We start from the raw sequence: 226,026 nt of genomic DNA on the forward strand, positions 1-226,026 counted from the left end.
GGCGGGTTGGCGAACCACCAGACCTCGTCCCGGCCCACCACGATCCAGCAGAAGAAGCAGCGCCGGCCGAACATCATCTGCATGGTGCCGCGTTCGTCGGGCAGGCGCAGCCCACGGGCGAACCCGCCGGCGTTGAGCAGCGGCACGTAGCGCGGCGCGGGCGCGGCCGGGTCGATGAGCGTGCGCACCCGGGAGCGCAGCCCGTCGGCGCCGACCAGCAGGTCGCCGGGGGCGCTGCGACCGTCGGCGAACCGGGCGGTCACCCCGTTCTCGTGGGCCTCGGCGTCGACCAGCCGGGCGCCGTGTACGAACTCGACACCGCGGCGCAGCGCCTCGTCGCGCAGCGCCCGGTAGAGGTCGGAGCGGCCGACGGTGCGGGCGCCCGGGGCGGGGAACTCGGCCAGCCGGCGGCCCCGGTGGTTCCGCATGACCATTCGGGACGTCGGGTGCCCGAGCCCGGCCACCAGGCCGTCCAGCCCGATGGCGCGCAGCGCGTCCAGCCCGTTGACCGAGAGCGTGAGGAACGCGCCCACCCCGACGGCGTCCTGCTCGTACGCCTCGTGGACGGCCGCGTCGACGCCGGCGCGGATCAGGGCCATGGCGGCGACCGGACCGGCCAGGCCCGCGCCGATGACGACAGCTTTAGTCATGCGATGACTATACATAGAATGACTATGCGAGGAAAAGGGGTCGCCTAGGGTGGGCACATGACGGCTCGTCGCTCGCCGCTGGCGATGATGGTGCTGGCCCTCCTGGTCGAGGCGCCGATGCACGCGTACCGGATGCAGCAGCTCATCCGGGAGCGGGGAAAGCACGACGTGGTCAACGTCGCGCAGCGAAACAGCATCTACCAGGCCATCGAGCGGCTGCGCCGCGAGGAGCTGATCCGCGTCGCGGAGACCATCCGAGCGGAGGGACGGCCGGAGCGCACGGTGTACGCCCTCACCCCGGCCGGCCGGCGCACCCTCGACGGATGGCTCGCCGACGCGCTCGCCACCCCGGCCCGGGAGTTCCCGGAATTCCCCGCCGCCCTGTCGTTCCTGCCGATCCTGCCGCCGGAGGAGGCCGCCCGGCGGCTCGATGAGCGGGCGGACACGATCGAGGCGCGACTGCGCGAGCGCGAGGCGGCGTTGAGCACGATCGACCTGCCCCGCCTCTTCCTGGTCGAGGACGAGTACCAGGCGGCCCTGCTGCGTACCGAACTGGAGTGGGTCCGCGGCCTGGTGGCTGACCTGCGCTCCGGCGCGCTCACGTGGTCGGACGAGTGGCTCGCCGGGTGGACCAGCGCGACAATGAGCTGACCTGCACAAACACCTCGATGTGGCGAAGCCCACGCAATCCGTCTGACCGATCGGTCAGGTGCTGACCGATCGGTCAGGCATGCTTGGGGGCATGGCACGCGCCACCCCGGCCACCCACGACGAGCTGCTCAGCGCGGCGGCCCGTCGGTTCGCCGTCACCGGATACAAGGGCACCTCACTCCAGGACATCGCCCGCGAGGTGGGCTGTTCCAAGGCCACCGTGCTCTACCACTTCGCCAGCAAGGACGCCCTGCTCTGCGAACTGATGGCCCCGGCCATCGCGGTGCTGGAGGAGCTCGACGCCCGGCTCGCCGATCTCACCGGCGCCGAGGCCCAACGGGCCGCCGCCGAAGGTTTCGTCGACCTGGCGGTCCGGTTCCGCCGGGAGATCGCGCTGCTCCGGGGCGAGTTCCCGGACCTGCTCCAACAGCCGGCGTTCGCGCACATCCAACAGATCTCCGAACGGCTGGTCGCCGCCTTCGCCGGCTTCTCCGACCGGCCGGCGGCCCGCGTCGCCGCGCTCGTCGTGCTCGCCGGCATCGCCGAGACCTGCGGCGAGTTCCTGGACATCAGCGACGAGGAGCTGCGACCCGCGCTGCTCGCCGTCGCACGCCGCGCGCTCGAACCCACCACCTGATCCCACTGTCGCAATCCCGAGGACGAAGGAAGGTCCATGGCGACCCTGCTGTACCGGCTCGGCCGGGCATCCCTGCGCCGACGGCGACTCGTCGCCGTCGTCTGGCTCGTCGTACTCGTCGGTCTCGGCCTGGCCGCGGCCACCCTGCGAGGCCCGACGGCGAGCAACTTCACCATGCCGGGCACCGAGTCGCAGCAGGCGATCGACCTGCTCGCCGACCGGTTCCCGGCGGCCAGCGGCGCCACCGGCACCATCGCCGTGAAGGCCCCGCAGGACGGCGCCCTCACCACGCCGGCCGGCCAGGCGGTGGTCAAGCAGGTGACCCAGGAGGCGGCCACGCTGCCCGGCGTGGTCGGCGCGGTCGACCCGTACCAGGCGCAGGCGATCACGCCGGACGGCCGGTACGCGCTGATCCAGGTGCAGTTCGCCGGCCGGGCGGACGACGTCACGACCGAGCAGCGCGACGCGTACGAGAAGGTCGGTCAGCAGGCCGCGGCGCAGGGCTGGCAGATCGCCCCCGGCGGTGAGGTCCTCAACGGCGAGCCGGAGGTCGGCTCGACCGAGGCGCTCGGTGTGCTGGTCGCGGCGATCGTCCTGGTCATCACGTTCGGCTCGCTGGTGGCGGCCGGCATGACCATGCTGAACGCGCTGATCGGCGTCGGCGTCGGCATGGCCGGCCTGTTCGCGCTCAGTGGCGCGGTCGAGCTGACCAGCACCGCCCCGATCCTGGCGCTGATGCTCGGCCTCGCCGTCGGCATCGACTACTCCCTGTTCATCACCTCCCGGCACCGACAGAACCTGCTCGACGGGCTCTCCCCCGAGGAGGCGGTCGGCCGGGCCGTCGGCACCGCCGGCTCCGCCGTGGTCTTCGCCGGCGCCACCGTGGTCGTGGCGCTCGCCGGCCTGGCCGTGGTCGGCATCCCGTTCCTCACCGTGATGGGCCTGGCCGCCGCCGGCACCGTCACCGTGGCCGTGCTGGTGGCGATCACGCTGGCCCCGGCGCTGCTCGGCTTCGCCGGCCGGAAGGTGCTGCCGCGCAAGCTGCGCAACCGCGAAGCGGTCGAGAATCCGGCCGTCGGCTCGGAGGACCGCTCCGGCTTCGGGTTCCGCTGGGCGCGCCTGGTGACCCGCTTCCGCATCCCGGTCATCCTGGTCGGTCTGCTCGGCCTCGGGCTGCTCGCCATCCCGTCCCAGGACATGCGCCTGGCGCTGCCGGACGCCTCCTCCGCCGCCGAGGGCAGCCCGGCCCGGGTCAGCAACGACCTGATCCAGGAAGGCTTCGGTCCCGGCTTCACCGGCCGGCTCGCGGTCGTGGTCACCGCCGACTCGCCGCAGGCCACCCAGGCCGCCGTGCCGCAGGTCGTCGCGCTGATCCAGAAGACCGACGGGGTGTTGGCGGTCGCCCCGCCGCAGCTTGACCCGTCCGGCCGGACCGCCCTGCTCGGGGTCATCCCGAAGACCGGGCCGACCGACGAGAAGACCGAGGAGCTGGTGCACGACATCCGCCGGCAGGTCGGCGACGTCCAGAACGCCGAGGTGATGCTCACCGGCGTCACCGCGATCGGCATCGACGTGTCGGAGAAGCTCTCCGACGCCCTGCCGGTCTATCTGCTGCTCGTGGTGGGCCTGTCCGTGCTGCTGCTGATGCTGGTGTTCCGGTCGATCCTGGTGCCGGTCAAGGCGGCCCTCGGCTTCCTACTCACCGTCGCGGCCACGTTCGGCATCACGGTGGCGGTGTTCCAGCAGGGGCACCTGGCCGGGCTGCTCGGCGTGGACACGCCGGCCCCGCTCGTCAGCTTCCTGCCGATCCTGCTCATCGGCATCCTGTTCGGCCTGGCCATGGACTACGAAGTCTTCCTGGTCTCCCGTATGCGGGAGGACTTCGTGCACGGCGAGACCGCCCGTGACGCCACCATCAGCGGCATGGGACACGGTGCCCGGGTGGTCACCGCCGCGGCGCTCATCATGATCTCGGTGTTCGGCGGCTTCGTCTTCCTGGAGGACCCGATCATCAAGTCGATGGGCTTCGCGCTCGCGATCGGCGTCGCCATCGACGCCTTCGTGGTCCGGATGACGATCGTCCCGGCGGTGATGTCGCTGCTGAACAACGCCGCATGGTGGCTGCCCCGCTGGCTGAACCGGGCGCTGCCCAACGTGGACGTCGAGGGCGAGGGCCTCCGCGCCCACCTCGCCGAACGCGAGCCCGCCCCGGTGAAGTGAAAGGAGGGGCCCCCGCTTAACGCCTTTTGTATAGGCGGGGGCCCCGCTTAACACCCGCGCTCACACCCCGGCCGGGTACGTCTCCATCTCGCCGGGAGTCACCAACGCCGGCAACGGGTGCAGCGCGGTCGTCTCGTCGCACCAGACGAACGCGTCGTACCGCTCCCCCAGCCGCGTCGGCACGTAGTTGCCCCAGGACTCGAAGCTCGGGTCGTACACCACGCCGATGGCCCGGTGGTCCGCCTCGCCGGTCACCCACTCCGGCTCGTCCGGGCCGCCGAAGACCAGCACCGCCCGGTCCGGCATCAGCTCGTGCAGCCGGCGCTCGACCGACCCCTCGCGCGCCGGCGGCACCACCATCGTCTCGGCCGGCGAGCCCCAGCGCGGGGCGGCGACCACGGTGCCCCGGTAACTGCCGAAGCCGATCAACGCCACCGCGTCGCGGCCGTGCCGCTCCCGGCCCAACTGGCCGATGTTGACCATGCCGTCCGCCGCCATCTCGGTGGCCCGCGCGTCCCCGACGTGCGTGTTGTGCGCCCACACGACGCCCCGCGCGCCCGGCCCGTAGCGGTCCAGCAACCGGTCCAGCGTGTCGGCCATGTGGATGTCGCGGACGTTCCACGACTCCGGGCCACCGCCGACCATGGCCCGGTAGTAACGCTCCGCGCCGGCCACCACCTCCGCGTTCTGCCAGGCCGAGAAACGGTCCGGGCCGTCCGCGGCGGCCTGTTCCCGGGTACGCGCCAACAGCCGCACCACCTCCTCCTCGCACCGGGCGGAGACGAACCGGCTGGCCATGCCGTACTCCTCGACCTGCTTGCCGTACGGCTCGAAGCAGCGGTACGCCTCCTGGGCCGCCTCCAGCGACGCCGGGTCCTCCTCGCCCAGGTAGTCGAAGATGGCCTGCATCGACTCCCAGAGGGAGTAGACGTCGAGGCCGTGGAAGCCGGCGCGTTCGCCCTCGGGGCGTTCCAGGTTCCAGGCCCGCAGCCAGCGGCAGAAGCGGGCCACCTCGGCGTTCGCCCACATCCAGGTGGGCCACCGTTCGAAGCGTTCCAGCGCGACGAGCGGATCGGCCAGGCCGCCGGGTGCGCCCACCACCGATCGGTGCACCCGGTCGCAGTCCGGCCAGTCCCCCTCCACCGCGACGAAGTCGAAACCCTGTTCGGCGATGAGTCGCCGGGTCAACTGCTCCCGCAGCCGGTAGTAGTCGTAGCTGCCGTGCGTCGCCTCGCCGATCATCACGATGCGGGCGTTCCGGACGCGCTCCAGCAGCGGGTCGAAGTCGCTCGGCGCGCCGAGCCGCTGAACCAGCATGTGCGCGGCTACCCGGGTGCCGCCCGGGCAAACCGTCGCGCGGCCGGACCAGGCAACCGGACCAGGCTGCCGGACCAGGCAACCGGGCATGCCGGCCGGGCATACGGGTAACCGGCCGGTATGACCGTCACCGGCGCGCAGTTGCAGGAGTTCCTGGCCGGGCTCGACTATCCGGTCTCGCGGGAGGATCTGGTCCGTTGGGGGCAGGAGAACGGCGCCAGCACCGAGGCGCTCCAGACGCTCCGCACGTTGCCGGCCGAGGAGTTCGACACCCCGGCCGAACTCGGCGAGGCCCTGCTGATCCTGAACGGCTAGCGCAGCCCCGCTCGATGCCACGTGTTAAGCGGGGCCCCCTCCTCTACCGAATGCGTTAAGCGGGGGCCCCGCCTTTCACCTCAGGTGAGGGTGAACGACACGAGCGGCGTCATGGTCGGCTGCGCCGAGCCGCCCGCCGGCTCCTCCGTGACGCCGAACAGGCCCTTGCCACGGACGCCCGAGAGCAGCCTCGTGCCGCCGCCCTGCCCGGCCGGCAGCACCCCGGCCGAGGTGGCCGTGGCGCCCTCGATCAGCCAGAGCTGGTAGGCCCGGTCCGGCCCCGGCGCGGCCAGCCCGGCCACCAGGGCCACCCCCTCGTCCCGGCTCGCCGACGCCACCACGGTCACCCGGCCGCCGGCCGGCGCGACGCCGGTGCGCACCACCGCGTCCGGGGCGGCCAGCACCGCCCGGATCCGGCCCGCTTCGTCCCGAGCCGCGTCGGCCTCGGTGCGCGCGTCGCGTACCCGCTGCTCCTGGGTCACCCAGGTGGCCGCGCCCGCGCCGCCGGCCAGCAGCACGGCGGCGGCCGCGACCGCCAGCCGGCGTCGCCAGGCCCCGGCCGCGGCGGGCCCGACGCGGCCCGCGGGACCCGGCCGTTCCTGCCGGGTACGCCGGATCTCCGCCAACACCGCCATGCGCAGCGCGGGCGGGGGTACGGACCAGGTCGAGTCGGCCAGCCGCGCGGCCGTCTCGCGCAGCTCGGCCAACTCCAGCGCGCAACTTTCGCAGTCGGCCAGGTGCCGGTCGAACGCGGCCCGCTCGACGTCGTCCACCGCGTCGAGCACGTACGCCCCGGCGAGCGCGTGGATGTCGGTCATCGGGTCAGCCCCACTCCCAGGCAGTCGCGCAGACGGATCAACCCGTCCCGCATGCGGCTCTTGACGGTCGGCAGCGCGGTGTCGAGCAGGCCGGCCACCTCGCGGTAGCTGTGCCCGCCGTAGTAGGCAAGCGTGATCGCCTCGCGCTGCACCTCGGTGAGCGCGTCCAGGCAGTGGCGTACCTGCTGCCGTTCCAAGCGGGCCGCCGCCTCCTCGGCCACCTCGTCGTACGGCGTCTCGGCGGATCCGGCGGCGGCCCGGCGGGTGCGTTCGGCGCCGGCCTGTTCGGACCGGACCCGGTCCACCGCGCGACGGTGGGCGATGGTGAATACCCAGGCGGTGGCGGAGCCCCGGGACGGGTCGAACCGGGCGGCGGTGCGCCACACCTCGACCAGCGCCTCCTGGGCGACCTCCTCGGCCTGGGCCGGGTCGCGCAACACTCGCCGCACCAGGCCGTAGACGCGCGGCGAGACGAGGCCGTAGAGCCGCTCGAACGCCGCCTCGTCACCGCGCGCCACCGCCCGCAGCAGGTCGTCGGTCTCCACCCGCTGGTCCGGGGCGGCCGGGGGCACGGCGTGCAACCTCGACCGCCCCGGCACGTCACCGACGCTGTCGCCGTGGGTCATCCGGTTCCACCTTCCGTCGGCTCCCTCTGCCCGCACGGTAGGCATTCGGAGCCGGCGCCGGACCGGATGGCCGCGATTTCCGACCGGTCTGCTAAAGCTCGACCGTGCGGCCCTGTGCCCGGGCGGTCTCCGCGGCGTCGAGCACGGCCACCACCTCCCGGCCGAACCGGACGTCGCAGCGGTGGTCCCGGGTGCCCGCGTCGACCTCCGCCAGCAACTGGTCCAGCGCCGCGCCGAACGCCTGGAGCGCACTGCCGTCGCCGGGCGGGACGCTCTCGGTGCCGTTCTCGCCGAAGAAGACGAAGTCGCGGGTCACGGCCTCGGCCGGCGCGTCGAGGGTGAGCGAGAGCGAGCTGGTCGCGCCGCCGTCATGGGTGAGCAGCAGGTGCACCAGGCCGCTCGGCCCGTCCATCGCGGCGACCCGGGTGACCCGGCCGAGCACCGGCAGGATCAGCGACAGCGCGTGCGGGCCGATGTCCCACAGCGCGCCCCGGTCCCGCCGCCACCGCGAGCCGCCGTACGGGTTACCGGGCTGAAAGATCGAGGCGAACATGGTGCACCGGGCGTGCTGCCAGCCGCCGGCCGCCGCGGCCGAGGCGAGGGAGCCGGTGACGTTCGGGTGGAAGCGCTGGGTGAAGAAGACCACCGAGGCCACCCCGGCGGACTGGGCGGCGTCGACCACCCGGTCGGCGTCGGCGAGGCCGAGCGCCAGCGGCTTGTCCAGCAGCAGATGCCGCCCGGCGGTGGCGGCCCGGACGGCGATGTCGGCCTGCACGTCCGGCGGGAGCGCCACGGCGATCGCGTCGCACGCCTCGATCAGCGCGTCCACGTCGGTGAAGGCCGGTACGCCGTGCCGGGTGGCGAGCTCCTCCGCCTTCGCCGGGTTCCGCCCCCACACGCCGGCCAGTTGCGCCCGCGGGTGGGCGTCGATGGCCGCGGCGTGCGTCTTCGCCGCCCAGTGACCGGTGCCGAACAACCCGAACCGCACCCCGGACCTCCTGCCGTCGTCGCCGGCCACCGGCGTACGCCGGGACCGTGATCCACGCTAGTCGCCCGGCCCGGCCGGCGCGCCCCGACCCGGCCGACGCGCCCCTACTACGCCGCTTAGTAGGCTGGCCCGGTGAACGACACTGCGTCGATGACCAGCGCGGCGGCGGCCGGCTCGCCGGTGGACGGGTTCCTCGCCACGATCGCGATCGTGCTGTCGCTCGCGGTCGCGGTCTGGGCCCTGGTCGCGGCCGTGCGGCAGCGCCCGCCGGACCGGGTCCAGTTCGCCGGCCTGGCCGCGGTGGAGTTGGCGCTGCTGACGTTGACCGTGGCGGCGCTCGTCGCGCTCGGCGGCGGCGACCGACCGGGCGAGCCGGGTGCGTTCTTCGGCTACCTGGTGACGCTCGTCTGCCTACCGCCGCTGGCCTGGGTGCTGGCCCGGATGGAGCCGACCCGCTGGGGCTCGGCCATCGTCTGCGCGGTCTGCCTGGTCACCCCGGTCGTGGTGGTGCGACTCCAGCAGACCTGGGAGGTCGTCGGTGGCTGAGACCGCCACGCCGGAGCGCGCCACGAACCGCGGGCCGGGCCGGCTGCTGATCGCGGTCTACATCCTGTTCGCCATCGCCGCGACGTCGCGAGCCGGACTGCAGATCGCCACGAAGTTCGACGAGGCGCCGGTGGCGTACCTGCTCTCCGCGCTGGCCGCGCTGATCTACATCGTGGCGGCGGTGGGGTTGGCCCGGGCCGGGCACACCGGCCGCCGGGTCGCGCTCGCGTGCTGCTCGGTCGAGCTGGTCGGGGTGCTCGCGGTGGGGGTGCTGAGCATCGCCGACCGCGAGCTGTTCCCGGACGAGACGGTCTGGTCCGACTTCGGCAGCGGCTACGGCTACATCCCCCTGGTGCTACCCCTCCTGGGCCTTCTCTGGCTCCACCGCACCCGCCGCCCCCGCACCTGACCGCGCGGGCGGGTCAGGACTTGGGGCCGCCGGCCACGTAGATGACCTGGCCGGAGACGAAGGACGCGCCCTCGCTGGTCAGGAACGAGATGGTGTGCGCGACGTCCTCCGGGCGGCCGGTGCGGCGTACCGCGATCTCGGCGGCGGCGTGTTCCTGGAGCGCGGCGAAGTCGACCTTCATCCGGGCCGCGGTGGCGGCGGTCATGTCGGTGACGATGAAGCCGGGCGCCACCGCGTTGACGGTCACCCCGTACGGGCCCAGCTCGATGGCGAGCGTCTTGGTGAAGCCCTGGAGTCCGGCCTTGGCGGCGGAGTAGTTCGCCTGCCCCCGGTTACCGAGCGCCGAGGTGCTGGAGAGGTTGACGATCCGCCCCCACTTCCGCTCGACCATGTGCTTCTGTGCGGCCTGACTGAACAGGAACGCGCCGCGTAGGTGCACGCCCAGGACCGTGTCCCAGTCGGCGTCGGTCATCTTGAACAGCAGGTTGTCGCGGAGGACGCCGGCGTTGTTGACGAGTACGGTCGGCGCGCCCAGGTCGGCGGCGACCCGCTCGACGGCGGCCTCGACCTGGACCCGGTCGGCCACATCCGCGCCGACGCCGAGCGCCCGGCCGCCGGCGGCGGTGATGGCGTCGACGGTCTCGCCGGTGGCGGACTCGTCGATGTCGACCACGGCGACGGCCATGCCGTCGGCGGCCAGCCGGCGGGCGGTGGCCGCCCCGATGCCGCGCGCGGCTCCGGTCACGATGGCGACGCGGGGCTCCTCCGACATGATTACCTCCCGGTAACGTGGCTAGATCGGAGGAGCCTATCCCGCCGTCATGTCACCTCAGAGGGCCCCACCCCGGCAGAGCCGGATCCACCGGTAGCCGTGACCGTTCAGCTTGAGCTGGTCGAGCTTGCCCACGTCCTCGTAGTTGCGGTCGGTCAGCACGTCGATCGGCAGGTCGGCCTCCGGGGCGAGGGTGCTCAGGTCGACCTCCACGTCCTCGGTGCCGAGGTTGTGCAGGAAGACCATGGTCCCGGTCGGCCCGTCGGCGCGGTGCGCGAGCACGCCGGGGGGCATCGGCACGTCGATGTGGGCGGTGCTGCCCGAACCGATCTCCGGGGCCTCCCGCAGGGTACGGATCATCCGCTCGAACCAACCGAGCAGCGAGCGCGGGTCCTTGCGCTGCGCGGTGACGTTCACGTGCTGGTAGCCGTACTCACCCTTGTCGATCACCGGGCGGATCAGCTTCTCCGGCTCGGCGGTGGAGAAGCCGGCATTGTCCTTGTAGGACCACTGCATCGGGGTGCGGATCGCGTCCCGCCCGTTCAGCGACAGGTCCTCCCCCATCCCGATCTCCTCGCCGTAGCGCAGCACCGGCGTGCCGCGCAGCGAGAACTGCAGCGCGTACGCCAGCTCGATGTGCCGGCGGTCGTTGCCGAGCATCGGGGCGAGCCGGCGGCGGATGCCCCGGCCGTAGAGCTGCATGCTCTCCTCCGGCCCGAACTTCGCCAGCACGTCGTTGCGCTGGTCGGCGGTGAGCCGGGACAGGTCGATCTCGTCGTGGTTGCGCAGGAACGTGGCCCACTGGCCGCCGGTGGGCAGCTTCGGGGTGTCGCGCAGCGCGTCGATGATCGCCTCCGGGTCCTCCCGGGCGAGCGCGAGCATCAGGCGGCCGTTGAGCATGAAGTCGAAGAGCATGTGGATGCGGTTGCCGGAGCCGCTGTCGTCGCCGAAGTAGACGGGCAACTGGTCCGGCTCGACGTTCGCCTCGGCGAGCAGGGCCGCGTCGCCGCGCCGCCACTGCACGTGCTGGCGCAGGTCGGTGAGAAAGTCGAAGTCCTTGGTCGCGTTCGGGTTGCCCGGCTCGGTCTTCTCGATGATGAACGGCACGGCGTCCATCCGGAATCCGGAGACGCCGAGCTGGAGCCAGAACGAGGTGATCTTCTTGATCTCCGCCCGGACCTTCGGGTTCTCGATGTTGAGGTCCGGCTGGAACTTGTAGAAGCGGTGGTAGAACCAGGCTTTGGCGGTCCGGTCGTAGGTCCAGGTCTCGTGCTGCTCGCCCGGGAAGACCATGCCCTGGTGCCGGTCCGCCGGCTCGTGGTCCGCCCAGACATACCAGTCGCGGTACGGCGAGTCGGGCGAGGAACGGGCGGACTGGAACCACGGGTGCTGGTCCGAGGTGTGGTTGACCACCAGGTCGATGATCACCCGGATGCCGCGGTTCTGCGCCTGGTGCAGCAGCTCCGCGAAGTCACCGAGGGTCCCCAGGCGCGGGTCGACGTTGTAGAAGTCGGTGGCGTCGTACCCGTCGTCCTTGTTCGGTGAGGGATGGATCGGGTTGAGCCAGAGGCAGGTCACCCCGAGGCGGGCCAGATAGTCCAGCCGGCCGATCAGCCCCTGGAAGTCACCCACCCCGTCGCCGTCGGAGTCCGCGTACGAGTCCACGTCGAGGCAGTAGACGACCGCCTCCTGATACCACCTGTCACCCATGCGACGACTACTTCTCCGAACCCGCGATTCGCCAAACCCGGTTACCGTGCCGGCATGAGCGAACGCACCGAGCGGGGCGAGGGCCGTGCGGGCAAGCCCGGTCAGCACGGCATGAGCGTGGACGTATCCGCCACCGACTGGTCCGCCGGCACGTGGCTGAACCCGCCCGAGCGGGCCGAGGCCGTCGACGACGCCCTGCTCGTCGAGCCGCGGGGCGGCAGCGACTTCTGGCGGCGCACCAGCTACGGCTTCGTGCACGACGACGGCTCCGCGCTGCTCGCGCCGTTCGCCGTGGACAGCGCCGTCGAGGTGTCCTTCCGGCTCGACTACACCGCCCAGTTCGACCAGGCCGGCGTGCTGGTGCGGGTGGACGAGCGGCGGTGGACGAAGGCCGGGGTCGAGGTGAGCGACGGCTCGCCGCAGGTCGGAGCCGTGGTGACCGACGAGTTCTCCGACTGGTCGGTGGCGCCGGTGCCGGAGTGGTCGGGGCGGGACGTGACGGTCCGGGTGAGCCGGGCCGGGGACGCGTTGACCGTCCGGGCCCGGGTCGACGACGAGCCGTGGCGGCTGGTGCGGGTCGCGCCGCTCGACCCGGCGGCGGAGGCGACGGCCGGGCCGTACTGCTGCTCACCCAGCCACGGCGGCCTGCTGGTCCGCTTCACCGGCTGGCGGCGCGGGCCGGCGGACGCGGCGCTGCACCCGGACGGTTAGCCGGGTCACCGGCGGGTGTGGGCCGGACCGCCCCGGGTACTACCCGCTGATCTCCGGCACCCGTGTGGAAGGACCGCCATGGCCCTGGCCCAAGACGTCGATCCGAACCAGTTCACCGGGCTGACCGGCTGGGTGGCGAGCGTGATCGACTCGATGGGCCCGGTCGGTGTCGCGCTGCTGGTGGCGCTGGAGAGCATCATCCCGCCGATCCCGAGCGAGATCGTGCTGGCGATGGCCGGTTACCTCTCCGCCGAGGGCCGGTTCAACGTGGTGGTGATCGTCCTGGCCGCGACCGCCGGTTCGCTACTCGGCGCGCTCGTGCTCTACTGGCTCGGCGCGGCGCTCGGCGAGGACCGGCTGAAACGCTGGCTGGATCACATCCCGCTGGTCGACCTGACGGACCTGGAGAAGGCGGACCGCTGGTTCGAGCGGCACGGCCGCTGGGCGGTGCTGATCGGCCGGCTGGTGCCTGTGGTACGCAGCCTGGTCTCCGTGCCGGCCGGCGCGAACCGCATGCCGATGGGCGAGTTCGTCCTGTTCACCACGCTCGGTAGCGGGGTGTGGAACGGGTTGATCGTCGGCGCCGGTTTCGCCCTGGGCGCGCGCTGGGAGGACGTCGACCGCTACAGCCACTGGTTCAACTACGCGATCTTCGCGATCTTCGGCGTGATGATCGTGAGCTGGGCGGTGAAGAAGGTACGCCGGCGGCGCGCCCGGCAGTCGGTGACCACTGGGCGCTGACGCCTGCGCCGGCGAGGTGTTAAGCGGGGCCCCCGCCACATCCGAATGCGTTGAGCGGGGCCCCCGCCTTACACCTCAGCGGCGGAAGGTGAACCAGTTGAGGTTGACGAAGTCCGACGGCTGGCCGCTGCTGAACGTGAGGTAGACGGTGTGCCGGCCGGTCACCGAGCCGACGTTGCCGGGCACCGAGCGCCACGTCTGCCAGCCGCCGGTGTTGCCGACCGCGAAACTGCCGATCGGCGTCGCGGTCGGGCTGTCCACCCGCACCTCCACCAGGCCGCTCACCCCGGCCGCCGCGCCGGACGCGACCCGGGCCACGAAGTCGCGCGGCGGGGTCGAGCCGAAGTCCACGTTGTCGTAGCGGGCCCAGTCACCGTTGGCCAGGTAGCCGATGTTCTGACCGCCCTCGGTGCACGTCTCCACCTGCACGCCGTTCTGCGCGTTGAACGACTCCGCCTGGATGGTGGCGTACGCGTTGCGCACCCCGCCCGGCGGCGGCGTGGTCGGGGTCGGCGACGGGTTGCCGCCTCCGCCCCGGGAGTAGGCCGCCACGTAGTCCACGAGCATCGGCCGGCCGGACACGGTCGCCGAGGTCGGCGTGGCCGAGCCGGCCACCCCGTCCGGGAAGCCGCCGCCCATGGCCACGTTGAGCAGCATGAAGTAGCCGCTGTGGTTGGTCATCTGGCTCCAGTACGGCTCCCCGACCTGGCTCTGGGTGACGGTGTGGAAGAGCTGGCCGTCGACGTACCAGCGCAGTTGCTGCGGGCTCACCGAGGCGTCCCACTCGAACCGGTAGGTGTGGAACGCCGACTGGCAGGAGCTGCCCGGGCAGGCCCGGGACGCCCCGCGGCCGTTGAACTCGTCGCACGGGCCGCCCGGCGCGACGCCGCAGTGCAGCACTCCCCAGACCGAGTTGATGCCGTTGACGTTCTCCATCACGTCGAACTCACCGATGCCCGGCCAGTTCTGGTAGTTGCCCCGGTAGGGCGAGCCGAGCGCCCAGAACGCCGGCCAGTACCCGGCCGCCGACGCGCCGGTGACGTTCGGCATCTGGATCCGGCCCTCCAGGGCCAGCACGCCGCCCGCCGGCGGCTTGAAGTTCGACCGGACCGTCTCGATCCGGGCGGACGTCCAGCGGCCGGCGGAGTCGCGCAGCGGGGTGATGCGCAGGTTGCCCGATCCGTCCTGGGACAGGTTCGCGGTGTTCGAGGTGTAGGTCTGGATCTCGCCGGTGCCCCAGTTGGCGGGGCCGCCCGGATAGCTGGTGCCGGTGTCGATGATCCAGTTTGCCGACGACGGCAGCGTGCCGGCCGCGCCGGTGAAGTCGTCGCTCCACACCAGGTTCCAGCCCGACGGCGGGGACGGGACGGCGGCCTGCGCGGTCATCGAGACGGCCGCGAGCGCGGTGGTGCTGACGACCACGGCGGCGGCCAGCGCGAGCCGGCGGCGGATCCGGGGCACGGTGGAGGAGGCGGCGGGGGCCGCCGAAATCGGTTTCATCCGGGTTGCCTCTCTGCGGGGACGGGGGCGGAGAGCGCTCTCTGAGAGCGAGTTCTACGCGCCCGTCCCCGCCTTTGTCAACGCTTGTCGATGGCGGCCACCTGCGGTCGCCGCAGCACCCCCTGCTCCAGCGCGGTCCACGCGGTGGTGGTGACCAGGTAGAGCACCGCCGCGAGCGGCACCACGAGCGCCACCAGCACGGTGCCGAACGGCAGCAGCGGCATCAGCCGCCCGAGCACCGCCGCACCCGGGCCACCGGCCGGCACGCCGCCACCGGCGCCGGTGCCGGCAGTCGCCGTTCCGCCGGCGGTGGAGCCGCCGCCGGCGGTCGCGGTGGCAGCGGCCAGCCGGCGTGCCCGCCGGGACGACCACCAGGCCAGCGCCAGCAACGCGGCCAGCAGCACCCCGAACACGGCCGGCACCGGGCCAGCCAGACCGTCGGCGAGATGCCACCCCAGCGGTACGCCGGCCAGGCGCTCCCCCAGCAACTCCGGCGCGCCGTCCCCGGTGGCGAAGAGGCGGTACATGACCATGAAGAACGGCGCCTGCAACAACGCCGGCAGGCAGCCCGCGACCGGGCTCGCCCCGGCCTGCCGGTAGAGCGCGAACAGCTCGCTCTGCAGGCGGGCCGGATCATCGGCGTACCGGCGCTGGAGATCGCGGACCTCCGGGGCGAGCGCCACGCGACGCCGCTCCCCGCGGACCTGCGCCAGGGTGAGCGGCGAGATCAGCAGCCGGACCCCGACGGTGAACAGGACGATGGCGACGGCCGTCGCGGCGCCGCCGGAGAGCGGGACGAGCGCGTCGGCGAGCCAGGTGACGACGGCGGCGGCGGCCGAGGCCGCGGTGTGCAACGGTGCGAAGGCGAGCATGGGTAGACCCCTCGGTCCGATTCCGGACGCCCCGGGGCGCGCGACCGCGCGCCGGAGGGCGGATGACAGCGGAATCGGCCACGTAGCCATGCGGAAGGACCGGCGGGCGTCGTCCGGCGGGTCCGGCCCGACGTGCCCGCGGGGGACGGCCAGGCGCTGGAGCACGCCTCCGGGCGGCGTCCGACCCGAACCGGCAGATCCGCCCCTACCAGCGGCGGTCCGGCGTGGCTAGGCGGCCGACGGGCGCAGTCCGGGGGCGCGGGGGCGCGGACGACCCGGCGCGTCCGGATCGACCTGCCGGGGCACCTGACGGCTGCGGGCACGGGCGCGCAGGGCGGCGGTGTGCCGGGCACCGGGTGCCGTGGGCAGCGCCCGCACCCGCAGCGCGAGCACCGTGGCCAGCAGCAGCGCGGCGACCACGGCAGCGCCGGCCAGCAAGCCGGTCGGCCGGTCCGCGACCAGGGCGAGGGCGTACGCCCACGGCCCGCTCACCAGCGCCAGCATTCCTGCCACCCGCTCACCCTAGAACGTCGTGTCACCCCCGGCCCGACACGCCGCCCGGCGCGTTTCCGGACGCCGACACGGTGGGTAACAAGGCGTCGACCACACGGCACGGTGCCGTGCCGGTCGGAAGGAGACGGTGGTGGCGATGAGCGGCTCAGTGGCGGAGCGGGAACGGGACGCCGCGCCGGACGGCCGGACCGACCTGTTGACGGTCGGCGTCGAGGAGGAGTTCCTGCTCGCCGACCCGCACACCGGCACCGCCGTGCCCGCCGTCGAACTGGTGATGGAGCAGGTGCCGGCCGAGCTGCGGGGCCAGGTGGAACGCGAGTTCCAGACCAGCCAGATCGAGATCGGCAGCCCGCCGGGGCTGGACCTGTCCTCGATCCGGCACTCGCTGTCGATGCTGCGCGCCGAGCTGGCCGACGCGGCCGAGCGGGCCGGCGTACGGCTGCTGGCGATCGGCACCGGGCCGGTCGACGGGCCGGTCCCGGCGGTGGTGGACAAGCCCCGCTTCGACCGGATGATCGAGCGGTTCCGGCTGCTGGTGCCCGGCCCCGGCAACAACGGCATGCACGTGCACGTCGGCGTACCGGACCCGGACACCGGCGTCCAGGTACTCAACCACGTCCGGCCCTGGCTGCCGATCCTCCAGGCGGCCACCGTCAACTCCCCGTTCGCGCGCAGCGCGGACACCGGCTATGCGAGCTGGCGCTCGATCGAGTGGGAACGCTGGCCGTCCGTCGCGCCCACGCCCTACCTGGAGTCGCACGAGCACTACCAGCGACTGATCCGGCAGCTCATCGCCAGCGGCGTGATGCTGGACGAGGGAATGCTCTACTGGTATGCCCGGCTCTCCGCCAAGTACCCGACCGTGGAGATCAGGATCGGTGACGTCTGCCCGTCCGTGGACGACGCGATCCTGGTGGCCGCGCTCGTGCGCGGGCTCGTCGCGACCGCGCTCACCGACATCGCCGCCGGCCGACCGGCCGTCAACACCGACCACCACCTGCTGGTGGCGGCGCACTGGCGGGCCGCCCACGACGGGCTGGAAGGCGAGGGCGTCGACCTGCACGACGGCGAGCTGCGGCCGGCTTGGGAGCTGCTGGACCGGATGGTCGACCGGATCCGCCCGGAGTTGGCGCGGCACGGCGACCTCGACCGGGTGACCGAACTGCTCGGCGGGCTGCGCCGGCACGGCACCGGCGCGGCGCGGCAGCGGGAGGTGTTCGCGCGTACCGGCGACCTGGCCGACGTGGTCGCGGACGTGGCCCGGCAGACCCGTGGTTGAGCTCGCCCGTGGCGCGGGCCGGGCGTGACAGGATGAGCGGCGTGGCGGAACGGATGATCGTCATCGGCGGCGACGCCGCCGGCATGTCGGCGGCGTCGCAGGCGCGGCGCCGCCGCGGCCGGGCCGACCTGGAGATCACCGCCTTCGAGCGGGGGCACTTCACCTCCTACTCGGCCTGCGGCATCCCCTACTGGATCGGCGGCGTGGTCCCGGAGCGCGACCAACTCGTCGCCCGCACCCCGGCGGCCTTCCACGACGACTACGACATCGACGTCCGGATGCGCCACGAGGTGACCGCCATCGACCTGGGCCGCCGCGAGGTGGTCGCCCGGGACCTGGACGGCGGCGGCGAGGTCCGCGCCGGCTTCGACACCCTGGTGTACGCCACCGGCGCCACCCCGGTGCAGCCGGAGTGGGCGCGCGACGACGTGGCCGGGGTGTTCGGCGTGCAGACGCTCGACGACGGCGAGGCGGTGCGCGACTGGCTGGAACGCGAGCCCCGGCCGCGGCACGCGGTGGTGGTCGGCGGCGGCTACGTCGGCGTCGAGATGGCCGAGGCGCTCGTCTACCGCGGGCTCTCCGTCCAACTGGTCGAGCAGGCCGCGCAGCCGATGTCCACCGTCGACCCGGACATGGGCGAGCTGGTGGCCGAGGCGATGCGCGGCACCGGCATCGGCATCCGCACCGGGCTGACCGTCACCGGCCTGGCAGAACGGGACGGCCGGATCGCCGCGGTGGTCACCGACGAGGGGCCGATCCCGGCCGACATCGTGGTGCTGGGTCTCGGCGTACGCCCCAACACCGCGCTCGCCGAGGCCGCCGGCCTGCCGCTCGGTCCGTCCGGCGGGATCCGGGTGGACCGCCGGATGCGGGTGACCGGGGTGCCCGGCGTGTGGGCGGCCGGCGACTGCGTGGAGAGCCTGCACCGGGTCAGCGGCATGCCGGTGCACATTCCGCTCGGCACGCACGCGAACAAGCAGGGCCGCGTCGCGGGGATCAACATCGGCGGCGGGTACGCCACCTTCCCCGGCGTGATCGGCACCGCCGTCACCAAGGTCTGCGACCTGGAGGTGGGGCGCACCGGGCTGCGGGAACGGGACGCCGCCGAGGCCGGCTTCGAGTTCGTCACCGTGCTGGCCGAGTCGACGAACCGGGCCGGCTACTACCCGGGCGCGCGGCAGATGACCGTGAAGCTGATCGCCGAGCGGCCCAGCGGGCGGCTGCTCGGGGCACAGATCGTCGGCTGGTCCGAGGCGGCCAAGCGGATCGACGCGCTGGCCGTGGCGCTGTGGAACGGCATGACGGTGGACGAGATGACCGCGCTCGACCTCGGTTACGCGCCCCCGTACGCGCCGGTCTGGGACCCGGTGCTGATCGCCGCCCGCAAGGCCGTCGACGCCCTCGCCGCCCTCGCGTAAGGCGGGGGCCCCGGTTAACGCCTCCGGTATAGGCGGGGCCCCCGCTTAACACCCGCCCGGCCACGCGCCATGTGCCGGTTCGGGGCGGACGAGCGCGCACAGCGCGCTGTGGAATCGACCGGTGCGGATACCGGGAGACGACGCGTCGCGGCTGGAATGGTTGCTGTTCGGGCAGTCCGAGGTGCTCACCTGGGCCCAGGCGACGGAAGTTCTGCCGCCGGGTCGGGTCCGGCACCTGCTGGCGAGCGGTCGCTGGCACCGGGTGTGTCGCGGGATCCTGCGCGCCGCACCGGGCGGCCCGTACACCCGGGAGCAGCAGTGGTGGGTCGCGGTGCTGGCGGCGGGCGACGGCGCGGTGCTCGCCGGGCTCGCCGCCGCGCGGGCCGGCGGGCTGCGCGACGCATGGCGGCACGACGCGGTGGACGTCCTGGTGCCGCACCAGCGCCGGGCGGTCGGCCCGATCCGCCGGCTACCGCCGGGCCTGCCGGCGGTACGGGTCCGTCGGGCGCGTCACCTGCCCGCCGCCGACCGCCAGGTGGGCCGGCCGGCCCGTACCACCATGGCGCGCTCGTTGGTGGACGCGGCCGGCTGGGCGCGTACGGACGACGAGGCGCAGGCGATCGTCGCGGCCGGCTGCCAGCAGCGGCGGGCGACCCCGGGCGGAGCTCGGCGCGGTGCTGGACCGGCTGCCCGGGCCCGGCGGCGACCCCTGATCCGGCAGACGCTGCACGACGTGGCCGGCGGCGCGGAGGCGCTTTCGGAGATCGACCTGGTGCGGCTCTGCCGCCGCCACGGGCTGCCGGTTCCGGACGGGCAGGAGCGTCGCCGGGACGCCGACGGCCGGCAGCGTTACCTGGACGCGTACTGGCGGCGCTGGCGGCTGCACGTGGAGGTGGACGGCGCCCATCACATGGACGTCCGGCACTGGGCGGCGGACCTGCGCCGGCAGAACCGGGTCTGGATCGAGGGCGATCGCATCCTGCGCTTCACCGCGTTCGACGTGAGGCACCGACCGTCCGACGTGGTCGCCCAGCTCCACGCCGCCCTGACCGCCGCCGGTTGGCGCCCCTGACCGCCTTTGGGTGCAACTGTTGCTGCCCTGGCGACAACAACTGCACCCAAAGCCGATCGGGCAGGATGGGCGGGTGCGGTGGGAGATTCCGGCGGGGCTGCGGTGGGTCGAACGGACAGCGGTGGGGCGGGGGTGGCTGGCGGAGCTGCCCGACCGGCTGGGGGAGTGCGTGGCGCGGTGGGAGCTGACCGCCGTCGGGCCGCCGTTCGACTACGCGTACGCCTCGCTCGCCCTGCCGGCCGAGCTGCCGGACGGCACCCGGGCGGTGTTGAAGGTGCAGTACCCGGACGACGACAGCGTCCACGAGGCCACCGCGCTGGCGCACTGGGCCGGGCGGGGCGCGATCCGGCTGCTCGCCCACGACGCCGACCGGCGGGCGCTGCTGGTCGAGCGCTGCGACCCGGGCACCCCGCTGCACACGCTGCCGGCCGACGCCGCGCTCGACGCCGCGGTCGGCCTGCTGCCCCGGCTGGCGGTGCCGGCCGGCCCACCGTTCACGTCACTCGCCGAGGAGGCCGCCGGCTGGGCCGAGCGGATGCCGGTCAAGTGGCGCCGGGCCAACCGCCCGTACGAGCGGAGGCTGCTCGACGCGGCGCTCGGGATGCTCGCCGACCTCGCGCCGAGCCAGGGCGGACAGGTGCTCGTCAACCAGGACCTGCACGCCGGCAACGTGCTGGCCGCCGGGCGCGAGCCGTGGCTGGTCATCGACCCGAAGCCGCTTGTCGGCGAGCGGGAGTTCGCGGTCGTGCCGCTGGTGCGCGGCGCCGAGCTGGGTCACTCCCCGGCGGCGGTACGGCACCGGCTCGACCGGCTCACCGCCGAGCTGGGCCTGGACCGGGAGCGGGTACGCGGCTGGGCGATCGGGCAGACGCTGGCCTGGAGCATCGACGGCGAGCAGGTCTTCCCCGGCAACGTCGAGGCGGCCCGCTGGCTGCTCGACGAGACGTGACGCAGCCAACGTCGGCGGCGACGCGACGGGCCAGCCCCGCGCAGCGCGACGAGCCGGCCGGACCGCTGGCGGGTTCAGCCGGCCTGGCAGGTGGGGCACCAGTAGAGGTTGCGCCCGGCGAGTGAGCCCCGGCTCACCTCGGTCCCGCAGACGTGGCAGGGCGCGCCCGCCCGCCGGTAGACGTACACCTCGCCGCCGTGCCGGTCGACCCGCGGCGCCCGACCGGTCGCCTCCGGCAGGTCCGCGTCGCGCACGGTGTCGATCCGGCCGCGCTCGACTCCCCGGGTCATCAGCGTCACCAGGTCCGCCCAGAGTCCCGCCCAGCCGGCCGAGGTCAGCTCCCGCCCGGGCAGCAGCGGGGGCACCCCGGCGCGGAACAGCGCCTCGGTCACGAAGATCAGGCCGGTGCCGGCCACCACGGACTGGTCCAGCAGCAGCGCGGCCAGCGGGGTGGGGCTGCGCCGGATCCGCGCGTACGCCCGATCCGGGTCGGCGTCGCCGCGCAGCGGGTCGGGGCCGAGCCGGCCGCGCAGCGCCGCCACCTCGGGCGGGGTGAGCAGCTCGCAGGCGGCGGGTCCGCGCAGCTCCAGCCAGTTGCGGTCGCTGTGCAGCCGCAGCCGCACCTGCCCGACCGGGACCGGCGGCTCCCCCGGCCCGTCCGCGAACTTCCCGTACAACCCCAGGTGTACGTGCAACGCCAGCTCGCCGGCGTAGTGGTGCAGCAGGTGCTTGCCGTACGCCTCGGTGTGCTCCAGGACGGTGCCGGTGAGCCGGGCGGCGCCCGCGGCGAAGCGGCCCTGCGGGCTGTCGGCGTGCACCTTGTCGCCGGCGAACAACTCGGCGTGCCGGGCGGCGAGCCGGTGGATGGTGTGTCCCTCTGGCACGGATCAAGCGTAGTCAGCAGTTGTCACGCCCGTCGGCTGGCCGCCGCCAGGTCGAGCAGGCGGGCCAGGCGGTACCGCAGCACCCGCGCCTGCCCGATCGACAACAGCAGGCCGGCCTCCGCGCCGCGCAGGCTCACCATCGGCTCGCCGGTGGGATGCAGCGCCCGTACCAGCCCCACCCCGAGCGCCGCCGGCTGGTCGGGGTCCGTCCGGCGGGTACGGGAGCGGTGCTGACCCCGGAGCCGGCAGCCGTCCCGGTCGCACCAGCGTGGGTGGTCCGGGTCGTCGGCGAGAGTGCCGGTCGGATAGACGTACACGTGCCCGCAGGGCCGCGACACCCCGGGCTCCAGACACGTCGGGTACGCGGCCAGCCCGGCTCCGCCGAACGCGGCGACGGCGGGCGCGGCATGCGCCTCGCAGGTGTACACGCAGCCGTCCAGGGAGTCCGTCGTGTACAGCTCGATCCGGACGGTCGCCGGTTCTCCGCAGTCGGGCAGGGTGGGTAGGGTGCTCACGGGTCGCCTCCTCGTAGGCGATCAAGGCCCTCGGCCAGCGGCGCAATCGCTGCCCGAGGGCCGCCTGCATAATGCCAAACTACCATCACCCATTTGGCCAATCAATGGCCATGGAAGTCGTGTCTGACTTGGCCAGTGAGATCATCTACGGTATGGCCAACCGACTGGCGGATGCGGTACGCGCGTTTCACCTGGCGCAGGCCACCGCCGCTGCCTCCGCCCAGCGCGCGGCCGAGGATCGGGAGAAGGTCACCGTGGCCCGCGAGCAGCTCGCGACGGCCATCGCGGAGGCATCCAGGAGCGGCATGCGGCAGGTCGACATCGTGCGGGTGACCGGCTACACGCGCGAACGCGTGCGCCAGATCCTCCGTTCCCACGGCGTCGCGCCCGACTAGCCGCCCAGCGTCACCTCTCGCCTCACATCCGGGCGCCGGCCGCGCCGTGGGACTCCATTGAATCGACACCTGTCGACTGACAGACTGACTCCAGTCGCGCTCGGGAGCCGGTGCGAGCCGCTCGATCCAGCAGGAGAGTGACGCGCGGGGTGGTGCGCCCACCCGGCGCCGGGCAGTCCCTCTCCGGCAGTCCGCCGTGCCGCCACTCCCGCCGATCACGCCGCGGGGCGGGGCTCTCAGTGCAGGAGAAACAGATGCTTCGTACGCTCGGCGCGGCTCTGGCCGCCGCGCTCACCCTGACCGGCCTGGCCACCTCGACCGGGGCCGTCCAGCCGCCGGCCGTCCAGCCGCCCACCGTCGCGGCGGCGACGCCGACGCCCGGCCCGACGCTGACGTGCCCGCCGGCACTGCCGGTCAGCGGCCGGGTGAGCGGTGCCACCACCACCAGCCTCACCATCACCTACTCGCTGATTCTCTTCCCGCCCTGCGGCTACGACCCGCCGATGGTCGTCACCCTCTTCGCCAGCCGGGAGGACGCCACTGAGCGGCGCAACCCGGTGGCCGAGGCCGTCTCCGGGCCGGAGCGCTTCGGCGACGTGACCATCGACGGGCTGACGCCCGACACCGACTACTGGTTCCGGTTCAGCGACACGCACGGCACGCAGGATCCGTACCTCATCGGCGGACCGGGCCGGACGCTGTCGACGTCGACGTGCGCCGCGTCGGCCACGATCGACAATCAGTGGTACGGCGGTTTCATCGCCACGGTCACCGTGCGCAACACCGGCACCGAGCCGATGCACGACTGGCTCGTGAAGTGGCGGTGGTCCGGTGACGAGCGCATCCAGACGATCTGGGGCGGGGTGGCGGAGGTCACCGGTCAGAACGTCGTGGTCCACAACGCCTCCTGGAACGGGACGCTGGCGCCGGGCGCCTCGACCACGTTCGGGCTGATGGTGGCCGTCAGCGGCTGGTCCGGCGGCTTCACGCCGGTCTGCGGCCGGTGACCGGCATGCGGTCGACGGCCCGGACGGGCCCCGACGGCGGGAACGGTCGGCTGAGCGGACGCGGACGCCTCCTGGCGGCCGGCGTGGCGCTGGTCGTGGCCCTGGCGACGATGGTCGGGCCGCCCACGGCCGCGCTGGCGGCCCCGGTGACCGTCACCAACGGCACGCAGTTCACCGACACGAGCGGCGCCGTGGTGCACGCCCACGGCGGCGGCGTCCTCAAGGTCGACAACTACTACTACTGGTTCGGCGAGAACCGCAATCCGGACAACACCTTCCGGGCGGTCTCCGTCTACCGCTCCACCGACCTGCGCACCTGGGAGTTCCGCAACAACGTCCTCACCCAGACGTCGGCCGCCGAGCTGCAACGATCCAACATCGAGCGGCCGAAGGTCATCTACAACGCCGCCACCGGCCGGTTCGTGATGTGGATGCACAAGGAGAACGGGTCGGACTACGGCGAGGCGCGGGCGGCCGTCGCCTCGTCGGCCACCGTGGACGGCAACTACACCTACCACGGCAGCTTCCGGCCGCTCGGGCAGCACATGTCGCGGGACATCACGCTCTACAACGACAACGGCACCGCGTACATGATCTCGGCCGCCAACGAGAACCGCGATCTGCACATCTACCGGCTCACCTCGGACTATCTCAACGTCGCCGGCCTAGTGGGCAACTTCTGGGCCGGCGCGACCCGCGAGGCGCCGGCGATGTTCAAGCGGGGTAGCACCTACTTCCTGCTGACGTCGGCGGCGACCGGCTGGAGCCCGAACCAGGCCAGGTACGCCACCGCGACGAGCATCTCGGGACCGTGGAGCGGCTGGACCGACGTGGGCAACAACACCACGTTCAGCTCCCAACCGGCCTTCGTGCTGCCGATCCAGGGCACCTCCACCACCAGCTACCTGTACATGGGTGACAGGTGGGCGGGAGCCTGGGGCGGGCCGGCCAACGACTCGCAGTACGTGTGGCTGCCGATCAGCTTCCCGACCGCCACCAGCATGAGCCTGACCTGGTATCCGTCGGTCACCATCGACACGGCTGCCGGGACGGTCACCGGCAGCGCGCCCACCACCTACCGGGTCACCGCCCGGCACAGCGGCCGGGTGCTGGACGTGATGGACAACTCCACCGCGAACAACGCCGAGGTCAAGCAGTGGAGTTGGAACGGCGGTGGCAACCAGCGGTGGGAGTTCCAGGACGCCGGCGGCGGCTGGTTCCGCCTCGTCAACGCCAACAGCGGCAAGTGTCTCGACGTCGCCGGCGCGTCCACCGCCGACGGCGCCAACATCATCCAGTACACCTGCGGCAGCGGCGCCAACCAGCAGTGGCAGTGGGCCGCGCTCGGCAGCTGGTTCCAGCTCCGGGCCCGGCACAGCGGCAAGTGCCTGGACGTGGTCAACTCCGGCACCGGCGACGGCGCGGACGTCCAGCAGTACACCTGCGGGAGCGGCACCAACCAGCAGTGGTCACGCACCCAGTCCTGACGACGGCGCCGCCCGGCGCGGGAACCGGGGCCGCAAGCCGGCCCCGCCGGGCGGCCCCGGTTCCGTCACCGGGTGTCGATTTCCGCACGCCTGGGTACCTCCTGACAGTCATGCGCGGCCTCCGCGCCTGCATCAGGAGGTGCCAAGGTGAACATCTTGTCCCGCCGGAAGTCCCCGGCGAACAGTACCGATACGAACAGCGACGGTGTCGTCGACGCCCGCGACGAGCACCCGACCGCAGACGGAACGGCCGGCCAACCGGTGGTCACCGACCGCGACGCGGCGCGGGCCACGTACCGCAGCGACTCGACCGCCACCGAAGCGAAGCGTGCCGGCGAGGCCGGGCCGATCAGCGGGGCCGGGCGCGGCGGCGAAGCTGAGCGAGTCACCGACGCCGGGCGGGTTCCGGCGGACGGGCGCGGCGGCGAGGCCGGACCGGTCGGCGACGGGCATGTCGAGACCATGGCACGGACCGGCGAGGCGGAGCGGCGGGCAGCGCAGCGGGCCGCCTCGGCCCGGGCGGCGACCAGCAGGCCGTTGGGCCGGAACGCGCGGACCGTCGACCCGGAGCCGACCGTCGACCCGAACCGTGACGGCCACCCCGACCGGCCCGTCGACCTGGACCGCGACGGTCACCCCGACCGACCCGTCAACCTCGACCGCGACAGCCACATCGACCGGCCCGTGGACCCGAACCGCGACGTCCACACCGACCGGTCCGTCGACCCGAACCGCGAAACCCACACCGACCGGCCCGTCGACCTGGACCGCGACGGTCGCCCCGAGCGGGAACTCGATCCGGAGCTGACGAAGAAGCCGCGGGCCAGCCTTCTCGCCACGCTCGGTCTGGTCGTGTCCGTGGCCGGCGCGCTCTTCGTGCTCTCCGGCACGCTGGCCGGCTACGGCATCGGGCTCGGCGCGGCCGGCGCGGTGCTGGCGGTGCTGGGCCTGATCGCCACCCGACGCCGGCACGTGGCCGGGAAGACCGACGCGCTGATCGGCATCATGGTCGGCCTGGCCGCCGTGGTGCTCGGCATCGTGGCGATGACCGGGCAGTTCGACTGGCCGACCACTGACGGCGAGTGGGTGGGCCGGTTCCGCGAGTGGCTTGACTCACAGTTTGTCGATCGGTTCTGAGGGCACTGTTCCGATCGCCGGCAGCGACCGGCAGCCCGAAAAGCTCCGGTGGTTCACCGGGCAGCACCGGTGGTTCACCGGCCGGGCAACACCTCTTTCGGGGGCGGCGACTCGCCGCCCCCGAAGTGTGTTCCGCGCTCTTCGACTCACGCCGTCCGAGATGGTGGAAGCGAGTGGCCCGGAGGGGCACAGTTCTCCACGCAACCTTGTCCGGTCAGATCCCCAGAGGTGCATTGGGTGGGAACGTGCTCCCGATGGGCGAGAACCCGCGCTTGATCGACTCCATTCCGCCGAAGTGGCGGGGTCGAGCGGGCCGGGATACCGCCACCTCGCCGAAGTGGAGTGGATCGAGACGCCGGCCACCCTCTCAGACATCCGGGGAGCGCCTCCCCGCCGGTCGCCACCTGAATCCGGCCCGCAGGTACCCCGGCACGGGCGGCTGCGTGCCAGAGCGACGCAAGGAATCGTCGGACCTGAGCGCGTACACGCAATGATTCGCTGGTCTACGCAAGTTCTTGCGGTGGATGTCGTCGCACCGGGACGCATACGGTTGAGCCACGGCGCCAGCCCGTGGGCCGACCGTGGCCGGGCGCGCCCGACCCTGGGAGCACCACATGACGATGGACGCCACCCGCCAGCGCTTCCTGATGTGCCGGCCGACGTACTTCGCCGTCGACTACGCGATCAACCCCTGGATGGATCCCACCGCCCCGGTCGACGCCGCCCTGGCGATCCGGCAGTGGGAGCAGCTCCGGCAGACGTACGTCGATCTGGGCCACGAGGTCGAGCTGATCGAACCGGTCGCCGGCCTGCCGGACATGGTCTTCGCGGCCAACGGCGGCACGGTGATCGACGACAAGGCGATGGCGGTGCAGTTCCGCGACCCGCAGCGCGCCGACGAGGCCCCCGCCTACCGCGCCTGGTTCGAGGCCGCCGGTTTCGAGATGTACGACCCGAAGCACGTCAACGAGGGTGAGGGCGACGTCCTACTGGCCGGCGACCACCTGCTCGCCGGCACCGGGTTCCGCACCGCGCACGCCTCGCACGCGCAACTCCAGGAGGTCTTCGGCTATCCGGTGGTGACCATGCAGTTGGTGGACCCCCGCTTCTACCACCTGGACACCGCGCTCACCGTGCTCGACGAGCGGACCGTGGCGTACCTGCCGGAGGCGTTCTCCCCGGGCAGCCGGGCGGCGCTGCGCCGGCTCTTCCCGGACGCGATCCACGCCACCCTGGCCGACGCCGAGGTGCTCGGCCTGAACGCGGTCAGCGACGGCCGGCACGTGGTGCTGCCGGCGCAGGCCACCGACCTGGCCGCGAAGCTGCGCGACCGGGGTTACGAGATCATCGGGATCGACCTGTCCGAGCTGCGTAAGGCCGGCGGCGGACCGAAGTGCTGCACGTTGCGACTCCGTCAGGGAAAGGCGATCAAGTGATCATCGACGACATGCTGCGGACGCCCTCGGCGGTCCGGGACGCGGAGCGTCACACGGCGCACAACTACCACCCGCTGCCCGTGGTGATCTCGTCGGCCGAGGGCGCCTGGTTGACCGACGTGGACGGCCGCCGCTACCTGGACTGCCTGGCCGGCTACTCGGCGTTGAACTTCGGCCACCGGCACCCGAAGCTGATCGAGGCCGCGCACGCGCAGCTCGACCGGCTCACGCTGACCAGCCGCGCGTTCATCCACGACCAGTTCGCCGACTTCTGCCGGGAGCTGGCCGCGCTCTGCGGCAAGGAGTTGGTGCTGCCGATGAACACCGGCGCGGAGGCGGTGGAGACCGGCATCAAGGTCGCCCGCAAGTGGGGCTACCAGGTCAAGGGCGTGGCCCCGGGCCGGGCCAACATCGTGGTGGCGGAGGGGAACTTCCACGGCCGCACCACCACCATCGTCAGCTTCTCCACGGATGAGGACGCGCGCGCCGACTTCGGGCCGTACACACCTGGTTTCACCGTGGTCCCCTACGGCGACCTGGACGCGCTCGCCGCCGCGATCGACGAGAACACGGTGGCCGTGCTGCTGGAGCCGATCCAGGGCGAGCAGGGCGTCGTGGTGCCGCCGGCCGGCTACCTGCCGGGGGTCCGCGAGCTGTGCACCGAGCGCAACGTGCTCTTCGTCGCCGACGAGATCCAGTCCGGCCTGGGGCGCACCGGCACCACGTTCGCCTGCGACCTGGAGGGCGTCGTCCCGGACATGTACCTGCTGGGCAAGGCGCTCGGCGGCGGCATCGTGCCGGTCTCCGCGGTCGCCGCGAACGCCGACGTGCTGGGTGTGCTCCAGCCGGGCCAGCACGGCTCGACGTTCGGCGGCAACCCGCTCGCGTGCGCGGTCGCCACCGAGGTGGTCCGGCTGCTCGCCACCGGCGAGTTCCAGCGGCGCTCGGCCGAGCTGGGCGAGCGGCTGCGGACCGGCCTGGAAGGGCTGCTCGGTAAGGGCCTCGTCGCCGTCCGGGTGCGCGGCCTCTGGGCCGGCGTCGACATCGACCCGGCGCTGATGACCGGCCGGCAGGCGTGTGAGCGGCTGATGGAGCGCGGTGTGCTCGCGAAGGACACCCACGGTTCGACCATCCGGCTCGCGCCGCCGCTGGTGATCACCGAAGAGGAGATCGACCACGCGGTGGCGCAGCTCGCCGCCGTGCTGGCCGCCTGATCCGCGTACCCGAAAAGGGTGCCGGGACCACGACGGTCCCGGCGCCCTTTCGCGTGGGGGTCAGGGACGCGGCAGCCGCATCGCCATGGTCGGCGCCTCGGCCATCACCGAGTTCGGGGCGTACGTCGCTTCGCTCGTCGTCTCGGCGGCGCGGCCCACCTGCACGCCCGGGTAGAGCTCGATCAGGTCGCCCTCGCCGAGCGTCCGGGACTGCTGCGGCGGCAGTGGGATGCGGTCCGTCTCGACCATGGACCCGCCCGGCCGGATGCCGGAGCCGTTGGTGCTGGTGTCGGTGACCACCACCTCGCCCCCGCGCCCCAGGTCGAAGCGGACGTGGCTGCGGCTGATCCAGCGCCGGGCCTCGTCGTTGAGCCACTGGCCGAGCTGCACCCCGCCGGGGCCGTCCGGCGCCCGCCCGACCGCCACCGGGTCGGCCTCGGTGAGCACGAACCGCTTGCGTACCAGCCCGCCGATCCGCACCGCCAGCACCTCGCTGCGCGGGCGCTGCCCGGCGTCGGAGAGGCGGCTGCCGTGCCGGGGGCAGGTCGGCGCGCCGGTGCGCAGCGTGGGCGGCGGCTGCTCGGACGGGACCCGGTCGATCGCGGCCAGGTCGGCGAAGGCGCCGCCGCCCCCACCGAACAACGCGCACCCCGGCTCGGGGCAGCGCCACTTGCGGGAGAGCAGCTTGACGCCGGCCGGCGAGCGACTGCCGGTGCTCGGGTCCTGGCCGCCGCCGACGTGCGCGATGAACACCGGCCCGCCGGCGCCGGGCACCGGGGCGAGCGCCCGGCCGGCCTGGCCGAGCCACGGGTACCGGCCGACGAGCCCGTCGAGCCGGGCCCGGGTCAGCACCGGCAGGCCGAGCAGGTCGGCCACCTCGAGCATCCGGTCGCCGGGCTGGTCGAGCACCTCGACCAGCCCGTCGTCGGCCCAGCGGCGGACCACCATCCGCTCGTTGGAGGTCAGGTCGGCGTCGGACAGCAACGCCCGGTGCACGATCGCGTAGACCTGGACGCTGTCCTCCCCGATCTGCCGGGACAGCGCGTCGATCACCATGCCGAGCCGCAGCAGGCTGGCTGGCCGACCGCCGTCCAGGTTCTGCCACCGGATCACCTCGGCCAGGTCGACCACGGCCCGAGCCAGCGCGGGGTCGGTGCAGACCCGCCCCTCGATGGCGTCCAGCACCTTGCTGATCTCGAATCTCATGCCGCGCTCCGCACCATGTCGCGCCCGTCCACCATGCGACGACCCTACCGGCCTGCGCCCGTACCGGGCCGGGGTCGTCCCCCGACGCCCCGCCCGGCCCGCCGGGCTCAGCCCGCGCGCAGCGGTCGCCCCACCTCGTGCAGGTGCGCCAACCCCTGCCGGTACGACTCGACGAGCCCGCTCTCCGCGTAGGGGATGCCCTGCTCGGCGCAGTACGCCCGGACCAGCGGTCGGGCCCGGCGCAGGTTGGCCCGGGGCATGTTGGGGAACAGGTGGTGCTCGATCTGGTAGTTCAGGCCGCCGAGCGCCAGGTCGACGAACCGGCCGCCGCGCACGTTGCGCGCCGTGAGCACCTGCTTGCGCAGGTAGTCGAGGTCGTCGTCGGCGGTCGGCATCGGCATGCCCTTGTGGTTGGGGGCGAACGCGCACCCCATGTAGAGGCCCCAGAGTCCCTGGTGGACGGCGGCGAAGAGCAGCGCCTTGCCCGGGGACATGACCGCCAGCAGCAGGCCGACGTAGCCGACGCCGTGCGCCGCGAGCAGCAGCGCCTCCACGGCCCGGTGCCGCATCGGGACCCGCCACCGGCCGTCCGGCTCGCGGCCGGTGAGCGCCCGGACGCTCGCCACGTGCAGCGCCAGCCCCTCCAGCAGGAGCAGCGGGAAGAACAGCCACGCCTGCCGCCGGGCCATCCACCGGCTCAGGCCCCGGGTCGCCGTCGCCTGCTCGTACGTCCAGACCAGCGCGCCGGCGCCGACGTCGGGGTCCTCGTCGGCGTGGTTGGGGTTGGCGTGGTGCCGGTTGTGCTTGTCCACCCACCAGCCGTAGCTGAGCCCCACGGCGAGGTTGCCGGCGACCAGGCCGGCCGCTTCGCTGGGCCCGCGCCGGCGGAACATCTGCCGGTGCCCGGCGTCGTGCCCGAGGAACGCCACCTGGGTGGTGGCCACCGCCATCACGGCCGCCAGCGGCAGCTGCCACCAGGTGTTGCCGACCACCGCCACCAGCGCCCAGCCGGCCAGGAAGGCGCCCAGGGTGCCGACGATGCGGACCGCGTACCGGCCGGGACGCCTGTCGAACAACCCCGCCTCGGCGACCCGGCGGGACAGGCGCGCGTAGTCGCTGCCCCGCCGGGTGGCCGGTGCCGCCAACGTCGAAGAACTCATCCGATGTCGCCCCCCGGTGCCGCGGGTCGCACCCGGTGCGCGACCCTCCGTCACCAATCCTGGCGTCTTTGGTAGCGCTGGGTAATCCCGTCAGCCCCCGGGTCCGGGGTGGTGCTACCCCTACCGGAGCGATCGGTCAGGACGCCTGTCGGACGCGCATGTCGGCCAGCCACACGTCGGCCAGGTCGCCGAGGGGTACGTCGAGGGCCTGGCTGAGGCAGACCACGGTGCCGAACGCCGGTGCGGGCAGGCGGCCCGCCTCGATCTTGCGGAGCGTCTCGGGGGAGATGCCGGCCGCCAGAGCCACCTCGACCAGGCTGCGGCCGGCCCGCGCGGACCGGAGGGCGACGCCGAGGCGCCGGCCCGCGGCGATCTGTTCGGCGGTGAGTGGCTGGCGAACCATGGCAGCAGGATAGCCCTCTCCGGGCGGCGCGAACGGACGTGGTATAAAAATACCGTGATCGAGCTCAAGTCCACCGATGAGATCGCCCGCATGGCGGTGACCGGCCAGTTCGTCGGCGAACTGCTCGCCGAGCTGAGCGGCGTCGCCGCGGTCGGCGTCAACCTGATGGACATCGAGCGCCACGCCCGCCGCCGGATCGCCGAGCGCGGCGCCGAGTCCTGCTACTGGGACTACTCCCCCTCGTTCGGGCGCGGCCCGTTCCGCAACGTGCTGTGCCTGTCGGTGAACGACGCGGTCCTGCACGGCCTGCCGCACGACTACGTGCTGCGCGACGGCGACCTGCTCAGCATCGACATGGCCGTCACCATCGACGGCTGGGCCGCCGACTCCGCGCTCTCCTTCGTCGTCGGCACCCCCGACCCGGCCGACCTGCGGCTGATCGAGGCCACCGAGGTCGCCCTGGAGGCCGGCATCGCCGCCGCCCGACCCGGCGGCCGGCTCGGTGACGTCTCGGCCGCGATCGGCGAGGTCGCACACTCCTACGGCTACCGGGTCAACGGCGAGTTCGGCGGCCACGGCATCGGGCGGACGATGCACGAGGCCCCGCACGTCGCCAACAGTGGCCGCCCCCGCCGGGGCATGAAGCTCACCCCCGGCCTCACCATCGCCATCGAACCCTGGCTGTGCCGCTCGACCGACGAGATCCGGGTCGACGACGACGGCTGGACCATCCGCTCCGCCGACGGCTCCCGCACCGCCCATTCGGAGCACACGATCGCGGTCACCGACGCCGGCCCCCGGGTGCTGACCCGCCGTCCGGCCCCCGCCGGCCGCACCGACCGCCCGGTGGCGACCGCCTCCTGAACGACCCCCGGCCTGGTGGCGACCGCCTCCTGAACGGTCCCCCGGGCCCGGCGCGGGAACCCGCCGTCAGCCCAGCCGGGCCACGGCCGCACGCAGCCGGGTCAGGTCGCGGCGGCGCCGCTCGTAGGTGGCCGCCAGGCCGATCAGCAGCAGCCCGCCGAGCCCAAGGAAGATCCACCGGGGCAGCAGGTCCCACCCGCGGGCCAGCTCGTGCAAGGCCAGTGGCACGAGCGTCGCCGCGCCCAGCACCACAGGCGCCTGCCAGCGCCGGACCGCCCCGCCGAGCACCGCGCTGAGCGCCGCGACGCCGAGCGCCAGCCGGCGCAGCGGTTGCGGGTCCGGCGCGGCCAGCACCGAGACGAGGCTCGGCAGCAGCGCCGCGCCGAGCCCCGGCCCGAGCGCCAGCCAACTGGTCAGCCCGGGCCGGTGCCGCAGCGCCACCAGACCGGCGCCGAGGGCCAGCACGGCCAGCGGCACCGTGTACGCCTCCAGCACCGCCACCCCACCGGCGGCCAGCAGCAGCCAACCGCCGAGCAGCTCGCTGCCGGCCGCGACCGCCGCGAGCCGGCGACGCCCGGCCCGCGTCTCCCCCCGTCGCAGCACCCGCACCGCCACCACCGCGCCCCACAGCACGCAGACCGCCGCCGCGTACCGCAGCGCCCCACCGGCGAGCAGCAGCGCCAACAGCGCGACCCCGTGCGCCGCCGCCTCCACCCCCGCCGCCCCGAGCACCCACCCCGCCGACCGCTCCCCCGACCGCTCCGTCGATCTTGGAGTTGTGGCGCCTGCGGTGTCGGGATAGCGAGTTCTGCGAACGACCACAAGTCCAAGATCGACGAGCCGGGGGGTGGTCCGCAACGCCGGCGCCCCGTGCAGGGTCACGGCCGCGACGGCCAGGACCGCGAACCCGGCGGTACGCAGCGGCAGCCCGGCGGCCAGCGGCGCGGTGACCGCGAAGCCGGTGGCCGCGACCACGGCGCCCAGCCAGCCGGTGAGCCGGACGGCGGCCGGACGGCCGGTCACCCCCACCACGATGCCGGACACCACGAGCGCCCCCAACGCGGCAAGTGTTCCGGCGCGGGTGGCGAGCAGCCCGGCGAACCCGAACCCGCCGAGCACCGCCCCCAGCGGCAGCAGCACCGCCGGGACCACCGGGCGGGCCCCGGTCACCGCGGCCGTCAGCACCGCGGCCAACCCGGCCGCGAACACCACCGCCGGCACCGCCGGCCAGGGCGCGCCGGCCGCCGCGAGCAGCACCGGCAGGGCCACCGCGCCGAACGGCAGCCCGGCCAGCGCCGGCAGCCACCGGCGGCCGGACCCCGCAGCGCCGGTCACCCGCGTGCGATCCACCCCGACCCGGGCATCGTCCGCACCGACCCCGCCCCCGACCCGGGCACCGTCCGCCCCGACCCCCATACCCGCACCGGCACCGACCTGGGCGCGGCCCGCCGGGACCCCGGCCGCCAACCGGGTGTACGCCGCCGCGGCGGCCCCCAGGAGCAGCAGCACCAGACCGGCCCAGGCCGTCTCCGCAGCAACCGCCGTGCCGGCGGGCGGCCCGGTCCAGGGTCGGACCGGCAGGCTCCCCAGCACCGCAAGCGCGGCCGGGGCGGCGGCCAGCAGCGCCACCCCGGCCAGCGCGCCACCCACCGCACGAACAGCCACCGCCGGCCGGGCCCCGCCACCGGCGGCCAGCGCCAACCACACCCCCGCCACGGCGTAGAGCCCCACCGGCTCCCGGCCCGCCACGACCAGCGGCCCGAGTCCGACCGCGGCGAGCGCCACCGCGAGCCCCGTCGAGGCGTACCCGCTCAGGTCGGGCCACCGGCGGCGGACCGCGACGACGGCGGCCACCGGCAGCACGACGGCGGCGGTCCCGCCCCGGAGCTGCCACCACGCCGGCGCGCCCAGGCCGAGCAGCGCGACGACGAACACCGCCGGTACGGCGAGCAGCGCCACGGCCAGCGCGACCCCGGCGACGACCGGCTGCGCCCCCGACCCGCGCCGGCCCAGCGCGGCCACCGTTCCGCCGAGCGCGACCGTCACCGCGAGCACCGCGCCGGTCCCGGTCGGGTCGGCGCAACCGACCAGCAGCGCGTGCCCGACCAGCAGCGCGGCGGTCGACGCGGCCACCGGCACGGTGACCCGCCCCCGGCGCGGCCGGACCGCGACGCCCAGCAGCAGCGCGGCAGCCACCGCGAGGTCGGCGACCAGCACCGCCGGCCAGGGCACGGTCGCCACCGCCGGCGCGGCGAGGACGGCCAGCCCGGCGGCCACCACCCCGGCCACCGGCCGGGCGGCCCGGGGCGCCAGCACCGCCACCGCACCGGCGACGAGCAGCAGCGTCGGCGACAGTTGCCAGCCCCAGGACGGGACCGCCCAGTCCCGGCCGCCCTGCCAGGCCGGGAACGAGGCGGCCACGGTGGCCGCGCCGACCACGCCGGTCAGCACCACGGCGACCGGGCCGAGGCCGGCGGCCACCGCCAGGGCGCCCGCCCGGGGGCCGGTCCGGACCGGCGTCGGCAGCACGCGCACCGCCCCGGCCAGCGCCACCACCACCAACCCGGCCGCGAGCAGCAGCAGACCCGGGCGGACGGCGGCGACCGGTCGCAGCAGCGCGACGGCGAGCACCGGCACCAGCAGCCCGGTGGCCACCGCGCGCAGCACCGGGCCGCCCGCCGTGAACGCGCCCGCGACCAGGGCGAGCGCCACCACAAGCAACGGACCGCCGGCCAGCATCGCGGCGCCGGCCGCCCGGCCGACGGCCAGCGGCACCAGCGCGCAGCCGGCCGCCAGGACCAGCGCCCCGCCGTGCCCGAGCCAACCGAGCACCACCCCGGCCCGTACCGCCGGACCGGCCGTCGCCGGCGAGCCAGTCGCCGCCGGGACGACCGCGGCCACGTCGCCGGAGCGCGGCGCGCCACCGGCGATCCGCCGGCGCAGGGCCACCACCACCGCGAGGTCGCCCAACGCCAGGGTGGTCAGGACCAGCGCCCAGCCGGCCGCCGACGGCCTCGACGCCGCCACCGCCAGCGGCAGCACCGGCTGCGCGACAAGCCACGCCGCGAACCACGGCGCGGTGAGTCGGCCCAGCCGCCCGTACCCGGCCGCCACGGCGGCGCTCGTCGCCCCGACCAGCGCGGCGTACCTGCTGCCCGGCCAGCCGGCCACCCCGAACAGATTCACCGACCAGGCCGCGTACCCGTCGAGGAGCACCAGGAGCAGCCCGACCGCGGCGATCGTCTCGGCGGTGCCGCGCAGGCCGCGCGCCCGGGCCAGCAGCGGCGCGGCGAGGGCCAGCGCGGTGACGGCAAGCAGGATCAGCGCCCGGCCGGCCACGCCGAACGCGGCCCAGGCGACCGCGGTGAAGACCACCGCGGCGGTGCCGAGCAGCAGTCCACCGAGGACGAAGAGCAGGCCCTGCACCGCCCGGGTGGAGGTCTCCGCGCCGCCGGGCCGGACCGGGACGGCGGCCGGCACCTGCGGCGGCACCCGCGGCACCTGCGGCACCTGCGGCACCTGCGGCGGCGGTACGGCGGTGGCCGCCGGGCGCGGCGCGGGGATCTCCAGGCGGATCCGGGCGGCAAGCGCCGCCCGCCGCTGCCGGGCCGTGGACAGGTGACCCGACAGCTCCTGGTACGCGAGGCGGGCCGCGTCCACCCGCGGCGTCAGCGCGGCGATCTCCCGGTCCAGTCGGACCACCTCGGCCGCGGGCGGATAGGGCGGGCGGCCGCAGGTGCGGCAGCCGGCGACGAGGTCGGCCGGGGCGCCACAACCGGGACAGGGGTAGCCGGTGTTCTCCACCCCGCCAGCTTCACCGACGGCCGGGCGGGCGGACAGAGTAGGCGTACCTAGGGTCGGGTGTGCTCGCGCATCCACGCCGTGTAGTCGGGGTTGCCGCTGTCCTCCCGGCTCACCAGGATCTCCGGCACCTCGTACGGATGACTGGCGCGGAGCTGGTCGACGAGCGCGTCGACCCGGTCCGGCGTGGTCTTGAACCGCACCCACCACTCGGCGGTGGTCTGGATCGCCGACTGCCACCAGTAGGTGCTGTCCACCGGCCCGCCGACCTGGGCACACGCCGCCAGGCGGCCGGCGACGGCCGTGGCCGCCAATACGTCCGCCACCCGGCGGGCGTCCACCACCGTCGTCACCACGCAGATCTGCTCCACCAGCGCACCCTACGCGGCGGCCGGGCCGCTCCGCCGGAAGCGGTGGGTAAAGCCGCTCAGGCGCCGGTCGCGCCGTCCCGGTTGGCGTCGATCCACCCGTCGATGCGGGCCCACCAGTCGAACAGCCAGTCGATGCGTTCCTGCTCGCCGGCGGGGATCTCCTCGGGCGGGACGGACCAGAACCGCATCACGATCCGCTTGTCCATCGGCAGTTCCCGCCACACGTCGGCGACGGTGAGCATCTGGTCCAGGCCGGTGTGCGCCACGAAGATCACCCCGGCGTCCGGCGCGGCGTCGAGCGCGGCGAGCAGCCCGCCGGGTTGGGGTGCGAGCACGTGCTGCATCCGTTCGGCGCGCAGCGCCATCCGCTCCAGGCCGAGCCGGCGCAGCCGGGCGATCGCGCGCAGCCGGCGGGACGGGGTGAAGTTGCCGCCCTCCGGGAAGATCACGAAGGCGTCGTCGTCGTCGAGGCCGGTGGCCAGGTGCCCGATCTGCCGCACCGCCGAGTCCCGACCGTCCGGGCCGGGCGCGATGAACCGGTTGGGCAGCCGGTTGAGCAGCACGTCGATGGCCGGGTCCCACTGGAGGCTCTCCTTGAGCACGATCCGGGGCTCCCGGTGGAACCAGTTCACCAGCGCGTGGATCAGGATGAACGAGTCACCTGGGCCGGCGTGCCGGCAGAGCACCAGCTCGGGGCGGCCGGGCAGCGCGGTGTCCGGGTCGGTGCCGACCACGTCGATGCTCAGCCGCAGTGTCCACCGGGCCTGCCAGAACAACACCCGCAGGAAGCGGCCGGCGACCACGTAGTGCGCCCGTTGGAAGGCCGGGGACCGTTTGTGCCGGCCGAAGCCGGAGGCCAGCCAGAGCAGGAAGAGGGCGAGCAGGGCCGCGGCGTCCCAGACCAGGTAGACGGCGCCGATCCAGAGCAGCCGCAGCGGACGCAGCCGCCCCGGCACCAGCGGCGACAGGGCCAGCGCCAGCAGCGCCCAGCCGGGCAGCGTGGTCACCACGGCGACGGCGAGGAGCACGACGCCGGGCGCGAGCAGCAGCCGACGGATCCAGCGGGGTGGCAGTGACATCAACGCTCCAGCGCGGTGTCCAGGTAGCGGCGGGAGGCGGTGTACGCCCGGCTGATCCGTCGACCCACCGCCGCCATGTCCCGGTACGCCCACGGGCTGTCGTCGCGCGGCTCCAACCCGCCGGTCGGCAGCACGTGCACCTCGATGCCCTCGGGCAGGGCCGCCATCTCCCGGGCGAACCGGTGCCGGCGGGCGACCTCGAACGCGACCTGGGCGACCTCCCAGGGGCGGCGGGGCGGGCTCAGCTCGCGTTCGATCCGGCCCACCTGGAGGACGAAGATCTGCCTCGCCCCGGCCGCCACCGCCTCGCCGACCGGAATCGAGTTGACCACCCCGCCGTCGATGTAGTGCTGCCCGCCGATCTGGGCCGGCGGGAGCAGTCCCGGCACCGAGGCGGACGCGAGCACCGCCGGCACCACCGGCCCGGTGGAGAACCAGTGTTCGGCCGCGCGCTCGATGTTGGCGGCGCAGCAGCGGAACGGCACCACCAGGTCCGCGAACGTGGTCGCCTCGCCCAACTCGCTCTCCAGCAGCCGGCGCAGCGGACGCGGCGAGTGCAGGTGGGTACGCGCGGCGAAGCGGCGCAGCTGCCGGGCGACCGAGTCGCCGTACACCTCACCGGCCTCCGGGGAGGCCCAGAGCCGGACCAGCCGGTCGGTGACCGCCTCGGTCGGGTCGGCGGCCACCAGGACGCCGTTGACCGCGCCGATCGACGTGCCGAGCACCAGGTCGGGCCGGATCCGGGCGCGGAACAGGGCACGCAGCATCCCCACCTCGACCGCGCCCAGCACGCCCCCGCCGCCGAGCACGAACGCCACCGGACCGCCTGCCATGCCGCTCATCCTGGCATGTGGCCGGACGGCCCGCCCGCGCTGGCGACGTCGGTCCCGTCGATCACGCCTCGCCATTGCGGGCACGCGGGGTGTGACGGCAGTCGGACGCCCGTTGACAGCCCGGACACATTCCCGCAACCTGATAGCGCTCCCGAGCCCAGGCAGGTGCGAGGTGATGGCGACACTCCAGGCCGGCCGCCTGCTGGCCCGGCGTTACCGGCTCATCGACCGGATCGGTGCCGGCGGCATGTCGGTGATCTGGCGGGCCCGCGACGAGGTGCTCGACCGGGTGGTGGCGGTGAAGGTCCTGGCCCCCTCGCTCGCCGCCGACGCCCGGTTCCGCGACATGGTGCGCGAGGAGGCCCGCTCGGCCGCCCAGCTCGACCATCCGCACGTCACGGCCGTGCACGACTACGGCGAGACGGTGGCGCCCGACGGTTCCATCACCTCGTTCGTGGTGATGGAGCTGCTCAGCGGCGAGGAGCTGGAGCACCGGCTGACCGAGGGCCCGCTGCCCTGGCCGGCGGCGGTGGAGACGGGCGCCCAGGTGGCCGAGGCGCTGGCCGCGGCGCACCGGCTCGGCATCGTGCACCGGGACGTCACCCCGGCCAACGTGATGATGACCGGGGTCGGGGCGAAGGTGCTCGACTTCGGCATCGCCACCCGGGTCGGGGCGCCGGACGAGGACGAGGACGGCGGCACGTTCGGCACTCCGGCGTACGTGGCGCCGGAACGCCTCGACGGGGCGCCGGCCCAGCCGGCCACCGACGTCTACTCGTTGGGCGTGCTGCTCTTCGAGACGCTCACCGGCCAGCCGCCGTACCCGGCGGACACCTGGGAGCAGCTCAGCGCCGCGCTGGCGGAGAGCGCGCCGCCCACGCTGGACGGCGTACCGGGGCTGCCCCGGCCGGTCGCGGAGATCTGCCTGCGCTGCCTGGCCCGCGACCCGCGGCACCGGCCCACCGCGCACCGGGTGGCGGCCGTGCTCCGCGACCAGTTGCTGCCCGCCGATCCGCAGGCCGCCACCATGCTGTCGCCGACCGTGACGCTGCCCGCGCTGCCGCCCCGGGCGGCTTCGACCTCGCCGTCGCCGCCGGCCGGCCCGCCGCCGACCGGATCATCGCCGCTGCCGTCCGGCCCGCCGCTGCCGGTGGCCGGATCATCGCCGCCGTCCGGCCCGCCGCCGCCGTCCGGATCACCGCCGCCGGAGGGGGGCGCGCCGGGCCGCCGGCGGGTTCTCGCGCTGGCCGGCGCCGGCGTGGTGCTTGTCGCCGCCGCCGTGTTGCTGGCACCGGTGCTGACCCCGGACCGGCAGGTGGTCCCGCGGGTACTGCCGACCGCCGGGCCGGCGGAGACCCCCACCACCGCGTCGCCCGAGCCCGAGACGCCCACCCCCGCGCCGCCGGCCGCGCCGACCGACCGGCCCACCACCGGCGGCCCGACCGCGCCGGCCGGCGACCCGGTCGACCCGGCCGAGCGGGTGGACGGGCTGATCGAGGCCGGGCTGACCGACGGTGAGATCCGCAGCGACGTCGGGGTGGACCTGCGCAACCTGCTGCGTAACGCGGTGGCCGCGAGCGACGAGGGCGAGGTGACGGCCGCGGTGGAACGGCTCCGCGGCAAGATCGCCGAGCGTCGGCGCGAGGGCAGCATCAGCCCCGGGTACGCGCGGCAACTCGACGCCGCCGCGGCGTCGCTCGTGGCCGAACGCACCTGACCGGTCACCCGGCGACGAGCCGGGCGACCGCCCGGGGTCCCTCCGCCGTCGCCCGCCCGGCCAGGAAGCCCCGGTAAACCGCCTCGTGGCCGGCGGCCATCCGCTCCACCGAGAAGCTCTCCGCGACGTGCGCGACAGAGTCGGCCGGATCCAGGTCGGCCGCCGCGCGCAACGCCGCCGGCAACTCCTCGGCGCGGTCGCAGACCAGCCCGGTGACCCCGGGGCGGACCAGCTCCGGCACCGCGCCCCGGCGCAGCGCCACCACCGGGGTGCCGGTCGCCATGGCCTCCACCATCACCATGCCGAACGGCTCCGCCCACTGGACCGGCATGATCAGGCACCTGGCGTCGAGCAGCAGTCGCAGCACCGTCTCGCGGCCCGCGTTCACCACCAGGTCGACGTCGTCGCCCAGCAGCGGCTCCACCACCTGCTCCAGATAGCGGCGCTCGGCCGGCTCGTGGCACTTGCCGGCCAGGGTGAGCGGCAGCCCGGCCGCCCGGCAGGCCCGGATCGCCACGTCGGGGCCCTTGTCCGGGCTGAACCGGGCGAGCCAGAGCACCGGCCCGGCCCCCGGCGTCCGCTTGTGCGGGAAGTCCCGCACCGGCATCGCGTGGTGCACCGTGCCGACCCAGGGCAGTCCGGGGTTCGCTCGGCGCTGGGCGTGCGAGATCGCGATCAGGCCCACCCCGCGGTCGGTGTTGCCGAGCACCGTGCCGTACTCGCCGACGGGGTTGCCGTGCACGGTGGCCACCGTGGGGACGCGGCGGCGACCCGCCACCATCGGACCGATCGTGGTGTGGTCGTGCACGAGGTCGAAGTCGGCCGGGTCCACCAGGCGGTCGACCTGCGCCAGGTGGGCCAACTCGGGCAACGACTCACCCATCCGGTCGTACTGCAACTCGGGGTGGGTGGAGACGAACTCGGCGGCGGTTCCGTGCTCCGTGCCGGCGCCGAACAGCGTCACCGCGTGGCCGCGCTCGACCAGGGCGTCGACCAGGCCGGCCACCACGTGCTCCAGCCCGCCGTAGCCGGGCGGCGGCACCGACAGCCACGGCGGCACCACCATCGCGATCCGGAGGGGCCCGGCTCGCGTGCGCTCCGACAGCGGCTGGTTCACGGTTACGCGCCCCTCCCCGTTGGTCCCCGGCGGGCGACGGGTTCCCGAGCCGGCACCGGGTAAACGGCGGGTGAGGCGGGGTCACCCGCACCGGGTGAGGGACGAAGAGGGGCGGCGGGCGACGGAGCCAACCCCCTTGGCTCTGTCGCCCGCCGCCCGCGAGGGAGGCAGGTCTTCGGGAACTATGACGTCTCGGCGAGCGTCACGGTTGCCGTCTCGTCGGATCCGTTTCGCTTGAACTGGATCTCGACCCGGTCGCCGACCTTGCCGGCCTGCACGGCGCCGACCAGATCGTTGGAGTCGTTGATCACCTTGTCACCGAACTTGGTGATCACGTCGCCCCGCTGGAGCCCGGCCTTCTCGGCGGCGCTGCCCGGGGTGACCGCGGCGACGAGCGCGCCGCCGTCCTCGGCGGCGTTCACGCTGACCCCGAGCGACGGGTGGCTGATCTTCTCGCCGCGCTGGAGCTTCTCCGCCACGTCCTTGGCCTTGTTGCTCGGGATGGCGAAGCCGACCCCGATGTTGCCGTTGCTGCCCTGCCCGGCGGTGGCGATCGCGGTGTTGATGCCGATCACCTCGCCCCGGGTGTTGACGAGCGCGCCGCCGGAGTTGCCCGGGTTGATCGGGGCGTCGGTCTGCAACAGGCCCGAGATCGAGCTGACGCCCTGCTGCGGGGCCTGCTGCTGGCCGCCCTCACCGGCGGAGATGGTGCGGTCGCGGGCGCTGAGGATGCCGGCGGTCACCGAACCCTGGAGTCCGAGCGGGCTACCGAGCGCGAGCACCTGGTCGCCGACCTGCATGCCGTCGCTGTCGCCGAACTTCGCCGCCTTCAGGCCGCTCACGCCGCTGGCCTGGACCACGGCGAGGTCGGTCTTCGGGTCGGTGCCGACGATCTTCGCGGGGGCGTTCTTGCCGTCGGCGAAGACCACCTTCACCGTGTCGCCGCTGGCGGAGGCGACCACGTGGTTGTTGGTGAGCACGTACCCGTCGGCGCTGAGGATCACCCCGGAGCCCTCACCGCTGTCCGTCATGATCGTCACGATGCTGTCCTGGACGGACGCCGCGATCTTGGGCAGGTCGGCGCTGTTGATCACCGGGGCGGCCGAGTAGGTGCGGGTGACGCCGCCGCCGTCGTCGAGGGCGAGCGCGAGCGCTCCCCCGGCCACGCCGGAACCGAGCATCAGCGCCAGCGCCAGCACGCCCGCGCCGACGAACTTGCCGGCCCGGCTCGGCCGCGCCGGCTGCTGCGGGTGGCCCCACGGCGGGACCGGCTGCCCGGCCTGGTGCTGATGCTGCTGATACGGGTGATACTGCTGGTGCCCGGGCTGCGCCTGGTAGGTCGGCACGGGCCCGCCGGAGTGCGGCTGCGACGGATAGCCGGTGCCTCCGGCCTGCTGCGGCGACTGATAGCCGGCGGTGCCCTGCTGCGCCCAGCCGCCGTGCTGCTGCCCCCCGTACCAGGGGTGCTGGCCGGACGTCGGGTGCTGCGGTGCGTACGGGCTGGCCGGTGTCCCGGTGGGCTGGGCGTACGGGCTGGCCGTGGACCCGGACGACGGCGCGTACGGGCTGGCCGGCGAGTCGGCGTGGGCGTTGGTTCCGGCGGCCGGGGAGTCGGCCGGAACCGACGCGGCGGCCGGGGTGGAGTCCGATGTCCCGCTCTCGGCGCGGGGCAGCTCGGCGGTGTGGTGCGACGGCTCGGCGTCGGCAGGTGCCGGCGACCGCTGCGGCTCGGTCTCGTGGTCGGTCATGCCTACAGCTTTCCCCGTCGCACTGTCACCAGCCTGGAATCCGCCTGAATGTTTTCTGTAAGTCACTCGCCCGGCTCGGGCGCCTCGGGCAGCAGCGGCAGCTTCACCCGGAACGTCGCCCCGCCACCCGGCGTCTCGGCCACCTCCACGGTGCCGTGGTGCGCCGCGACGAGCGCGGCGACGATGGCCAGGCCGAGCCCGGTGCTGATCGGTCCGCCGGCCCGGCGGGTCCGCGCCGCGTCCACCCGGTAGAACCGCTCGAAGACCCGCTCGGCCTGCTCCGGGGTGAGGCCGGGACCGTTGTCCGCCACCTCCACCACGGCGAGGTTCCCCGGCTCCGCCCGCAACCGCAGCGTCACCGCGGCGTCCGGCGGGGTGTGGGTGAGCGCGTTCGTCATCAGGTTGCCGATCACCTGCCGCAGTCGGGCGTCGTCACCGAGCACCACGAGCGGACCCGCGCCCGGCTCCCGTTCCAGCTCGATCCGCCGGTCCGGGTCGACCACCCGGGCCGCCTCCACCGCGTCCGAGGCCAGCACCGGCAACTCCACCGGGGCCAACGCGATCGGCCGTTCCCGGTCCATCCGCGCCAGCAGCAGCAGGTCCTCGACCAGCAGCCCCATCCGGGACGCCTCGTCCTCGATGCGGCGCAGCAGGTCGGCGGTCTGCTCCGGAGCCCGCGCCGCGCCCTGCCGGAACAGCTCGGCGAAGCCCCGGATGGTGGTCAGCGGCGTCCGCAGCTCGTGCGAGGCGTCCGCGATGAACTGCCGCATCCGCTCCTCGGACCGGCGGGCCCGCGCCTCGGACGCCTGCGCGTACGCGGCGGCGTCCCGGGCGCCCACCTCGGCGCTGCGCGCCGCCGCCTCCGAGGCGGCCCGGGCGGTGAACGCGGCCTCGATCTGCGCCAGCATCGCGTTCAGCGCCCGGGAGAGCCGGCCCAGCTCCGAGGTGGGGCACGGCCGCCCCTCCTCCGGGTCGGGCACCCGCCGGGTCAGGTCACCGCCGGCAATGGCCGCCGCGGTCCGCTCGATCTCCACCAGCGGCTTCAGACTGGTACGCACGATGCCCGCGCCGACCGACGCCAGGATGATCAGCACCGCCCCGCCCACCAGGAGGTCGATCCAGAGCAACTGCCGCACAGAGAGATCGACATCGGTAAGGTTCTGCCCGATCACCCGGTACGAGTCCGCGCTGTCCTGCCGGACCATCAGCCGCCAGCGGACCCGCTTGTCGGCGCCCTCCTCGGTGAACGCCCCGCCGTTGGCGTGCCTGTCGTACCAGGACTGGTCCTCGATGCCGGCCGGCAGGTCCTGGTCCTGGAGCGTCTCGTCGCGGAGCGCGGCGCCACGCTGGGCGGAGCTGCTCCACAGCGCCACCATGTAGTCGGTCGGCAGCGTGGTCGAGTTTTTCTGGCTGACCGTCACACCGCGGTCGAGCTGGTCGTTCAACTCGCCGTCGATCCGGCCGACCAGGTAGTTGTGCAGGAAGTACGCGGTGGAGACGCTGATCACGAGCAGGGCGCCGGCCACCAGGGCCAGGACTGCGGTGACCAGCTTCAACCGGAGCGGAACGCTGCGCACCCAGCCCTTCGCGTCGTGGACGGCGTTCACGCCGCCGGCTTGCGCAGCACGTACCCGACCCCGCGCAGGGTGTGGATCAGCCGGGGCTGGGTGTTGTCGACCTTGCGGCGCAGGTAGGAGATGTAGGACTCGACGATGTTGTCGTCGCCGCGGAAGTCGTAGTTCCACACGTGGTCGAGGATCTGCGCCTTGCTGAGCACCCGGTTGGCGTTGAGCATCAGGTAGCGCAGCAGCTTGAACTCGGTCGGCGAGAGCTGCACCCGCTGGCCGGCCCGGTGCACCTCGTGCGTCTCCTCGTCCAGCTCCAGGTCGGCGAAGGTGAGCCGGGACGGGGCCTGCTCACCGGTCGCGGTGCGCCGCAGCACGGCCCGGATCCGGGCGGTCAACTCCTCCAGGCTGAACGGCTTGGTGACGTAGTCGTCGCCGCCCAGGGTCAGCCCCCGGATCTTGTCGTCGGTGGCGTCCCGGGCGGTCAGGAACACCACCGGGGTACGCGTGCCGCCCTCGCGGAGCATCCGGATGACCTCGAAGCCGTCGAGGTCGGGCAGCATCACGTCGAGCACCACCAGGTCGGGCCGGTGGTCCTTGGCGGCGTGCAGCGCGGCGCTGCCGCTTGTCGCGGTGGCCACGTCGAAGCCCGCGAAGCGCAGGCTCGCGGAGAGCAGTTCGAGGATGTTGGGATCGTCCTCGACGACGAGCAGTCGGGCCTCGGTCTGGGTAGCCGCCATGGCACCCATCATCCGTGCTCCGGCTGCGGCCACGCTGGGCGGAAGCTGGAAACAACCTGTGAGGTCAGCGGAGCAGCCGCTGTAGCCCGTCGAGCGCGCCGTCGAGCAGCCGGATCGCGGTGCGGAGCTGGTTGTCGCTGAGCCGCCCGGCCCGGACCAGCGCACCGACCTCGACGGTGAACGCGGCCAGCCGCTTGTCGAACTCGGCGAGCAGCGGCGACTCGGCCGGACGGGCCGCGTCCGGACCGCTTCCACCGCCCGCCCGGCCCCGGTTGCCACCGGGCCGGGTGGTCGGCGGCGTCCAGCGGCCCTGCCGGGTCTGCAGGGTCGCCTCGCGCAGCTCCCGCTTCAGGTCGCGCACCGAGCCGCGTACCTCGGTGCGGATCTCACCGGCCAGCGCGGAGAGATCCTCGACGGAGGCGCTGATGTCGGCCTCCAGGGTGACCAGTTCCTCGGCGCGCTGCCGCAGCTCGGCGCGGCCCGCCTCGGTGATCTCGTAGACCTTCCGCCCGCCCGCCGCCGTGTGGGTGACCAGCTCCTCGACCTCAAGCCGTTGCAGGCGCGGGTAGATGGTGCCGGCGCTCGGCGCGTAGAGCCCGAGGAAGCGCTCCTCCAGCAGGCGGATCAGCTCGTAGCCGTGCTTCGGCCCGTCGTCGAGGAGCTTGAGCAGGTAGAGCCGGAGCCGCCCGTGACTGAACACGGCGGTCACGGCAGATCCTCCACGTCGTCGGCGTCCACGACCGGGCGGGCCAGCAGCGCGATGCTGCCGGACGTCGCGGACGCCCAGAGCTTACCCGCGCCCCCGCCGAGCACCCCGTGGCTGTCCTTCACCGCGCCGAAGCCGTGCTGCCCGCCGCAGACCTGCGGGAAGCCGCTGGTGATCCGGCCGGAGGTGGTGTGCAGGTGCACGCTGAGGTCGCTGTCCTCGCGGACCCGGACGGTGATGCTGCCGGAGATGGCGCTGAGCCGGATCTCGCTGCCCTGCGGATTGTCCAGGTCGCAGGTGATCGATCCGGAGACCGCGTGGGCGCGGACCCGGTCGGGCGCGCTGTCGGCCAGGATCAGCTCACCGGAGACCGTCTCCAGGTCGAGGTCGCCGCCGATGCCCAGCGCCTCCACCGGGCCGGAGACGACCTTGGCGGTGGTGCGACCGCGCAGCCCCATCAGGGTCACCTGGCCGGAGGCGACGTCGACCCGGGTGTCCCGGCGCAACCCGGAGGCGACAAGCGTGCCGTCCACCAGGTGCAGGTCGGCCACCGCCTGGGCCGGGACGGCGACCGACACCTCGGCGCGGAACCGGCGGCGGAGCTGGCCGAGCCACCAGAGCACCCCCGGCCAGCGGGCGATCCGGTCGTGCCGGATGGTCAACCGGCCGTCGTGCATCTCGACCACGAGCGGCCGGCGGCTGACCCGGGTGACGTCGACCCGGGCCGGGCCGTCGGTGCCGACCACGTTGAGCCGACCGCTGACGAGCCGGACCTCCAGCCGGGTGACCGGCTCGTCCAACGTGATCCGTTGCGGGCTGTCGACAGTCCAACCGGCCATGGCGTCCTCCCCTCGATGACGTGCCCGCCCGGGACACGCCAGGTATCGCGAGGAGCATAACGCGATACATCGCGACTGAACAAGACAGTGTCGCGTCTCCACCCTCCTGACCCAACCCCGCGCCCCACCCACCCCACCCCACCCCAAGGCGGTGATCATGAAGTTAGCCGGCCAGAGAGCGCTTCCCCGGACCGCCAACTTCATGATCACCGATGCGGACGCGGGGTTGGCAGGAGTGGGAGCGGGCCGGTCAGGCGGCCAGATCGAGTGTCGGGCCGATCGGGGACACCGGCGGGACCGGGGAGGGCGCGAGGACCGGGGGTGCCGGCGGGACCGGGGAGGGCGCGAGGACCGGGGGTGCCGGCGGGACCGGGGAGGGCGCGAGGACCGGGGGTGCCGGCGGGATTGGGAAGCGGTGGGGCGGGGCGCGGTGGATCGCGGCCTCGGCGGCGCGTGCCAGCAGCCGACGGTCCGCCCCGGCGGCCGGGTGCAGGGCGGCGGCCACGGTCACCGCCGCGGTCAGGTCCCGGGCGGCCAGCACCCGGCGGACCGAGGCCCAGAGCGTCTCCTCGCCGAGGAAGGCGGGCAGCGTGCTCGGATCGCCCGCGTACCGGTAGCCGACGCTCAACGGCACCACCGGCGCGCCGACGGTCACCGCGGCCTCGAAGATCGCCGGGCGGAAGCCGCGGGCGGGGCGGCAGTCGGTCGCGGCGCCGCACCAGGTCGTGCCCTCCGGGAACACCGCCACCGGGTGCCCGGCGCGCAGCGTGTCGGCCACCCGGGCGACCGTGGCCGGCAGGTCGCGCGGCCGGGAGCGGTCCACGAAGACGGTGCCGGCCGCGGCGGCCAGCACGCCCACCACCGGCCAGGCCCGGACCTCCCGCTTGGCCAGCATCCGGGCCGGCGACACCGCGAGCACGGCGAGGACGTCCAGCCAGGAGACGTGGTTGGCGACCAGCAGCGCGCGGCGGCGTGGCGGCCGGCCCCGCACCACGAGCCGTACCCCGAGCGCACGGAGCGTCCCGCGGGCCCAGCCCCGCAGCGCGACCCGCCGGTCGGCCGCCGGCAGCACCGGCAGCAGCGCGGCCATCCCGGCCCCGATCAGGAGCATTCCGAGTACGCCGAGCAGCCGGCCGGCCCGGTGCGGCAGCGACACGTCCGGGGCGACCCGGGGTGGCAGGCACGTCGGCCCGCAGCCGGAGGCGGGCCGCCACAGGCCCTCACCGTGCGGCCGGCGGGCACCGTCGACCGTCGTCACGGTCCCACCTCACCGAGGAAGTGCCGCAGGTGGCGGGGGTTCATCCGGTCCAGCGAGAAGAGCACGTAGAAGTCCGCGCAGCCGAAGTCCGGGTCGTATGCCGGTTCGCCGGCGACCCAGGCGCCGAGCCGCAGGTAACCGCGGAGCAGCGGCGGCACCAGCGCCCGGCGTTGGGCCGGGGTGAGCGCGGCGGGTACGGCGGATGCGACGGATGCGACGGATGCGGCGGTGACCGGCGCCTCGGCGAACCAGGGTCGGCGGGGGGTCACCCGCAGCGGCGGCGGGGCGAGGTGCCGGGCGGTGACCTGCGTCCACACCTCGGCCGCGGCGGTCCCGCCGTCGGTGACCGGCACCGAGGCGCAGCCGCCGAGCCAGCGGGAGCCGCGCAGGTGCAGGTAGCGGCAGATGCCGGCCCACATCAGATTGATCACGGCGCCGGTGCGGTGGTCGGGGTGCACGCAGGAGCGGCCGGCCTCGACCAGGTCGCCGCGGAGCGGGTCCAGCGGCCCGAGGTCGAACTCGCTGTCGGCGTACCGGCGGTCGGTGCGGCCGGGCGGCAGCAGCCGGTAGGTGCCGACCACCTCGTCGGTGCCTTCGCGCAACACCACCAGGTGGTCGCAGTGTGCGTCGAACTCGTCGGTGTCGAGCCCGGCGGCGCCCGGCGTCAGGGTGGCGCCGAGTTCACCGGCGAACACGTCGTGGCGCAGGCGTTGCGCGGCTGCGACCAGGGTCGGGTCGTCGGCGATCAGCAGGGTGTAGCCGCTGGTCGTGAGGGGTGCGCCAGCGGCGTGCAGAACGGCCATGACTCCTGTGTAGGTGCCCCGGGTTGCCGTACCCGGTGGTGAGCGGTGTCGATCGGGTGAACGCCTGCCGGCGGTGGCGTGCGGGCCGGGCGGCGCGTGTGCGAGGCTGCCGGACGACCACCGGCGGCGTCGGCAGCGTCCGCGCCGGCAACGTCCGCGGCGGCGTCGGCGGAACCAGGAGGTGCACATGCTTGTCGAGGGCCGCTTCCACGGGCCGGACGGTTCGGGCAACGGCGGCTGGAGCGCCGGGATCTTCGCCGCGCTGATCGACGACCGCGGTCCGGTGGAGGTCACGCTGCGCCGGCCGCCACCGCTCGACACCCCGCTGGTTGCCGCCGACGGCGAGGTGCGTGATCCGGAGGGCCGGCTGATCGCCCAGGTACGCGAGGTCGAGCCGGTGGACGCCGTGGTGCCGCCGGTGGACCGGGCGACGGCCGAGGTGGCCGCGCGGGCGTACCCCGGTCTGGTGGACCACCCGTTCCCCCGCTGCTACGTCTGTGGCCCGGAGCACCCGGACGGCCTGCGGATCTTTCCCGGCCGGCTGCCGGACGGGCGGACCGCCGCGCCGTTCCGCGCCCCGGCCGAGGTGGTGCCCGCGACGGTCTGGGCGGCGCTCGACTGTCCCGGCGGGTGGGCGGTGCTCTCCGCCGGCCGCCCGTACGTGCTGGGCCGGATCGCCGCGCAGGTCCCGGCGCTGCCACGCCCCGGCGACGTGTGCGTGGTCACCGGCGTCGCGGTGGGTTTCGCGGGGCGTAAGGCCGAGGTGCACACCAGCCTGTACGGTTCGGACGGCGCGCTCATGGGCCGGGCGCGGGCCACCTGGGTCGCGCTGCCGACCGCCTGATCTCCTCCCTGAGGAGGACGGCGGGTACGCATCCCGCCTGATTGACCCCCTTGCGCCGGGTTGGAAGGCTGTGCGGGGCGCCCCCGCAACGGCGTCCCACCGGCGTGCGTTCAGCGCGCCGGGGCAGGAGAGGAGAATGATGTCCGACGGGCAGCCACGCCCCAGTGCCGGGACCGGCCAGATCATCGTGTCCGGCTTGACCAAGCAATACAAGAACGTCCGCGCGGTCGACGATCTGTCGTTCACCGTCGAGCCGGGCCGGGTCACCGGCTTCCTCGGCCCGAACGGCGCCGGTAAGACGACCACGCTGCGCATGCTGCTCAACCTGGTCACGCCGACCGCCGGCACGGCCACCATCGGCGGCCACCGGTACGCCGACCTGCCCGATCCGCTGCGCACGGTGGGCGCGGTGCTGGAGGCGTCGAGCGCGCACAAGGGCCGCACCGGGATCAACCACCTGCGGGTGATCTGCGCGGCGGCCGGGCTGCCGAAGGAGCGGGCGGACGAGGCGCTCGCCCTGGTCGGGCTCTCCCCGGCGGCGAAGCGCAAGTTCAAGGGCTACTCGCTGGGCATGAAGCAGCGCCTCGGGATCGCCGCCGCGATGCTCGGCAACCCGCAGGTGCTGATCCTGGACGAGCCGGCCAACGGCCTGGACCCGGAGGGCATCCGGTGGATGCGGGGCTTCCTCAAGGGCCTGGCCGCCGAGGGTCGTACCGTGCTGGTCTCCAGCCACCTGCTCTCCGAGATGCAGCTTCTCGCCGACGACGTGGTGATCATCGCGGCCGGCAAGCTGGTCCGGCAGGGGCCGGTCGACCAGGTGATGGGCTCGATGACGCACGGCGCCCGGGTGCGGGTGCAGACCCCGCAGGCGGACGAGTTGGCCGCGGCGCTGCGCGAGCAGTCCGCCACGGTCGACGCCCAGCCGAACGGCGTGCTGTTGGTCAGCGGCGTGGACGCGCCGACCGTGGGCCGGCTCGCGCTGGCCGCGAAGGTCGAGCTGCACGAGCTGACCACCGAACGTCCCGACCTCGAAGGGGTCTTCCTGGAGCTGACGGCCGGAAAGGCGGAGATCCGATGACGCTGGTCCGATCCGAACTGCTCAAGATCCGTACCACGAGCACCTGGTGGATCTTCGGGCTGATCAGCCTGCCGCTGTGGGCGCTCGCGATGGGCTTCAACTGGTTGCAGACCGACGCGCTGGCCAGCGGGAACGTGGGCGACGTGCCGGCCGACCAGGCCGACCAGATCCAGGCGGTGTCGAGCGCCGCCAGCATCGCCGCCAACCTCTACACGAATGGCCAGTTCTTCGGCCTGCTCATCGTGATGCTGCTCGGCATCGTGGTGGTGACGAGCGAGTTCTTCCACCAGACGGTGACCACCACGTTCCTCACCGCGCCGCACCGCACCGCGGTGATGCTGGCCAAGCTGGTCGCGGCCGGCGTGCTGGCGCTGCTGTTCTGGATCGTCACCACGGCGCTCAACCTGATCATCGCGCCGCTGATCCTGAACGCCACGGACGTCGATACACAGCTCGGCAGCGGGGCGGTGTGGCGCGCCGTGGCTCTGAACGGGCTGGCGTACCTGCTCTGGTCGGTGCTCGGCGTCGGGCTCGGCGTGCTGATCCGCAGCCAGATCGGCGCGACCGTGACCGGCATCCTGCTCTACCTGGGCGGAACCATCGGCGCGGCCATCGCCATCGGGCTGCTGGCGCAGCGGTTCGGCGACTGGATCAACGAGCTGCAACTGCTGGTGCCGTCACTTGCCTCCTCGCTGATGGTGAGCGGCGCTGACATCCCGGGCAACCCGCCGCGCTGGGCGGGCGCGGCGGTGCTGATCGGGTACGCGGTGGTGACCGGCGTGATCGGCGTGGCCACCATCCGGCGGCGCGACATCTCCTGACCCACCCGCGCGACGGGCTCCGGCCGGTGACTCCATGTCACCGGCCGGAGCCTTTCTCGACCGGGCCGCGCCCCGGGATTACCGTCAGGTTGGGAGGCCCGGCCTCCGTCGTCGCTGAGGACCGAGGTGACGCATGGCGAACGCCGAGCAGGCGCTGCGCTGGAACGGGGACACCGGTCGCCGGTGGGTCGCCGAGCGCGAGCGGCACCACGCGGTGCGGCGGTCGCTGACGCCGCACCTGCTGCGCGCCGCGGCGCTCGCCCCGGGAGACCGGGTGCTCGACGTGGGGTGCGGGTGCGGGGAGACCACGATCGCCGCGGCCCGGTCCGTCCGGCCGGGCGGTGCGGTGGACGGCCTCGACCTGTCCGCGCCGGCGCTGGCCGTCGCCCGGGAGTCGGCCGCTGCCGCCGGGGTGCCGGGCATCCGGTTCGTGCAGGGTGACGCCCAGACGCATCCGCTGGCTCCGGCCGGTTTCGACGTCGTGCTGAGCAGCTTCGGCGTGATGTTCTTCGAGAATCCGGACGCCGCGTTCGCCAACCTCCGGTCCGGACTGCGACCGGCCGGCCGGCTGGCGTTCCTGTGCTGGCAGGACGAGGCGAGCAACGAGGTCTTCGCGCTCGCGCCGCGGGCCGTCGCCGCGCACGCGACACTGCCGCCCGGCGGGGGCGACGGGGACGCCTTCACCGACCCGTGGCGGATCGGTGATCTCCTCGTGCGGGCCGGCTTCGTGGACGTGCGGGTGGAGGGCCGCCGGGAACCGGCCCGGCTCGGGTCCGACGTCGACGACGTGCTGGGGTATCTGCGGGGGACCTCCCGGGTCCGCGAGCTGCTGGGCCGGCTGGACGATCAACGGACGGTCGAGCGGGTGCTCGACGCCCTGACGGAGGATCTGACCGCCCGCCGGCGGGCTGACGGAGTCTGGGTGGAGGCGGCCGTGTGGCTGGTGACGGCGGTCGCCCCACCGGCCGGTTCTCGCTAGCAGGAGTCGGCGGAACACGCAGCGTTTGCCCAACTTGTGGCATCTTCTGTGAAACGGGCCACCAGGCGGAGGCGAGAATGCCTGCGGCAATCCCACGGCGTAGCCTGGGATCCGATCCCTGTGCTCCCGGCGAACCGGGCGCGGGGGCCCACCGCGTGACATTCACAACCGCGTGAAAGAGGCGATTAGCGGCCGTGTCGACCCAGCAGACATCGCAGGAGAACCCACTGGCGGGTTTCGGCCCGAACGAGTGGATCGTCGAGGAGATGTACCAGCGTTACCTCGCCGACCCATCGAGCGTCGACTCGGCCTGGCACGACTTCTTCGCCGACTACCGACCGGCGCCGGGCGCCGCCACACCGCGCCCGGACGCGCCGGCCAAGCCGGCCGCCGAGCCGGAGCCGGCCGAGCAGCAGGAGGCCGTCGCCACGGTCACCGAGCAGACCGCCCCGGCCAAGGCCGCACCCGCGAAGGCCAAGCCGGCGCAGAAGCCCGCCGCCAAGCCGGCGACGAAGGCGTCCGAGCCGGCCCCGGCGAAGAAGGCCGCCCCGGCCAAGCCGGCCGCCAAGGCGCCGGCGGCGAGCGCGGCCGGCACCACTCCGCTGCGTGGCGTGGCCGCCAAGATCGTCCAGAACATGGACGCCTCGCTCGCCGTCCCGACCGCCACCAGCGTGCGCGCGGTCCCGGCGAAGCTGCTCGTCGACAACCGCATCGTGATCAACAACCACCTGGCCCGCGGTCGCGGCGGCAAGGTCAGCTTCACCCACCTGATCGGGTACGCGATGGTCCGGGCGCTGATCGAGCACCCGGAGATGAACAACTCCTTCGCCGAGGTCGACGGCAAGCCGGCGATGCTCCGCCCGGAGCACGTCAACCTGGGCATCGCCATCGACCTGGCCAAGCCGGACGGCTCCCGCAACCTGGTGGTGCCCTCCATCAAGGGCTGCGAGCAGATGGACTTCCGGCAGTTCTGGCAGGCGTACGAGGACGTGGTCCGGCGCGCCCGCCGCAACGAGCTGACCATGGAGGACTACTCCGGCACCACCATCTCGCTGACCAACCCGGGCGGCATCGGCACGGTGCACTCGATCCCGCGCCTGATGCAGGGGCAGAGCGCCATCATCGGCGTCGGCGCGATGGAATACCCGGCGCCCTACCAGGGCATGAGCGAGGCCACGCTGGCCGAGAACGCGGTCAGCAAGGTGATCACGCTGACCAGCACGTACGACCACCGGATCATCCAGGGCGCCCAGTCCGGCGAGTTCCTGAAGGTCATGCACGAGCTGATGCTCGGCGAGCGCGGCTTCTACGACGAGATCTTCACCTCGCTGCGCATCCCGTACGAGCCGGTGCGCTGGATGCGGGACGTGGCCGTCGACAGCGAAGGCCAGATCAACAAGACCGCCCGGGTGCACGAGCTGATCCACGCCTACCGGGTCCGCGGCCACCTGATGGCCGACACCGACCCGCTCGAGTTCGAGATCCGCAAGCACCCCGACCTGGACGTGCTCCAGCACGGCCTGACGCTGTGGGACCTTGACCGGGTCTTCCCGGTCAACGGCTTCGCCGGCCAGCAGCGGATGAAGCTGCGCTCGATCCTCGGCGTGCTGCGCGACTCCTACTGCCGCCGGGTCGGCATCGAGTACATGCACATCCAGGACCCGGAGGAGCGGCGCTGGATCCAGGAACGGGTCGAGCGCAAGTACGAGAAGCCGGACACCGACGAGCAGAAGCACGTGCTCAACCGGCTCAACGCGGCGGAGGCGTTCGAGACGTTCCTCCAGACGAAGTACGTGGGCCAGAAGCGCTTCTCGCTCGAGGGCGGCGAGTCGCTGATCCCGCTGCTCGGCGAGGTGCTGGAGTCGTCCGCCGAGGCCGGGCTGGACGAGGTCGTCATCGGCATGGCCCACCGCGGCCGGCTCAACGTGCTGGCGAACATCGTCGGCAAGCCGTACGAGAAGATCTTCTCCGAGTTCGAGGGGCACCTCGACCCGCGGTCCACGCAGGGCTCGGGCGACGTGAAATACCACCTCGGCCAGAACGGCAAGTTCACCACCCCGGACGGCGAGCACGCGGTCAAGGTGTCGGTGGTGGCGAACCCGTCGCACCTGGAGGCCGTGGACCCGGTGCTGGAGGGCATCGTCCGGGCCAAGCAGGACCGGATCGACCTCAAGCTGGAGGGCTACACCGTGCTGCCGCTCGCGGTGCACGGTGACGCCGCCTTCGCCGGCCAGGGTGTGGTCGCCGAGACGCTCAACCTGTCCCAGCTGCGCGGCTACCGCACCGGTGGCACCGTGCACGTCGTGGTCAACAACCAGGTCGGTTTCACCACCGCCCCGGAATACAGCCGGTCCAGCCTCTACAGCACCGACGTGGCCCGGATGATCCAGGCGCCGATCTTCCACGTGAACGGCGACGACCCGGAGGCGGTCGTACGGGTGGCCCGGCTCGCCTTCGAGTACCGGCAGGCGTTCAACAAGGACGTCGTGATCGACCTGGTCTGCTACCGCCGGCGCGGGCACAACGAGGGCGACGACCCGTCGATGTCCAACCCGCAGATGTACAAGATCATTGACTCGAAGCGGTCGGTCCGCAAGCTCTACACCGAGGAGCTGATCGGGCGCGGCGACATCACCCTGGAGGACGCCGAGGAGCTGCTGCGCGACTACCAGGCGCAGCTCGAACGGGTGTTCAAGGCCACCCGGGACGCGGCCACCACGCCGCGCCAGCTCGACCGCCCGAAGCGGGCGGAGGAGCCGGAGCCGCAGGTCGACACCGCCACCGACGCCGCCGTGGTCAAGGCGATCGGCGAGGCGCACGTCAACCTGCCGGAGGGCTTCACCCCGCACAAGCGGATCCAGCAGCTGTTGGAGCGGCGCCGGAAGATGTCCGTCGAGGGCAACATCGACTGGGGCTTCGGCGAGATCATCGCGTTCGGCGCGCTGCTGCACGACGGCGTGACCGTCCGGCTCGCCGGGCAGGACTCGCGCCGCGGCACGTTCGTCCAGCGGCACGCCTCGGTGGTCGACGCGCGCACCGGCGACGACTACCTGCCGCTGAAGACGTTCACCGCCGACGGCGAGCGGTCCCGCTTCTTCGTGCACGACTCGCTGCTCTCGGAGTACGCCGCAATGGGCTTCGAGTACGGCTACTCGGTGGAGAACGTCAACGCGCTGGTGGCCTGGGAGGCCCAGTTCGGTGACTTCGTCAACGGCGCCCAGTCGGTGATCGACGAGTTCATCTCCTCCGGCGAGGTGAAGTGGGGCCAGCGCTCCGCGGTCACCCTGCTGCTGCCGCACGGCCACGAGGGTCAGGGGCCGGACCACACCTCCGGCCGCCCGGAGCGCTTCCTCCAGCTCTGCGCCGAGGACAACATGCGGGTGGCCATCCCGACCACCCCGGCGAACTACTTCCACCTGCTGCGCCGCCAGGCGCTGTCGCCCAAACGCAAGCCGCTCGTGGTGTTCACGCCGAAGTCGCTGCTGCGGCACAAGCTCTGCGTGTCGCCGGTGGAGGACTTCACCACGGGCACCTTCGCCCCGGTGCTCGCCGACACCGCCGCGCCGGCGCCGGAGCAGGTCAAGCGGGTGCTCCTCTGCTCGGGCAAGGTCTACTACGACCTGTTCCAGGCCCGGCAGGAGCGGGGCGTCACCGACACCGTGATCCTGCGGATGGAGCAGCTCTACCCGCTTCCCGTCGAGGAGGTCCGGTCCGCGCTGGCGCAGTACCCGAACGCCGAGGACTTCGCCTGGGTCCAGGAGGAGCCGGCCAACCAGGGCGCCTGGTCGTTCGTTGCGCTCAACCTGCTGGAGCACCTGCCCGAGGTGCGGCTGCGTCGCATCTCCCGCCCGTCCGCCGCCGCCCCGGCGGTCGGCTCGGCGAAGATGCACGAGGTCGAGCAGAATGCGCTGATCGAGGCGGCGCTGCCCCGCCCGTGACACCACCGGCAGCGGCCCGTCCCGGCACCGGGGCGGGCCGCTGCCGTACGACGAGAGGATGAGGCGTGTACTTCACCGACCGTGGCATCGAGGAGTTGGTCGAGCGCCGGGGCGACGAACAGGTCAGCCTGGAGTGGCTGGGTGAGCGCCTGCGCGACTTCGTCGACCTGAACCCGGAGTTCGAGACCCCGGTCGAGCGGTTCGCCACCTGGCTGGCCCGCCTCGACGACGAGGACGATGAGTGACTCTTCGCGTTTGACCAATGGCTTTGAGTGACGTCCACTGTTGAGGTATGAACCTCGACACCCGAAAGCCACCGCAGGACGCGGTGACCGTGCGCCACCTGCGCCTCGGTATCGGATCGGTCGGCCTCGCGCTGCCGGTCGTGCTGGTGGTCGGCCACATCGCCACCACCCGGCGGCTCACCCTCCTCGACTCCCTCAGCGCCTACTACCACAGCGAGATGCGGGACGTCTTCGTCGGCGCGATGTGCGCCGTCGGGGTCTTCCTGATCAGCTACCGCTACCGCCGGCCGGACGACCTGCTGGGCACCGTCGCCGGGGTGCTGGCGGTCGCGGTGGCGCTCTTCCCCACCGCGACCGGCGTACGGTCGGCCCCGCTCGGCGAGAGCGACCGGATCGCCGGTGTGGTGCACCAGGTCGCCGCGGCCGGGCTCTTCGCCCTGCTCGCCGTCTTCTGCCTGTTCCTGTTCGTCCGTCCGGACACCGCAGGTGTCCCGCCCCGCCGCTCCGCGGTGGTCTTCTACCGGACCTGCGGCGGGCTCATCCTGCTCGCGGTCGCGCTCGCGCTGGCCAGCACGCGGCTACCGGACCCGACCCGGCACACCGTCAAGCCGGTGCTGTGGTGCGAGATTCTCGCCGTGTTCGCCTTCGGCGCGGCCTGGGTGGCGAAGAGCGACGCCCTGCTCCGCGCCGCGGAGCCGGTCGACGGGCTCGCCGTCACCGGGCCGGACGCCCGGCCGAGGACGCCGGCGTGACCGGCCGTCAGGCGGTGCCGCGCTGCGCGGCCACGTCGAGATTTCCGGTACGCCGCAGCTTCTGCCAGCCGAGACGGCCCCCGGTCAACGCGGTGACCACCGACTGGAGCAGAACCAGGTACATCAACTGCCGGTAGACGAACTGCTGGAGCGGCAGCACCCACAGCACCCCGAGCTTCTCCCGGTCCAGCCGGAAGGCCACCACCGCGGTGACGAACTGCACCGCGAGCATCGCCAGCCAGGCCACCACCGTCTCCGTCCGGTCGAGGAAGAACAACCCGTACAGGGCGAGCAGGTCGATCACCGGGGCGGCCAGTGGCAGCAGCACGCCGAACAGGGTCAGGAAGGTGAGGCAGCGGCGGGTGAACCGGCCGGACGAGCCGCGGTCGAGGACCGCCCGCCGGTGCTTCCACATCGCCTGCATGGTGCCGTAGCTCCACCGGTACCGCTGCTTCCACAGCTGGCCCAGCGTGGCGGGGGCCTCGGTCCAGGCGCGGGCGTTCTCCTCGTACACGATGTGCCAGCCGGCCCGGCCCAGCGCCATGGTGATGTCGGTGTCCTCGGCGAGGGTCTCGTCGGTCATCCCGCCGACCTGGGCCAGCGCCTTACGGCGGAACCCGCCGATCGCCCCGGGCACGGTGGGCATGCAGTGCAACGTCTCGTAGAGGCGGCGGTCCAGGTTGAAGCCGATGACGTACTCGATGTGCTGCCACTTGGCGATCAGGCTCCGGCGGTTGCCGACCTTGACGTTGCCGGCGACCACGCCCACCCGCGGGTCCGCGAAGGGCTGGACCAGGCGGCGGACCGCGTCGGGCTCGAAGACGGTGTCACCGTCGACCATGACGATGAGTTCGTGCCGGGCCAGCGCGACGCCGGTGTTCAACGCGCTCGGCTTGCCGCCGTTGGGCTTGCGCACCACCCGGACGTTCGGCAGGCCGAGCGCCGCCACGATGTCGGCGGTGCCGTCGGTGGAGCCGTCGTCGACGACCACCACCTCGATGCCGCCGGGATGGTCGCCGCCGGCCAGGGAGCGGACGGCCGCGGCGATGCCCTCCTTCTCGTTGTACGCGGGCACGATCACCGAGACGGGTTCGGTGACCGGTGGCCCCCAGGACCAGTCGGGGCGGCGTCGGCGGGCCGCGTGCCGCAGCGCCAGCACGAAGAGCAGCAGGGTCCGGCCGACGGTGAGCGCCCCGACGAGGAGGAAGAAGACGCCGAACACGTCGAACATGTGGTCTGCCACACTCACCGCGCCGACGAGCATGGCGCCCCGCCACCGGTCGGCGCGCGGAGCGGCCACCTGCCCACCCGACGGGCCGGTCACGCCGGCCTCGGCCAGGGTACGGTTCAGTCCCTCGCTCACCGTGGTGAAGGTGTACCCGCGCTGCTGCATCATCGGGATGTACCGGTCCAGCGCGGCCACGGTGCCGGACCGGTCGCCACCCGCGTCGTGCCACAGCGCGATGGTGCCGGCCTCGCCGGACGGGGTCGCGTTGGCGAGCATCGTCTCGATCGTGGGCTTTTCCCAGTCCCGGCTGTCGACGTCGTTCACCACGGTCAGGTAGCCCAGCTCGCCGGCCTGCCGGAGCACCGGCCAGTCCCGGTCGGTGTAGGCGTCGGCGCTCGACGAGTACGGGAAGCGCAGCAGCGACGTCCGGATCCCGGTGGCGCTGGCGATGGCGAACTGGGTCTGCGCGTACTCCAGTTCCCGCCGCCATCCGGGCAGGACCGCGAGGTCGGGGTGGGTGAACGTGTGCACGCCCAGCTCGTGGCCGCCGGCCACCATACGGCCGGCCAGCTCACGGTTGCGCAGCACCTGCGTGCCGATGACGAAGAAGGTCGCCTTGACCTGGTATTTGTCGAGCACCCGCAGCACCTCGGGTGTCCACTGCGGGTCCGGGCCGTCGTCGAAGGTGAGGGCGATGGTACGCGGCGGCAGCTCGTGCGACTGGGTCCGGCCCTCCGCGCCGACGTTGACGATCGGACCGCCCTCGATCACCGAGGTGGGCACCTCCCGCTGGGTGCCCGGCGCGGTGCGTTCGCCGGGCACGAACGCGGAGTTGGCGTACGCCTCGACGAAGAGCAGGCCGCCCAGGACGACGAAGACCATCGTGAGGACCAGCCAGCTCGGCCGTGGCACGATGCGCCGGCTGCGGGACCGGCGGGCGGCGGCGATCTGCCCGGCGTCCAGCGCGACGGTGGGTGCGGTCCGGGCGGCGGCCGACCGCCGCCCGTCGCGCTGCCGGCGGGCGGCGGTGACGCGCCGCGGGTCCAGTCGGGTGGTGGGGTCCTCACTCACCGGCGGTCCGGCCCGGCTCCGGGAGCAGGTCGGGCAGGTCGATCAAGGGGGGTGGGCCGGTGGTGGTCGGCGCGGTGGTGGTCGGCGTCGACGTGGGCGGCTCGGTGGTGGCCGGTGGCCTGGTCGTTCGCGGCGGGGGTGAAGGACTCGCGGTCGGCCGGGGCGACGCGGTGGCGCTCCGGCTGGCGCTGCTGGACGCGCCGCCCGGGGTGGCCGAGGTGGTCGCCGGCCGGGGCGGAGCGGTACGGGCGGGCGGTGGCGCGACCGTCACCGCGGACGCGGACGGCGTGACGGCGGTCGTCGTCGGTGAGGCCGACGGGGTGGGTGACGGCTTCTCCTCCTCCGCGCTCGCCTCGACGAACGGGATGACGGCATCCGGGGTGACCGGCCCGCCGGCGAAGCTGATCCCCACCAGCACGGTGTAGAACACCCCGGCCGCACCCGCGCAGTAGGCGAGCCGCCGCAGCCGCCGACGCCTCCGGCCGGTCGAGTCGACGAAGACGGGAGGCGGTTCGGGGGCGACGGGAATGAGTTCGGTCGGGCCTTCCACCTGGATTACTGTATACAAGAAAAAAAACCACCTTCACCTCCGGGGGTGGCTCTGACCAGCCACAATAGAATCCAGCGCTTTAATGATCTTGTAGAATTGGGCCCGGGTCAAAGGACCCGGGCGGGGGTTCGGGCGATCTTGTAGCGTGAGGTCGTGGCGCGCAGCGTGTACCTCACCGGAGTGGGATCGGGCGGAGGCAAGTCGACCGTGGCGCTCGGGCTGGCCGAGTTGCTCTCCCGGCAGGTCGAGCGGATCGGCGTGTTCCGGCCGCTCGTCGCCGGCGACCGCCCGGACCCGATCCTGGCCCTGCTCACCGAGCGCTACCGGGTGGAGTCGCCGGTCGACGAGTTGCACGGCGCGACGTACGCCGAGGCGAGCGCGCTTGTCGCGAACGGCCGGCGGGAAGAGCTGATCTCCACGATCGTGGCCCGCTACCGGGAGGTCGAGCGGCGCTGCCCCGCCGTCGTGGTGGTGGGCAGCGACTTCGCCGACGGCGACGGCGCCGGCCCACGCGAGCTGGCGTTCAACGCCCGCCTGGCGACCGAGTTCGGCAGCGTCGTGGTGCCCGTGGTGGACGGCTTCGGGCAGCCGCCCGAGGCGATCAGCGCGGTGATGCGTGGCGCGTACCACGATCTGGCCGACCTGGGCGCGACCGTGGTGGCGGTGGTCGCCAACCGCGTGCCCGGGCCGATGACGCTGCCCGAGCTGCCGGTCCCCGCGTACGCCATCCCGGAGGTGCCGACCGTGTCGGCGCCGACGGTGGCCGAGGTGGCGGCGGCCCTGGGCGCCACCCGGCTCACCGGCGACCCGGCCGCGCTGGACCGCGACGTGCTCGACTACGTGGTCGGCGCGGCACACGTGCCGACCCTGCTCGACCACCTCACCGACGGCGCCCTGGTGATCACCCCCGGCGACCGGGCCGACCTGCTGGTGGCGGCCGGCGCCGCGCACGTCGCCGGGCAGGTGTCGCTCGCCGGGCTGGTGCTCACGCTCGGCGAACAGCCCGACCCGCGGGCCATGCGGCTTGTCGAACGGATGAACACCGGGCTGGCCGTGCTCTCGGTCACCAGCGACAGCTACGACACGGTCGAGGCGTCCAGCCGGATCGAGGGCCGACCCAGCACCGCCAACCCCCGCAAGGTCGAGGCGGCGCTCGGCGCGTTCGAACGTTGCGTGGACACCGACGACCTGGCCCGCCGGCTCCGGGTCACCCGCTCCGCCCGGGTCACCCCGCTGATGTTCTCCAACGACCTGATCGACCGCGCCCGGGCCCGACGCCGCCGGCTGGTGCTGCCCGAAGGCACCGAGGAACGGATCCTGCGCGCGGCCGAGGTGCTGCTGCGTCGGGGCGTCGCCGAGCTGACCCTGCTCGGACGCCCCGACGACGTCGTCCGGCGCAGCCGTGAGCTGGGCCTCGACGTCGGCGACGCCCAGGTGGTCGACCCGGCGACGAGCGAGTGGCGGGACGAGTTCGCCGCCGAGTACGCGAAGCTGCGCGCGCACCGGGGCATGACACCCGAGCTGGCGCACGACACCATGGCCCAACCCAACTACTTCGGCACGATGATGGTGCGGACCGGCCGAGCCGACGGGATGGTTTCCGGGGCCACCCACACCACGGCCGCCACCATCCGCCCCGCCTTCGAGATCATCCGCACCGTGCCCGGCGTCTCGGTCGCGTCAAGCGTCTTCTTCATGCTGCTCGCCGACCGGGTGCTGGTCTACGGCGACTGCGCGGTCAACCCGGACCCGGACGCCGCCCAACTCGCCGACATCGCCATCTCGTCGGCCGACACCGCGGCCCGGTTCGGCATCGAACCCCGGGTGGCGATGCTGTCGTACTCGACCGGCAGCTCCGGCGCCGGCACCGACGTGGAGAAGGTCGCGGCGGCCACCGCGCTGGTCCGCGAACGCCGGCCGGACCTGCTCGTCGAAGGGCCGATCCAGTACGACGCGGCGATCGACCCGCAGGTCGCGGCCACCAAGCTGCCGGACAGCCCGGTCGCGGGACGGGCCACCGTGTTCATCTTCCCGGACCTGAACACCGGCAACAACACGTACAAGGCGGTGCAGCGCTCGGCCGGCGCGGTGGCGGTCGGCCCGGTCATGCAGGGCCTGCGCCGGCCGGTGAACGACCTGTCCCGGGGCGCCACCGTGCCGGACATCGTCAACACGGTGGCGATCACCGCCATCCAGGCCGCCGCGGAGGCGTCTTAAATGAGCCGCATCCTGGTCCTCAACAGCGGATCCTCGTCCGTCAAATACCGGCTGTACGACGGTGACCAGGTCCTCGACAAGGGCACCGTCGAACGGATCGGTGAACCGGGCGGCGGACCGGCCGACCACGAGGCCGCCGTCCGGGACATCCTCGACCGGCTCGACCTCGACGGGCTGGCCGGCGTCGGGCACCGGGTGGTGCACGGCGGGCGACGATTCAGCAGCCCGGTACGCATCGACGACGCGGTCGTCACCGCGATCGAGGAACTCGTCCCGCTCGCCCCGCTGCACAACCCGGTGAACCTCGCCGGCATCCGGGTGGCCCGGGAGGCACTGCCGGACACCCCGCAGGTGGCGGTCTTCGACACCGCGTTCCACCACACCCTGCCCGAGGCCGCCGCCACCTACGCCATCGACCGGGCCACCGCCGACCGATACGACATCCGCCGGTACGGCTTCCACGGCACCTCGCACGCGTACGTGTCCCGGCGGGCCGCCGAACTGCTCGACCGGCCGTACGCCGAACTGAACACCATCACGCTGCACCTGGGCAACGGGGCGAGCGCGTGCGCGGTACGGGGCGGCCGGAGCGTGGCCACCTCGATGGGCATGTCCCCGCTGGAAGGGCTGGTGATGGGCACCCGCAGCGGCGACCTCGACCCGACGGTCATCTTCCACCTGCGCCGCGAGGGCAGGATGGACGTGGACGAGATCGACGACCTGCTCAACCACCGCAGCGGCCTGCTCGGCCTGACCGGCGTCAACGACATGCGTGAGGTGCTGGCCCGCCGGGACGCCGGCGACCCGGACGCGACACTGGCGTTCGACGTCTACTGCCGCCGGATCACCGGCTACGTGGGCGCGTACTACGCGCTGCTCGGCCGGGTCGACGCGATCGCCTTCACCGCCGGGGTCGGCGAACACGCCGCCGCCGTCCGGGCCGCGTCGTTGGCCGGGCTGGACCGACTCGGCATCGCCGTCGACCCCACCCGCAACGACGGTACGGGGGACCGGGTGGTCTCCCCCGCCGGCGCGGAGGTCGCGGTGCTTGTGGTCGGCACCGACGAGGAACGGGAGATCGCCCGCGAGACCCGCGACGTGCTCGCCGCCTAACCCGTTGATCGACACGCTCCCGCCGACGTGGCGGACGCCGGATGGCTTGATCGACACGCTCCCGCCGACGTGGCGCACGTCGCACGGCTTGATCGACACGCTCCCGCCCACGCGGCGGACGCCGCCCCGCTTGATCGACACGCTCCCGCCCACACGGCGCACGCCGCCCCGCTTGATCGACATCACTTCGCCGAGGTGGCGGTATCGCTGCCAGGCCGATGCCGCCACCTCGGCGTACCGGTGCGGATCAAGGAGGTCCGGGGCTCAGCGGAGCGCGAGCCAGGCGACCAGGGCGACGACGACCACGACGACCACGCCGACGCCGGCGATCAGCGGCAGCCGTGAAGGCGCCGGCGCCGGCGCGGCCGACTCGGGCGCGTCCACGAAGGCGCGGAACTGCGCGGTGTTGCCGCTCGGATCGGTGTAGTTCTCAGTCATGCGCGTGACCCTAGCGAAGCGGGACGGGCGGCACGGTCCCGCCGGGCCGGCCCCGGCGCGTCCGGACACCCGTTCGCGGCGAAACCGATCCGGCCGGTGGAGACGCGGCCCGGCCGGACGGCGGGCGCGGGTCGACCGCTCGGTCGCCTACGGTGCACGGGTGAGGGCGCTGCGGCTGGTGGCCGCGCTGACGGCGACGCTGCGGCCAGTGGCCGCGCTGACGGCGACGCTGCGGCTGGTAGCCGCGCTGACGGCGGCGCTGCTGGCCGGCTGCGGGCCGGCCGTCGCCACCTCCGACCCGATCCCGGCCGCCGTCCGGCCCGCGCCCGAACGCCCGTACCCGGTGGGCATGCGGCAGTTCACCGTCGACCCGGACGGCCCGCGGCCCCTACCGGTCACCGTCTGGTACCCGGTGGACCCGGCGGCCTCCCCCCGCCGGCCCGGGCCGGACCGACCGGCCGCCGCGCCGAGCGCCGGCACGGAGATCGGGCCGAACGTGTGGGCTCGGGCACCGGTGGCCGCCGGACGGTTCCCGGTGGTGGTCTACAGCCACGGGCTACGCAGCCTGCCCGCGCTGCACGCGCCGCTGACCAGCCGCTGGGCGGCCGCCGGTCTGGTCGTGGTAGCGCCCACCTATCCGCGCACCAACAAACGGGCCCGGAATTTCAGCCGCGACGATGTCCGCCACCAACCGACCGACGCCTGGCGGCTGGTCCGCCACCTCATCCGCCTGAGCACCCGCGCCGACGATCCGCTCGGCGCGCACCTGGCCATGGACCGGCTCGCCGCCGCCGGGCACTCGGCGGGCGGTCACACCGCCCTCGGCATGTTCGCGTCCGCACCCCCGGTGCCGTTGCGGGCGGGCATCGTGATCGCCGGCGGTCGGATGGTCATCGGCCCGGCCCGCCCCCTCGCGCCGGTGCTGTTCGTGCACGGCACGGCCGACCGGATCGTCCCGCAGTCGATCGGTCGTGCCGCGTACGCTCGCTGTCTCGGGCCGGTCGCCTTCCTCAGCCTGCTCCGGCAGGGCCACGGCGAATACCTCACCCCGGGCCGCTCCGGTTTCGCCCAGGTGCTCGCCACCACCACCGACTTCCTCCGCTGGACGCTCTACGGCGACCGGGCCGCCCTGCGCCGCCTCCCCGCCGACGCCGCCGCGCCCAACACCACCAGGTTCACCACCCGATCCTTCCCCACCTGACCCCACCCGCCGCCGCCCGCCGCCCGCCGCCGCCCGCCGCCCGCCGCCCGCCGCCCGCCGCCCGCCGCCCGCCGCCCGCCGCCCGCCGGCTGCCGCCCGCCGCCCGCCGGCTGCCGGCTGCCGGCTGCCGGCTGCCGGCTGCCGGCTGCCGGCTGCCGGCTGCCGCAGGGTGTTAATAGGGGGCCCCGCCTCTACCGCAGGCGTTAAAAAGGGGCCCCTCCTTACCCCCATCGGGCGGTAGCGTTGGCTTGATGGACGGGCTGGAGCAGCGGCAACTGGACGCCATCCGGGACGTCGTCGACCTGGCCGGTGCGGCCGGGATCGAGGTGTGGCTGCGCGGTGGCTGGGCGATGGACTTCCACCTCGGCACGGTGAGCCGTCCGCACGTCGACGTCGACTGGTACTGCTGGCGGCACGACGCCGACCGGTTGGCCGCCCGGCTCGGCGGTCAGGGCTGGCGGCCCGACCCGCGGATGCCGGCCACCAAGCAGCTTGACCTGCTTCGCGGCGACGTCGAGCTGAGCTTCGCCTACCTGGACCGGGATCCGGCCGGCCGGGTGGTCGTCGGCGCCGGCCCGTGGGCGGGCACGCCCCTGCCGGACGGGATGCTCGACGCGCCGCAGGGCCGGATCGGGGCGCTCGCCGCACCGGTGATCAGTGTCACCGCGCAGATCGAGTTCAAGGAGATGTTCCCGGTCTGGATGCCCGAGCGTCCCCGCCGCGCCAAGGATGCCGCCGACCTGGTCCGCCTCCAGGCGTCGGTGGACGGCCGCCCGCCGAGCTGACCCGCCCCACCCGCCGCACCGCCACCCGCGCCGAGTGTTAATAGGGGGCCCCGCCTCTACCGCAGGCGTTAAGAGGGGGCCCCTCCTTAAAACCGCGAGGCACAATCGGGTTCATGCGCCGTCGTTCCGTTGCCCTGGTTGCCGCCGCTCTGCTCGGCGCGGGCCTGGCCGGCTGTTCGAAGCCGACCGTCCCGACCGGGCGGCCTGCCCCCGATTCCCCACCGCAGGCCACCACGCCCGCGCCGCGGGTCGCCGAAGGCAAGGCGCCCACCAAGAGCTTCGCGGTCGGCGTACGCCAACTGAAGCTGAACCGCGACGGCGACCGGCCGTTGCCGGTGACGCTCTGGTATCCGGCGACGGGCGCGGCCGGCGGCACCGCCGAGCGGTCTGCCCGCGCGGCCGACGGGCGGTTCCCGGTGGTGCTGTTCAGCCACGGTCTCGATGCCCGGCCGGAGGACTACCAGGTGTTGTTGACGCGCTGGGCGGCGGCCGGGTTCGTGGTGGCCGCGCCGCGGTTCCCGCACACCGCGCGGGGTGGTGACGGCAACCCGCTGGACGTGCTCAACCAGCCGGCCGACGTGTCGTACGTGTTGACCCGGGTGCTCGCGCTCGGCGAGGCGGCGGGCGATCCGCTGCGCGGCCGGCTGGATCCGGAGCGGGTGGCCGCGACCGGGCACAGCGCCGGCGGTGTGACCACCATCGGGCTGTTCACCACCGGCCGGGACGAGCGGCTGGACGCCGGGATCGTGTTCGCCGGTACGGCGCTCGGCGTGGGCACCGGGTTCGCCGGCGCCGCCGCGCCGCAGTTGTTCGTGCACGGCGAGGCGGACGAGGTGGTGTCGTACGCGGCGGGCAAGGCCGTGTTCGACGCGGTGCCGTGGCCGAAGGCGATGCTCAGCCTGCCGAAGGGCGATCATGGCCGGGCGCTGCTGGGTGACGGGAAGGCGCTGCGGGTGGTCGCCGACACCACGGTCGAGTTCCTCCGCTGGACCCTTTACGGCGACCCGGCGGCGAAGAAGCGCCTCCCCGCCGAAGCGACGAGTGGCAACCTGGCCACCCTCGACGACCGGCTGTAAGGCGGGGGCCCCGGTTAACGCCTGCGGTAGAGGAGGGGCCCCCGCTTAACGCGCGCGCCGCCTCAGGCCGTGTGGTCGACGGCCACCTTGCCGAACACCTCGCCGGAGTGCAGCCGGGCGAACGCCTCCTCGATCCGGCTGAACGGCACCACCCGGTCCACCACCGGCCGGACCCCGTGCTCGGCGCAGAACGCGAGCAGTTCGGCCAGCTCGCCCGGGGTGCCCATGGAGGTGCCGAGGATCTCCAGTTGCATGGCGAAGACCCGGCGCAGGTTGATTGTGGGCTCGTGCCCGGCGGTCGCGCCGGAGACCACGATCCGGGCCATCGGCGCGGCCGATTTCAGCGAGTGGTCGAAGGTGGCCGCACCGACCGTCTCGATCACCACGTCGACCCGCTCCGGCAGGCGCGCGCCGGGCTCCAGCGCGGTGGCGCCCAGCTCGGCGATCCGCTCCCGCTTGGCGGCGTCGCGGCTGGTCGCGTACACCCGTTTGCCGAGCGCGACGCCGAGCGCGACCGCCGCGGTGGCCACGCCGCCGCCGGCGCCCTGGACCAGCACCGACTCGCCGTCGGCGACCCGGCCCCGGGTGGTGAGCATCCGCCACGCGGTGAGCCAGGCCGTGGGCAGGCACGCCGCGTCGGTGGCCGACAGGCCGTCGGGCAGCGACAGCAGGTTCATCCGGGGTACGGAGACCATCTCGGCGAAGGTGCCCGGGAAGCGCTCGGAGAGGATGGAGACCCCGCGCGGGTCGCCCGGGGTGGGCACGACCGGGTAGATGACCACCTCCTTGCCGTCCGGGTCGGTGCCGACCGCGTCGCAGCCGAGGATCATTGGGAGTTGGTCGGCGGTCAGGCCGACGCCGCGCAGCGACCAGAGGTCGTGGTGGTTGAGCGAGCTGGCCCGCACCCGCACGGTGACCCAGTCGTCCTGCGGGTGGGTCGGCTCGGGGCGGTCGCCGACGGCGAGCGCGGCGAGCGGGTTGTCGGCGTCGAAGGCCGAGGCATAGGCAGCACGCATGATCCGCACCGTAACAAGCTGAGCGGCCGTTAAGAAGGGGCCCTTCCTATGCAAAAGGCGATAAGAAGGGCCCCTTCCTTACACCCTCAGCGGCGGGCGACGCCGTCGCGGCGGGCGGCTTCGGCGACGGCTTCCGCCACCGCGGGGGCGACCCGCGGGTCGAGCGGGGACGGCACGATCGCGTCGGCGGTCAGCGACTCGGCCACCACGCCGGCGATGGCGTCGGCGGCGGCCACCTTCATCCCGTCGGTGATCCGGGTGGCCCCGGCGTCGAGCGCGCCGCGGAACACGCCCGGGAAGGCGAGCACGTTGTTGATCTGGTTCGGGTAGTCGCTGCGCCCGGTGGCGACCACCGCGACGTGCCGGGCGGCCACCTCGGGGTGCACCTCCGGTGTGGGGTTCGCGAGCGCGAAGACGATGCCGCCGGGGGCCATGCCGGCCACCGCCGTCTCGGGGATCTGGCCGCCGGAGACGCCGACGAGCACGTCCGCGTCGCGCAGCGCCTCGGTGACGTCGCCCTGGCGGCCCTCGGCGTTGGTGAGTTCGGCCAGTTCGGCCTTTGTGCCGGTGAGGTCGCGGTGCCGGCCGATGATGCCGCGCGAGTCGCAGACCACCACCCGGGCCGGGTCGACGCCGCCGGCGATCAGCATCTTGGTGACCGCCACTCCGGCCGCGCCGGCCCCACTGACCGCCACCCGCAGGTCGCCGAGCTTGCGGTTGAGCAGCGTCGCGGCGTTGCGCAGCGCGGCCAGCACCACGATCGCGGTGCCGTGCTGGTCGTCGTGGAAGACCGGGATGGGCAGCGCCTCGTCCAGCCGACGCTCGACCTCGAAGCAGCGCGGGGCGCTGATGTCTTCCAGGTTGATGCCGCCGAACGAGGGCGCGATCGCCCGTACCGCCGCGACGATCTCCTCCACGTCCTGGGTGTCCAGGCAGACCGGCACCGCGTCCACGCCCGCGAACTGCTTGAACAGCACCGCCTTGCCCTCCATCACGGGCAGCGCGGCGCGTGGGCCGATGTTGCCCAGACCGAGGACGGCGGAGCCGTCGGTAACCACGGCGACGGTGTGCGACACCCACGTGTAGGTGTCGGCGAGGTCGGGATCGGCGGCGATCGCCTCGCAGACCCGGGCAACCCCCGGGGTGTACGCGAGGGAGAGGTCTTCCCGGCTGGTCAGCGGCACGGTCGAGGCGACGGCCATCTTGCCGCCGACGTGCAGCCGGAAGACGGGATCAGCGGGGTCCGGGGTGGACGCAGACATGGTGACTCCAGGATCTGTCGAGCAGACGGACCGGCCGGCGCGGTCGGCGAGGTCAGCGACCGGCGGGGCGGTGGTGCGGGGGGTCACCCGGGCACTTCCGAGCATAGTCACGCCTCGACTCCCACGATGTGAGCGGGGTCATATCCGTCCTCACCCCTGCCGACCTCTGATCCGGCCGGGTCGGGGCCACCAGCGGGCCACCACCCGGCCGCGCACGTCGGCCACCCCGTACGCCCGGGAGTCGTCGGTGACCAGGTCGTTGTCGCCGCGCAGCCACCAGCCGCCGTCGCGCGGCTCGACCGCGCGCTTCACCACGAGCAGGTCGGGGCGGCTGCGGAAGACCGCGACCACCACGTCGCCGGGACGGACCGGGCGGCCACCGGTGCGGACCAGCACCGCGTCGCCGTGGCGCAGTGTCGGGGACATGGACGGGCCGGTTATCAGGACGGGCACCACGGGTTTCACCTCCCGCCCGCTGGAAAGCATCTCCAGGAGTAATGTCGTCTTCGATCATCGCAAACATCCCATGGAGGACCCTGATGCGCCTTCCTCGCATCCTCACGCCCCGGGTGACCGCCAGCGCCCACTGTGACCTGCCCTGCGGCGTCTACGACCCGGCCCAGGCTCGGATCGAGGCCGAGTCGGTCAAAATGATCTGCGAGAAATACCAGGCGAACACCGATCCGGAGTTCCGCACCCGCGCCATCCTGATCAAGGAGCAGCGGGCCGAGCTGGTCAAGCACCACCTGTGGGTGCTCTGGACCGACTACTTCAAGCCGCAGCACTTCGAGAAGTACCCGCATCTGCACCAGCTCTTCAACGAGGCCACCAAGCTGGCCGGCGCGGCCGGCGCCAAGGGCGGGACCGACCCGGCCAAGGCCGACGAGCTGCTCTCGAAGATCGACGAGATCTCCAAGATCTTCTGGGAGACCAAGCAGGCGTGACCTCGCCCGTCACGGTGCCGACGATCCGGCCGGTACGTCCCGAGGACGTGCCGGCCGTCGTCGCGATGGTGCACGAACTCGCCGCGTACGAGCGCGCTCCGGAGCAGTGTCACCTCACCGCCGAGCAGCTCGACGCGGCGCTTTTCGCGACTGCTCCAGGTCGCGGCGCGGCGTCAGACGCGCCGAGCTGGAGCGGTCGACAGTCCGCGCCGGCGCTGTTCGGGCACGTCGCGGTGGACGCGGCGGACGAGCCGGTGGGCTTCGCCCTCTGGTTCCTCAACTTTTCCACCTGGGCCGGGGTGCACGGCATCTACCTGGAGGATCTCTACGTCCGGCCGGATGCCCGGGGCACCGGCGCCGGCCGGCTGCTGCTGGCCGCCCTGGCCGCGATCTGCGTCGAGCGCGGATACCAGCGGCTCGAGTGGTGGATGATCAACTGGAATCCGGCGGCCCGCTTCTATGCCGCGATCGGCGCCACGCCGATGGACGAGTGGACGCCGTACCGGCTGGCCGGAGCCGCGTTGGGCGATCTTGCCGCGCGGGCGACGCCCGCACCCACCCGTTCGGCCGACTGACCGGGTAGAGTCCCGCACCGGGGGGATGAGGCGTGACTCAACTGACCGGGCAGCCGACGACGGACGACGACGTCGTGCACCTCACCGTGCCCGCCGACGGCGGTTACCTCGGCGTGCTCCGCACCGCCACAGCCGGCCTCGCGGCCCGGCTCCAGTTCGCGCTCGACGAGATCGAGGATCTGCGCATCGCGGTCGACGAGGCGTGCGCCATGTTGCTCGCCATCGCCACCCGCGACGCCGAGCTGGAGTGTCGCTTCGCGGTCACCGAGGACGCGCTCACCGTCGAGGTGACCGTGCCGACCGTGCGGGGCGCCACGCTCCCGTCCGAGTCGTCCTTCGCCTGGAAGGTGCTCACCGCGTTGACCACCGGGGCCGGCGCGCGGGCCGCTGACGGCCGGGCCACCATCTCGTTGTTGACCCGCCGTTCGGGCGGCTACTGACCGGTCCGACCGCGTGTCGGCCGCGACAGCGACGAACGGGCCGGTAGCCACCCGACCCGGCCCGGTCGGCGGCTACTGGCCGCCGGGTCGGCGGCTATCCGACCGGCCGGGTCGGCGGCTACTGGCCGGCCGGGTCGCCGAAGCCGAGCGCCCGGTTGGTCGGGCCACTGACGAGCAGCCCGGCGACAACGAGCCCGAGCGCCATCAGCGGCAGCCCGAGCCAGCCCATTCCGCCGGAGATCATGTACCACCCGATGGGCAGCAGCATGAGTTGGAGCACGATGGCCGGCGCGCGGGCGCCCGCCCGCCGCCGGGACAGCGCGCCACCGAGCGCCCAGAGCGCGACCGCCCCGGCCACCGCGAAGGCGGTCACCAGCAGCGCCGAGGCCAGGTCGGTGTGCTCGGCGGTGAGGTCGGACCAGATCAGCCAGAGCGCGACCAGGCCGAGCGCCACCGCCTCGGCGCGCAGCACGAGCACCGCCGCGCGGAGCGGGCTGGGGACCGGGTCCGAGTCGATCGTCACGGGCGCCACGATACCGGTGGATAGGCGCGGTATTGTGCCGCCCATGCGGGCCGTCCTGGTGGTCAATCCGAAGGCCACCACCACAAGCGAGCGCAGCCGGGACGTGCTGGTCCGGGCACTGCGCAGTGAAGTCGACCTGTCGGTGCGCTACACCCGCCGACGGGGCCACGCCATGGACCTGGCCCGGGAGGCCGCCCAGGAGGGTGTCGACCTGGTCGTCACGCTCGGCGGCGACGGCACGGTCAACGAGGTGGTCAACGGATTGATGGCGGCCGAGCCGCCGACGTTCCGCACCGGGCCGACCTCGGCCGAGCGGCTGCCGGCGCTGGCGACCGTGCCGGGTGGCTCGACGAACGTCTTCGCCCGGGCGCTCGGGCTGCCGCGGGAGTGGCCGGACGGCACCAGCATGATCCTGGAAGGGCTGCGCCTGGGCCGGTCGCGCACCATCGGGCTGGGCCGGGCGGACGACCGCTACTTCACGTTCTGCGCCGGCTTCGGGCTCGACGCGGCGGTGATCCGCCGGGTGGAGCAGGCCCGCAAGCGGGGTCGGGTGTCCACCCCGGCCCTCTACTTCCGGTCCACGGCCAGCCAGTACTTCGTCGGATCGGACCGCCGCCACCCGCCGATCACGTTGGAACGCCCGGGTGAGGCGCCGGCGACCGAGCTGGCCACCGCGATCATCCAGAACACCGCGCCGTGGACCTACCTCGGCGACCGTGAGATCAACCCGAATCCGGATGCGTCGTTCGACCTCGGGCTCGATGTGCTCGCCATCCGACAGCTCAAGGTAGCCAGCACCGCACGGACAGTGACTCAGTTCTTCTCCCAGAAGCCCGATCCGCATGGCAAGCAGGTGCTCCGGCTGCACGACGTGGAGGAGTTCACCCTGCTCGCGGCCCGTCCGCTGCCGTTCCAGCTCGATGGCGACTATCTCGGCGAGCGGGAAAAAGTCAGATTCACATCCGTACCCGCCGCACTGAGAGTAATCTGCTAGGTCTCGGGTATCCCCGTCGGTTGACGCGGACCCCCGCCCACGGAGGGGTGAGGTGGCCGCCACGCCGAGGAAGGGTGCCGGAAATGTCAGCATCGTCACGCAGACCGTACTATATTGATCCTCGACTGTGGCACGCCGGGTAACGAGAGCCCTCGCAAACCGGGACAAATGGGTGGTGAGCCCGCTCACTGTTCGGAGTTTTTCCGAGCGTCGCCCTTGACATCGCTGTAGTTCGTGAAAGTATTCACAAGCGAACTCGTGTTACCGGGACATCGCCTGGATATGCTCATCCGGTTGAGCTGTTCCAGCAGGTCCAGGGGCCCGCAGCCTGCTCACGCAGCGCCGAATTGATGGATGCTGACCGTCACCTTTCGGCAATGCGGATGCATATAGGAATAGCAACAAAGCGTTATCTGGCCATCCACTTAGAATGAGGAGTGTTGCCGCCATGGACTGGCGCCACGATTCGGTCTGCCGCGACGAGGACCCGGAGCTGTTCTTCCCGATCGGGACGTCCGGTCCGGCCCTCCTGCAGGTGGAGCAGGCGAAGGCCGTCTGCCGGCGCTGCCCCGTGACCGACCAGTGCCTGCAGTGGGCGCTGGAGTCCGGTCAGGACGCCGGCGTCTGGGGCGGGATGAGCGAGGAGGAACGCCGCGCGGTCAAGCGTCGCGGCGGTCTCCGGGTGCTGCGCGCTCACTCCGCCTGACCCACACACACGCGAAACGCCCCGGCCGGGATCCCGGCCGGGGCGTTTCGCGGTCCGGACCGTGTTCAGCCCACCGCCGCGTCCACCCGCCGGCGCACCAGATCGGCGAGTTCCGGCAGGTCGGTGAGCGGGTCGGCGACCGCCACCGCGCCGGCCGAGCGGGCCGCCGCGCGTACCCCGTCGTGGAACCGGCCCGGCGCCAGGAAGTAGGCGGCCACCGCGACCCGGCGGGCACCCGTCGCGCGCAGCCGCGCCACCGCGCCACCGACCTCCGGCGGCGCGGCCGAGGCGTACGAGACCCGGCAGCGCACGCCCAGCCCGGCGCCGAGCGCCGCGGCGACCCGACCCACCGAGGCACGCGCGGCGGGATCACGGGTGCCCGCCGCGGCCAGCACCACGGCGTCCGCGCCCTCCCCGGCGGCCTCGGCCAGCCGGCGCCGCAGGGCGGCCAGCAACCGCCCGTCGACCACGCCGCCGGTCGGCCCCAGCACCTCCGTCACCCGCACGTCGAGGCCCGCGCCGGCCGCCGCGACCGCCGCCGGGATGTCCACCTTCCGGTGGTACGCGGCGGTCAGCAGCAGCGGCACCAGCACCACCCGGGAATGACCCGCGTCCGCGAGTTGCCGCAGCACGTCGGCCGGTCCGGGCTCGGTGTGATCGAGCCAGCTCGGCAGCACCGGACGGCCGGGGCAGGTGGCCGCCACCGCCCGGGCCAACGCCCGCGTCGCCTCGGCCGCGCGCGGATCACGACTGCCGTGCGCCACCAGCACCACCGGCGCGCCGCCCGTCAGAGGTGCAGGCCGCACTCGGTCTTCTCGAACATCGCCCAGCGACCGGCCCGCGGGTCCTCCCCCGCCTTCGTCCGGCGGGTGCACGGCCAGCAGCCGATCGAGCCGTAGCCCCGGGCGAACAGCTCGTTGACCGGGATGTCGTGGCGGGCCACGTACGCGTCCACCTCGCGCTGCGTCCAGGCGGCGATCGGGTTCACCTTGACCTTGCCGCGCCGCGCGTCGAAGCCCACCACGGGCGTGTTGGCCCGGGTCGGCGACTCGTCGCGGCGCAGCCCGGCGGCCCACGCGTCGTAGCCGGCCAGCGCCCGCTCCAACGGCTCCACCTTGCGCAGCTGGCAGCACTCGTCCGGGGACCTGTTGAACAGGCGCGGCCCGTACTGGCCGTCCTGCTGGCCGACCGTCATCCGGGGACGGATCGAACGGACCCGCACCGGCATCCGCCGGGCCACCTCGTCGCGGACCCGCAGCGTCTCCGGGAAGTGCAGCCCGGTGTCGAGGAACACCACGTCGACGCCGGGCGCGACCCGGGAGACCAGGTGCGCCACCACACCGTCGGCCATCGAACTGGTCACGCAGAACCGCTCGCCGAACGTCTCCGCCGCCCACCTGGCGATCTCCAGCGCGGGCGCGTCCGCCAGCTCCCGCCCGGCCTCCTCGGCCAGCGCGCGCAGCTCCTCCGGGTCCCGCCGGGCCGGGTCCGCCGGGTTGGCCTCTCCGCCGCCGACCAGACCCAGGCCGGCGGCGGAGAGCAGGCCGGTCATCGGTTCACCGCCCGGCTCAGCAGGCCGGTGAACTTGACCGAGAACACCCGTGCGCAGGCGTGGCACTCCCAGGCGCCGTGCCCGGCCTCGTGCGGTCGCAGGTCCTCCTCGCCGCAGTACGGGCAGTAGAGAGGCGCAGATCGAGCGTCACTCATCGAAGCTCCTCCTCATCGACTCTGATCACCCAGTTGGCGAAGCTCTCGCCGTCGGTCCGGCTGGCCAGGTAGCGGCGGGCCAGCCGTTCCACGTACTCCGGAAGCTCGTCGGCGGTGGTCTTCAGGCCGCGCAGCTTGCGGCCGAAACCGGCGGTCTGCCCGGCGGCCATGCCGAGGCCGCCGCCGAGGTGCACCTGGAACCCCTCGACCTGCCGGCCGTCCGGGCCGACCACGAGCTGACCCTTGAGCCCGATGTCCGCGACCTGGGTGCGGGCGCAGGCGTTCGGGCAGCCGTTGAGGTGGATGGAGATGTCCGCGTCGAAGTCGCGCAGCCGCTCCTCCAACCGCGCGACCAGTTCCTCGCCGCGCCGCTTGGTCTCCACGATGGCAAGCTTGCAGAACTCGATGCCGGTGCAGGCCATCGTGCCGCGCCGCCAGGCCGAGGGCCTGGCCTCCAGGCCGATCCCCCGCAACGCGGTCACCAGCTCCTCGGTCCGCTCCGGCGCCACGTCCAGGACCAGGAGCTTCTGGTACGGCGTGAGCCGCACCCGGTCGCTGCCGTGCGCCTCGACCACGTCGGCCAGCTCGGCGAGCTGGGTGCCGGAGACCCGTCCCACCACCGGGGCCGCGCCCACGTAGTTGGCGCCGTCACGCTGCGGGTGCACGCCGATGTGGTCGACCGGCTTCGCCGGCAGCTCCGCGGCCGGACCGTCGAGCAGCGTCCGACCCAGGTATTCCTTCTCCAGCACCTCCCGGAAGCGCTCCACGCCCCAGTCGGCGACCAGGAACTTCAGCCGGGCCCGGTTACGCAGCCGGCGGTAGCCGTAGTCGCGGAAGATGCCGACCACCCCGGCCCACACGTCCGGCACCTCGTCCAACGGCACCCAGACACCGAGCCGCTTGGCCAGCATCGGGTTGGTGGAGAGCCCACCGCCCACCCAGAGGTCGAAACCGGGGCCGTGCTCCGGGTGCTCGACGCCGAGGAACGAGATGTCGTTCGCCTCGTACGGGGTGTCGACGAGCCAGGAGATCGAGGTCTTGAACTTGCGGGGCAGGTTGGAGAACTGCTTGTCGCCGACGTACCGGCTAACGATCTCGTCGATCGCCGGGGTGGCGTCGACCACCTCGTCCCGGGCCACCCCGGCGACCGGGCTGCCGAGCACGATCCGCGGGCAGTCGCCGCACGCCTCGGTGGTCTGCAGGCCGACCGACTCCAGCCGACGCCAGATCTCCGGCATGTCCTCGACCCGGATCCAGTGGTATTGAATGTTCTGCCGGTCGGTGATGTCGGCGGTGTCCCGGGCGAACTCCCGGGAGATCTCCGCGACGACCCGGAGCTGGGCCAGGCTGAGCTGACCGCCGTCGACCCGGACCCGGAGCATGAAGAACTCGTCCTCCAGCTCGTGCGGCTCCAGCACGGCGGTGCGCCCGCCGTCGATGCCGGCCTTGCGCTGGGTGTAGAGGCCCCACCACCGGAACCGGCCCCGCAGGTCCTGTGGGTCGATCGAGGCGAAGCCCCCGTGGGCGTAGATGTTCTCGATCCGGTCCCGCACGTTCAGCGGATCGTCGTCCTTCTTGAGCCGCTCGTTGGCGTTGAGCGGCTCACGGTGCCCGAGCGCCCACTGGCCCTCGCCACGCGGCCGACGGGGCGCCCGGGCGGCGGGAGCCGGCTGGTCCGAGCGGGTGGGGGTGCTACTGACCGCCATCGCGGCGTCCTCCGTTTGTCTGCTGCGGTGCCTGGGAGCGCGGGCGCGGCGGCCGGTCCTGAAGAGGACCGAGGACGGCGGTGTCGATGACGGCCGGCGCGGAACGCGCCCGAGACGGATGGGTCGGGCGTCGTCAGTGGGCCGGACAGATCGCGCTGCGCACGCGGCCGTAGTCGACGTGGCGGCGAGCCACGAAGCGGCGGACGACAGCGGCGGTCATGGCCTCATGCTGCCACACCACGGGTTCCCCGGCCACCGACCGGCGCAGTGATCCCACATCACGGGCCCCCCACCCAGATCGACGCCCATCCACGTGCCTACCTTTGTGACCTGCCCCACTCCGCCATGGTGTCCGTTTGGAACGCCGCCGCCGGCACGGAGACCAGCCCACGGCCCGGACCGACGGTGCCACGTGCCCTGCCGCATCCGGAGCGCCACCGCCGGAGGCGAAGCCCCTCGCGCGGCTTTCGGCCGCCCAGCCCACACCGCCCGGCCCCGGCCCCGGCACCCGCTTGTCCGGCGTCCAGGTGTCCGGCGTCCAAGTGTCCGGCGTCCAGGTGTCCGGCGTCCAAGTGTCCGGCGTCCAGGTGTCCGGCGTCCAAGTGTCCAGGTGTCCGGCGTCCAAGTGTCCGGCGTCCAAGTGTCCGGCGTCCAAGTGTCCGGCGTCCAAGTGTCCAGCCCCCAGGCGCCCCACCCCGGATGTTCCACCCCCCGGATGTTCCACCCCCCGGATGTTCCACCCCCGGGATGTTCCACCCCTGGATGTTCCACCCCCGGATGTCCCGCCTCCGGGTGCCGCCCAGCCCGGGCGGGGCATCAAGCCCATCCACCCAGCGCGAGCCGGGCGGCCCTGGCCTTGATCAAGGGGTTTGCGTCATCGAAAGCGCCACCGCCGACACAAACTCCTTGATCAACCCCGCCATCGGAAAGATCTTGGAGCCAAATGGCCCCTCCAGGGGCCGAATCCTTCCAAGATCCGCCGGGTCGCTCGTCGATCATGAGGTTAGCGGCGACAAAACGGACCCCAGGTGCTGCCAACTCCATGATCGACGGGCGAGAGGGAGCGAGGGCGGGAGCGAGGGCGGGAGCGAGGGCGGGAGCGAGGGCGGGAGCGAGGGCGGGAGGGGCAGGAGCGGGAACAGGCGGCACGGGAGGGGCGGGAGCAGGAACGGGAGCGGGCAGAAGCCGGGGCGCGGGGGTGGGGGTGGGAATGGGAGAGCGGAAATTGGTGGAGGGGGGTGGGAGGGTGGGGGTGGCGTGTGAGGCTGCGGGGTGTGAGCGCGCCTACCGAGCCTGCGCCGCCCCGCGTTCCCGGTTGGGTGGCGTGGGCGCTTCCCGGCCTACTGGCGCTGGTGGTCACGCTGACCGGGATCGGGCACGCCCAGCCGTGGCGAGACGAGTTGGCGACCTGGAGCGCCGCGACCCGCTCGCTGCCGGACCTGGTCCGGCTGACCCACACCATCGACGCCGCCACCGGACCGTACTACCTGCTCATGCACGGGTGGACCGCGCTGGCCGGCACCTCTGCGACGGCCCTGCGGCTGCCTTCGGCGCTCGCCACGGCGGTCGCCACCACGCTGACCGCCCGCCTCGGCGCGCAGCTCGTGTCCGACCGGGCCGGCCTGCTGGCCGGGCTGCTGTTCGCCGTGCTGCCGGCCACCTCGCGCTACGGCCAGGAGGCCCGCCCGTACGCGCTCGCGACGCTGCTCGCCGTGCTCGCCACGCTCCTGCTGGTCGGCGCGTTGCGTCGGCCGACGTGGGGGCGTTGGGTCGGGTACGCCGTAGTCGTCGCCGCGCTCGTGCTGCTCCACCTGGTCGCACTCACCCTGCTCGCCGCGCACGCCGTGGTGGTGCTGCTGACCGCCGCGCGCGGCCCGGCCGCCGCCGGCGTCGACCCAGCCGCCGCCGGCGTCGACCGGGCCGCCCGCTCCCGACCAGACCCACCCGGCGGAACCCCGCCCGGTCGCAGACAACCGCAGCGTTCCACCCACCAGCGACATCGAGCGCGAGTGGAGCGCCATGGGTGTCACGGCACCCCGGAGACACCCACAGCGTTCCGCCCACCGGCGACATCGACCGCGAGTGGAGCGCCACGGGTGTCACGGCACGGGACGGGCGGCGGAGCTCCGGACGACCCGAGGGCGCCGGTGCCCGCCCGGCGGGTGGTCGCGCGGTGGCTGGTGGCGCTGGTGCCGGCAATCGTGCTCGTTACCCCGCTGGGCCTCGTCGCCCAGGGGCAGCGCGGTCGGCAGCTCGACTGGGTCGATCCGGCCCGCCTGTCCGACCTGGCGTCGCTGCCGGGCGGGCTGGCGCAGAGCGGCGTGGTGGGCGGGTTCCTGCTAGGCCTCGCCGCATTCGGGGCGGCCCGGCTCGGCCGGCGTGCGCTGTTGCCCGGGGCCGCAGTGCTGCTGCCGGTGTTGCTGCTCTTCGTCGCCGGGACGGTGGTGCCGCTCTGGGTGACCAGGTATCTGATCTTCACGGTGCCGTTCGCCTGCCTGCTGGCCGGCGCGGCTCTGGCCCGGGTACGCCTCGGGCCGGCGCTGGTCGTGGTGGCCCTGGCCGGGTTGCTCGGGCTGCCCGACCAGGCAGCGCTGCGCCGGACCCACGAGTGGCCCCGCAGCGCGCCGGTCGACTACACGGGGGCGGCGGACATCATCGGTGCCGGGCAGCGGCCGGGCGACGCGATCGTCTACTCACCCCGGGACGGCTGGCTCTTTCCCGACCTCGGTCTGGCGTACCACCTGGGGCCGAGGCTGCCGCGCGACGTGCTTGCGGTCCGGGACCAGCGGGCGGACGCGAGCCTCTGGGCCGTCGAGTGCGGCGATCCGGCCCGCTGCCTGGCCGGGGTGGACCGGATCTGGCTCGTGGTCACCGGGCGCCGGGCGGATCCGCTCGCGGCGGTACCCGGAGCCAAGGGCGCGGCGCTGCGCGACGGCTTCACGGTCCGTCAGGTGTGGCCCCGCCAGGGCCTCACGGTGGCCCTGCTCGACCGGTGACCAGCCCGGCTCGACCGGCGACCCGCCCGGCGACCGGCGACCAGCCCGGCGACCGGCGACCGGCGACCAGCCCGGCGACCGGCGACCAGCCCGGCGACCGGTGAGCGGCCCGGCTCGGCCGGACCGCCGCCGGCCGAGGGCTCAGCCCGACAGGCGGTCGGCGGTGCCCCGGGCCAGTGGCACGACGAGGACCGCCTCGGTGCCGCCGGCCGCGCCGTTGCGCAGCTCGATGGTGCCGCGCAGCTCGCCGGTGACGAGTGCCCGGACGATCTGGAGGCCGAGGTTGCCGCCGCGCTCGGCGTCGAACTGCCCGGGCAGGCCGCGGCCGTTGTCGGCGACCGAGACGTGCAACTGTTTGCGGAGCCGGTGCACCTCGACGACCACCTCGGGTCGCGGCGCGTCCGCCGGGGCGGGGGCGGCCTCCTCGTCGACCGGCGAGAAGCCGTGTTCCACGGCGTTGAGCAGCAGCTCGTTGAGGACCATGACCAGCGAGGTGGCGATCTCGGCCGGAAGGATGCCGAAGCTGCCCCGACGCCGCATGCCGACGGTCACCTCGGTGGCGGCCACCTCGGTCGCGGCGCTGGCCACCCGGTCCACGATGCCGTCGAACTCGACCACCTCGTCACTGGAGAGCGAGAGCGTCTCGTGTACGAGCGCGATCGAGGCGACCCGGCGTACCGATTCCTCGAGCGCGACCCGGGCCTCGGGCATGGCGACCCGGCGGGCCTGGAGGCGCAGCAGCGCGGCGACGGTCTGGAGGTTGTTCTTCACCCGGTGGTGAATCTCCCGGATGGTGGCGTCCTTGGTGATCAGGGCGCGGTCGCGGCGGCGTACCTCGGTGATGTCGCGGACCAGCACCAGCGCGCCGATCGGCACGCCGGCGGGCATCAGCGGCAGCGCCCGGGTCAGCATGGTGGCGCCCCGGGCGTCGATCTCGCGCCGGGGTGGGGCCTCGCCGCGCAGCGCGGCGAGCACCGCGTTGCCCGCGTCGGCGCCTTCGAGGGGGTCGCCGGCGAGCCGGCGGTGCAGCTTGGCCAGGTCCTCGCCGACCAGGTGGGAGGCGTAACCGAGCCGGCGGTAGGCGGACTGCGCGTTGGGGCTGGCGTAGGTGACCTTGCCGTTGGCGTCGAGCCGCACCAGGCCATCGCCGACGCGGGGTGCCGAGGTGGTCTCGCCCGGGTGCCGGGGCGGCGGGAAGGTGCCGTCGGCGATCATCTGGGCCAGGTCGTCGGCGGTGGTCAGGTAGTTCAGTTCGAGCTGACTCGGGGTGCGCGCGGTGGAGAGGTTGGTGTCCCGGCCGACGACGGCGATGACCTCACCGTGCTCGCCGTCGCCGGTGCGCAGTCGCACCGGGATGGCCTCGTGCCGGGCCGGCACGTCGCCGTACCAGACCGGGTCGCCCTCCCGCCAGATCCGGCCCTGCCGGTGCGCCACCTCCAGGTGCGCCACCTCGGGCCCGCCGACGATCCGGCCGACCTGGTCGTCGAGGTAGGCGGTCGGGGCGGTGGTCGGGCGCACCTGGGCGACGCAGAGGAAGGTGCCCTCACCGTCCACCGGCACCCACAGCAGCAGGTCGGCGAAGGACAGGTCGGAGAGCAGCTGCCAGTCACCGGCGACCCGGTGCAGGTGGTCGATGTCGGCCGGCCGGAGCGTGGTGTGCTCCTCGGCGAGGTCACGGAGGGTGGACACGCCCCACAGCGTGCCACGCCCGGCTCACATCGTCGCCGTGACCTTCTTCAAACCACGGGGCGCGTCCGGGTCCTCGCCGCGGGCCAGCGCCAGGGCCAGGGCCAGTCGTTGCAGCGGCAGGATGTCGAGCAGCGGCGCGTACCGCTCGTCGACCTCCGGCACCGCCATCCGGGTGGCGCCGACGTCGGCGGAGCCGACCACCACCACGTCGGCCCGGCGTTCGCCGAGCCGGGGCAGCACCTCGCGCATCGACGTGCCGCCGGGGCCGGAGCCGACCACGGCGAGCACCGGCACGTCCGGGTCGGTCATGGCGAGCGGGCCGTGCAGCAGGTCGGCGCCGGAGAAGGCGAGCGCCGGCAGGTAGGACGTCTCCATCAGTTTCAGCGCCGCTTCCCGGGCCGTCGGGTACGCGTAGCCCCGGCCGGTGGTGACGAGCTGGGCGGCGAACCGGTAGCGCGGGGCGAGCCGGGCCGGGGTGTCGTCGGCGAGGGTGTGCGCGGCCAGCTCGGGCAGGCGGGCCAGCGCGTCCCGCTCCGGCGCGGGCAGCACGCCGTCACCGGCGCGTACCCCCTCGACCAGCATGAGCAGCGCGAGCAGCTCGGCGGTGTAGGTCTTGGTGGCGGCGACCGCCCGCTCGTGGCCGGCGGCCACGTCGATGCTCAGCTCGGCGGTCTCGGCGAGCGGTGAGTCGGGGTTGTTGGTGACCGCCAGGGTGAGCGCGCCGGAGGCCCGGGCCACTCGGAGCACCTCGGTCAGGTCGGGCGAGCCGCCGCTCTGGCTGACGCCGACGACGAGCGCGTCGGAGAGGTCGGGGCGGGCGCCGAAGACGGTGATCGCGCTGGGCGAGGCCAACCCGGCGGGCAGGCCGAGGCGGATCTCGGTGAGGTAGGCCGCGTAGAGCGCGGCGTGGTCGGACGTGCCGCGGGCGGTGAAGACCACGTGGCGGGGTCGCCGCTGCGCGACCACGGCCGCCACCTCGGCGATCGCGGCGGCGTGCGCGGTGGAGAGCAGGCGCTCGTAGCCGGCCGGCTGCTCGTCGATGTCGGCGGCCATCCCGGCCCCTGGTCGCGTCACCGCGCACCCCCTTCTGCGCGATTACCGCGCGTTGGATGCTCAGTCTTGCACGTTTGAGCCAGAATCAACAATGCAACGAGCAGCAGTGCGCACCAGATCACCACTCGGGGGCAAGATCCCCTAGGCTTGCCCGGCTGACCGACCGACCAGCCCGGCGAGGGAAGGACGACGTGCCCGAGGACGACGCCGCGCTCTCCGCCGAGGAGGAACTCGCGCTGGCCCGGCTGGCGCTGGGCGAGGGCGATCTCCGGCACGCCGCCGACCACGTCGCCGCCGCCCTGGTGCGCTCACCCACCCTCCCGGAGGCGCACGAGACCCTCGCCCGGCTCGCCGCCGCCAGCGGTGGCGACGTCGAACTCTTCCCGCTCGGCCAGCACGCCTTCGTCGGCGCCGTGGTGGCCCGGGCGCACCTGCTCGCCGCCGCCGGCCGTCCCGCCGAAGGTCTCGACCTGCTGGCCGCCGCCACCGGCTACGCGCCGGGCGCGCCCTGGGCCGCCGTACCGTGGGTGACCGCCGCCGACCTCCCGGAACGGCTCGATCCGGAGCGCACCGCCCGGATCCTCATGCAGGTCTGCGCCGCCGCGCCCGACCCGGTTCCGCGCCGGCTGCGCGAGCCGCTGCTGCCCTACCTCACGCTGGCCCGCAATGCGATCACCGTGCATCCGGGTCAACCGCTGCTGCTGGGGGCGGCGTCCGCGCTGGCCCGGCGCCTCGGCGAGGTCGCCCTCGCGGTCGAGTGGGCCACCCGGGGGGTACGCGCGGAGCCCAGCAAACTCGGCGAGGTGTGGCTCGGGTACGCGTACCGCAGCGCCGGCCGGACCGCCGACGCGCTCGCCGCGCTGGAACGTGCGGTCGCGCTCGACCCCGACGACCTGGCGGTCTACGCGGACATCGCCGGCACGCTCGCCGACCACGGCCGGCTCGACGCGGCGCTGGGCTGGATCGACCGGGCGCTGGCGAAGGACCCCACGTTCGACTGCGCCGTGCACACCGCGCACCGGCTGCGCTTCCAGCGCGACGGGAACGTGGACCACCTGGTGGCGCTCGCCGATTTCGTCCGCGACCATCCGGACGACTCGCACGAACACGGCGACCTCGCCGAGTGTTGCCGCGGCCGTCCGTGGCTCGGCCAGGTCACCCCGGCCGGCGCGGACCACCTGCCCGCGCCGACGGCGGGCACCGCCCGCCCGACGGCGAACGCGGTGCGCCGGCTCCAGCAGCTGGCCCACCCGGCGTGGGCGCACCCGCCGGCCGCGTACGACGCCGCGGTCGGACTGGCCACGCTGGACCTGGCCGACCTGCTCGGCCTGCTGGCATACCCGCCGGAGGCGCCGCCCACGGCGCTGGGCCGGGTGCTCGGCGATCAGGACCCCGCGCTCTGGTCGCGCTGTGCGCAGGTCTGGGCCTGTCTCGGCCTGCTGCACCACCGCACCGACGAGCCGTGGGCGGAGTCGAACCGCCGCCGGGTGCTGCGGGAACTGGCCGGGACCGAGCCGGGACCGACGGCCGAGGCGGCACTGTTCGCCCTGGTCACCGCCGCCTGGGTGGACCCGGCCGTACGCGCCGACGTGGCCGGTGTGGTGGCCGGGCGGCTCGCCGCGGTGGCGACCGGCCCCGCCCGCCGTACCCCGGAGGCGGTGTCGCTCGCGCACCTGGCCCGGGCCACCCCGGCCCTCGACCCGGCCGCCCGCGCGACGGCCGCCGGGCTCGTCGCCGACGCCGGGGCCGGCCCGCTGCGCCGGCTGTGGCGACGCCTCACCGCGCTGTTCCGCCGCGCCTGAGCGCCCGCGCGCCCCGGGAGTGGTGTCGCGCGCCCCCGGAGTGGTGTCGCGCGCGCGGGAAGGGTGTTAAGGAGGGGCCCCGCCACAACGCCAGGCGTTAAGCGGGGCCCCCTCCTTACCTCAGACGGGGGTTTTGCCGAGGGCGACCTCGGCCTCCTCCTCCGGCGTGGCGGTGGCCGGCGGAACGTCGTTCGTCGCGCGCAGCGGCACCTCCTTGACGAACCAGGCGAGCACCGGGACCGCCACGGTGATGAAGAGGGCCCAGAGGAAGACGTGCGAGATGGCGTCGGAGAGCCCGCCGAGCACCAGTTCCCGCGCCGGGCCGGTGAGCTGCTTGAGGTTCTCCAGGTCCATCGCGCCGCCCTCGCCGCCGCCCTTGCCGGCGAGCGCCGGACCGGCGGGCGAGTCGGCCAGCCGGTTGGCGAAGACGGCGCCGAACAGCGAGACGCCGAACGAGCCGCCGATGGACCGGAAAAAGGTGGTCGCGCCGCTCGCCGCGCCCAGGTCCTTCTGCTCGACGCTGTTCTGCGCGATGAGCATCGAGGTCTGCATGAGGAAGCCCATGCCGACGCCGAGCACGACCATGTAGAGCGAGGACTGGGTCTTGCCGGTGCCGAGGTCGAGTTGGCTGAGCAGCCACATGCCGACGGCCATCACCACGCCGCCGATGATCGGGAAGGCGCGGTAGCGCCCGGTCTTCGTGATCGTCCGGCCGACCACGAGCGACACCACGAGCATGCCGAACATCAGCGGGAGCAGGAGCAGGCCGCTGTTGGTGGCCGAGGCGCCCTGCACGGTCTGCTGGTAGAGCGGCAGGAAGTTCATCGCGCCGAACATGGCGAAGCCGAGCAGGAAGCCGATCACCGAGATGAGGGCGAAGTTGCGGTTGGCGAACAGGCCCAGCGGCAGGATCGGCTCCGGCACCCGCCGCTCCACGAGCGCGAACACGCCGAGCGCGGCCACCGCCAGCACGGTCAGGCCGAGGATCTGCGGCGAGCCCCAGTCGTACTGCTTGCCGCCCCACGTGGTGACGAGCACGAGCGCGGTGATGCCGACGGAGAGCAGCGCCGCGCCCAGCCAGTCGATCTTGTGCTCGGTGCGGTACTTCGGCAGGTGCATGGTGACGGCCAGGAGGAGCAGCGCCACGCCGCCGAGGGGCAGGTTCACGTAGAACGCCCAGCGCCAGGAGAGGTGGTCGGTGATGAAGCCGCCGACGAGCGGGCCGGCCACCATGGCGATGGCCATGATCGCGGCGATCATGCCCTGGTAGCGGCCCCGCTCGCGGGGCGGGACCAGGTCCCCGATGATCGCCATGACGCCGACCATCAGGCCGCCCGCGCCGAGGCCCTGGACCGCCCGGAACGCGATCAGCTCGACCATCCCGGTGTCGGCGCCACCGAAGACGCCGGAACCGGACATGCCGCAGAGCGCGGAGCCGATCAGGAAGACGACCACCGAGGTGAGGAAGACCGCCTTGCGGCCGTAGAGGTCGCCGAGCTTGCCCCAGATCGGGGTGGAGACGGTGGTGCCCAGCACGTACGCGGTGACCACCCAGGTGAAGTGGTCGGCGCCGCCGAACTCGAAGACGATGCGCGGCAGCGCGGTGCTGACGATCATGTTGTCGAGCATCGCGAGCGTCATCGCGGTCATCAGGCCGAACAGGATGACGCGGACGTTTGGCTTCGCGATGACCGGGGCTTGTTGACTCATGGGTAGGCTCCCCCGCAGATCGGTGATCGACTTACTTGCCGCCCGGCTAGTTAACTTACTAGCCGCACGGTAAGCTGGGCACCGGGACAACGTCAAGCGGATTGGAAGGTGTCGGTCGGGTGAGCGAGAGCACAGGCGGCACGCGCCAGCGCATCCAGGCCGTCGCGCTGGAGCTCTTCACCGAGCAGGGATACGAGAAGACCTCGCTCCGGGAGATCGCCGAGCGCCTCAACGTGACCAAGGCAGCGCTCTACTACCACTTCAAGAGCAAGGACGAGATCGTCAGCAGCTTCGTCGACGACCGGCTGCGCCGGATGGACGAGCTGATCGCCTGGGCCGCCGAGGAGCCGGCCACGCTGGAGACCCGGCGCACCCTCATCGCCATGTACGCGGACACCATGTTCTCCGGCGAGCTGCCCCGGGTGATGCGGTTCTTCGAACAGAATCAGACCGTGCTGAAAAGCCTCGTCGCCGGCCAGCAGATGCGCGACCGGATGATGCGCCTGGCGGGCGAGCTGAGCCGCGGCGACGAATCCCCGGCCGCCCAGCTACGCGCCTCGCTCACCCTGTTCGCGGTGCACAGCAGCTGGTTCGCGGTGCGTACCCCCGGCATCACCGACGACGAGCGGCGGAAGATCGCCCTTGAGGTGGCCGACGAGCTGCTCGCGAAGATCAACGACGGCGACTGACGCGGTGAGGGGCAGGCGCAGGCCGAGCAGGTCGATCCCGGGCGTCGGGGCCCAGTCCTTCTCCGGCGCCCGGACGAACCCGAGCCGGTCGTAGAGCCGGCGCGCACTCGCCGCCATGCCGGCGCGCACGCAGATCACCACCGCCGCGCAACCCAACTCGACGGCGCGCGCCACGCACGCCTCGGCCAGCGCCGCGCCCGCGCCCCGGCCCTGCGCGGCCGGGTCGACCGCGAGCATCCGGAACTCGGCCTCACCGGGGCCGGCGAGTTCGGCGTACGGGGTGCCCGCCAGCACGAACGTCACCGCGCCGAGCACCGCGCCGGTGGCGCCGTCCACGGCGACCAGCACCTCCCCGGTGCCCGCCCGGGTGGCCACGTCGGCGAGCACCGGCGCGTACCCGCTCTCGTCCTTGAGCTGGCCGTCCGCCTCGTAGGCGGCCACCGTCAGGCGGGCCACCGCCGGGAAGTCCGCCGGCTCGGCGCGGCGGACGAGCAGGCCGGTCAACCGATCACCGCGATCAGGTCGCCGTCCTGCACCACGTCGCCCTCGTTGACCGCCAGCTGCTGCACCACGCCGTCGGACTCGGCGACCACCGGGATCTCCATCTTCATCGACTCCAGGATCACGAGCGTGTCCCCCTCGGACACCGTGTCCCCGGCCGACGCGACGACCTTCCAGACGTTCGCCACCATCTCGGCGCGGATCTCCTCGGCCATCTCCCGGCCCTCCCTCTCCCCGACAGTCCTGCGAACGGTATCCAATCATGACGCCGGTCACGTCCGTTCTCTGACCACCGGCCCGGGACGCGGCCCCACCGCGCCCGGCGCGGCACCGGCGGCACTAGCATCGTGCGGGTCGGCGCCCGGCAACCCGGGGGCCGTACGCGACCTCCGCCGCGCTCACCCGCGGCCGGACCGTGACCAGCACAGGAGGCAGAGCATGGCGAAGAAGGCCCGGAAGAAGAAGGCCCGGAAGAAGAGCAGCGCCAACCACGGCAAGCGCCCCAACTCCTGATCACCGATCAGCGGCGCCCGGCCCTGGGGGGCCGGACACACCTGTGGCCCGGGTCCGCACGCGGACCCGGGCCACAGGTGTCTGATCAGTCGGCCAGCTCGCGGGACTCGGTGGTCTCGAAGACCACCAGCTCGCTCAGCCGCAGCCGCAGCCGCTCACGCAGCTTCTCCGGCGCCGCCTCGTTGCCGCAGCACCGGGCCACAAGCGCCTTGACCTCCTGCTCGATGCCGTACTCGCGCAGGCACGGCCCGCACTCCTCCAAGTGGTGCCGGATCAGCACCCGGCGCTCCTCGGCGCACTCCAGGTCGAGGTAGAGGTAGACCTCGGCGAGCACCTCGTGGCAGTCCGTCTCGTGCGGTCGTCCACAGCTCACGGTCACACCTCCCGGCTGGCGGCGGCGGTCGAACCCTTCGACGGGGCGGCGCTGAAACCCCGCTCCGCCGCGTACCGCTCCAGCAGCTTCCGCAGGTTGCGTCGGCCCCGGTGCAGGCGGGACATCACGGTGCCGATCGGCGTGCCCATGATGTCGGCGACCTCCTTGTAGGAGAAACCCTCGACGTCGGTCAGGTAGACCGCCAGGCGGAACTCCTCCGGCAACTGCTGGAGGGCCTCCTTGACGTCGCTGTCCGGCAGCCGGTCGAGCGCCTCGGTCTCGGCCGAGCGCAGACCGCTCGACGTGTGCGACTCCGCCTCGGCGAGCTGCCAGTCGGTGATCTCGTCCGTCGGCGCCTGGACGGGCTGGCGCTGCCGCTTCCGGTAGGAGTTGATGTAGGTGTTGGTCAGGATCCGGTAGAGCCAGGCCTTCAGGTTGGTGCCCTGCTCGAACTGGTGGAAGGCGGCGTACGCCTTGAGGTACGTCTCCTGGACCAGGTCCTCGGCATCCGCCGGGTTGCGGGTCATCCGCAGCCCGGCAGCGTAGAGCTGATCGACGAAGGGCATCGCGTCCCGCTCGAAGCGGGCCCTGCGCTCGTCCGTCTTCTCGGTGGTCAACCGCACATCCCCTCGCGTCGGATGCTTTCCCGCCGAGGATACGCGTACCCGCCCGGCGGCAGATTCACTTCCCGAGTGTGTGCCGGTGCTCACGGTCGACGCCGACGCCTGCCACTCCGGCGCGTCGAGCAGCCGCCGGAGCTGCCGTTCGTCCCGTTCGTCCCGTTCCCGGCTCCGAGTCTCGACCGGCACCGGTCACCCCCCTCGCGCTGGCAATGTCGTTTCCCAAAGGGGGTCAACGCGATCCCCAGCCCTCCGCATTCCGGCCACCACAGCCCCTCCCGCACGCGCACCCCTGCACGCCACCCCCGCGTCGATCATGAGGTTACCGGCATGTTTCGCCGTATTTGCGTGCGCCAACTTCATGATCAACAGCGCCATCGCCCGATGGTCGGGATTCGTGTTTCGGATCGCGGGAAGCGGGGGGCCTGACCGGCGGACCGGGGCGATTTGCGCTTCTTGCCCCACTTTCCCACCTCGCGGCGGCCCGGAGGGTCCGGGTGCTTAAGGTGGCCGGGACGGGCCGGACGCCAGCTCGGCGAAGTGGCGCTATCCGGTTGGCCGGGATGCCACCGTTTCATCGGACTGGTGTCGATCATTGACCGAAACTCGCCACCCGCCCTGTCTCGTGCGAGATCCGACCGGAGAACAGAGCCACCGTGCGCCGAATGCCCCTTTCCCCTGCCTGCCCGGTAGCCCGAGAGCCCGGGTGACTTGGACGATTCCGCCTCCCTGGGGCCATTCGCGTCCAAGATCTCGCTCGCTTCCGCAGGGGTCGGGTGATGGAGGACGGGGCCGCCACCCGTTCCCGGTCCCAGCCTCGGCCGCGACCGATGCTGGGACCAGGAAGGGCCTGGGAGGTGACTCCGGTCACGTCCGAGCCCGGCCGGCCGGTGCCAACCGGTGCAACGAACGCTCGCCGGGGACGGTCACGCTCGCACGCCCGAGCCACGCTGCCGTCAGGCAGTCGGCCAGAGGCACGGCAGCCGAACTCGGCACACCGACGTGTGGGTGGTGGACACCGACGGCGACGGCAAGGCCGACCTGTGGGCGATGAGCATGGACGCGACCCGCACAGCCGGAACCGAGGCGTGGCCACCGCCGAGGCGCGGCGTGATCAGGACAGCCATCCCCGGGCCGCGAGCCAGGCGCGCACCACCTCGGCCGTGCCAGGCGGGTCCCGGCGCAGGTCGTGCCGCTCCCCCGGCCGGACCACCACCTCGACGCCGGACGCGGGATCGGGTACGCCGAAGGGGTCCCGGTCGCCGTTGACCACAAGCGTCGGCAGGCCGGTGCCCAGCTCGTCGGCCCGGGATCGGTCCGGCCGCCCGGGCGGGTGCAGCGGGAACGCCAGCGCCACCACGCCGGCCGCGCCGACGGCGCACGCGGTGCGGCAGGCCACCCGGGCGCCACTGGACCGGCCGCCCACCACCCAGCGGCGGGTGTGCGGCAGGCGCCGGCGCAGCTCGGCCAGCACCGACGTCCACGCCTCGTCGAGGTGCCCGGCCGGTGCGGGCGCGCGGCGGCCGGCGACCCGGTACGGCTGGGTCACCAGCACCACCCCACCCCCGGCGTCACGGACCGCGTCGCGGACCGCCACGAGATCCGGCGCGTCGACGTCGCCGCCCGCGCCGTGACCCAGCACGAGCAGGGTGCCGCCGGTCGCCGTCGGCGGGTCGAGCCGGATGCGCGCCGGCCCCCGGGGGGTCTCGATCTCGTCGTCGTGCCGCACCGGCCCATTCTGCGCACGGCGGACCGGCCGGCGACGGCAGGGCGCGGAACACCACCGACATCTGCGCACGGCGGACCGGCCGGCGACGGCAGGGCGCGGAACAACCACCGACAGCGGACGTGCCGCGCGGCCAACGCCGCACACGCACGGACCCGGCCTGACATCGTCGGTCAGGAGCTCAGCGGCACCAGCGTGAGCAGGCGGTCTCGGACCGGCGGCCCGGGCTCGTCGACCGCGTCCGGATCCGGCTGAACCTCGCTGCGCCAGGCGACGAGCATGGCTCGCCGCTCACGCGGCGTGGTGCCGCCCCAGACGCCGTGGCAGTCGCCCACCTCCAAGGCCCAGGCCAGGCAGGAGCCTTGGACGTCGCAGGTGCGGCAGAGCGCCACCGCCGCGTCCGCAGGCTCGTTGGGCGCCGGAAAGAACGTCTCCGGATCGACGCTCTGGCATGTGCCCCTGGTGCGCCACGCCTCGTCCTGTCGCCGTTCGCGCAACGCCCGCAGCAGCCGCGGATCGCGCCGCGCCGCCGCCACCTCGTGCGGTCGGGGCATGCGTGCCCGTGTCAATACACCCACCTCCCCCGTGGGACCGGCGAAGATCTCCCTAAAGATCGATGGATGTCATTCGCCCCGTGCGAACTGACGCCATCACCGGCGCTGTGTTCTATCGCACTCGCGCACGCCGAGACAAGAGTCTTCGGTAAACATGACTAAACCGGCGGGTGACTTTTCCGGCGCAACCCTGGCAAATCAGCACTCGACAATGTGCTCAGCGTGATCAGAACAACGTCGATTCCCGGTCTGCCTCCGCAGCCGCCGGGACGACCCGGGCGATCAGCTCCGGACCGTCGTTGCGGACGTCGCCGACCGCCGGTGCGACCGGCCGGATCTCCAGCGCGGCGAGCTGTCCGGCGTCCGGCGGGACGAGCAGCGCGGCGGGCTCGTCGGTCGGGCCCAGCCAGGCGGCCCACCGATCCGGGGCCAGCAGCAGCGGCATCCGGTCGTGCACCTCGGCCAGCTCACCGAGCGCCGCGGTGGTCAGCACACTGAACGTGAGCCGGGGCGTCCCGGCCGCCTCCCAGAGCGACCAGATGCCCGCAAAGGCCAGCACCGAGCCGTCCCGCGGGGTCATGAAGTAGGGTTGCCGCCCGCCGTCCGGCCGGCGCACCCACTCGTACCAACCGTCGGCCGGGACCAGGCAGCGCCGGCGGGCGAAGGACGGGGCGTACGCCCGGCTGGTGGCGACCGTCTCGGCCCGCGCGTTGATCATCCGGGCGGCGCCGGCCGCGCTGCGGGACCAGGGCGGCAACAGCCCCCAACGGCCGAGGGAGAGCAGCCGGTGCCCCTCCGGCGCGAGCCGGACCAGCGGCGCGGAATCGGTCGGGGCGACGTTGAAGTCGGGCTCGACCGCGCCGGTGGAGTCGGTCGACTCGAACAGCGCGCTCAGGTCGCCCGCGCTCCTGGTCGTCGCGTACCTCCCGCACATGGGGCCCACGCTAGCCCCACCGGGCCGTTCCGGCTGTCCCGCCCACCGGGAGCAGGCCCGACGGGCACCCCGACGGGCCCGTCGGGGCGGCAGAATGTGAGCGTGGGGAATCTGACCGCTACCCGTCCGCCGCAGCCGTGGACCGCGCCGACCGCGAACGACCCGGTCACCGCGACGCTGCGCCTGCCCGGCTCCAAGTCGATGACCGCCCGGGCCCTGGTGCTCGCCGCGCTGGCCGGTGGGCCGTCGACACTCGACCGGCCGCTGCGCGCCCGGGACACCGAGCTGATGGCCGGCGGCCTGCGCGAGCTGGGGTCGCACATGTCGGTCTCCGACGACGACCGGTGGCTGGTCCGCCCGCACCCGCTTGTCGGCCCGGCGCACGTCGACGTCGGCCTGGCCGGCACCGTGATGCGCTTCCTGCCCCCGGTGGCCGGGCTGGCCGCGGGGCGGGTCACGTTCGACGGCGATCCGCACGCCCGCACCCGCCCGCTCGGCCCGCTGATCGGCGCGTTGCGCGCCCTCGGCGTCCGGGTCGACGCCCCGCCGGCCGGCAGCCTGCCGCTCGTCGTCCTCGGCGCCGGCCGGGTGACCGGCGGCGAGGTCGTGATCGACGCCTCCGCGTCCAGTCAACTGGTGTCCGGGCTGCTGCTGGCCGCACCCCGCTTCGACCGGGGCGTGGTGGTCCGGCACGAGGGGCCGCCGGTGCCGTCCGCGCCGCACGTGCGGATGACGGTGCAGATGCTGCGCGCCGCCGGGGCCGCGGTGGACGACACCACGCCGGACGTCTGGGTGGTCGAGCCGGGCCCGCTCACCGGGCGCGGCTGGGACATCGAGCCCGACCTCTCCGGTGCCGCACCGTTCTTCGCCGCCGCGCTCGTCACCGGCGGTGAGGTCACCCTCCAGAGCTGGCCGCACAGCAGCCTCCAGCCGGTCGAACGGCTGCGCGAGCTGCTGCACCGGATGGGCGGCGAGGTGACGCTCGGCACCGACGGCCTGCGGGTACGGGGCACCGGCGCGGTACGCGGGGTGGACGCCGACCTCTCCGACGTCGGCGAGCTGACCCCGGTGCTGACCGCGCTCACCCTGCTGGCCGACAGCCCGTCCCGGCTGACCGGCATCGGTCACATCCGGGGCCACGAGACCGACCGGGTCACCGCGCTGGCCAAGGAGTTTACCGCCCTGGGCGCCGACATCACCGAGACCCGCGACGGCTTGGAGATCCGGCCCCGCCCGCTGCGCGGCGGCACCTTCCGGACGTACGCCGACCATCGGATGGCGCACGCCGCGGCGGTGGCCGGGCTGGCCGTCCCCGGCATCGAGGTCGACGACGTGACGTGCACCTCGAAGACCATGCCCGAGTTCCCGGCACTATGGTCGGGCATGGTGACCGACAAGAGCTGACAGCGGGGGGCGTCCTGGCGACCAGGCGGCGGGAGTACGACGAGGACGACGTCCGGGTCCGTCCCGGCAGATCGTCGCGCCCCCGCACCCGCACCCGGCCCCGGCACGCCGACGCGGTCGACGGGTTCGTGATCGCGGTCGACCGGGGCCGTTACACCTGCGTCCGCCCCGAGGCCGGCCCGGACGACCCGGTCGTCACCGCCATGCGCGCCCGCGAGCTGGGCCGCAAGTCGGTGGTGGTGGGCGACCGGGTGGGGTTGGTCGGTGACGTCTCCGGCGCGTCCGGCGCGCTGGCCCGCATCGTGCGCATCGCCGAGCGCACCTCCGTGCTGCGGCGCACCGCGGACGACGACGACACCACCGCCGAAGGTCGGCTGGAACGGGTGGTGGTGGCCAACGCCGACCAACTGGTGATCGTCAGCGCGCTCGCCGACCCGCCGCCGCGCACCGGGTTCATCGACCGCTGTCTGGTGGCCGCGTACGACGCCGACATCGAGCCGCTGCTCTGCCTCACCAAGGCCGATCTGGGTGGCCCGGAGGCGGTGCTCGGCTACTACACCGAGCTGGAGCTGCCGTACGTGCTGATCCGCCCGGGCTCCGACCTGGCCGACCTGCGCACGTTGCTCGCCGGCCGGGTCTCGGTGCTTGTGGGCCACTCCGGCGTGGGCAAGTCGACGCTCGTCAACCGGCTCGTGCCGGAGGCGGAGCGGGCGGTCGGCACGGTCAGCGCGATCGGCCGGGGCCGGCACACCTCGACGAGCGCGGTGGCGCTGCGCCTGCCGCCCGACCCGGGCGCCGGCGGCGATCCGGGCTGGATCATCGACACCCCGGGCATCCGCAGCTTCGGGTTGGCGCACGTCTCCGCCGAGAGCCTGCTGCACGGCTTTTCCGACCTGGTCGAGGCGACCGTGGACTGCCCGCCCAACTGCCCGCACACCGCCGACGAGGCGGACTGCGCGCTCGACGCCTGGGTGGCCGCCGGCCGGGCCGACCCGCGCCGGCTCGCCTCGTACCGGCGGTTGCTCGCCTCCCGCAGCGGCGAGGGCGACGCGCGCGAGCCCGAGCGCAACCCGGGCGACCCGCTCGCCGGTTCCTGACCGGCGGACCGGCGGCCACCCGCCGGGACCTGCCGCGCGGGCGGCGCTAGCGTGTGGACCATGACCGGGTACGCCGACGACCTCGCCCTCGCCCATGTGCTCGCCGACGCCGCCGACGCCGTTTCCACGGCCCGGTTCCGCGCCCTCGACCTGCGGGTCGAGTCGAAGCCGGACCTGACCCCGGTCTCCGATGCGGACACCGCCGTGGAGCGGGAGATCCGCGCCCTGCTGGCCACTCACCGCCCGACCGACGGACTGCTCGGCGAGGAGTACGGGGAGCAGCCCGCCACCGGCCCGGACGGGCGGCGCTGGGTGGTCGACCCGATCGACGGGACGAAGAACTTCGTCCGGGGCGTACCCGTGTGGGCCACGCTGATCGCGCTGCTGGAACAGGACCGGCCGGTCCTCGGCCTGGTGTCCGCGCCGGCGCTGGGCCGGCGCTGGTGGGGCGCGCTCGGCGCGGGCGCGTTCGCCGGGACCGGGCCGGCGGACGGCGCGCCGATCCGGGTCTCCGGCGTCACGGCGCTCGCCGACGCGAGTGTCTGCTACTCCTCGCTGACCGGTTGGGAACAGGCCGGCCGGTTGGACGCGATGCTCCAGCTCATGCGGGACAGTTGGCGTACCCGGGCGTACGGCGACTTCTACGGCTACATGCTGTTGGCCGAGGGGGCACTTGACGTGATGGTGGAGCCGGAGCTGTCGCTGTGGGACATCGCCGCGCTGGTGCCGATCGTCGCCGAGGCCGGTGGCCGGTTCACCGACCTGGCGGGGCGACCCGCCCCGGCCGGCGTCGACTCCGCCGACATCAGCGCGGTGGCCAGCAACGGCCGACTGCACGACGACATCCTGGGCCGGCTGGGCCGGCCGGCCGAGCGCTGACCCGGTCCGAGCCTTATCCTCGCGGGGTGGTCTCCTCCGGTTGGTGCTTCCTCGCGGCGATGATCGTCGCGTACGGCTTCGCCAACCTCCTCCAGTCGGTCGCCGCCGCGCGGACCACCGTGCACCACACGTTCGACCCGGGGCTGCTGCTGCGGTTGGCCGGTCACCGGACGTACCTGATCGGCCTGTGCTGCCAGGTCGTCGGGTTCGTGTTCGCCTTCCTGGCCCGCCGGGACCTGCCGCTGTTCCTGGTCCAGGCCAGTGTGGCGGCCGGGCTGGGGGTGACCGCCGTGCTCGGCGTGATGGTGCTCAAGTGGCGTCTGCCGGCCGCCGAGCTGGTGCTGCTGGTGCTGCTGTTCGGCGGGATCACCGCGCTTGTGCTGTCGGCCGAGCCGGCGCCGTCCCGGCAGCTCGGCACCGCCGGGCTGGTCGGTCTGGTGGCGGCGCTCGGCGTGATCGCCGGGTCGGGTTTCTTCGCGGCCCGGCTGCACGGCGCGCTCGGGTCGGTGGTGCTGGGCTCCCTTGCCGGGATGGCGTTCTCCGCCGCCGCGGTGGCCGCCCGCCCACTCGCCTCCGCCGAATCGGCGGAGGCGTTCCTCCGGGATCCGCTGCTCTACCTGCTGATCGTCCACTCGGTGGTCGGGCAGTTGCTGCTCGGCCTGGCGATGCAACGCGGGTCGACCACGGCGGCGGTGGCGGCGATGGACGCGGCCGGCGCGGTGCCCGCGGCGATCGTCGGGTTGCTGCTGCTCAACGACAAGATCTGGCCCGGTCGGGAGTGGCTGGCCGGGCTCGGCTTCCTGGTCACCCTCGCGGCCGTAGTCGGCCTGACCCGGTACGCCGAGCCGCAGCACCACCACGCGACCGTCCGGAGCCGGGAGCCGGCGTTGGTCGGTGCCGGGGTGCTCCCGGCTCAGGCCGCTTCGAGCGGCCCGCGTTCCGGGACGGCCGCCTCGACCTCGACCCCGACCGGGGCGGTCGTCGGCTCCACCGTGGACGGCCGGCGACGCCCGATCACCCGCTCGTAGAGTCGCTCCAGCGCCGCGGCGGTCCGCTCCCAGCTGTAGCTGCACCGCACCCGGTCCACGGCCGCGTGGCCGTACGCGAACCGGCCGGCGTTGTCGGTGAGCATCCGGCGCAGGGTGACGCCGAGCGTGCGCACGTCGCCGGGCGGCACCAGCTTGCCGGTCACCTCGTCGACGACGGCGTCGGCGATGCCGCCCATGGCGTAGCCGACCACGGGCACGCCGCAGGCCATCGCCTCCAGCGACACCCGCCCGGCGGACGAGTAGTGCGGGGTGCAGGCCACCACGTCCGCGGAGCGGTACCAGGTGGCCATCTGGTCGTGCGGGACCGCGCCGACGAGTTGGATCCGCTCCGCCACTCCGGTCCGCTCGGCCAGCTCGCGCAGCCGGCGCGCCTCCGCGTGCCGGGCCAGCCGCTCGGCGGGCGGACCACCGGCGATCACCAGTTCCGCGTCCCCGACCAGCCGCATCGCCCGGATCAGGTCGTCCTGGCCGTGTCCGGGCGCGAGCCTGCCCACGGAGAGGATCCGGGGTCGCTGGTCCCGCGGGGCCGCTTCGCCGTCGGGGTGGAACTGCCCGGTGTCCACGCCGGTCGGCACCATCGCCACCGAGGTGCGTTGCAGGCCCATCCGGGTCAGCTCGTCGACCTCGTCGTTGCACTGGGCGACCGCGACGTCGACCGCCCGGGTCAGCGCCCGTTCGAGCGGGATCCGCTGGCCCGGCCCGGTGTAGCCGCGGCCGAGGTGGCGGAGCTGCTCGACGCCGAGCGAGTGGAAGGTCTGCACCACCGGGATGTTCGTGGCGCGGACCGCCTGGGCCGCGGCCAGCCCGCCGACCCAGTAGTGGCCGTGCACCACGTCGGGTGTCCAGTCGCCGGACCAGGCGTCGGTCAGCCACCTGCCGAACTCGGCCACGTGCGGCACCAGTTCGGCGGTGGGCAGCGGGTCGGGCGGCCCGACCGGAACACGTTCCAGGCGGTAGCCGTCCAGCTCCGCCAGGGCGGGCTGGACGGCCGCGTCGCGGCGTTCGTACACACGGACCTCATGGCCCCGGGCGGCGAGTTCAGCCGCCACGCGCGCAATGTGCTCCTGAGTCCCGACCATGGGACCATCGGTGGACGAGCCGGCGTGCGCGCATACAAGGCCGACGCGCATGGTGCACCTCCATGCGTTGCTCGGTAGCTGGGTCTCCCGGTAGAGCGTCCCATTAACCCGGGGTCGCCGGCCCCAAACCTGGCAGATCAGCATGGTGGCGAGCGTCCCATGGGCGGGACACCGGTTCCGACCGAACCCGATCAGCGTCCGGGTCGCCGGCATGACCGGCCGGCCCTGGGGTACCGCCGAGGAATGGCGCTCACCCGAGATCTCGCCGATGCCACAGTCGTCATCACCGGCGCCTCCAGCGGCATCGGCGCGGCCACCGCGTACGCCCTGGCCGGTCAGGGGGCGGCCGTGGTGCTGGCCGCCCGGACCGAGGCGGCCCTCGACCGCGTCGCCGCGCACTGCCGGGAACTCGGCGGGCATGCCCTCGTGGTGCCCACCGACATGACCGATCCGGACGCGGTGGAACTCCTGGCGGCGCGAGCGGCTGCCGAGTACGGGCATCTCGACGCCTGGATCAACAACGCGGCGGTGGGCACCGTCGGCTTGTTCGACGAGATCCCGGTGGCCGAGTTCCGCCGGGTGGTCGAGGTGAACCTGCTCGGCACCGTGCACGGGACCCGGGCCGCACTGCCCTGGCTCGTGGCGGCCGGCGGCGGGGTGCTGATCAACAACGCGTCCGTGCTGGCCGAGGTGGCCATGCCGTACCAGTCGGCGTACAACGCCACCAAGCACGCCATCCGCGGGCTGTCCGACACGGTCCGGCAGGAGCTGCGGGTGACCGGCCGCGGGAACGTCTCGCTCTGCACCGTGCTGCCGGCCACCATCGACACGCCGTTCTTCCGGCACGCCGCGAACCACACCGGGCGGGAGCTGACCCCGCCACCGCCGGTCTACCCGCCGGAGATGGTCGCCGCGACGATGCTCCGGCTGTTGCGCCGGCCGCGCCGGGAGGCGTACGCGGGCGGCGCGGCCCGGCTGATGGGCCTCCAGTGGCGGCTGGCCCCGGTGCTTGCCGAGCGGGTGCTCGGCTGGTACACCGCGCGCACCCAGTTCGGCCCCGGCGTACGCCTGGACGCCACCGGCAACGTCTTCACCCCGGACGGGGAGGGGATGCGTACCGACGGCTGGTCCGGCCGGCGCGGCCAGTTGCTGCGGTTGACGGCGGCCTTCGGGCTGGCCGCGGCCGGCACCGCGGTCGGCACGGTCGCGGCGTTCAGCCGACGTTCCAGGTCCGGTCGCCCATGAGTCCCGTCGAGCGGACCGATGCGCGCCTGGGGGCCGACGTGCACAATGGGACGATCATGCCGACGGACGCGCATTGCCTGGTGGAGACCGACGATTCCGCGACGGTCCGGCTGACCGGGGTGCTCGACCGGCCCGGGGCCGAGGCGGTACGCGGCGCGCTGCTCGCCCGGCTCTGGGAGCGGCCGGGCCCGGTGCGGGTCGACCTGTCCGGGCTGCGGATCCCCGACCCGTCCGTCCGTGACGTGCTCGACGCGGTCCGCCGCGCGGTCGCCGACTGGCCGGCCGCCGAGCTGCTGCTCGACCCGCCCGACCTGCTCAGCCCGCCCAACCAGGTCGACCCGGTCGACCCACCGGCGCCTGCGCCGACCGACCTGCGCGACGCCGATCTGCCCCCGGTGCCGGAGGCCGCCCGCGAGGCCCGGTCGCTCGTCGCCGCCGGGTGCCTCCGGTGGGGCCTGCCGGAGCTGGCGGAGCCGGCCTGCATCGCGGTCACCGAGATGGTCAACAACGTGGTCGCGCACGCGGCGACCCCGATGACGCTCCGGCTGGCGCCGCGCGGCGACGCCCTGCACATGGCCGTCCGCGACCATGCCGGCGGGCGTCCCGCGTACGCCGGTCCGGCGCCTGTCGACTCCGTCGGCGGTCGGGGGCTGCTGCTCATCGACACGGTGGCCCGGCGTTGGGGCAGCACGCCGCTGCCCGACGGCAAGGTGGTGTGGTGCGTGCTGTACGCCGAGGACGAGGCCGCCTTCCGCAACTGAGGAGCGGTTTCGCCCCGTTTCTCCCGATCCTCCCGGCCGGTGGCGGTTAATGCGGCGAGCGCAGTGGGTAGTTCTCCGGCATGCGCGACGACGAGTTCCCCACCCCCGTGTCCGACCCTGAGGCGGAGGGCCTGCCCGACACCGCCGACGACGACTCCACCGCCAACGACGACGTGCTCACCGGGCGCGAGGCGGACGGCCCGGAGCCGGCCCAGATCCCCGGCGACCGCACCCCGGTCGCCGTGGACCAGTTCGGTACCACGGCCGAGGAACAGCTCGACGGCGAGTCGCTCGACGACAAGCTCGACCGCGAGCGGTACGAACGTCCGGCCGACGATCCGCTCGCCGGCCCGGTCGACCCGGCGATCGCCGCCGAGGCGGACAGCGAGGAGGCCGCCGCGCAGGCCCAACTCGACGCGGACGTGCTCGACCCGGGCCCGGTCTCCGACCCGAACTCTCCGGTCTCGATCTACGACCACGGTCAGCTCGGCACGGTCGCCGACCACGAGGTGGGCCGGCTGGTCGAGCCGGACGAGGGGGCGCACACCGACCTGGAGACCGACAACGTCGCCTACGACGCCGGCGCCGCCGGGGGCGGGGCGACCGCCGAGGAGCTGGCGGTGCACGAGACCCAGCCCCCGCCGACGCAGTGACTCACCCGTCCAGGCCCCGCTCGATGGCGTACCGGGTCAACTCGACCCGGTTGTGCAACTGGAGCTTGCCCAGGGTGTTCTGCACATGGTTCTGCACGGTCCGGTGCGACAGCCGGAGCCGCTCGGCGATCTGCTTGTAGGACAGCCCCTTGGCGACCAGGCGCAGCACCTCGGTCTCCCGTTCGGTGAGCCGGGGTGCGTCGTCGTGCGGGGCCGGCGGCGCGGCGGCCAGCCGGCGGTACTCGCCGAGCACCAGACCGGCCAGACCGGGGGTGAACACCGGCTCGCCGGCCGCGGTGCGGCGTACCGCGTCGAGGAACTCGGCCGGGGCGGCCGACTTGACCAGGTAGCCGGTCGCGCCGGCCTTGACCGCGTCCAGGACGCTCTGCGGCTCACCGCTTGCCGAGAGCATGAGCACCCGCACGTCGGGCAGCGCCGCGCGCAGCCCCCGGACCACCTCCACCCCGGAGACGTCCGGCAGTTGCAGGTCGAGCACGACCAGGTCGGGTCGGGCCGCCGCGGCCACCCGGACCGCCTGCCGCCCCTCGCCGCTCGTCGCCACCACCTGGAGGCCGGCCTCGGTCAGGTCGCGGGCCACCCCCTCCCGCCACATCGGGTGGTCGTCGACCACCATCACCCGGATGCTCACCGCCGCCGGCTCCTCGGCACGGTCAGCTCGATCTCGGTCCCGGCGCCGGGTGCGGACACGATCCGGACGTCGCCGCCCAGATCCGCCACCCGACCACGGATCGACTGGGCCACCCCGAGCCGGCCCTGCGCCGCGGCCTCCGCCAGCCGCCCGTCCGGAATACCCGGCCCCTCGTCGCGTACCGAGACGGTCACCGTCTCCTCCTCGTCCTCGATCAGCACCCAGGCCCGCCCACCGGCGTGCCGGGTCACGTTGTCAAGCGCCGCGCCGACCGCCGCGGCCAGCTCTCCGGCCGCCCGCGCGGGCAGCGGCACCGGGGTGGCCGGCGCGGCCACCTGAACCTGGCCCGAGGCGTACCGGTCGAGCAGGTCGCGGAGGTCCCGGTCGTCGCCGGCCCGCTCCGGCGCCGCGCCCGCCCGGCCGATCAGCGACCGCAGCGCGGCCTCCTGCTCGCCGGCCAGCCGGGCCAGTTCGGCCGCCTCGCCGTCCAGGTCGGCGCCGCGCCGCCGGACCAACGACAGCACCTGGAGCACCGAGTCGTGGATGTCCCGGGCCAGCCGTTCCCGCTCGCGGGTGGCCGCCTCCAGCTCCACCGCCCGCTGCAACCGGGCCTCCGCCTCCACGGCGAGCCGGGCCACGTGCCCGACCACCACGCCGGCCAGCAGCAGGAGGATCGCCCCGGTGAACGCGGACGGGTTGATCGGATCCCGGGTGGCCAGGTCGGCGGCGCCGAGCACGAGCGCGGCCACCGTGCCCCACCGCCGCCCGCCGGCGACCGCCCACGCCAGCACCGGCCCGGCGAGCCAGGCCGAGGTCAGGACCGGCACGCCGGCGGCGAGCGCCGGCCGGCCGACCACCCACGGCGTGGCCAGAATGATCGCCAGCACCACCACCAGGTCGGCCAGGAGCAGCGGCCAACGCCGCCCGGCCGGGCGGCGGTAGCCGGCCGTCGTCACGCCGCTCCAGGCCAGCATGCCGAGCAGGACACCACCGGCCGCCACCGGGTGCGCGTACTGGCCGCCGTCGCGGAGCACGAGCACCCCGACGTACGCCAGGGAGGCGAACCGGAACACGGCGAGGGACCGCCAGAGCGGGCCTTCCAGGCCGGAGGACGACGGCATGGCCGCCACCCTGCCACAGCCGGTCACCGGGGGGCCTCCGGGAGCGGTCCGGGAAACCCTGACGTACGGTGGAAAAGCCGCGAAGTCGTCGGGAAGCATCGTCGGGACGGGTCATGACAAACGGAGAACTCCCCGCACCGCGTACGGTTGTGCCCATCGAAACCTCCCTCCTGATCGCCGAGACCTTCGACCAGGCCCAGGTGACCGAGCTTCGGCACTCGGTCACCTCCTGCGCGCACGCCGTGGGTCTCGCCGGCCAGCGGCTCGACGACTTCGTGCTGGCGGTCAACGAGCTGATCACCAACGCGGTCCGGCACGGCGGCGGTCAGGGCCGGCTCCGGCTCTGGCGCCGGACCGGCGAGCTGGTCTGCGAGGTCGCCGACCACGGCTCCGGGATCAGCGAACGGCGGCTGCGCGACCGCGACCGACCCGCGCCGGAGACCGCCGGCGGTTGGGGCCTCTGGTTGGCCCGGGAGCTGAGCGACACCATGGAGGTCGAGACCGGCGACGCCGGCACGGTGGTCCGGATCACCGCGACGTTGACCACCCGCCAGCCCACCGCCGGCCCGCTCGACGGCTGACCGTCCCGCCACCCGGCCGTCGGGCTGACCGTCCGGCCGCGACCCGGCCCTCGGGGCGGCGGCCCGGCCGCCCCCCGCCCTCACCCGAAGAGCGCGCTCACCGACTCGCCGTTGTGGATCCGGCGCATCGCCTCGGCCAGGGCCGGCGCCACCGACAACACCTCAAGCTTCGGCACCCGCTTCTCCGCCGGGATCGGCACGGTGTTGGTGCAGACGATCTCCAACACGCCGTCCTGCGCGCTCAGCCGCTCCAACGCGCCGCTGGAGAAGAGCCCGTGCGTGCAGGCCAGCCGGATCGAGCGGACCCGCCGCTCCCGCAAGTGCGAGATCAACTCGACCACCGTGCTGCCCTTCGCGATCTCGTCGTCCAGCACGATCACGTCCCGGTCCGCCACGTCCCCGATGATCGTGCTGATCTGCACCCGGTCGTCGCTGAACCGCTGCTTCGCGCCGGCCGCCACCGGGGTGCCGAGCATCCGGGCGAACGCCGCCGCCTCCTTCGCGTTGCCCAGATCCGGCGAGACCACCACCGCGTTGCCCAGGTCGTACCCGCGGAAGTGGGCGGCCAGCTCGCGCAACGCGTGCAGGTGGTCCACCGGGACGCTGAAGAAACCGTGCACCTGCGGCGAGTGCAGCGTCATGGCCAGCACCCGGTGCGCCCCGGCCGAGGTGAGCAGGTCGGCGACGAGCCGCCCGCCGATGGAGATGCGCGGCGCGTCCTTCTTGTCCGACCGGGCGTACGCGTAGTGCGGCAGCACCACCGTGATCCGGCCGGCCGACGCGCCCCGGGCCGCGTCGATCATGAGCAGCAGCTCGACCAGGTGCTCCTGCACCGGCGGCACCAGCGGCTGGATGAGGAAGACGTCCCGCTCCCGGCAGTTCGCCTGCAACTGCACCTCAAGGCAGTCGTTGGCGAACCGGGACACCCGCACCGGATGCAGCGGTACGGCGAGGTGGGCGCAGATCTCGGCGGCGAGGTCGGGGTGGGCGGTCCCGCTGAACACGGCAATGTCACGCACGTCTGCTGATCGTACGGGCCGGTCGGTGGGAGGCGTGGGACGCTCCCGGCGGGTACGGTGCCTGCGTGACCGGAGAGTTCGTCGCCGCCATCGACCAGGGCACCACCTCCTCACGGTGCATCGTCTTCGACCGGGCCGGCGAGATCGTCGCCGTGGCCCAGCGCGAACACCGGCAGATCCACCCGCGACCCGGCTGGGTCGAGCACGACGCGGAGGAGATCTGGACGAACGTCGAGCACGTGGTGCGGGAGGCGTTGACGAACGCCGACATCGGTCCCGAGCACCTCGCCGCGGTGGGCATCACCAACCAGCGGGAGACCACAGTGGTCTGGGACCGGGCGACCGGCCGGCCGGTCGCCAACGCGATCGTCTGGCAGGACACCCGCACCGCACCGCTGCTGCGCGAGCTGGCCGAGACGTACGACGCCGAGCGGCTGCGGGCCCGCACCGGCCTGACCCTGGCCACCTACTTCGCCGGGCCGAAGCTGCGCTGGCTCCTCGACCACGTCGACGGGCTGCGCGAGCGGGCCGAGCGGGGCGAGGTGCTGTTCGGGACCATGGACAGTTGGCTCATCTGGAAACTGACCGGGCGGCACGTCACCGACGTGACGAACGCCAGCCGCACCCTGCTGATGGACCTGGAAACCCTCGACTGGGCGCCCGAGCTGCTGGACGCGCTGCGGATCCCGGCCGCGATGCTGCCCGAGATCCGCTGCTCGGCCGAGGTCTACGGCACCGCCGAGGGAGTGCTCGCCGGGGTGCCGGTGGCAAGCGCGCTCGGCGACCAGCAGGCCGCGCTGTTCGGGCAGACCTGCTTCCAGCCCGGCGAGGCCAAGTGCACCTACGGCACCGGCAGCTTCCTGCTGCTCAACACCGGCGCGAGCCCGGTGCCGTCACGGCACGGCCTGCTCACCACCGTGGCCTACCGGATCGAGGGCCAGCCGGCCGCGTACGCGCTTGAGGGCGCGATCGCGGTCACCGGCTCACTCGTGCAGTGGCTCCGCGACAACCTCGGTCTGATCTCCACCGCCGCGCAGGTCGAGGAGCTCGCCCGCACGGTCGACGACAACGGCGGCTGCTATGTGGTGCCGGCCTTCTCCGGCCTGTTCGCCCCGCACTGGCGCAGCGACGCCCGGGGCGTCATCGCCGGTCTGACCGGCTACGTCACCAAGGGCCACCTGGCCCGGGCGGCGCTGGAGGCGTCCGCCTTCCAGACCCGCGAGGTGGTCGACGCGATGAACGCCGACTCCGACGTCGCGCTGCGCCGGCTGCGGGTGGACGGCGGGATGACCGGCAACGCGCTGCTGATGCAGTTTCTCGCCGACGTGCTCGACGTGCCGGTGGTGCGCTCGCGGATCACCGAGACCACCTGCCTCGGCGCCGCCTACGCGGCCGGCCTGGCGGTCGGCTTCTGGCCGGACCTGGCCACGCTGCGGGAGAAGTGGCGCTCCGACGCCCAGTGGGAGTCGGCCATGGACCCGGCGCACCGGCAGCATCAACTGCGCCAGTGGCACAAGGCCGTGCAGCGCACCCTGAACTGGGAGGACTAGCCGGCCGGCGATCGCCTAGCATCGCGGCATGGCGACGCGGTTTGTGCAGATCAACATGAAGGCTCGGAACGACGCCGCGCTCGGCGGTTTCTGGGCGGAGGCGCTCGGCTGGGAGCTCTCCAGCGAGGGCCCGGGCGTGACGAACCTCGAGCCCCCGGGCATCGTCTATCCCGACCCGACGGCCGTCTGCATCGACCTCGTCGTCTCCCCGGAACCCAAGACGGTGAAGAACCGCGTGCACGTCGACCTCGCCGCCACCTCGGCCGCCCATCAGGCGGAAATCGTCGCGCGGTTGACGCAGCTCGGCGCGACCACCGTCGACATCGGCCAGGGCGACGTCCCGTGGACGGTGATGGCCGACCCGGACGGCAACGAGTTCTGCGTGCTCGACTCCCACTACGACGAGACCGGGCCGATCGCCGCGGTGGTGGTCGACTGCGCGGACCCGCGACTCATGGCCCGCTTCTGGAGCGAGGCCACGGACTGGACCCTGCACGAGGTGACCGACGACAAGGCGGTGCTGCGTTCCGCCAAGGACGTCGGCCCTTATCTGCTGTTCCTCCGCTCGCCCGACCCGAAGACCGGCTGGAACCGCGTCCATCTCGACGTCCGCCCCTACCCGGATGACGACATGGAGGCCGAGGCGAGTCGGCTGCGGGCGCTCGGCGCCACCGCCGTCGACCTGGGTCGCAGCGACATCCACTGGAAGGTCTTCACCGACCCGGAGGGCAACGAGTTCTGCCTCCTGGCCCCGGGCTGACCGAAGCCCTCAGCGCCCACTCCGGGCCGGGCACAGCGGCTGGGACGTCAGTCGACCTTCACCCGCGTGACGAAGGCCCGCCAGGCGGCCGGGGCGAACCCGAGGGTGCCGCCGGCGCGATCCTTGGAGTCGCGCACCAGCACCCGGCCGGGCAGGTTGTCGGCGACCTCGACGCAGGTGTTGCCGCCGTTGCCAGACCGGCTCGACACGCGCCACCGGGGGGTGGGGGCAGTGTTCACAGCTCGCTCACCAGCTTTCCGATCAGCTCGACGGACACGCCGGCGGGCAGTGCCTCGCTGAGCAGCGTGTCCCACATCATCCTCATCGTAGCCACGGCGTCCGGCCGGTCGACGACGTGACCGAAAGGCGCCGTCCACATAGGCCACCTCGTCGCCGTCCGGCAGCATGGCCAGCACGAAACCGCCGGTCAGACCCGGATGCGCGCCCACCCCGTCGGGCACCACGTAGAGCCGGATGTGCGGCAACGCGGCCAGCTCGACCAGCCGCTCCCACTGGGCCCGTTGCACGTCCCGGTCGCCGACCACCCGCCGCAGCGCGGTCTCGCTCGACGGTTACCCCGGGCGGGTCCAGCAGGTACGGGCAGATGGCGGTGACGCGGTCAGTCCCAGCGGTTGCCGGTGAGCTTCTCGTACACCTCGACGTAACGGGCGCGGGTCGCCTCGACCACGTCTGCGGGCACCTCCGGCGCGGGCGGGCGCTTGTCCCAGCCGCTCTCGACGGCCCAGTCCCGCACGTACTGCTTGTCGAAGGAGAACTGGGTCCGGCCGGGCTGGTAGGACTCGGCCGGCCAGAACCGGGACGAGTCGGAGGTGAGCAGCTCGTCGGCGAGGACAAGCGTGCCGTCCGTTGCCCAGCCCAGCTCCAGCTTGGTGTCGGCGATCAGGAGCCCCCGGTCGGCGGCGATCTCCGCACCACGCCGGTAGACGTCGATGGTGATCTGCCGCAGCCGCTCCGCGGTCTCCGGCCCGACCTTGTCGACCACCTGGTCGTAGGTGATCGACTCGTCGTGCTCACCCATCGGCGCCTTCGTCGTCGGCGTGAAGATCGGCTCGGGCAGGATGGACGCCTCCACCAGCCCACGGGGCAGCGGCACGCCGCAGACCGAGCCGCTGCGTTCGTATTCGGCGAGGCCGCTGCCGGTCAGGTAGCCCCGGGCCACGCATTCGACCGGCACCATCTCCAGCCGCCGGCACCGGACCGCCCGCCCGGCGAACTCCGCCGGCACGTCGGTGGCCGAGAGGACGTGGTTCGGCACCAGGTCCGACAACTGCTCGAACCACCACAGCGAGAGCGCGGTGAGCAGGCGGCCCTTGTCCGGGATCGGGGTCGGCAGCACCACGTCATAGATGGAGACGCGGTCGGAGGCGACCAGAATCAGGTCCGCGCCGTCGGTGTAGACGTCCCGGACCTTGCCCGAGTGCAGAAGTTCCACGGCGCCAATTACACCATGTCGGGCTCGGCCCCCCGCCGCCCTGGCCGGCGGTTAAGGAGGGGCCCCCGCTTAACGCTTTTGGTAGAGGCGGGGGCCCCGCTTAACACCGCTCAAGCGCGGCGCGGCGCGGCAGCGCGGCTCGGCTCGGCACGTCAGCGCGGCGGGCGGTTGCGCCGGCCTCGGGTGAGAAGCAGCACCAGCAGCACGATCCCGCCGACCACCACCAGGCAGCAGAGCAGCCCGAGGAACCCGAAGCCGCCACGGGAGCGCCGGCGCGCGGCCTCCACCACGACCTCGCCGGTCCCCGTCGACGCCCAGGCCGCAACCGGCACGAAGACCGAGAGCACGACCGTCCCGATGACCGCGCCCAGGCGGCCCCACCATCTGTTCCATCCAGCCATGCCCCCATCCTCGCCGAGGCACGCAACCACGGCACGCCGGATCGGGCGGAAGGATCGAGACATGACGAAAGGCCCCGGAGTTTCCTCCGGGGCCTTCGCGATCACGTAGCGGGGACAGGATTTGAACCTGCGACCTCTGGGTTATGAGCCCAGCGAGCTACCGAGCTGCTCCACCCCGCGTCGGTAGGTACAGCCTACTCCATCCCGATGGTGGAGATCAGCCGGGTCCCCGATCCCGCCGGCCCCGACAACGCCACCTCGCCGACCTAGCACGCCCTGCCGCCACTCCGCCGAAACGGCGAGGTCAGCACACCCCGGATACCGCCGTTTCCCCGAACTGGCGCCGGGCAGCAGTTTCCCCGGGTCCCGCGAGCGCACGCGCGCCGGAACCGCACCTACCCACGGCGCGACGGCACACTCCCTCGCTCATCACCATTTCGCCGAAGTGGTGCGGTCCGCATGCCTCGGACCACACCACTTCCCCGAGCTGGCGAGGGGCCAAGGCCGAGAAAGGGCCGAGGCCGGGAGCCCGGAGCCCGGAGCCGAGGGCGGGAGCCCGGAGCCCGGAGACGGGAGCCCGGAGCCGGGAGCCGGGAGACCGGAGCCGGGAGCCGGGAGACCGGAGCCGGGAGCCGGGAGACCGGAGCCGGGAGCCGGGCCAAGGCCAGGGAAAGAGGAAACGGCGAAGGGCCCCGGAGTTCACTCCGGGGCCCTTCGTCACGAGTAGCGGGGACAGGATTTGAACCTGCGACCTCTGGGTTATGAGCCCAGCGAGCTACCGAGCTGCTCCACCCCGCGTCGGCTCGTTAACCGTAGCGCACCGGCCCGGCGAGGCGCAAAACGGGGTGTCGGCCGGTGTCAGCCGCTCGGTGACACCGACGGCGCGGGTGACGCCGGCGCTGACGGCGAGGCGCTGCCCGCGGGCGCGGCGGATCCCTTCGCCGCCGCCTGGGCCTGCTGGAACGCCGTCATCGCCTCGTCCAGCGCCTTCAACGCCCGCCCGTACCGCTCGAAGTCGCCGGACGCCTGCGCGGCCTTGACCTCGGCGATGGCGCTCTGCACCTTGCCGGCCGCGTCGGCCAGCTCGCCGGTGAGCGGCGGCGGGGTGTTGTTGTCGCCGCCGGACGGTGGCGGGTTGTTGTCGTCGTCGTTGCTCGGCGGCGGGTTGCCCGATCCGGCCTGCTTGCCCTGCTCGACCAACTGTTTGATGCCGTCGCCGAGGTTGTTGGCGAGCACCACGTACGAGCCGCCGTCACCGTAGGAGAGCAGCACCTTCTGCAACAGCGGGTACGCGTCCTGGCTGCTGCTCTTCACATAGACCGGCTCGACGTAGAGCATGCCGTCGGCGAACGGCAGCGACAGCAGGTTGCCGTACTGCACCTGGGCCTGGTTGGAGGAGAGCAGGTTGAGCTGCTGCCGGATGTCGCCGTTGTTCGTCATCTGCTGGTGCACCTGGGTCGGCCCGGAGATCCGGGTCTGGTCCGGCAACTCCAGCACCTCCAGGCGCGGCTGCCCGTCCACGTACGAGCCGGAGACCAGCGCGGCGAGGTTCTGCCGGCCGTTCGGGGTGACCGCGGAGGTCAGCTGGAAACGCGGCCCCTCCTGCCCGGGGAACTGGGTGAACAGGTAGTAGGGCGGCTGCCGCTGCCCACTGTCCGGCGCGTCCGGCACGTTCGGCACCTGCCAGAAGTCCTGGCCGGAGTAGAAGTCGCCGGGATCGGTGACGTGGAACTTGGTGAGCAGGTTGCGCTGCACTTTGAACAGGTCGGCCGGGTAGCGGAAGTGCGCGGCCAGCTCCGCCGGGATGTCGCCCTTGGGCAGCACGAGGTCCCCGCCGAACGCCTTGTTCCACGCCTTCAGCACCGGGTCGGTGTCGTCGTACGAGTAGAGCTTGACCGTGCCGTCGTACGCGTCGACGGTGGCCTTCACCGAGTTGCGGATGTAGTTGACGTTCTCCCGGGCGAGCTGGAACGTGCCCCGTCCGGTCAGCTCGTCGGCGGTCTCCGCCTGGAGGTTGACCCGGTCGGCGTACGGGTAGGTGGCCGCCGTGGTGTAGCCGTCGATGATCCACAGGACGCGACCGTTCACCACGGCCGGGTACGGGTCGCCGTCGAGGGTGAGGAACGGCGCGACCTTTTCCACCCGGTCGCGCGGGTTACGCACGTAGAGCAGCTTCGAGTTCTCGTTGACCGCCTCGGAGAGCAGGAAGTTGGGCTCCTGCTCCTTGATCGAGTAGAGCAGTCGCCGGGGGAACGAGCCGATCTTGACGCCGCCCTCGCCGGAGTAGGTGTAGTACTGCTCTCCGCCGGTCTGGGTGGGGCGGTCGAACTCGACGTTGCGGTCGCCGTTCTGCCCGACGATCGCGTAGTCGTCGGGTTCCATCCGCTCGCCGTAGTAGATGCGCGGCTGCTGGGCCGGGATCTCCTCGGTCGGCGCGGAGCACGCCTCCTGCGCCTTCTCGCCGAGGAAGCCGGAGACGAAGTACGGCTGGCCGCCGCAGACGACCTGGTTCGCCGGCGCGGCGACCAGGCCGTACCCGTGGGTGTAGACGGTGTGCCGGTTGATCCAGTTGCTCTGCTGGTCGGTCAGCTCGCCGTAGTTGATCTCACGGACGCCGACCACGTAGTCGGAGGTCTTCTCCTTGACCGAGTACCTGTCGATGTCCAGCTTCGAGCCGAAGTCGTAGAAGCCACGGACCTGCTGCAACTGGGTGTACGTCTCGGAGACGAGTTGCGGGTCCAGCAGCCGGACGTTCGGCACCACCGAGGTGTCGGTGGCGAGGCTGGCCGGTGGTACGAGGTTGCTCGCCGCGTACCCGGTGGTCTTCGTGCCTTCGAGACTGAACGCGGACCTGGTCGCGGCGATGCTGCGTTCGATGTACCGCGCCTCCTTGTCCCGGGCGCTCGGCTTCACCTCGAACGTCTGCACGGCCCACGGGTAGATGCCACCGATCGCCACCGCGGAGACGCCGAGCAGGGCCAGCGAGATGCCGGGCCAGACCAGGTTCCGCATCACCGCGTTGGAGAAGACGATGATCGCGAGCGCCACCAGGATGGAGATCCAGGCCAGGATCTCCTTCGCCGGGAGCAGCGCGTTCACGTCGGCGTAGCCGGCGCCGTAGAGCTTGGTGCCCTCGTTGTACTCCAGCAGCATGGCGCGCCGGTCCAGCACGTAGGCGACGGCCTTGAGCAGCACGAAGACGGCGACAAGCGAACTCAGGTGGGCGCGGGCGGCGTTCGTCATCCGGTCGCCGACACCCTGGAGGCGCACCCCGCCGAAGACGTAGTGCACGGCGAGCGCCCCGAGCAGGGCCAGCACCACCGCGGTGAAGCCGACGCCGAGCACGTAACGCCAGAACGGGAGCTGGAAGACGTAGAAGCCGACGTCGACGCCGAACTCGGGGTCCTTGACGCCGAAGTCGCCGCCGTTGCGGAACAGCAGCCACTGGCTCCACCGGGTCTGCGCGGACAGGCCGGCGAAGAGCCCGACGACGGCGGAGACCAGCGCGATCCAGGTGCCGAGCCGAGGGCTCAGCAGCATCCGGTAGCGCTCCAGGGTGGCCTGCTCGGCCGAGTGCGGGCGCATCCGGGGACGCACCCGGTAGGCCAGCCAGAGGTTGCCGGCGATGACGAGCGCCATGCCGACGCCGACCACCAGGAACAGCAGCAGCCGGGTGGCGAGCACCCCGGTGAAGACCTGGGTGTAGCGGACCTCGTCGAACCACAGCCAGTCGGTCCAGGCGTTGACTCCCCACCCGAGCAGGGTGAACAACACGAACACCCCGATCAGGACCCCGATGGTGACGCGCCCGCGCCGGCTCATCCTCGGCAGGGGACTGCTACGCATGACCACTATTGGCTCCGCACGTTTGATGTGATCGGCTCCGACCAGGCACCCAGAGTACGGGGTGTTCCTGAACACGTCGGGTCAAGGTCACGTCACGATCGCCGGCGGGAGTTGACCGCTCCGGCTCAGCAGCGCGTCGGTTGTCCTCCGGCGCGGAGCATCTCCAGCGCCGTGAGCGCGTCGTCGAGCGTCGCCACCCGCAGCAGCGGCAGGTCCGGTTGCGGGTTCCGCACCGCCTCGGCGCAGTTGTCCGCGGGCACCAGGAAGACCTTCGCTCCGGCCTCCTTGGCGCCGACCAGCTTCTGCGCGATGCCGCCGATCGGACCGACCTGCCCCTCGTCGTCGATGGTGCCGGTGCCGGCGATGACCTTCCCGCCGGTCAGGTCCGCGGGTTCGAGCTTGTCGATGATGCCGAGGGTGAACATCAGCCCGGCGCTCGGCCCGCCGATGTCACCGAGGTCGATCTTCAGCGTGAACGGATGCGGCTGCTGCTGGTCGATCTCGACGCCGATGCGCGGCCGTCCGTCCTGCTCCCGGCTGGTCACCGTGGCCGTGCCCGGGGTGCCGCCCCGGGTGTAACCGATCGTCAGGGCGGTGCCGGCCGGCTTGGCCCGGATCAGCTCGGTGAGCTTGGCCGCGCTGGTGACAGGCGTGCCGTCGACCGAGGTGAGCACGTCGTCGGGCCGGAACACGTCCACCGACGGCCCACCCGGGGTGACGGTCTTGACCCGCACCCGGATCGGATAGCCCAACTCGCGCAGGGCCGCCGTCTCGGCGCTGGTCTGCGAGTTCTGGAAGTCCTCCGCGTTGCGCTGCTCGACCTGCTCCTGCGACTCCCCCGGCGGGTAGACCAGCTCCCGCGGCACCACCGCCTCGTCCGAGGAGAACCAACCGGCCAGCGCCGACCGGAGCCGGACGGTGGGCTGCACCCCGACCGTGGTGAGCCGGAGCTGCCCGGCGGAGGTGGACGTCGCGCGACCGGTGACCTGGATGATCTCCTTGCCGTCCGCGCTGCCGAGCGTGTTGACCGTCGGGCCGGGGCCGAGCACCACGTACGGCAGGGGCACGCTCAACACGCCGACGCTGAGCAGAGCGGTGAGCAGCGCACCGAGCAGGACGGTCAGGCCACGACGTCTCATGCGCCAGAGCGTACCGATCCGTCCCGCGCCGTCCGGCACGGTGACCGCGGACTTCGCCCTCAGCGCAACGCCGACGGGCACGACCTGCGGCGCAGCCCGCGTACCGTAGAGGTCGTGCCTGATATTCCGTTCGGCTTCGCGCTCCCGGGTGGTCAACCACCAGACCCCAACGACCCCGCGCAGATGCAGCAGTTCATGTCGCAGTTGCAGCACCTGCTGTCCGCGCCGGGCAGCGGGCCGGTCAACTGGGACCTCGCCCGGCAGGTCGCCGCGAGTCAGCTCGCCGCCGCCGGTGACCCGGCGGTCTCGCCGTTCGAACGCAACGCGGTCGAGGACGCGTTGCGGATCGCCGATCTCTGGCTGGAGCCGGCGACCTCGTGGCCCACCGGCATCCGCTCGTCGGTCGCCTGGAACCGCAACGAGTGGATCTTCAAGACGCTCGACGTGTGGCGCAAGCTCTGCGACCCGGTGGCCAGCCGGATGGTCGGCGCGATGGGCGACCTGGTGCCGCCGGAGGCGCGGGCCCAACTCGGCCCGATGCAGTCGATGGTCGCCACGCTCGGCGGCGCGCTCTTCGGCGGGCAGCTCGGCCAGGCCCTCGGCTCACTCGCCGCCGAGGTGCTCTCCGCCGGCGACATCGGCCTGCCGCTGGGCCCCGCCGGCACCGCCGCGCTCATCCCGGCCAACATCAAGGTGTACGGCGAGGGCCTGGAGCTGCCGGAGGACGAGGTACGCCTCTACGTGGCCCTGCGTGAGGCCGCCCACCAGCGGCTCTTCCAGCACGTGCCGTGGCTGCGCGGGCACGTGCTGACGGCGGTGGAGAACTACGCCGCCGGCATCCGGGTCAACCGGGAGGCGATCGAGGAGGCGATGGGCCGGGTCGACCCGACCGACCCGGAGTCGATGCAGGCGATCGCCCTGGAGGGCATCTTCACCCCCGAGGACACCCCGGCGCAGAAAGCGTCGCTGGCCCGGCTGGAGACCGTCCTCGCCCTGGTCGAGGGCTGGGTGTGCCACGTGGTGGACAGCGCCGCCGGTGACCGCCTGCCCAACGTCGTACGCCTCGGCGAGGCGTTCCGCCGCCGCCGGGCCGCGGGTGGCCCGGCGGAACAGACGTTCGCCGCCCTGGTCGGCCTCGAACTGCGGCCACGCCGGCTGCGGGAGGCGACGGTGCTCTGGGCGGCGCTGACCGAGCAGCGTGGCATCGCCGGCCGGGACGCGATCTGGGGCCACCCCGACCTGCTCCCCTCCGACGACGACTTCGCCGACCCGCAGGGTTTCGCGACGACCGGCAGCGACCTGGACGAGGAGCTGGCGAGCTTCGACTTCTCGGCGCCGGGCGCGCCGGAGGAGCCGACCCCGGGCGAGGACGACGACAAGTCCTGACGTCGCACACCGGTCGGGCCCGCACGGATCGTCGTGCGGGCCCAACCGTCTCTCTGTCCGCTGTCCCATCGACCGTTTGGGCCGGGGCGGCGCACGGTCAGCCTTCTTGGGCGGCGAGCGCGGGCGAACGCTGGTCGGGCGACGAGAACCCAGCCCCAGCCCGCGTGGGACAGGCGGTCAGGCTGGGCGGCCGGAGAGCAGCGCCCGGGTCGCCTCCCAGCCCTCGAAGGCCGGGTCGAGGGCACCGAGGTCGGCCGGGCCGCGTAGTCGGCGCCAGCCGGCGGTCACGGCCACGTCCCCGGGCCGGGGTGCCGCCGCGCGCACCTCGGCTGGCGCAGACGCGTCAAGGTCCAGCGTTGGCAACCACTCCGGTATCGGCAGCCGCACGGCCACCCCGAGCAGGCCCGAAGCGTCCCCCTCCACCGGGGCGACCGCCACCGGTCGGCTGGACAACGGCCGGAGCAGCTTGCCGAGCGTCAGTCCGGGCACGTCTGGTGCGTCGGCGGCGACCACGGCCGCCTGGTCGTAACCGGTGAGCGTCGCGAAGACGGCGTTCGGGGTGGGCTCGGGTACCTCGTACACGGCGGTGCCCGGCCACACCACCGCGTCGGCCAGCCAGCGGTCCGCCGGGGTGACCGCCACCGCGGTCTCCACCTCGTTCAGCGTGGCCAGCAGGTCCACCACATCCTCGGCGAGGGCGGTCCGCCACCGCGCCGGCTCGATCCCCGGCGGCGCCCAGCCCACCGGTCCGAGCAACGCCACCACCACACGTCGAACCATCCGCCGACCCTAGCCCCTTCTCCCCACCCACCTACCCACCCGCACACCCGCACACCCGCACACCCGCGCAGGTCGATCATGAAGTTAGCCGCGACATATCGGACGGAGCGTGCCGTCAACTTCATGATCGACGCACTGGGTGGGGCGCACGGAGGGGTAAGGGCGCACGCACCAGGTGGGGGCGTTTGTCGGGTGGGCGGCGCGTTGGGGCGGGGGTCAGGGGACGCCGGCGGTGGCGGCCACGCCCTCCAGGTAGCCGCGGGCCCGCTCGGCCCGGGGATAGCGGGCGACCAGGGCCCAGAACTTTGCGTTGTGGCTGGGAACGATCAGGTGCGCCAGCTCGTGGAGGAGGACGTAGTCGATCACCCAGTCGGGCATGTCCTGGATGCGGTGGGAGATCCGGATGGTGCGGTCGGCCGGGGTGCAGGAGCCCCAGCGGCCGTTCTGGTTGGTCACCCAGCGGACGCTCGCCGGCTCGGCGGCCGAGCCGTGTTCCGGCAGGTAGAGCCCGATCAGTCGGGCGGCCCGGGCCAGCAGCTCGGCGTCCGAGCGGGCGAACCGGCCCTCGCGGGCCGCCAGCCGGGCCAACATCCGGTCGACCCACTCGCTCTCCTCGGCCCGGGAGAACTGGTCGGGGATGAGGACGACGACACGTTCCCCGTCCCGGTACGCGGACACTGTGCGTCGCCGGCGCTGGCTGCGCCGCACCTCGACGACGGGCTTCCGCGTCCCGGCCATTACCGGCTCGCGCAGCCTCGGTTGACTGTCACGAGGGAACGGTAATGCGTACTGACCAGGGCTCCGCAAGAGTCAACACGACGACACGCGCCCGGAAAACGATGATTGGTTCCCAAGAGTCCCGAAAAATTTCTTTGCGACGGTAGTTGACCATCACCTGTCCGCCGCCCCTCACGTTAAGTGATCTACGACGGGCCGGTCGCGGGAGGGTCGCGCGAAGGGGATCTGAGCGCATTTACCCGGCGTGTCCCCGCGAAACTGACTTATCCGACGTTACTCGGCATGCACACTCTCGTCGTCGACTTGCTCACAGAGTCGGCGTGCAGCTGACATGGAACCCCCCAGACCTGGGTAGGGTCCGCCAACCAGCGATCAGGAGACTGATCGCGGAGAACCCCCCGGCGCCGGTGCCACTCGTGGCCCGCCGCAGGGAGACCCGCCGGGGACACCTTCGGCGGACGAGATGAGGAGGCTACCGTGGCCGACCAGGCCCAGACCTACAACGGTTACTGCGTCAAGTGCAAGGAGAAGCGGGACTTCGAGGGGCACGTGGAGGTTTCGAAGACCGGCATGAACATGGCCAAGGGCAAGTGCCCGGTGTGCGGCACAACAGTGAACCGCATCCTGGGCAAGGCCAAGGTCTGACCCGTCCGGGTTCGACCGGGGGAGGAGTGGCCTCGGCCGCCCCTCCCCCGTCGGGCATCCGACTCAGTTACCGACGGGTTGTGGAAAACCCGCGAAATCCTGTGGACAACGCTGGCCATGGCGCACCGCGCCTGTGGACAACGAATGACGGAGCGCTTGGAAACGGTCACCATTCGTGGCGTGACCTCTCCCACTCCGCTTCCCCGTCCCACCCTGCTGCCCGGCCTGACCCGCCTCTGGCGTGACCGGCACACCCTTCAGCTCGGCCTGGAACCCGGCCCGGCGGTGCTGCTGGAGGTCGCCACCCCGGGCACCACCCATCTGCTCGACCTGCTCGACGGCACCCGCAGCGAGCGCGCCGTGCTGGCCGCGGCCACCACCGCCCGGGTGCCACCGGACGAGGCCCGCGCCCTGCTCGACGCGCTCCGGGCCGCCGGTCTGGTCGTACCGGGACACACCCTGCTCCCCCGCGACCTCGCCGGGGCGCCCCGGGCCCGGCTGGTCGCGGAGGCGGACGCCCTGGGCCTGGCCGCACCCGACCTGCCCGGCACGCCGGCCCGGCTGTTGCGCCGCCGCCGGGCCGCCCGGGTGCTGCTCACCGGCTCGGGCCGGCTCGGTGCCGCGGTCGCCGTCGCGCTGGCCCAGGCCGGGGTCGGGCACGTCGTACCCGACCTGTCCGGCCCGGTCCGCGCCGGCGACCTGGTCGGGACCGGCCTGCCCGGCGCGGAGCTGGGTCGGCCACTGGCCCCGGCGGTACGCGAGACGCTGAGCCGGTGCGCGCCGGGCACGGCCACCGGCCCGCTGCGGGCGGCCCGGCCCCACCTGGTGGTGCAGCTCGGTGTGGGCCGACCGGCCGAGGCGCTCGCCCTCGGGCACGCCCTCCGCCGGCAGCCCCACCTCCTGCTCGACGTGCGCGGCGGCGTACCCGTGATCGGGCCACTGGTCCGTCCGCCCGCCGGCCCCTGCCTGCGTTGCCTCGACCTGCACCGGGGCGACCGGGACCCGGACTGGCCGGCGCTCGCCGCCCAACTCGCGGCCGACCACGGCGAGCCGGCCTGCGTGACCGCCACCCGGCTCGCCGCGGCGGCGTTCGCGACGGCCGAGGCGCTGAACCAGCTCGACGGCGGCACACCGGAGACGCTCGGCGTCGCGGTGGAGGTCCGGGGCGCCGGGCGCTTCCGGCATCGCCGCTGGTCCCCGCATCCGTCCTGCGGCTGCTGCGGGCGTCGCCCGATCCGGTCGGCCCCGGCCGCTCCCGGCCGCACGGCAGCAGCCGGCCCCTCGCGTCGGTAACAATGGTCGGGTGACCGACATCCCGCGGCGGGCCGTGTCCCGCACCGCCAAACTCGCCGCCCTGCCGCTCGGATTCGCCGGTCGAACCGTCCTCGGCATGGGCAAGCGGGTCACCGGGCTCGCGTCCGACGTCATCTCCGCCGAGATCCAGCAACGCACGGCCGAACAGTTGTTCAGCGTCCTCGGTCAGCTCAAGGGCGGGGCGATGAAGTTCGGCCAGGCCCTGTCCGTGTTCGAGGCGGCGCTGCCCGAGGAGGTCGCCGCGCCCTACCGGCAGGCGCTCACCAAGCTTCAGGAGGCCGCCCCGCCGCTGCCCGCCGCGACCGTGCACAAGGTGCTCGCCGAGCAGCTCGGGCCGGACTGGCGGGACCGGTTCGTCTCCTTCGACGACACCCCGGCCGCCGCGGCCAGCATCGGGCAGGTGCACCGGGCGGTCTGGCGTGACCCGGGGTACGGTCCGGGCGGCGGCCCGCGGCACCGGGACGTGGCCGTGAAGATCCAGTACCCGGGCGCCGGTGACGCCCTGCTCGCCGACCTCAAGCAGCTCTCCCGGCTGGGCGGCATGTTCCGGGCCATCCAGCCGGGCCTGGACGTCAAGCCGCTCCTGGCCGAGCTGCGCGAGCGGATCACCGAGGAGCTGGACTACGAGTTGGAGGCCGAGTCGCAGCGGGCCTTCGCCGCCGCGTACGTCGACGACCCGGACATCTTCATCCCGGAGGTCCTCGACGCCGCGCCCCGGGTGTTGATCACCGAGTGGGTCGAGGGCATCCCGCTCTCCCAGATCATCCGGGAGGGCACCGAGGAGCAGCGCGACCGGTCCGGGCAGCTGATGGCCGAGCTGCACCTGTCCGCGCCGGAGCGGGCCGGGCTGCTGCACGCCGATCCGCATCCGGGCAACTTCCGGCTGCTGCCGGACGGCCGGCTCGGTGTGATCGACTTCGGCGCGGTGGCCCGGCTGCCGGAGGGCACGCCCGAGCCGATCGGTCGGATCGCCGCGCTCGCGCTGCGCGGGGACGCCGACGGGGTGGTGGACGGCCTGCGTGGCGAGGGTTTCGTCAGCCAGTCCGAGCCGATCGACGCCCCGGCGGTGCTCGACTTCCTCCGCCCGATGCTGGAGCCGATCGCGGCGGACGAGTTCCGCTTCACCCGGGCGTGGCTGCGCGCCGAGGCGGCCCGACTGGCCAGCCCACGCTCCGCCGCCTACCAGCTCAGCCGCCAGCTCAACCTGCCACCGTCCTACCTGATGATCCACCGGGTGACGCTTGGTTCGATCGGGGTGCTCTGCCAGTTGGAGGCGAAGGCGTCCTACCGGGAGATCCTGGAACGCTGGCTGCCCGGCTTCGCCCCGGTGGCCTGAGGGCAGAGGCACGCCGAAGGGGCGGCGACCATCCGGTCGCCGCCCCTTCCTCAGGTGTCGATCTAGAGAACGCCCAGGTCGCGGGCCGACTGGCCGCGACTCCGCATGGCGACGGTACGGGCGGAACGGGTTGCCTCAGTGCTCGTGGTGGTGCGACCGGCCTGAGGCCGGGGCATTCGAGCCCGGGACAACGCTTCGTGGAGTAGTTGCATCTCGGTTCCATTCGGCAGGTGCAGCATCGTTTTTCTCTCTCATCTCGGCCGGTGGAGGGACACCGGCATCGGTCGGCTTCGGAACGTAGGTGTGTCAGGCTGCCAGCCGGACGGCGCTACGCGACTCGGACAGCCCACTGGCCGCCAGTCGCGCCTCCGCCTCGACCCGGAGCTGGGCGTCGCGGGCGACGTCCTCCTTACGCGGGCGGCCACGGGGCCGCTTGCGCGGGACGACCGCGCCACGCTCGAAGATCTCGCCGCCCCAGACGCCCCAGGGCTCGGCCCGCTCCACCGCGCCGGCCAGGCACTCGACGCGCAGCGGGCAGTCCCCGCAGAGCGACTTGGCCAGCTCAAGCTCGGCGGGCTGGTCGGAGAACCACAGGTCGGGGTCGAACTTCCGGCAGGGCAGGTTCGCCTCCACCTCGACGCTCACGTCGAGTGGGGCCAACGCCAGACTCATCCTCCGGTCACCTCTCTCTCACTTCGATCTCGTGGATCGCATTTCCGACTTCGGCACTACGGCGGTGCACAAAAAACTGAGGCCGCGGATCCCGGTGTGCGGGTTCCGCGGCCTCGAGGTGAGCCGGTGGTCTGATGGATCAGACCGGTCTACCTCGAGGTGGAACGCCGCGGACATCGGTGCGCTTCTTGACGCCGATGCCCATGCCCGTGAAGCCACTGGTCCCCTCGACTCCACGCGGCGGTGCAACGGTCAGATTCAGCTCGGCCTGAACCTGGGCCTGGTGCACCTGCGGAGCCGACGGTCGAGCGGCGAGGGCCACCCGGACAGCCGACAGCGGAGCGCAGGCAGCTGGCATCGCCGCCGGACGCTCGTAGAGGTAAATCTCCATTGGTGCCACCTCCCTGACCTTCCTCGTGCCGACCGTGGACTCATCCCCCGTGAGCAGCCAGAACAGCGCCGCTTCGAGGTGTGCCCTGAGGCTATTCCTCGCCCGCAGGGGAGGGCAAACGATTTACCGCTAGTTTTCAGAAGTTTTCTGTGGGCAGACGTCGTCCACCGTCGCGCCGGCCACCAGCGCCAGCACCGTATCGCCGTAAAGCCCCACTTTCCGGGGCCCGATCCCGGCGATCGCGACCAGTTCCTCGGTGCGCACCGGCTTCCGCTCCGCGAGCGCGGTGAGCGTGGCATCGGTGAAGACCACGTACGCCGGCACCCGCTGCGCGCCGGCTACCCGCTGCCGCCACTCCCGCAGCCGCTCGTACAGCTCCTCGTCCAGGTCCGACGGGCAGGTCGGGCAGCGGCCCAGTTTGCGGTCCGCGCCGGCGAGCAGCGTGGCGCCGCAGATCCGGCAGGACACCACCTGCGGTCGGCGCCGCTCGGCCCGCCGGGCCGGGCCCGCGCCGCCGGCCCGCTCACCGCCGCCGGAACGGTCCAGTTGCGGCAGGAAACGAGACGGCCGCCGGGCCCGACCGCCGGGCGAGCGGGCCGCCGCGTACGACAGCCACAGCCACTCCCGCGCCCGGGTGATCCCGACGTAGAGCAGCCGCCGTTCCTCCTCGACCTGCTCGGGCGTCTTCGCGTACGTGGTGGGCAGCGTGCCCTCGGCCAGCCCGACCAGGAACACCGCGTCCCACTCCAGGCCCTTGGCCGAGTGCAGCGACGCGAGCGTCACCCCCTCGACCGTGGGCACGTGCTGCTGGGCGGCCCGCCGGGCAAGCTCCTCGGTGAAGTCGGTGAGCGTCACCGGCCGCTCGATCGAGGCGGCCTCCCCGATCGGCACCACCGGCGGCGTCGCCGCGTACTCCTCGGCGAGCTGGACCAGCGCGGCGAGCGCCTCCCAGCGTTCACGTGCGGCGCCGCCGGCCGGCGGCGCGTCCGGTGCCCAGCCGACCGCGCCGAGCGCGTCCACCACGGCCGTCTTCAGCGGCGTCTCCCCGGGGACGGACCGCGTGGCGGCGCGCAACGCGATCATGGCCTGGCGCACCTCGGGTCGCTCGAAGAACCGCTCCGCGCCCTGCAACACGTAGGGCACCTCGGCCTCGGTCAACGCCTTCTCGTACGCCTCGGACTGCGCGTTGGTGCGGAACAGCACCGCGATCTCCCGCGCCGGGGTGCCGCCGGCCACGAGCGCCCGGCAGCGGGCGGCGACGGCGTTGGCCTCGGCCGGCTCGTCGGTGAAGATCCGCAGCTCCGGCTCCGGGCCGGGGCGACGCTGGCCGTGCAGCTCCAGCCGCAGCCGCGCCTCGGCGCCCCGGGCCGCCGAGATCACGGCATTGGCCAGGCCCACCACCTGCGGGGTGGAGCGGTAGTCGCGGACCAGCCGGACCACCGTCGCGCCGCGGTGGTGGCGCGGGAAGTCGACCAGGTACGACGAGGTCGCGCCGGTGAACGAGTAGATGGTCTGACTGGCGTCGCCGACCACGGTGAGGTCGTCCCGGCCGCCGAGCCACACCTCCAGCAGCCGCTGCTGGAGCGGGTTGACGTCCTGGTACTCGTCGACGACGAAGTGCCGGTACTGGTTGCGCACCTGCTCGGCCACGTCCGGGTGCTCCTCGATGCCCCAGACCGCGGCGCGCAGCATGTCCTCGAAGTCGATCACCCCGTTGCCGCGCTTGAGCCGCTCGTACGCGCTGAACACCTCGGCCACCCGCGCCGGCTCGTGCGGCGTCTCGCGCAGCGCCTTGGCCGCGGCCACCACGTACTCGCCGGGCTCGACCAGGGAGGACTTGGCCCACTCGATCTCGGCCGCGAGGTCCCGGGCGGCGGCCCGGTCGGCCCGCAGGCCCACCTTGGCGGCGGCCAGGGTGACCACCCGCACCTTGCTGTCCAGCAGCTCCGGCATGGCCCGCCCGGCCAGCAGCCGGGGGGCGAAGTAGCGGACCTGGCGCAGCGCCGCCGCGTGGAACGTGCGCGCCTGCACACCCTGCACCCCGAGCACGGTGAGGCGGCTTCGCATCTCGGCTGCGGCGCGGGCGGTGAACGTGACCGCCAACACGTGCCGGGCGGCGATGTCCCCGGTCAGCGCCCGGTACGCGATCCGCGAGGTCACCGCCCGGGTCTTGCCGGTGCCGGCGCCGGCCAGGATGCAGACCGGGCCGGCCGGGGCGGTCACCGCGGACCGCTGCTCCGGATCCAGCCCGGTCAGCACCCGTTCCGCCGTTGAGTGAGCCCCCACAGCAGGGAATCATCCCAGCCCCGCCGGATGTTGCAGAGGTTAGCCTGGCCTGAACGGGCCGGGCGTGAGCCATCCTTGGAGGACCTGACCATGTTGACGATGTATTCCACCCCGTGGTGCGGCTACTGCCACCGGCTGAAGTCGCAGCTCGACCGGGAGGGCATCGCGTACGAGGTGGTCGACATCGAGCAGGACACCGCGGCCGCGGAGTTCGTGATGGGTGTCAACGGCGGCAACCAGACCGTGCCGACGCTGCGCTTCGCCGACGGCAGCGCCCTGACCAACCCCTCGATCAACCAGGTCAAGCAGCACCTCGCCGCGCTTCCCGGCTGAGCTGACCGCACCCGACGAGCGGCCGTACCCTCCGGGGTGTGGCCGCTCGTCGTCGCTCAGCGTGCGCGGCGCCGCTCGGTGGTGGCGAGCATCTCGTCGTCGAGCGGCCGGCGGGGGCCCGGCACGCGGGCCGGGCCGGCGCCCGGCGGGGTGAGCCCACGGCCCCGCCAGAGGTACAGGCCGGCGGCCATGGTGATCACCCCCACCAGCGCGAACAGCAGCCGGTAGTCGAAGACGCCCACGAGCAGCGCACCGGCGCCGATGGAGGCCGCCTGCGGCCCGCTGACGAGCGCCCGCGACGCGGCGGTGACCCGGCCCAGCAGGCCCGGCGGCGTCCGCCGCTGGACCAGCGTGTGCAACCCCACCATGGTCAGCGGCAGCGAGACGCCGGCCAGCAGCAGCGCCACCACCCCGAGCCAGAGCCGGGGGTACGCCAGCGCCAGCGCGGCCGGGCCGAAGAACGTCACCCCGGCGGCCAGCGTGCCGAGTTCGCCCAGGCGGCGGACCACGGCGGCCGAGAACAGGCCACCGATCAGGCCACCGATCCCCTGCACCAGGACCAGCACGGCGACGAACGCGGCGTCGCGGCGCAGACCCTGATCGACGTACGCGAAGATCAGCGACTCGGTGAAGCCCATCACCAGCGAACCGAGCCCGTACCCGACGAGCGCCCGGCGCAGCGCCCGCTCGCGGGTCAGGTGGCGCAGCCCGGCGCCCAGCCCGGTCGGCCGGTGGCGGCCGGATCCCGGCGGCACGCCCTCGTCGACCCGGAGCAGCCCGACCACCGCCGCGGCGGTCAGGAAGCCGCCGATGGCCAGCGCCGCCAGCAGCCAGCCACCGACGGCGGCGTAGATGCCGGCCCCGGCGAGCGGTCCGATCAGCCGCAGCCCCTGCCGGACGGTCTGGAGCGCCCCGTTCGCGTCGCCCAGCAGATCGGGCGGGAGCAGTTGCCGGATCAGCCCGTTGAGCACGGCGGCCACGGTGATCGAGGACAGGCCGTAGAGGCCCGCGACCACGTAGATCACCCAGACGTCGTCCCGGTCCCGCACGGTGAACAGCGGGCCGAGCAGCACGGCGGCGGTCAGGTTGGCGGCGATGAAGAAGGGCCGGCGGCGGTGGCGGTCGACCACCCAGCCCACCAGCGGGGCCAGCGCCATCGGCGCGATGACGGCGAAGACGGTCGCCCCGGCCATGCCGTCGGAGCCGGTCAGGTCCTTCACCCAGACGGCCGGCGCGAGCAACAGGATGGACTCCGCCGCCATGCTCGCCACCATCGCGGCGAAGAGCAGGCGGAAGTCGGGGCGGCGCAGGACGGTGCGCATCGGTTCCCTCCGGCAGGGTGGCGCCCGCGGGCGCGTCGGGGGCGGGCGCTGGTGAAGGCGCTCTCCACAGTCCTCTTTTTGTCTCGTGACACGCCCTCGCCGGACCCGCCGACACCGGTCGCGCCGTCCATACTGGCCGTGGGGGGCGAATTCCATACAGTTACCGTCGCGTCTTGCGACGGTCGACGGGAAAGAGGACGCCGTGCCTCCTGCCTCACCAGGCCCGATTCTGCGCCGCCGCCGGCTCGGCAACGAGCTGCGTCGACTCCGCGAACACGCCGGTCTCACCGGTGACCAGGTCATCGACCGGATCGGTTGGGCCTCCGCGTCCAAGCTGTCGCGGTTGGAGAACGGCCGCAGCCGCCCCGACCCGGAGGACGTCGACGCGCTGCTGACGATCTACGGCGCCGACGACGAGCAGCGCGCCGAGCTGATCGGGATCACCCACGAGGCCGGCGACATGCGGGGGTGGATGCGCAAGTTCCCGGTGATGACCGAGCAGCAGCGCGCCTTCGCCGAGCTGGAGGCCGGTTGTGCGGAGATCTCCGAGTACAGCCCGGTGCTGGTGCCCGGGCTGTTGCAGACCCCCGGGTACGCCCGGCACCGGATCCTGTCCGCGGCGAAGGTGGCCGAGGAGGCCGGCGACCCGGATCCGGAGGACCCGGAGACCGAGGTGGGCGCCCGCCGATCCCGCCAGGCGCTGTTGGAGCACGTGACCCGCTACACGGCCGTGCTGGAGGAGACCGCGTTCGGCCGGCGGGCCGGGCCCCCGGAGGTGCTACGCGAGCAGCTCGTCCACCTGTGCGAGCTGGCGCGGTTGCCGAACGTGGAGCTGCGGCTGCTGCTGCGGGACGCGCAGGTGGGCGACTGGTACCTTCCGCCGACCGCCTTCTCGGTCTATCGGTTCGCCGATCCCCTCGATCCGGAGACACTCGCCATCGAAAGTGGGTTCGGCGACGTCATGTCGACCGAGGTTAACACCCTAAATCGCTATAAAGTGGTGTTCGAGTGGCTATGCTCGTCGGCACTCTCCGCTTCGGACACCATCTCCTGGTTGATCGAAGCGACGGGACCGCTGACCGGCACGGCAGTCGAGTCCACCGTGGCGTCCGGGCCGGCAACGGCGCCGGCCCAGCGCCGCCCGGGCTCGGGGCGCCTCACGACGGAACGGTGATCCGCCACGGACACCGTCCGGCCCGGCGTCACTCGTTCCCATCGGAGCACCTCACCAGGAGCAGGAACACCATGAACGAAATCCGCAACAGCACGACCTCCGGGCAGCTCGCCCGCGCCGCCTGGCGCAAGAGCACCCGCAGCCAGACCTCGAACTGCGTGGAGGTCGCCCCGCTCGGCACCGGCGCGACGACCATGGCGCTGCGCGACAGCAAGGACCCGGGCGGACCGGTCCTGCTGTTCGACCGGGCCGGCTGGCTCGGCTTCCTCGCCGGGACGAAGAACGGCCAGTTCGACCTGGACTGATCCGGCGAGTGTTCCGGGGGCCGTCGGCGGGACGCCGGCGGCCCCTCGCCCGTCCACCCCCGACAACCGTCCTGACCTGGCCTCCCCCGAACGGTCGAGCCCATACGTTTCACTTGCTGGGACGGCGCGCGGGCGTACGATGACGCCTGGAGTGACGTGGAAGTTCCACCGCGCATCCGTCCACTTCCGGGGGACACCATGCGGTTCCTGATCGTCCGCACCGAGATCCGAAGCGCCGCCGACGCCGACATCGCCGCCGCCTGGGCCGGCGGGGTCCGCCTGCGGGACGAGACAAGCGCGCCGGAGCCCCGCCGCCAGGTCGTCCACGCCGAGGACCGGGACGCGGCCCTCCTGCTCGCCCGGGCGCTGTCCGCCGTCGGGGCGGTACGCGCCGGCCGGCACCGGGTGAAGGTGCTGCCCATCGAGGATCCCGCCCCCGGCCAGCCGTACCGCTGGGACGGCGGATGACCGGCCGCTGACTCCGTCGTGGCCGGACCGGCTCCCCCGCCGTGCTCCACGCCCCACCCGGCCACGACGGCCCGTGATCCCGGCCCGGGACCGCCGCGGCAACGACGGTCCGGGCCGGGACCGCCTCCTCCTTGGTCGACTCCAGTTCGACGAAGTGGCGCGATCACCGAGCCTTCGATGCCGCCGCTTCCCCGACCTGGCGGTCCCCGCCCGTCGGCGTCCTCCCGGCAGCGCTTAGCGGAGGCCGTCCTCGCCCCGCACCTCGCGTCGGCGGCTGTCTCACATGGCCGCTGCGAGTTGCCAGATGCCCGTGGACGCCCCCGACCTCGCTCAACTCGCCACGAGCAAACGTGTCTCCGGCGCCCCGACACACCCGTGGCGTTCCACTCGTGGGCCGGGCGCGGCGTGAGTGGAACGGAATGGGTGTCTCCGGTGTGCGGGACCCTCCAAGTCGACGGATGGGTGACGGCCGACCGGGTCGGGGCACGACGACACCATGCGCGTGGGGCCACACGGCAGCCGGGCAGACGTGCGGCGTGCGGTGGGTGAGAAGGTCAGCAGTGGCCGTCGAGCCAGCGGTGCACCAGGAACAGGGCGATCGACGACGGCGGTGGCAGGAGCAGGCGGTCCCCACCGTCCAGAGTCACCGGCTCACCGGCCAGGGCGGCGCCGATCTCCCGCCGGCTGAACCAGCGCGCGTGCGCGATCTCGGTCGGGTCGACCTCGATCGGCGCGTCGGCATCGGCCCGGGCCAGGAAACCGAGCATCAACGAGCCGGGGAACGGCCATGCCTGGCTCGACACGTACCCGATCTCCTCGACCGCGACGCCGACCTCCTCGCGGACCTCGCGCAGCACGGCGGCCTCGGCCGACTCGCCCGGCTCGACGTATCCGGCCAGGCAGGAGTAACGGCGCACGCCGGGGTTGCTCGGCCAGGCCGCGTTGTTACCGAGCAGGCAGCGGCCCTCCGGACCGTCCACCCCGTCGTGCACCAGCACGATCATGGCCGGGTCGGTACGCGGCCAGGTGCGGTGGCCGGCCGGGTCGGTCCGGGACCAGCCGGCCTCGTCGACCTGGGTCGGCTGGCCGCTGGACGGCGAGTAGCCGTGCCGCAGGTGCCAGTTGAGCAGCGCCAACGCGGTGGTGAACAGGCCCGCGTCCCGATCGGTCATCAGGTGGCCGACCTCCCGCAGGTGGGCCCGGCGGGTGTCCGGCAGCACCGACAGCGGCCCGTCCACCGCGAAGACCGGCACCCCGTCCGGTTCGACGCCGAGGAACATCGGCACCGAGCGGGGCACCTCGGGCAGTTCGCCGGCGCCGACCAGGACCAGCTCCGGCGGGGCGGCCTCGCCGCGGACCAGGGCACGGCCCTGGTCCGCGGAGTCCAACACCAGCACCCGGGCCTGCTCCCACGCCTCGGCCAGCCACCCCGGGTCGGTACGCCGATGGGCGGCCCGGTCCAGCGTGGACCGGGCCAGCGGCGGAGCCGGCTCCCCGGTCACGCTCACGCGGAGCCACCTTCCGTTCGCGACTGCGGGGCTCGCAAACCCGGCTCACTCCTCGCGCTCACGCGGAGCCACCTTCCGTTCGCGACTGCGGGGCTCGCAAACCCGGCTCACTCCTCGCGCTCACGCGGAGCCACCTTCCGTTCGCGACTGCGGGGCTCGCAAACCCGGCTCACTCCTCGCGCTCACGCGGAGCCACCTTCCGTTCGCGACTGCGGGGCTCGCAAACCCGGCTCGCTCCTCGCGCTCACGCGGAGCCACCTTCCGTACGCATCGGGGTGAGCGCCGCCAGCGAGTCGGCCACCCGCGCCGCGTCGCCGAGCACCACGGTGACCGCCCGCGCCGGGGCCAGGTAGCGGGCGGCCACCTCCGCGACGTCGTCCACGGTTGCCGCGGCCAGCCGGGCGGCGTGCTCGGTGAGGAAGTCCAGCCGCAGCCCGTTACCGGCGTACGCGCTGGTCAGCGACGCGAGACCGGCCTGGGTGGACATGCCGAGCTGGAGCGTGCCGAGCGCGTACCGGCGGGCCTGTTCCAGCTCCTCCGGCTTGACCGGGACGGTGGCCAGCCGGCCCAGCTCGTAGGTGGTCTCCAGCAGCGCCGGCGCGGTCACCTCGGTGGCCACCTCGGCGCCGGCCACAAGCACCGAACCGGCCACCGAGTGCTCGACGAGCGAGTGCGGCCCGTACGTGTAGCCCTTGTCCTCGCGGATGTTCTCCACCCAGCGCGAGGAGAAGTAGCCGCCGAAGATCAGGTTCGCCAGTTGCAACGCGGCGTGGTCGGGGTGGGTGCGGGGCACCGCGGGCAGCGCGAGACGCAGCGAGGACTGCACCGCGCCGGGCCGGTCGACGAGCAGCAGCGGCCCCGGCTCCAGCGGTGGCGCGGGCGGCAGCTCGGCGGTGTGACCGTCGCCCCGCCAGCCGCCGAGCGCCGCCTCGGCCGTGTCGAGCGCCTGCTCCGGCCGGACGTCGCCGACGAGCACCAGCACCGCGCCGGCCGGGTGCACCCGCTCGGCGTGCAGCCGGCGTAACGCGGCCGGTCGGACCGCCCGTACCTGGTCGGGCTCGGGGGTCTGCACCGCGTACGGGTGGCGGCCGTAGACCCGTTTGAGCAGCGCGCTCCGGGCCAGGTGGGAGGGCTGACTCTGGGCGACCTGGATCCGGTCGACCAGGCGGTCCCGCTCGGTCGCCACCCAGTCACCCGGGTAGCTGGCGCCGGTGAGCACCTCGGCGAGCAGCTCCAGCATCCGGTCCAGCCCGGTGACCAGGCCCGCGCCGGAGAGCATCAGCCGGTCCGGGTCGAGACCGGCGGAGAGCCCGCCGCCGACCTTCTGCAGCTCGGCGGCGATCTCGGTGGCGGTGTGCGCCTCGGTGCCGGCCAGCATGGTCTGCGCCAGCATCGCGCCCCGGGCCAGGTGGGTCCGGCCGAACGGCATCCAGAGCCGCAGTTCGACCAGGGGTACGGCGGGGCGGCGTACCGCGATCACGGTGAGGCCGTTGCCGAGCGTGCGCTCGGCCTGCTTCGGCACGGTCAGCCGCTTGTTCGGGCCGAGCGCCGGCAGCGGTCGGACGGTGGTAGCGGTCACTGAGCCACCTCCGTTCGCGACTGCGGGGCTCGCAAACCCGGCTCACTCCTCGCGCTCACTTGGCACCTCCGGCCACGACCTCGACGGATGCGCGGCGCTCGGGCCGCAGGGTGGCGGCGGCGGCGCGGACCTGTTCCTCGGTCACGGCGCCGACCAGCCGGGGCAGGTCGTTCAGTAGTTCCGGCTCGCCGCGCTGCTGTTCCAGCACGGCCATCCGCAGTGCCCGGCCCAGCACCGCGTCGGTGTCCCGCAGCAGGTGGGTGGCCATCCGGGCCTGGGTACGCGCCAGCTCGCCCTCGGTCAGCCCGCCGGTGGCCAGTCGGTCCAGCTCCTCGTCGACGGTGCGCAGCACCTTGTCCACGTCGCCGCCGGGCGGCAGGTGTGCCTGGAGCAGCAGCGCGGTGGGGTCGCGTACGTCGAACGGGTCGCCCATGAAGCCGAGGTAGCCGCCCAGGCTGGTGACCGTGCGGTCGCGCTGCACCAGCCGCTCGACCAGCCGGGAGGCGTCGCCGTCGGTGAGCACCTCGGCCAGCACCACGTAGGGCAGGTAGCCGGTGAAGTCGGTGACCGGGTCGGGCACCCGCCAGGCGCTCGCCACGGCCGGGAGCGGGGCCAGCGCGTCGGTATACGTGCTGCGCCGCTCAGTGGTCAGGTCGGGTTCGGTGAAGTCGGGCCGCTCCGGGGCGGGGCGGGCCGGCACGTCGCCGAAGTGCCGTTCGACGAGCGTGGTCGTCTCGGCCACGTCGATGTCGCCGCTGATCGCGAGCACCGCGTTGCCGCTGGCGTAGTAGCGGCGGAAGAAGTCGGCGGCGTCGGCCACGGTCGCCGACTCCAGGTCGTCGAAGGAGCCGTAGCCGTCGTGCGCGTTGGGGAAGGTGTCGAACATCACCGGCGGCAGCGTCAGCCAGGGGAACCCGCCGTACGGCCGGTTGAGCACGTTGACCCGGATCTCCTCCTTGACCACGTCGACCTGGTTGCGGAGGTTCTCCTCGGTCAGTCGGGGGCCGCGCATCCGGTCGGCTTCGAGGAAGAGCGCCCGTTCCAGGGCGTTGCTCGGCAGCGTCTCGAAGTAGTCGGTGTAGTCGAGGTGGGTGGAGCCGTTGAAGGTGCCGCCGGCGCCCTGGACGTGCCGGAAGTGGGCGAGCTTCTCCAGGTTCTCCGAGCCCTGGAACATCAGGTGCTCGAAGAGGTGGGCGAAGCCGGTGCGGCCCTGCGGCTCGGAGCGGATGCCGACGTCGTAGACCACCGCCACCCCGATCACCGGGGCGCTGCGGTCCGGGGTGAGCACCACCCGGAGGCCGTTGTCGAGGTCGAACCGCTCGACCGGGTATTTCGTGGCTGGGATCTTCACTCTCCGCGTCGGCACGCGATCGACACTAGCGCCTCCTTACCCGCCGCACCGGCGGTGTGCCCCGGCCGAACGGCGGACAGATCCGGGACAGGTCTTGACGACGACCACCTTCTGCCCCACTCTTCCTATCAACTAAATAGGAATACTGCGGATTGGACGATAGATGAGACGGCTTCCCCTGCGCCGCCTGGTCACCCTGACCACCCTCGCCGCGGTCGGCGCGGCCACGCTCGGCACCACCGCCGCCTGCGGCGACGACAACGACGGCGCCGGTGACTCCGGCCCGGTGACGCTGCGCCTGGGCTACTTCCCGAACATCACCCACGCGCCGGCCGTGGTCGGCGTGGAGAAGGGGATCTTCAAGGAGAAGCTGGGCGGCGACGTCACGCTGGAGACGAAGACGTTCAACGCCGGCCCGGCCGCCATCGAGGCGGTCTTCTCCGGCGCGCTGGACGCCACGTACATCGGTCCGAACCCGACCGTGAACGCCTTCTCCAAGTCGAAGGGCGAGGCGGTCCGGGTGGTCTCCGGCGCCGCGTCCGGCGGCGTCGCGCTCGTGGTCAAGCCCGCCATCACCGCGGTGGAGCAGCTCCGCGGCAAGAAGATCGCCACTCCGCAGCTCGGCAACACCCAGGACGTCGCGCTGCGCTACTGGCTCAAGGAGAAGGGCCTGGCGACCACCAAGGAAGGCGGCGGCGACGTCAAGGTCGTCCCGCAGGAGAACGCGCAGACGGTCGAGACGTTCGGCAGCGGCGCCATCGACGGCGCCTGGGTGCCGGAGCCGTTCGTCTCCCGGCTGGTGAACGCCGGTGGCAAGGTGCTCGTCGACGAGCGCGACCTCTGGCCGGACAAGAAGTTCGTCATCACCAACCTGCTGGTCAGCACCAAGTTCCTCAAGGCGCACCCGGACGTGGTGAAGAAGCTGGTCGAGGGGCAGGTCGCGGCGAACGAGTTCGTCAACACCAAGCCGGACGAGGCGCAGCAGGCCATCTCCGAGCACATCGGCAAGATCACCGGTAAGCCGCTCGACCTCAAGCTGATCCAGCAGGCCTGGCCGACGTTGGAGTTCACCAACGACCCGATCTCGTCCTCGCTGAAGACCGGCCTGGACCACGCCGTCGCGGTCGGGCTGACCCAGCCGGTCGACCTGACCGGCCTCTACGACCTGACGTTCCTCAACGAGGTGCTGAAGGCCGAGGGCAAGCCCGAGGTCACCCAGCCATGACGTGGACCACGACGACCCCGCGCAGCGCGACCGGCTCGGTCGCGCTCCGCGGCGTGACAAAGGTGTACGGCCAGGGCGAGCAGGCGGTCCTGGCGCTCGACGGAGTGTCGCTCGATGTCGCCCCGGGCGAGTTCGTCTGCCTGGTCGGCGCGTCCGGCTGCGGCAAGAGCACGCTGCTCAACCTGGTCGCCGGCCTGGACCGGGTCAGCGGCGGCGCGATCGAGCTGGGCGAGGGCGTCAACCCGGGCCTGATGTTCCAGGAGCCGGCGCTGTTCCCGTGGTCGACCGTCGAGGGCAACGTCGAGGTGCCGCTCAAGCTGCGCGGGCTCCCCCGCGACCAGCGCCGGGCGCGGGTGGCCGAGCTGCTGCGCACGGTCCACCTGTCCGAGTTCGGCCGCAAGCGCCCGCACCAGCTCTCCGGCGGCATGCGGCAGCGGGTCGCGCTGGCCCGCACGCTCGCCCTGGACACCCCGGTGCTGCTGATGGACGAGCCGTTCGGCGCGCTCGACGCGATGACGCGGGACATCCTGCACGACGAGCTGGAGCGGATCTGGAGCGAGCGCAAGCTCACCGTCCTGTTCGTCACGCACAACGTGCGCGAGGCGGCCCGGCTGGCCGACCGGATCGTGCTGCTCTCCAGCCGGCCCGGCCGGATCATCTACGCCACCCGGGTCGACGTGCCACGACCCCGGCGGATCGACTCGCCGGAGGTGTCGGCCATCGCCGCCGAGGTCACCGACCGGCTGCGCAAGGAGGTGGGCCGGCATGGCCAGTGACACCCTCGCCGGGTCGGCGCGTACCGACGCGGAGATCTCCGGCCTCGACGCGCTGGAGATCGCCGGCCGGGAGAAGGGCCCGTCCCGGGTACGCCGCCTCTGGTCGGCCACCTGGCCCAAGTTCGCCGCGCTGGCGTTGGCGGTCGCGCTCTGGCAGGCGGTCGTCTGGAGCGGCTGGAAGGAGCCGTGGGCGCTGCCCGGCCCGGCGGTGGTCTTCGCCGACCTCGGCCGCTACCTGGCCAGCTCCGCGCTCTGGGAAGGGCTGGCCACCACCGCCCGCCGTGCCGTGGTCGGGTTCTCCGCCGCGGTCGCGGTGGGCCTGCTGCTCGGCCTCGGGGTGGCCCGGGTCAAGGTGCTCCGGGCCGCGCTCGGCTCGATGATCACCGCGTTGCAGACCATGCCGTCGATCGCCTGGTTCCCGCTGGCCATCCTGCTGTTCCAGCTCAGCGAGCAGGCGATCTTCTTCGTGGTGGTGCTGGGCGCCGCGCCGTCGGTCGCCAACGGCGTCATCCACGGTGTGGACTACGTGCCGCCGCTGCTGGTCCGGGCCGGCCGCAACCTCGGCGCCCGCGGGCTCAACCTCTACCGGTACGTGATCGCGCCGGCCGCGCTGCCCGCCATCGTGGCCGGGCTCAAGCAGGGCTGGGCGTTCGCTTGGCGCAGCCTGATGGCCGGCGAGCTGCTTGTGGTCATCGCCACCCGCACCTCGATCGGCGCGCAGCTCACCTACGCCCGCGAGCTGAGCGAGGCGCCCCGGCTGATGGCCATCATGATCGTCATCCTGGTGGTCGGCCTGCTCGTGGACACCGCGTTCGGCGCGGCCGACAAGGCGATCCGCCGCCGTTGGGGCGTGCTGGACCAGGCCGGCAACTGACGTCGCGTCCCTCCACGCGCGGCGGCACCCTGAACCGGCAGGTCAGCCGGACGCCGGGCGGGGCCCGGTGCCGGGGCCCCGCCCGGCCGCTCGCGCCCCCTCGGTGCGTGCGGACGACTTATTGTCCGGGGTTGAAGCTGCGGGCCGCACCCCGGTCCTGCGGACCGGCCGCGGCCGGATGCCAGGGCCCGAACGCGGCCACCACGGCGAGCGCCAGGCCGGCGCCCGCGACCGCGAGCACCAGCAGCACTTCCCGGGTCCCACCCGGGCCGGCATCGCCCGCCATGGTCACCCCTCCCGCGTCCGGCCGGTCCCCCCGACCGGCCCCCGGCGACCAGCATGGTCGCCGGAGCGCCGCCGGAGTGTCGGACAGCCGACTGAAAGTCCGCTGATCCCCGACTCAGCGAGGTGACCCGGGACGGCCGGTCAGCGCCGGCGCGGGCGCGGGCGGCGACGCGGGCGGGTCCCGGGGGCAGGATGCGCGGCGACCGGCGGCGCGATGGTCACCGGCGTCCCGGAAGGCTCCCGCGCCCCGGTCAGCCGACCCAGCTCCGCGTCACCGGGGCGTACCCGGGTGGTCTTCGGATTGATCCCCGCGGTGGTCATCAGCCGGGCCACGTCGCGGCGCTGCTCCGGCAGGACCAGGGTGACCACGGTGCCCGACTCCCCGGCCCGCGCGGTCCGGCCGCCCCGGTGCAGGTAGTCCTTCGCCTCCGTGGGCGGGTCCGCGTTCACCACCAGGTCGAGCCCGTCCACGTGGATGCCCCGGGCCGCCACGTCGGTGGCCACCAGCGCGGTGACCTGGCCGGTGCGGAACTGCTCCAGGATCCGGGTGCGCTGCGGCTGCGACTTGCCACCGTGCAGCGCGGCGGCGCGTACGCCCTTGGCGAGCAACTGGCGGGCCACCCGGTCGGCGCGGTGCTTGGTGGCGATGAAGACGATGGTGCGGCCCTCACGGGCGGCGATGTTCGCGAGCGCGGCCGGCTTGTCCTCCGGCTCCAGGTGCAGCACGTGATGGGTCATCGCGGTGACCGTGGCGGTGCCCGGATCGACGGAGTGCGTGACCGGGTCGGCCAGGAACCGGCGGACCAGCCGGTCCACGCCCCGGTCCAGGGTGGCCGAGAAGAGCATCCGCTGCCCGCCCGGCGCGACCTGCTCCAGCAGCTTCGTCACCTGCGGCAGGAAGCCCATGTCGGCCATCTGGTCCGCCTCGTCCAGCACGGTGATGGCCACCTGGTCCAGCCGGGCGGAACCCCGGTCGATCAGGTCGTGCAGCCGCCCCGGCGTGGCCACCAGCACCTCGGCGCCGGCCCGCAGCGCGTCCGCCTGGCGGCTCAGCGACAGGCCGCCGACCACCGTGGCGCAGCGCAGCCCGAGCGCCCCGGCGTACGGGACGAGCGCGGCGGTCACCTGCGCGGCCAGTTCCCGGGTGGGCACCAGCACCAGGGCGAGCGGGCGACCGGGACGGGCCCGGCGACCGGCCGTACGGTGCAGCAGCGGCAACCCGAACGCGAGCGTCTTGCCCGAGCCGGTCCGCCCGCGGCCGAGCACGTCCCGGCCGGCGAGCGAGTCGGGCAGGGTGGCCGACTGGATCGGGAACGGCGCGGTGATGCCCTGGGCGACCAGCTCGGAGACGAGCGCCGGGGCCAGGCCGGTGTCGGCGAAGGTGGGCAGGGTCGTGGTCATGCGGAAAGCCTTCCTCGAGGCGGCACGTGTCGAGGAAGGGCGCCGACAAGCGGCGCGTCACCGGCATGGCCGGTGATCACAAGCACGAACCGAAAAGGGTACGGGCCGACCCGCCTCGGCGCGCCACGTCCCGGTTACGGGAGGGCGGCGCGGCGGGTCGGCCCGTGCACCACGCCCGGCGGGGCGCGATGGTGGTGCCGGTTGATCCGAAAGATCAGAGCGGGCGGATGTTCTCCGCCTGCGGGCCCTTCTGGCCCTGGGTCACCTCGAACTCGACCCGCTGGTTCTCGTCCAGGCTCCGGTAGCCGGAGGTCTGGATCGCCGAGAAGTGGGCGAAGACGTCAGCGCCGCCGTCGTCCGGGGTGATGAAGCCGAAGCCCTTGTCAGCGTTGAACCACTTCACGGTGCCAATTGCCATGTGTTTCGTCTCCTTGACGGAACGGTCGGCCCGCACGTCTTGCGGGCCGGAGGGAGCACACCACGCGTTGGCCGCGTGCCATGCCTGTCGCTGCTGGTCGCCCCGCCCGGAGAACTCCGGACACAACAAAGAGCGCCTGGGGCCACAATCCGCCAGGCGCACACAGAGTCTCTGGAAACCAAAACTGCAACCCGGATAACCTACCACGGATCTCGCCGCCGGGGGAGGTCACGCCGAAATTTCCGGCACGGCACTCACCAGCGCGGTCAACCCCGTCACGTCGAGCAGGTCGGCCGGACGCACCGTCGCCCCGTCCCGCACGTAGTGGAACGCCGCGCCGACCCGCTCCACCGGCACGCCGGCCAACTCCGCCCAGGCCAGCCGATAGACCGCCAACTGCACCGCCGCCGCGTCCGCCTCGCGGCCGGTGGGTCGCCGACCGGTCTTCCAGTCGACCACGTCGTAACGCCCGCCGGGGCGGGCGAAGACCGCGTCCATCCGACCCCGGACCACCACACCGGCGATCACCGTGGCGAACGGCACCTCCACCTCCACCGGCACCCGGTCCGCCCACTCGCTGGCCAGGAACCGCTCCTGCAACGCGGCAAGCGCCTCGTCCGGGGCGGCGCCGTCGTCGGCCGCGCCGGGCAACTCGTCCACATCCAGCAGCCGGTCCGCGCCGAAACGCTGCTCCAGCCAGGCGTGGAACGCGGTGCCCCGCCGGGCGTACGGGCTGGGCTCGCTCGGCATCGGCCGGCGCAGCGTACGGGCCAGCGCCTCCGGGTCACGACGCAACGCCACCAGTTGGGTCACCGAGAGCTGGCCCGGCAGTTCCACCTCGACCGCCTCGGCCCGCCGGGCCAGCTCCGCCCGCTCGGCGAGGAGCAGATCGGCCTCCCGCCGCCACCGGGCCACCTCCGGATCCCCCTGCGCCACATCGGCCGGACCGGCGGCGGCCAGCAGGGCCGCTTCGCGGCGCGCCGCGTCCGGGTCGGCGAGATGACGGCGGACCAGCGCCGCCGCCTCGGTGAGCGCCGGCCGGCGACCACCAAGCGGGTCGGCTGGCCACTCGGCGCGCAGCACCGTCTCGGTGGTCGGGTTCACCGCGTCCCCGGCCGGCTCCGGCGCCCAGGCGTCGATCACGTGCCCGCCCGCGCCGGTCAGGCCGGCGTCGTGCACCTCACGCAGGAACACCGACGGCCCGCGGAACCGCTTCGTCCCCTCTCCCCACCAGTAGCCGGAGCAGAGCAGCAACCGCCGGGGCCGGGTCACCGCCACGTACGCCAGCCGGCGTTCCTCCCGCTCGTCGTGCGCCCGCCAGGCGTCGGTGAACTCGGCCAGTGCCCGGGCCACCCCACGCTGGTCCGCCGCCTCCGGCAGGGCCAGCTCGGGCAGCCCGTCGGCGTCGCCGCGCAGCGGGAACGGCAGCACCCCGAGCCCACCTAGCCAGTGGTCCGAGTTGCGGACCGGCCCCGGCCACACGCCCCGGGTCAACCCGGCCACCGCCACCACGTCCCACTCCAGGCCCTTGGCGGCGTGCGCGGTGAGCACCTGCACGGCGCCCGCCACCACCTCGACCTCGCCCGGCGCCAGCCCACGCTCCTCGTCCTCGGCGGCGGCCAGGTAGGCGAGGAAACCGGCGAGCGTGGCGCCGGGTGTCTCGCCGCTGAACCGGGCCGCGACGTCGCCGAGCGCGTCCAGGTGGGCGCGGGCCAGCCCGGCGTCACCGGCGCCGTCCCGCCCGGCCCGGACCGCCACCTCCACGTCCAACCCGATGGTCCGCTCGATGTCCGCGATCAACTCCGGCAGGGACTGATCCAGCCGGTAGCGCAGCAGCGCCAGCTCCATCCCGTACGATCGCAGCCGGGCGAACCCCTCCGCCGAGTACGCCTGCGCCGGCCCCAGGTCGGCCAACGCCTCGACCAGGGTCGCCTCGTCCAGCACGTCCACGACGATCTCCGGCCCGCCGTCCCCGACCAGCTCCCGGCGGCTGCGGGCGATGGCCCGGGCCCGACGGTGCAGGGCGACCAGGTCACGTGGGCCGATCCGCCAGCGCGCGCCGGTGAGCAGCCGCAGCAGCGCCGCCCCGTCGGTCGGGTCGGCGAGCACCCGCAGCGTGCACACCACGTCCCGTACCTCCGGGGTGTCCAGCAGACCGCCGAGCCCGACCACGTCGACCGGCAGCCCTCGGGCCCGCAGCGCCGCCTCGATCGCCGGGATCTGGCTGCGCAGCCGCACCAGCACCGCCGTGGTCGGGCGACGGTCGGCCGGGATGTGCTCGGGCAGCGCGCCCGGCGTCCCGGCCGCGCCCCGCCAGGACGCCAGCACGCTGTCCGCGATCCAGTCGGCCTCGTCGGCGTACGTCGGCAGCAGCGCGCAGTGCACGGTGCCGGCGGCCCGGCCGCCCGGCGTGCGGTGCGGGATCGGATCGCGGACGCTGAGCGCGGCGTGCAGCTCGGGCACCCGGGCGCCGGCCGCCCGCAGCGGCACCGAGAGCGCGTTGGCGACGTCGAGGATCTCCGGCCGGTTGCGCCAGCTCGTGGTGAGGCCCAGCACGTCGGCGGGGGTGCCGTCGACGCGGGCGAACTCGCCGGGAAACCGGTCGAGCGTGCCGGCGCTGGCCCCGCGCCAGCCGTAGATGGACTGGCAGGGGTCACCCACGGCGGTGACCGGGTGACCGCCGCCGAACAGCGCGTTGAGCAGCACCACCTGGGCGTGGCTGGTGTCCTGGTACTCGTCGAGCAGCACCACCCGGAACCGGTCCCGCTCGATCACGCCGACGGCCGGGTGGTCGCGGGCCACCCGGGCCGCGCGGGCGAGCTGGTCGGCGAAGTCCATCGCCTCGAAGTCGTCCTTACGCCGGGCGTACGCCCGCACCAGCGGCAGCAGCTTCAGCCGGGTCCGCTGGAGCTGGAGCGCCTTGCGCACGTCGGCGTAGACCCGGCCGGGACGCGACTGGACCTCAGCGAAGAAGCGGCCCGTCCAGCCGGCCAACTCGTCCGGGTCGACCAGGTGCTCGTCCAGCTCGCCGGCAAGGGCGAGCACCGCGTCGGTGATGGTGGACGGCATCCGGTCCACCTCGGACATGTCCCCGTCGTAGTTGCGGACCAGCAGGTCGACGAGCTGCCAGCGGGACGCCTCGGTGAGCAGCCGGGTGGTCGGCTCGTAGCCGGCGCGCAACCCGTGCTCGGTGACGATCCGCCCCGCGTACGAGTGGTAGGTGGACACCGTCGGCTCGCCCGCGAACGGGTCCTCGCGCGGATCCCGGCGCGGCCGGCCCAGCCGGCGGACGAGCTGGTCGAGGCGCGTCCGGACCCGGTGCGCCAACTCGCCGGCGGCCTTGCGGGTGAAGGTGAGCCCGAGGATGTGCTCGGGGCGCACGTACGCGTTGGCGACCAGCCAGACGACCCGGGCGGCCATCGTCTCGGTCTTGCCGGAGCCGGCGCCGGCGACCACGAGCAGCGGCTCCACCGGCGCCGCGATGATCGCCGCCTGCTCCCGGGTTGGCGCCGGCAGCCGGAGCAGCCGGGCCAGCTCGACGGGCGTGTAGCGGGGGCCCGCGTCGGCGGCCCGGGGCGTGGGCGTGCCGGTGGCGCCGAACAGCGCCGGCTGTGTCGTCATGCTCCGGTCCTCGTTCGACTCCGCGCGCTCACGGCCGGCTCTCCGGTGGCGGCTCGACGACCTGCCGGCCCTGGCCGGAGACCGGGCAGCTCGTGCGTACCGGGCAGACCCGGCACTTGGAGTTGGCGACCGCGGCGAACGTGGACGCGGCCATCGTGTCGGCGGTCCGGCGGACCAGCGCGGTGGCCCAGCCGGCCTCCGGGCCCTCGCCGGCCGCGGCCTGGGCCTGCTCCCGGGCGTCCCGCGCGCCGGTGCCGAGCTGCACCAGCGCGGCGCCGCCGGACTCCGCGCCGAACTCCGCGAACCCGCCCGCCTCGACCGCCGCCTGGTACGCGCCGAGCTGCGGATGCTCGGCCACCTCCCGCTCGGTGACGGCCGTGGACTTGCCGGTCTTCAGGTCGATCACCACGAGCCGGCCCTCGTCGTCGACCTCCAGCCGGTCGACCCGGCCGGTCAGTTCGACCGGGCGGGACGGGTCGTCGAGGCGGACCGCGAACTCGTGCTCGATGGCGAGCAGCCGGCGCGGGTTGCCGGCCAGCCAACGCAGCAGCTTGTCGACCATCGCCTCGGCACGCTGCCGCTCCGGGCCGACCATCCAGCGGGCGGCCAGCTCGATCGCGTCGAACCGGGCGGCCACGTACTCCAGCAGCGCCTCCCGGTCCGCGCTCGCGTCCTCGGCGAGCATCGCGGCGGCGTGCACCAGGTTGCCGACGCCCTGGGCGGCGCTTGCCGGCCCGCTGCCGCCGTGCCGCTCCAGCAGCCAGCGCAGGCTGCACCGCAACGCGCTCTCCATCGCCGAGGGGGTGACCCGCACCGGCTCGCCGTCGTCGACGAGCGGCCGGTCGTCGGAGAGGCCGCGCAACCCCCACCAGTCGTCCGGGTGCGCGCCGGGCACGCCGGCGGCGGCCAGCCGGGCCAGCTCACCCGCCGCCGCGTGCCGCCGGGTGATCGGCGTCGCCGGGTCGGTGATCGCGGTACGCAGCTCCGCCACCAGCGCGGACAGGGTGAGCCCGCGCGGCGGCAGCGTCACCGGGAGCGCACCCGGCGGCCCGTCCTGCGGATGCTCGTCACCGTGCGGCACCGGCCCGTCCCGGTCCGCGCCGCTCGGATTCGGGCCGGTCTGGTTCACGCCGTGCGGGCCTGAGCCGTGTGGGTCCGGACCGCGCGGGTTCGAGCCGTGCGGATTCGGGCCGCTCGGGTCCGGGCCGCTCGGGTCCGGGCCGCTCGGGTCCGGGCCGCTCGGGTTCGGGCCGTGCGGGTTCGGGCCGTGCGGGGCGGCGCCGCCGCTGCCGGTGGCCGGCGGGTCGGTCGCGGCCAACTCGTGCAGGAAGCGGCTGGGCTGCTCCTCGTGGTCGTCGCCGCCGACCGCCGCGGAGGCGACGGCGGTGACCAGCAGGCGGCGCCGCGCCCGGCTGACCGCGACGTGGAACAGCCGCCGCTCCTCGTCCAGCAGCGCCGACGTCTGCCCGACCAGGCTGGCCCGCAGCCCGGCGCCGTCGGCCCGGCCGGCGAGCACGTCGACCAGCCGCTCCGAGCCGAGCAGGCTGCCGCGCAGTCGCAGGTCCGGCCAGACGCCCTCCTGCACCCCGGCGACGGCCACCAGGTCCCACTCCAGGCCCTTCGCCGCGTGCGCGGTGAGCAGGCGTACCGCGTCTCCCCGGTCGGCGGCGGCGGCGAGCGTGTCGGCCGGCAACTCCTGGCCGAGCACGTGGTCGAGGAAGACCTCGGTGCGTGCCCCCGGCAGCCGGTCGACGAACCGGGCCGCCGCGTCGAAGAGCACCAGCACGGCGTCCAGATCCCGGTCGGCGGCCTCGGCCCGCCAGCGTTGGGCCGTCTCGTGCTCGCCGGTGGCCGCCCGCCCCCGGGTGATCGCCCCGGCCCAGCGCTCGGCCAGCCCACTCTCCCGCCACACCGCCCAGAGGACGTCCTCGACGGTGGCGCCGGGCGTGCCGGCGGCCTGCCGGGCGGTCGCCAGCAGGTGCGCCACGGCCTGCGCCGGCTCCGCCCACCGCCGCTCGATGGTGGCCAGCTCGGCCGGGTCACGCAGCGCCTCCACAAGCAACTCACCGGAGGGGCGACGGTCCCCGCCGGCCAGCGCGAGCGCCCGCAACCCCTGGCGCAGCCGCCGCTCGGCCAGCGGGTCGGCGCCGCCGAGCGGCGAGTGCAGCAGCGCGACCGCCGACTCCTCGTCCAGCCGGTCGGGTTCGAGCGCGCAGCGGAGCAGGAGCAGCAGCGGGGCCACCGCCGGCTGGAGGTGCAGCGGCAGGTCCTCCCCGTGCACCACGGTGGGCACGCCGGCGGTGTGCAGGGCACGTCGCAGCGACGGGAGCTGCCGCCCGGTGGAACGCACCAGCACCGCCATCCGGGACCAGGGCACCCCGTCGAGCAGGTGGGCCTCCCGCAGGGCGTGGGCCAGCCACGCGGACTCGCTGGTGGCGGAGCGGAAGGTGCGCACCTCGACCGCGCCGGCCGGCGCGTCCGGGAGCGGGCGCAGCCGCCGGTGGGCCGCCGGGCCCCGGAGCCGGCGGGCCAGCCGGGCGGTCGCCGCCAGCAACTCCGGCCCGGCCCGGTAGGAGGTCGCCAACGTGACCTGGGCGGCCGGCGCGCCGGAGGCGGTCCGGAACCGGTGCGGGAACGCGCCGACCGCAGCCGGGTCGGCGCCCCGGAAGGCGTACGTGGAGGAGTCCGGGTCGGCGAAGGCGACCAGGGACTTGCCACCGCCGGCCACCACGGCGAGCAGGTCCACCTGGGCCGGGTCCGTGTCGGCAAGCTCGTCGACGTAGACGTGGGTCAGGCGGCGGCGCTCGGCGGCGAGCAACCCGGGATCGTCGAGCAGCATGCCGGTGGCGGCCCGCACCAGCTCCGCCGGGTCGTACGCGACCGAACCCCGGTTGCTCACGTCACGCAGCGCGAGGACGGCGACGTACTCGCGGAGGAAGCGGGCCGCGGCCGGCCAGTCGGCGCGGCCCAGCTTCTCGCCGAGGCGGGCCAGCTCGACCGGGCCGACGCCCCGCTCGGCGGCCCGCATCAACAGGTCACGGAGCTGCTGCGCGAACGCCCGGGTACGCAGCGCGGGGCGCATGTCCGCCGGCCAGCCGACCGGATCGTCGTCCGGCTCCTCGCCGACCACGTCGAGCAACTCGCGGATGATGAGGTCCTGCTCCGGGCCGGTGAGCAGCCGAGGTGAGGGCTCACCCCGTTCCGCCGCGGCCCGGCGGAGCAGCCCGAAGGCGTACGCCGGGAACGTGCGGACCAGCGGCTCGCGGAGCACACGGTGGCCGTCTCCGGCGATCCGGGCCTCGATCCGCCGACGCAACTCGGTGGCGCCCCGCCGCCCGAAGGTCAGCACCAGGACCCGTTCCGGGTCGACGCCCTCGGCCACCCGGGCGGCGACCGCCTCGACCAGGGTGGCGGTCTTTCCGGTGCCGGGCCCACCCACGACGAGCATCGGCCCGTCGGTGTGCGCGATGACCTCGGCCTGCACCAGATCCGCCCGACGCCCTCCGGCCACCCTCGACCCGGCCACGGATGGCCCGGCAACGGATGGCCCGGCAACGGTCGGCTCGGCCACTCTCGGCTCGGCGACGGTCGGTGGGTGCGCGGCATCGACCGTCGACCCCCCGGATCGCGGCTCCGACACGACCGGTCCGTCGGACCGGCCCACCCCCTGCCCCGCCCCGGCGTCGTGGGTGACCCCCGCCCCCGCGCCGCCGGGCCGGCGCACCAACCGGTACGCCTGCATCACCGACATCCCACCACGCCGGTACGACACCCGGAAACCGACGCCGCCCACCCGCCGCAGCGCACCCGGTCAGCAGGAACGGCCGCCACCGGGACGACCCGCCCGGCCGGCGGCGGCGCACGCCGCGTCCCGAGCACCGGTCGGCGCGGAGGGCTCGTGGTCTCTCGCCCTGCGGGCCCCTCTCCCGAGCCGCCATCCGGAAGCGCCCCCCGCAGGGCGACGCGGAGACACCCATACCGTTCCACTCGCCCGGCCCGCACCCGATGGGTGGAGCGGGAGGGGTGTCAACCAGGGCGGGACCCGGGCCGGAGCGGGACAGGCCGGGGCTGGGCGGGACCAGGGCGGGAACGGAAGCAGGGGCCAGACGGGAGCGGGGGCCAGACGGGAGCGGGGGCGCGTCAGGTGAGGCGGGCGTCGATGAGGTCGAGGGCGGCGGGCACGCTGTCGGCGACCATCACCAGGTCGAGTGCGGCCGGCTTGAGGAAGTGGCGGTCGGCCAGGGTGCCGAGCCAGTCGAGCAGCGGCCGGTAGAACCCGTCCGCGTCGACGAGCACCATCGGCTTGGTGTGCAGGGCCAGGGTGGCCGTGGTCCAGACCTCGAACAGCTCGTCGAGCGTGCCCAACCCGCCGGGCAGCGTGACGAACGCGTCCGACTTGTCGACCATCATCGTCTTGCGGCTCGCCATTCCGTCGGTGACGAGCAGTTCGTCGGCGGCCAGGTCGGCCGCCTCCAGGACGACCAGGGGCTGCGGGATGACTCCGATCGTGCGTGCTCCGGCGGCCCGGGCGCCGTCCGCCACCGCGCCCATCATGCCGACGCAGCCACCGCCGCTGACCAGGGTGTGCCCGCGCCGGGCCAGCTCGGTGCCGGTCTCGGTGGCAAGCGCCAGCCAGCGGTCGTCGAGGGTACGGGAGGACGCGCAGAACACGCAGATGTTTGCCATGTCAGCGCCGACCCGTCGGGCCCTCGGGGGCGGCCTCGGCGGCGGCCCGCTGGTCGGCGGCCACGCGGGCGACCGCCTCCTCGCGGACCGCCTCCTGCTCGGCGGAGAGCACCGCCTCGGCCTCGACGATGTGCCGGACCGCCTCGTTGACGTCGTCGGTGACGCAGATGAGGTCGAGGTCGCCCGACCCGATCTTGCCGTCGGCGGCCATCCGGTCGCGTAGCCAGTCGAGCAGGCCGCCCCAGTAGTCGGCGCCCATCAGCACGACCGGGAACCGGGTCACCTTGCCGGTCTGCACCAGGGTGAGCGCTTCGAAGAGCTCGTCCATGGTGCCGAACCCGCCGGGCAGGACCACGAACGCCTGGGCGTACTTGACGAACATGGTCTTGCGGGCGAAGAAGTAGCGGAAGTCGATGGCGAGGTCGACCCAGTCGTTGAGGCCCTGCTCGAACGGCAGCTCGATGCCGAGCCCGACGGAGAGGCCGCCGGCCTCCCCGGCGCCCCGGTTGGCGGCCTCCATCACGCCCGGGCCGCCGCCGGTGATCACCGCGTAGCCGGCTCGGGCCAGGGCACCGCCCAACTCCTCGGCCAGGCGGCACTCCGGGCTGTCGGGTTTGCTGCGGGCCGAACCGAAGACGCTTACCGCGGGCGGCAGGTCGGCGAGCGTGTCGAACCCCTCGACGAACTCGGAGAGGATTCGCAGGGCCCGCCAGGCGTCCTTGGTCTTCCAGTCGCTGCGCCCCCGGGAGTCGAGCAGCCGCTGATCTGCGGTACTGTTAGGAATCGCTCGATTGCGCAGCGTGACCGCGCCGCGGTGCCGCTCCCCCCGCGGCAGCCCCTGCTCAGCCGGCTTTCTGCTGCTCTCAGTCATGGGGCCACCGTAGTGGAGCACCGGCGGGGCGGCGCGTAGACGGGCCTGCCGGAGAAAATCTTCGCGATCAAGGCAACTTTTTCGGTGGCGGGCACGTCTTACTATTCACATACCCGGTATGCCCGGGGCGACGCGCCTTCGGGGGAGGAGCAAGCGTTTGATCAGCAACAGCGAGATGATCCGGATCCGCCGGCAGATGCAGCGGCGGATCCACGACGTGGTGGCCGAGCGTCGTCGGGCCCGGATGATGGAGGCCCACCGCGCCGAGCCGGCCGCCGAGACCGACGAGGCGGACACGTCGCTGTCTTCGAGCGTCTGACGATCCGGGGCCCCGCGACGCCGCGCGTGGGCTCCGGATCGTCGGTACGTCAGGCCGAGGCGAGCCAGCGGTGCAGGGTGGCCGCGCCGTCACGGATCTTGGTCAGTTCGACGTGCTCGTCCCTGTGGTGGGCCAGGTTCGGGTCGCCGGGGCCGAAGTTGAGCGCCGGGATGCCCAGGGCCGCGAACCGGGCCACGTCCGTCCAGCCCAGCTTGCCGATCGGGGCGGCGCCGACCGCGGCCAGGAACTCCTGCGCCACCGGGTTGTCCAGCCCCGGGGCCGCCCCGGCAGCCGCGTCGGTGACCCGCAGGTCGAAGCCGGCGAAGACCTCGCGCAGGTGCGCCTCGGCCGTCACCGGATCGCGGTCCGGGGCGTACCGGTAGTTGATCTCGATCTCGCAGAGGTCGGGGATGACGTTGCCGGCCACCCCGCCGTGGATCCCGGTGGCGTTGAGCCCCTCCCGGTAGTCGCAGCCCTCGATGGTCACCCGACGTGCCTCGTACGCGCCCAGGCGGCGCAGCACCTCGCCCGCGCCGTGGATGGCGTTCACCCCGTGCCAGGAACGCGCCGCGTGGGCCCGCTCGCCGCGCGTGGTGACGACCGCCCGCATGGTGCCCTGGCAGCCCGCCTCGACGATCCCGTACGTGGGCTCCAACAGCACCGCGAAGTCGGCCCGCAACCACTCGGGGTGGCTCTCCCCCACCAGGGTGAGGCCGTTGTAGCGCGACTCGATCTCCTCGGCCTCGTAGAAGAAGTAGGTGACGTCGTAGCGCGGGTCGGGCAGCGTCACCGCCAGGTGCAGCGCGAACGCCACCCCCGACTTCATGTCCGAGGTGCCGCAGCCGTACATCAGGTCGCCGCGCATGGTCGACGGGAAGTTGTCGTTGAGCGGAACGGTGTCCAGGTGGCCGGCGAGCACCACCCGCTGCGCCCGGCCCAGCTCGGTGCGGGCCATCACCGTGTTCGAGTGTCGATAGGTGCGCAGGTGCGGTACGCCGCGCAGCACCTCCTCGACGCAGTCGGTGATCGCCTTCTCGTTCAGGGAGACCGACTCGATGTCGACCAGGGCGCGGGTGAGCGCCACCGGATCGGCCAGGACCTCGGGGGTCAACGGGTTCTGCATGTATCGCACGGTACCGTCATCGTCGGTGGGTGCGAGGCACACGTTCCGCGCCCACGGCCGCGAGCAGCGGCGGACGCCGCCGCCGGAACGAGAGGTGACACCGTGACGTCCGCACCATCCGCCTGGGGCATCGGCCTGGCCACCGTCACCGCCGACGACCAGGTGCTCGACGCCTGGTACCCGACCGGCAAGCTGGGGCTCGGCGAGCTGCCCCTGGTGCCCGGGGAGGACCAGGCCGACGTGCTGGACCTGCCGCCGGGCGCGATCGGCGAGCGGGCGCTGCCCGGCCTGCGTACCGTCGAGGTGACCACGGTGATCGGCTCGCTCGACGACCCGATCAAGGACGCCGCCGACGCGTACCTGCGGTTGCACCTGCTCTCCCACCGCCTGGTGCGGCCCAACGAGCTGAACCTCGACGGCATCTTCGGCAAGCTGGCGAACGTGGCCTGGACCTCGGCCGGCCCGTGCCCGCCGGAGCGGGTGGACGAGCTGCGCGTCATCGAGCGGGCCGCGGGCCGCCACCTGGCGGTGTACGGGGTGGACAAGTTCCCCCGAATGACCGACTACGTGGTGCCGGCCGGCGTGCGGATCGCCGACGCGGACCGGGTCCGGCTCGGCGCGCACCTGGCCGCCGGCACCACCGTGATGCACGAGGGCTTCGTCAACTACAACGCCGGCACGCTCGGCACCTCGATGGTGGAGGGGCGGATCGTGCAGGGTGTCGTGGTCGGCGACGGCTCCGACATCGGCGGCGGCGCCTCGATCATGGGGACGCTCTCCGGCGGCGGCACCGAGAGGGTGCGGATCGGCGAGCGCAGCCTGGTCGGCGCGAACGCCGGCGTCGGGATCACCCTCGGCGACGACTGCGTGGTGGAGGCCGGCTGCTACATCACCGCCGCCTCGAAGATCAGCCTGCCGGACGGCCGGGTGGTCAAGGCCCGCGAGCTGTCCGGCGTGGACGGGTTGCTGTTCTGGCGCAACTCGGTGACCGGCGCGCTGGAGGCCAGGCCGCGCACCGGCCGGGGCATCGAGCTGAACGCCGCCCTGCACGCGAACTGACCACCCGCCGGGCCCGCGACGCGAGGTCGCGGGCCCGGACGGGCGGGCTCACCGCAGGCGGTACGCCTGGATGATCCGCTGGGTCACGGTGTTGCCGGCGTCGTCCCGGGCGGAGGCCCGCAGCGACACGTAGCCGGGGCCGGCCGGGTGCTTGACGGTGGCCGTCCAGCCGCCGCCCCGCTTCGTCACGGTCGCCTTCCGCCACGTCTTCCCACCGTCGTAGGAGACGTCGACGGCGAGCGCCGTGACCTTGCCGGACGGCGCGCCCGGCTGGCGTTGCACCGCCACCGGGACGGTGAACGTCCGGCCGGCCGGCGCGGCGCCGTCCGCCGACAGCGGCGGGGTGAACCGGACCGCCATCGCCGGCAGCCGCGCCGGCTCGTCGCCCGGCACCCGCTTGGAGCGGAACGTCCAGCTCGCCGAGACCTCGGTGCTCAGGTCCGTGAAGCTGCGCGTCGCCGTGGTGTCGAGCCGGTAGTTCGCCGCACCAGGGGGCACCTCGAACTCGCCGTACCCGGCGCCGGCCTCCGCACCGACCAGCTTGCCGTTGCGGTAGAGCGCGGTGCGTGCCGTGTCGGTGAGCGAGAAGCCCTGGTGACCGGCCGCGTCACTGTGTGTCGGCAGCGAGACCAGGACGGTGTCCCCGGTGCGGGTGATGCCCTCCTCGGGGAAGCGCGGCTGCGGCGCGAAGGACGGGCCGTACGGCGCGTTGTTCCAGACCTCGGAGTAGGCGTGGCCGGCCTGGTAGCGGGTCGGCCCGGCAGACAGCAACGCCTGCGGCTCCAGCCATCCGTTGTCCGGGTTCGGCTGGCCGAAGTCGTGCTCGAAGCTCCAGCGGGTGCGGTCGGTGCTGAGGTGTTCGATCCGCTTCCCCGGCACCTGGGCCGGCAGGATGATCGCCGAGCCGCCCATGTTGTAGTCGAGTTCCGGGTAGATGGTCCGCTCGTTGGCCAGCCCGGCGTAGCCGTTGTCGAACCGGCTGGTGACGGTCGCCAGATCGGCCTGTCGGTAGTGCCTGACGAACCCGGTGGGGAACCGGCCGGGGAACACGTCGCTCAACCCGTAGAAGTACGGGCTGCGTTCCGGCGCGGTCGGTTCGGTCCACTGGCTGGCCAGTGCGCCGACGAAGACCTTGTCGGAGACGTTGCGGCCGAGCTGGGCCGAGTAGAGGCCGTCGAACCGGTCCGTCAGGAGCCCGAAGGTGGCGTAGAAGTCACCGACGTTCCAGGCGGCGCTGATGTCGATCAGCAGCGGGGCCGCGCCGCGCTGCGGCACCGTGGTGCGGACCGGCTTCGCCCGCCGGGCGTCCAGGGTGAGCCGCTGGTTCCCGGTCACCGCCAGCTCCGGCTGGGTCAGCGTGGAGACCTCCGACCAGCCCTCGTCGCCGTCCACGAAGAGCAGGCTCTGCACCCCGTACCGGCCCTTGGGCACCCGGATCGTGGTCTCGGCGGCGCCGAACACGTCCCGGACCGAGCCGTCGTCGAGCCCGATCAGGGTGGTGTAGTAGCTGTCGGTGGGCGCGCCGGCCCGGTTCCGGTGGGTCACGGTCAGCTCGTAGCTCTCCACCTCCCGGTTGACCGCCAGCGGGGTCACCGCGACGGTGTCGCCGGATCGGGCGACGAGCCGACCGGTCCAGTAGCCGTCGACGCCGAGCCGGGTGTCCACCACGACGGTGGCCTGGGCGGTGCCGCCGGCCGGGACGGTGAGCCGGGAGTCGCTGAGGGTGAGCATGCCGGCCGGCGCGGACCGCCCGCCCGGGCCGGTGAACTCGGTGCCCAGGTCGAGGGTGAGCGGGGCGGCGCCGTCGTTGTGGTAGGTGACGGTCTTGCTGATCGGCTTGTCGTCGGCGTGCGGCCAGAGCGCGAGGCCGAACGAGACCGAGGCGGGCTCGCTCGTCACCTGCTCGGTGATCGCGTGGGCCACGTCGACCCGGCCGGCGCCCTGCTGGAACGCGGTCTGCTCGGGGTGCGGCCGGGCCGAGGCCATCAGCGTGGCCTTGTAGCGGCCCGCGTTCCAGCCGGGGTGCTGCTGGGCGATCAGCGCCGCCGCGCCGGCCACGTGCGGGGCGGCCATCGAGGTGCCGGAGAGGGAGACGTACCCGTCCCCCACCGGGTCGCCGATCTGGCCGTGCGCGGCCCGCGCCGCCACGATCTCCACACCCGGCGCGGTGATGTCCGGCTTGATGGCCCCGTCGCCGACCCGGGGCCCACGGCTGGAGAAGACGGCGAGTTCGTCGTCCCGGTCGACCGCGCCGACCGCCAGCGCGGCGTCGGCGGTGGCCGGCGAACCGACCGAGCCGTCGGCGCCGTCGTTGCCGGCGGAGATCACGAAGAGCGTGCCGGTCTGCGCGGTGAGCGTGTTGACCGCCTGCTCCAGCGGGTCGACCTCCGGCGTGTCGTAGCCGCCCAGGCTCAGGTTGACCACGGTGGCGTGCTGCTCGGCGGCGGCCCACTGCATGCCGGCCAGGATCGCCGAGTCGGTGCAGCCGTAGACCTCGCAGACCTTTCCGGAGAGCAGCGTGGCGTCCGGCGCCACGCCCCGGTACTTCCCGCCGGAGGCGGCGCCGCTGCCGGCGATGATCGAGGCGACGTGGGTGCCGTGCCCGACGATGTCGTCGGGGTTGGTCTCCTCGCTGAAGTTGCGCGACGCGGCGACCCTGCCGGCCAGGTCGGGGTGGGTGAGGTCGACGCCGGTGTCGAGCACCGCGACCGTCACGCCCTTGCCGGTGTATCCGGCGGACCAGGCGGCCGGGGCGCCGATCTGGGGCACGCTGTGGTCGAGCGTCAGCTGCCGCCGGCCGTCCAGCCAGATCCGGTCGACACCCCCCGCCGTGTCGAGCCGGGCGCCGGAGCGGTCCGCACCGATCGCGTGCCAGAGCGCGCCGGTGTCGGACTTGGTGGCGACGAGCGCCGCGCCGCCGATCGCCGGCAGGTCGCGGATCACCCGGGTGCCGGCGAGCGGGCTCGCGGCCCGCCGGGCCACCCCTTGGCGGTACGCGACAAGCAGTGGCACGGTGTCGCGGTGCGCGTCGTCGTAGCCGGCCGCGATCAGGCCGGTGACGTCGAACAGTCGCGGGTCGAGCCGGCCGGACCGGACCAGGGCCAGGGCGTCCTGGGGCACCACGCTGACGCCGTGCCGCTCGCGGCGGACCACGAACTGCATCCCGGTGCGATCGGCGCCGGGGCGTACCGCGATCCGGCCGGCGGGGGCGACGGTGACCTGGTCGCCGGTGATGAGGGTGACGGTGGCCGGTCGGCCGGACGTGCCCGTGTGGGCCGGTGTGCCGGTCGTCGCCGCCGGGGCGGCGGCGTGTGCGGGCACGGGCAGGCCGAGCGCCAGGCCCAGGGCGAGGCCGAGCGCGGCCAGCTTTCTGCGATTCCGGGGCAACCTTCTCTCCTTCGTGAGGCGTTTCATCGACGCATGTCACATCGATGTGGGTTACCAGCATTGCATACCGGGTATGCAATCGGAAGTCACTAATCCGACCGAACCGGCTCCAACCCTCCACCCGGCCGGGATGATCCGTCGATGACCATGAAGGACCGGATGCTGGCCGGCGAGCCGTACATCGCCGACGATCCCGCGATCATCGCCGACCTGGACCGCGCCGCCCGACTCACCGAACGCTTCAACCGCAGCTCCGCCGACGATCCGCAGGGCCGCCTCGCCGCCCTGCGCGACCTGCTCGGCTCGCTCGGCGAGGGCGCCTGGATCCGACCGCCGTTCCACTGCGACTACGGCTACCAGACCCACCTCGGGCCGCGCAGCTTCGTCAACTTCAACGCGGTCTTCCTCGACGTCGCCCGGATCACCATCGGCGCGGACGTCCAACTCGGACCGAACGTGCAACTGCTCACCGCCACGCATCCGGTGGAGCCGGAGGCCCGCCGGGCCAAGTGGGAGGCCGCCGAGCCGATCACCATCGGCGACAACGCCTGGCTCGGCGGCGGGGTGATCGTGCTCGCCGGGGTGAGCGTCGGCGACAACACGGTCGTCGGCGCCGGCGCGGTGGTGACCCGCGACCTGCCGGCGAACGTGGTGGCGGTGGGTAACCCCGCCCGCCCGATAAAAACCCTGGCCTAATTGCCTGAGCTGCCGAAACAACCCCTTCCGGGGGATGCGGATTCCGGAAATAGCGAGCACTCTGGGTAGTGGAACGCTTACTCTGGGGGACCGCGATGGAGCGCGTGCTGGAACTACGGGTGCACGGGGTGTCCAACACCCCGCCGGATCAGCTACTGGGCCTCGCCCCCGGGCCAGGGGCCGGCACTCCCCAACCCGAGCTGGTCGCCGGCGGACAGGTCACCGGGTTCTACCGCTCCACCGGCGCCGAGCGGGACGACCCGATCAACGTCGAGGCGTACAGCTGGGGGACGTTGACCTCCGGCGCGCGGACCCGGCGCGACCTGCAACGCGCCCTCTGGACGCTGCTGCTGCCCTTCGCGCTGGCGAACGTCGCGCTGCACGCCCGGGCCGGCATCCCGGCGGACCCGGACCGGGAACGCTGGGCCAGCCGGTCCGGCATCACCGCCTGGCTCATCCGGCTGTTCTGCCTGAGCCTGACCTGCACCCTGGTGGTCGCCGTGACCGGGATCGGCGTGGACCTCGTCGGCTGGCAGTGCGTGGGCCCGCAGTGCCTCGGCCAGATCCCCGGCCCGTGGGAGTTCCTCGGCAACTCCTGGTGGCGCGAGGGCACCCGGACACTCGCCCTCGGGCTGCTGCTGCCGCTGCTCGTGCTGGGCGTGATCGGGCTGCTCGCCTGGCGCACCTATCAGTACGAGGCGGAGATGCCGGCCGAGCCGCGCCCCCGGCCGGCCCGCCGCGGCGACGACCCGGCCGAGCCGGCTGACCCGGCCGAGCCGCTGGAGAACCCGCTCCAGGACCCGACGTTCTGGAACGGCGAGGGCCAGTTGCGCCGGGCCGCGGTGCTGCACCTGTGCACCGGAGCGGTGACCGCCGCCGCCGTACCCGTTGCCGCGGTGCTGATCATGGATCCGCCGCGCGGCCTGCGGGCCGCCGTCGCCTGGCCCACCGTGGCGCTGTTCGTCACCGTGGTGACGATCGCCGTGGTCGCGGTGGGCCGCCCCTGGCTCAGCCGCCGCCAGGGCGCCACCCCACTGGGTCGGTGGAGCGTCGCGGTGGCGGCGCTCACCGGGCTCGGGCTGGTCGGCACCTTCGTCCTGCTGCTGCTCCCGGAGGGTCCGGCCGGCCGGCCGCTGAGCACGTACCGGCCGCCGGTCGGATGCGCGACGACACCGGACCTCGCCGGCTGTCTCACCGCGCGCCCGCTGCCCGGCTACGAGACCGGACTCGCCTGGCTGGTCACCTACCAGGTGCTGCTGCTGGTGGCCATCGGCGCGGCCAACCGCTCCGGCCGGCGGGCGCTGACCGGACCGGTGGCCGCCGCCGTGCTGCTGCCACTCGGCGTGGCCTGGATCGAACGCGGCCTGCCCGGCCTGCCCACCGCACCGGCCGGACTACGGACCTGGATGCTCGTCGGTCCGGCCATCGCGCTCGCCGTCGCCGGGCTGCTGCTGCCCCGGCTCCGGCCCGCCGTGCCGGCCCAGCCGCTCGGCGCGTACACCGGTCTCGCCTGGCACGGCTGCGCGCCGGCGGTCATCGCCGGCTTCGGCTGGATGATGGCCGTCGCGTACTGCGCCGGGCTGCTCTACTGGGTCAGCGAACGGCTCGCCGGACCGGCCGCGCCCGCCGGCACGAGCCGCGTGACGCCGCCGCTCGCCGTCTTCTGGGCCGGACTGGCCTGCGTGGTAGGGCTGCTCACCCTGCTCGCGCTGCTGGTCCGGGCCGCGGTCCTGCTGCACGGCCTGCGCCGCGCCGAGTACGCCGGGCTGACCTCCGCCGGCGGCCTCTCCGCGCATGACCTGCGCCGCTGCCGCGACGTCAGCACCTACCGGGCGCTGCACCGGCTGGTGGGTGAACACGCGGTCCGGCTGATCGGCGGCTACGCGGCCGGGTCCGCGGTCCTGATCACCCTCTGCTGCGCCGCCACGCTCTCCGGCCACCGGCCCGGCCCGCTCTCCCCCGGCTGGCAGCTCGCCGTCCACTGGGCCGCCGAACTCGGCGACGCCGTACTCGGCTGGCTGCCGGTGGTGACGAGCGCGCTCGGCTGGCTGGTCTACCGCACCGACTCGGTACGCCGCTCGGTCGGCGTGATCTGGGACGTGTGCACGTTCTGGCCGCGGGCCGCGCACCCGCTCGCCCCGCCCAGCTACGCCGAACGCGCCGTGCCGGAACTCCAGACCCGGGTGGCCGGACTGCTGGCGCTGCCGCCCCACCATCCGGACCGGATGGACGGCGTGATCCTCTCCGGGCACAGCCAGGGCACCGTCATCTGCGCCGCGATGCTGCTGCAACTGCCCCGCCGGTGGCGGCACCGGACCTGGTTCTTCTCCTACGGCTGCCAGCTCACCCGGCTCTACGGCCGGGTCTTCCCGTCGTACTTCGGGCCGGAGCGGCTGCGCACCCTGGCCCGCGCGGTCACCTGGCCCGACGGGCACGTCGCCTGGACGAACTTCTGGCGCGACACCGACCCGCTCGGCTGGCAGGTCAGCGCCGGGCAGCGGGACGTGTCGGTGACCGACCCGGAAGCGCTGCACCCGTCCGGCGGCGAGGTCGCCGACCCGCCGATCCGCAGCCACAGCGGCTACCCGGACGCGGTGGAGTTCACCCGCGAGCGGGCCGTGGTGGCCCGACTGCTGCGCCGGAGCGTGCCGGCGCCCCGCCCGGGAGCCGGCTGACCGCCCTCACCCCTCCGGCGGGTCCGCCAACCGGACCACCAGGTCGGCGTGCTTGGCCGTGCCGGCGACCAGCCGGGCGTTGCGCTCGTCGCTGCCGAGCGCCCACGCCCGGGCCTGCTCCGGCGACTTCCCGTACGCCACGTGCCGGTCAGTGAGCCGACGCAACCGCAACTCGGAGTCCAGGTCCAGGAACCAGGCCCGGTGCAGCAGCGAACGCACCTCCTCCCACGGCTCGTCCCGCAGCAGCAGATAGTTGCCCTCGGTGACCACCAGCCGCACCTCCGGCGGCACCTCGATCGCCCCCGCGACCGGCTCCTCCAGGTCACGGCGGAACTCCGGCGCCCACACCGAGGTGGGCTCCAACCGGCGCAACCGGCGCAGGGTGGCCACGAAGCCGTTGACGTCGAACGTGTCCGGCGCGCCCTTGCGGCCCGCCCGGCCCAGCCGGGCCAGCGCCGAACCGGCCAGGTGGAAGCCGTCCATCGGCACCAGCCGGGCGGCCGGGCCGACCTCGGCGACGATCCGCTCCGCGAGCGTGGACTTACCCACGCCGGGCGCGCCGGCGATGCCGAGCAACTGCCGCGGGCCGTCCTCGGCGAGCGCCCGCGCCCGGGCGACCAACTCGTCGAGCGCGAGCACCTCTGTCCGCGGCATCAGCCGAGCACCGGCTCGCTGATGGTGAACCGCGCCTCCACCGCCGCGTGCACCGGCTGCGGCGCCGGGTCCAGCTCCAGCTCCGGCGCGGACTCGGCGTACGCGGCCTTGGCAAGCATCGGCGGGGCGGCGGTCAGGCCGGTGTCGGACAGCTCCCGCAGCGCCGTGACGCGGGCACCGAGCGCCTCCGCGTACTCCCGGGCGCGGGCCAGCGCGTCGGCGATCGCGGCGTGCCGCGCCGCCCGGTAGGCCGGGCTGTCCGGCCGCAGCGACCACACCGGGCCCGCCACCTCGACCTGCTCGTGGTCGGCCAGGCGGAGCATCAGCTCGCCGAGCGCGGTGAAATCGGTGACCGTGACCGTGGTGCTCACCCGGCCCTGGTAGGCCACCACCCGGTCGCCCGAGCGCTTCGTCACCGGCCAGACGTTCACCTGCCCGGTCTCCCGCCCCTGGACGACCGGCCCGGCCGCGTCGAGCAGCGCCCGCACCGCGGCGGCCCGTTCCGCCAGCCGGGTCAGCGTGGTCTCCCGGTCCCGGTCCCGCGCGACCGCGGTCACCGTGAACCGGGCCAGCTCGGGAGCGACCTCCTGGTACGCCTCGCCGCGTACCGCGACCACAGGTGCGTCCGCCATGCCGCTCAGCCTAACGGCGCGGTGGCCGGCAGTCGCGCGGTGTATCCGACCGCGCCGCCCGCCACCCGACACCCGGTGAGGTGGCCTCCCGCCGTGCCGATCTCCCGCAGGTAGGCCAGCTCGCCCGCGTGGTCCGCGTCGGCCGGGAACTCCCGCCGGTGCACGCTGTGGCCGCGGTCGCGCAACGCGGCACGCGCCGCCCGGGCCTCGGCCAGCCGGTCGGCCAGCGCCCCGGCGTCCCCGGCCCGCAGCGCGCCGGTCAGCTCGTCGAGGAAGGCGGTCACCTCGGCCAGCTCCGCCAACACCCGGTCCCGGTTGCCCAGCAGCATGTTCGCGGTCCGCTCGGGTGGCCCCCCGGCGACCCGGGTGCCGTCGGAGAAACTGCCGGCCGCGAGCGTCAGCACCGCCTCCCGCAACGCCGACCGCCGTACCGTGCCCGCCAGCGCGCCGGCGAGCACGTGCGGCACGTGCGAGGCGAGCGCGGCGGCGGCGTCGTGCTCCGGGGCCGACATCGGCACCACCCGGGCGTGGAAGACGTCGACGAGCAACGCGGCGAGCCGCCGGAACGCGGCCAGCCCGGTCGGCCCCGGGCAGAGCACCCAGGCCGCGCCGTCGAGCAGCTCCGGGCGGGCCGCGGCCGGCCCGGCCCGGTCGGCGCCGGCCATCGGGTGGCCGGGCACGAACCGGTGCCCCAGCCCCTGCGCGGCGGCGGCGACGGTGACCTCCGCCTTGACGCTGCCCACGTCCGTGAGCACACACCCGTCGTCGGTGGCGGCGGCCACCCGGGCCAGGGTGGCGGGCAGCGTGGGCAGCGGGCCGCAGGCGAACACCACGTCCCGACCGGTCACCGCCTCCTCGACGGTGTCCGGGACCGCGACCCCCTGCTCGCGCACCTGCCGGCGGGTCTGCGGATCCGGGTCCCAGCCGGCGACGTCGAGCCCGGCGTCACGGAGCCGGAGCAGCACCGAGCCGCCGATCAGCCCGGTCCCGACCACCGCGGCGCGTGCCAACCCGCCGGCCTCGCCCACCATCGGTCCACCTCGGCGTCCGCGTCGTCGGCGGAGCCCGGGTGGCCCCGCGGAAAGTCCCGCCGAGGATATCGCCCGCCGTCCCGCCGAGGCCCGGGTGTAAGGCGGGGGCCCCTATTAACACCTGGTGTTAAGAAGGGGCCCCGCCTCTACCGAAAGCGTTAAGCGGGGCCCCCGCCTTACGAGCCGGCGAGGCGGGTGGGCACCGCGTTGATGTGCGCGTCGGACTCGGTGAGCGCCACCCGCACGTGCCGGGCGCCGGCCGGGCCGTAGAAGACACCGGCGGCGACCAGGATCCCCCGCCGGGCCAGCCAGTCGACGGTGTCCCAGCAGTCCTCGTCGCGGGTCAGCCAGAGATAGAGCCCGGCCTCGGAGTGCTCGACCGTGAAACCGGCGGCGGTGAACGCCGCCCGCAGCGTCTCCCGCCGGGCCCGGTAGCGCTCCCGCTGCGCGTCGGCGTGCGCCTGGTCGCCGAGCGCGGCCACCATGGCGGCCTGCACCGGCGCCGGCACGATCATGCCGGCGTGCTTGCGGATCTTGAGAAGCTCCGCCGTCAACGCCGGGTCGCCGGCCACGAAGCCGGCCCGGTAGCCGGCCAGGTTGGAGCGCTTGGAGAGCGAGTGCACGGCCAGCACGCCGGCGTACGACCCGCCGCACACCTGCGGGGAGAGGACCGAGACGGGTTCGGCGTCCCAGCCCAGCGGCAGGTAGCACTCGTCGCTGGCGACCACCGCGCCCCGCTCCCGGGCCCACTCGACCACCTTGCGCAGGTGGGCCGCGGGCAGCACCCGACCGGTCGGGTTACCCGGCGAGTTGACCCAGACCAGGCGGACCCGGGGATCGGGACCGAGCGCGGTCAGCGAGTCGCTGCGCACCGTGGTCGCGCCGGCCAGCCGTGCCCCGTCCTCGTACGTCGGGTAGGCGACGGACGGCACCACGACCACGTCACCGGGGCCGAGCCCGAGCAGCGTGGGCAGCCAGGCCACCAGCTCCTTGGAGCCGATCGTGGGCAGCACGCCCAGCCCGTCGACGCCCGCGCCGCAGGCACGGGCCACCCAGGCCGCGATGGCGTCCCGCAGCGCGGGCGTGCCGGCGGTCAGCGGATAGCCCGGCGCGTCCGACGCGTCGGCGAGCGCCCGCCGGATCAGCGGCGGCACCGGGTCGACGGGCGTACCCATGGAGAGGTTGATGAGACCGTCCGGGTGCGCCGCGGCCGTGGTGGCCGCAGCGTCCAGCGTGTCCCAGGTGAACTCGGGCAGCCGCGCCGAGACCGGCGTGGGCCGGCTCAGTGGCCCTCGCCGCGCGGCGGCTGCGCGGCGACGAAGGTGGCGTCCTTCTCCACCTTGCCGACCTTCGAGGCGCCCCCGGGCGAGCCCAGGTCCTCGAAGAACTCGTAGTTCGCGCCGGTGTAGTCCTTCCACTGCTCCGGCACGTCGTCCTCGTAGAAGATCGCTTCGACCGGGCAGACCGGCTCACAGGCACCACAGTCGACGCACTCGTCGGGGTGGATGTAGAGCATCCGGTTGCCCTCGTAGATGCAGTCGACCGGGCACTCCTCGATGCATGCCTTGTCGAGCACATCCACGCACGGCTCGGCGATGATGTAGGTCACCGGTCTTCTCCTCCGCAAGACTCGTCGCGATCATCCGCAACGGTAAGAGCCTAGTATCTCGCCGGGGAGGGGGTCGATCGTGCTCCGACAGCAGGACGTGGGATACCGAATAGTGGTCCGCCGGATTGTGGGGATTCGCGAGGGCCGACCGCTGTTCGCGGACGCGCTCGGCGAGCTTGTCGAGCTGAGCGAGACCCACATCACGTTGGCCACCGACGGCGGGCCGCTGCGCGTCCCGGTCGACGAGGTGCACCGGGCCCGGCGGGTGCCGCCGGCCCGCCGGCCGACCGCCGCCGCGATGATCGCGTTGGAGACAGCCGCCGACGAAGCCTGGCCGGCCCCGGTACGCGGACGGCTCGGCGACTGGCGGCTGCGCGCCGCCGCCCGCTGGACCGGCCGGGCGAACAGCGCGCTGCCGATCGGCGACCCGGACCGCCCGCTGCCCGCGGCGCTGGACGCGGTGCAACGCTGGTACGCCGACCACGGCCAGCCGGCCCTGGTGAACACGCCGCTGCCGCTGGCCGCCCCGGTCGGCACGGAGCTGGACGCGCGCGGCTGGACGTCCCGCCCGCCTGTGCTGGTGCAGACCGTCCCACTGGCCACCCTGACCGCCCCCGCGCCGCAGCCGGACGCCGCCGACCTGCCGCCCGTGGCGCTGAAAGCCGCGCCCACCGACGACTGGCTGGGTGTCGCCGCCGACCGCAAGGGCGGCCTCCCGGACGCCGCGCGGCACGTGCTCACCGCCGTGGACCGGATCCGCTTCGCCGAGCTGCGGGTCGACGGCCGGCTGCTCGCGGTGGGGCGCGGCACGGTCACCGGCGAGGGCCGGTGGCTCGGCGTGTGCCTGCTCGAGGTGCTGCCGGAGGCCCGCCGGCAGGGGTACGCCGGCGCCGTCGTCCGCGCCCTGGCCGGCTGGGCCGCCGCCGAGGGCGCGACCCGCGCGTTCCTCCAGGTGGAGCAGCGCAACGTCGCCGCCGTCGGGCTCTACCGCCAGCTCGGCTTCACCACCCACCACACCTACCTGACCCGGGTGGCGCCCTGACGTCAGCGGCGGACGACCTTGCGGGGCCGCGACTGCTTCAGCTCGGCGTACCGCTTGAGCTGGCGGGAGCGGAAGTCCCGGCCGAGCGCGGTCAGGGTCAGGAAACCGATCAGCACACCGGCCGCGGTGGCCGCCAGGTAGAGCCAGATCTGGGCGAAGAAGAGGCCGGCGCCGCCGCCGAACGGGTTCTCGCCGACGAGCAGCGGGCCGACGAACACGGTCAGCGCCAGCGCGGTGACCACCGCGACGGCCAGGTCACCGGCCCAGTGCCCCACCGGCCGGTCGGCGCCCCACCGGAACGAGACACCGGCCAGGATCAGGCCGATCGCCAGGAACATCACGAGCGAGACCCGGCCGGCGGCGGTGTCGTCGTCCGGAAAGGCGAATGTGATGACCAGCCGGGCCACCACGTTCACCACGAACAACCCGGCCGCCAGCACGCCGACCGCACGCCACCGCTGACCCATCGCACGCCTCCCGCCGTACCGCCCGCCGCCGCGGCGGGCCTCTGGCAGAAGTGTCTACCACCGTCACCTGTGCGGCGTCAGCACCTCGGCCCGCGCGGGAAGCGGCGGTCAGCTCGGCGCGGGCGGCGGCGGTCAGCTCGGCGCGGGCGGCGGCGCCACGAGGTGCCGGAAACCGAGCACCGCGAACGTGACCGCGCCGGTCACGATCAGCGCGAGGCCGAGCACGTTGTCGCCGGCCAGGGCCAGGTCACCCTCGGTGGTCCGGAACCCGCCCACGACGATCACCAGGAACCACGGCACCGCGGCCAGCGCCACCGCCCACCGGCTGCCGGTCGAGGAGTGCGCGAACCAGCCCAGCAGCACCGTCGACGCCGCCACCGCGGCGATCCCGGCGACCGCCAGCCCGATGCCGACGAGCGCCTGCGCACCACCGGAGCGGCCCTGCACCGTCTCCCAGGCCCAGGTCGCGAAGATCAGGTCGAGCAGCGCGACGAGCACGCCGGCCCACACCGCCACCACGCCGCCGACCACCCGCAGCACGCCGTCGAGCGTCCGCTCCGCCCGGCTCGGCGGTGCGGGCGGCTGCGGCTCGGGAAGGACCGACACGGGTACGGCGGGCGACGTCACCGGAGACCGGCCGCCGCGACCGGTGCACGGTCCGGCCCGTCCAGGGCCACCCCGGCGAAGAGGTCGTCCTCCCAGCCGTACGGGCCGGCGCCCGGACCCTTCTCGCCGACCGCGAGCGTGAAGTATTCGACGCCCATGAACTCGGCGCCGAAGTTGCCGGCGATGGCGTACAGCCAGGAGTTGGCCGGGATCTGGGTGGCGTGCGCGCGCATCGCCGCCTCCTTCGCGGCGTGCCGCTCGGTGGCGTCGATCCGCGCCGCGATCTGTGCGTCCGGGGTGCCGAACGGCAGCTCCGACACGTCGGAGATGCCGGCGAACGGGTTGTCCGACGACTCGGTGAACGCCTCCAGGCCGGCGTCGAGCACGCTGCGCGGCATGGCCGTCCAGTAGACCTTCGCCGGGGCGATCCCCTCGGCCGCGGCCAACTCCACCCCGCGCATCGCCACCCGGTGCGCCTGGATGTGGTCGGGGTGGCCGTAGAAGCCGTTCGGGTCGTACGTGATCACGACCTGGGGGCGGACCTCGCGGATGACCTCCAGCAGGTGCCCGGCGGCGGTGTCCAGGTCGGCCCGCCAGAACGCCCGCGGGTGCTCGTTGGTGACCAACCCCATCATCCCGGAGTCGCGGTAGCGGCCCGCACCGCCGAGGAACCGGTGATCGGTGACGCCGAGCGCGGCGCAGGCCGCGTCCAACTCCCCGATCCGGTAGCCGCCGAGCTGGTCGGCCTCGGCCGCGGCCAGCCGCGCCAGCGCCGGCACGTGGATCTCGCCCTCCTCGCCGAGCGTGCAGGTCACAAGCGTGACGTGGGCGCCGGCGGCGGCGTAGTGCGCCATCGTCGCGCCGGTGCCGATCGACTCGTCGTCGGGATGCGCGTGGACCAGCAGGAGGCGTCGGTCGGGCAGCGTCGTCACGCCCGTCACTCTAACCGGCGGTCCTGCCGCCCCGACGGTGATGCGTACGCCCAGGTCGCTCACATCACGCCCGACGCCCGCCTACGATCTGCAGGCGTGGACTTTCCCGAGCTGGCCGCCCGTACCCGTCGGTTCAGCCACGGGGCGCCGCGCGCCGTCACCGTCGCGGGGGACGGCTCCCGGGTGCTCTTCCTGCGTTCCGCGGGACCGGAGGATCCGGCCGACGCGCTCTGGCTGCTCGACGTCGACACCGGCGAGGAGCGTCTGGTCGCGGACCCGGCGGTGCTGCTGGGCGCCGACGCCGAACCGGCGCGGGTGGCGCCGGGCGAGCGGGCGCTGCGCGAGCGGCTGCGGCTCAGCGCCGGCGGCATCGGCTCGTACGCGCTCGACGCGGCCGGTCGGGTGGCCGTGTTCGCGCTGGCCGGGCGGCTGTTCCGGGCCGACCTGGGGCACGGCGACGTGGTCGAGGTGGCCACCGTCGGGCCGGTGATCGACCCCCGGCCCGACCCGACCGGCGAGCGGCTGGCCTACGTCACCGACACCGCCGAGGGCGTCCGCCGGGGTCAGCTCCGGGTGGTCGAACCGGACGGTACGGACAACCTGCTCGCCGGCGAGGACAGCGGGGTGACCTGGGGGCTGGCCGAGCACATCGCGGCCGAGGAGTTCCGCAGGTACCGGGGCTACTGGTGGGCCCCGGACGGGCGCTCGGTGTTGGCCGCCCGGGTCGACGAGTCCCGCCTGCCCCGCTGGTACCTGCACGACCCGGCCGACCCGGCGAGCCCGCCGACGTCGGTGGCGTACCCCCGGGCGGGTGGCCCGAACGCGGAGGTCAGCCTGCACCTGCTCGACCTCGACGACGGCTGGGTCGACGTGCACTGGGACCGGGAGACCTACCCCTATCTGAGCGCGGTGGAGTGGGCGGACGGCGGGCCCCTGATCACGGTGCTGCGCCGCTCGCAGCAGCACGGCCTGGTGCTCGCGGTGGACCCGCGCACCGGCGAGACGCAGGTGCACGCCGAGCTGGCCGACCCGCGCTGGGTGGAGCCGATCCCCGGCACGCCGGCGCACCTGCCCGACGGGCGGGTGCTGGTCGGGGGCGAGCTGGCCCACGACGGGTACGACGCCCGCTGCCTGTTCGCCGACGGCACGCTGCTCACCCCGCCCTCGCTGTACGTGCGGCGGGTGGTCGGACGGTTGCCGGGCGGCCCGAACACGGCCGCCGACCTGCTCGTCGAGGCGAGCGAGGGCGAGCCGAGCCAGAGCCACCTCTACCGGGTGCGGACCACCATCGGCGGCGGGATGGACGCCCGCCGGATGGGCAGCGACCCCGGCTGGCACACCGCCGCGATCGGCGGGTCCACGCTCGCGGTGGGGGTCGCGTCGCTCGAGCACGCCGGGGTCCGCTGGCGGATCTGGCACGGCGACCGTGAGGTGGGCGAGTTGCGTTCGCTCGCCGCCGTCCCGTCGTACGCTCCCCGACCGACGCTGGTGCGGGTGACCGACAGGCGGCTCCCGAGCGCGGTGCTCTACCCGGCCGAGCACGTGAAGGGCACCCGGCTGCCGGTGCTGGTGGACGTCTACGGCGGCCCGGGGCACCAGGAGGTCGTCGCCGTGCGGGGCGCCTGGTTGGAACGGCAGTGGTGGGCCGATCAGGGCTTCGCCGTGGTGACCGTCGACAACCGGGGTACGCCTGGTATCGCGCCCTCGTTCGAGAAGGCGATCCACCGCCGGGTCGCGGACGTGATCCTGAGCGACCAGGTGGACGCGCTTACCGCGCTCGCCGGCAAGCACCCCGACCTGGACCTGGACCGGGTGGCGGTGCGCGGATGGTCGTTCGGCGGCTGGCTCGCCGGCCTGGCGGTGCTGCGCCATCCGGAGCTGTTCAAGTGTGCGATCGTCGGCGCGCCGGTCACCGACTGGGCCTGGTACGACACCGCCTACACCGAGCGTTACCTGGGCCTGCCGGAGGACGGCATGGACGTCTACGCCCACCACTCGCTGGTCGAGCTGGCCGCCGAGCCGTTCGGCGACCCGGCCGAGGCCCGGCCCATGCTGCTGGTGCACGGCCTGGTCGACGACAACGTGCTGGCCGCGCACACGCTGCGGCTCTCGGCCGCGCTGCTGTCCACCGGCCGCCCGCATGCCGTCCTGCCGCTGACCGGTGCCAGCCACCTGGCGGCGGGCGGCGTCGCGGAGCGCCTCCTCCCCCTGGAGCTGGATTTCCTCCGCCGCCACCTGTAAGGCGGGGGCCCCGCTTAACGCATTCGGTAGAGGAAGGGGCCCCTATTAACACTTGCGTGCCAGGCGCGTCGCCAGAGGCGGTCAGGGCTCGATGTGGCCGAGGTGGCGGATCTGGCTGCGGTGGACCGTGCAGTGCCGGACCCAGCCGAGGAACCTGCCGTAGAGCGCCAACAGGTCGGGCGGGTTCGGGTACAGCCGGGTCAGGTCTTCGGCCGCCTCGTTCATCAGCCCCGCCATATCCAACGCCAGGTACTGCGATTCGCCGGCGTACTGGGCGGCCAGCTCCAACCGGGCGGGTCCGCAAGGCCAGGGGTGGGCGCAGGCGGTGCAGATCCAGAGCGGCTTGAGCGGGGCGTGTCGCTGCATTTCGACCTCCTGGAGCATGCCCGACGCCAGGGACACCCCGCCCTACGGAGTCATGCCTCCAGCAGAGCGGGGACCTCACCCATCGAACCCCGACGCTTGCCACCCCGTCAACCTTGACGGGCCCACATTGGTGGGACCATTTAACCGCGTAGTCACTGACGGGCCTGCACGCTCCTACCGTCGAAGGCGTGACCAAGGAGACGGGACCAGGCGAACTCGTCGCGGCCGGTGAGATCTTGAAGATGCTCGGGGTGGGCAGGTCGAGGTTTCGGGAGATCCGGAGGCACCCCGCGTTTCCTGCGCCGTACCAGGAGCTGTCGGTCGGCGCGGTCTGGCTCAAGCGGGATGTGGAACGCTACATCCGGGACCACCGACCACCCCGGCCGGCGGACGACGACGAGTAACCCCACGACTGGGGCTATGTTGATCGTGGCCAAAACGATCGCCGCCCGGGCCGGAGCGTGGACCACCGTACGGCCGGTTGCCCGCCTGCGCGGCGTCCCAACGAGACCAGGTGAGCGGGAGGGGTGGGCAGCCCGCGGCTGCTCACCCCTCCCGACGTGCGGCTCTACTGCTTGACGTAGGCGTTGATGAAGTTCGGGTAGCCGAAGACGGAGGAGATGAAGACGCCGCCGGCCTTGGAGCCGTGCACGTTGTACGCCACGTCGACGTAGAGCGGGACCACGGGCGCGAACTCCTTCATGATCCGCTCGTCGAGCTTGCCCCACTCCGGGCCCTGGTCGGCCGGGGGCATGGCCAGGATCCGGTCCATCTCGGCGTTGATCGCGTCGTCGTTGAAGTAGGACTGGTTGCTGTTGCCCTCGGCCTTGATGGTGCGGCCGTCGTAGAGCACCGGCAGGATCGAGGCGCCGCTCGGCCAGTCGGCGGCCCAGTTACCGATGTAGAGGTCCCACGGGTTGTCCTTCTTCTTGATCTCGTCCAGCTTCGAGTCGTCCGGGATGTTCCGGACCGTGATCTTGAAGCCGGCGCGCTCCAGGTTGCCCTTGAGCTGCACCGCCTGCTGCTGCTCGGTGGTGTTGTCGGCGACGCCGAGGACCAGCTCGGGCGTCTGACCGCCGAGCAGTTCCTTCGCCTTCTCCGTGTTGCCGTTGGCGCCCGCCGGGTAGGCGTCGTACGCCTTGTAGCCGATGGTGGAAGGCGGCATCAGGGTGGTGATCGGCTGGGCGACGGTCTGTCCGCCGAGCGCCTTGACCATGCCCTCGCGGTCGATCGCGTAGTTGAGCGCCTGGCGGATCTTCAGGTCCTTGACCCGCTGGGTGTTGATCACGAGCTGGTTGGCGCTCGGGGTCGGGGACAGCAGCGTCCGCGACTTCAGCGCGGCGTCACCGGCGACCTTGGCGACGAGCGAGGCGGGCACCGAGTTGAAGGCGATCGCGCTCTGGTCGGCGCCGTTGTCGGCGATCACCCGGTTGTTGGCGGCGTCCGCGGTCGGGCCGAAGGTCCAGACGAACTGGTCCGGGTACTGGTGCCGCACCGGGTCGGTCTTCGGGTCCCAGTTCGGGTTGCGGTCCAGCGTGAGCTGGACGCCGACCTGGTTGTTGGCGATCTTGTAGGGGCCGGACGAGAACGGCCGCTGGTCCAGGTTGACCCCGGTGTCCTTCTCCGGCTTCAGCGGCGCGGTGGTGGGCAGCGAGACCGCGAACGGCAGGTCGCAGCGGGGCTTGGCGAACTCGAAGCGCAGGGTCTTGTCGTCCGGCGTGGTCAGACCCGGCGGCAGCGACGTCTTGTTCTTCTTGAAGTCCCACTTGGTGTCGTACTGCGGGCTGTCGGCCAACCACTCCTGGATGTAGGTCGGGCCGCTGGTGAGGTCCGGGTCGAAGGAGCGGGCGATGCCGTACGCGATCTCCTTGGCGGTGATCGGGCTGCCGTCCTCGAACTTCACCCCGTCCTTGATGGTGAACTCCCAGACCTTGCAGTCGTCGTTGACGTTCTTGCCCGGGGTCTCGGCCAGGTCGCCCACCAGGACCAGGCCGCCCTTGCCGTCGTCCTTCCAGGTGGTCAGGTAGCGCGCGAAGAGCGGGCTGGCCATCAGGCCGGCGAACGAGTACGTCCGCTGCGGGTCCAGGTGGGAGATGGAGGTCTCCCGGATGATGGTGAACGTGCCGCCCTTGGCCGCGCCGTCCACCTCCGCCGCCGGCCCCTGCGAGTCCTTCGGGTCGGTCGCGATGACGCCGGTCTGCTGCCGGTTGCCGTCGACCTCGGTGCCCTCGCCCGTGTTCTTCGAGCAGGCGCCCAGCCCCACCACGAGTGCGATGGCGCCGACGGCGGCCACTGCGCGTGGTCGTCTCATCTTCTACCTCCAGGAATTGGTTTCGATGGGTTCGTTCAGCCCAGCCGCACCCGGGGATCGATGACGGCGTAGAGCAGGTCCACCACCACGTTCGCCAGCACCACGAAGACGGCCGCGATCAGCACGGTCGCCATGATGGTCGGCAGATCACCGGCGCGGACCGCGTCGACGGCGGTCCGGCCCATCCCGTTCAGGCCGAAGGTCGTCTCGGTGATCACGGTCCCGCCGAGCGCGCCGCCGACGTCCAGCCCGGCGATGGTCACCACCGGCGTGATCGCGGCGCGCAGCGCGTGCCGGCCGTAGACGGATCGTTTGGCCAGGCCCTTGGCCCGCGCGGTGCGGACGAAGTCCTCCGACAGCGTCTCCAGCATCTGGGCCCGGGACAGTCGGGCGTAGATGGCGGAGAAGAGGAAGGCGAGCGCCACCCAGGCCAGCACCAGCCCGCTGCCCCACTTCAGCGGATCGTCGAAGAGCGATGTGTAGCGGGGCACCGGCAGCAGCCGCAGGTTGTAGACGAAGACGATGAGCAGCACCGCGCCGACGAAGTAGAGCTGGAGGGAGGCGCCGGTCAGGGAGAAGCCGATCGCCGCCCGGTCCAGCCAGCTACCGCGGCGCAGCGCCGAGAGCATGCCCAGGCCGACGCCGAGCAACAGCCACAGGACGGCGGCCGGGATGACGATGCTCAGCGTCACCGGCAGCACCCGGGCGATGGTGTCCGAGACGGCCTCGTTGGAGACGTACGACCAGCCGAGGCAGGGCGCGTCGCACCTACCGCCCTGGGCGCTGCCCAGGTCCCGGCCGGTGACGATGCCCTTCATGTAACCGGCGTACTGGCTGATCAGCGGATCGCGCAGGCCCAACTCCTGGCGGACCCGTTCCAGCCGCTCCGGGTTGCAGTTCTTCGGGCACATGCCGCTGACCGGGTCGCGGGGCAGGGCGAAGAACATCAGGAAGCTGAGCACGCTCACCGCGAAGAGCGTGAGCGCGGCCGAGAGCAGCCGGCGGACGAGGAAACGCGTCATGGGTCGGCCTCCTACCGGGACGACTTCGGGTCGAGCGCGTCGCGCAGCGCGTCGCCGAAGAGGTTGAAGGCGAACACGAGCGCGAAGATCGTGATGCCGGGGAAGAAGACGTACGCCGGGTCGGTCTGGAGGTAGTCGAGGCTGCGGTAGATCATCCGCCCGAAGCTCGGCGTCTCGTCGGTCAGCCCGACGCCGATGAACGACAGTGCCGCCTCGCTCGTGATGTATTGCGGCACGGCGAGCGAGAAGGCGACCAGGATCGGCGCCCAGACGTTCGGCAGCAACTGCCGGAACAGCATGTGTCCCAGCCCGGCGCCGCTGGCCCGGGCCGCCTCCACGAACTCGCGCTCGCGCAGCGCGATGATCTGACCCCGGACCAGGCGGGCGGTGCTGGTCCAGCCGAAGAGCGCGAAGATCGCGATGAGCACCCCGATCTGGAAGTACGCCGGGACGGCCTCCCGTGGGCCGTAGAAGCGCAGCGCCACGGTCGGCATCAGCGCCAGCGCGATGATCAGGAACGGCATGGCCAGGGTCAGGTCGGTGATCCAGTTGATCACCGTGTCCAGCCAGCCGCCCAGGTAGCCGGCGAGCGTACCCAGTGTCACGCCGATCACTGCGGTCAGCACGGCGGCGGCGAACGCGATGAACAGCGACGTGCGCAGGCCGTGCACCATCCGGACGAAGATGTCCCGGCCCAGGCCGGGTTCCAGCCCGAACCAGTGCTCGCCGGTGACGCCACCGGCGTAACCGAGCGGCATGCCGTAGCCGTCGAGCCGGCTCTGGAACTGCTCCTTCGGCCCCACCCCGTACAGCGCCTGGATCAGCGGGACGGCGAGCGCGACGAGCACGAAGAAGACCAGCAGCGCGCCGCTGATCAGGGCGGTGCGGTCCCGCCGCAGCCGCGCCAGGGCGAGCTGGCCGGGCGAGCGGCCGACGAACTCCCGGTCCCGGCGCTCGTCGCCGTCACCCGGTGAGTCGATCTCGGCGAGCGCGACGCCCTCGACCGGGGACAGGCTCATTCCGCCACCTCCTTGAGTTCCGGGGTGTCGCCGCCCCCGACCGTCCCCGGCTCGACAACCCCGCCGCCGGCCGTCCCCGGCTCGACAACGCCGCCGCCGGCCGGCTCGGCGGCTCGCACCGGCCCGCTCTCCGGGTAGTGGCAGGCGGTGAGTTGGCTGCCGCCGTCGCGGGTGACGAGTGCGGGTTCTTCGGTGGCGCAGCGGTCGGTGGCCTTCCAGCAGCGGGTGCGGAAGCGGCAGCCGGAGGGCGGGTTGAGCGGGGTGGGCACGTCACCGGTGAGGCGGATGCGGCCGGCCGGCCCGAGCGTGGTGACGTCGGGGATGGCCGACAGCAACGCCCGGGTGTACGGGTGTTGCGGGCGGGTGTAGATGGCGTCCCGGTCGCCGATCTCGACGATCCGGCCGAGGTACATGACTGCCACGCGGTGGCTGAAGTGGCGGATCACGGCCAGGTCGTGGGCGATGAACACGAACGCCAGGTCGAGGTCGCGTTGCAGGTCGCGCAGCAGGTTGATGACCTGCGCCTGGATGGAGACGTCGAGCGCGCTGACGGGTTCGTCGGCGACGATGAGTTTCGGTTCCAGGGCCAGTGCCCGGGCGATGCCGATGCGTTGACGTTGCCCGCCGGAGAACTCGTGCGGGTACCTGTTGTAGTGCTCCGGGTTCAACCCGACTAGTTCCAGCAATTCCTGGACCCGCTTCCGCACCCCGCCGGGCGGGGTGATCCGGTTGACCTGCAACGGCATCGCCACGATCCGCCCGACGGTGTGGCGGGGGTTCAACGACGCGTACGGGTCCTGGAAGATGACCTGCAGGTCCTGCCGCAGCGAGCGCAGCTCACGGCGGCCGGCGTGGGTGATGTCCCGGCCGGCGAACGTGATGCTGCCGGCGGTCGGTTCCAGCAGCCGCACCAGCATGCGCCCGGTGGTGGTCTTGCCGCACCCCGACTCCCCCACCAGGCCGAGGGTCTCCCCCGGCCGCACGTCGAAGTCGAGCCCGTCGACCGCCCGCACCGCCCCCCTGCCCCGCAGTCCCTCGCGGACGGGGAAGTGTTTGGTCAGTCCGCGTACCGACAGCAGCGGCCCGGTCTCGGCCGGCGTCGTGGTCGGGGCCGACCGGCCGGCTGTCGCATCGATGCTCATCGGACCACTCCCCCCTGGGCGATCTCGTCGCGGTGGATCCGCTGCCGGTCCGCCGCCGACAGGTGACAGGCCACCAGATGCCCCGGCTGGCCGGCGTCGCGCAACCGCGGGACCTCGGTGCGGGACCGGTCGCCGTTGACGTCGGCGTACCGGCACCGCGGGTGGAACGCGCACCCCGACGGCAGGTTGATCAGGCTGGGCGGGTTGCCCGGGATGGGCACCAGGTCCGCGTCCGCGTCGCCGTGCAACGACGGCACGCTCGACAGCAACCCCCAGGTGTACGGATGCTGCGGCGCCCGCAGCACCTGCGCCACGCTGCCCCGCTCCACCGCCCGTCCCCCGTACATGACAAGCACGTCGTCGGCGACCTGCGACACCACGCCCAGGTCGTGGGTGATCAGGATGATCGCCGAGCGGAACTCCGCCTGGAGGTCGGCGAGGAGGTCCAGGATCTGCGCCTGCACGGTCACGTCCAACGCCGTGGTCGGCTCGTCGGCGATCAGCAGGTCCGGGTCGTTGACCAGGGCCATCGCGATCATCGCGCGCTGCCGCATGCCGCCGGAGAACTCGTGCGGATACTGCTCGTACCGCCGCTCGGGCTGCGGGATGCCCACCCGGCCCAGCATGTCCACCGCCCGCGTCCGGGCCTCCCGTCGGCCGGCCTTCGGGTGGTGCACCCGGTACGCCTCGGCGATCTGCCGGCCCACCGTGAAGTAGGGGTGCAACGCCGACAGCGGATCCTGGAAGATCATCGCCATGTCCCGGCCCCGCAGCCGCCGTACCTCCTCCTCGGGCAGGCCGACAAGCTGACGCCCGCCGACGGAGATCTCCCCGGTGATGGTGGCGCGCGTGGAGTTGTGCAGCCCGAGGATCGCCAACGACGTCACGCTCTTGCCGGAGCCGGACTCGCCCACGATGCCAAGCGTGCGACCCCGCTGGACGGCGAACGACACCCCGTCCACGGCCCGGACCACACCGTCCTCGGTGTCGAACCGCACCCGCAGGTCCGTGACCTGGAGATACGGCGCGTCGGCGGTGCGTTGCTCCGGCACCTCGGGGCGGTCCGGCTCCCCGGACGGCGCCGTCTCCGACCTGCTCATGACCGCCTCCCCTTCGGTGATGAAGAGAACCTACAGCAACCCTCTGGAGGCGAAAATAAGCTACATCGAGCGGTCTGTCAGCGGTCAGAGCGTAACGACTGGGTCTCCGACCCGCAGCCCGCCACCTGGGACATTCACCAGGCATGGCTCACCGTAGTGACACGGTCACCGCACCGCAGGTGCGACGATGTCCCGAGCGAACGGTTGACGATCCCGGCCGACACGAGATGGAGGTCAGCCATGACGGCGGCGGTGTTCGACCACGACGGCCCGTGGACCGAAGAGGAATACCTCTCTCTCGGGGAGACGCAGCAACGCGTCGAACTCTTCGACTGGAGCCTCTACGTGACCCCTGGTCCCACCCCGCTGCATCAGAACATCTCCGGCGAACTTCGCGCGATCTTCCGCGCGCCGGTGCGAAAGGCCGGCCTGCGGGTGCTCGAAGCCGTGAACGTACGACTGCGGCCTGGCCGCATCCCCATCCCCGACCTGGTCATCACCGACGACATCGACCTGCGCATACCGGTGATCGAGGCCAGCGACGTCCGTCTGGTCTGCGAGGTCATCTCACCTAGCCACGCGGCGACCGACAAGGTGCTCAAGATGCACTACTACGCCGCAGCGCAGATCGAGTGGTACCTGCTGGTCGAACAGGACACGTTGACCATGCGCCTCTACCGGCGGCAGGACACGCACTACGTCGAGCATTCCGTTGCGAAGCGGGGCGACACACTGAACCTGCACCAACCCGTACGCGTCACTATCCGGCCGGAGGATCTGCTCGGTTGACCGCACGACTCGGCAGCGTTGCTCCGGCGGCGGACGCGAAGTGCGACGATGAAACGCGTGCAGCGGCCACGATGCCGGCGACGCGAGGTGGAGGTCAGCCATGACGGCGGCGGTGTTCGACCACGACGGCCCGTGGACCGAAGAGGAATACCTCTCTCTCGGGGAGACGCAGCAACGCGTCGAACTCTTCGACGGGAGCCTTCACGTGACGCCGGCACCAACCCCGCGACACCAGCGGATCCAACGCAATCTCGGCAACCTGCTGGAGACGGCGGCGCGCCGCGTGGGCCTGGAACTGTTGGAGACCGTCAACGTCCGGCTCCGGCCGGGCCGGATCCCCATTCCCGATCTGGTCGTCACCGAGCCGATCGACTTCGACGAGCCGATGATCGAGGCGCGGGACGTGCGACTCGTCTGCGAGGTCATCTCACCCGGCAACGCGGCCACCGACAAGGTGCTCAAGATGCACTACTACGCCGCTGCCGAGATCGAGTGGTACCTGCTCGTCGAGCAGGAGAACGGCACGCTGCACCTCTACCGGCGGCAGGGGCGGCACTACCGGGAGGTGTCGGTGACCAAGCCCGGCGACGTGCTGGAGCTGTCCGAACCCGTCCGGGCCACGATCCGGCCGGAGGATCTCGTCCCCTGACGGATGTCGGTGCGCTCGCCTAGGGTCGGCGCATGGGATTCGATGCGGCGACCGCCGCCGTGCAGGCCGCCCTCGACGCGGGCGCCCGCTACGCCGACGCCCGGGTGATGCACCGCCGCTACGAGTCGATGTCGGCCCGCAACGGCGACGTCGAGGAGCTGACCCAGCACGAGAGCATCGGGCTGGGCGTGCGCGCCCTGGTCGGCTCCGGGTGGGGCTTCCACGCCGTACCCGAGCTGTCCGACGCCGCGGCCCGCGACGCCGGCCGGCGCGCCGCGGTGATCGCCGCCGCGAGCGCGCGGGTTCCCGGCCCGCCGATCGACCTGGTGCCTGTCGACGCGGCGGTGGCGAGCTGGGCCTCGGAGTGCGCGGTCGACCCGCTCGGGGTGCCGCTGTCGACAAAGGGCGACCTGCTTGTCGGCGCCACCGCCACGATGCGGGAGCACGGCGCCGACCTGGCCGAGGGGCTCTACCAGATCTGGGACACGACGAAGTGGTTCGTCTCCAGCGAGGGCCACCGGATCGACCAGCACATCCGGGAGTGCGGCGGCGGCATCTCGGCCACCTCGATCGGCGACGGCGAGACCCAACGCCGGTCCTACCCGAGCTACCGCGGGCAGTACGGCACCACCGGCTGGGAGCTGGTCACCTCGCTCGACCTGGCCGCGCACGCGGCCCGGATCGCGGAGGAGTCCCGGGAGCTGCTCACCGCGCCGGAGTGCCCGGCCGGCGAGACCGACCTGATCCTCGGCGGCGAGCAGCTCGCGTTGCAGATCCACGAGTCGGTCGGGCACGCCATCGAGCTGGACCGCATCCTCGGCTGGGAGGCGGCCTTCGCCGGCACCTCCTGGCTCGACCTGACCCGCCTCGGCTCGCTGCGCTACGGCTCGGAGCTGATGAACGTGACCATCGACCCGACCATCCCGGGCGCGCTCGGCAGCTTCGGCTTCGACGACGAGGGTTCCCCGGCGGTCCGCCGGGACGCGGTCCGCGAGGGCCGGTGGGTGGGCGTGCTCGCCGGCCGCGACTCGGCCGCCGTCGCCGGCCTGGATCACGGCGGCAGCGTACGCGCCGACGGCTGGGCCCGGCTGCCGATGGTGCGGATGACGAACGTGGGCCTCGAACCGGGCCCGCACACGCTCGACGAGATCATCGCGGCCACCGACGACGGGGTGCTGATGGACATCAACAGGTCCTGGTCGATCGACGACAAGCGGCTCAACTTCCAGTTCGGGTGCGAGGTCGGCTGGGAGGTGCGCAACGGCCGGCGGGGGCGGATGCTGCGCAACCCGACCTACACCGGCATCGGGCCGGTCTTCTGGCGCTCGATGGACATGCTCTCCGCGGAAAGCGTCGCCTGGGGCACGCCCAACTGCGGCAAGGGGCAGCCCGGCCAGGTCGGGCACACCGGTCACCCGGCCGCGCCGGCCCGGTTCCGCGGCGTCCGCGTGGGGGTGCGCGCGTGAGCGAACGCACCGAGCGCAGCGAGGGCCGTGAGCGCACGCCCGGTCGGCACGGCGTGAGCGAACGCACCGAGCGCAGCGAGGGCCGTGAGCGCACGCCCAGGTGGCACGGTGTGAGCGAACGCACCGAGCGCAGCGACGAAGGGGAACTCGCGGCCCGGGTGGTGGAGCTGGTCGAGCGCGTGGCCGGACCGGCCGCCGAGGTCGAGGTGCTCGTTACCCGCTCCGAGCTGGCCCTGACCCGGTTCGCCAACTCGTTCATCCACCAGAACGTGGCCGAGAACGGCACCGCCGTGCACCTGCGGCTGCACGTGGACGGCCGGACCGCCACGGGCGGCGGCAGTCGGGTCGACCCGGACGGGCTGGCCGCGCTCGTCGAGCGGACCCGGGCGGCGGCCCGGCTCGCCCCGCTCGACCCGGCCTGGCCGGGGCTCACCGCGCCGACCCCGACGCCGGCCGGCCCGGCCGTCGACCTGGCCACCGCGTTCGCGTCCCCCGACGACCGGGCCGCCCGGGTACGCGCGTTCGTGGACGCGGTCGAGGGGTTGGAGGCGGCCGGCTACTGCCGCACGGCGTACTTGTCCGGGGCGTTCGTCAACTCCGCCGGGCACTCGGCGGTGGGGCAGGCGGCCGAGGCGGCCATGGACGGCATCGCCCGCACCGGCGGCGCGGACGGGGTGGCCCGGCACTGCGCCGACCGCCTCGACGACCTGGACGGCGCCGCGCTCGGCGCCCGCGCGGCGGCCAAGGCGCGGGCCGCGGCCGACCCGGTCGAGTTGCCGGCGGGACGGTACGAGGTGGTGTTGGAGCCGGCGGCCGTGGCGGACCTGCTGCACAACCTCGCCTGGTACGGCTTCAACGGCAAGCGGCACACCGAGGGGCAGTCCTTCGCCGAGCCGGGCACGGCCCAGTTCGATCCGGCGGTGACGCTTGTGGACGACCCGTTGCACGCCTCGATGCTGCCGTTCGACCTGGAGGGCACGCCCCGGCGGGCGTTGCCCCTGGTGGAGGCGGGCACCACCGGGGCGGTGGCGCACGACCGGCGCAGCGGGGCCGAGGTGGGCGCCGGGTCCACCGGGCACGGCATGCCCGGCGGGTCGACGTTCGGCCCGATCGCGCGCAACGTCCGCCTGCTGCCGGCGGGGAGTCCGGCCGGCGGGGTGGTGGCCGGGCCGGTGAGCGCCGGGGTGACCGGTGCGGTGGGTGACCCGGACACGGCGGCCCTGGTCGCCGGCGTGCGGCGCGGGTTGCTGGTGAGCGACTTCTGGTACACGCGGGTGCTGGATCCGAAGCAGTTGGTGATCACCGGGCTGACCCGCAACGGTGTGTGGCTGATCGAGGACGGCGTGCCGACCAGGGCGGTGCGCGACTTCCGGTTCACCGAGTCCTATCCGCGCGCGCTGGGGCCGGGTCGGGTGCTCGGCCTCGGCCGGTGTGCGGTCCGCCAGCCGGACCGCGTCGAAGGGTTCTGGTCGGAGGCGCCGGCGCTGCGGTTGGCCTCGTGGAACTTCACCGGCGGCGCGTCCGGCTGACCGGTCGGCTCCGCCAGGTGACCGGTCGGCGCGCCGCGCATCTTGATTATGATTCGGGTCTTTCCAACCAGCGGGACACACGGGACACTGCGTTGCGCGGCCGGGCCGTGAAGATCGGCGTAACGTGTGTCACTTGACCGCGCCGGTTTCGGGGCGTGGTCCCGCGTGTGCGCAGGACGTGACAGTGACGTCAGGGAGATGACTCGAAATGACAACTACGTCGGCCAGGGCGCCGAGGTCGCAGCCGCGGGGCGCGCGGGCGCGTGCCGCCATCGCGGCGAAGACGTTGCGGACCGACCGCTGGTGGCTCGCGCCACTGATCACCGTCGTCGGGCTCAGTGCCTGGGTCATCTACGCGACCGTCCGGGTCTTCATGCACAAGTGGTACTGGGTCGACCAATACCACTATCTGACGCCGTTCTACTCACCTTGTGTGACCGAGCGGTGCGTCGAGGGCTCCTCACACTTCGGCAGCTTCCTGCCCGGCTGGTGGATCATCCCGGACGCGGCGCTGACCCTGCCGTTCCTGCTGCTGTTCCGGCTGACCTGCTACTACTACCGCAAGGCCTACTACCGGTCGTTCTGGCTGTCGCCGCCGGCCTGCGCGGTGCCGGACGGGCACGATTCCTACAGCGGTGAGACCCGGTTCCCGCTGCTCGGGCAGAACCTGCACCGCTACTTCTTCTACGCCGCCGCGATCATCTCGCTGATCAACACCTGGGACGCGATCTACGCCTTCCACTCCCCGGAGGGCTTCGGCTTCGGCCTGGGCAACATCGTGCTGCTGGTGAACGTGGTGATGCTGTGGGCGTACACCATCTCCTGCCACTCCTGCCGGCACATCATCGGCGGCCGGCTCAAGCACTTCTCCAAGCACCCGGTGCGCTACAAGGCGTGGACCGGCGTGTCGTGGTTGAACGTCCGGCACATGCAGCTCGCCTGGATCACCCTGGGCACCCTGGCGCTCACCGACTTCTACGTGATGGCGGTGGCCGCCGGCTGGTTCAACGACCTGCGGTTCATCAACTGAGAGCCTGGACATGACTGAGACGCGAATCGAACGACACCACTACGACGTCGTCGTGATCGGGGCCGGCGGCGCCGGCCTGCGCGCGGCGATCGAGGCCCGGCTGGCCGGCAAGAAGACCGCGATCATCTCGAAGTCGCTGTTCGGCAAGGCCCACACGGTGATGGCCGAGGGCGGCGCCGCGGCGGCGATGGGCAACGTGAACTCGCGGGACAACTGGCAGGTGCACTTCCGGGACACCATGCGGGGCGGCAAGTTCCTCAACAACTTCCGGATGGCCGAACTGCACGCCAAGGAGTCGCCGCAGCGGATCTGGGAGCTGGAGACGTACGGCGCGCTGTTCGACCGGACGAAGGACGGCAAGATCTCGCAGCGCAACTTCGGCGGCCACGAATATCCGCGCCTGGCGCACGTGGGCGACCGGACCGGCCTGGAGCTGATCCGCACGCTCCAGCAGAAGATCGTTTCTCTCCAGCAGGAGGACAAGCGCGAGTTCGGCAGCTACGACGCCCGGATCCGGGTCTTCTCCGAGACCACGATCACCGAGCTGCTGCTCGACGGCGACCGCGTCGCCGGGGCGTTCGGCTACTACCGGGAGTCCGGCGAGTTCGTCCTCTTCGAGGCGCCGGCCGTGGTGCTGGCCACCGGCGGCGTCGGCCGGTCCTACAAGGTCACCTCGAACTCCTGGGAATACACCGGTGACGGTCACGCGCTGGCGCTGCGTTCCGGGGCCACGCTGATCAACATGGAGTTCCTCCAGTTCCACCCGACCGGCATGGTCTGGCCGCCCTCGGTGAAGGGCATCCTGGTCACCGAGTCGGTGCGCGGCGACGGCGGCGTGCTGAAGAACTCCGACGGCAAGCGGTTCATGTTCGACTACGTCCCGGACGTCTTCCGCAAGCAGTACGCGGAGACGGAGGAGGAGGCGGACCGCTGGTACACCGACCCGGACAACAACAGGCGTCCGCCGGAGCTGCTGCCCCGCGACGAGGTCGCCCGGGCGATCAACACCGAGGTCAAGGAGGGCCGGGGTACGCCGGCCGGCGGCGTCTACCTCGACATCGCCTCCCGCAAGTCGGCGGAGGAGATCCGCCGCCGGCTGCCGTCGATGTACCACCAGTTCAAGGAGCTGGCCGACGTCGACATCACCAAGGAGCCGATGGAGGTCGGGCCGACCTGCCACTACGTGATGGGCGGCGTCGAGGTGGACCCCGACACCGGCGCGGCGGCGGGCACCGTACGCGGGCTCTTCGCCGCCGGTGAGGTCTCCGGTGGCATGCACGGCTCCAACCGGCTCGGCGGCAACTCCCTGTCCGACCTGCTGGTCTTCGGCAAGCGGGCGGGCGGGCACGCCGCGACGTACGCCGACGGGCTCAGCGCACGCCCGGCGGTGTCGGTGGCGGCGGTGGAGGCCGCGGTGGAGACGGCGCTGGCGCCGTTGCAGCGCGACACCGGCGAGAGCCCCTACCAGCTCCAGCAGGATCTCCAGGTGGTGATGGGGGACCTGGTCGGCATCATCCGGCGGGAGGGCGAACTGGCCGACGCGCTGGGCCGGCTGGCCGAGCTGCGGGAACGGGTGGCGAAGGTGAGCGCGGTCGGCGGCCGGCGCTACAACCCGGGCTGGCACCTGGCGCTCGACCTGCGCAACATGCTCGTGGTGTCCGAGTGCACCGCGAAGGCGGCGTTGGAGCGGCAGGAGTCGCGCGGCGGCCACACCCGGGAGGACTACCCGGCGATGGACCCGACGTGGCGGCGGGTCAACCTGGTCTGCTCGCTCGACGGTCACGCCGTCCGGCTGACCCACAAACCGCTGCCGACGATGCGGCCGGAGTTGATCGGGCTCTTCGACCGGGCCGAGCTGTCCAAGTATCTGACCGACGAGGAACTCGCCGAGTTCGACGCCCTCACCGAGGAGGCGAACAACTGATGGGAAGTAAGCGCCAGTTCCGCATCTGGCGGGGCGACGAGACCGGCGGCGACCTGAAGGACTACACGGTCGAGGTGAACGAGGGCGAGGTCGTCCTCGACGTGATCCACCGGCTCCAGGCCACCGAGGCGCCCGACCTGGCGTGCCGGTGGAACTGCAAGGCCGGCAAGTGCGGCTCCTGCTCGATGGAGATCAACGGCAAGCCGCGGCTGGGCTGCATGACGCGGATGTCGACGTTCGAGGAGGCGGAGACCGTCACGGTCACCCCGCTGCGCACCTTCCCGGTGATCCGGGACCTGGTCACCGACGTCTCGTTCAACTACGAGAAGGCCCGGGAGACGCCGGCGTTCGCGCCCCCGCCGGACGTGGCGCCCGGTGACTACCGGATGCAGCAGGTCGACGTCGAGCGCTCGCAGGAGTTCCGCAAGTGCATCGAGTGCTTCCTCTGCCAGAACGTCTGCCACGTGATCCGTGACCACGACGAGAACAAGCAGGCGTTCTCCGGTCCCCGGTTCTTCATCCGGGCCTCGGAGCTGGACATGCACCCGCTCGACGCGCGCACCGACCGCAAGGAGTACGCGCAGTCCGAGATGGGCCTCGGCTTCTGCAACATCACCAAGTGCTGCACCGAGGTCTGCCCCGAGCACATCAAGATCACCGACAACGGGATCATCCCCATGAAGGAACGGGTCGTCGACCGCAGGTACGATCCCCTCGTATGGCTCGGTAACAAGATCTTCCGGAGGGGTCAGGTGCCTCAGACCAGCGCGACCAGCGGGCATTCGAGCGGCGCGGTGACCGCCGGCGCGGCCCACGGCGGGGTGCACTCGCACGCCGGCGGCTCCCACGACAGCGATGCCGAGCGCCAGGCGCAGCAGGGCGTCAACTGGCAGCGCGAGGTGCCGCACCCGACGGCCCCGGCGGTCGACGCCAGCGGCCGGCTGCCGCTGACCGAGCTGACCTTCGACCGGGCCGCCGCGCCGTCGCCGTTCGGCGACGACGTGGAGTTCCCGCTGCCGGCGGAGCACCTCAACTTCGCCCACCCGCAGCAGGACGAGCCGAAGCACTGAGCAGCGGCACGACGATGACGGGGGCCAGCGGCACACGCCGCCGGCCCCCGTCCCGTTTCCGACCTGCTGTCCGGTTGTCAGGATTCGGCGAGCAGGGGGCGCAGCGCGGGCACGATCGGCACGTCGGCCGGCAGCCAGGCGACGCTGTCCAGCTCGGCCGCGGAGAGCCAGCGCAGCTCGGCGTGCTCCAGGGCGGTCGGCTGGTCGCCGTGGAGCAGGCGGGCCGCGTAGATCCGCAGGACGGACCGGCCGTGCGCCATCCGCACGTCCCGACCGACCCGCGCGCCGACCGCGACCCGGACGCCCAGCTCCTCGGCGCACTCCCGGACCAGCGCGTCGGTCTCGGTCTCCCCCGGCTCGACCTTGCCGCCGGGGAACTCCCACCGGCCCGCCACCTCGGGCGGCGAAGAACGTTCGCAGGCGAGGACCCGGCCCGCCACGATGATCGCCGCTCCGACGACCACTCTCGGCTCCCGCCGGTCGGCCTGCCCGCCCTCGCTACACCGTTCGGTCCGCACGGGCCACCAGCGTGCCAGATCAATCGGCGGTTTGGGTAGCTGAGTCGGCCATCAGGCCAGCAGAACACGGAAGTGTGGGCGTGGACACACCATCTGTGCGACGACAGACTAGAGGGCGTCGACTGGGACACGGGATGGCGACGATTTGGCCACAAGCCGGCAACAACGACGCCTGGGAGGTGCGGTGATGCGCGTGCTGTTCAGCAGCCGGGCGAAGCACGACTACCTCAGCGACGCACTCGACCTGCTGTCCGGGTGGACGCGCGAGGGCGAGCAGATCCGCCGTACGCTGGTCCTCGACGACACCCAGCACGCCGCGCTCACCGAGCGGGTGGCCGTGGTGGCCGACGCCCTGCGCCTGCGCCCCGAGATCAGCCGCCGGGCCGACCACACCCAGATCCGGCTGGGGCACGACGACGGCGAGCCACTCACCGAGGGTGAGGTACTGCTGGCGGCGCGCATCGAGGACGCGGTCCGGGCGGTCACCGAGCACTGAGCGCTGGCACGCCTGCCCTACCGTCTAGGGCATGTCTGGCCCGACGTACGACCGCAAGGAACAGTTCCAGCAGATCCAGAGTGGGTTGCTGCCCGGTGAACAGATCATCGCCGTCTACGACGCCGTCGGCACCGGCACCGGCTTCATCGGCCTGACCGACCGGCGGGTGATCATCCAGGACCGCTCCTTCGTCGGCAAGCGGTACGCCATCACGAGCATCCCGTACTCGAAGATCACCAGCGTGAGCGTGGTGAGCAACAAGTCCTGGGGTGGTTCGTTCTTCTCCACCGGGTCAATCGCCGTGCACGTCGGCGCGCACACCTACGAGGTGGAGTTCCGGGGCGCGGACAAGAGCCACCACGTACACAACGTCATCCTGCACCACATCTCCTGACCGGACGGTCGTGACACAATCGCCGCCATGCGGGGGCTGATCGCACGTTGGCGCGCCTGGCGCGCCACCCACCGGCGGGCCGTACGCCTGATCCGCCGGCTCGTCCTGGTCGCCGCGGCCGGCGTGGTGCTGCTGGCCGCTGCGACCGCGGCGAGCGTCGCCTGGATCCGCGCCGACGCCCGCGGACACGTGTTCACCGCCGCCGACGTGCCGGAAGCGCCGGTGGCCCTGGTGCTCGGCGCCAAGGTGGAGCCCGACGGCACCCCGTCGCCGTTCCTGGCCGCCCGGCTGGACATCGCCCGCCAGCTCTACACCGCCGGCAAGGTCAAGGCGATCCTGGTCTCCGGCGATCACATGAACTGGGACTACGACGAGCCGGACGCGATGCGCCGCTGGCTCGTCGACCGGGGCGTGCCGGCCGAGAAGGTGGTGCTCGACCACGCCGGCTTCGACACCTACGACTCGTGCGTCCGGGCCCGGCGGGTCTTCGGCGTGCGGCGGGCCACCGTGGTCACCCAGTCGTTCCACCTGCCCCGCGCGGTGGCGCTCTGCCGGCACGTCGGCGTCGAGGCCGACGGCGTCGGGGACGACACCGTCCGCCGCTACGCCGGGCAGTGGCGGATCAGCGCCACCCGGGAGTACGGCGCCAGCGTGAAGGCCACGGTGGACGTGCTGTCCGGGCGGGATCCGGTCCACCTGGGCCGCCGGGAGACCGGGGTGGACGACGCGCTGCGGGCGCGGTAATCCGGTTGTCCACCGGGGACGGTCGCTGGTCTGCTGGCGTGATGTCAGTCTTCGACGATCCCGGTCACTTCGGCCGACTCTGGGCGGCAACCTACGACAATCCTGGCAATCCTGACCCCGCACCGGCGGTCGACTTCCTCGCGCCGCTGGCCGAGGGCGGTCCGGTGCTCGAACTGGCCGTCGGCACCGGCCGGGTGGCCCTGCCCCTGGCCGCCCGCGGGCTGACCGTGGAGGGCGTGGAGGCGTCCCCGGAAATGGTGGCGCGGCTGCGCGCCAAGCCGGGCGGCGAGCACATGCCGGTCACCATCGGCGACATGGCCGACGTGCCCGTCCCCGGGCCGTACCGTCTGGTCTTCCTGGTCTTCAACACGCTGTTCAACCTGGTCGACGCGGAGCGCCAGGCGGCGTGCTTCCGCAACGTCGCCCGGGTGCTGGCCCCGGGCGGGGCGTTCGTCATCGAGACCTTCGTGCCGGACCCCGCCGGCTTCGACCGGGACGAGCAGGTCCAGGTCCGCGACGTGACCGAGGACTCGGCGACCATCCGGATGCACAGGTACGACCGGGCGGCGCAGACGTTCGTGCGGCAGACGATCACGTTCGACGCCGAGGGCGTGCACCTGCACCCGTTCGCCATGCGCTACGCCTGGCCGGAGCAGATCGACGAGATGGCGGAACGGGCCGGCCTCCACCTCGCCGAGCGGTACGCCGACTGGGACCGGACGCCGTTCGACGCGGACAGCCGCGCGCACATCTCCGTCTACCGCCTCCGGTAGCGTCCCGTCGATGACGGTCACCGTTGCCGCGATGGACGACGCGCACGCCGACGCCGTGCTGGAGATCTACCGCCTCGGCATCGACGAGGGCGACGCCACGTTCGAGACCGAGCCGCCGGGCTGGGACCGGTTCACCGCCGGCCGGCTACCCGGCCACCGGTGGGTGGCGCTCGACCCGACCGGGCAGGTGCTCGGTTGGGTGGCCTGTTCGGCGGTCTCCGACAGGTGCGTCTACGCCGGGGTGGTCGAGCACTCCGTCTACGTGCATCCCGAGGCGCGCGGGCGCGGCGTCGGCCGGATGCTGCTGGACGCGCTGATCGCCTCCACCGAGGCGGACGGCGTCTGGACCATTCAGTCCGGCGTGTTCCCGGAGAACACCGCCAGCCTGGCCCTGCACGCGGCCTGCGGGTTCCGGGTGGTCGGCACCCGGGAGCGGATCGGCCGTCACCACGGCCTCTGGCGGGACGTCACGCTCATCGAACGGCGGAGCCCCCGGATCCGCTGACGGCGGACCGGGGGTTTCGCGCCGGGTCTAGCGGTTGAACAGCCGCCTCGACCAGAGGTAGCCGCCGAGCGCGATGACGGCGCACCAGCCGAGCGCGATCCAGCCGTCGTGCCCGATCGGCTCGTCCATGAGCAGCCCGCGCAGGCTCTCGATGATCGGGGTGAACGGCTGGTACTCGGCGAACCAGCGCAGGCCGGCCGGCATCGAGTCGGTGGGCACGAACCCGCTGCCGAGGAACGGCAGCAGGATCAGCGGCATCGGCAGGTTGCTCGCCGTCTCGACGCTCTCGCTCACCTGGCCGAGCGCGACTGCCAACCAGACAAGCGCGAACGTCACCGCCGCGAGGAGACCGACCGCGCCCAGCCAACCGGCCGCACCTGCGGTGGGGCGGAAGCCGACGAGCAACGCCACGCCGATCACCACGGTCAGGCTGATCGCCGCCTGGATCATGCTGCCGAGGACGTGGCCGGTCAGCACCGACACCCGGGCGATGTGCATGGTGCGGAAACGGGCGATGATGCCCTCGGTCATGTCCATGGCGATCGAGATCGCGGTCCCCTGGACCGTGGCCGCCACGGTCATCAGGATGATCGCCGGCGCCACGTAGTTGGCGTACTCGGCGCGCCCGCCGCCGCTGCCCAGCCCGGCCCCCAGCGTGCCGCCGAGCACGTAGACGAAGAGCAGCAGGAAGACCACGGGCATCCCGACGAGCATCACGGTCATCGACGGGTAGCGCAGCATGCGCCGGAGGTTGCGGCGCAGCATCGTCGCCGAGTCGCGCAGCGGGTGGAATCTGAGGGCGGCGGTGCTCATGGCGTGGTCACCTTCCGGTCGGTGAGGGCGAGGAAGACGTCGTCGAGGTCGGGGGTGTGCACGGACAGCTCGTCGACCTCGACGCCACAGTCGTCGAGCCGGCCGATCAGAGCCTTCAGCGAGCGCAGGCTGCCGTCGCCGGGCACCCGCAGGGCGAGCGCGTCGGGCTCGCGCGTGGCCCGGTCGAGCACCCGTACCGCCTGGTCGAGACCCTGCGGGTCGGCGAACCGCAACCGGACGTGCCCGCCGGGGATGCGGCGCTTCAACTCCTCGGCCGTGCCCTCGGCGACCACCCGGCCGTGGTCCAGGACCGCGATCCGGTCGGACAGTTCGTCGGCCTCCTCCAGATACTGCGTGGTCAGGAGGATGGTGACGCCGTCGGCCACCAGGTCGCGGACGATCTGCCACATGTCGCGGCGGCTGCGCGGGTCCAGCCCGGTGGTCGGCTCGTCCAGGAAGATCACGCGCGGGTTGCCGACGAGCGTCATCGCCAGGTCGAGCCGGCGCAGCATCCCGCCGGAATAGGTGGACGCCGGCTTGCCGGCCGCGTCGGTCAGGTCGAACCGGTCGAGCAGCCCGGCCACGCGCCGCCGGCCCTCGTCCCGGCGCAGGTGGTGCAGGTCCGCCATCAGACGCAGGTTCTCCGCGCCGGTGAGCAGCTTGTCCACCGCGGAGAACTGCCCGGTGACGCCGATCGCGGCGCGCACCGCGTCCGGCTCGCGGGCGAGGTCGTGCCCGGCGACCCGGGCCTCGCCGCCGTCGGCGGCGAGCAGCGTGGACAGGATCCGCACCGTCGTGGTCTTGCCCGCGCCGTTCGCGCCGAGCAGCGCGAAGACCGTTCCTTCGGGTACGCGCAGATCGATGCCGTTGAGCACGACGTGGTCGCCGAACGACTTCCGTAGCCCGGTGACGGCAATCTGGTTCGTGGTCATGGTTGGCCTCCCTCAGGACCGGCGGATGGTGATGTCGCCGTAGGAGGTGCTGCCGCGCACCTCGACGGTTTCCTCGGCGTCGCCGGGCCGGGCGGTGTTCTCCAGCAGGTTGTGCACCTGCCCGAAGCCGGTGTTGACCTCCAGCCACGCGGCGGTGCCCGGCGCGACCCCGATGTCCAGGTCGCCCATGGCCGTGCGGAGCACGACCGAGCCGCGCGCCACCTCGCCGACGCGGATGCCGCCGTTGGAGGTCTTCGCGTCGACGCCCGCGCCCGCGCGGGTGACCTCGACGGCGCCGTTCGCGTTGCGCACCCGCACGTCGCCGCTGGCCGCGTCGATCGTGGTGTTGCCGTTCGAGTTCTTGACCGCCACGGCGCCCTCGACCGCGCCGACCCGGACCGTGCCGGAGCCGGTGGAGATCTCCGCGTCGCCGGTGACCCCGTCGACGGCGACGTGGCCGACACCGGTGTGCAGGCGCAGCGGCCCTGTCCGCTCCAGCCGGACGTCGCCGGTGGTCTTCACCTGGGTCTCACCGAGCCGGCCGGTGCCGCTGACGCCGCCCATCAGCAGGTGCGCGGAGAGCTGGGAGTCGCTCGGCAGCTCGATCGAGACGTCCACCGACCGGCTCTTCTTCGAGAAGTCGAAGGCGCGCCTCGGGCCGGTGACCTGGAGCGCGCCGTTGGCGAAGTCGACGCGTACCTGCGCGGCGGCCTGGACGTCGGATTCGTCGGCGGCGTTGCTCGGGCGGACCTCCACCACGGTGTCGGCGCGGTCGCCGGCGGCGATCCACACGGCGGCGACGCCGAGGTCCATCGTGACGGTGATCGATTCGGGCGTGTCGAAAACAGGCATGGTTGTCCCCGCATTCCGGGTCGTTGGGTCGTCCCCGCAGGTCAGGGGGACGTGAGAGGTGCGGTGTGGTCTAGTGCACCCAGCCGGTCAGGCGCTGCTGGGACCGCTTGCCGCCGTGGCGCGGCTCGGGACGCGACTCCCGGTCGGCCCGGGGCAGGCCGGCGGCGGCGGCCCGGACCAGCCAGGCGTTGACCGATCGGCCCTCCGCCGCCGCGGCCTCCTCGACCGCGGCCTTGAGCTGCTCGGGCATGCGGACGTTGATCCGGGCGACCGGGCCGTCCTCGGCGATCGGCAGGTCGATGTCGGGCGCCGCGCTCTCCCCGGTCGCGGCGGGAAGCGGCTCGGCGGGCGGCGCCGCGACGACGAAGTCCGGGTCCCGGCCGCGCAGGCGCAACTCCACCGAGCCGGGCGCCAGCTCCCGGGTGATCTCGTCGGCGGCGGCCGACAGCGCGTCCAGCAGGGTCATCCGGATCGCCGACTCCAGCGGCCCGGTCAGGCGCTCGACCAGCGCACGCGATTCTTCGCCACCGGCTTCGGCGAGGGCGGCGAACTCCCGCCCGAGGTTGCTCACATACGAGGTCAAGTCCATGGCACTACTGTGGCACACAGGATGGCACCACGGCAAGCCTAGATGGCATCACTTTGGCACGCGGTGACATCGGTGCTAGGAATCGTTGCTGCTCAAACGTCGTCCATTCCGTGGCATCATCGTGAGGCCACGGCGGCATTCGCCGGTGCCGCAACGCTGGCATTGCCCATCCGGCACGCCGGCAGGATGAGCGCGCAGGCCGGGCCGTTGCCGAGCGCTAGCATGAGGTCATGACTGCGGTGCCCGAGTGGATGCGCCCGCCTCGCCCGGAGGGCTGGTACTCCGAGGACTTGGACCAGCTCACCGAAGCACCGCGTCACACCGAACTCATCGACGGAGCACTCGTCTTCATGATGTCTCCCCAACGGGTCTGGCACGCCCGGATGGTCACCGCGCTGGTGAACGCCCTGACGGAGCAGGCACCGACCGGCGTCGAGGTCGACCGGGAGATCACGATCCGGCTCGACAGATGGAATCGCCCCGAGCCCGATCTACTTGCCACGACGGCGCCCTACGACCCGTCCCGCACCTTCTACACGCCCGAGGAGACGCTCCTGGTCGTGGAGGTGGTCTCGCCCGAGTCGGCGCATCGGGACCGCACCGTCAAGCTGCGCAAGTATGCGGAAGCGGGCATCGCGAACTACTGGCGGGTCGAGGACGAGGACGGATCACCGGTGGTCCACACCTACGAGATCGACAGTCCCACTCGGTCGTATGCGCCGACCGGGATCCATCGACGCGAACTACACACCGCGACGCCGTTTGCGGTCAAGATCGATCTGCTGGGATTGGTGCCCGGCCGCAGTCGCTGAGGGGCGCCGTCGCCGAGCAGGCCATGGCGTCGCCCCTGGACCGGTGCACCTATCCCGTGCGCCCACAGCGCCACGCGCCCGCCTTCCGATCGGAGGCGGGCGCGCTCGGGCGTGACGATCAGCAACAGGTGGAGGCAGCTCCGCTGGTGGCCGGGGTACCGCACGCGCTCTCGGTGGCCTTGTCCAACCGGCCCGAGTCGCCCTTGACGGTGTAGACCTCCCACGGCTCGTTGCCGGGGCCGCGTACCCAGACCTTGTCCTGGAGGGCGTAGCAGCACTCGGTGTCGTTCTCCGCAAGGGTGATCAGGCCGGAGTCCGTGAGGCGACTGGTCGCGGCGTTGACCTCGTCGGTGCTCGCCACCTCGATGCCCAGGTGGTCCATGACGGTGGGCTGGTCGCCCTCGCCTTCGAGGAGGACGAGCTTCAGGGGCGGGTTCTCGATCGCGAAGTTGGCGTAGCCGGGGCGACGCTTCGCCGGCTCGACGCCGAAGAGCTTTGCGTAGAAGGCCACGGAGCCTTCGAGGTCGGACACGCGCAGGGCGAGCTGGACACGGGACATGGGTGCCTCCGAATTAGATGTTTGTCGAAGCAAGACCCACGTTGCACCCTGTTTTGAATTCTGTCAACCTAGAGGCATGTCGAAACAAGACCTCCCGGTGGTGGCCTGCTGCTCCCCGATCGCGGTCCGCCCGATGGATGCCGAGCAGGCGGCGGTGGTCGCGCCGATGTTCAAGGCCCTGGGCGACCCGGTCCGGCTGCGGCTGATGTCGATGATCGCCTCGGTGCCCGAGATGTGCGTCTGCGACCTGACCCCGGCGTTCGACCTCTCCGGGCCGACCATCTCCCACCACCTGAAGGTGCTGCGCGAGGCTGGCCTGGTCGACTCGGAGCGCCGCGGCACGTGGGTGTGGTACCGGGTGCGGCCGGAGGCGTTCCGCCAGCTCGGCGCGCTGCTCGACATCTCCGCCGCCCCCACCGGCACCGTCGCGTGAGCCTCGCCCTGCCCCGGCGGGCCTCGGCGGAGTTCGCCGGCACCGCCCTGCTCGTCGCCGCCGTGGTCGGCTCCGGGATCGCCGCCGCCCGGCTCTCCCCCACCGACACCGGTCTCCAACTGCTGGAGAACGCGATCGCCACCGCCCTGGCGCTGGGTGCGTTGATCCTGATCTTCGGGCCGGTGTCCGGGGCGCACTTCAACCCCGTTGTCTCCGCCGTCGACTGGTGGATCGGCCGCCGCGCCGGCACCGGCCTCACCGGCCGGGACCTCGCCGCCTACGTCCCGGCCCAGATCGGGGGTGCCATCGCCGGCGCGGTGCTGGCCGACCTGATGTTCGGTCTGCCGGCCGTGGCCTGGTCGCGCACCGGCCGGGCCGGAGGGAATCTGTGGCTGGCCGAAGCGGTCGCCACCACCGGCCTGATCCTCCTGGTCTTCGCCCTCGCCCGATCCGGCCGCACCTCCGCCGCGCCGGCCGCCGTGGGCGCCTGGATCGGGGCCGCCTACTGGTTCACCTCGTCGACGTCGTTCGCTAATCCGGCCGTCACCATCGGCCGAGCCTTCACCGATACCTTCGCCGGCATCGCCCCGGCGTCCGTGCCCGGCTTCGTCGCCGCCCAGCTCGCCGGCGGCCTGGTCGCCACCGCCGCCCTCGCCGTCTGGTACCCGCACGCCGCCGACACGGCTGACGCCGTGGTCGTGCCCCACCTCGCCCCGGAGGCCGAAGCCCGATGAGCAACAAGCCCAGCGTCCTGTTCGTCTGCGTCCACAACGCCGGCCGCTCCCAGATGGCCGCCGGCTGGCTGCGTCACCTCGCCGGCGACACCATCGAGGTCCGTTCCGCCGGCAGCGAGCCGGCCGACCGGATCAACCCCGTCGCCGTCGAGGCCATGCGCGAGGTCGGCATCGACATCACCGACCAGACGCCCGCCAAACTCACCTGGGATACGGCCGAAGCCAGCGACGTCATCGTCACCATGGGCTGCGGCGACGCCTGCCCGGTCTTCCCCGGCAAACGGTACGAGGACTGGGCGCTCACCGACCCCGCCGGCCAGCCCCTGGACGTCGTCCGTCAGGTGCGCGACGACATCCACGCCCGCGTCGAAGGGCTACTCCACGGCCTCGGCCGATAAGTTCCCGCCACGGTTGGCATCGGCCCGTAGGGGGCTCCCTTCACCCGGGTTCCCACTGTCAGCGTCTACGCATGCCGTTCGCGCTGCACCGGCCGGATCGCGGCGCCCACGGTTTTCGCCGAACCGTGGGCAAAGCTGCTGCATTCAGGGCAGGTCGAGACCATCGGGTGCGCGCAGGCAAGAACATGATCAAGGAAGTCCTGTGCGGCGTGCAGGCGGCGGATCTGGTCGGCGATCCGGTCCCGTCGACTACGCACCAGCGCGGCGCGGCGCGGACCGTCGGCGCGATACAGGTCCCCGATCTCGGTCAGGGACATGCCAGCCCGTTGACAGAGCTGGATCAGACGCGCCCGCGTGATCGTCTCGTCATCGTAGATCCGGTGCCCGTTGGCGAGCCGGGCCGGTTCGAGCGCCCCGACCTCCTCCCAATGCCGCAGTACGTGCGTCGGAACGCGAACAAGCGCCGCCGCGTCTCCGATTCGCCATGTCGTCACGGAAGCTCCTCCCACATTGACTTCAGGTCAGCCTGAACTTCTACGGTGCGCGCCACGGCGTACGACGCGCCAGGGTGGAGGGAGAAGCTTGTGATCCACACGATTCGTGAGGCCGGGGTGGCGATCGGTGCGCTGGCCGCGGTGCCGTACCGCCTGATCCGGCCACGTCCGATCGACCGCCGGTTCCTGGCCGGGTTGTCCGACGCCGGCATTCCCCGTGGGGACGTCGAGGTCGAGCTGGTCGCGTTGAACCAGACGGTGCGATCGGTGCCGACCCCACTCATCGCCGAGGCCGTCCGGAAACCGCGCCAGGTCGGCAACGCCCTGACCACGTACGTGATCCGGCATCCGGAGGTTACCGTGCTGCTCGACCCGTCGGTCTGTGCCGACGTCGGCGACCGGGTGATCGGCGAGTTGCCGTGGACGTTGCGGCCGGCGGTGCGGCCGCGCTATCAGGTGCTGCCGACCACGACGGCGTTGGAACGGGCCGGGATTCCCGCCGACACGATCGACTTCGCCCTCCCGACCCATCTGCACTGGGACCACGTCAGTGGGCTGCTCGACCTTCCCGGACTGCCGGTCATGGTGCGGGAGCGGGAGCGGGACTGGATGATGTCCGGCGCCGCCGCACCCGCAGGCGGCGTCCGAGCCGCGCTGCGCGGCCGCCGGTTGGACCGCTACGAGTTGGAGGGGCCGCCGGTGCTCACCTTCGAGCGCAGTCACGACCTGCTCGGCGACGGTTCAGTGATCATGGTTGAACTGGCCGGGCACACACCGGGGAGCGTCGGTGTCCTGCTGCGCACCCACAACGGTCCGGTACTGGTCGCCGGTGACGCAGCCTGGCACGGGCTGCAGATCGAACACGTCCGGCAGAAGGCGCCGTACCCGGGGTGGCTCGTCGATGACGATCGTGACGGCGCCTTCCGCACGTTGCACCGGCTGCACGCCGTCCGTACCCGGGTCCGCATCATCCCGACCCACGACCCGAGTGCCTGAATCGTCCGCTCCCATGCCGATCGACTCCGTCGTCGACGGGTGCCGCCTCTCCGGGGCGACGGTGGTCGCTCCGGCGGAGGTGCCGGGCGAGACGGGCCAATAGGTAGATCTGCGCCGCGATCAGCAACGAACCGGCAAGTGCGGCGGTCACCGAAGCCGGCATCATGAACGCGGTGTGCGACACGAGGATCCCACCGAGGAGCCAGATCCGGTGCCGGCCGTCCCAGTTGGTCGCCGCCTGCCAGCCCAGCACCAGCAAGCCGAAGGGAACGGCGGTCATCACCGCGATGACCAGCCGCTGGACGGGGGACATCAGGTCGCCGAGCAACAGCGTGGAGCCCAGGCCGAGCGGGAGCAGCGTCGTGAGGAACGCCATGGTCAGGTACATGGACACGAACCCGACGACTCCCGGGCGTGGCGCGGACCGGGCCGCTCGGCTGCCTCGTGTGGCGCGACGGCGGGGAAGCACAAGCAGCGCGACGAGTGCGAGCACCATGATGAGTGCGATGAACACCATCGTGAAGCCCCAGGGCGTCCGGTAACCGGGGTCCTCCGTCGCGGAGATGAGGTAGCGAAGCCCCAGCACACCCACGACCGCCAGGGCGCCGACGCCGGCCAGGGCCCGGTTGCTCAGGTAGGGCCGGGTCTGCTGGGCCGGGAACAGAAGGTTGGTGACGGCGATCGGCACCAGGACGCTCAGCACGACATGGACGCCGATCTGCGACTCCCAGTACGTCCAGTTCACACCGAGCGCCCGAAATCCCCAGTCGGCGGCACCGTACATCCGAGGGCTGGTCAGGGCTTGCAGGCCCAGACCGTCCTCCGCGATCTGGTAGGCCACGCCCATCAGCACCAGACTCGGCCAGCCACCGCCGACCCGCACCACCGCCTCGCGGAGCACGAGGACCCCGGCGCCGTACATCACCAGGAGCAGGGGCAGCAGCAGCCAGGTGAACGGCACCGCCACCGCGGTGAACGTCAGCTCCGCGCACAGTGTGGTCAGTAGTGCGAGCGTCCAGGCCGCTCGATTCCAGCGTCGTTTCTTGATCGTATTCATCTGTCCGGTTCTTTCGATCTGCGTGCCGGTTCGGGAATCGCGGTGAGATCAATGTGTTTCGTGTGCGTGCAGGAGTTCTTCGAGCTTTGCGTTCTGCGCGTGGGCCAGGGCCAGGGCCTGCCGCTCGAAGGCCGCCCGCTCGGTCGGGTCCTCCGGCATCGGCGGGGCGATGTCCGGGTGCAGCCGTGAGGTGTGCAGCCAGGCGCCGATCTCCGCGTGGTCCGCCCAGCGCAGCTGTTCGGAGTTGGCGGAGAGGGCGAACCGGAGCCAGTCCACGTCGGTCCGCGGGTTGGGGGTGACGGGGCAGAGCGCGTTCTTGGCGGCGTCGTCGGGACAGGTCGCCTCCACGTGCGCGATGAGGGCGGCGCTGAACACCGGTTGGCATACGCGCACCGACTGGAGGGTGATCAGTCCGTCCTGGAAGATCGGCACGACAGGGAGTTGCTTCACGGCGTCGGCGGTGCAGTCCACGTGCAGGACACGGGGGCCGGTCGGGAGCGTGCCGCCGTCGAGTTCGATCTCGGTCTCGTTGATCTGTTTGATCCGGCCGAGGCGGACGATGTTCTCGATCGTGCGCAGCTGCGCCAGTTCCGCCTGGGAGACGGTGGCGCAGCGGAACGCCGTGGGCCGCTCGTCCGGGGAGATCCGCAGCAGGGTGCCCACCGCGTCGAGCCGGTCGAAGAGGTCGGATACGGATTCCGCACCCATGATCGCCTCGTGCTTCGCGGCGTACTCGGCCGCGATGTCCTCGGCGCGGCGCAGGGGCATCGGTTGCACGGTGGCCCGGTCGATCAACCACGGCGCGCGCGGCATGATCCAGGTCAGGTCCGCCGGATCGACGCCCTGTTCCAACAGCCAGAGGCAGGCGTCGATCCCGGTCTTGCCCGCGCCGACGACGACGTACCGGTCGTAGCGTTCGCGAGCGGCGGGCAGGTCGTTCGGCGGCACCACGGAGATGCCGGTGGCGACCGGAAACTCCGGCGGTCGCATGGCAGGCACCGTCACGCTCTGGTACGTGGTGTCGACGATCCTGCGCCGCACGGTCACCTGGTACTGCTCGCCGGAGTCGGTCTGGTGGAATCGGCCGGCGCCCCGGTACTCGGCCGTGGGGAAGTAGGAGACCCGCCCGGACGGCAGGAACGTCTGCCGCATCACCTGGTCGAAGTAGCCGCAGATCTCGGCCGCGTCGGCCAGCTCGTACATCCCGGCGTTCCAGCCGGTCCGGTCGACCCGGCCGGCACCGAGCGGGCGGGAGTTCACGCCGTACATGGCCGACGGCTGGTGCAGCCGCACGTAGGGGTAGGCGATGGTCCAGTGCCCGCCCGGCCGGTCGTAGCGGTCGACCATGGTCACGGTCGCCTGCGATTCGGTGAGCAGCGTGTCCACGAAGGCCATCGCCGTCGCGCCCGCGCCGATCACGAGGTAGTCGGTGTCGATGTCGGTCACCATCACGTCGTTCCTTTCCGTTCGTTGGCTGGTTCAGCTCGATGCGCCCATTGCGGCGATGGCACCCCGCGTCCGGGCGATGGCCCTGCGTACCGCGGGACTGATGGACTGGCCTTTGGCGATCGCGCCCATTCGCTTCCGGACCCGCTTGCGGCCGCCGGCGGGAACCGCCCGGCGCCACAGCTTCGCGGCGTGCAGTACGCCGATCAGCGCGGCGGTGCGCTCGCTCGGCTGTTGTCCGTCGAGGACGGTTTCGGCGAGCCCGGCGCGAGTCTCCGCCGCGACCGAGGCGTCGACCGCCGGGTAGCGGTGCGCCGGGATGACGCCGAACAGCCAGGTTCTTCTCCGCTGGAGCACACCGCGTTCGACAAGCGCCGTGATGGTGTGGCCGAGTGCTCCGGCGCGTGTGCGGCGCAGCAGTGTCGAGACCTTGACCGTGCCCCTCGCCTCGGTGAGCACGGCGTCCAGGTGAGCGGAGCCGGTCGGAGTCGGATCCACCACGGTGACGACGTCGTTGTCGCCCACGGTGATCCGCTGGGTGAGGGCCAACTCGACGATGGCAGCGCCTGCCACCGCCCAGTCGAGACCCAGGCGCGCGCTGCCTCCGCCGGTGTCGCTGTCGAGGGCGATCAGGACGACTTCTTCGGCGACGGTGAGTTCGGGCACCGCACTCTCCTTCCCGGTTGCGTACGGTGTATCGAGCCACTGCGTACACTGTCCCAAGCTCCGGCACCTCGTCAACGTTCTGGCTTGCTGGAGCGCGATATAGTGCACTAGTCTGGCCGGATTGGACTAGTGCACCCGGGTCAGTGATCGACGAGCGGACAGGAGGCGCGCGTGTCGTCGGATGCCCAGCCGCAACCGCCCTACCGGCGGATCGCCGGGGAGATCGAAGCCAGGATCCGGTCCGGTGATCTGCAGCCGGGGGACCGCCTGCCGTCCATCCGCCAGATCGCGGACCGCTGGGGGATCGCCATCGCGACCGCGACCAGGGTGCTCGCCACGCTGCGCGACGACGGCCTGGTCGAGACCAGGGTCGGCTCCGGCACGGTGGTCGCGGCTTCCCCGGACAGGCCGCGCCGGCCCAGCCGGGCGAAGGTGGCCGCCTCCCGGCTACCCGTATCGCAGGTGGGCGGCGCACGGCAGGCGCTCAGCCGCGATCACCTGCTGCGGACCGCCATCGCGATCGCCGACGTCGAAGGCGCCGAGGCTGTCTCCATGCGACGGGTCGCCGCCGAACTCGGTGTCGGGACCATGTCGCTCTACCGCCACATCGCGAACAAGGAGGACCTGGTGACACAGATGGCCGACCTGGTCTTCGCCGAGGCGGCACTACCCGATCCGGGACCCGAGGGTTGGCGGGCCAAGCTCGAACTGGTCGCACGGCGGCAGTGGGCGCTGTGTTGGCGACACCTCTGGCTGCCCAGGGCGATTTCGTTCACCCGGCCCTCGCTCGCGCCGAACATGATGCTGCACACCGAGTGGACCCTGCGGGCGCTCGACGGTCTCGGTCTGTCGCTGCGCACACGGATGCAGGAAGCGCTGGCGCTGCACTCGCTCGTGGTCAACGCCGCATTGTCGACGGCGGACGAGGTCGAGGCCGAGCAGGAAACCGGGGTGACACTTGCCAGGTGGTTGCAGGCGCAGCGGGCGCGGACCGAGGAGTTGCTGGCCAGCGGGCGATTCCCGTTGCTGGCGAAGGTGCACGAGGACACCGCACCGGATCTCGACGAGATGTTCGAGTACAGCCTCGCTCGGCACCTGGACGGCTTCGCGGTGCTGCTGGGCGAGCCGGTTCACGATTCCCCTGGACCGGAGCCCTCGCGTGGCACCCGAGCCGAACCGGTTCGCCCGGCCCGACAACGGAAGGAGTAGGTGGCCGGGATCGGACAAGCGGCCTGAGGAGCTCCATCGACCACAGATCGGATCTCCTGGGAGACCGAGCAGAGCGCCAAATTACGAACGCTGAACAGCGCTGAATAGCGGAAGCCTCCTCCTTTCGGTCAGGTTTCTCGTTATCGCGTGGCCTCAAACGCTCTCAGGACGGGCCAGACGGCAGTGCCGTCAAGCAACGTGCAGCCCAAGCGTCTTGCGCGCCGCGTGCGCCCGAGGCCAAGGAGCGGACACCGCTCTTCACATGCCCAAAGCGATGCGGAACGTGCGGTGGACCAAGCGATCGCATGTTCACCGGATCGTCAAGTTGACACGCCGGGACGAGGATGCCGACCTTCCCCGCATGGCGCTACTCTCGTCTATGTGGACTTTAGGCAGCCTGGCCCCTGGCACTCCGACGAGGAGATGAAGCCAGTTCCGCCACGAAGGAACGCCTAGATCGTTACTGGTGGCGAGATCCAATGACTGATGGGCAGAGGGCGAGGAAAGTGAGGCTAATTGGCGGGACTCGCGACAGTCGGGTACCCGACACATCGATGAATGAGGCCGGCACGAAGGGACACCCCTCCGCTACGCTCCGCTTCATGCCCCAGGCTCCATCGCCTCGCCGCGCCCCCAAGACGACTCCGCGACAGCGCCAGAGCTCGCAGCCGTCCAAGCAGGACATCGCGATCGAGGCCATGCGGCTCAAGTACCAATTGATCGTCCGGCTGATTGACGGGATCAGGGTGGGGCTTTGGATTATTTCGTCCTTCGTGCCACTTACAGCCATCGAAAAGATCTCACAAAATATCGCGGGCAAACAGACCAACTTCTCGGCCTCAGTAAGCGTGAGTATCGCTATTTCTATTCTATTATCAGCGGGCTGGGCCATCACAGCACGACGGAGTCACGAGCGGAAGAAAGAAGTCGACCGCCTCCGCTCAAGGAACGACAAGCTTGAACACGGGTTCCTGACCCAGCGTCAAGCACCTCCGGCCGAGTCCTTGAATCAGTCAGACTCTGCCCCTGAGGAGACGTCACGATGAATGCAACGTCCGGCCTGATGTTCGCAATACTGCTCATAGCGGCTTTCCTGCCATTCGGTCTCGTCTTTCAGTACTCGAACTGGCAGCACAGCAGATACCGTAACCGACTCTGGAATATCAGAGACTCGCTTGTTGACGAGCTGCTGGACGGGAACATCGAGTTCAGCCAAGGCACCCAGGCGCTACTACACGTGATCGAGACTCACATCAGAAATACGCGAAGGCACACCTTCACTGATGTGATGGTGGCGGTATTTCTGCTGCGCAACGTCGAGCTACCGCCCATCACCGACCTGATGCTGGACGATGCAGTTCGCCCTGAAGATCGAAAAGTTCTGATGAGATACTTCGTCGATTTTCGGGAGGCAAACTTCTCATACCTTAAGCGCAGCTCTCCGTCTGGCTGGCTAGTCGGGCTCCGGCTGAAGCTGAACAAATCCCGTCGCCAGCCAAGCCATGACCGTGAAGAGCACAGCCCTGCCCTCCGGCAGCAGGTCGAGAGTGCGGAACTGAGAGCCATCCCAGAGCTTGCACCGCCTGCGCGAGAAATTCGTAGAGGGCCTTTGATTGACGACTCGATGAGCCTGGCCTAAGAAAAAAGACATTTTGCCACCCCTCCACCGTCGGCCCGCTTCCCCGAGGAGCGGGCTCTCGTCAGGCCCGTCACGTCAAGGCGGCTTCGGCACGGCAAGTTCACGCCGCAGCGGCAGAAGCGTCGCCAGTGCCGCCAGGACCACACCGGCCGGTGGCGACGGGCGAGAGTGAGCACTGCCGCCTCCTCACGCCTTGGGTGTCAGAAGGCGTGGATGCCCGATCACGGGGATGTGCCGGGCATCCACGGCGTCAGCCTCTTGACCTGCCGAAACGGCCCGAAGTCAGACGTTGAAGCGGAACTCGACCACGTCGCCGTCCTGCATGACGTACTCCTTGCCCTCGATCCGGACCTTGCCGGCGGCCTTCGCCGCCGCCATCGATCCTGCCGCGACCAGGTCGTCGTAGGAGACCACCTCGGCCTTGATGAAGCCGCGCTGGAAGTCGCTGTGGATCACCCCGGCAGCCTCCGGCGCGGTCGCCCCGATCGACACGGTCCAGGCCCGCGCCTCCTTGGGGCCGGCGGTGAGGTACGTCTGGAGCCCGAGCGTCCGGAAGCCCACCCGGACGAGTTGGTCCAGCCCCGGCTCGGACTGCCCGATCGACTCCAGCAGCTCGCGGGCCTCGTCCTCGGGCAGGTCCACCAGCTCCGACTCGATCTTGGCGTCCATGAAGACCGCCTCGGCGGGCGCGACCAGGGCGCGCAGCTCGTCGAGGAACGCGGCGTTGCCCAGCTCGGCCTCGTCGACGTTGAAGACGTAGATGAACGGTTTGGTGGTGAGCAGGTGCAGCTCGCGCAGGTGCTCCAGCTCGACCTTGGCGGCGGCGGCGCCCGCGTACAGGGTGATGCCGTTGTCGAGGACCTCGGCGGCCTTCTTCGCGGCCTCGACGGCGGCGGCCCGGTCCTTGCGGAGCTTGGCCTCCTTCTCCAGTCGGGGCAGCGCCTTCTCCAGCGTCTGGAGGTCGGCCAGGATCAGCTCGGTGTTGATCGTCTCGATGTCGTCGGCCGGGGAGACCTTGCCGTCGACGTGCACCACGTTCGGGTCGGAGAAGGCGCGCACCACCTGGCAGATCGCCGAGGCGTCGCGGATGTTGGCCAGGAACGCGTTGCCCCGCCCCTGCCCCTTGGAGGCGCCCCGGACCAGGCCGGCGATGTCGACGAACGAGACCGGCGCCGGCAGCACCTTCTGCGAGGAGAAGATCTCGGCGAGCTTGCCCAGGCGCTCGTCGGGGAGCCCGACCACGCCGACGTTCGGCTCGATGGTGGCGAACGGATAGTTCGCGGCGAGCACGTCGTTCTTGGTAAGCGCGTTGAACAGGGTGCTCTTGCCCACGTTGGGCAGGCCGACGATGCCGATGGTGAGACTCACGACGAGCCAGCTTACGCGGTCGGTCGGCCGTCCGGCCCGGTGGGCAGCAGCCGGGGCTCGATCCGGGTCTCCCGCACCGTGCCGTCGTCGGCGCGGACCAGCTCGTACGCGGCCACGCCGGCCCGGTCGGCCACCGCCTCGACCATCCGGGTGCCCCGGTAGACCAGCCCGACGCCGTCGTCGGTGCAGTGGCTGGTCGGCAGCGTGCCGTCGGCGACCAGCCGGTGCATCAGCGGCCGGCGCTGCTCCTCGCTGTCGTAGTGCACGCCGTTGCCGTACGGCAGCCAGGCCAGCCCGTCGGTGAAGGGCCGCAGGTCCGGGCCGTAGCTGTCGGTGGCGCCGCCGACGTGCCAGCAGATCGAGCCGGCGGAGACGCCGGCCAGCACCACGCCGGCCTGCCAGCACTCGTGCAGGATCTCCGGCAGGCCGTGCACCCGCCACACCGCGCACAGGTTGGCCACGCTGCCGCCGCCGACCCAGATGATGTCCTGGGCGAGCAGGTGGGCGCGTACGTCCGCGACGTTCGGCATCGGGTAGAGCGCCAGGTGGGACGCACGGAACCGGGTGCCGGCGAACGCGCCGTAGAACACGGTGAGGCCGGTCGGTTGGTCGCCGACGGCCTGGCCGAGATAGCAGACCCGGGGCGCGTCGCCGGCCCGCGCCAGCTCGGCCATGTGGTCGAAGAGCTGGCTGGGCCGGGCGTCCCACGGGCCACGACGCCGGCTGACGTAACCCATGCTGGTGGCGACGATTGTCGGTTCGGAGGCGGGCACGGGCGTCCTTCCGGCTGAAGACGGTGGCGATCATTGTGCCCCGCCCGACGCCGACTCCGCCGCTTCGGCCCGCCGGGGGCGGCACCGGTCAGCGGACGGGCAGATGCCGGTGGTCGTCGGTGGTCACCGCGGCGGGCCGCGCGTCGGGCGGCAGCTCCGCCGCCGCGGCGAGCGGCAGGGTGAACCGGTGCGCGGCGGCCTTGCTGGTGTGCGACTGGTCGAGCAGCCAGCGCACCTCGTCGACGGTCCAGCCGAGGCCGGACCGGGCGGCGATCTCCCGGACCAGGCGCAGGCCGACGCGGGTGTCGTCGTCGTAGAAGCGCATGCACCAGTGGTGCGCCCACATGCCGAGCGCACGCAGCCCGGCCGGGTCGAGGGAACCGGCCAGGCGCCCGCAGGCGGTGTCGGCGAAGGGCCGCCCGGGGTCACCGGCCCGGTCCCGCTCGATCGCGCCGTAGGCGGCCGGTGCCACCGCCCGCATCCGGTCGTAGAAGCCCTGCACCACCGCGGCGTCGATTCGTGCTCGCCCCGATCGCATATGCCCCGCACCTCTTCTTGAGTTGGTGGCGGGACGGTACCGACCACTTACGACACTTTCCGATCCGCCCGCGAAGATCGCCGCCACCTCGCCGAGGTGACGGCATCCGGGGGCCGGGGATCACGCCACTTCGCCGAGTTGGCGCAACTGCCCCATGTCACGTCCGATTCCCGCCAGCCCAGCGCGTGGCCTGCGAGGCAGTATCGGTGTCATGGAGCTGGACTTCGAGCGGTGCTACCGAGCCGTCGACAGCCGCGACCCGCGGTTCGACGGCTGGTTCTACACCGGCGTGACGTCGACCGGGATCTACTGCCGGCCGTCCTGTCCGGCGATGACGCCGAAGCGGCAGAATGTCCGGTTCTTTCCGTCGGCCGCCGCCGCGCAGGGCGCCGGGCTGCGGGCCTGCCGCCGGTGCCGGCCGGACGCGGCGCCGGGCTCGCCGCACTGGGACGTCCGGGCCGACCTGGTCGGTCGCGCGATGCGGCTGATCGCCGACGGCGTGGTCGACCGGGACGGCGTGCCCGGGCTGGCCGTCCGGCTGGGCTACACCGAACGGCACCTGCACCGGATGCTCCGGGCCGAGCTGGGCGCCGGCCCGCTGGCGCTGGCCCGGGCGCAGCGCGCCCAGACCGCCCGGATCCTGGTCGAGACCACCGGCCTCGGCCTGGCCGAGGTGGCGTTCGCCGCCGGCTTCGGCAGCGTGCGGCAGTTCAACGACACGATCCGCGAGGTGTACGGCGTCACCCCGTCGGAGCTGCGGGTCGGCCGGAGCAGCCGACAGCCGGCCGGCGGGGCCGGCACCATCTCACTGCGCCTGGCCCACCGGCCGCCGCTGCACGCCGGCGCGCTGCTGGACTTCCTCGCGCTCCGCGCGCTACCAGGCGTCGAGGAGGTGCGCGACGGGGCGTACCACCGGGGTCTGCGGCTGCCGCACGGACCCGGCACGGCGGTGCTGACCCCGGCCGACGGGCACGTCGCGGCCACGCTGCGGCTGGCCGACATGCGCGACCTGGCGCCCGCGGTGGCCCGCTGCCGGCGCCTGCTCGACCTGGACGCCGACCCGGTCGCGGTGGACGCCACCCTCGCCGGCAACCCGGCCCTGGCCCCGGCGGTCGCCGCCGAGCCGGGCGTCCGGCTGCCGCACACGGTGGACGGCTTCGAGACGGCCGTCCGCGCCGTCACCACCCAGCAGGTGTCGCTCCGATCGGCCCGGACCACGCTCACCCGCCTGATCGCCGGCGCCCGCCCCGCCGACGGCCCGGTCGCCGGCGGGCCACCGGGCGGTCCGCGGGCGTTCCCCACCCCGGCGGAGGTGCTCGCGGCGCCGGATGAGGCGTTCCGGATGCCGGCGGCACGGCGGGCGACGATCCGGGCGGTGGCCCGGGCCGTCGCGGACGGCGAGCTGGACCTCGAACCCGGCGGCGACCGCGAGGAGGCGGCCCGGCACCTGGCCGCGCTACCAGGCGTCGGGCCGTGGACCGCGGGCTACCTGGCCATGCGGGCGCTCGGCGATCCCGACGTCATCCTCGCCACCGACCTCGGCGTACGCCGCGGCGCCGCCGCGCTCGGCCTGCCCGACGACCCGAAGACCCTGACCGCGTACGCGGACCGCTGGCGCCCCTGGCGGTCCTACGCGACGATCCGACTCTGGAGAGCGGCATGACCACTGTGGACAGCACCGTCGTCGACACCCCCGCCGGGCCGCTGAGCGTGCTCGCCGGGCCCAACGGCGCGGTACGCGCGGCCGGCTTCACCGCCGACCCGGCGGCCCTGGTGCCGTTGACGCATCCGAGCCTGCGCGGCGACCTACGGGAGCGGGCCGACCTGGGTCCGGTGACCGCCGCGGTGCGGGCCTACCTCGACGGCGATCTGGTCGCGCTCGACGCGGTCGAGGTGGAGCAGCACACCGACGGCTTGTTCCTGACGCACGCCTGGCAGGTGCTGCGGCACGTCAAACCGGGCGACCCGGTGACCTACACCGGGTTCGCCGCGCTGGCCGGTCGACCGGCCGCGATCCGCGCCGCCGCGGCGGCCTGCGCCCGCAACGCCGCCGCGCTCTTCGTGCCCTGCCACCGGGTGCTGCGCACCGACGGGACGCTCGGCGGCTACCGCTGGGGGCTGGACGTGAAGAAGTGGCTTCTCGGGCATGAGGGACGGGTGACGGCTAGCTGACCCCGAGTGTCTCCCCCGGCCGCTACCGTCGGCTGGTGCCCGCGCCCAGCGACAGCAATGCCGCGGCGCATCCCGACGCCCGGTCCCAGCCGCTGCGCAACCTCTGGCGGCTGCGGCCCTACCTGCGCCCGTACGCGACGGAGTTCGCCTGGCTGCTTGTCGCGGCGCTGGCCGCGACCGCGGCGAGCCTGGCGGTCCCGCTCGTGGTGCAGCGGGTGGTGGACGGGCCGGTGGCCCGGCACGACGGGGCCGGGTTGCTGCGGCTCGGCGGCCTGGCGCTGCTGCTCGGCGTCGCCGAGGCGGTGCTGATCTTCATCCGGCGGTGGACGCAGTCGTCCTCCTCGGTGGGCATGGAGGCCGCCATCCGGGCCGACCTCTACGCCCACCTGCAACGGCTGCCGCCCAGCTTCCACGACCGCTGGCAGTCCGGCCAGCTGCTCTCCCGGGTGACGAGCGACCTCTCGGTGATCCGCCGGTTCCTCTCCTTCGGGTTGCTCTTCCTGGTGCTCAACCTGACCACCTACGCCGCCGTGGTGGTGTTGCTGATCCGGCTGCACCTCTGGCTGGGCCTGCTGGTGGCGGCAAGCGCCGTGCCGTTGTTCCTGATCAGCCGCCGGTTCGCCCGGCACTACCACGCCGCCTCCCGCCGCATGCAGGACCAGCAGGGCGACGTGGCGACGCTCGTCGAGGAGACGGCGCAGGGGCTGCGCACCATGCGGGCGTACGGGCGGGGTCCGGAGCTGGCGGCCCGGTTCGCCGTCGGCGCCCGCCGGCTGCACGACACCGGGATCGGCAAGGCCCGGTTGCTGGCCCGTACCTCCGCGCTGTTCGACCTCGTGCCCAACCTGACCCTCGGCGCGGTCCTGGTCGCCGGCGCCGCCGCCGTGGCCGGAGGCGCGCTCACCATCGGGCAACTCGTCGCCTTCGTCAGCCTCCAGCTCATGCTGATCTGGCCGGTGCAGTCACTCGGCTGGATCATCGCGAACGGGCAGGAGGCCGCCACCGCCGCCGACCGCATCCAGGAGGTTCTCGACACCCGCCCGGCCATCGTGGACGGACCGCGCGCCCGGTCGCTGGACCGGTCGCAGGTGCGCGGCCGGCTCCGGTTCGAGCGGGTGACCTTCCGCTACCCCGGCGCGTCCGCCCCGATCCTGCACGAGCTGGACCTGACCGTCGAGCCGGGCGAGACGCTCGCGCTCGTCGGCGCCACCGGCTGCGGCAAGAGCACGCTGCTCTCGCTTGTCCCCCGGCTGCACGAGGTGACCGGCGGCCGGCTCACGCTCGACGGGCACGACGTGCGCGACCTGCGGCTCGGCTCGCTGCGCCAGCTTGTCGGGGTGGCCTTCGAGGAGCCGACCCTGTTCTCCATGTCGGTGCGGGAAAACCTCACCCTGGGCCGGCCGGACGCCGGCGAGGAGGAGATCCGGGCCGCGCTGACGCTGGCGCAGGCGGACTTCGCGTACGAGCTGCCGTGGGGGCTTGCCACCCGGATCGGCGAGCAGGGGCTGTCGCTCTCCGGCGGGCAGCGGCAGCGGCTGGCGCTGGCCCGGGTGGTCCTCGGCCGACCCGCCCTGCTGGTCCTCGACGACCCGCTCTCCGCGCTCGACGTGCACACCGAGGCGCTTGTCGAGGCCGCCCTGCGACGGGTGCTGCGCGACACCACGGCCCTGCTCGTGGTGCACCGGCCCTCCACGGTGACGCTCGCCGACCGGGTGGCGCTGCTCGACGGCGGCCGGATCGTCGCCGTCGGCACCCACTCCGAGATGCTGGCCGGGGTGCCGGCCTACCGCGCGGTGCTCTCCGCCGAGCCGGAACGCCGGCCGGGCGGCGTCGGCCTGGTGCGGTCGTGACCGGCCGCGTCCCGCGATCCCGCCGCCGCGACGCCGCCCCGCGCGACCCCCCGGCCGACCCGGACGCCGAGCTGGCCCGGTGGCGGGGCCTGGCCACCGACCCGGACGCCGACCGCAGCCGCGCCGAGGACTCGTCCCCGGCGGCGGTGACCCGGCTCCGCGCCCGCAGCCGGCTCCTGCTGCGCCGCCTGCTGCGCCCGCACCGACGCCCGCTGGCGGCGGCGGTGGCGCTGCTGCTGGCCCAGAACGCCGCCGCGATGGCCGGCCCGTACCTGGTCATGCTCGGCATCGACCGGGGCATCGGGCCGCTACGGGCCGGCGACCCCGGCCCGCTAGTCGCGGTCGCCGCCGCGTTCGTCGTCGCCACCGCCGTCGAGTACGCGGCCCGGCGCGCGTTCCTCGCCCTCGCCGCCCGGATCGGCCAGGCCGTCCTGCTCGACCTCCGCCGCCGGGTGTACGCGCACTTCCTCCGCCTCGACGTCGGCTTCCACGAGCGCTACACGTCCGGCCGGATGGTGTCCCGGCTGACGAGCGACCTGGAGTCGATCGGCGAGCTGGTGGACGGCGGGATCGACCGGCTGGTGATGGCCGTGCTGTCGGTGCTGTCGGTGGCGGGCATCCTGCTCTGGCTGGACCTGCCGCTGGCCGCGGTCACCCTGTTCGCCTTCCCGTTCCTGTTCTGGCTGTCCCGCTGGTTCGCCCGCGCCTCCGCCGGGGCGTACCGGCGCACCCGGGAGGCCGTGGCGCTCGTCATCGTGCACTTCGTCGAGTCACTGCGCGGGATCCGGGCGGTGCAGGCATACCGCCGCGAGACCCGCAACCAGCGCATCTTCGACGCGGTGAACGACGACTACCGGCGGGCCAGCCTCAGCGCGTTCCGGCTGATCGCGATCTACTCGCCGGGCATCCGGCTGATCGGCAACCTCACCGCCGCGACGGTGCTGGCGTACGGCGGTTGGCGGGTGCTGGGCGGCCACACCGAGGTCGGCGTGCTTGCCGCGTTCCTGCTCTACCTGCGCCGCTTCTTCGAGCCGATGGAGGAACTGAGCCAGTTCTACAACTCGCTCCAGTCGGCGACCGCGGCGCTGGAGAAGCTGGCCGGGGTGCTCGACGAGCGCCCGGCGGTGGCCGAACCGGTACGGCCGGTGCCACTGCCCGCCGGGCCGCCGCGCGGCGCGGTCGACTTCCGCTCGGTCTCCTTCGGCTACCGGCCGGACACGCCGATCCTGTCCGGCCTGGAACTGACCGTGCCGGCCGGGCAGACCGTCGCGCTGATCGGGCCCACCGGCGCCGGCAAGTCCACCGTCGCCAAGCTGCTGGCCCGCTTCCACGACCCGGACGCCGGCGCGGTCCGCCTGGACGGGATCGACCTGCGCGACCTGGCCGACGCCGAGCTGCGCCGGGCGGTGGTGCTCGTCACCCAGGAAACCCACCTGTTCAGCGGCACCGTCGCGGAGAACATCCGGTTCGGCCGCCCGGACGCCGACGACGCCGCCGTGGTCGCCGCCGCCCGGGCCATCGGCGCGCACGAGTTCATCGCCGCGCTACCCGACGGGTACGCCACCGACGTGCACCGGCGCGGCGGCCGGCTCTCCGCCGGGCAGCGGCAACTCGTCGCGTTCGCCCGGGCGTTCCTGGCCGACCCCCGGGTGCTGATCCTCGACGAGGCCACCTCCTCACTGGACGTGCCGACCGAACGGCTGGTGCAGCGGGCGTTGCGCAACGTGCTGTGCGACCGGACCGCGCTGGTGATCGCGCACCGGCTCTCCACCGTGGAGATCGCCGACCGGGTGCTGGTGCTGGACGCCGGCGGCATCGTCGAGGACGGCTCCCCCGCCGAGCTGGCCGCCGCCGACGGCCGCTACGCCGCCCTGCACCGCCAGTGGCGCGACTCCCTGCTCTGAGCGCGAGGCGCGAGGCGCGAGGCGCGAGGCGCGAGGCGCGAGGCGCGAGGCGCGAGTAGATCTTGGTACGAAACGGCCCCCATAGGGGCACTTTCATACCAAGATCTCCACAGATCTCAAGATGTGGGTGGCCAATCCCACCCCTGCCGCTCTGGGGCGGAGTTGCTCACCGTGCGAAAGCTCGGTCAGCCCACGGGACCGATCTGCTTGGCCAGGTCGACGAAGCCCTGCCAGGATTCCGGCCCGAAGGTCAGCGTTCCGCCGTCACGGTCCTTGGTGTCCCGGACCAGGACGATGCCCGGGAGGTTGTCGGCGACCTCGACACATGAGCCACCGTTGTTGCCGCTCTTCGTGCTCTTACGCCACTGCGCACCGGTCATGTCCATGATCCTGCCGCTTCTCTGATCAGATCGAGGGACTGGTTGCGGGAGAGGGCTTCACCCCTGATGCGCTCCCACCTACGACTGAGCGTAGCAACGGGCGCAGCCTCATTGACGATCTGCGCCGGCCCCTGACTGTCGACGTGTGCGACGTGCTCGCCGCCGGGCAACTCGGCGATGATGAAGCCACCGCCGAGCCCCGGATACATGCCTATGTCCCTGGGCACGATGTGCACCTGCACCGTGGGGAGGGCCGCACACCGAGCAAGGTGCTCGACCTGCTCGCGCATCAGCTCACGGTCGCCATACGCCGACTGGTACAACACTCCCTCGAAGATGACGGCGACGAACAGGGGTGGGCGCTCCCGGCGCAGGATGGCTTGCCGCTCGATACGGGAGGCGACCAGGTCGTCCACCTCCGCCGGGGTGAGCGCCTCACCGGCAAGCGTCGCCTGCGCGTATGCCTCGGTTTGAAGCAGTCCAGGTATCCAGCAGTGCTCGAACCAGCGGAGCGCGACGGCCTCCCGCTCCCAGTCGACCCACTCGCGCAGCCACTGAGGCTCACGTCGCTTCAGAACATCGGGCCACAGGTCCCCCACGTCCCGGCCAAGGAGTGTGGCCACCTGGGCGCGTCGACGCGGCTGCGGCACACGTCCCGGGGAGACCCAACGCGCTGCCGTCTTCGGATCTACGCCGGTCTGAGCTGCAAGGCTCTCGGCAGTCTCACCGGCCTCAGCCATCGCGACTCGGAGTACGTGGTTCATCCCGCCTCCCCTATGGACGTCCCGAACATCTCGGCACCATACATCAACGCTGTGTACTGATCCCGTAGCTCTCAGGAGTGTGGTGGATAAGCGGCGTTATCCGGTGGAGGCCCGATGCCGGCGGGAACGCTGCCCGGGGCCGCTGTGGCGAGCAACCAGGGGCGGCCCCCACCAGCGACGGAGGGGGAAGCGTGCCGGCGACCACTGGTTTGATCAAGGGCGGAGACGTCCTGCACCTGACCCGCTCCGCGAGCGTGCAGTTCGTTCGCCCGATCATCGTCCGCGTCATCCGGGAGATCGCCGACCGACCCTGCTTCGACGGCTGGACCTGGATCGAGGCATACGAGCTGGACGCCAAGGGCGAGGCGATCGCCAAGCGGGAGCTGTTCGTGCAGCCGGCCGGGCTGCGCTGGCTCACTGCCCCCACTCCGAAGGCACCCGCCAGGCGGCACCCGTCCCGGGCAAGGGCGTCGGTGTCGGCATGAGCAGCGCCAACTGCCGGCATCTACCCGTACGCCCGATCTGGCTCTGCGGGCGGTGCGCCCAACCATGGCCATGCGGGGTTGCCCGCCTGGCCCTGGTCGCCGACTACGCGGGCGATCGGGTGGGCCTGTCGGTCTACCTGTGCGGGCAGCTCTACGAAGCGGTGACCGATCTCCACCACCTCAACCCGGACGAGCAACCGTCACCGCAGGCGTTGTTCGCCCGGTTCATCGGCTGGCCTGCGAAAGCCGTGGAGTGGCCGGGTGCGGGTGCCTACCATCGGCGGATGACCGACACGACGAGGACCGCCCGCGCCGGCGTCCCTGAGCGGCCGAGCCTGGACGGGCTCGAAGAGACCTGGGCCCGTCGCTGGCAGTCCGACGGCACGTACGCGTTCGACCGCTCGAAGGAGCGCTCCGACGTGTACTCGATCGACACCCCGCCGCCGACCGTGTCGGGCGAGCTGCACATGGGGCACGTCTTCTCCTACACGCACACCGACACGGTGGCCCGATTCCAGCGAATGCGCGGCCGGACCGTCTTCTATCCGCTGGGCTGGGACGACAACGGGCTGCCCACCGAACGCCGGGTGCAGAACGTCTACGGCGTGCGGCCCGACCCGGCGCTGCCGTACGACCCGGACTGGCGACCGCCGGCCGCCCAGGTCGGCGACGACGCCCGGAAGAACCCGACCGCCATCTCCCGGCGCAACTTCATCGAGCTGTGCGAGACGCTGACCGTGGAGGACGAGAAGGTCTTCGAGGCGCTGTGGCGGCGGCTCGGCCTGTCGGTGGACTGGTCCCTGACGTACACCACGATCGGGCCGGCGGCCCGGGCGGCCAGCCAGCGCGCGTTCCTGCGGAACCTGGCCCGGGGTGAGGCGTACCAGGCGGAGGCGCCGACGCTGTGGGACGTCGGTTTCGGCACCGCGGTCGCCCAGGCGGAGCTGGAGGACCGGGAGCGGCCGGGCGCCTACCACCGGCTGCGGTTCGCCGGGCCGGGCGGGCGCGAGGTGCTGATCGACACCACCCGGCCGGAGCTGCTGCCGGCCTGCGTGGCGCTTGTCTGTCACCCCGACGACGAGCGCTACGCGGACCTGGTCGGCACGGCTGCGCGTACCCCGGTGTTCGGAGTCCGGGTGCCGGTGCGCGCGCACCCGCTGGCGGACCCGGCCAAGGGCACGGGCATCGCGATGGTCTGCACGTTCGGTGACCTGGCGGACGTGACCTGGTGGCGGGAGCTGCGGCTGGACACCCGGGTGGTGGTCGGCCGGGACGGCCGGCTGCTGCCGGAGCCGCCGGCCGGCGTGCCGGCGGAGCCCTACGCGGCGCTGGCCGGGCAGACGGTCAACGGCGCCCGGCGGACGGTCGTGGCGCTGCTGGGCGACGCCGGTGACCTGGTCGGCGAACCGCGCCCGATCACCCACCCGGTGAAGTTCTACGAGCGCGGCGACCGGCCGCTGGAGATCGTCTCGACCCGGCAGTGGTATCTGCGCAACGGCGGCCGGGACGCCGACCTGCGCGACGAGCTGCTGGCCCGCGGGCGCGAGCTGCGCTGGGTGCCGGAGCACATGCGGCACCGCTACGAGCACTGGGTGGGTGGCCTCACCGGCGACTGGCTGGTCAGCCGGCAGCGGTTCTTCGGCGTGCCGGTGCCGGTGTGGTACCGGCTCGACGACGCTGGCGAACCGGACTGGAACCACCCTCTCACACCGGACGAGGCGACGTTGCCGATCGATCCGACGAGCGAGCCGCCGCCCGGATTCACGGAGGCGCAGCGCGGTCGGCCCGGCGGCTTCACCGGTGATCCGGACGTGCTCGACACCTGGGCCACGTCGTCGCTGACCCCGCAGATCGTCGGCGGCTGGGTGACCGACCCGGACCTGTTCGGCCGGGTCTTCCCGATGGACCTGCGCCCGCAGGGGCACGACATCATCCGGACCTGGCTGTTCGCCACCGTGGTCCGGTCCCATCTGGAGCACGGCGCGCTGCCCTGGCGCACGGCGGTGCTCTCCGGCTGGATCCTCGACCCGGACCGGAAGAAGATGTCCAAGTCCAAGGGGAACGTGGTCACGCCGATGGGGCTGCTGGCGCAGCACGGCTCCGACGCGGTGCGCTACTGGGCCGCGAACGGCAAGCCCGGCATGGACCTGGCGTTCGACCCGGCGCAGGTCAAGGTGGGTCGGCGGCTGGCCACCAAGCTGCTCAACGCGTCCCGCTTCGCGCTCGGGCTGGGCGCCGCCGACGCGCTGCGGGCCCCGGTGACCGAGCCGCTGGACACCGCGATGCTCGCCGAACTGTCCGGCGTGGTCGCGACCGCGACCACCGCCTTCGACGGGTACGACCACACGGCCGCGTTGATGGCCACCGAGGCGTTCTTCTGGCCGTTCTGCGACGACTACATCGAGTTGGTGAAGGAACGCGCCTACGGCGACGGGCCGGCGGCCGACTCGGCGCGGGCGGCGCTGGCGACCGCGCTGTCGGTGCAGTTGCGGCTCTTCGCCCCGGTGCTGCCGTTCGTCACCGAGGAGGTGTGGTCGTGGTGGCGGTACGGCTCGGTGCACCTGTCGACGTGGCCGACCACGTACGAGGTGGGCCGCGCGATGGCCGCGCCCGGTGACCCGGAGTTGCTGCGGCTGGCCGCCGACGCGCTGGGGCAGGTCCGGCGGGCCAAGTCGGAACGGAAGCTGTCGATGAAGGCGGACGTGCCGCTGGCCGAGGCGCTCGGGCCGGCGGCCCTGCTCGACCAGCTCACCACGATCGCCGACGACCTGCGCGCGGCGGGGCGGATCGCCACGCTCGACCTGCTGCCCGACCGCACGCCCGAGCTGGTCATCGCCTGCGCCTTCTAGTCTTTCGCCGGTTAGGCGGGGGCCCTTGTTAACACGTCGGTGTTAAGCGGGGCCCCCGCCTCTACCGAATGCGTTAAGCGGGGCCCCCGCCTTCCTAGCTGGTTTCGCCGGCCACGCTGAAGGAACGCAGGCGGTCGATGGCCAGCGCGGTGAAGCCGATCGCCACCAGCGCGGTCAGCACGGCCGCGACCGGCACCGAGACGGTGGTGCCGAGCAGCGGGGTGGGCGCCATCTTGTCGGCAAGCGCGATCACCCACTGCTGAATCGAGAGCACCTTGGTGCCGTTGACGAACCGACCGAGCAGACCCTCCCAGATCAGCACGTAGACCAGGCCGACCAGCACCGGCCGCCGGCTCACCAGGCTGAGCGCCAGGAACAACGCCGAGTACGCCAACGCGCCCGCCGCCGAGGCCGCCACCAGGGCCAGGCCGAGGCGTACCGAGTCGGCAAGCACGCCCGCGACGTAGAGCGGGACGCCGGCGGTGACCGCGCTGACCACGGCCGCCACCGCCAGCTTCGGCAGCACGATCTGCCAGCGGGGCAGCGGCTTGGTGAGGATGTGCACCACGGTGCCGTCGTCGATCTCGGCACCGAGCACGCCGGTGCCCACGATCAGGGCGACCACCGGCAGCACCACGGCCAGGCCGAGACCGACGAGCACCGGCGGCCCCCACTGGCCCGGGTCCACGCCGAGCGACCGGCAGAGCACCGCCAGGCCGACCAGGATCAGCGGCAACGGCAGCAGCATGAGGAACCGGCTGCGGCCGAACAGGCCGCGTGCGGTGATCCAGCTAACGGTCGACATCAGGCCTCCACCAGATACGAGAAGACGCTCTCCAGCGACTCGTCCGCCGGCAGCAGCTGCCGGACCCGGATGCCGTGGCGGAGTGCGATCCTGGGCAACGCCCGGGTGAAGGCGCCGTAGTCACTCGCCTTCACGGTCAGGCCGGTGCGGTCCAACTCGACGCCGGAAACCGAGTTCTCGGCCATCAGCGCCACCGCGAGCGCCCGGTCGTCGGTGGAACGCACCCCGAAGACGTGCGGACGGTTGGTCATCAACCGGCGGATGGTCCGGTAGTCGCCGGAGGCGGCCAACCGCCCGGCGACCATCACCTGGACCGTGCCGGAGACCTGCTCGACCTCCTCCAGGATGTGCGAGCTGAACAGGATGGTCCGGCCGGCGTCACCGAGCCGGTGCAGCAACCCCATCATGTGCAGCCGCTGCCGGGGATCCATGCCGTTGAACGGCTCGTCGAGCAGCAGCACCTGCGGGTCGTGCACGAGTGCGGCGGCCACCCGGGTGCGCTGCCGCATGCCCTTGGAGTAGGTGCCGATCCGGCGGCCCTGCGCGTCCTGCATCTCGACCAGCTCGATCGCCCGCCGGGCCGCCGCCTCCGGGTCGGACAGCCGGTGCAGCTTCGCGCTCGCCAGCACGAACTCGTAGGCGCTGAGGAAGGTGTGCACCGCCTCCCGTTCGCTGACCAGACCGAGCCGCCGGTAGACACCCGGGTTGCGCCAGGTCGGCTCCCCGTCCAGCGTCACCGTGCCCCGGGACGGGGCGAGGAAACCGGCCATCATGTGCAGCAGCGTGGTCTTCCCGGCGCCGTTCGGGCCGAGCAGGCCGGTCACCCCGGGGCCGAGCCGCATGCTGACGTCGTTGACCGCCACCACGTTGCCGTACCAGCGGGAGACGCCGGCCAGGTCGAGGGTGCTGGCCGCGGCGGCGGACACGCCGGCCGCCGGTTGCGTGCTGATCGCCGTCATCGGGCGGCCACCTTCCGGTATCGCAGGAACAGCAGGCTGACGCAGGCGGCGACCAGCAGCACGGCGACCACGGCGTAGACCGGCCCGAAGTCGCCGATCGGTATGCCCCCTTCCCCTCCCTGGGTCAGCAGGTCGCCGAGCGCCCAACTGCCCACGCCACTGACGAGCGACGACGGGGAGGCGAGGAAGGCCAACTCGTTGACCGTCCGGGACGGCAGGATGGAGAGCACGCCGACCACCGGCGTGGTCATCAGGAAGACCGCCACGATGCCGCCGGCGGCGAAGGCACGCTTGCCGGTCAGCGAGGCGACAAGCAGGGCGATCGAGGCGAAGACCACCGCCCACAGGCCGGCGTAGAGCAGGCCGGGCAGCAGGTCGAGCAATTCGTCCCAGACCCCGCGCACCCCCCGCGAGGTGGTGAACGCCGCGCCCAGGAACATCACCAACTGCGGGCCGCCGAGCAGCAGCCAGAGCGACGTGACAAGCGCCAGCAGCTTGGCCAGCGCGTAGTCGCCGCGTGGCAGCGGCCGGGAGAAGTAGAGCGGCAGCACGCCGCTGCGCAGGTCGCGGGAGACCAACTCGGGGGCGGCCACCGCGGCGAAGAAGATGACCAGCCAGCTCATCGCGTCGGCGAACTGGGCGTACGTCATCACCACCTGGCCGGTCTGACTGCGCACCGCGGTCAACCCGGCCGCCACCACGGTCACCACCGCGACCACCAGCCACGGGAAGATCTTCGCCTTGGCGCTGCGGCCCAACCCGAAGACGGTACGCACGCCGTGGCCGTAGAGCGCACCGAAGACCTGCCAGCGGCCCAGCCGCGGGCCGGTGTAGCGCTGGTAGCCGATGTCGTGGATGACGCCGGTCGCTTCAGGCATGGCTGGGCTCCCTCGGGGCGAAGAGCTCGGCCACCCGGTGCCGTCGCTGGTCCAGCCGGTGCAGTGGCAGGTCCAGCTCGGCGACCGCGCCGAGGATCAGGTCGTAGGTGTGGTCGTCGGCGAGCGGGACGAGCAGCAGCCGACCGTCCCGGGACACCGGCAGGTCAAGCGCGGCGAGTCGGGCGGCCAGCTCCTCCGTACCCTCGCTCACCTCGACGGCGAGCACGTCGGTGGCGGTGGTCATCGCGGCGACCCGGTCGGCGCGCAGCAGCCGGCCGCCGTCGATCGCGATGAGCGTGTCGCAGATCCGCTCCACCTCGCCGAGCAGGTGCGAGCAGACGACCACGGAAATGCCGAACTCGGTGCCGATCCGGTGGATCAGGGCGAGCATGGCGTCCCGGCCGGCCGGGTCGAGGCCGTTCGTGGGCTCGTCGAGCAGCAGCAGGTCGGGGTCGTGCACGAGCGCCTGGGCGAGCTTCACCCGCTGCTTCATGCCGGTGGAGTAGCCACCGACGGCCCGGTGCCGCTCCTCGTGCAGGCCGACGTGGCGCAGCGCCTCGGAGGCCCGTTCCCGGGCGACCGTGCGCGGCAGCCCGCTCATCCGGCCCAGGTGGGTGACCAGCTCGGCGGCGGAGAGGTCCGGCGGGAGGGCGTCGTGCTCGGGCATGTAGCCCACCCGGGCGCGGACCGCGGCCGGGTCGGTGGTGGGGTCGAGGCCGAGCACCTGCACCCGGCCGTTGGTCGGCGGGAGCAGACCCAGCAGGATCTTGATCAGGGTGGACTTGCCGGCGCCGTTGGCGCCCACCAGCCCGATGATCCCCGGCTCGACCGACACGGTGAGGTCGGCCAACGCGGTGACCCGGCCTCCGTACGTCTTGGTCAGCGACTCGGTCGCGAGCAGTGTCACGCTGACAGCCTAGAAACCCCGGTCCCGTCAGGGCACCAGGAAACGCTCGGGGTTGTCCCTGATTCCGCCCCGACACACGCGCCCGCCGGCCCGGGCCGGCGGATCCGCCGGGCGCTCCGCCGGACGGCGCGCGTCGGCAGCCGGTCGCCCGATCGACCGGTCGGGTCCCGTCGGTGAGGATTCGGTGTCCCTGACTCCATCCGCGGCCAGTTCACCGACGGTCCCCGGGACGTGCGGTTACCGGCGGGTGGAGTGGCGCTCTCGACCGATCGCCGGTGGGCTGCGAAACTGTGTGCCGGCCGGCGAGTTGGGGGTTCGATGAGCAACGGGTGGATCCTGCCCGAGGATGTGCTGCGGGATGCGCCGGCGTACGCGCCCAGACCCGCTGAACTGGCCGATCTCGAGCTGCTGTTGACCGGGGCGTACGCGCCGTTGAGCGGTTTCATGACCCGGGCGGACCTGGCGTCGCTGGGCCGGCGCGGCCGGCTCGCCGACGGCACGCCCTGGCCGGTGCCGGTGACGTTGCAGGTGCCGGCGGCGCTCGTCGAAGGGCTGGAGCTGGCCGATCCGGCCAGCCGGGCGCTGGTGCTCACCGACGGCGAGGGCGCCCCGGTGGCGGCCATGGACGTGACAGACGTCTGGCCGGCCCGCGCGGGCACGGTCGGCGTCGGGGGCGCGGTACACCGGCTGGGTGACGGCGGTCACGGTCCGTTCCAGCGGCTGCGGCGCGGCCCGGACGAGGTGCGGGGGCTGCTGCCACCCGGCCGGGTGCTCGGTGTCTTCGCCGACCGCCCGCTGCACCGACCGCAGTTGGCCCAGATCGCCCACGCGGCCCGCACGCTCGGTGCGCACCTGCTGGTGTTCATCCCGGTGGGCGAGGAGTCGACGGGTGGCCTGCCGGCCGAGGCACTGGTACGCAGCGTGTTCGCGGCCCGCGACCGGATGCCGCCGGCGACGCTTGTGGCGGTGCCGCTGGCGGGTCGGGCCGACGAGATCAGTGACGCGTTGCTGCGGGCCCGGGTGGCCGCCGCATACGGGGTGACCCATCTGCTCTCCACCGAGGGCATGCTCTCCGGCGCCGGCCTGCGGGTGCTGGTGCCCCGGGAGTTGGCGTACGACAACCGGGACGGGCAGTGGCGCTGGCGGGAGGACATCCCGCCGCGCAACCGCCGGCTGGCGCTGAGCCAGGAGGAGATCGACGACCTGCTCGACCGGGGCTTCCCGCTGCCGGAGTGGCACACTCCGCCCGCGGTGGCCCGGGAACTGGCCCGGGCCCGCCCGCCGCGACGGCACCGCGGTCTGGTGATCTTCCTGACCGGCCTCTCCGGCTCGGGGAAGTCGACGGTCGCCCGAGGTCTCGCCGACGCGCTCCGGGAGCAGGGCGATCGCACGCTCACGCTGCTCGACGGCGACGTGGTGCGCCGGGAGCTGTCGGCCGGGCTGGGCTTCAGCAAGGCCGACCGCGATCTCAACGTGCGCCGGATCGGCTGGGTGGCCGCCGAGATCGCCCGGCACCGCGGGGTCGGCATCTGCTGCCCGATCGCGCCGTACGCGGCGGCCCGGGCGACCGCCCGGGAGATGGCGGAGGCGGCCGGGGCGGGTTTCCTGCTGGTCCACGTGGCGACCCCGCTGGCGGTCTGCGAGCAGCGCGACCGCAAGGGCCTCTACGCCCGGGCCCGCGCCGGCCTGATCACCGGGATGACCGGGATCGACGACCCCTACGAGGAGCCCACCGACGCCGACCTGGTGGTCAACACCGCGGACCTGACCGTCGAGGAGGCGGTGCAGCGGGTGATGGAGCACCTCACCGAGACCGGCTGGGTGGAGCCCCGCCTGCAGCCCGCCTGATCTGCCCCGCGTCGCCGTAGTCCCACCTCGCGTCCCCTTCACCTGCGCGGTAGTGTTCGGCTTTGTTGGAACGCGTTCGACCACGTTCGTGCGGTCGGGGAGGCTCGGGAGGTGACCGGGGATGCTGGCGCGGCAGCGGCAGACCGCCATCCTGGAACGGGTCCGCGCCGCCGGCGGGGTCCGGGTCACCGAACTGGCCGCCGAGTTCGGCGTGTCGGACATGACCATCCGGCGGGACCTGGAGACGCTGCACGGTCAGGGCCTGCTCGCCAAGGTGCACGGTGGGGCGACGCTGGCTGGGCCCGGCTCGACCGACGAGCCCGGCTTCGAAGCCAAGTCCGTCCGCCAGTCGACCGAGAAGGCGGCCATCGCCGCCCACGCCGCCCGGCTGGTCCGTCCCGGCGCCGCGATCGCCCTCTCCGCCGGCACCACCACCGCCGAGCTGGCCCGCCGCCTGATCGACGTCCCCGGCCTGACGGTGGTCACCAACTCCCTGCCGGTGGCGGAGATCCTGCACACCGCCGGCCGGCCGGACCACACAGTCGTGCTCACCGGCGGCGTACGCACCCCGTCGGACGCGCTCGTCGGTCCGCTGGCCGTGGCCGCGATCGCCGCGCTCCACCTTGATCTGCTCTTCCTCGGCGTGCACGGGATCAGCGAACGGGCCGGATTCACCACGCCCAACCTGATGGAGGCGGACACGAACCGGGCACTTGTGGCAGCCGCCGACGCGCTCGTGGTGCTGGCCGACCACACCAAGTGGGGCACGGTCGGCATCTCCTCGATCGTCGGCCTGGACGCGGCGGACGTGCTGGTCACCGACGACCGGTTGCCACCCGACGCACGGCGGGTACTCGAGGAGAGGGTGGGTGAGCTGGTGACGGTCCCGGCGACGAGGGGGGCGGCGTGAAGCGTACGCAGATCGAGCTGGCCGACGGCCGCGAGCTGATCTACTTCGACGAGCGGGACGACACGGTACGGGACCAGCCGGACCGGCGGGAACTACCCCCGCCGCCCCCCGCCTCGCAGCTGCGCTACGACCCGTTGACCGACGAGTGGGTGGCGGTGGCGGTGCACCGGCAGACCCGCATCTTCCTGCCCCCGGCCGACCAGTGCCCGCTCTGCCCCTCCCGCGGTGACCGGCACAGCGAGATCCCGGCGCCGGAGTACGACGTGGTCGTCTTCGAGAACCGGTTCCCGTCGCTGAGCCAGCGGGTGGCCGAGGAGCCCGCCGAGATCACGCCGTTCACCCCGGTCCGCCCCGGGGTCGGAAGGTGCGAGGTGGTCTGCTTCACCGACGACCACAACGCCTCGTTCGCCCGGCTCTCCCCGCTGCGGGTGCGGACGGTGCTGGACGCGCTCGCCGACCGCACCGCCGCGCTGAGCGCGCTGCCCGGCGTGGAGCAGGTGTTCCCGTTCGAGAACCGGGGCGTGGAGATCGGGGTGACGCTGCACCACCCGCACGGGCAGATCTACGCGTACCCCTTCGTCACCCCGCGGACCCGGAGCCTGCTCGCCGCCGCCCGGCGGCACGCCGAACGCACCGGGGGCAACCTCTACGCCGACGTGCTGGCCGCCGAGCGTGCCGCCGGCGACCGGGTGGTGGCGAGCAACGAGCACTGGACCGCGTACGTGCCGGCGGCGGCCCGCTGGCCGTTCGAGGTGCACCTGGCCCCGCACCGGCCGGTGCCGGACATCCCGGCGCTCGACGACGCCGAGCGGGACGCCTTCGGGCCGCTCTACCTCGACCTGCTGCGCCGCTTCGACGGGCTGTTCGAGATGCCGATGCCCTACATCGCGGCCTGGCACCAGGCACCGGTGCGGGTCGACCGGGAGCTGGGCCACCTGCACCTGCAGTTGTTCAGCGTCCGGCGGGCGAAGGACAAGCTGAAGTACCTGGCCGGTTCGGAGTCCGGCATGGGCGTCTTCATCAACGACATCGCCCCCGAGCGCGCCGCCGAGCTGCTGCGCGCCGCGTGAAGGTGGGGGGAGGTGTTAATAAGGGCCCCTTCCACAACGCGAGGCGTTAAGAAGGGGCCCTTCCTTACATCTCAGGCCGCGAGCTTGCGGGACAGGTTCTCGTCGAGCGCGCTCATGAACTCGTCGGTGGTCAGCCACGGGGCGTCCCGCGAGATGAGCAGCGCCAGGTCCTTGGTCATCTGGCCGCCCTCGACGGTCTCCACGATGACCTGCTCCAGCGTGTTGGCGAACTCGGTGACCGCGGGGGTGCCGTCCAGCTTGCCCCGGTGGGCCAGGCCCCGGGTCCAGGCGTAGATCGAGGCGATCGGGTTGGTGGAGGTCTTCTCGCCCTTCTGGTACTGCCGGTAGTGCCGGGTGACGGTGCCGTGCGCGGCCTCGGCCTCGACGGTACGGCCGTCCGGGGAGAGCAGCACCGAGGTCATCAGGCCGAGCGAGCCGAAGCCCTGCGCGACGGTGTCGGACTGCACGTCACCGTCGTAGTTCTTGCAGGCCCAGACGTACCCGCCTTCCCACTTGAGCGCGGCGGCGACCATGTCGTCGATCAGCCGGTGCTCGTAGGTGAGCCCGGCGGCGTCGAACTCGGCCTTGAACTCGGCCTCGAACACCTCGGCGAAGATGTCCTTGAACCGACCGTCGTACGCCTTGAGGATGGTGTTCTTGGTCGACATGTAGACCGGGTAGTTGCGGTCGAGGCCGTACCGGAACGAGGCGCGGGCGAAGTCCCGGATCGACTCGTCGAAGTTGTACATGCCCATGGCGATGCCGCCGCCGGGGAAGTTGGCGACCTCCATCTCCATCGGCGCGCCGCCGTCGGCCGGGGCGTAGGTGATGGTGACCTTGCCCGGGCCGGGCACGACGAAGTCGGTGGCCTTGTACTGGTCGCCGTGCGCGTGCCGGCCGATGATGATCGGCTTGGTCCAGCCCGGGACGAGCCGCGGCACGTTCGACATGATGATCGGCTCGCGGAACACGACGCCGCCGAGGATGTTGCGGATGGTGCCGTTCGGCGACCGCCACATCTTCTTCAGGCCGAACTCCTCCACCCGGGCCTCGTCCGGGGTGATGGTGGCGCACTTGACGCCGACGCCGTGCTCCTTGATGGCGTTGGCGGCGTCGACGGTGACCTGGTCTTCGGTCTCGTCGCGGTACTGGATCGACAGGTCATAGTAGTGCAGGTCGACGTCGAGGTAGGGCAGGATCAGCTGCTCCCGGATCTGCTTCCAGATGATCCGGGTCATCTCGTCGCCGTCGATCTCCACGACCGGGTTGTTTACCTTGATCTTCGCCATCGGCCGGCGCTCCTCTCGGGGGACACGTGCTCAAGCAGTACGAGCGTACTGGAAACGGCTCGGGGCGCCCCAGCCGGCCTCACCCGGGGAGAACGGGATCACCCGGAACGGGTCGCGAGGGCATCCTTCCCGGATGCCGCCGGCACACACTCGGGGACCCGGAATCACCCCGGGGGTACGCGCGCTGAGCACGCCCGGGGACGCGGAAGGGCGGCCGGCGGGACGCCGGCCGCCCTTGGGCGGGTGGTGCTGGGGTGTCAGAGGGAGGAGATGTCGCCCTGCTTGGCGCGGACGGCCTCGGCGGCCTCCTTCAGGGCGGCCAGCTCGTCGGTGTCCAGGTCGGTCTCGACGACCCGCTTCACGCCCCCGGCGCCGATCTCGGCCTCGACGCCCAGGTAGACGCCGGAGATGCCGTACTCGCCGTCGACCCACGCGCACACCGGCATGACGTCGCCGGAGTCCTCGGCCACGGCCTTCGCCATCCGCGCCGCGGCGGCGGACGGGGCGTAGTACGCGGACCCGGTCTTCAGCAGCGCGACGACCTCGGCGCCACCGTTGCGGGTCTTGACGACCAGTTCCTCGATCTGCTCGGCCGGCATGACGTCGCGCAGCGGCTTGCCGTTCACGGTGCTCTGCGACGGCACCGGGACCATGGTGTCGCCGTGCGAGCCGAGGGTCAGGGTCCGCACCGACTTCACCGGTACGCTCAGCGCCTCCGCGACGAAGTTGGTGAACCGGGCGGTGTCGAGCATGCCGGCCTGGCCGAGCACCCGGTTCTTCGGGAACTGCGTGGCGAGCTGCGCCAGCGCGGTCATCTCGTCGAGCGGGTTCGACACCACGATGACGACGGCGTTCGGGGCGTACTTGGCGACGTTCTCGGCGACCTGACGCACGATCTTGGCGTTGGTCTCCAGCAGGTCCATCCGGCTCATGCCCGGCTTGCGGGGCAGGCCGGCGGTGATGACGACGACGTCGGAGCCCTCGATGGCCTCGTACCCCTCGCCGTTCGGCCCGGTGGTGACGCCGACGACTGTGGTCTCGAAGCCCTCGACCGCACGCGACTGGTTGAGGTCCAGCGCGAGGCCCGCCGGCTTGCCCTCCACGATGTCGGTGATCACGACGGTGTCGAAGATGTCGTACTCGGCCAGACGCTGTGCCGTGGTGGAGCCGTAGAAGCCGGCCCCGACGACAGTGACCTTCTTACCCATGGTCGTCCCACTCCCTGTTACCAGTCGGTTTCCCGGACCGTATCAGCCATCCTGGCACCGATCGGGCGAGGGGCGGACGGTTATGACCTGTCTGGGTGGTCAGCCGGCCCGCTCGGCCCGCTCCACCACGTTCGTGAGCAGCATGGCCCGGGTCATCGGGCCGACTCCGCCGGGCATCGGCACCACCTTGCCGGCCACCTCGAACACCTCCGGGTCGACGTCACCGGTGTAGCGCCCCTTGCCGTCGTCGCCGATCACCCGGGTGATGCCGACGTCCACCACCGTCGCGCCGGGGGTGACCATGTCGGCGGTGAGCAGTCCCGGCACCCCGGCGGCGACGATGACGATCTCGGCGGCGCGGGTGTGCCCGGCGAGGTCGAGGGTGCCGGTGTGGCAGAGCGTGACGGTGGCGTTCTCGCTGCGCCGGGTGAGCAGCAGGCCGAGCGGCCGGCCGACGGTGTTGCCGCGGCCGACCACGGCGACGTTCGCGCCGCGCAGCGGCACGTCGTGCCGGCGCAGCAGCTCGACGATGCCGCGCGGGGTGCAGGGCAGCGGCGCGTCGTAGCCGAGCACGAGTCGGCCCAGGTTGACCGGGTGCAGGCCGTCGGCGTCCTTGTCCGGGTCGATGGATTCGAGCGCCCGCTGGGTGTCCAGGTGGGCCGGGAGCGGGAGCTGGACGATGTAGCCGTGGCAGGCCGGGTCGGCGTTCAGCTCGGCGAGCGCCGCGTCGAGCTGCGCCTGGCCCGCGTCGGCGGGCAGCGTGACCCGCAGCGAGGCGATGCCGACCTCGGCGCAGTCGCGGTGCTTGCCGTTGACGTACGCCTGGGAGCCGGGGTCCTCCCCGACCAGGACCGTACCGAGCCCGGGGGTGATGCCGCGCTCGGCGAGCGCCTTGACCCGCGCCCGCAGTTCGTCCTTGATCTCCGCCGCGGTGGCCTTGCCGTCCAGGATCGTCGCCGTCACGTCGTGATCGTCTCACGCCCGCGACCGGGCCGGACGACGACCGCAGGTGATCACGCTCCGCAGCGTGGGTTCCGTCACTCAGGGTCACCGATCAGGGACCGAAACGGGACGTCGGGACACACTCCGTTACCAGCTCGCAACGCTTCCGTTGTCGATCCGCCGCACCGCGACCTACCGTTACGGCTCGTTGCGCAGAGTCACCCAACGTCGGGCCGACCGCGCAGCGTGAGGAGACGAGGAGACCCCATGCGTGTTCGTAGGCTCGCGGCCTGGGCCGCTCTCCCGCTCGCGGTGACGCTGGGCCTGACGGCCTGCGGCCCGGGCGGCGGCAGCGGCGGCGCAAGCGACCCCGACGCGGCCGTGCGGATCGAGATCGCCGAGCCGCAGCACCTGGTGCCCACAAACACCAACGAGACGAGTGGCTCGCAGGTGTTGTCGGCCCTGTTCAGCCCGCTCGTCGACTACGACGAGGCGAACAAGCCGCACGAGGTGGCCGCCGAGTCGGTGACGTCGTCGGACAACAAGGTCTGGACGATCAAGCTGAAGCCCGGCTACACGTTCCACAACGGCGAGAAGGTCACCGCCGACAACTACGTCGACGCCTGGAACTACGGCGCGTACGCCCCGAACGGGCAGAACTCCAGCTACTTCTTCGAGAAGATCGCCGGCTACGACGACCTTCAGGGCGAGAAGCCGAAGGCCGAGACACTGAGCGGCCTGAAGAAGGTCGACGACCTGACCTTCACCGTGACGCTCACCGAGCCGTACGTCGACTTCAAGACCATGCTCGGCTACACGGCGTTCTACCCGCTGCCCGAGGCGGCCTTCTCCGCGCCGGGCGTGCTCGCCGAGGGCTTCGAGCAGGCGCCGATCGGCCAGGGCCCGTTCAAGATGAAGGGCACCTGGCAGCACGACGCCAAGGTCGAGGTGGAACGCTACGACGCCTTCCCGGGCCAGCAGCCCAAGGTCGGCGGCGTCGAGTTCCGGATCTACCAGCAGCCGACCGCCGCGTACGCGGACGTGCTGGCGGACAACCTCGACGTGATCAAGACGATCCCGACCGAGAACCTGTCGACCGCCGCCACCGACCTCGGCGACCGGTTCCAGCAGAGTCCGGCCTCGTCGCTCCAGGTGCTGGCGTTCCCGACGTTCCAGAAGGAGTTCAGCAAGCCCGAGGTGCGCAAGGCCATCTCGATGGCGATCGACCGGGACGAGATCACCACGTCGATCTTCAAGGACTCGCAGCAGCCGGCCCGTTCGTTCGTCTCGCCCGTGGTCGCGGGCTACCGGGAGAACACCATCGGCACCGCCGGCGCGTTCGACCCGGCCAAGGCCAAGGCGATGTACGAGGCCGCGGGCGGCCCGCAGAAGATCGAGCTGTCCTACAACGGCGACGGCGGCCACAAGGACTGGATCGACGCCACCTGCAACCAGCTCAAGGCCAACCTGGGCGTGGAGTGCGTGGGCAACGCCGAGCCGAAGTTCGCGGACCTGCTGACCAAGCTCAAGCAGAAGCAGTCGGTCGGCCTGTTCCGGATGGGCTGGGTGATGGACTACCCGTCCATGGAGAACTACCTGGGCCCGCTGTACAGCACCAACGGCTCGTCGAACTACTACGGCTACTCGAACCCGGAGTTCGACAAGCTGCTCGCCGAGGGCGCCCGCGCGGCGACCGAGGACGAGGCGATCAAGAAGTACCAGGCGGCGGAGGACCTGCTCGCGCAGGACCTGCCGGTGATCCCGCTGCGGTACGGGCAGAACAACTTCGGCCACTCCACCAAGGTCACGAACGTGCACGTGGACCTCTTCGACCGGGTGGACCTGCTGGAGATCGAACGCGCCTGACACCCCTCGGCACGGGCCGGGCCACCCCCACCGGGTGGCCCGGCCCTGGCATTGGCCCGCATTTCGTCCGCTTTCGGCAGACTTGCCAGCATGCTCCGCTTCATCCTGCGGCGACTGCTCCAGATGGTCCTCGCCTTCTTCGGGACCACGCTGATCGTCTACGCGCTGATGTTCGCCGGGCAGGGCGACCCGATCCAGGCGCTCGCCGGGGAACGGCCCGTCACCGCGGCCCAGCGCGCCTACCTGACCGAGAAGTACCACCTGGACGCCACCGGGATCGGCGGCTTCTTCTACCGCTACGTCAACTACCTGGGCGGCCTGCTCCGGGGTGACCTCGGCGAGTCGCTGACCGGCCGGCAGATCGGCGACATCCTCGCCGCCGCCTGGCCGGTCACCGTGAAGCTGGCGCTGATCGCGATAGCCGTGACCATCGGAGTCGGAGTCACCGCCGGGGTGATCGCCGGCATCCGGAGGGCCGGCGTCTTCGACTACGCGACGCTCGTGCTCACGCTGCTGGTGCTCGGCATACCCACGATCGTGCTGGCCCCGCTGGCGCAGTACTTCCTCGGCGTACGCTGGCCGATCTTCCCGCCCACCGCCGGCGCCCAGCCCTCGCTGTGGGCGCTGCTGCTGCCCGGCCTCGTGCTCGGCTCGCTGTCGCTGGCCACCGCGCTGCGGCTGACCCGGACGTCGGTGTCGGAGAACCTGCGCGCCGACTACGTGCGCACCGCCCGGTCGAAGGGCCTGGTGCGGCGGCGCATCGTCGGCGTGCACGTGCTGCGCAACTCGCTCATCCCGGTGGTCACCTTCCTCGGCGTCGAGCTGGGCAACCTGATGAGCGGCGCGATCATCACCGAGGGCGTGTTCAACATCCCCGGTGTCGGCTTCAACCTGTTCCGCGGCATCCGCACCGAGGACGGGCCGCTGGTGGTGGGCATCGTCAGCGTGCTCGTCGTGGTCTACCTGCTGTCCAACCTCGTGGTGGACGTGCTCTACGCCGTACTCGACCCGAGGATCCGCTATGAGTGACTTCGAAACGGTGGCGGCGACCGAGGACCAGTCGGCACGACGCGGCGTCTCCGGCGAGCCGGCCACCCCGGACCGGGCCGGCGAGCCGCGCCGGCCCCGCAGCCTGGCCGGCGACGCCTGGCGGGACCTGCGCCGCAACCCGGTCTTCTGGCTCAGCCTGCTGCTCGTCGCGCTGGTCGCCGCGATGGCCGTCGCGCCCGGGCTGTTCACCGCCAACGACCCGCGCGACTGCGTGCTGTCCCGGCAGCACGCCGGGCCGTCCGGCGGGGCGATCTTCGGGTACGACTTCCAGGGCTGCGACACGTTCGCCCGCGCCGTCTACGGGGCCCGCGCGTCGCTGCTGGTCGGCGCGTTCTCGGCGCTGATCACCGGCGTGATCGCGCTCGTCGTCGGCATGGTCGCCGGCTTCTTCGGCGGCTGGGTCGACGCGGTGCTCTCCCGGGTGATCGACATCGTGCTCGGCATCCCGCTGCTGCTGGCCGCCATCGTGCTGCTCAAGCGCGTGAGCACAAGCGGCGAGACGGTACGCCTGTTCGCGGTCATCCTGGTGCTGGCGCTGCTCGGCTGGACCACCGCGGCCCGCGTGGTGCGCTCCTCGGTCATCACCGCCCGGGAGCAGGACTACGTGGCCGCGGCCCGGATGCTCGGCGCCGGCAACGGCCGGATCATGTGGCGGCACATCCTGCCGAACGCGCTCGCCCCGGCCATCGTGGTGCTCACCATCGCGCTCGGGTCGTTCATCGCGGCCGAGGCGACGCTGAGCTTCCTCGGCATCGGCCTGAAGGCCCCGACCATCTCCTGGGGCATCGACATCGACGCCGGCCGGGTGCACATGCGGGAGTCGGCGACGCCGCTGATCGTGCCGTCGGCCTTCCTCGCGCTGACCGTGCTCGCCTTCATCATGCTCGGCGACGCGGTCCGCGACGCCTTCGACCCGAAACTGCGGTGAGACAGATGCCGACGCCGGCCTCCCCCACCCCGCCCGGCGGGCACCTGCTTGAGGTACGGGACCTGCACGTCGAGTTCCGCACCCGCGAGGGTGTGGCCCGGGTGATCAACGGGGTGACGTACCACCTGGACGCCGGCGAGACGCTCGCCGTGCTCGGCGAGTCCGGCTCCGGCAAGTCGGTCACCGCGCAGGCCATCATGGGCATCCTGGACACCCCACCGGCGTACGTCCGCGCCGGTGAGATCCGCTACCAGGGGCGGGACCTGCTCACCCGGTCGGAGTCCGAACGCCGGCAGGTGCGCGGCGCGGAAATCGCGATGATCTTCCAGGACGCGCTGTCGGCGTTGAACCCGGTCTTCCCGGTCGGTTGGCAGATCGCTGAGTCGCTGCGGCAGCGGGCCGGGCTGTCCCGGGCCGACGCGCGCCGGCGGGCGGTCGAGCTGATGGACCTGGTCCGGATCCCGGCCGCGGCGAAGCGGCTCGGCGACCACCCGCACCAGTTCTCCGGCGGGATGCGGCAACGGGTCATGATCGCCATGGCGTTGGCGCTGGACCCGAAGGTGCTGATCGCCGACGAGCCCACCACGGCCCTCGACGTCACCGTGCAGGCCCAGATCATGGACCTGCTGGCCGACCTGCGGCGGGACCTCGGCATGGCGCTCATCCTGATCACCCACGACCTCGGGGTGGTCGCCGGGGTGGCGGACCGGATCGCGGTCATGTACGCCGGCCGGATCGTCGAGCACGCCGACGTGCGCGCGCTGTACCTGGCGCCCGCCCACCCGTACACCAAGGGGTTGTTGGAGTCGATCCCCCGGCTCGACGTGCGCGGGCAGGAGCTGTCGACCATCCGGGGGTTGCCGCCGAACCTGATGCGGATCCCCTCCGGCTGCCCGTTCCACCCCCGCTGCCCGTACGCGCGGCAGGTCTGCGTGGACGAGGTGCCGCACGACCTCGTCCTCGGCGACGGCCGGACCAGCGCGTGCCACTTCGCGCAGGAGGTCCACGATGACCGCTGACCCGGGCAAGGTTCGCGGCGAGACGATCCTCGCGGTCGACGAGCTGGTCAAGCACTTCCCGATCACCCGGGGCGTGCTGTTCAAGCGGCAGATCGGCGCGGTGCGGGCGGTCGACGGGGTGAGCTTCGAGCTGCGCCGCGGCGAGACGCTCGGCGTGGTCGGCGAGTCCGGCTGCGGCAAGTCCACCCTCGCCCGGCTGCTGATGCGACTGGAGACGCCGACCGCCGGGCGGGCCACCCTGGAGGGGCGGGACCTGTTCCGGGCCGGGGGCGCCGAGCTGCGCCGGGTGCGGCGGAACATGCAGATGGTGATGCAGGACCCGTACACGTCGCTCAACCCGCGGATGACTGTGGGCGACATCGTCGGCGAACCGTTCGCGATCCACCCGGACGCCGCGCCGAAGGGCAGCCGGCGGCAGCGGGTGCGGGAGCTGCTGGACGTGGTCGGCCTCAACCCGGAACACATCAACCGCTATCCGCACCAGTTCTCCGGCGGCCAGCGGCAGCGCATCGGCATCGCCCGGGCGCTCGCGCTGCGCCCCGAGATCATCGTCTGCGACGAGCCGGTGTCCGCCCTGGACGTCTCCATCCAGGCCCAGGTGATCAACCTGTTGCGGCAGCTCCAGGACGAGTTCGGGCTCTCCTACATCTTCATCGCGCACGACCTGTCGGTGGTCCGGCACATCTGCGACCGGGTGGCCGTGATGTACCTGGGCCGGATCGTGGAGATCGGCACCGAGGAGCAGATCTACCAGCGGGCCACCCACCCGTACACCCAGGCGCTGCTGTCGGCGGTGCCGGTGCCCGACCCGGAGGCCCGCGACCGGCGGACCGTCATCCGGCTCACCGGCGACGTGCCCAGCCCGGCCGACCCGCCGTCGGGCTGCCGGTTCCGCACCCGGTGCTGGAAGGCGGAGGAGGTCTGCGCCGTCCAGGACCCGCAGACGGTGCCCCGCGCCGCCGACCCGCACCCGTCGGCCTGCCACTTCGCCGAGGTGCGCCCGGACGTCTGAACCACCCGGTCGGGTGCGTCCGCCGGACGCACCCGGGTCCCGAGCGTCAGTGGAAGAAGTGCCGGGTGCCGGTGAGGTACATCGTCACGCCTGCTTCCTTGCAGGCCGCGATCGTCTCCTCGTCGCGGATCGAACCGCCGGGCTGCACGATCGCCCGCACGCCGGCGTCGATCAGGATCTGCGGGCCGTCGGCGAACGGGAAGAAGGCGTCCGAGGCGCAGACCGAGCCGCGGGCCCGCTCGTCGCCGGCCCGGGCGACCGCCAGCCGCGCCGAGTCCACCCGGTTGACCTGGCCCATCCCCACCCCGACGGTCGCGCCGTCGCGGGCCAGCAGGATCGCGTTGCTCTTCACCGCGCGGACCGCCCGCCAGGCGAACGCCAGGTCGCGCAGCGTCGCCTCGTCGGCCGGGTCACCGGTGGCGAGCGTCCAGCCGGCCGGGTCGTCGCCGGGCGCGTCCACCGCGTCCCGCGCCTGCACCAGCACGCCGCCGCTGACCGGCCGCC

213 protein-coding genes, 2 tRNA genes and 1 pseudogene (2 of these 216 only partly in view) are annotated in these 226,026 nt (G+C 72.9%); 103 read left to right on the forward strand and 113 right to left on the reverse strand.

Going from position 1 to position 226,026, the window contains the following annotated elements; genetic code table 11:
- Window positions 1–650, reverse strand: the 5' portion of a protein-coding gene (locus tag O7613_RS20115; protein ID WP_282289587.1) for an NAD(P)/FAD-dependent oxidoreductase. Its footprint begins 529 nt before the window's first position; the window shows 650 of its 1,179 coding nt (coding positions 1–650); the start codon lies at window positions 648–650; its stop codon lies off the left edge, out of view.
- Window positions 651–707: 57 nt separating this feature from the next.
- On the opposite strand from O7613_RS20115, the gene O7613_RS20120 reads away from it, so the two are divergent.
- The 3 genes from O7613_RS20120 (at window position 708) to O7613_RS20130 (ending at window position 4,158) form a co-directional block, all read left to right on the forward strand.
- Entirely contained in the window at window positions 708–1,301 is a 594-nt protein-coding gene (locus O7613_RS20120; RefSeq protein WP_281586892.1) for a PadR family transcriptional regulator, read from the forward strand.
- 91 nt (window positions 1,302–1,392) lie between these two features.
- Window positions 1,393–1,938: a TetR/AcrR family transcriptional regulator gene (locus O7613_RS20125; RefSeq protein ID WP_281586891.1), complete on the forward strand. Its 546-nt coding sequence runs from the start codon at window positions 1,393–1,395 to the stop codon at window positions 1,936–1,938.
- Window positions 1,939–1,974: 36 nt separating this feature from the next.
- Entirely contained in the window at window positions 1,975–4,158 is a 2,184-nt protein-coding gene (locus tag O7613_RS20130; protein ID WP_281586890.1) for an MMPL family transporter, read from the forward strand.
- Window positions 4,159–4,218: 60 nt separating this feature from the next.
- Here the strand turns inward: O7613_RS20130 and O7613_RS20135 are convergent, their stop codons facing one another.
- Window positions 4,219–5,475 carry an erythromycin esterase family protein gene (locus O7613_RS20135; protein WP_281586889.1) on the reverse strand — a complete coding sequence of 419 codons (1,257 nt, stop codon included), beginning with the start codon at window positions 5,473–5,475 and terminating at the stop codon, window positions 4,219–4,221.
- Between the two features lie 120 nt (window positions 5,476–5,595).
- Between O7613_RS20135 and O7613_RS20140 the strand changes: the two genes are divergently transcribed.
- A complete protein-coding gene (locus O7613_RS20140) occupies window positions 5,596–5,790 on the forward strand; it encodes a DUF2795 domain-containing protein (RefSeq protein WP_282289588.1) in 195 nt (64 codons plus the stop codon).
- Window positions 5,791–5,870: 80 nt separating this feature from the next.
- On the opposite strand, the gene O7613_RS20145 is transcribed toward O7613_RS20140, so the two are convergent.
- From O7613_RS20145 to O7613_RS20155, 3 genes are all read right to left on the reverse strand, one after another.
- Window positions 5,871–6,608 (reverse strand): anti-sigma factor, encoded by a 738-nt coding sequence (locus O7613_RS20145; RefSeq protein ID WP_282289589.1) that lies wholly within the window; start codon window positions 6,606–6,608, stop codon window positions 5,871–5,873.
- Window positions 6,605–7,234 carry an ECF RNA polymerase sigma factor SigK gene (gene sigK / locus O7613_RS20150; RefSeq protein WP_282289590.1) on the reverse strand — a complete coding sequence of 210 codons (630 nt, stop codon included), beginning with the start codon at window positions 7,232–7,234 and terminating at the stop codon, window positions 6,605–6,607. Before sigK ends, O7613_RS20145 begins: the two co-directional genes overlap by 4 nt.
- Window positions 7,235–7,325: 91 nt before the next feature.
- Entirely contained in the window at window positions 7,326–8,222 is an 897-nt protein-coding gene (locus tag O7613_RS20155) for a Gfo/Idh/MocA family oxidoreductase (RefSeq protein ID WP_282289591.1), read from the reverse strand.
- 150 nt (window positions 8,223–8,372) lie between these two features.
- Between O7613_RS20155 and O7613_RS20160 the strand changes: the two genes are divergently transcribed.
- Window positions 8,373–8,768: a hypothetical protein gene (locus tag O7613_RS20160; RefSeq protein ID WP_282294577.1), complete on the forward strand. Its 396-nt coding sequence runs from the start codon at window positions 8,373–8,375 to the stop codon at window positions 8,766–8,768.
- Entirely contained in the window at window positions 8,761–9,177 is a 417-nt protein-coding gene (locus O7613_RS20165) for a hypothetical protein (protein WP_282289592.1), read from the forward strand. The genes O7613_RS20160 and O7613_RS20165 overlap by 8 nt, the downstream gene beginning before the upstream one ends.
- 13 nt (window positions 9,178–9,190) lie before the next feature.
- Here the strand turns inward: O7613_RS20165 and fabG are convergent, their stop codons facing one another.
- Both fabG and O7613_RS20175 read right to left on the reverse strand, forming a co-directional pair.
- Entirely contained in the window at window positions 9,191–9,949 is a 759-nt protein-coding gene (gene fabG / locus O7613_RS20170) for a 3-oxoacyl-ACP reductase FabG (RefSeq protein WP_282289593.1), read from the reverse strand.
- A gap of 57 nt (window positions 9,950–10,006) precedes the next feature.
- Window positions 10,007–11,659: an alpha-amylase family protein gene (locus tag O7613_RS20175; RefSeq protein WP_282289594.1), complete on the reverse strand. Its 1,653-nt coding sequence runs from the start codon at window positions 11,657–11,659 to the stop codon at window positions 10,007–10,009.
- Window positions 11,660–11,713: 54 nt separating this feature from the next.
- Between O7613_RS20175 and O7613_RS20180 the strand changes: the two genes are divergently transcribed.
- Together O7613_RS20180 and O7613_RS20185 are read left to right on the forward strand one after the other, a co-directional pair.
- Window positions 11,714–12,370: a DUF1349 domain-containing protein gene (locus O7613_RS20180; protein ID WP_282289595.1), complete on the forward strand. Its 657-nt coding sequence runs from the start codon at window positions 11,714–11,716 to the stop codon at window positions 12,368–12,370.
- A gap of 78 nt (window positions 12,371–12,448) precedes the next feature.
- The gene (locus O7613_RS20185) at window positions 12,449–13,111 is read left to right on the forward strand and encodes a DedA family protein (RefSeq protein WP_282289596.1); all 663 of its coding nucleotides are present in this window, start codon (window positions 12,449–12,451) and stop codon (window positions 13,109–13,111) included.
- Between the two features lie 75 nt (window positions 13,112–13,186).
- Here the strand turns inward: O7613_RS20185 and O7613_RS20190 are convergent, their stop codons facing one another.
- The 3 genes from O7613_RS20190 to O7613_RS20200 all read right to left on the reverse strand — a co-directional run bounded on the left by O7613_RS20190 (window position 13,187) and on the right by O7613_RS20200 (window position 15,987).
- Complete coding sequence (locus O7613_RS20190; RefSeq protein WP_281590111.1) at window positions 13,187–14,602, reverse strand: carbohydrate-binding protein; 1,416 nt, start codon at window positions 14,600–14,602, stop codon at window positions 13,187–13,189.
- A gap of 86 nt (window positions 14,603–14,688) precedes the next feature.
- Window positions 14,689–15,483: a membrane protein insertase YidC gene (locus O7613_RS20195; RefSeq protein WP_282289597.1), complete on the reverse strand. Its 795-nt coding sequence runs from the start codon at window positions 15,481–15,483 to the stop codon at window positions 14,689–14,691.
- 228 nt (window positions 15,484–15,711) lie between these two features.
- Complete coding sequence (locus O7613_RS20200) at window positions 15,712–15,987, reverse strand: DUF6412 domain-containing protein (protein WP_282294578.1); 276 nt, start codon at window positions 15,985–15,987, stop codon at window positions 15,712–15,714.
- A gap of 136 nt (window positions 15,988–16,123) precedes the next feature.
- On the opposite strand from O7613_RS20200, the gene O7613_RS20205 reads away from it, so the two are divergent.
- From O7613_RS20205 to O7613_RS20220, 4 genes are all read left to right on the forward strand, one after another.
- Window positions 16,124–17,275 carry a glutamate--cysteine ligase gene (locus tag O7613_RS20205; RefSeq protein WP_282289598.1) on the forward strand — a complete coding sequence of 384 codons (1,152 nt, stop codon included), beginning with the start codon at window positions 16,124–16,126 and terminating at the stop codon, window positions 17,273–17,275.
- Window positions 17,276–17,316: 41 nt separating this feature from the next.
- Window positions 17,317–18,693: an FAD-dependent oxidoreductase gene (locus tag O7613_RS20210; RefSeq protein ID WP_282289599.1), complete on the forward strand. Its 1,377-nt coding sequence runs from the start codon at window positions 17,317–17,319 to the stop codon at window positions 18,691–18,693.
- Window positions 18,694–18,814: 121 nt separating this feature from the next.
- Window positions 18,815–19,765 carry a DUF559 domain-containing protein gene (locus O7613_RS20215; RefSeq protein WP_282289600.1) on the forward strand — a complete coding sequence of 317 codons (951 nt, stop codon included), beginning with the start codon at window positions 18,815–18,817 and terminating at the stop codon, window positions 19,763–19,765.
- A gap of 73 nt (window positions 19,766–19,838) precedes the next feature.
- Window positions 19,839–20,714 carry an aminoglycoside phosphotransferase family protein gene (locus O7613_RS20220; RefSeq protein ID WP_282289601.1) on the forward strand — a complete coding sequence of 292 codons (876 nt, stop codon included), beginning with the start codon at window positions 19,839–19,841 and terminating at the stop codon, window positions 20,712–20,714.
- Window positions 20,715–20,788: 74 nt separating this feature from the next.
- Here O7613_RS20220 and O7613_RS20225 read toward each other — a convergent pair whose 3' ends face one another.
- Together O7613_RS20225 and O7613_RS20230 are read right to left on the reverse strand one after the other, a co-directional pair.
- Entirely contained in the window at window positions 20,789–21,598 is an 810-nt protein-coding gene (locus O7613_RS20225; RefSeq protein WP_282289602.1) for a DNA-formamidopyrimidine glycosylase family protein, read from the reverse strand.
- Window positions 21,599–21,621: 23 nt separating this feature from the next.
- Complete coding sequence (locus O7613_RS20230) at window positions 21,622–22,113, reverse strand: hypothetical protein (protein ID WP_282289603.1); 492 nt, start codon at window positions 22,111–22,113, stop codon at window positions 21,622–21,624.
- A 152-nt stretch (window positions 22,114–22,265) separates the two neighbouring features.
- Between O7613_RS20230 and O7613_RS20235 the strand changes: the two genes are divergently transcribed.
- The 6 genes from O7613_RS20235 to rocD all read left to right on the forward strand — a co-directional run bounded on the left by O7613_RS20235 (window position 22,266) and on the right by rocD (window position 28,789).
- Window positions 22,266–22,508 (forward strand): hypothetical protein, encoded by a 243-nt coding sequence (locus tag O7613_RS20235; protein ID WP_282289604.1) that lies wholly within the window; start codon window positions 22,266–22,268, stop codon window positions 22,506–22,508.
- A 254-nt stretch (window positions 22,509–22,762) separates the two neighbouring features.
- Entirely contained in the window at window positions 22,763–23,515 is a 753-nt protein-coding gene (locus O7613_RS20240; protein WP_282289605.1) for a cellulose binding domain-containing protein, read from the forward strand.
- Between the two features lie 110 nt (window positions 23,516–23,625).
- Window positions 23,626–25,002: an RICIN domain-containing protein gene (locus O7613_RS20245; RefSeq protein ID WP_348775421.1), complete on the forward strand. Its 1,377-nt coding sequence runs from the start codon at window positions 23,626–23,628 to the stop codon at window positions 25,000–25,002.
- A gap of 147 nt (window positions 25,003–25,149) precedes the next feature.
- Complete coding sequence (locus tag O7613_RS20250; RefSeq protein ID WP_282289607.1) at window positions 25,150–26,139, forward strand: thrombospondin; 990 nt, start codon at window positions 25,150–25,152, stop codon at window positions 26,137–26,139.
- A 620-nt stretch (window positions 26,140–26,759) separates the two neighbouring features.
- On the forward strand, window positions 26,760–27,575 hold the full coding sequence (ddaH, locus tag O7613_RS20255) for a dimethylargininase (protein ID WP_281590109.1): 816 nt from the start codon (window positions 26,760–26,762) through the stop codon (window positions 27,573–27,575).
- Window positions 27,575–28,789, forward strand: a complete 1,215-nt coding sequence (gene rocD, locus O7613_RS20260; RefSeq protein WP_281590107.1) for an ornithine--oxo-acid transaminase — start codon at window positions 27,575–27,577, stop codon at window positions 28,787–28,789. The genes ddaH and rocD overlap by 1 nt, the downstream gene beginning before the upstream one ends.
- Window positions 28,790–28,849: 60 nt before the next feature.
- On the opposite strand, the gene O7613_RS20265 is transcribed toward rocD, so the two are convergent.
- From O7613_RS20265 to O7613_RS20275, 3 genes are all read right to left on the reverse strand, one after another.
- Window positions 28,850–29,995 (reverse strand): FHA domain-containing protein, encoded by a 1,146-nt coding sequence (locus O7613_RS20265; RefSeq protein ID WP_281586868.1) that lies wholly within the window; start codon window positions 29,993–29,995, stop codon window positions 28,850–28,852.
- Between the two features lie 107 nt (window positions 29,996–30,102).
- A complete protein-coding gene (locus tag O7613_RS20270) occupies window positions 30,103–31,155 on the reverse strand; it encodes an acyl-CoA desaturase (protein ID WP_282289608.1) in 1,053 nt (350 codons plus the stop codon).
- A gap of 136 nt (window positions 31,156–31,291) precedes the next feature.
- A complete protein-coding gene (locus O7613_RS20275) occupies window positions 31,292–31,558 on the reverse strand; it encodes a helix-turn-helix transcriptional regulator (protein ID WP_281586866.1) in 267 nt (88 codons plus the stop codon).
- Between the two features lie 54 nt (window positions 31,559–31,612).
- Between O7613_RS20275 and map the strand changes: the two genes are divergently transcribed.
- Window positions 31,613–32,422, forward strand: a complete 810-nt coding sequence (gene map, locus O7613_RS20280) for a type I methionyl aminopeptidase (protein ID WP_282289609.1) — start codon at window positions 31,613–31,615, stop codon at window positions 32,420–32,422.
- A 66-nt stretch (window positions 32,423–32,488) separates the two neighbouring features.
- Here map and O7613_RS20285 read toward each other — a convergent pair whose 3' ends face one another.
- Genes O7613_RS20285 through O7613_RS20300 form a run of 4 tightly spaced genes read right to left on the reverse strand, consistent with a single transcriptional unit; the run spans window position 32,489 to window position 38,506 of the window.
- A complete protein-coding gene (locus O7613_RS20285) occupies window positions 32,489–36,226 on the reverse strand; it encodes a hypothetical protein (protein ID WP_282289610.1) in 3,738 nt (1,245 codons plus the stop codon).
- Window positions 36,227–36,273: 47 nt separating this feature from the next.
- Complete coding sequence (gene cutA, locus O7613_RS20290; protein ID WP_281586863.1) at window positions 36,274–36,594, reverse strand: divalent-cation tolerance protein CutA; 321 nt, start codon at window positions 36,592–36,594, stop codon at window positions 36,274–36,276.
- 56 nt (window positions 36,595–36,650) lie between these two features.
- Entirely contained in the window at window positions 36,651–37,673 is a 1,023-nt protein-coding gene (locus O7613_RS20295; protein ID WP_282289611.1) for a 1-acyl-sn-glycerol-3-phosphate acyltransferase, read from the reverse strand.
- Window positions 37,673–38,506, reverse strand: a complete 834-nt coding sequence (locus tag O7613_RS20300; RefSeq protein ID WP_282289612.1) for a patatin-like phospholipase family protein — start codon at window positions 38,504–38,506, stop codon at window positions 37,673–37,675. The genes O7613_RS20295 and O7613_RS20300 overlap by 1 nt, the downstream gene beginning before the upstream one ends.
- Window positions 38,507–38,681: 175 nt before the next feature.
- Between O7613_RS20300 and O7613_RS20305 the strand changes: the two genes are divergently transcribed.
- Window positions 38,682–40,223 carry a serine/threonine-protein kinase gene (locus tag O7613_RS20305; RefSeq protein ID WP_282289613.1) on the forward strand — a complete coding sequence of 514 codons (1,542 nt, stop codon included), beginning with the start codon at window positions 38,682–38,684 and terminating at the stop codon, window positions 40,221–40,223.
- Between the two features lie 4 nt (window positions 40,224–40,227).
- On the opposite strand, the gene O7613_RS20310 is transcribed toward O7613_RS20305, so the two are convergent.
- The 8 genes from O7613_RS20310 to O7613_RS20345 form a co-directional block, all read right to left on the reverse strand.
- Window positions 40,228–41,289, reverse strand: coding sequence for a glycosyltransferase family 4 protein (locus tag O7613_RS20310; RefSeq protein WP_281590105.1), 1,062 nt, complete (start codon window positions 41,287–41,289; stop codon window positions 40,228–40,230).
- Window positions 41,290–41,522: 233 nt separating this feature from the next.
- Complete coding sequence (locus O7613_RS20315) at window positions 41,523–43,088, reverse strand: trypsin-like peptidase domain-containing protein (protein WP_282289614.1); 1,566 nt, start codon at window positions 43,086–43,088, stop codon at window positions 41,523–41,525.
- Between the two features lie 62 nt (window positions 43,089–43,150).
- Window positions 43,151–44,695, reverse strand: a complete 1,545-nt coding sequence (locus O7613_RS20320) for a HAMP domain-containing sensor histidine kinase (RefSeq protein ID WP_282289615.1) — start codon at window positions 44,693–44,695, stop codon at window positions 43,151–43,153.
- Window positions 44,692–45,393 (reverse strand): response regulator transcription factor, encoded by a 702-nt coding sequence (locus O7613_RS20325; RefSeq protein WP_091068807.1) that lies wholly within the window; start codon window positions 45,391–45,393, stop codon window positions 44,692–44,694. Before O7613_RS20325 ends, O7613_RS20320 begins: the two co-directional genes overlap by 4 nt.
- A gap of 64 nt (window positions 45,394–45,457) precedes the next feature.
- Window positions 45,458–46,102: a PadR family transcriptional regulator gene (locus O7613_RS20330; protein ID WP_282289616.1), complete on the reverse strand. Its 645-nt coding sequence runs from the start codon at window positions 46,100–46,102 to the stop codon at window positions 45,458–45,460.
- Window positions 46,099–46,938, reverse strand: a complete 840-nt coding sequence (locus O7613_RS20335; RefSeq protein WP_282289617.1) for a DUF4097 family beta strand repeat-containing protein — start codon at window positions 46,936–46,938, stop codon at window positions 46,099–46,101. The genes O7613_RS20330 and O7613_RS20335 overlap by 4 nt, the downstream gene beginning before the upstream one ends.
- Window positions 46,939–47,188: 250 nt before the next feature.
- Window positions 47,189–48,196 (reverse strand): lysophospholipid acyltransferase family protein, encoded by a 1,008-nt coding sequence (locus O7613_RS20340; protein WP_282289618.1) that lies wholly within the window; start codon window positions 48,194–48,196, stop codon window positions 47,189–47,191.
- Window positions 48,193–48,999 carry a GNAT family N-acyltransferase gene (locus O7613_RS20345; protein WP_282289619.1) on the reverse strand — a complete coding sequence of 269 codons (807 nt, stop codon included), beginning with the start codon at window positions 48,997–48,999 and terminating at the stop codon, window positions 48,193–48,195. The genes O7613_RS20340 and O7613_RS20345 overlap by 4 nt, the downstream gene beginning before the upstream one ends.
- Before the next feature lie 187 nt (window positions 49,000–49,186).
- On the opposite strand from O7613_RS20345, the gene O7613_RS20350 reads away from it, so the two are divergent.
- From O7613_RS20350 to O7613_RS20380, 7 genes are all read left to right on the forward strand, one after another.
- Window positions 49,187–49,843, forward strand: coding sequence for a hypothetical protein (locus O7613_RS20350; RefSeq protein WP_282289620.1), 657 nt, complete (start codon window positions 49,187–49,189; stop codon window positions 49,841–49,843).
- 139 nt (window positions 49,844–49,982) lie between these two features.
- Entirely contained in the window at window positions 49,983–50,921 is a 939-nt protein-coding gene (locus tag O7613_RS20355) for an ABC transporter ATP-binding protein (protein ID WP_281590103.1), read from the forward strand.
- Window positions 50,918–51,742 carry an ABC transporter permease gene (locus O7613_RS20360; RefSeq protein ID WP_281586852.1) on the forward strand — a complete coding sequence of 275 codons (825 nt, stop codon included), beginning with the start codon at window positions 50,918–50,920 and terminating at the stop codon, window positions 51,740–51,742. Before O7613_RS20355 ends, O7613_RS20360 begins: the two co-directional genes overlap by 4 nt.
- A gap of 133 nt (window positions 51,743–51,875) precedes the next feature.
- A complete protein-coding gene (locus tag O7613_RS20365) occupies window positions 51,876–52,721 on the forward strand; it encodes a class I SAM-dependent methyltransferase (RefSeq protein WP_282289621.1) in 846 nt (281 codons plus the stop codon).
- A 194-nt stretch (window positions 52,722–52,915) separates the two neighbouring features.
- The gene (locus tag O7613_RS20370; RefSeq protein WP_282289622.1) at window positions 52,916–56,659 is read left to right on the forward strand and encodes a multifunctional oxoglutarate decarboxylase/oxoglutarate dehydrogenase thiamine pyrophosphate-binding subunit/dihydrolipoyllysine-residue succinyltransferase subunit; all 3,744 of its coding nucleotides are present in this window, start codon (window positions 52,916–52,918) and stop codon (window positions 56,657–56,659) included.
- Between the two features lie 65 nt (window positions 56,660–56,724).
- Window positions 56,725–56,904 (forward strand): DUF6104 family protein, encoded by a 180-nt coding sequence (locus O7613_RS20375; RefSeq protein WP_091068787.1) that lies wholly within the window; start codon window positions 56,725–56,727, stop codon window positions 56,902–56,904.
- 47 nt (window positions 56,905–56,951) lie between these two features.
- Entirely contained in the window at window positions 56,952–57,656 is a 705-nt protein-coding gene (locus O7613_RS20380) for a hypothetical protein (RefSeq protein ID WP_282289623.1), read from the forward strand.
- 7 nt (window positions 57,657–57,663) lie between these two features.
- Here the strand turns inward: O7613_RS20380 and O7613_RS20385 are convergent, their stop codons facing one another.
- Window positions 57,664–59,766: a glycosyltransferase gene (locus O7613_RS20385; RefSeq protein WP_282294579.1), complete on the reverse strand. Its 2,103-nt coding sequence runs from the start codon at window positions 59,764–59,766 to the stop codon at window positions 57,664–57,666.
- Between the two features lie 248 nt (window positions 59,767–60,014).
- Between O7613_RS20385 and O7613_RS20390 the strand changes: the two genes are divergently transcribed.
- The 3 genes from O7613_RS20390 to O7613_RS20400 all read left to right on the forward strand — a co-directional run bounded on the left by O7613_RS20390 (window position 60,015) and on the right by O7613_RS20400 (window position 63,835).
- Entirely contained in the window at window positions 60,015–60,380 is a 366-nt protein-coding gene (locus O7613_RS20390) for a GTPase (RefSeq protein WP_282289624.1), read from the forward strand.
- A gap of 278 nt (window positions 60,381–60,658) precedes the next feature.
- Window positions 60,659–62,722 (forward strand): phosphate acetyltransferase, encoded by a 2,064-nt coding sequence (gene pta, locus O7613_RS20395; RefSeq protein WP_282289625.1) that lies wholly within the window; start codon window positions 60,659–60,661, stop codon window positions 62,720–62,722.
- Complete coding sequence (locus tag O7613_RS20400) at window positions 62,723–63,835, forward strand: acetate kinase (RefSeq protein ID WP_282289626.1); 1,113 nt, start codon at window positions 62,723–62,725, stop codon at window positions 63,833–63,835.
- 264 nt (window positions 63,836–64,099) lie between these two features.
- On the opposite strand, the gene O7613_RS20405 is transcribed toward O7613_RS20400, so the two are convergent.
- Window positions 64,100–64,273 (reverse strand): hypothetical protein, encoded by a 174-nt coding sequence (locus O7613_RS20405; RefSeq protein WP_281586845.1) that lies wholly within the window; start codon window positions 64,271–64,273, stop codon window positions 64,100–64,102.
- A gap of 160 nt (window positions 64,274–64,433) precedes the next feature.
- Here O7613_RS20405 and O7613_RS20410 point away from each other — a divergent pair, with 160 nt between their 5' ends.
- The 3 genes from O7613_RS20410 to O7613_RS20420 all read left to right on the forward strand — a co-directional run bounded on the left by O7613_RS20410 (window position 64,434) and on the right by O7613_RS20420 (window position 67,335).
- Window positions 64,434–65,474 carry an alpha/beta hydrolase gene (locus O7613_RS20410; RefSeq protein WP_282289627.1) on the forward strand — a complete coding sequence of 347 codons (1,041 nt, stop codon included), beginning with the start codon at window positions 64,434–64,436 and terminating at the stop codon, window positions 65,472–65,474.
- 251 nt (window positions 65,475–65,725) lie between these two features.
- On the forward strand, window positions 65,726–66,259 hold the full coding sequence (locus O7613_RS20415) for an aminoglycoside adenylyltransferase (RefSeq protein WP_282289628.1): 534 nt from the start codon (window positions 65,726–65,728) through the stop codon (window positions 66,257–66,259).
- A gap of 113 nt (window positions 66,260–66,372) precedes the next feature.
- Window positions 66,373–67,335, forward strand: coding sequence for a chlorophyllase (locus tag O7613_RS20420; RefSeq protein ID WP_281586842.1), 963 nt, complete (start codon window positions 66,373–66,375; stop codon window positions 67,333–67,335).
- A 62-nt stretch (window positions 67,336–67,397) separates the two neighbouring features.
- Here the strand turns inward: O7613_RS20420 and O7613_RS20425 are convergent, their stop codons facing one another.
- The 3 genes from O7613_RS20425 to O7613_RS20435 all read right to left on the reverse strand — a co-directional run bounded on the left by O7613_RS20425 (window position 67,398) and on the right by O7613_RS20435 (window position 70,099).
- Window positions 67,398–68,351, reverse strand: coding sequence for a zinc-binding dehydrogenase (locus tag O7613_RS20425; RefSeq protein ID WP_282289629.1), 954 nt, complete (start codon window positions 68,349–68,351; stop codon window positions 67,398–67,400).
- Window positions 68,352–68,437: 86 nt separating this feature from the next.
- Window positions 68,438–69,613 (reverse strand): NADP-dependent malic enzyme, encoded by a 1,176-nt coding sequence (locus O7613_RS20430; protein WP_282289630.1) that lies wholly within the window; start codon window positions 69,611–69,613, stop codon window positions 68,438–68,440.
- 150 nt (window positions 69,614–69,763) lie between these two features.
- Window positions 69,764–70,099, reverse strand: a complete 336-nt coding sequence (locus tag O7613_RS20435) for a S24 family peptidase (RefSeq protein ID WP_281586839.1) — start codon at window positions 70,097–70,099, stop codon at window positions 69,764–69,766.
- A gap of 53 nt (window positions 70,100–70,152) precedes the next feature.
- Here O7613_RS20435 and sodN point away from each other — a divergent pair, with 53 nt between their 5' ends.
- The 3 genes from sodN to O7613_RS20450 are packed head-to-tail and all read left to right on the forward strand — an operon-like array spanning window position 70,153 to window position 71,572.
- Window positions 70,153–70,557 (forward strand): superoxide dismutase, Ni, encoded by a 405-nt coding sequence (gene sodN, locus O7613_RS20440; RefSeq protein WP_281586838.1) that lies wholly within the window; start codon window positions 70,153–70,155, stop codon window positions 70,555–70,557.
- Window positions 70,554–71,132 (forward strand): GNAT family N-acetyltransferase, encoded by a 579-nt coding sequence (locus tag O7613_RS20445; RefSeq protein ID WP_282289631.1) that lies wholly within the window; start codon window positions 70,554–70,556, stop codon window positions 71,130–71,132. The genes sodN and O7613_RS20445 overlap by 4 nt, the downstream gene beginning before the upstream one ends.
- A 32-nt stretch (window positions 71,133–71,164) precedes the next feature.
- Window positions 71,165–71,572 (forward strand): ATP-binding protein, encoded by a 408-nt coding sequence (locus O7613_RS20450; RefSeq protein WP_281586836.1) that lies wholly within the window; start codon window positions 71,165–71,167, stop codon window positions 71,570–71,572.
- A gap of 118 nt (window positions 71,573–71,690) precedes the next feature.
- Here O7613_RS20450 and O7613_RS20455 read toward each other — a convergent pair whose 3' ends face one another.
- A complete protein-coding gene (locus O7613_RS20455) occupies window positions 71,691–72,095 on the reverse strand; it encodes a hypothetical protein (protein ID WP_282289632.1) in 405 nt (134 codons plus the stop codon).
- A gap of 43 nt (window positions 72,096–72,138) precedes the next feature.
- Between O7613_RS20455 and O7613_RS20460 the strand changes: the two genes are divergently transcribed.
- Both O7613_RS20460 and O7613_RS20465 read left to right on the forward strand, forming a co-directional pair.
- Complete coding sequence (locus tag O7613_RS20460; protein WP_281586834.1) at window positions 72,139–73,089, forward strand: diacylglycerol kinase family protein; 951 nt, start codon at window positions 72,139–72,141, stop codon at window positions 73,087–73,089.
- 448 nt (window positions 73,090–73,537) lie between these two features.
- On the forward strand, window positions 73,538–73,795 hold the full coding sequence (locus tag O7613_RS20465) for a WhiB family transcriptional regulator (protein ID WP_013288358.1): 258 nt from the start codon (window positions 73,538–73,540) through the stop codon (window positions 73,793–73,795).
- Window positions 73,796–73,860: 65 nt separating this feature from the next.
- Here the strand turns inward: O7613_RS20465 and O7613_RS20470 are convergent, their stop codons facing one another.
- From O7613_RS20470 to O7613_RS20485, 4 genes are read right to left on the reverse strand one after another with little or no spacing between them, the layout of a single operon-like run.
- A complete protein-coding gene (locus O7613_RS20470; RefSeq protein WP_281586833.1) occupies window positions 73,861–74,601 on the reverse strand; it encodes a CbiX/SirB N-terminal domain-containing protein in 741 nt (246 codons plus the stop codon).
- Window positions 74,583–75,347, reverse strand: a complete 765-nt coding sequence (locus O7613_RS20475) for a phosphoadenylyl-sulfate reductase (protein ID WP_281586832.1) — start codon at window positions 75,345–75,347, stop codon at window positions 74,583–74,585. Before O7613_RS20475 ends, O7613_RS20470 begins: the two co-directional genes overlap by 19 nt.
- Window positions 75,344–75,502 (reverse strand): IS1 family transposase, encoded by a 159-nt coding sequence (locus O7613_RS20480; RefSeq protein WP_139128717.1) that lies wholly within the window; start codon window positions 75,500–75,502, stop codon window positions 75,344–75,346. Before O7613_RS20480 ends, O7613_RS20475 begins: the two co-directional genes overlap by 4 nt.
- Window positions 75,499–77,208 (reverse strand): nitrite/sulfite reductase, encoded by a 1,710-nt coding sequence (locus O7613_RS20485; protein WP_282289633.1) that lies wholly within the window; start codon window positions 77,206–77,208, stop codon window positions 75,499–75,501. Before O7613_RS20485 ends, O7613_RS20480 begins: the two co-directional genes overlap by 4 nt.
- Window positions 77,209–78,608: 1,400 nt before the next feature.
- Between O7613_RS20485 and O7613_RS20490 the strand changes: the two genes are divergently transcribed.
- Entirely contained in the window at window positions 78,609–80,204 is a 1,596-nt protein-coding gene (locus O7613_RS20490) for a glycosyltransferase family 39 protein (RefSeq protein ID WP_282294580.1), read from the forward strand.
- A gap of 141 nt (window positions 80,205–80,345) precedes the next feature.
- On the opposite strand, the gene O7613_RS20495 is transcribed toward O7613_RS20490, so the two are convergent.
- Both O7613_RS20495 and O7613_RS20500 read right to left on the reverse strand, forming a co-directional pair.
- Window positions 80,346–81,893, reverse strand: coding sequence for a PAS domain-containing sensor histidine kinase (locus tag O7613_RS20495; protein WP_282289634.1), 1,548 nt, complete (start codon window positions 81,891–81,893; stop codon window positions 80,346–80,348).
- Between the two features lie 24 nt (window positions 81,894–81,917).
- Window positions 81,918–82,946 carry an SIS domain-containing protein gene (locus O7613_RS20500; RefSeq protein WP_281590100.1) on the reverse strand — a complete coding sequence of 343 codons (1,029 nt, stop codon included), beginning with the start codon at window positions 82,944–82,946 and terminating at the stop codon, window positions 81,918–81,920.
- Between the two features lie 191 nt (window positions 82,947–83,137).
- On the opposite strand from O7613_RS20500, the gene O7613_RS20505 reads away from it, so the two are divergent.
- Window positions 83,138–84,748, forward strand: a complete 1,611-nt coding sequence (locus O7613_RS20505; protein ID WP_282289635.1) for a tetratricopeptide repeat protein — start codon at window positions 83,138–83,140, stop codon at window positions 84,746–84,748.
- Between the two features lie 120 nt (window positions 84,749–84,868).
- On the opposite strand, the gene O7613_RS20510 is transcribed toward O7613_RS20505, so the two are convergent.
- Window positions 84,869–86,458 (reverse strand): MDR family MFS transporter, encoded by a 1,590-nt coding sequence (locus O7613_RS20510; protein WP_281586827.1) that lies wholly within the window; start codon window positions 86,456–86,458, stop codon window positions 84,869–84,871.
- A 119-nt stretch (window positions 86,459–86,577) separates the two neighbouring features.
- Here O7613_RS20510 and O7613_RS20515 point away from each other — a divergent pair, with 119 nt between their 5' ends.
- Window positions 86,578–87,147, forward strand: coding sequence for a TetR/AcrR family transcriptional regulator (locus tag O7613_RS20515; RefSeq protein ID WP_281586826.1), 570 nt, complete (start codon window positions 86,578–86,580; stop codon window positions 87,145–87,147).
- Here O7613_RS20515 and O7613_RS20520 read toward each other — a convergent pair.
- The 7 genes and pseudogenes from O7613_RS20520 to O7613_RS20550 form a co-directional block, all read right to left on the reverse strand.
- Window positions 87,148–87,651: pseudogene (locus O7613_RS20520) on the reverse strand (GNAT family N-acetyltransferase); the annotation flags it as partial.
- Window positions 87,648–87,863 carry a biotin/lipoyl-binding carrier protein gene (locus tag O7613_RS20525; protein WP_091068708.1) on the reverse strand — a complete coding sequence of 72 codons (216 nt, stop codon included), beginning with the start codon at window positions 87,861–87,863 and terminating at the stop codon, window positions 87,648–87,650. The gene O7613_RS20525 and the pseudogene O7613_RS20520, both read right to left, overlap by 4 nt.
- Before the next feature lie 383 nt (window positions 87,864–88,246).
- Entirely contained in the window at window positions 88,247–88,534 is a 288-nt protein-coding gene (gene rsrA / locus O7613_RS20530) for a mycothiol system anti-sigma-R factor (RefSeq protein WP_281586824.1), read from the reverse strand.
- A gap of 2 nt (window positions 88,535–88,536) precedes the next feature.
- Window positions 88,537–89,343 carry a sigma-70 family RNA polymerase sigma factor gene (locus tag O7613_RS20535; RefSeq protein ID WP_281586823.1) on the reverse strand — a complete coding sequence of 269 codons (807 nt, stop codon included), beginning with the start codon at window positions 89,341–89,343 and terminating at the stop codon, window positions 88,537–88,539.
- A gap of 925 nt (window positions 89,344–90,268) precedes the next feature.
- On the reverse strand, window positions 90,269–90,883 hold the full coding sequence (locus O7613_RS20540) for an alpha/beta family hydrolase (RefSeq protein WP_282289636.1): 615 nt from the start codon (window positions 90,881–90,883) through the stop codon (window positions 90,269–90,271).
- A 170-nt stretch (window positions 90,884–91,053) separates the two neighbouring features.
- Entirely contained in the window at window positions 91,054–91,449 is a 396-nt protein-coding gene (locus tag O7613_RS20545; RefSeq protein ID WP_281586821.1) for a WhiB family transcriptional regulator, read from the reverse strand.
- 211 nt (window positions 91,450–91,660) lie between these two features.
- The gene (locus O7613_RS20550) at window positions 91,661–92,368 is read right to left on the reverse strand and encodes an SOS response-associated peptidase (RefSeq protein WP_281586820.1); all 708 of its coding nucleotides are present in this window, start codon (window positions 92,366–92,368) and stop codon (window positions 91,661–91,663) included.
- 102 nt (window positions 92,369–92,470) lie between these two features.
- Between O7613_RS20550 and aroA the strand changes: the two genes are divergently transcribed.
- From aroA to O7613_RS20570, 4 genes are read left to right on the forward strand one after another with little or no spacing between them, the layout of a single operon-like run.
- Entirely contained in the window at window positions 92,471–93,772 is a 1,302-nt protein-coding gene (aroA, locus tag O7613_RS20555; protein ID WP_282289637.1) for a 3-phosphoshikimate 1-carboxyvinyltransferase, read from the forward strand.
- Entirely contained in the window at window positions 93,742–94,869 is a 1,128-nt protein-coding gene (rsgA, locus tag O7613_RS20560) for a ribosome small subunit-dependent GTPase A (RefSeq protein ID WP_282289638.1), read from the forward strand. The genes aroA and rsgA overlap by 31 nt, the downstream gene beginning before the upstream one ends.
- 60 nt (window positions 94,870–94,929) lie before the next feature.
- The gene (hisN, locus tag O7613_RS20565; protein WP_282289639.1) at window positions 94,930–95,748 is read left to right on the forward strand and encodes a histidinol-phosphatase; all 819 of its coding nucleotides are present in this window, start codon (window positions 94,930–94,932) and stop codon (window positions 95,746–95,748) included.
- 59 nt (window positions 95,749–95,807) lie between these two features.
- On the forward strand, window positions 95,808–96,776 hold the full coding sequence (locus O7613_RS20570; RefSeq protein ID WP_282294581.1) for a hypothetical protein: 969 nt from the start codon (window positions 95,808–95,810) through the stop codon (window positions 96,774–96,776).
- Here O7613_RS20570 and O7613_RS20575 read toward each other — a convergent pair.
- Complete coding sequence (locus O7613_RS20575; protein WP_282289640.1) at window positions 96,662–97,927, reverse strand: glycosyltransferase; 1,266 nt, start codon at window positions 97,925–97,927, stop codon at window positions 96,662–96,664. The genes O7613_RS20570 and O7613_RS20575 overlap by 115 nt on opposite strands.
- A 192-nt stretch (window positions 97,928–98,119) precedes the next feature.
- Between O7613_RS20575 and O7613_RS20580 the strand changes: the two genes are divergently transcribed.
- The 3 genes from O7613_RS20580 (at window position 98,120) to O7613_RS20590 (ending at window position 100,535) form a co-directional block, all read left to right on the forward strand.
- Window positions 98,120–99,121, forward strand: a complete 1,002-nt coding sequence (locus O7613_RS20580; protein ID WP_282289641.1) for an SDR family oxidoreductase — start codon at window positions 98,120–98,122, stop codon at window positions 99,119–99,121.
- Between the two features lie 56 nt (window positions 99,122–99,177).
- Window positions 99,178–99,882, forward strand: a complete 705-nt coding sequence (locus O7613_RS20585) for an ATP-binding protein (protein WP_282289642.1) — start codon at window positions 99,178–99,180, stop codon at window positions 99,880–99,882.
- A gap of 80 nt (window positions 99,883–99,962) precedes the next feature.
- Complete coding sequence (locus O7613_RS20590; RefSeq protein WP_281586813.1) at window positions 99,963–100,535, forward strand: DUF5709 domain-containing protein; 573 nt, start codon at window positions 99,963–99,965, stop codon at window positions 100,533–100,535.
- Between the two features lies 1 nt (window position 100,536).
- Here the strand turns inward: O7613_RS20590 and O7613_RS20595 are convergent, their stop codons facing one another.
- Together O7613_RS20595 and O7613_RS20600 are read right to left on the reverse strand one after the other, a co-directional pair.
- Window positions 100,537–101,169 carry a response regulator transcription factor gene (locus O7613_RS20595; RefSeq protein ID WP_281590098.1) on the reverse strand — a complete coding sequence of 211 codons (633 nt, stop codon included), beginning with the start codon at window positions 101,167–101,169 and terminating at the stop codon, window positions 100,537–100,539.
- Between the two features lie 11 nt (window positions 101,170–101,180).
- On the reverse strand, window positions 101,181–102,305 hold the full coding sequence (locus tag O7613_RS20600) for a DUF5931 domain-containing protein (RefSeq protein WP_282289643.1): 1,125 nt from the start codon (window positions 102,303–102,305) through the stop codon (window positions 101,181–101,183).
- Window positions 102,306–102,418: 113 nt separating this feature from the next.
- Here O7613_RS20600 and O7613_RS20605 point away from each other — a divergent pair, with 113 nt between their 5' ends.
- The gene (locus tag O7613_RS20605; protein ID WP_282289644.1) at window positions 102,419–102,886 is read left to right on the forward strand and encodes an ATP-binding protein; all 468 of its coding nucleotides are present in this window, start codon (window positions 102,419–102,421) and stop codon (window positions 102,884–102,886) included.
- 80 nt (window positions 102,887–102,966) lie between these two features.
- Here O7613_RS20605 and O7613_RS20610 read toward each other — a convergent pair whose 3' ends face one another.
- Window positions 102,967–103,905 (reverse strand): ribose-phosphate pyrophosphokinase, encoded by a 939-nt coding sequence (locus O7613_RS20610; RefSeq protein ID WP_281586810.1) that lies wholly within the window; start codon window positions 103,903–103,905, stop codon window positions 102,967–102,969.
- A 65-nt stretch (window positions 103,906–103,970) separates the two neighbouring features.
- Between O7613_RS20610 and glpK the strand changes: the two genes are divergently transcribed.
- Window positions 103,971–105,455: a glycerol kinase GlpK gene (glpK, locus tag O7613_RS20615; RefSeq protein ID WP_281586809.1), complete on the forward strand. Its 1,485-nt coding sequence runs from the start codon at window positions 103,971–103,973 to the stop codon at window positions 105,453–105,455.
- A gap of 28 nt (window positions 105,456–105,483) precedes the next feature.
- Entirely contained in the window at window positions 105,484–106,215 is a 732-nt protein-coding gene (locus O7613_RS20620) for a VOC family protein (RefSeq protein ID WP_282289645.1), read from the forward strand.
- 47 nt (window positions 106,216–106,262) lie between these two features.
- On the opposite strand, the gene O7613_RS20625 is transcribed toward O7613_RS20620, so the two are convergent.
- The 7 genes from O7613_RS20625 to O7613_RS20655 all read right to left on the reverse strand — a co-directional run bounded on the left by O7613_RS20625 (window position 106,263) and on the right by O7613_RS20655 (window position 113,054).
- A complete protein-coding gene (locus O7613_RS20625; RefSeq protein ID WP_282289646.1) occupies window positions 106,263–106,424 on the reverse strand; it encodes a DUF397 domain-containing protein in 162 nt (53 codons plus the stop codon).
- 410 nt (window positions 106,425–106,834) lie between these two features.
- Window positions 106,835–107,668 carry a phosphoribosylaminoimidazolesuccinocarboxamide synthase gene (locus O7613_RS20630; protein WP_282289647.1) on the reverse strand — a complete coding sequence of 278 codons (834 nt, stop codon included), beginning with the start codon at window positions 107,666–107,668 and terminating at the stop codon, window positions 106,835–106,837.
- A 152-nt stretch (window positions 107,669–107,820) separates the two neighbouring features.
- The gene (locus O7613_RS20635) at window positions 107,821–108,069 is read right to left on the reverse strand and encodes a hypothetical protein (RefSeq protein WP_281586804.1); all 249 of its coding nucleotides are present in this window, start codon (window positions 108,067–108,069) and stop codon (window positions 107,821–107,823) included.
- A gap of 106 nt (window positions 108,070–108,175) precedes the next feature.
- Window positions 108,176–108,249 (reverse strand) — tRNA-Met (locus O7613_RS20640).
- Window positions 108,250–108,793: 544 nt separating this feature from the next.
- A tRNA-Met gene (locus O7613_RS20645) sits at window positions 108,794–108,867 on the reverse strand.
- Window positions 108,868–108,927: 60 nt separating this feature from the next.
- Window positions 108,928–111,915 (reverse strand): UPF0182 family protein, encoded by a 2,988-nt coding sequence (locus tag O7613_RS20650; protein WP_282289648.1) that lies wholly within the window; start codon window positions 111,913–111,915, stop codon window positions 108,928–108,930.
- 125 nt (window positions 111,916–112,040) lie between these two features.
- Window positions 112,041–113,054 (reverse strand): PDZ domain-containing protein, encoded by a 1,014-nt coding sequence (locus O7613_RS20655; RefSeq protein WP_282289649.1) that lies wholly within the window; start codon window positions 113,052–113,054, stop codon window positions 112,041–112,043.
- Window positions 113,055–113,168: 114 nt separating this feature from the next.
- Between O7613_RS20655 and O7613_RS20660 the strand changes: the two genes are divergently transcribed.
- Window positions 113,169–114,440 (forward strand): zinc-dependent metalloprotease, encoded by a 1,272-nt coding sequence (locus O7613_RS20660; protein ID WP_281586801.1) that lies wholly within the window; start codon window positions 113,169–113,171, stop codon window positions 114,438–114,440.
- A 177-nt stretch (window positions 114,441–114,617) separates the two neighbouring features.
- On the opposite strand, the gene O7613_RS20665 is transcribed toward O7613_RS20660, so the two are convergent.
- Window positions 114,618–115,220: a hypothetical protein gene (locus O7613_RS20665; protein WP_281586800.1), complete on the reverse strand. Its 603-nt coding sequence runs from the start codon at window positions 115,218–115,220 to the stop codon at window positions 114,618–114,620.
- Between the two features lie 216 nt (window positions 115,221–115,436).
- Window positions 115,437–115,958, reverse strand: coding sequence for a M48 family metallopeptidase (locus O7613_RS20670; protein WP_281586799.1), 522 nt, complete (start codon window positions 115,956–115,958; stop codon window positions 115,437–115,439).
- 477 nt (window positions 115,959–116,435) lie between these two features.
- Between O7613_RS20670 and O7613_RS20675 the strand changes: the two genes are divergently transcribed.
- From O7613_RS20675 to O7613_RS20685, 3 genes are all read left to right on the forward strand, one after another.
- Window positions 116,436–116,603, forward strand: a complete 168-nt coding sequence (locus tag O7613_RS20675; protein WP_007464795.1) for a DUF5679 domain-containing protein — start codon at window positions 116,436–116,438, stop codon at window positions 116,601–116,603.
- Between the two features lie 180 nt (window positions 116,604–116,783).
- Complete coding sequence (locus tag O7613_RS20680) at window positions 116,784–117,896, forward strand: TOMM precursor leader peptide-binding protein (protein ID WP_282289650.1); 1,113 nt, start codon at window positions 116,784–116,786, stop codon at window positions 117,894–117,896.
- Window positions 117,897–117,906: 10 nt separating this feature from the next.
- Window positions 117,907–119,253 carry an AarF/ABC1/UbiB kinase family protein gene (locus O7613_RS20685; RefSeq protein ID WP_282289651.1) on the forward strand — a complete coding sequence of 449 codons (1,347 nt, stop codon included), beginning with the start codon at window positions 117,907–117,909 and terminating at the stop codon, window positions 119,251–119,253.
- Between the two features lie 306 nt (window positions 119,254–119,559).
- Here the strand turns inward: O7613_RS20685 and O7613_RS20690 are convergent, their stop codons facing one another.
- From O7613_RS20690 to O7613_RS20700, 3 genes are all read right to left on the reverse strand, one after another.
- Window positions 119,560–119,925: a WhiB family transcriptional regulator gene (locus O7613_RS20690; RefSeq protein ID WP_281586796.1), complete on the reverse strand. Its 366-nt coding sequence runs from the start codon at window positions 119,923–119,925 to the stop codon at window positions 119,560–119,562.
- A gap of 139 nt (window positions 119,926–120,064) precedes the next feature.
- Window positions 120,065–120,316, reverse strand: a complete 252-nt coding sequence (locus O7613_RS20695; protein ID WP_281586795.1) for a hypothetical protein — start codon at window positions 120,314–120,316, stop codon at window positions 120,065–120,067.
- 129 nt (window positions 120,317–120,445) lie between these two features.
- On the reverse strand, window positions 120,446–122,602 hold the full coding sequence (locus O7613_RS20700; protein WP_282289652.1) for an ATP-dependent DNA helicase UvrD2: 2,157 nt from the start codon (window positions 122,600–122,602) through the stop codon (window positions 120,446–120,448).
- 90 nt (window positions 122,603–122,692) lie between these two features.
- Here O7613_RS20700 and O7613_RS20705 point away from each other — a divergent pair, with 90 nt between their 5' ends.
- Window positions 122,693–122,935 carry a mycoredoxin gene (locus O7613_RS20705; RefSeq protein ID WP_091068606.1) on the forward strand — a complete coding sequence of 81 codons (243 nt, stop codon included), beginning with the start codon at window positions 122,693–122,695 and terminating at the stop codon, window positions 122,933–122,935.
- 56 nt (window positions 122,936–122,991) lie between these two features.
- Here O7613_RS20705 and O7613_RS20710 read toward each other — a convergent pair whose 3' ends face one another.
- Entirely contained in the window at window positions 122,992–124,257 is a 1,266-nt protein-coding gene (locus O7613_RS20710; RefSeq protein ID WP_281586793.1) for an MFS transporter, read from the reverse strand.
- 202 nt (window positions 124,258–124,459) lie between these two features.
- On the opposite strand from O7613_RS20710, the gene O7613_RS20715 reads away from it, so the two are divergent.
- From O7613_RS20715 to O7613_RS20725, 3 genes are all read left to right on the forward strand, one after another.
- Window positions 124,460–125,431, forward strand: a complete 972-nt coding sequence (locus O7613_RS20715) for a helix-turn-helix transcriptional regulator (RefSeq protein WP_281586792.1) — start codon at window positions 124,460–124,462, stop codon at window positions 125,429–125,431.
- A gap of 71 nt (window positions 125,432–125,502) precedes the next feature.
- Window positions 125,503–125,736, forward strand: coding sequence for a DUF397 domain-containing protein (locus O7613_RS20720; protein WP_282289653.1), 234 nt, complete (start codon window positions 125,503–125,505; stop codon window positions 125,734–125,736).
- A gap of 198 nt (window positions 125,737–125,934) precedes the next feature.
- Window positions 125,935–126,204 carry a hypothetical protein gene (locus tag O7613_RS20725; protein WP_281586790.1) on the forward strand — a complete coding sequence of 90 codons (270 nt, stop codon included), beginning with the start codon at window positions 125,935–125,937 and terminating at the stop codon, window positions 126,202–126,204.
- A 554-nt stretch (window positions 126,205–126,758) separates the two neighbouring features.
- Here the strand turns inward: O7613_RS20725 and nudC are convergent.
- The 3 genes from nudC to O7613_RS20740 all read right to left on the reverse strand — a co-directional run bounded on the left by nudC (window position 126,759) and on the right by O7613_RS20740 (window position 130,657).
- On the reverse strand, window positions 126,759–127,706 hold the full coding sequence (nudC, locus tag O7613_RS20730; protein ID WP_282294582.1) for an NAD(+) diphosphatase: 948 nt from the start codon (window positions 127,704–127,706) through the stop codon (window positions 126,759–126,761).
- Between the two features lie 250 nt (window positions 127,707–127,956).
- Entirely contained in the window at window positions 127,957–129,291 is a 1,335-nt protein-coding gene (locus O7613_RS20735) for a pitrilysin family protein (protein ID WP_282289654.1), read from the reverse strand.
- Between the two features lie 55 nt (window positions 129,292–129,346).
- On the reverse strand, window positions 129,347–130,657 hold the full coding sequence (locus tag O7613_RS20740; RefSeq protein ID WP_281586788.1) for a pitrilysin family protein: 1,311 nt from the start codon (window positions 130,655–130,657) through the stop codon (window positions 129,347–129,349).
- Between the two features lie 148 nt (window positions 130,658–130,805).
- On the opposite strand from O7613_RS20740, the gene O7613_RS20745 reads away from it, so the two are divergent.
- From O7613_RS20745 to O7613_RS20755, 3 genes are read left to right on the forward strand one after another with little or no spacing between them, the layout of a single operon-like run.
- Window positions 130,806–131,867, forward strand: coding sequence for an ABC transporter substrate-binding protein (locus tag O7613_RS20745; RefSeq protein WP_281586787.1), 1,062 nt, complete (start codon window positions 130,806–130,808; stop codon window positions 131,865–131,867).
- Window positions 131,864–132,643: an ABC transporter ATP-binding protein gene (locus O7613_RS20750; RefSeq protein ID WP_282289655.1), complete on the forward strand. Its 780-nt coding sequence runs from the start codon at window positions 131,864–131,866 to the stop codon at window positions 132,641–132,643. The genes O7613_RS20745 and O7613_RS20750 overlap by 4 nt, the downstream gene beginning before the upstream one ends.
- The gene (locus O7613_RS20755; RefSeq protein WP_282289656.1) at window positions 132,633–133,517 is read left to right on the forward strand and encodes an ABC transporter permease; all 885 of its coding nucleotides are present in this window, start codon (window positions 132,633–132,635) and stop codon (window positions 133,515–133,517) included. Before O7613_RS20750 ends, O7613_RS20755 begins: the two co-directional genes overlap by 11 nt.
- Window positions 133,518–133,635: 118 nt before the next feature.
- Here O7613_RS20755 and O7613_RS20760 read toward each other — a convergent pair whose 3' ends face one another.
- The 7 genes from O7613_RS20760 to O7613_RS20790 all read right to left on the reverse strand — a co-directional run bounded on the left by O7613_RS20760 (window position 133,636) and on the right by O7613_RS20790 (window position 144,799).
- Entirely contained in the window at window positions 133,636–133,803 is a 168-nt protein-coding gene (locus tag O7613_RS20760; RefSeq protein ID WP_281586784.1) for a hypothetical protein, read from the reverse strand.
- Between the two features lie 140 nt (window positions 133,804–133,943).
- A complete protein-coding gene (locus O7613_RS20765; RefSeq protein WP_281586783.1) occupies window positions 133,944–135,203 on the reverse strand; it encodes a DEAD/DEAH box helicase in 1,260 nt (419 codons plus the stop codon).
- A gap of 214 nt (window positions 135,204–135,417) precedes the next feature.
- A complete protein-coding gene (locus tag O7613_RS20770; protein WP_013288421.1) occupies window positions 135,418–135,621 on the reverse strand; it encodes a cold-shock protein in 204 nt (67 codons plus the stop codon).
- Between the two features lie 228 nt (window positions 135,622–135,849).
- Window positions 135,850–139,242 carry a UvrD-helicase domain-containing protein gene (locus O7613_RS20775; RefSeq protein WP_282289657.1) on the reverse strand — a complete coding sequence of 1,131 codons (3,393 nt, stop codon included), beginning with the start codon at window positions 139,240–139,242 and terminating at the stop codon, window positions 135,850–135,852.
- 28 nt (window positions 139,243–139,270) lie between these two features.
- The gene (locus tag O7613_RS20780; RefSeq protein ID WP_282294583.1) at window positions 139,271–142,984 is read right to left on the reverse strand and encodes a PD-(D/E)XK nuclease family protein; all 3,714 of its coding nucleotides are present in this window, start codon (window positions 142,982–142,984) and stop codon (window positions 139,271–139,273) included.
- 398 nt (window positions 142,985–143,382) lie between these two features.
- Window positions 143,383–143,928 carry a TIGR00730 family Rossman fold protein gene (locus O7613_RS20785; protein WP_282289658.1) on the reverse strand — a complete coding sequence of 182 codons (546 nt, stop codon included), beginning with the start codon at window positions 143,926–143,928 and terminating at the stop codon, window positions 143,383–143,385.
- 1 nt (window position 143,929) lies between these two features.
- On the reverse strand, window positions 143,930–144,799 hold the full coding sequence (locus O7613_RS20790) for a TIGR00730 family Rossman fold protein (RefSeq protein ID WP_281586780.1): 870 nt from the start codon (window positions 144,797–144,799) through the stop codon (window positions 143,930–143,932).
- Between the two features lie 157 nt (window positions 144,800–144,956).
- Here O7613_RS20790 and O7613_RS20795 point away from each other — a divergent pair, with 157 nt between their 5' ends.
- Window positions 144,957–145,118 carry a hypothetical protein gene (locus O7613_RS20795; RefSeq protein ID WP_281586779.1) on the forward strand — a complete coding sequence of 54 codons (162 nt, stop codon included), beginning with the start codon at window positions 144,957–144,959 and terminating at the stop codon, window positions 145,116–145,118.
- 49 nt (window positions 145,119–145,167) lie between these two features.
- On the opposite strand, the gene dapE is transcribed toward O7613_RS20795, so the two are convergent.
- A complete protein-coding gene (dapE, locus tag O7613_RS20800; RefSeq protein WP_281586778.1) occupies window positions 145,168–146,241 on the reverse strand; it encodes a succinyl-diaminopimelate desuccinylase in 1,074 nt (357 codons plus the stop codon).
- 102 nt (window positions 146,242–146,343) lie between these two features.
- Between dapE and dapD the strand changes: the two genes are divergently transcribed.
- Window positions 146,344–147,300 (forward strand): 2,3,4,5-tetrahydropyridine-2,6-dicarboxylate N-succinyltransferase, encoded by a 957-nt coding sequence (dapD, locus tag O7613_RS20805; protein WP_282289659.1) that lies wholly within the window; start codon window positions 146,344–146,346, stop codon window positions 147,298–147,300.
- A gap of 48 nt (window positions 147,301–147,348) precedes the next feature.
- On the opposite strand, the gene O7613_RS20810 is transcribed toward dapD, so the two are convergent.
- Window positions 147,349–150,687 (reverse strand): S8 family serine peptidase, encoded by a 3,339-nt coding sequence (locus O7613_RS20810; RefSeq protein WP_282289660.1) that lies wholly within the window; start codon window positions 150,685–150,687, stop codon window positions 147,349–147,351.
- 141 nt (window positions 150,688–150,828) lie between these two features.
- On the opposite strand from O7613_RS20810, the gene O7613_RS20815 reads away from it, so the two are divergent.
- The gene (locus O7613_RS20815) at window positions 150,829–151,383 is read left to right on the forward strand and encodes a sugar O-acetyltransferase (RefSeq protein WP_281586775.1); all 555 of its coding nucleotides are present in this window, start codon (window positions 150,829–150,831) and stop codon (window positions 151,381–151,383) included.
- Window positions 151,384–151,478: 95 nt separating this feature from the next.
- Complete coding sequence (locus tag O7613_RS20820; protein WP_281586774.1) at window positions 151,479–154,058, forward strand: hypothetical protein; 2,580 nt, start codon at window positions 151,479–151,481, stop codon at window positions 154,056–154,058.
- A gap of 6 nt (window positions 154,059–154,064) precedes the next feature.
- On the opposite strand, the gene O7613_RS20825 is transcribed toward O7613_RS20820, so the two are convergent.
- The 5 genes from O7613_RS20825 to fdxA form a co-directional block, all read right to left on the reverse strand.
- The gene (locus O7613_RS20825; protein ID WP_282289661.1) at window positions 154,065–154,712 is read right to left on the reverse strand and encodes a nucleoside/nucleotide kinase family protein; all 648 of its coding nucleotides are present in this window, start codon (window positions 154,710–154,712) and stop codon (window positions 154,065–154,067) included.
- Entirely contained in the window at window positions 154,712–155,344 is a 633-nt protein-coding gene (locus O7613_RS20830) for an SIMPL domain-containing protein (RefSeq protein ID WP_282289662.1), read from the reverse strand. Before O7613_RS20830 ends, O7613_RS20825 begins: the two co-directional genes overlap by 1 nt.
- A gap of 5 nt (window positions 155,345–155,349) precedes the next feature.
- Window positions 155,350–156,375: a prephenate dehydrogenase/arogenate dehydrogenase family protein gene (locus O7613_RS20835; protein ID WP_282289663.1), complete on the reverse strand. Its 1,026-nt coding sequence runs from the start codon at window positions 156,373–156,375 to the stop codon at window positions 155,350–155,352.
- A gap of 176 nt (window positions 156,376–156,551) precedes the next feature.
- Window positions 156,552–157,661 carry a succinyldiaminopimelate transaminase gene (dapC, locus tag O7613_RS20840; protein WP_281590092.1) on the reverse strand — a complete coding sequence of 370 codons (1,110 nt, stop codon included), beginning with the start codon at window positions 157,659–157,661 and terminating at the stop codon, window positions 156,552–156,554.
- The gene (fdxA, locus tag O7613_RS20845) at window positions 157,658–157,984 is read right to left on the reverse strand and encodes a ferredoxin (protein ID WP_030490464.1); all 327 of its coding nucleotides are present in this window, start codon (window positions 157,982–157,984) and stop codon (window positions 157,658–157,660) included. Before fdxA ends, dapC begins: the two co-directional genes overlap by 4 nt.
- Before the next feature lie 79 nt (window positions 157,985–158,063).
- Between fdxA and O7613_RS20850 the strand changes: the two genes are divergently transcribed.
- Entirely contained in the window at window positions 158,064–159,026 is a 963-nt protein-coding gene (locus O7613_RS20850; protein ID WP_282289664.1) for a GNAT family N-acetyltransferase, read from the forward strand.
- A 2-nt stretch (window positions 159,027–159,028) separates the two neighbouring features.
- On the opposite strand, the gene O7613_RS20855 is transcribed toward O7613_RS20850, so the two are convergent.
- The 3 genes from O7613_RS20855 to mshB all read right to left on the reverse strand — a co-directional run bounded on the left by O7613_RS20855 (window position 159,029) and on the right by mshB (window position 161,040).
- The gene (locus O7613_RS20855) at window positions 159,029–159,493 is read right to left on the reverse strand and encodes a hypothetical protein (RefSeq protein WP_282289665.1); all 465 of its coding nucleotides are present in this window, start codon (window positions 159,491–159,493) and stop codon (window positions 159,029–159,031) included.
- A gap of 132 nt (window positions 159,494–159,625) precedes the next feature.
- Entirely contained in the window at window positions 159,626–160,120 is a 495-nt protein-coding gene (locus O7613_RS20860) for a hypothetical protein (protein WP_281586768.1), read from the reverse strand.
- Window positions 160,117–161,040, reverse strand: coding sequence for an N-acetyl-1-D-myo-inositol-2-amino-2-deoxy-alpha-D-glucopyranoside deacetylase (gene mshB / locus O7613_RS20865; protein WP_282289666.1), 924 nt, complete (start codon window positions 161,038–161,040; stop codon window positions 160,117–160,119). The genes O7613_RS20860 and mshB overlap by 4 nt, the downstream gene beginning before the upstream one ends.
- 87 nt (window positions 161,041–161,127) lie before the next feature.
- Between mshB and O7613_RS20870 the strand changes: the two genes are divergently transcribed.
- The gene (locus tag O7613_RS20870) at window positions 161,128–163,272 is read left to right on the forward strand and encodes a prolyl oligopeptidase family serine peptidase (protein ID WP_282289667.1); all 2,145 of its coding nucleotides are present in this window, start codon (window positions 161,128–161,130) and stop codon (window positions 163,270–163,272) included.
- Window positions 163,273–163,353: 81 nt separating this feature from the next.
- On the opposite strand, the gene O7613_RS20875 is transcribed toward O7613_RS20870, so the two are convergent.
- On the reverse strand, window positions 163,354–163,638 hold the full coding sequence (locus O7613_RS20875; protein WP_282289668.1) for a flavin reductase: 285 nt from the start codon (window positions 163,636–163,638) through the stop codon (window positions 163,354–163,356).
- Between the two features lie 188 nt (window positions 163,639–163,826).
- Here O7613_RS20875 and O7613_RS20880 point away from each other — a divergent pair, with 188 nt between their 5' ends.
- Window positions 163,827–164,042 (forward strand): hypothetical protein, encoded by a 216-nt coding sequence (locus O7613_RS20880; protein ID WP_282289669.1) that lies wholly within the window; start codon window positions 163,827–163,829, stop codon window positions 164,040–164,042.
- Window positions 164,043–164,206: 164 nt separating this feature from the next.
- Here O7613_RS20880 and O7613_RS20885 read toward each other — a convergent pair whose 3' ends face one another.
- From O7613_RS20885 to O7613_RS20905, 5 genes are read right to left on the reverse strand one after another with little or no spacing between them, the layout of a single operon-like run.
- Complete coding sequence (locus O7613_RS20885) at window positions 164,207–165,949, reverse strand: ABC transporter substrate-binding protein (protein ID WP_281586765.1); 1,743 nt, start codon at window positions 165,947–165,949, stop codon at window positions 164,207–164,209.
- 35 nt (window positions 165,950–165,984) lie between these two features.
- Window positions 165,985–166,971 carry an ABC transporter permease gene (locus tag O7613_RS20890; RefSeq protein WP_282284636.1) on the reverse strand — a complete coding sequence of 329 codons (987 nt, stop codon included), beginning with the start codon at window positions 166,969–166,971 and terminating at the stop codon, window positions 165,985–165,987.
- Between the two features lie 11 nt (window positions 166,972–166,982).
- Window positions 166,983–167,990: an ABC transporter permease gene (locus O7613_RS20895; RefSeq protein WP_282289670.1), complete on the reverse strand. Its 1,008-nt coding sequence runs from the start codon at window positions 167,988–167,990 to the stop codon at window positions 166,983–166,985.
- The gene (locus O7613_RS20900; RefSeq protein ID WP_282289671.1) at window positions 167,987–169,132 is read right to left on the reverse strand and encodes a dipeptide ABC transporter ATP-binding protein; all 1,146 of its coding nucleotides are present in this window, start codon (window positions 169,130–169,132) and stop codon (window positions 167,987–167,989) included. The genes O7613_RS20895 and O7613_RS20900 overlap by 4 nt, the downstream gene beginning before the upstream one ends.
- Window positions 169,129–170,232: an ABC transporter ATP-binding protein gene (locus tag O7613_RS20905; RefSeq protein ID WP_282289672.1), complete on the reverse strand. Its 1,104-nt coding sequence runs from the start codon at window positions 170,230–170,232 to the stop codon at window positions 169,129–169,131. The genes O7613_RS20900 and O7613_RS20905 overlap by 4 nt, the downstream gene beginning before the upstream one ends.
- A 240-nt stretch (window positions 170,233–170,472) precedes the next feature.
- On the opposite strand from O7613_RS20905, the gene O7613_RS20910 reads away from it, so the two are divergent.
- The 7 genes from O7613_RS20910 to O7613_RS20940 all read left to right on the forward strand — a co-directional run bounded on the left by O7613_RS20910 (window position 170,473) and on the right by O7613_RS20940 (window position 178,689).
- Entirely contained in the window at window positions 170,473–171,021 is a 549-nt protein-coding gene (locus tag O7613_RS20910; protein WP_281586760.1) for a Uma2 family endonuclease, read from the forward strand.
- A 100-nt stretch (window positions 171,022–171,121) separates the two neighbouring features.
- Window positions 171,122–171,670 carry a Uma2 family endonuclease gene (locus O7613_RS20915; RefSeq protein ID WP_282289673.1) on the forward strand — a complete coding sequence of 183 codons (549 nt, stop codon included), beginning with the start codon at window positions 171,122–171,124 and terminating at the stop codon, window positions 171,668–171,670.
- Window positions 171,671–171,702: 32 nt separating this feature from the next.
- Complete coding sequence (locus tag O7613_RS20920; protein ID WP_282289674.1) at window positions 171,703–173,136, forward strand: TldD/PmbA family protein; 1,434 nt, start codon at window positions 171,703–171,705, stop codon at window positions 173,134–173,136.
- A 110-nt stretch (window positions 173,137–173,246) separates the two neighbouring features.
- Entirely contained in the window at window positions 173,247–174,665 is a 1,419-nt protein-coding gene (locus O7613_RS20925) for a metallopeptidase TldD-related protein (protein ID WP_282294584.1), read from the forward strand.
- Window positions 174,666–174,873: 208 nt separating this feature from the next.
- Complete coding sequence (locus O7613_RS20930; RefSeq protein WP_281586757.1) at window positions 174,874–175,695, forward strand: hypothetical protein; 822 nt, start codon at window positions 174,874–174,876, stop codon at window positions 175,693–175,695.
- 10 nt (window positions 175,696–175,705) lie between these two features.
- Window positions 175,706–177,619: a fumarate reductase/succinate dehydrogenase flavoprotein subunit gene (locus O7613_RS20935; RefSeq protein ID WP_282289675.1), complete on the forward strand. Its 1,914-nt coding sequence runs from the start codon at window positions 175,706–175,708 to the stop codon at window positions 177,617–177,619.
- Complete coding sequence (locus O7613_RS20940; protein ID WP_282289676.1) at window positions 177,619–178,689, forward strand: succinate dehydrogenase/fumarate reductase iron-sulfur subunit; 1,071 nt, start codon at window positions 177,619–177,621, stop codon at window positions 178,687–178,689. The genes O7613_RS20935 and O7613_RS20940 overlap by 1 nt, the downstream gene beginning before the upstream one ends.
- Before the next feature lie 77 nt (window positions 178,690–178,766).
- Here O7613_RS20940 and O7613_RS20945 read toward each other — a convergent pair whose 3' ends face one another.
- The gene (locus O7613_RS20945; protein ID WP_282289677.1) at window positions 178,767–179,207 is read right to left on the reverse strand and encodes a (deoxy)nucleoside triphosphate pyrophosphohydrolase; all 441 of its coding nucleotides are present in this window, start codon (window positions 179,205–179,207) and stop codon (window positions 178,767–178,769) included.
- Between the two features lie 187 nt (window positions 179,208–179,394).
- On the opposite strand from O7613_RS20945, the gene O7613_RS20950 reads away from it, so the two are divergent.
- Genes O7613_RS20950 through O7613_RS20970 form a run of 5 tightly spaced genes read left to right on the forward strand, consistent with a single transcriptional unit; the run spans window position 179,395 to window position 182,119 of the window.
- Complete coding sequence (locus O7613_RS20950; RefSeq protein WP_281586753.1) at window positions 179,395–179,703, forward strand: 4a-hydroxytetrahydrobiopterin dehydratase; 309 nt, start codon at window positions 179,395–179,397, stop codon at window positions 179,701–179,703.
- 31 nt (window positions 179,704–179,734) lie between these two features.
- Window positions 179,735–180,097: a PH domain-containing protein gene (locus O7613_RS20955; RefSeq protein WP_281586752.1), complete on the forward strand. Its 363-nt coding sequence runs from the start codon at window positions 179,735–179,737 to the stop codon at window positions 180,095–180,097.
- Between the two features lie 27 nt (window positions 180,098–180,124).
- A complete protein-coding gene (locus tag O7613_RS20960) occupies window positions 180,125–180,841 on the forward strand; it encodes an ElyC/SanA/YdcF family protein (protein ID WP_282289678.1) in 717 nt (238 codons plus the stop codon).
- Window positions 180,842–180,882: 41 nt separating this feature from the next.
- The gene (locus tag O7613_RS20965; protein WP_282289679.1) at window positions 180,883–181,614 is read left to right on the forward strand and encodes a class I SAM-dependent methyltransferase; all 732 of its coding nucleotides are present in this window, start codon (window positions 180,883–180,885) and stop codon (window positions 181,612–181,614) included.
- Window positions 181,615–181,624: 10 nt separating this feature from the next.
- Window positions 181,625–182,119 (forward strand): GNAT family N-acetyltransferase, encoded by a 495-nt coding sequence (locus tag O7613_RS20970; RefSeq protein WP_282289680.1) that lies wholly within the window; start codon window positions 181,625–181,627, stop codon window positions 182,117–182,119.
- Window positions 182,120–182,146: 27 nt separating this feature from the next.
- Here O7613_RS20970 and O7613_RS20975 read toward each other — a convergent pair whose 3' ends face one another.
- The 4 genes from O7613_RS20975 to O7613_RS20990 all read right to left on the reverse strand — a co-directional run bounded on the left by O7613_RS20975 (window position 182,147) and on the right by O7613_RS20990 (window position 185,305).
- Entirely contained in the window at window positions 182,147–182,932 is a 786-nt protein-coding gene (locus tag O7613_RS20975; RefSeq protein ID WP_281586748.1) for an ABC transporter permease, read from the reverse strand.
- On the reverse strand, window positions 182,929–183,864 hold the full coding sequence (locus O7613_RS20980) for an ATP-binding cassette domain-containing protein (RefSeq protein ID WP_282289681.1): 936 nt from the start codon (window positions 183,862–183,864) through the stop codon (window positions 182,929–182,931). Before O7613_RS20980 ends, O7613_RS20975 begins: the two co-directional genes overlap by 4 nt.
- Before the next feature lie 12 nt (window positions 183,865–183,876).
- Window positions 183,877–184,716: a DUF4097 family beta strand repeat-containing protein gene (locus O7613_RS20985; RefSeq protein ID WP_282289682.1), complete on the reverse strand. Its 840-nt coding sequence runs from the start codon at window positions 184,714–184,716 to the stop codon at window positions 183,877–183,879.
- 70 nt (window positions 184,717–184,786) lie between these two features.
- The gene (locus O7613_RS20990) at window positions 184,787–185,305 is read right to left on the reverse strand and encodes a ribbon-helix-helix protein, CopG family (RefSeq protein WP_282289683.1); all 519 of its coding nucleotides are present in this window, start codon (window positions 185,303–185,305) and stop codon (window positions 184,787–184,789) included.
- Window positions 185,306–185,535: 230 nt separating this feature from the next.
- On the opposite strand from O7613_RS20990, the gene O7613_RS20995 reads away from it, so the two are divergent.
- The gene (locus O7613_RS20995) at window positions 185,536–186,117 is read left to right on the forward strand and encodes a Uma2 family endonuclease (protein WP_282289684.1); all 582 of its coding nucleotides are present in this window, start codon (window positions 185,536–185,538) and stop codon (window positions 186,115–186,117) included.
- A gap of 118 nt (window positions 186,118–186,235) precedes the next feature.
- Here the strand turns inward: O7613_RS20995 and O7613_RS21000 are convergent, their stop codons facing one another.
- Window positions 186,236–186,676, reverse strand: coding sequence for an ArsI/CadI family heavy metal resistance metalloenzyme (locus O7613_RS21000; protein WP_282289685.1), 441 nt, complete (start codon window positions 186,674–186,676; stop codon window positions 186,236–186,238).
- Window positions 186,677–186,752: 76 nt separating this feature from the next.
- On the opposite strand from O7613_RS21000, the gene O7613_RS21005 reads away from it, so the two are divergent.
- Genes O7613_RS21005 through O7613_RS21015 form a run of 3 tightly spaced genes read left to right on the forward strand, consistent with a single transcriptional unit; the run spans window position 186,753 to window position 188,241 of the window.
- Complete coding sequence (locus O7613_RS21005) at window positions 186,753–187,109, forward strand: metalloregulator ArsR/SmtB family transcription factor (protein WP_281586742.1); 357 nt, start codon at window positions 186,753–186,755, stop codon at window positions 187,107–187,109.
- Window positions 187,106–187,843: an MIP/aquaporin family protein gene (locus O7613_RS21010; protein ID WP_282289686.1), complete on the forward strand. Its 738-nt coding sequence runs from the start codon at window positions 187,106–187,108 to the stop codon at window positions 187,841–187,843. Before O7613_RS21005 ends, O7613_RS21010 begins: the two co-directional genes overlap by 4 nt.
- Window positions 187,840–188,241, forward strand: a complete 402-nt coding sequence (locus O7613_RS21015) for an arsenate reductase ArsC (RefSeq protein WP_282289687.1) — start codon at window positions 187,840–187,842, stop codon at window positions 188,239–188,241. Before O7613_RS21010 ends, O7613_RS21015 begins: the two co-directional genes overlap by 4 nt.
- A 65-nt stretch (window positions 188,242–188,306) precedes the next feature.
- Here O7613_RS21015 and O7613_RS21020 read toward each other — a convergent pair whose 3' ends face one another.
- A complete protein-coding gene (locus tag O7613_RS21020; protein WP_282289688.1) occupies window positions 188,307–188,735 on the reverse strand; it encodes a MerR family transcriptional regulator in 429 nt (142 codons plus the stop codon).
- A gap of 90 nt (window positions 188,736–188,825) precedes the next feature.
- On the opposite strand from O7613_RS21020, the gene O7613_RS21025 reads away from it, so the two are divergent.
- Window positions 188,826–189,731, forward strand: coding sequence for an MBL fold metallo-hydrolase (locus O7613_RS21025; protein WP_282289689.1), 906 nt, complete (start codon window positions 188,826–188,828; stop codon window positions 189,729–189,731).
- Here the strand turns inward: O7613_RS21025 and O7613_RS21030 are convergent.
- Genes O7613_RS21030 through O7613_RS21040 form a run of 3 tightly spaced genes read right to left on the reverse strand, consistent with a single transcriptional unit; the run spans window position 189,703 to window position 192,900 of the window.
- Window positions 189,703–190,788 carry a hypothetical protein gene (locus O7613_RS21030; RefSeq protein ID WP_282289690.1) on the reverse strand — a complete coding sequence of 362 codons (1,086 nt, stop codon included), beginning with the start codon at window positions 190,786–190,788 and terminating at the stop codon, window positions 189,703–189,705. The genes O7613_RS21025 and O7613_RS21030 overlap by 29 nt on opposite strands.
- A gap of 48 nt (window positions 190,789–190,836) precedes the next feature.
- Window positions 190,837–192,237 carry a hypothetical protein gene (locus O7613_RS21035; protein WP_282289691.1) on the reverse strand — a complete coding sequence of 467 codons (1,401 nt, stop codon included), beginning with the start codon at window positions 192,235–192,237 and terminating at the stop codon, window positions 190,837–190,839.
- A 30-nt stretch (window positions 192,238–192,267) separates the two neighbouring features.
- A complete protein-coding gene (locus O7613_RS21040) occupies window positions 192,268–192,900 on the reverse strand; it encodes a GPP34 family phosphoprotein (protein ID WP_282289692.1) in 633 nt (210 codons plus the stop codon).
- A gap of 171 nt (window positions 192,901–193,071) precedes the next feature.
- Here O7613_RS21040 and O7613_RS21045 point away from each other — a divergent pair, with 171 nt between their 5' ends.
- The 3 genes from O7613_RS21045 to O7613_RS21055 all read left to right on the forward strand — a co-directional run bounded on the left by O7613_RS21045 (window position 193,072) and on the right by O7613_RS21055 (window position 195,748).
- On the forward strand, window positions 193,072–194,109 hold the full coding sequence (locus O7613_RS21045) for a GntR family transcriptional regulator (RefSeq protein WP_282289693.1): 1,038 nt from the start codon (window positions 193,072–193,074) through the stop codon (window positions 194,107–194,109).
- 602 nt (window positions 194,110–194,711) lie between these two features.
- Window positions 194,712–195,155 carry a hypothetical protein gene (locus O7613_RS21050; protein ID WP_282289694.1) on the forward strand — a complete coding sequence of 148 codons (444 nt, stop codon included), beginning with the start codon at window positions 194,712–194,714 and terminating at the stop codon, window positions 195,153–195,155.
- On the forward strand, window positions 195,152–195,748 hold the full coding sequence (locus O7613_RS21055) for a hypothetical protein (protein WP_282289695.1): 597 nt from the start codon (window positions 195,152–195,154) through the stop codon (window positions 195,746–195,748). Before O7613_RS21050 ends, O7613_RS21055 begins: the two co-directional genes overlap by 4 nt.
- Window positions 195,749–196,030: 282 nt before the next feature.
- Here the strand turns inward: O7613_RS21055 and ychF are convergent, their stop codons facing one another.
- The 3 genes from ychF to O7613_RS21070 form a co-directional block, all read right to left on the reverse strand.
- Entirely contained in the window at window positions 196,031–197,116 is a 1,086-nt protein-coding gene (ychF, locus tag O7613_RS21060; protein WP_281586736.1) for a redox-regulated ATPase YchF, read from the reverse strand.
- A gap of 11 nt (window positions 197,117–197,127) precedes the next feature.
- Window positions 197,128–197,889, reverse strand: a complete 762-nt coding sequence (locus tag O7613_RS21065) for a peptidase E (protein WP_282289696.1) — start codon at window positions 197,887–197,889, stop codon at window positions 197,128–197,130.
- Window positions 197,890–197,977: 88 nt separating this feature from the next.
- A complete protein-coding gene (locus tag O7613_RS21070; RefSeq protein WP_281586734.1) occupies window positions 197,978–198,427 on the reverse strand; it encodes a hypothetical protein in 450 nt (149 codons plus the stop codon).
- Between the two features lie 211 nt (window positions 198,428–198,638).
- On the opposite strand from O7613_RS21070, the gene O7613_RS21075 reads away from it, so the two are divergent.
- The 4 genes from O7613_RS21075 to O7613_RS21090 all read left to right on the forward strand — a co-directional run bounded on the left by O7613_RS21075 (window position 198,639) and on the right by O7613_RS21090 (window position 204,353).
- Entirely contained in the window at window positions 198,639–200,090 is a 1,452-nt protein-coding gene (locus O7613_RS21075) for an AlkA N-terminal domain-containing protein (protein WP_282289697.1), read from the forward strand.
- Window positions 200,087–200,599, forward strand: a complete 513-nt coding sequence (locus tag O7613_RS21080) for a methylated-DNA--[protein]-cysteine S-methyltransferase (RefSeq protein WP_282289698.1) — start codon at window positions 200,087–200,089, stop codon at window positions 200,597–200,599. The genes O7613_RS21075 and O7613_RS21080 overlap by 4 nt, the downstream gene beginning before the upstream one ends.
- 35 nt (window positions 200,600–200,634) lie before the next feature.
- Window positions 200,635–202,449, forward strand: a complete 1,815-nt coding sequence (locus O7613_RS21085) for an ABC transporter ATP-binding protein (protein WP_282289699.1) — start codon at window positions 200,635–200,637, stop codon at window positions 202,447–202,449.
- Between the two features lie 71 nt (window positions 202,450–202,520).
- Complete coding sequence (locus tag O7613_RS21090) at window positions 202,521–204,353, forward strand: ABC transporter ATP-binding protein (RefSeq protein WP_282294585.1); 1,833 nt, start codon at window positions 202,521–202,523, stop codon at window positions 204,351–204,353.
- Window positions 204,354–204,538: 185 nt separating this feature from the next.
- Here the strand turns inward: O7613_RS21090 and O7613_RS21095 are convergent, their stop codons facing one another.
- Both O7613_RS21095 and O7613_RS21100 read right to left on the reverse strand, forming a co-directional pair.
- Window positions 204,539–204,733 carry a DUF397 domain-containing protein gene (locus O7613_RS21095; RefSeq protein ID WP_282289700.1) on the reverse strand — a complete coding sequence of 65 codons (195 nt, stop codon included), beginning with the start codon at window positions 204,731–204,733 and terminating at the stop codon, window positions 204,539–204,541.
- Window positions 204,730–205,497 (reverse strand): DUF5753 domain-containing protein, encoded by a 768-nt coding sequence (locus tag O7613_RS21100; RefSeq protein WP_282289701.1) that lies wholly within the window; start codon window positions 205,495–205,497, stop codon window positions 204,730–204,732. The genes O7613_RS21095 and O7613_RS21100 overlap by 4 nt, the downstream gene beginning before the upstream one ends.
- 191 nt (window positions 205,498–205,688) lie before the next feature.
- Here O7613_RS21100 and O7613_RS21105 point away from each other — a divergent pair, with 191 nt between their 5' ends.
- The gene (locus O7613_RS21105) at window positions 205,689–205,982 is read left to right on the forward strand and encodes a hypothetical protein (protein ID WP_282289702.1); all 294 of its coding nucleotides are present in this window, start codon (window positions 205,689–205,691) and stop codon (window positions 205,980–205,982) included.
- Window positions 205,983–206,266: 284 nt separating this feature from the next.
- Window positions 206,267–208,831: a valine--tRNA ligase gene (valS, locus tag O7613_RS21110; RefSeq protein WP_282294586.1), complete on the forward strand. Its 2,565-nt coding sequence runs from the start codon at window positions 206,267–206,269 to the stop codon at window positions 208,829–208,831.
- Window positions 208,832–208,925: 94 nt separating this feature from the next.
- Here valS and O7613_RS21115 read toward each other — a convergent pair whose 3' ends face one another.
- From O7613_RS21115 to O7613_RS21130, 4 genes are read right to left on the reverse strand one after another with little or no spacing between them, the layout of a single operon-like run.
- Window positions 208,926–209,636: an ABC transporter permease subunit gene (locus O7613_RS21115; protein WP_281586727.1), complete on the reverse strand. Its 711-nt coding sequence runs from the start codon at window positions 209,634–209,636 to the stop codon at window positions 208,926–208,928.
- Window positions 209,636–210,595 (reverse strand): ABC transporter ATP-binding protein, encoded by a 960-nt coding sequence (locus O7613_RS21120; protein ID WP_282289703.1) that lies wholly within the window; start codon window positions 210,593–210,595, stop codon window positions 209,636–209,638. Before O7613_RS21120 ends, O7613_RS21115 begins: the two co-directional genes overlap by 1 nt.
- Window positions 210,592–211,473, reverse strand: coding sequence for an ABC transporter permease subunit (locus O7613_RS21125; RefSeq protein ID WP_281586725.1), 882 nt, complete (start codon window positions 211,471–211,473; stop codon window positions 210,592–210,594). Before O7613_RS21125 ends, O7613_RS21120 begins: the two co-directional genes overlap by 4 nt.
- Complete coding sequence (locus tag O7613_RS21130; protein ID WP_281586724.1) at window positions 211,466–212,380, reverse strand: ABC transporter ATP-binding protein; 915 nt, start codon at window positions 212,378–212,380, stop codon at window positions 211,466–211,468. The genes O7613_RS21125 and O7613_RS21130 overlap by 8 nt, the downstream gene beginning before the upstream one ends.
- 318 nt (window positions 212,381–212,698) lie before the next feature.
- On the opposite strand from O7613_RS21130, the gene cysC reads away from it, so the two are divergent.
- From cysC to galT, 3 genes are all read left to right on the forward strand, one after another.
- A complete protein-coding gene (cysC, locus tag O7613_RS21135) occupies window positions 212,699–214,228 on the forward strand; it encodes an adenylyl-sulfate kinase (RefSeq protein WP_281586723.1) in 1,530 nt (509 codons plus the stop codon).
- Between the two features lie 121 nt (window positions 214,229–214,349).
- Window positions 214,350–215,138 carry a DeoR/GlpR family DNA-binding transcription regulator gene (locus O7613_RS21140; protein ID WP_281586722.1) on the forward strand — a complete coding sequence of 263 codons (789 nt, stop codon included), beginning with the start codon at window positions 214,350–214,352 and terminating at the stop codon, window positions 215,136–215,138.
- Window positions 215,135–216,208 (forward strand): galactose-1-phosphate uridylyltransferase, encoded by a 1,074-nt coding sequence (gene galT, locus O7613_RS21145; RefSeq protein ID WP_281586721.1) that lies wholly within the window; start codon window positions 215,135–215,137, stop codon window positions 216,206–216,208. The genes O7613_RS21140 and galT overlap by 4 nt, the downstream gene beginning before the upstream one ends.
- A 71-nt stretch (window positions 216,209–216,279) precedes the next feature.
- On the opposite strand, the gene O7613_RS21150 is transcribed toward galT, so the two are convergent.
- The 3 genes from O7613_RS21150 to O7613_RS21160 all read right to left on the reverse strand — a co-directional run bounded on the left by O7613_RS21150 (window position 216,280) and on the right by O7613_RS21160 (window position 219,668).
- Complete coding sequence (locus O7613_RS21150) at window positions 216,280–217,497, reverse strand: NADP-dependent isocitrate dehydrogenase (protein WP_281586720.1); 1,218 nt, start codon at window positions 217,495–217,497, stop codon at window positions 216,280–216,282.
- A 257-nt stretch (window positions 217,498–217,754) separates the two neighbouring features.
- Window positions 217,755–218,705 carry a malate dehydrogenase gene (locus tag O7613_RS21155; protein ID WP_282289704.1) on the reverse strand — a complete coding sequence of 317 codons (951 nt, stop codon included), beginning with the start codon at window positions 218,703–218,705 and terminating at the stop codon, window positions 217,755–217,757.
- Between the two features lie 99 nt (window positions 218,706–218,804).
- Window positions 218,805–219,668: a bifunctional methylenetetrahydrofolate dehydrogenase/methenyltetrahydrofolate cyclohydrolase gene (locus O7613_RS21160; RefSeq protein WP_281586718.1), complete on the reverse strand. Its 864-nt coding sequence runs from the start codon at window positions 219,666–219,668 to the stop codon at window positions 218,805–218,807.
- 246 nt (window positions 219,669–219,914) lie between these two features.
- Here O7613_RS21160 and O7613_RS21165 point away from each other — a divergent pair, with 246 nt between their 5' ends.
- From O7613_RS21165 to O7613_RS21185, 5 genes are all read left to right on the forward strand, one after another.
- Window positions 219,915–221,513 carry an ABC transporter substrate-binding protein gene (locus O7613_RS21165; protein WP_282289705.1) on the forward strand — a complete coding sequence of 533 codons (1,599 nt, stop codon included), beginning with the start codon at window positions 219,915–219,917 and terminating at the stop codon, window positions 221,511–221,513.
- A gap of 90 nt (window positions 221,514–221,603) precedes the next feature.
- On the forward strand, window positions 221,604–222,542 hold the full coding sequence (locus O7613_RS21170; RefSeq protein WP_282289706.1) for an ABC transporter permease: 939 nt from the start codon (window positions 221,604–221,606) through the stop codon (window positions 222,540–222,542).
- Complete coding sequence (locus tag O7613_RS21175; protein WP_282289707.1) at window positions 222,535–223,491, forward strand: ABC transporter permease; 957 nt, start codon at window positions 222,535–222,537, stop codon at window positions 223,489–223,491. Before O7613_RS21170 ends, O7613_RS21175 begins: the two co-directional genes overlap by 8 nt.
- Before the next feature lie 5 nt (window positions 223,492–223,496).
- On the forward strand, window positions 223,497–224,510 hold the full coding sequence (locus O7613_RS21180; protein WP_282289708.1) for an ABC transporter ATP-binding protein: 1,014 nt from the start codon (window positions 223,497–223,499) through the stop codon (window positions 224,508–224,510).
- Complete coding sequence (locus O7613_RS21185; protein ID WP_281586713.1) at window positions 224,500–225,522, forward strand: dipeptide ABC transporter ATP-binding protein; 1,023 nt, start codon at window positions 224,500–224,502, stop codon at window positions 225,520–225,522. Before O7613_RS21180 ends, O7613_RS21185 begins: the two co-directional genes overlap by 11 nt.
- A 46-nt stretch (window positions 225,523–225,568) precedes the next feature.
- On the opposite strand, the gene purH is transcribed toward O7613_RS21185, so the two are convergent.
- A protein-coding gene (gene purH / locus O7613_RS21190) for a bifunctional phosphoribosylaminoimidazolecarboxamide formyltransferase/IMP cyclohydrolase (protein WP_282289709.1) crosses the window boundary here: on the reverse strand, window positions 225,569–226,026 show its final stretch. It continues 1,114 nt past the right edge of the window; only the last 458 of its 1,572 coding nucleotides appear in the window; the start codon falls outside the window, past its right edge — the gene reads right to left on this strand; it ends in the stop codon at window positions 225,569–225,571.

Source organism: Micromonospora sp. WMMD975 (assembly GCF_029581215.1).
Lineage (GTDB): Bacteria > Actinomycetota > Actinomycetes > Mycobacteriales > Micromonosporaceae > Micromonospora.

Excerpts from the sequence above, each read along its gene's own strand:
- O7613_RS20120 (WP_281586892.1), top strand. The coding sequence starts at position 708 with ATGACGGCTCGTCGCTCGCCGCTGGCGATGATGGTGCTGGCCCTCCTG.
- O7613_RS20125 (WP_281586891.1), top strand. The coding sequence starts at position 1,393 with ATGGCACGCGCCACCCCGGCCACCCACGACGAGCTGCTCAGCGCGGCG.
- O7613_RS20130 (WP_281586890.1), top strand. The coding sequence starts at position 1,975 with ATGGCGACCCTGCTGTACCGGCTCGGCCGGGCATCCCTGCGCCGACGG.
- O7613_RS20135 (WP_281586889.1), bottom strand. The coding sequence starts at position 5,475 with ATGCTGGTTCAGCGGCTCGGCGCGCCGAGCGACTTCGACCCGCTGCTG.
- O7613_RS20140 (WP_282289588.1), top strand. The coding sequence starts at position 5,596 with ATGACCGTCACCGGCGCGCAGTTGCAGGAGTTCCTGGCCGGGCTCGAC.
- O7613_RS20145 (WP_282289589.1), bottom strand. The coding sequence starts at position 6,608 with ATGACCGACATCCACGCGCTCGCCGGGGCGTACGTGCTCGACGCGGTG.
- sigK (WP_282289590.1), bottom strand. The coding sequence starts at position 7,234 with ATGACCCACGGCGACAGCGTCGGTGACGTGCCGGGGCGGTCGAGGTTG.
- O7613_RS20160 (WP_282294577.1), top strand. The coding sequence starts at position 8,373 with ATGACCAGCGCGGCGGCGGCCGGCTCGCCGGTGGACGGGTTCCTCGCC.
- fabG (WP_282289593.1), bottom strand. The coding sequence starts at position 9,949 with ATGTCGGAGGAGCCCCGCGTCGCCATCGTGACCGGAGCCGCGCGCGGC.
- O7613_RS20175 (WP_282289594.1), bottom strand. The coding sequence starts at position 11,659 with ATGGGTGACAGGTGGTATCAGGAGGCGGTCGTCTACTGCCTCGACGTG.
- O7613_RS20180 (WP_282289595.1), top strand. The coding sequence starts at position 11,714 with ATGAGCGAACGCACCGAGCGGGGCGAGGGCCGTGCGGGCAAGCCCGGT.
- O7613_RS20185 (WP_282289596.1), top strand. The coding sequence starts at position 12,449 with ATGGCCCTGGCCCAAGACGTCGATCCGAACCAGTTCACCGGGCTGACC.
- O7613_RS20195 (WP_282289597.1), bottom strand. The coding sequence starts at position 15,483 with ATGCTCGCCTTCGCACCGTTGCACACCGCGGCCTCGGCCGCCGCCGCC.
- O7613_RS20200 (WP_282294578.1), bottom strand. The coding sequence starts at position 15,987 with ATGCTGGCGCTGGTGAGCGGGCCGTGGGCGTACGCCCTCGCCCTGGTC.
- O7613_RS20235 (WP_282289604.1), top strand. The coding sequence starts at position 22,266 with ATGGCCAACCGACTGGCGGATGCGGTACGCGCGTTTCACCTGGCGCAG.
- O7613_RS20240 (WP_282289605.1), top strand. The coding sequence starts at position 22,763 with ATGCTTCGTACGCTCGGCGCGGCTCTGGCCGCCGCGCTCACCCTGACC.
- O7613_RS20245 (WP_348775421.1), top strand. The coding sequence starts at position 23,626 with ATGGTCGGGCCGCCCACGGCCGCGCTGGCGGCCCCGGTGACCGTCACC.
- ddaH (WP_281590109.1), top strand. The coding sequence starts at position 26,760 with ATGGACGCCACCCGCCAGCGCTTCCTGATGTGCCGGCCGACGTACTTC.
- O7613_RS20265 (WP_281586868.1), bottom strand. The coding sequence starts at position 29,995 with ATGAGATTCGAGATCAGCAAGGTGCTGGACGCCATCGAGGGGCGGGTC.
- O7613_RS20270 (WP_282289608.1), bottom strand. The coding sequence starts at position 31,155 with ATGAGTTCTTCGACGTTGGCGGCACCGGCCACCCGGCGGGGCAGCGAC.
- O7613_RS20275 (WP_281586866.1), bottom strand. The coding sequence starts at position 31,558 with ATGGTTCGCCAGCCACTCACCGCCGAACAGATCGCCGCGGGCCGGCGC.
- O7613_RS20295 (WP_282289611.1), bottom strand. The coding sequence starts at position 37,673 with ATGTCACTGCCACCCCGCTGGATCCGTCGGCTGCTGCTCGCGCCCGGC.
- O7613_RS20300 (WP_282289612.1), bottom strand. The coding sequence starts at position 38,506 with ATGGCAGGCGGTCCGGTGGCGTTCGTGCTCGGCGGCGGGGGCGTGCTG.
- O7613_RS20305 (WP_282289613.1), top strand. The coding sequence starts at position 38,682 with ATGGCGACACTCCAGGCCGGCCGCCTGCTGGCCCGGCGTTACCGGCTC.
- O7613_RS20310 (WP_281590105.1), bottom strand. The coding sequence starts at position 41,289 with ATGGTGGTGCCGCCGTGGCTGTCGGTGCCGCCGCCCGGCTACGGCGGG.
- O7613_RS20315 (WP_282289614.1), bottom strand. The coding sequence starts at position 43,088 with ATGACCGACCACGAGACCGAGCCGCAGCGGTCGCCGGCACCTGCCGAC.
- O7613_RS20325 (WP_091068807.1), bottom strand. The coding sequence starts at position 45,393 with ATGGCGGCTACCCAGACCGAGGCCCGACTGCTCGTCGTCGAGGACGAT.
- O7613_RS20335 (WP_282289617.1), bottom strand. The coding sequence starts at position 46,938 with ATGGCCGGTTGGACTGTCGACAGCCCGCAACGGATCACGTTGGACGAG.
- O7613_RS20345 (WP_282289619.1), bottom strand. The coding sequence starts at position 48,999 with ATGGCCGTTCTGCACGCCGCTGGCGCACCCCTCACGACCAGCGGCTAC.
- O7613_RS20350 (WP_282289620.1), top strand. The coding sequence starts at position 49,187 with ATGCTTGTCGAGGGCCGCTTCCACGGGCCGGACGGTTCGGGCAACGGC.
- O7613_RS20355 (WP_281590103.1), top strand. The coding sequence starts at position 49,983 with ATGTCCGACGGGCAGCCACGCCCCAGTGCCGGGACCGGCCAGATCATC.
- O7613_RS20360 (WP_281586852.1), top strand. The coding sequence starts at position 50,918 with ATGACGCTGGTCCGATCCGAACTGCTCAAGATCCGTACCACGAGCACC.
- O7613_RS20365 (WP_282289621.1), top strand. The coding sequence starts at position 51,876 with ATGGCGAACGCCGAGCAGGCGCTGCGCTGGAACGGGGACACCGGTCGC.
- O7613_RS20380 (WP_282289623.1), top strand. The coding sequence starts at position 56,952 with ATGAACCTCGACACCCGAAAGCCACCGCAGGACGCGGTGACCGTGCGC.
- O7613_RS20385 (WP_282294579.1), bottom strand. The coding sequence starts at position 59,766 with ATGGTCTTCGTCGTCCTGGGCGGCCTGCTCTTCGTCGAGGCGTACGCC.
- O7613_RS20400 (WP_282289626.1), top strand. The coding sequence starts at position 62,723 with ATGAGCCGCATCCTGGTCCTCAACAGCGGATCCTCGTCCGTCAAATAC.
- O7613_RS20405 (WP_281586845.1), bottom strand. The coding sequence starts at position 64,273 with ATGACTGAGAACTACACCGATCCGAGCGGCAACACCGCGCAGTTCCGC.
- O7613_RS20415 (WP_282289628.1), top strand. The coding sequence starts at position 65,726 with ATGGACGGGCTGGAGCAGCGGCAACTGGACGCCATCCGGGACGTCGTC.
- O7613_RS20420 (WP_281586842.1), top strand. The coding sequence starts at position 66,373 with ATGCGCCGTCGTTCCGTTGCCCTGGTTGCCGCCGCTCTGCTCGGCGCG.
- O7613_RS20425 (WP_282289629.1), bottom strand. The coding sequence starts at position 68,351 with ATGCGTGCTGCCTATGCCTCGGCCTTCGACGCCGACAACCCGCTCGCC.
- O7613_RS20430 (WP_282289630.1), bottom strand. The coding sequence starts at position 69,613 with ATGTCTGCGTCCACCCCGGACCCCGCTGATCCCGTCTTCCGGCTGCAC.
- O7613_RS20435 (WP_281586839.1), bottom strand. The coding sequence starts at position 70,099 with ATGCTTTCCAGCGGGCGGGAGGTGAAACCCGTGGTGCCCGTCCTGATA.
- sodN (WP_281586838.1), top strand. The coding sequence starts at position 70,153 with ATGCGCCTTCCTCGCATCCTCACGCCCCGGGTGACCGCCAGCGCCCAC.
- O7613_RS20460 (WP_281586834.1), top strand. The coding sequence starts at position 72,139 with ATGCGGGCCGTCCTGGTGGTCAATCCGAAGGCCACCACCACAAGCGAG.
- O7613_RS20465 (WP_013288358.1), top strand. The coding sequence starts at position 73,538 with ATGGACTGGCGCCACGATTCGGTCTGCCGCGACGAGGACCCGGAGCTG.
- O7613_RS20475 (WP_281586832.1), bottom strand. The coding sequence starts at position 75,347 with ATGACCGGCCTGCTCTCCGCCGCCGGCCTGGGTCTGGTCGGCGGCGGA.
- O7613_RS20480 (WP_139128717.1), bottom strand. The coding sequence starts at position 75,502 with ATGAGTGACGCTCGATCTGCGCCTCTCTACTGCCCGTACTGCGGCGAG.
- O7613_RS20485 (WP_282289633.1), bottom strand. The coding sequence starts at position 77,208 with ATGGCGGTCAGTAGCACCCCCACCCGCTCGGACCAGCCGGCTCCCGCC.
- O7613_RS20500 (WP_281590100.1), bottom strand. The coding sequence starts at position 82,946 with ATGGCCGCCGACATCGACGAGCAGCCGGCCGGCTACGAGCGCCTGCTC.
- O7613_RS20510 (WP_281586827.1), bottom strand. The coding sequence starts at position 86,458 with ATGAGTCAACAAGCCCCGGTCATCGCGAAGCCAAACGTCCGCGTCATC.
- O7613_RS20525 (WP_091068708.1), bottom strand. The coding sequence starts at position 87,863 with ATGGCCGAGGAGATCCGCGCCGAGATGGTGGCGAACGTCTGGAAGGTC.
- O7613_RS20550 (WP_281586820.1), bottom strand. The coding sequence starts at position 92,368 with ATGTGCGGGAGGTACGCGACGACCAGGAGCGCGGGCGACCTGAGCGCG.
- rsgA (WP_282289638.1), top strand. The coding sequence starts at position 93,742 with ATGGTCGGGCATGGTGACCGACAAGAGCTGACAGCGGGGGGCGTCCTG.
- hisN (WP_282289639.1), top strand. The coding sequence starts at position 94,930 with ATGACCGGGTACGCCGACGACCTCGCCCTCGCCCATGTGCTCGCCGAC.
- O7613_RS20570 (WP_282294581.1), top strand. The coding sequence starts at position 95,808 with ATGATCGTCGCGTACGGCTTCGCCAACCTCCTCCAGTCGGTCGCCGCC.
- O7613_RS20575 (WP_282289640.1), bottom strand. The coding sequence starts at position 97,927 with ATGCGCGTCGGCCTTGTATGCGCGCACGCCGGCTCGTCCACCGATGGT.
- O7613_RS20580 (WP_282289641.1), top strand. The coding sequence starts at position 98,120 with ATGGCGCTCACCCGAGATCTCGCCGATGCCACAGTCGTCATCACCGGC.
- O7613_RS20585 (WP_282289642.1), top strand. The coding sequence starts at position 99,178 with ATGCCGACGGACGCGCATTGCCTGGTGGAGACCGACGATTCCGCGACG.
- O7613_RS20590 (WP_281586813.1), top strand. The coding sequence starts at position 99,963 with ATGCGCGACGACGAGTTCCCCACCCCCGTGTCCGACCCTGAGGCGGAG.
- O7613_RS20595 (WP_281590098.1), bottom strand. The coding sequence starts at position 101,169 with ATGGTGGTCGACGACCACCCGATGTGGCGGGAGGGGGTGGCCCGCGAC.
- O7613_RS20600 (WP_282289643.1), bottom strand. The coding sequence starts at position 102,305 with ATGCCGTCGTCCTCCGGCCTGGAAGGCCCGCTCTGGCGGTCCCTCGCC.
- O7613_RS20605 (WP_282289644.1), top strand. The coding sequence starts at position 102,419 with ATGACAAACGGAGAACTCCCCGCACCGCGTACGGTTGTGCCCATCGAA.
- O7613_RS20620 (WP_282289645.1), top strand. The coding sequence starts at position 105,484 with ATGGCGACGCGGTTTGTGCAGATCAACATGAAGGCTCGGAACGACGCC.
- O7613_RS20635 (WP_281586804.1), bottom strand. The coding sequence starts at position 108,069 with ATGGCTGGATGGAACAGATGGTGGGGCCGCCTGGGCGCGGTCATCGGG.
- O7613_RS20650 (WP_282289648.1), bottom strand. The coding sequence starts at position 111,915 with ATGCGTAGCAGTCCCCTGCCGAGGATGAGCCGGCGCGGGCGCGTCACC.
- O7613_RS20655 (WP_282289649.1), bottom strand. The coding sequence starts at position 113,054 with ATGAGACGTCGTGGCCTGACCGTCCTGCTCGGTGCGCTGCTCACCGCT.
- O7613_RS20665 (WP_281586800.1), bottom strand. The coding sequence starts at position 115,220 with ATGGTTCGACGTGTGGTGGTGGCGTTGCTCGGACCGGTGGGCTGGGCG.
- O7613_RS20670 (WP_281586799.1), bottom strand. The coding sequence starts at position 115,958 with ATGGCCGGGACGCGGAAGCCCGTCGTCGAGGTGCGGCGCAGCCAGCGC.
- O7613_RS20690 (WP_281586796.1), bottom strand. The coding sequence starts at position 119,925 with ATGAGTCTGGCGTTGGCCCCACTCGACGTGAGCGTCGAGGTGGAGGCG.
- O7613_RS20695 (WP_281586795.1), bottom strand. The coding sequence starts at position 120,316 with ATGGAGATTTACCTCTACGAGCGTCCGGCGGCGATGCCAGCTGCCTGC.
- O7613_RS20705 (WP_091068606.1), top strand. The coding sequence starts at position 122,693 with ATGTTGACGATGTATTCCACCCCGTGGTGCGGCTACTGCCACCGGCTG.
- O7613_RS20710 (WP_281586793.1), bottom strand. The coding sequence starts at position 124,257 with ATGCGCACCGTCCTGCGCCGCCCCGACTTCCGCCTGCTCTTCGCCGCG.
- O7613_RS20720 (WP_282289653.1), top strand. The coding sequence starts at position 125,503 with ATGAACGAAATCCGCAACAGCACGACCTCCGGGCAGCTCGCCCGCGCC.
- O7613_RS20725 (WP_281586790.1), top strand. The coding sequence starts at position 125,935 with ATGCGGTTCCTGATCGTCCGCACCGAGATCCGAAGCGCCGCCGACGCC.
- O7613_RS20745 (WP_281586787.1), top strand. The coding sequence starts at position 130,806 with ATGAGACGGCTTCCCCTGCGCCGCCTGGTCACCCTGACCACCCTCGCC.
- O7613_RS20750 (WP_282289655.1), top strand. The coding sequence starts at position 131,864 with ATGACGTGGACCACGACGACCCCGCGCAGCGCGACCGGCTCGGTCGCG.
- O7613_RS20755 (WP_282289656.1), top strand. The coding sequence starts at position 132,633 with ATGGCCAGTGACACCCTCGCCGGGTCGGCGCGTACCGACGCGGAGATC.
- O7613_RS20760 (WP_281586784.1), bottom strand. The coding sequence starts at position 133,803 with ATGGCGGGCGATGCCGGCCCGGGTGGGACCCGGGAAGTGCTGCTGGTG.
- O7613_RS20765 (WP_281586783.1), bottom strand. The coding sequence starts at position 135,203 with ATGACCACGACCCTGCCCACCTTCGCCGACACCGGCCTGGCCCCGGCG.
- O7613_RS20770 (WP_013288421.1), bottom strand. The coding sequence starts at position 135,621 with ATGGCAATTGGCACCGTGAAGTGGTTCAACGCTGACAAGGGCTTCGGC.
- O7613_RS20775 (WP_282289657.1), bottom strand. The coding sequence starts at position 139,242 with ATGACGACACAGCCGGCGCTGTTCGGCGCCACCGGCACGCCCACGCCC.
- O7613_RS20780 (WP_282294583.1), bottom strand. The coding sequence starts at position 142,984 with ATGCAGGCGTACCGGTTGGTGCGCCGGCCCGGCGGCGCGGGGGCGGGG.
- O7613_RS20785 (WP_282289658.1), bottom strand. The coding sequence starts at position 143,928 with ATGGCAAACATCTGCGTGTTCTGCGCGTCCTCCCGTACCCTCGACGAC.
- O7613_RS20790 (WP_281586780.1), bottom strand. The coding sequence starts at position 144,799 with ATGACTGAGAGCAGCAGAAAGCCGGCTGAGCAGGGGCTGCCGCGGGGG.
- dapE (WP_281586778.1), bottom strand. The coding sequence starts at position 146,241 with ATGCAGAACCCGTTGACCCCCGAGGTCCTGGCCGATCCGGTGGCGCTC.
- O7613_RS20815 (WP_281586775.1), top strand. The coding sequence starts at position 150,829 with ATGACCATGAAGGACCGGATGCTGGCCGGCGAGCCGTACATCGCCGAC.
- O7613_RS20820 (WP_281586774.1), top strand. The coding sequence starts at position 151,479 with ATGGAGCGCGTGCTGGAACTACGGGTGCACGGGGTGTCCAACACCCCG.
- O7613_RS20825 (WP_282289661.1), bottom strand. The coding sequence starts at position 154,712 with ATGCCGCGGACAGAGGTGCTCGCGCTCGACGAGTTGGTCGCCCGGGCG.
- O7613_RS20830 (WP_282289662.1), bottom strand. The coding sequence starts at position 155,344 with ATGGCGGACGCACCTGTGGTCGCGGTACGCGGCGAGGCGTACCAGGAG.
- O7613_RS20835 (WP_282289663.1), bottom strand. The coding sequence starts at position 156,375 with ATGGTGGGCGAGGCCGGCGGGTTGGCACGCGCCGCGGTGGTCGGGACC.
- O7613_RS20855 (WP_282289665.1), bottom strand. The coding sequence starts at position 159,493 with ATGGGTCAGCGGTGGCGTGCGGTCGGCGTGCTGGCGGCCGGGTTGTTC.
- O7613_RS20875 (WP_282289668.1), bottom strand. The coding sequence starts at position 163,638 with ATGCAGCGACACGCCCCGCTCAAGCCGCTCTGGATCTGCACCGCCTGC.
- O7613_RS20885 (WP_281586765.1), bottom strand. The coding sequence starts at position 165,949 with ATGAGACGACCACGCGCAGTGGCCGCCGTCGGCGCCATCGCACTCGTG.
- O7613_RS20890 (WP_282284636.1), bottom strand. The coding sequence starts at position 166,971 with ATGACGCGTTTCCTCGTCCGCCGGCTGCTCTCGGCCGCGCTCACGCTC.
- O7613_RS20895 (WP_282289670.1), bottom strand. The coding sequence starts at position 167,990 with ATGAGCCTGTCCCCGGTCGAGGGCGTCGCGCTCGCCGAGATCGACTCA.
- O7613_RS20900 (WP_282289671.1), bottom strand. The coding sequence starts at position 169,132 with ATGAGCATCGATGCGACAGCCGGCCGGTCGGCCCCGACCACGACGCCG.
- O7613_RS20905 (WP_282289672.1), bottom strand. The coding sequence starts at position 170,232 with ATGAGCAGGTCGGAGACGGCGCCGTCCGGGGAGCCGGACCGCCCCGAG.
- O7613_RS20910 (WP_281586760.1), top strand. The coding sequence starts at position 170,473 with ATGACGGCGGCGGTGTTCGACCACGACGGCCCGTGGACCGAAGAGGAA.
- O7613_RS20915 (WP_282289673.1), top strand. The coding sequence starts at position 171,122 with ATGACGGCGGCGGTGTTCGACCACGACGGCCCGTGGACCGAAGAGGAA.
- O7613_RS20920 (WP_282289674.1), top strand. The coding sequence starts at position 171,703 with ATGGGATTCGATGCGGCGACCGCCGCCGTGCAGGCCGCCCTCGACGCG.
- O7613_RS20930 (WP_281586757.1), top strand. The coding sequence starts at position 174,874 with ATGACAACTACGTCGGCCAGGGCGCCGAGGTCGCAGCCGCGGGGCGCG.
- O7613_RS20935 (WP_282289675.1), top strand. The coding sequence starts at position 175,706 with ATGACTGAGACGCGAATCGAACGACACCACTACGACGTCGTCGTGATC.
- O7613_RS20940 (WP_282289676.1), top strand. The coding sequence starts at position 177,619 with ATGGGAAGTAAGCGCCAGTTCCGCATCTGGCGGGGCGACGAGACCGGC.
- O7613_RS20950 (WP_281586753.1), top strand. The coding sequence starts at position 179,395 with ATGCGCGTGCTGTTCAGCAGCCGGGCGAAGCACGACTACCTCAGCGAC.
- O7613_RS20955 (WP_281586752.1), top strand. The coding sequence starts at position 179,735 with ATGTCTGGCCCGACGTACGACCGCAAGGAACAGTTCCAGCAGATCCAG.
- O7613_RS20960 (WP_282289678.1), top strand. The coding sequence starts at position 180,125 with ATGCGGGGGCTGATCGCACGTTGGCGCGCCTGGCGCGCCACCCACCGG.
- O7613_RS20965 (WP_282289679.1), top strand. The coding sequence starts at position 180,883 with ATGTCAGTCTTCGACGATCCCGGTCACTTCGGCCGACTCTGGGCGGCA.
- O7613_RS20970 (WP_282289680.1), top strand. The coding sequence starts at position 181,625 with ATGACGGTCACCGTTGCCGCGATGGACGACGCGCACGCCGACGCCGTG.
- O7613_RS20975 (WP_281586748.1), bottom strand. The coding sequence starts at position 182,932 with ATGAGCACCGCCGCCCTCAGATTCCACCCGCTGCGCGACTCGGCGACG.
- O7613_RS20980 (WP_282289681.1), bottom strand. The coding sequence starts at position 183,864 with ATGACCACGAACCAGATTGCCGTCACCGGGCTACGGAAGTCGTTCGGC.
- O7613_RS20985 (WP_282289682.1), bottom strand. The coding sequence starts at position 184,716 with ATGCCTGTTTTCGACACGCCCGAATCGATCACCGTCACGATGGACCTC.
- O7613_RS20990 (WP_282289683.1), bottom strand. The coding sequence starts at position 185,305 with ATGGACTTGACCTCGTATGTGAGCAACCTCGGGCGGGAGTTCGCCGCC.
- O7613_RS20995 (WP_282289684.1), top strand. The coding sequence starts at position 185,536 with ATGACTGCGGTGCCCGAGTGGATGCGCCCGCCTCGCCCGGAGGGCTGG.
- O7613_RS21000 (WP_282289685.1), bottom strand. The coding sequence starts at position 186,676 with ATGTCCCGTGTCCAGCTCGCCCTGCGCGTGTCCGACCTCGAAGGCTCC.
- O7613_RS21005 (WP_281586742.1), top strand. The coding sequence starts at position 186,753 with ATGTCGAAACAAGACCTCCCGGTGGTGGCCTGCTGCTCCCCGATCGCG.
- O7613_RS21015 (WP_282289687.1), top strand. The coding sequence starts at position 187,840 with ATGAGCAACAAGCCCAGCGTCCTGTTCGTCTGCGTCCACAACGCCGGC.
- O7613_RS21030 (WP_282289690.1), bottom strand. The coding sequence starts at position 190,788 with ATGAATACGATCAAGAAACGACGCTGGAATCGAGCGGCCTGGACGCTC.
- O7613_RS21035 (WP_282289691.1), bottom strand. The coding sequence starts at position 192,237 with ATGGTGACCGACATCGACACCGACTACCTCGTGATCGGCGCGGGCGCG.
- O7613_RS21050 (WP_282289694.1), top strand. The coding sequence starts at position 194,712 with ATGCCCCAGGCTCCATCGCCTCGCCGCGCCCCCAAGACGACTCCGCGA.
- O7613_RS21055 (WP_282289695.1), top strand. The coding sequence starts at position 195,152 with ATGAATGCAACGTCCGGCCTGATGTTCGCAATACTGCTCATAGCGGCT.
- O7613_RS21070 (WP_281586734.1), bottom strand. The coding sequence starts at position 198,427 with ATGCGATCGGGGCGAGCACGAATCGACGCCGCGGTGGTGCAGGGCTTC.
- O7613_RS21075 (WP_282289697.1), top strand. The coding sequence starts at position 198,639 with ATGGAGCTGGACTTCGAGCGGTGCTACCGAGCCGTCGACAGCCGCGAC.
- O7613_RS21080 (WP_282289698.1), top strand. The coding sequence starts at position 200,087 with ATGACCACTGTGGACAGCACCGTCGTCGACACCCCCGCCGGGCCGCTG.
- O7613_RS21095 (WP_282289700.1), bottom strand. The coding sequence starts at position 204,733 with ATGACCGGTGCGCAGTGGCGTAAGAGCACGAAGAGCGGCAACAACGGT.
- O7613_RS21100 (WP_282289701.1), bottom strand. The coding sequence starts at position 205,497 with ATGAACCACGTACTCCGAGTCGCGATGGCTGAGGCCGGTGAGACTGCC.
- valS (WP_282294586.1), top strand. The coding sequence starts at position 206,267 with ATGACCGACACGACGAGGACCGCCCGCGCCGGCGTCCCTGAGCGGCCG.
- O7613_RS21115 (WP_281586727.1), bottom strand. The coding sequence starts at position 209,636 with ATGTCGACCGTTAGCTGGATCACCGCACGCGGCCTGTTCGGCCGCAGC.
- O7613_RS21120 (WP_282289703.1), bottom strand. The coding sequence starts at position 210,595 with ATGACGGCGATCAGCACGCAACCGGCGGCCGGCGTGTCCGCCGCCGCG.
- O7613_RS21125 (WP_281586725.1), bottom strand. The coding sequence starts at position 211,473 with ATGCCTGAAGCGACCGGCGTCATCCACGACATCGGCTACCAGCGCTAC.
- cysC (WP_281586723.1), top strand. The coding sequence starts at position 212,699 with ATGAGCAACGGGTGGATCCTGCCCGAGGATGTGCTGCGGGATGCGCCG.
- O7613_RS21140 (WP_281586722.1), top strand. The coding sequence starts at position 214,350 with ATGCTGGCGCGGCAGCGGCAGACCGCCATCCTGGAACGGGTCCGCGCC.
- O7613_RS21150 (WP_281586720.1), bottom strand. The coding sequence starts at position 217,497 with ATGGCGAAGATCAAGGTAAACAACCCGGTCGTGGAGATCGACGGCGAC.
- O7613_RS21155 (WP_282289704.1), bottom strand. The coding sequence starts at position 218,705 with ATGGGTAAGAAGGTCACTGTCGTCGGGGCCGGCTTCTACGGCTCCACC.
- O7613_RS21165 (WP_282289705.1), top strand. The coding sequence starts at position 219,915 with ATGCGTGTTCGTAGGCTCGCGGCCTGGGCCGCTCTCCCGCTCGCGGTG.
- O7613_RS21170 (WP_282289706.1), top strand. The coding sequence starts at position 221,604 with ATGCTCCGCTTCATCCTGCGGCGACTGCTCCAGATGGTCCTCGCCTTC.
- O7613_RS21175 (WP_282289707.1), top strand. The coding sequence starts at position 222,535 with ATGAGTGACTTCGAAACGGTGGCGGCGACCGAGGACCAGTCGGCACGA.
- O7613_RS21180 (WP_282289708.1), top strand. The coding sequence starts at position 223,497 with ATGCCGACGCCGGCCTCCCCCACCCCGCCCGGCGGGCACCTGCTTGAG.
- O7613_RS21185 (WP_281586713.1), top strand. The coding sequence starts at position 224,500 with ATGACCGCTGACCCGGGCAAGGTTCGCGGCGAGACGATCCTCGCGGTC.